Source organism: Mucilaginibacter aurantiaciroseus (assembly GCF_024055595.1).
GTDB lineage: Bacteria > Bacteroidota > Bacteroidia > Sphingobacteriales > Sphingobacteriaceae > Mucilaginibacter > Mucilaginibacter aurantiaciroseus.
In genome coordinates, this window is sequence record NZ_JAMXOF010000004.1 from 1 (window position 1) to 230,686 (window position 230,686).

Below are 230,686 nucleotides of genomic sequence, written 5' to 3' on the forward strand. Positions count from 1 at the left end.
TCCGCTGCCGTTACGCTGCATAATTTATTCTCTATCTCTTTTAAGAACTTTACGCCTAACCATCTCGGCTCGGCTTTTATGTCGTCGATCATTGCGATCTAAACTCTCAATCTTGTGTAGCTTTTGAATTGCTCTAAGCTTAACGTTTTTTTAAAAACCGTTTCTGATTTTTTCCCTTCGTTTTGGGATTGCAAAGGTAAAAACCTTTTCTGAATTTGCAAACTTTATTTTTTAATTATTTCGCTTGCTTTTTTCAACGTACAAACCGAAAATTGTTTCCTCTTTAGCGGGCTGCAAAGGTATTAACCTTTGTTGATTTTGCAAACTTTATTTTTTAATATTTTAAAGTTGCTTTTCAATGTACAACCGCAATTTCGTTTCCTCTTTTGCGGGCTGCAAAGGTATTAACCTTTGTTGATTTTGCAAACTTTATTTTCAAATAAATGTTGTGCTATACTTTCAGAGAACGTCCCGCTATTTCGTTTGCGGGTTGCAAAGGTACGCACTAATTTTACTTACGCAAATGGTTTGATGCTTTTATTGATAGTGTAGTTTTAACACACTGTAAATGAAGCAGAAAAAATGCAGTGTATTTAAAAAAAGCACGCCTTTGGATGCAGCGAGGGGTGTTTTAAATAGATTTTTGAGCTTAAAACATTTTTTGAGAAATATTAATTTTGGCTGGTAGAGTGCATTCTATAGCTGCTAGGTGCTTAAATGATCATTTACATACCCAATTGCAACAAACTTATACGTAGTAACAAGTTTAAAAAACCATCGCTTGTTTGGCATTTAGTCGTTATAAGGTTTCAGAATGCTGAGGATAGCAGCCTTTACTCATAATAGATTACTTCCCTCTTATAGCAATGATGGAAAGAAAGTGATTACTGCACTATCCGTCAATATGGATACCGTCCGTTGGCTAACGGATAAGGCCTGCGAAGTATGATCCGTTGGCTAACGGACCGGACCGCTTCTATCAGCGGCAACGCCATAATATAAAAACAAAAGCACCGGCAAAAGCTATGCCTATATACTATATAATATAAGCCCCACAATGCATACCTATATATACTATATAAACGCATTACTATATAGTATATATAAGCAGCTGTTATCCGGCTATAGATTTCATGCCACGGGCATCCCTCACCGTGCCTAACGTTAAAAGATGTTAAATACTTACCTTATATATATAAGGAGCGGTTTTGTCGTTATATATTCGTCCTCTAAATAAATAATTGACTGATTTATAATATTCAACTATCTTTGCAAAATGTTTAAAAAACAACTACTCATATTTTCGGGCGTAATGTTCCTGCTTATTGTTACGCTTGGCAGTTGTAAAAGCAAGTACGAAAAGTTAAAAGCAAGTAACGATAACGCTAAAAAATACCAGGAGGCCGTTAAGTTTTACAATAAAAAAGACTACACAAAAGCCCTTGGCTTATTTGAAGACCTGGTAACCCGTTACCGTGGCCGTGCCGAGGCTGAGGATCTGTTTTACTATTATGCATATACTAACTATAAGCTTAAGGATTATACATCGGCAAGGTTCCACTTTAAAACGTTTGCAGATACTTATCCATCGAGCCCGCGTGCCGAGGAGTGCCGCTTTATTGCTGCTTACTGTTTTTACCTCGATTCGCCTATCTACTCGTTAGACCAGGAGAACACTACCAAGGCTATTGAATCGTTACAGTTGTTTATTAACCTTTACCCTAAAAGCGACCGTGTTACGGAGGCGAGCAAGCTAATCCAAAACTTACGCGATAAGCTGGAGCAAAAATCATACGCTAACTCTAAGTTATATTTAACCATTGGCGATTATCAATCGGCAGCTATTGCGTTTGGTAATACCCTGCGCGATTACCCGGATACGAAGTATGCCGAGGAACTTGAGTTTTTGACCATACGTGCGCAATACGAATTTGCTAAAGTTAGTTTTGAGCGTAAACAACCTGAACGTTACGACCTGGCGATAAGCTCCGCCGATCAGTTTATTGAAAAATACCCGGCAAGCAAGTTTTTACCGGATGCTAATAATTACAAGAAGAACAGCCAGGCAGGCATAGAAAGAGCTAAACGTGTATTGGCCGAGGCAAGCATCGACTCAAAAACGGCCGAGAAATTAGCAAAAAAAGATACGACCACGAAGGCCGGCCAACCTACGTCAATTAAGGACAGACATAATCAGAAAATACCATATTAATAACAGATAAAAGACATGAACGTTAACAACCCAACTAACAAGCCAGCTGTAGCAAGCAGTACAGTTACCCGTGACCTGCGTGAACTGGATGTGAAAACCGACAATATATACGAGTCGTTGGTAATTATGTCAAAAAGGGCAAACCAGATCTCAAACAACATAAAAGAAGAGTTGCACCAAAAACTTTCTGAGTTTGCATCGGCTAACGATAACCTTGAAGAGGTGTTTGAAAACCGCGAGCAAATTGAGATATCTAAATACTACGAAAAATTACCTAAACCTACTTTGGTAGCTATACAGGAATTTTTAGATAACAAAATTTACTACCGCAACCCGGCTAAAGAAGTAAGAGATTTGTAGCTATACGCCTACGGGATCACACATGTTAAGCCTCTATCATATCGATGGGGGCTTTATTTGTTTAATAACGTTGGCTAATTTATATATTTGGTTTTTATTCTCCCTTTAGGGGGATGGGAAGTTATATGCTTGAAGGTAAAAAGATTGTTTTAGGGGTTTGCGGGAGTATTGCGGCATACAAATCGGCAACCCTAGTGAGGCTGCTGGTTAAGGCCGGTGCGCAGGTGCAGGTAGTGATGACGCCCGATGCCACTAACTTTATTACCCCTCTTACGCTGTCTACCCTATCTAAACGCCCTGTATATTCAGACTATTTTAAAGCCGAGACCGGCGAGTGGAACAACCATGTAGAACTTGGGCTTTGGGCTGATGTAATGATATTAGCGCCGGCAAGTGCCAATACTATGGCTAAAATGGCTACGGGCTTGGTTGATAACTTGCTTACCGCGGTATACCTATCGGCCAAGTGCCCTGTATACTTTGCACCCGCTATGGACCTGGATATGTGGAAACATAATAGTACTCAGCATAACATTACCGAACTGAAGGGCTTCGGAAATATCCTAATCCCGCCGGGAAGCGGGGAACTGGCAAGTGGCCTTCACGGCGAAGGCCGTATGGCCGAGCCGGAAGTGATAGTAGCTTTCCTGGCGGAGGATATCAGAAAGAAACTCCCCTTATTTGGCAAACAAATCCTGGTTACAGCCGGCCCTACTTACGAAGCTATAGATCCCGTACGTTTTATAGGCAACCATTCATCAGGTAAAATGGGGTTCGCTTTGGCAGATGAACTGGCTTTGCTTGGCGCGGATGTTACTTTAGTAGCCGGGCCAACCGCGCAAGCAAGCAAATACCAAAGCATTAAACGGATAAACGTAACCAGCGCGGCAGATATGCTTCAGGAGTGTTTAGCCTATTTCCCGGCAGCTAACGCCTGCGTAATGTGTGCCGCCGTGGCAGACTATACGCCTGTTACTGTTGCAGAACAAAAGATAAAAAAACACGACTATGGCTTTAACATCGAACTAAAAAAAACGACGGATATACTAAAAACCCTTGGCGCGCAAAAGTGCGAAGGGCAAATATTGGTAGGTTTTGCATTGGAAACCGAGCATGAAGAAGAGTATGCCATTGGTAAACTACAAAAGAAAAACCTGGATCTTATTGTGCTAAATTCGTTAAATGATGCCGGGGCGGGCTTTAAAAGCGACACTAATAAAGTAACTTTGATAGACCGCGACCTCAATAAAACCAGCTATGATCTTAAAAACAAGGCCGAGGTGGCCCATGATATTTGCGTTAAGCTTACCCAACTGCTAAAAAAATGAAGATATATATAACCCTTGCCGTGTTATTTTTTATCTGCTGCGCTGCACATGCCCAGGATTTGAACGCTCGTGTAAAGGTTGTTGCCCCCAAAATACAGGTTACCAACAAGCGCGCCTTGCAAATCCTGCAAACCGCCATGAAAGATTTCCTGAACGGCCGTAAGTGGAGCACCGATGAAATTGCCCCGAAAGAACGTATAGACTGCAATTTTGTATTAAATATTACCGCCTGGGACGGCAGCAGCACCTTTAGCGGCGAGCTGCAGGTACAATCGTCAAGGCCCGTATTTAATTCTACTTACACCGCTACGCTTGTTAATATTAATGACAAGGACTTTGATTTTACCTATACCGAAGGCCAGACCATTGACTATAGCGATCAGAATTTTCAGAGTAACTTAAGCTCTGTAATGGCGTTTTACGCATACATTATTGTGGGGATGGATTACGATTCGTTCTCTAAATACGGAGGTACACAGTACTTTGCAAATGCCCAAACTATTGCCATTAACGCGCAAACAACATCTTTTAAAGGCTGGAAAGCGTTCGACAATAACCTTAGCCGTTATTGGCTGGTAGAGAACCTGAACAATAAAATATATAGCAATCTGCGCGAGTTTATCTATAACTATCACCGAAACGGACTGGATATTATGGCAGATAATGCCAGTAAAGGCCGCAAATACATCGGCAGTATATTACCGGTGCTAAACCAGATAGATCGTAAGCGGTTAGGCTCCTACTTCCCGCTGGCTTTTTTTACAGCTAAAAATGCAGAGTTTGTTTCCATACTCAGCAATGCTTCACCGCAGGACAGGATGCAGGCGATGAATATCCTTTCCCTTGCCGACCCGGCAAATGGCGGTAAATATCAAAGTTTGAAGGCAAGGTAAATACCAAGCAGTATGTTATGCTAATTGCTTAAGGTAGTTTTTAAACTCCTGCAAAAATATGTTATAACACGATGATCCCATAGCTTTACCCATATTACGGATGCCGCTGTAACCGGCCACTACAAAGCAGGCCACGTACTCCGGGTTAACATCCTGGCGAATCTGTTTTAACGCTTTGCCCTGGTTAATGTTTTCTTTGATCGCATCCTGCCAATGATTGGTAAGTTTTAAAAGTCCTTTTTTAAAATCTTCGTTAAGGGGCGACATTTCTTCTATTAAATTAACCGCTGGGCAACCGTACTTGGCACGCAGGAACGGAACTTTCAATAACACCACCCGCATCATTTCATGGATATCATTTATCGGGTCTTTAGCATCAAGCAATGGTTTCACCAACGACGCATACATACCGGGATAAATTATCTCGTTGATCATCGCCAACCCCATTTCATCCTTATTTTTAAAATGGTAAAAAAACGCCCCCTTGGTAACTTTAGTTGTCTCTAAAATATTATCAATACTCGTAGCCTGGTACCCCTGCTTATAAATAAGTTCGAAGGATTTGGTCAGAATCATATTACGTGTATTGGCAGCTTTAGACATTTTAAATACTGATTGGTATGTAACACAAACATACCGGTTAGTTATATTGCTTCCTAATTTATTTTAGATTTGTCTGAACTAGAATTAAAGAATTTATAGAATTATCAGGCAGCTTATACCCAAACTTCAAAAAATTCGTTAATTCTCGAAATTCGGGTTCAAACGAATTAACTATCTTTACTCTTTTTAAGCGACAGATTATTTATGGCTAAACTTTGGGTATTAAAAGATACGGCAAATGCGGTTACAGTAAAGGAACTTGCTGCCGGGCTTAACATAAACCCGGTTTTGTCGGCCCTGTTGGCACAACGTGGCATCAGCAATTTTGATGAGGCCAAATACTTCTTCCGCCCTACTGAGCTGCACCTGCATGATCCTTTCCTGATGCAGGATATGGAAAAAGCCATCGAACGGATAGAGCAAGCCATCGCCAAAAATGAAAAGATCTTAATTTATGGCGATTATGATGTAGATGGCACAACTGCGGTTGCACTTACCTACAGCTTTTTCGAGAAGCTCCATAAAAATATAGAATACTATATTCCCGATAGGTACAAAGAAGGTTATGGCATCTCAACCCAGGGTATTGATTATGCTGCCGAGAATGGCTTCAGTTTAATTATCGCGCTGGATTGTGGTATTAAGTCTGTAGATAAAATTGTTTACGCAAATACGCTGGGAGTAGACTTTATCATTTGCGACCACCACTTGCCCGGCGCGCAATTACCTGCTGCTGTAGCTGTTCTCGACCCAAAAAGATCTGATTGCGGCTATCCATATAAAGAATTATCCGGCGCAGGCATCGGCTTTAAGCTAATCCAGGCCTGGATGGAAAAGAACGACCTGCCATTTGAGGGTGTTGCCGAATACCTCGACCTTGTAGCCATCAGCATCGCCTGCGACATTGTGCATGTTACCGGCGAGAACCGCGTACTTGCATATTTAGGGCTGAAAAAGATCAACGAAAACCCATGCATGGGTGTAAAAACCCTAATGCAGGTTGCAGGCCGTGGCAGTACATATACAATCAGCGATGTGGTATTTTTATTAGGCCCGCGCATCAACGCTGCCGGCCGAATAGATGATGCCAAGCACGCGGTTGAACTGTTGATAGCCTGCCACGAAGATGCCGCCAAAGAAAAAGGCGATATGATCAACATCCGCAATACCGAACGGAAAGGCCACGACCAGCAAATTACCGACGAGGCGCTGAGCATGATAGATAACGACGAGGTGATGATAGCCCGAAAATCTACGGTAGTATTTAATGAGGACTGGCACAAAGGCGTTATTGGTATCGTTGCATCGCGCCTTACAGAAAAATATTACCGCCCAACTGTAGTACTAACCCGCTCTAACGGACATGTGGCAGGTTCGGCACGTTCTGTTTTGGGGTATGACCTTTACGAGGCGCTTTGCGGATGCAGCGATCTACTTATTCAGTTTGGCGGACATAAGTATGCGGCGGGGTTAACCATGCACCCTGAAAATGTACCAGCCTTTATCGAAAAGTTTGAAAAAGTGGTTGGCTCGACCATTACCGACGAGCAACTGATACAACAGATAAGCATCGATGCCGAGATAGAATTAAAGGATATCGACTCTAAATTCTTCAGGATACTTGGCCAGTTTGCGCCCTTTGGCCCGGAGAATATGTCGCCGGTGTTCCTCAGTAAAAATGTGTATGTTAGCGGTAATGCATGTTTAGTTGGCAGTGCACACGTTAAAATGTTTGTGATGCAACCGGGCTCGGCAGCATTTAGCAGCATCGCCTTTAACCAGGGCGAGTTGCTTCCTCAATTAAAACCGGGCGTACCATTTGACATTTGTTACAGCATAGAAGAGAACGTATGGCGCGAGCAACGCACCATACAATTAAATATAAAGGGGATTATGCCTGCCCACCCCTCCCCGGCAGGGAGGGCTTTGAAAAGCAATATTAAGTCTCCCCTGCCGGGGGAGGTTGAGGGGGCTTATGATACTTAGAGCAGAGAACTTAATAAAAAAATATAAGCAGCGCGCTGTTGTAAACGACGTTACCTTTAACGTTGCGCAGGGCGAAATTGTGGGTTTACTCGGGCCAAATGGTGCCGGTAAAACCACATCGTTTTACATGATCGTGGGTTTGATAAAACCTAACGAGGGCAAGATCTTCCTGGATGACCAGGACATCACTACCGACCCGATGTACCGCCGCGCGCAAAAAGGTATTGGTTACCTCGCGCAGGAAGCCTCGATTTTTCGCAAGCTTTCTGTAGAAGATAATATTAAGGCAGTGTTGGAGATGGGTAAAATGCCCAAGGATAAACAACAGGTTAAGCTGGAGGAGCTGATAGACGAGTTTAGTCTTCATAAGGTACGCCGTAATCGTGGCGACCTGCTATCTGGTGGTGAACGCCGCCGTACCGAGATTGCCCGTGCCCTTGCTGCCGAGCCAAACTTTATCCTGCTGGATGAGCCATTTGCAGGGGTTGACCCTATAGCGGTTGAAGAGATCCAAGCGATGGTTGCCAAGTTGAGGCATCGCAACATCGGCATCCTGATCACTGACCACAATGTGCAGGAAACGCTGTCTATTACTGATCGTGCTTACCTGCTTTTTGAAGGCAAGATCTTAGAATCTGGTGTACCGGAAGTATTGGCCGATAACGAGATGGTGCGTAAGGTTTACCTGGGCGCCAACTTTGTATTGAAAAGAAAAACATTCCCGCAGTAATTGATTATTTTAGAAGTTAATAGTTGATGGTTCACGGATTATAGTAGGACTATTGCTATGAACTATCAACCTTGATCTATTAGCAAAAAACTTATGACCATTTTTAACTCTGTATTTACCTGGTTCATGAAAAAGCGTATCCACCAGATAGAGCTTTTTATGAAATACCCTAACGAGGTACAGGAAGAATGGTTTGAGCAGCTTATTGCCGGTGCCGAAAACACCGAATGGGGCAAGCAGTATGGCTACAAAAGCATCGAAAACCTGGCCCAATTTAAGGAGCGCGTCCCTATCCAAAACTACGATACTTTAAAGCCATACATCGAGCGGATGCTTAAAGGTGAGCAAAATGTGCTATGGCCGTCAGAGATTCGCTGGTTCGCCAAATCATCGGGCACCACCAGCGATAGGAGCAAATTTATTCCCGTTAGCGAGGAATCGTTAGAGGAATGCCACTTTAAGGGCGGTAAGGATATGCTTACGCTTTACTTTAACAACCGCCCAAATGCCCGCATATTTACAGGTAAAAGTTTAACATTGGGCGGTAGCCACCAAATCGGTCAGCTTAATTCTGATACCTTTTTTGGTGACCTATCGGCTGTGATCATGAAGAACCTACCCCTTTGGGCCGAGTTTTACCGTACACCGCATCTGGACATAGCCTTACTCGAAAACTTTGAGGAAAAAATCGAGAAGATGGCTTATGCCACTAAAGATGTAAACGTTACAAGCATAAGTGGCGTGCCTACATGGAACATTTTATTGTTTAAACGCATCCTGGAAATTACCGGTAAAAACAACCTTCTGGAAGTTTGGCCAAATTTGGAGCTATATTTCCACGGCGCAGTAAACTTTACGCCCTACCGCGAGCAGTTCAAAAAACTGATCCCGAACGATGATATGTACTACCTGGAAACCTATAACGCATCTGAAGGTTTCTTTGGCATACAAGATCTGGAAGAACCCGGCGACTTGTTACTAATGCTTGACTATGGCATCTTTTACGAGTTTTTACCAATAGAGAATCTACACCAGGAAAATCCTAAAACATTAACCTTAGATGAGGTTGAACTTGATAAAAACTATGCGCTAATCATCACTACCAACGCCGGTCTTTGGCGCTATATGATTGGAGATACCGTGCGTTTTACCTCTTTAGTACCTTACCGCATACAGATAACCGGCCGCACCAAGCATTTTATTAATGCCTTTGGTGAGGAACTGATTATTGATAATGCCGAGCGCGCCCTTGCCGAGGCCTGCTCACAAACGGGTGCCATTATCCGCGATTACACCGCTGCCCCAATTTACTTTAATGATAAAGAGTGCGGCGCGCACGAATGGCTTATAGAATTTGAAAAACGGCCTGCCGAATTTGAACGCTTTGTAGATCTGCTCGATGAAACCCTGCGCCGCGTGAACTCCGATTACGACGCTAAACGTTTTAAAGATATGGCTTTACGCCGTCCACAGGTAAAGATTGTCGCCCAAAACACTTTTTTTAACTGGATGAAAGAGAAAGGCAAAATTGGCGGTCAGCATAAAGTGCCTCGTTTGGCAAATAACCGCGAGTATGTGGACTCCATTCTGAAGATGACGGAGTTTATCAGTAATTAAACTCTGCTTATCGCACCACCAATTATTTAAAATAAGCTTCATTATCATTAAATATACAGCCTGTTACACTGTAGGACAATCAGCCGTAATAGTATATAAACTTAACAGATGAAAAAGCTTTATTAATAATTTCGCTGATTGCCTGCCTTGCATCTTGCAAAAAAGACAACCCGGTTATACCTACCCTGAACGGTAAATGGGAACTACATTCCGTAACAGGTGTCTTTGGCCCTCGTACGGAAATCGTCGTTGATAAAAAGATAAATACGAGATCAGCACCAACAGTAAATACGTTAAAATAAATGCTGACAAAACCGAAATTAAGGGATACTATACGGTAAAATTATTTGAAGAAGTAAATGGCTTTAAGCATGGTACCATTATCTTTTCCAACCCGGCGTATAGCGATGCTATAGCTTTTAAAGCAGATACTATCTACATTGGCAGTTCAGCTGCGGACGGGCCAACCTATAAATAAATTAGGATAAAGAAGTAACTGCTGCATATATTTTCACCGCTTCAACAGCCTCTTTAACATCGTGTACACGCAGGATGCTGGCACCTTTCATTAAGGCGATGGTATTTAGCGCGGTTGTACCATTTAGTGCATGTTCAGCAGTAATATCCAACAAACCACAGATCATTTTTTTGCGGGAGACCCCCGCGAGCACAGGCAATTGAAGACTATCAAACTGATTCATCTTGTTTATCAGCGCATAGCTATGCTCCGCTTTTTTGGCAAAACCAAAGCCGGGATCAAGGATAATATCATACAAGCCTAACTGCTTTAACTGGTAGATCCTTTGTACAAAGTAGTCATACACATCAGCAAAAACATCTTCATAATCAGCTAGTTGCTGCATAGTTTGCGGGGTACCTTTCATATGCATCAAAATATATGGCACCTGCAGGCGTGCAACGGTTGCAAACATATTTTCATCAAGGCTGCCTCCGGATATATCATTGATAATATGCGCACCTGCTTTGATAGCCGCTTCGGCAACACTTGCGCGAAAGGTATCTATAGAAATAATAGCTTCGGGATGGTTGGATACAATGGTCTCCACTGCGGGTAACAGGCGGTCGGTTTCTTCCTGAACTGAAATATCAATAGCGCCGGGGCGCGACGAATAGGCGCCCAGATCAAGAAAATCAGCACCCTCATTTAACATTTTTCCGGCCTGAAAACGCACATCGTTCGCCCCTGTTTTACGGCTTTCGGCATAAAAAGAATCTGGGGTGATATTAATGATGCCCATCACTTTTGGGGTAGACAGATCTATCAATTTACCGCCTGCATTTATGGTTGCCTTTTTCTGAAAAAATGTATCTTTAGCCACTTTGTTTGTTGAAACGTTAAACGGTTTGAATGTTGTAAAGTTAACGCAACTTTATTCAAATCTTTCTATTTGGCAACAGCAACATTACAACTTTGTAACATTAAAACATTACAACAAAAATTGAGCAACACAGCAACAGAATACGAAGCGGTAATAAATATTTGCAAAGGTCTTTTCATTAAAAAAACTCGCGATTACGGCACCGCGTGGCGCATCCTCAGGCCGGAATCTATCACCGATCAGATCTTTATCAAGGCCCAGCGGATCCGCACGCTCGAAGAAAAAAAGGTTTCTAAAGTTGATGAAGACATCACCGGCGAATACATTGGCATTGTAAATTATTGCGTTATTGCCATGATGCAGCTGGATTGCGGCCCCGAAACACCTAACGAACTGGATGCTAACGAAGTAGAAATGATTTTCGATGGCAAGGTTGCCGAAACCCGCGACCTGATGTTTGCCAAGAATCACGATTACGGCGAAGCCTGGCGCGATATGCGCATCAGCTCGCTTACCGATCTGATACTGATGAAAATCCTTCGCGTTAAGCAAATAGAAGATAATAAAGGCCAAACCCTGGCATCCGAAGGTGTAAAAGCCAACTACCAGGATATGCTAAACTACGCGGTTTTCGCGCTGATAAAACTGGGTGTATAATGAAAAACAAACTGATCTGGTTTTGCAGGATATCCGTTGGCCTGCTGTTCATATTCTCCGGCCTGATAAAAGCTAATGACCCGTTGGGTTTCTCTTACAAGCTGGAAGAATACTTCGAGGTATTTCACATGACCTGGCTTAATGGATTTGCGCTAAGCTTATCCATACTATTATGCGCACTCGAAATGATATTGGGCTTCGCCCTGCTTGTTGGCGCACGCGCTATACAGGTAATATGGGGATTACTGTTGCTAATTATCTTTTTCGCGTTCCTTACGTTTTACTCGGCTTACTTTAAAGTGGTGCAAACCTGCGGCTGCTTTGGCGATGCCATCCCGCTTACGCCGTGGCAATCGTTTACCAAGGATCTGATATTACTGCTGTTAGTGCTGGTATTGTTTGTCGATCGTAAAACGGTTAAATCATTAACCAATGCCAAAACCGGCGATAAGCTTTTAATTGGCGCTACCATCGTCTCAATAGGTTTTGGGCTGTACACTTATAACTTTTTACCCGTACTGGATTTTCTACCTTATAAAGTTGGCGCCAACATCCTGCAGGAAATGAAAACGCCACCGGGTGCACCTGCAGACGAATTTGAAGTTACTTACGTATTGAAGAACAAGAACACACAGGATACCAAAACCATGTCGGACAAGGAGTACCTTAAATCGGGCATTTGGAAGGACACCGCCTGGGCGGTACAGGGCAGCCCCGAAAGCAAGCTGATCAAAAAAGGCTTTGAGCCAAAAATTCGCGACTTGAATATACAAGATGCGCAGGCGAATAATTATAACCAGGAATTACTTTCAAGTCCGTTTTACAGCCTTTGGATAGTGGCTTACAATCTGGATGACACCAACCCTGAGGCTGTTAACCGAATCAACGCTCTTGCTGCTAACCTTACACAAAACTATAACACCCGTACCATATTCTTAACTTCAAACGCGCCCGGGAATGCTCAGAAATTCGCTAAGGAGCACAAGCTGGTAAGCGAACTGTTTTATGCCGATGGCGTACCTTTGAAAAGTATGGTGCGCGCCAACCCGGGCATTATGCTGATCAAGAACGGCACAGTAATCAATAAATGGCATTTTCATAATATGCCCAAGTATGAGGATATCGTTAAAAACTACCTGAGCAAATAATAATGGGATTGATATTTTTAGTAGGGTTTATGGGTTGTGGTAAAACCTCCTGGGGCCGCAAATTGGCAGCCGGACTGGGTTATGATTTCATCGACCTTGACCATGCGCTTGAAGCCCACGTAGGCTCTACGGTCGCTGAATATTTTGCATCACACGGCGAAGCATCCTTCCGTAAATTGGAGGCTGAAATCTTAAAAACAACTCCTTATTCTGCAAATACCATCATATCAACCGGTGGTGGCCTGCCCTGCTTTTTTGACAATATGGACTGGATGAACAGCCATGGGCAAACGCTTTACATCCAACTATCGCCCAAAGCATTGGCAAACCGATTAGAAAATGCTAAAACGACCCGCCCCGTACTACAGGGCAAAAAAGGCGACGAACTTGTCGAGTTCATAGAACACAAATTAGCCGAACGCGAAGCTTTTTATTTAAAAGCTACCCACACCGTTAGCGGAATAGATATGAGTGTAGAGGAGTTGGCGGATGCGGCAGGGCTTAAGGCCATTTAGAATAATCCATCCGGTTATCTATAATAGCAATGACCGTTACCCTACTTTCAGAAGCGCGATAGAAAACCGACAACTGCTTACTTAATACAGCACGATGTACTTTGTTGTTTTTGGCACTTATTGGATAAAGATCAGGGAAAATTGACACAACCTTTTCGAAACTTTGCAGCATCGTATAAAACCTATCCACTTCTCTTTGTGTGAAATGCTCCAGGAGATATGCTTTTATCGCTATTAAACCCGAAACGGCCCTGTTGGTGTAAAAAATCGGCAGCTTCTGCGAATCAGGCATTTTTCAACTTCTTCCACATTGCATCTGAAGATATGACGCGGCCGTTATCTGCATCTGAAATACCTTCGTCAATATGTCTAATTTGATCTGGTGTAAGTGTGTCCCACCAATCTGTTTCGGACTTAGAATCCTTCAAGCTTTGTAAAAAGGCAAGCATGTTGCTGTCCGATAGCTGTTCTATCCATGCTATCAGTCCTAACTTAGCTTGTTTTATCTCAGCTATCGACATATACAAATTTACGGAATTTATCGCAAATAAACAGCATCTTCCTGTCCATCAACATCAATCACCACATCAACATGCTCTTTAATAACGGTTGAAAGGGCAACGCCGGCATAATCTGTAGTTACCGGGAAGTTCTTATGGTTACGGTCAATAAGTACAACGGTGCGTAGTTTTTTAAGGGGTACGTCTAAAAACACACCGAAACCATAGGCAAGTGTTTTACCGCTGTTGAGTACATCATCTACCAAAACAATCACTTTATCATTGCATTCCTGCACATCAAAATTGGTTTTGGCGTGGAGCTGGCTGCTTTGCTTATCCAGTTCAATAGTTAACAAACGGCTGGTGAAAGGCGCTATTTTATCCAGGATCGTTTTTAAACGCTGGGCAATATGGTTACCGCGGGGCAGGATCCCGGCGATCAAGATCTCCTTTTCATCAAAATTATCTTCCAATATCTGGTAAGCAATACGGTCTATCTTTTGCTGTATTTGCTGCTGGTTTAATATCAGGATCTTTTTATCAGGCATGTAGCGTTTGTTGTAACGTTGGAATGTTTAAAAGTTGGAATGTTTGATACGGTTTAAAGTTAAAAATAACTTTACAACATTTCAACCTTATAACTTTTCAACTTAACTTTTAACGTAAGGATAATAAACAAAATTAGCGCCCTCGGGTACTACCACAAACAGGCACATAAAATCGTTAGGGTTTTTATAGGTGGTCAGGAAGCGTTCTTTCAATTCGGTTTTGATGATACCGCGCTCTGTAAATTCTTCTATGGTTGATGCGTGGATGCTCCATGCAGTGTTCAGTTCTATCCTGTCCAAGATCACCTCGCCCAGTTTTATTTCGTGCTGATGAGCGATGAATATTGGATGCGATGAAAGGCCCTCTACCATAATCTCAACGGCAACTTCGCGAATAGATTCGTTAAAGAATTTTAAGTCGCGCTCTAAACTTACCAGCGGACTATCCTTTTTAGGTTCTTCTTTTCCCCCGGTTTTTTCGTTCAATAATTCTTCGGCATCCATATCAGTAGTATATAATATTATTCTTCGGGTGGTGTTTGTGGTTTGGTTGTTTTTGCATTAAAACTTGGCTTAAAGCCAACTTTAGATGCGGCCGTTGCTTCTTCAGCGGCAGATTTTTCTTCTGCTGCAGGTTCTTCCGCTTTTACATCTTCTGTTTCAGTTGGTTTGGCTGCCATCGTTTTCATATTAAAGCGAGATTTAAAGCCTGATTTTGGTACTGTAGTTTCTGCGGATAGTGTTGGCTCAGCTTCTTCTTTTGCAGGTTCTACTTCCAATTTTGCTTCTTCTGCTTCAGCAGGTTTCGGCGCGGCTATCGTTTTCATATTAAAGCGAGGTTTAAAGCCTGATTTTGGTACTGTAGTTTCTGCGGATAGTGTTGGCTCAGCTTCTTCTTTTGCAGGCTCTACTTCCAATTTTGCTTCTTCTGCTTCAGCAGGTTTCGGCGCGGCTATCGTTTTCATATTAAAGCGAGGTTTAAAGCCCGGCTTTGGCGCTGTGCCCTCAATCGACGGTGTTTCAGCGTCCGGTTGTGTTTCGGTTGCAGGAATATCTTTTTTTTCTTCTGCCCGTTTATCCACCATTCCCGGTTTAAACCTTGGCTTAAAGCCTGTATTTGGTGCGGGGATGGTATCCGTAAGTGTTTCTACAATGGTTTGCTCGGCCAGTTGGTTTTCCTGGTGCATTTTTTCCGGCTTAAGCTCGGGTGCCAGGTGGTATCGCAACCTCAATTTATTGAACCAGTATTTTTTGGTATGGTCGAAGCTTTTCTCGCCCATTTGGGTAAAGTGCTTTTCAAATTCGGCAAACAGGCCCGGCTCTGCTGCCTTTAAGGCAACCAGGTTTATCCGCTTCTTATTAAAAAACTCTTCGAAAGTCATGTATTTTAAATGTACGAGTCAAGAATCAAGAGACAAGACTATATCCTGATTCTTGATTCTTAACTCTTGATTCTTATTCCCCTCTTATAAGGCTACGTCCACATCCAGCGCGTTAAAGTGGATGCCGGTTGCAGTTTGTTTCCAGTCCCCGCGTTCCTCTTCGGTAGCGTTCATTAATTGGGGGAACCACTCCAGCGGGAATGCCTGTTGCTTGCCATCTGCACGTTCTACAAAAAGCAAACCATTGGCAAAGGTTACCTTAACTTCTTTTTTATGCTTGCTTGATGAGAATAGTGGCATAATTGGCCCCCTCTAAATCTCCACCGGTAGGGGAGACTTTGTTTTAAAAGTTTTGAAAGCCCTCCCTACCGGGGAGGGTTTGGGTGCGGCGGGTTACTCCGCCATATTATGATAAACCGCCTGCACGTCATCATCTTCTTCTAAACGGTCGATGATCTTGAAAACGTCCACAGATTGCTCTTCGGTTACCGATATATTTGATTGTGCAACGCGCTCTAACTTGGCCGATCTGGTTTCGATACCAATCTCTTCCAGTGCTTTTTGCATTTTGCCAAAGTTTTCAAATGCTGTGTGTAACACAGCAATATCGTTTCCTTCTTCGTCAGCCTCTACAAAAAGGTCTTCCAAGCCGGCGTCTATCAGTTCAAATTCCAACTCTTCCAGGTCGCGGTCGCCCGGGTCAAACGTAAATACCGATTTACGACTGAAAATAAAATCAAGCGAACCTGTTTTACCTAATGTGCCACCATATTTAGTGAAATAGCTACGCACGTTGGCAACGGTGCGGTTAAGGTTGTCGGTAGCGGTTTCTACCAATATCGCCACACCATGCTGCGCATATCCTTCGTAAACAATTTCTTCGTAATCTTTTTCGTCGCGGCTTGTAGCGCGTTTTATAGCGGCCTCTACCCTATCTTTAGGCATGTTAACCGCCTTAGAGTTTTGGATAGCCGTACGCAGGCGCGAGTTGGTATTAGGGTCGCCGCCATTGGCTTTAACAGCCATCACAATCTCTTTACCCAAACGGGTAAACTGTACGGCCATTTTGGCCCAACGCTTAAATTTTCTTTCTTTGCGGAATTCGAATGCTCTTCCCATATTTATTGGTTTGTCCATAGTCCATGGACTATATACCATGGACACAGCGAATATAATATTGTTTTCTTAAATAATCTTTTTCAGGTTGGTTAGCATGTCTTCCGTAATCTTAGCAAGGTCGTAATCTAACTGCCAGCCCCAATCCTGCTGTGCCTGTGTATCATCTATCGATTTTGGCCAGCTATCGGCAATGGCCTGGCGCGGGTCGTTATCGGCATAGCTCATCTCAAATTCAGGGATGTGCTTTTTAATTTCTTCGGCCAGTTGCTCGGGTGTAAAGCTGATGCCCGCCAAATTGTAGCTCGAGCGGATGCTCAGGTTCTCGGCAGGCGCATCCATCAAATTAATGGTAGCACGGATGGCATCGTCCATATACATCATCGGCAACGCCGTTTGTGATAATAAAAAGCCCTGGTACTTGCCTGTCTTTAATGCCTCGTGGAAAATGTGCACCGCGTAATCGGTTGTTCCGCCTCCCGGATTTGCACGCCAGCCAATTAAGCCGGGGTAACGGATGCTGCGTACATCTACACCATATTTGGTAAAGTAATACTCGCACCAGCGCTCGCCGGCCAGCTTGCTAAAACCATAAACCGTGTTAGGGTCCATTACGCAATATTGCGGGGTATTATACTGTGGCGAGTGAGGCCCAAAAACAGCTATGGAACTTGGCCAGAATATTTTTGAAGTTTTAAACTCGACGGCAAAATCCAACACGTAAAGCAGACCGGTCATATTAAGGTCCCAGGCCATTTTTGGTTTTTGTTCGCCTACGGCAGATAGTATGGCGGCCAGCAAATAAACTTGCGTTGGCTGATGCTTTTCAAACAAATGATGCAGGTTATCCTTATCAAGCACATTGGCAAACTCGAACGGACCAGTATTGCGCAGAGCGTAGTTTGGGCTATTTATATCAGAGGCGATGACGTTTTCGGCACCGTGTATACTTCTTAATGCAGTTACCAGTTCGGTACCTATTTGGCCATTGGCGCCAATCACTAAAATCTTTTCGCTCATGCAGTCACAGGTTTGGTACAAAGGTAAATTTTTTTGTCTGAACCCGAATTTTGTCTGAACCCGAATTGATGGAATTTAACGTATTTTACTGCATTATTTCAGTTAGAAGCAGGCCGTTACAGCTATTCATTCCAAAAATTCACCTAATTCTTAAAATTCAGGTTCAGATATTTTGCATACTAAAATGGTAGACTTTCGGCAAAAAAATTGCATATTTGGAGTTTAGTTAACATACCATATAATTTAAAACAGAATGAAAGTCGCAGTTATTGGTGCCACAGGATTGGTAGGCACTAAAATGTTGCAGGTTCTTGCCGAACGCAACTTCCCCGTTACAGAGTTAATTCCCGTAGCATCCGCAAAAAGTATTGGTAAAGAAATTACTTTTAAAGGCATGCAGTTTAAGGTAGTTTCTGTTGAGGATGCGATAAAGCAAAAGCCGGACGTTGCGCTTTTTAGCGCGGGTGGCAGCACTTCTTTAGAGCAGGCACCGTTATTTGCGGCAGCAGGCATTACTGTTATTGATAACTCATCGGCCTGGCGTATGGATCCAACCAAAAAATTGGTTGTGCCCGAAGTGAACGCGGATGTTTTAACCGCTGATGACAAGATCATCGCAAACCCAAATTGCTCAACCATACAAATGGTAGTGGCCTTAAAACCACTGCATGATAAATATAAAATTAAACGCGTGGTGGTATCAACCTATCAATCGGTAACCGGCACCGGCGTTAAAGCGGTTGACCAGCTTTTTAACGAACGTAAAGGTATCGACGGGCCGAAGGTTTATCCTTACACTATCGACCTGAACGTGATCCCTCAAATTGATGTATTTACTGAGAACGGTTACACCAAAGAGGAGATGAAAATGATCCTGGAGACTAAAAAGATCATGGGCGACGATAGCATTAAGGTTACCGCAACTACAGTGCGTATCCCCGTTATGGGCGGCCACTCGGAATCGGTTAATATCGAGTTTTTGCACGATTTTGACCTGAGCGAAGTACGCACCTTACTTGAAAATTCGCCGGGTATTGTGGTAGTGGACGATACTGCTAACCTAAAATATCCCATGCCGCTTGACGCGCACGATAAAGACGATGTATTTATCGGCCGCCTTCGCCGCGACGAAAGCCAGGACAATACCCTTAACTGCTGGATAGTATCAGACAACCTGCGTAAAGGCGCAGCTACCAACGCCGTACAAATTGCTGAGTACTTAGCTGAAAAGCATTTAATTGGGCAGGCGGTAGAGGTTTAAAGAATAGAGACTTGTGATTAGAGATTGGCTTCTTCACCATAACAAATACAAAAAAATAGGGACGATCTGATGATTATCCCTATTTTAATTTACGTCTGATGTATAAGCATGTGTCATTGCGAGCGATAGCGTGGCAATCTCAGCACATCCGCTTGTCCTCTGAGATTGCCACGTCGCTACGCTTCTCGAAACGACATGTTTTTGTACCATTAGGGCGCTTTATCTTATCTTTACCCCATGCCTCAACAAAAAGCTGTAATTATTGGTGCCGGAATAGCGGGGATAGCAACGGCTATCCGTTTAGCGGTTAAGGGTTACGCGGTTGAGGTTTACGAGGTTAATAGTTACCCCGGTGGCAAACTCTCCGAAATTGAGCAGGATGGGTATCGTTTTGACGCTGGGCCAAGCTTATTTACAATGCCTCAATATGTAGATGAACTTTTTAAATTGGCCGGTAAAAAACCCGCCGACTATTTCACTTACCAAAAGCTGAAGGTAGTTTGCAAATATTTCTACGAGGACGGAACCCAACTAAGCGCTTACGCAGATACCCAACAATTTACCGAAGAGATAGAAAACAAAACCGGTGAGCCTGCTGCATCCGTTATAAAACATTTGGCCAATTGTAGCGACATCTACAGCATTACTAATCATGTATTTTTAGAGCGGTCGCTGCATAGGTTAAAGACTTTTTTGCGTTGGGATACAATCAGGTCAATATTAAGATTCCCGAAAATAGATCCATTCAGGACTATGCATAAGGCAAACGTTTCGGGATTTAAAGACGCCCGGGTTGTACAATTTTTTGACCGTTATGCTACCTATAATGGCTCTGATCCGTACCAGGCACCGGCCACGCTGAATGTTATCCCGCATCTCGAACACCATTTCGGCGCCTACTTCCCGGATGGTGGCATGTACAGCATTACCCAAAGCCTGGTGAAACTGGCCAAAGAGTTGGGTGTAAAATTCAACTATAATTATAAGGTGGATGAGATCGTTGTCATAAATGGAGTAGCAAAAGGCATCCGCGTTAAAGGCGAAAATATTTTGGCCGACCTCATGGTATCCAATATGGATGTTTGGTTTACTTATAACCGCTTACTTGGCAAATATCCCAAATTACATCCGCAGAAAATATTAAGCCAGGAACGCAGCAGTTCGGCATTGATTTTTTACTGGGGGATAAAAAAGCAGTTCCCTGAATTGAACCTGCACAACATCTTCTTTAGTGCCGATTATAAAGCCGAGTTTGACCATATATGGAATCAGCAGGATATTTACAACGACCCTACCGTATACCTCAATATCAGTTCGAAATACAAAACTGATGATGCCCCTACAGGTTGCGAAAATTGGTTTGTAATGATCAACGTACCCGCCAATAACGGGCAGGATTGGGATAAACTGATCGCGGATGCGAAGCAAAATATAATCAGCAAACTTTCTAAAATATTGGACGAGGATATCAGCCAGCTTATCGTATCAGAAAGCATTCTTGATCCCCGAAGCATCGAAAGTAAAACATCATCCTATAAAGGCTCCATATACGGAACAAGCTCCAACAACCAGTTCGCGGCATTTTTAAGGCATGCCAATCAATCATCAAAAGTGACCGGGCTATATTTTTGCGGAGGCAGTGTGCACCCGGGTGGTGGAATACCGTTGTGTTTGTTATCGGCGAAGATTGTGAGTGAGATGATGATATAACGTTTATAAAAACCGTGTCATTTCGAGCAAGCAGTGGGATGGACAGCGAAGTAGGGCTACGAGAAATCCTGTTCGTTAGATAATTCTGCTACATATCTTATCTAACAAGATTTTTCCTCGTACCTCGTTCGAAATGAAAGCCTTTTTTTTAACTTGATTCCTGAATCTAAAAATCCTGGCTCCCTTAATTAACCATTCCCGCCAACGCTTCTATCCACTTTGGAGAATCATTCAGGCTCTCTACCAATTGCACATGCTCGCCGCCGAGGGCTTTAAATTCGTCGCCATACTCATGGGTTACTTCAAAAACGGTTTCCAGGCAGTCGGCTACAAAGGCGGGGCATAGTACAAGTAGTCGTTTTTTACCTTCTTTAGCCAACCGGGCAATTATTTCGCTGGTGTAAGGCTGTACCCATGGGTCGCTGCCCAGGCGCGATTGAAAACAAACGGTGTACCTATCTTTCGGCAAATTCATTTTGACGGCAATTAAGCGGGCTGTATCATGCGATTGCGCCGAATAGCACAATTTATTGGTGTCGTTCAAGGTATTGCAACAGCCATCAACCTGCAGGCAGTAGCCGTGGGTATGATCACATTTTTTTAACTGGCGTTGCGGCAAGCCGTGAAAGCTGAAGAGAATATGGTCGTACGTTTCGGGCTGATACTTTTTTGCGTTATCGGCAAAGGTTTCTATCATTAGCTCGTTATCATGAAACGAGTTCAGGAACGAAATGGTAGGAATAGTTTGCCAATCCTTAACCAGGTTCATCACTTTTTCCTGTACCGAGCCTGTACTTGCCGATGCATATTGCGGGAACAGCGGGATCACCTGGATGTCGCTTATCAAGGCATCTTTCAAGCGCAGCAAGGCAGATTCTATAGAAGGGCTTTGGTATCGCATGGCCAGTTCAACCACGTAGCCATCGCCAAGGCGTTGCTGTAAAGCGGCTTGTTGTAATAAACTATAACGTAATAATGGGGAGCCGGTTTCTTTATCCCAAATGGCTTGGTAAAGCTTTGCAGATTTTGGCGCTCTGAAAGGAACAATAATCCCTTTAACCAAAACGGTGCGCAATACTGCGTTAACGTCAATAACACGCGCATCCATCAAAAATTCGTTCAGATACTTACGTACATCCGCTGTCGACGGACTATCTGGTGTACCTAAGTTTACCAGTAAAACTCCCTTTTTTACCATAATATGCAATAATAAAATAAGTATTTGTGATTGTCGGGGTTCAATATCAGACTAATGTTAATTTAGAAAGATAACTAACAACGGCTATGGATTATTTCTTCACCTGCCACAATTTCCACCAGGGTGTCCAGGGGGCATCGTGATGTTCGTAATGGTAACCAAAAAAGTAACAGCTAAAAAATGCCAGGAAATGGTTGCGTTGAAAACTGCGCGACTGGTGCTTATTATCGTGTTCGCCTTTGTGGGGTTGGTAGGTGCCAAAGTAGAATAGCTGCAAAGTGCTCAGTAAAGATGGTGCTACCCAAAATAGTAGAAGATTAGGTTGCGGGATCCATATCTTCAATACGTTAAACAAAACCGCCATGATCACAATTTGCCAAATAGACAGGTAGTTGCGGATGAATTGCACATACCATCTAAAAAATGTACCGTTATGGTAATCGGGGTCGGCATCTGTATGTACGTGGTTGTGGTGCTGGTGATGTTTGGTGTATAATTTAGGGTACCAAAACGAAGCATAAAGGAAGGTGCAGATAAATCCAATACCGTTATTTAAAGCTTTGTTGGGGACTACAGTACCGTGCATGGAATCGTGCGCGGTGATGAACAGGCCGGTATAAAGATGCATTTGCACCAGGATCATAAGGTATAACAGCGGATTTTTAAAATCTACCTGTAACTGCATCAGCAAAATAGTGGATGTTATCCAGCTACCCAGCACAAGCAGGGCAATAAATAAACCGATATATGATGGTGATTTTTGCAAGATGGCGGCCCCTCCAAACCATCCCCGTAAGGATGGCTTTAAATAACGTAATTGTTTAATAGCTTTCCAGTTCGGCTTTTACCTGTTGCATTAGCCACATAGGTGTTGATGTTGCGCCCGCAATGCCTATGGTATCGCCCGGGGCAAACATATCCGTGTTCAGTTCGCTAATGTATGATACAAAATAAGTGTTTGGGTTATGCTTTCGGCAAACCTCATAAAGCACTTTGCCGTTTGATGATTTTTTGCCAGACACAAATACAACTTTATCAAACTTTACCGCAAAAGCAGGCAGGTCCTTATCGCGGTTGCTCACCTGGCGGCAAATGGTATCGTTGGCCTTCACCTCATACCCGCGCGACAGAAGTTGCTCTTTAACACTGTAAAACTTGTCCATGCTTTTGGTAGTCTGGCTGTATAGTGTAAAGCTGGCAGGCAGGTCGGCATCTTCAAGCTCGGTAATATCCTGGAAAACCAGTGCATCACCATTAGTTTGCCCTTGCAGGCCTACAACTTCAGCATGGCCGTGCTTCCCGAATATTAGGATCTTCTCGTTATTATCGTACGATGTTTTGATGCGGTTCTGCAGTTTTAAAACCACAGGGCACGATGCATCTATCAGCGTAATATTATTCTCTAAAGCTATTTTGTAAGTTTCCGGCGCTTCGCCATGCGCGCGGATCAGGACCTTTTCATCGCGGAGGTTTGCCAGTTCGGCATGCTCAATAATGCGCAGGCCAATGGCTTTCAGGCGAAGCACTTCCGCGTCGTTATGCACAATATCGCCAAGGCAGTACAGGTAACCATCTTCGGCCAAAATCTCTTCGGCCATATCAATAGCGTAAACCACCCCAAAGCAAAAGCCGGAGTCCTGGTCGATAGTAACTTGTAGCTGATAATTACCCATTGTGGTACAAAAATAACTATTTAAAAAGTTAAAGGCGTAAGGTTAACGGTAAAAGGTTAGTCATTGTTTTAAACCGGGGTTAAGCGGATTTTTAGGATTGCTGGGATTACAAAAGTATCACAACCAAATTCAATAACCCAAAAAACACAAACTCTGTTACCAGCAAAACCGGGGCTGCAATACTTTGCTTTTTAAACCGGAACTGCTCAAAAATGTATAACATGACCATGCTTACTAAAAACCAGCAGATATAATTTTTTAGCGGGATGGCGGGGCTGTTCCAATGCCAGTAATCAAATTTGATGGCTATGGGTTCTATCAAAAGATCCAGCAATACCAAAACCGCGGCACCGGTTATTACCCTAAAGAACGGGCTTTTTAAACGACTACGCTGCATAGCTACCCCGGTGGCATAAATGAGCAGGAACCAGTTTATGCCTATCATCAGCGGGATGCCGGATAATTTTACCCCGAGCGTAGTATCATAAGCATAACTCCCAAAAAGCCAGCCTTTGTGTACCCCAATCCACTCGGCTAAAAAGCCAAGCCAAAATATGAGCAATATAAAGATGCCGAAACTGCTGCTCAGTTTATGGTGACTAAATACGATCACGCCCAGCATCAGTAGTAAATGAATCGGCACGATCTGTAAAAACAGGGGTTGGGTTGCGGGCAATAACAAGCCTGCCAGCCCCACGATATGGAACAGGATAATAATGCCAATGGCTATCCGTGGCGGGATATTCATATCTTCCTCCCCTTCCATACGGTGGTTTTAGTGAGATGCCTTTGTATCGAGGTAATGCCGATAAGCAATAAACTAAACATTTGTACCGGGTGCAGAAACAGGTTAAGTAAAACGTTTTGCCCTGATGATAATGAGATCATGATGCGGGTAAGGCCGATCAAACCAACCATCATGAATATAAAGTTAAGGTTCATGGTCATAATCACAACAGCAGGGCCACCGATGATAAGCAACAAGTATATTAAAAAGCCAATGATATTATAATTAAACGCTGCCAAAAAGTTTTTGCCGAAACCGTTAATGGCCTCATCATAACATTTATACATGCGGCAACTGATCATGCCGTTGGCCAACAGGGCCTCACCGTTCAACTTGGACGCTTTCACCAGTCTCATAATCTCTACATCCTCAACTACCTTATTTTTAACCATTTGGTGCCATTGGTATTGGCGGTAATCAGTAGCAGTAAACAGCATAAATTGCCCGCTTGCTGCCGCTACCGATGCACTTTTAACCAGGTAAACCAGTCGCAAAGGCAACAAATTCAACAATATATAATGCATTAGCGGTACTACCATCATTTCGCCGGAGGTTATCATGGTTTGGTTGGTAAACAAACTCAGCAAACTTAACCCGCGCAAATTAACACGATGGACTGAACTATTTATTAAGCCATTGTAAACTTTTTCGTCGGCATCTAAAAACAGATAGTAATTGCCGGTTGCTAGTTGGGCCAATTGGTGGCAGGCATAGTTTTTACCCAGCCAATCGGTGGGTAATTCACCGCCTTTTATCACCTTAAACCGCTTGTTTTTCGCCCCAAAAACTTCACAAAGTGTATAGGTGTCATCCGTGGAACTATCATCCAAAATAATCACTTCATAATTTTGATAATCCTGATCAACAATGGATTGTAAGAGGGCTATTATATCTTGCTCCTCGTTACGGGCAGGGATCAAGATCGAGACCTTATCCTCGTAATGTTTGCCGATGCGCGGAAGTTTAGGGTTCGACATAAAATTGAACAGCGTAACCGTAAAGCGCAGGATCAGGAATATGAATGTTACTAATAGGGCGATGATCACTATACTACTGTTTTGGTTTGTTGCTGCTTGGCGTTATTGTAATGCTGCTGATAGGCGCTTTGTATATCAGGTAATTCGTTCTCAATTTTTAAATAAACGTTAACCGTTGGCTTTTTATATTGCAGGTTCTCAATAAATGTTGCGGCCATTATGGCTTGAAATTTCCCCGCTGCGGCCTGCATAATTTTCGACAAGCCTTTCTGAAAATCAACCTCATCAACAAAGTTGGAATATAGCTTTCCCTGCGGGAATATCAGCACCAGGTTTTTAGGGTCGTTTAGCAATTGCGCGGCATAATCCAGCGAGGCCAGCATCTCGCGGGAATTTTTACTTACCGAGAAAGCCCCCATATATTTAAAGAAGGACACCTTTTGCACCGTCTCTTCTATCACCATTACATTGAAACTTTTCTTAAAGACTTTCTCATTCAGGTAATACATTAAAAACCCATCCCACCAGCTAAAGTGATTGGCTAATAGCAGTACCGACTTATCCTGCTCCACTCCTACCCTATCAAATTTCACATCGTGGAAATTCCCCTTTACTATCCGCAGGATGTAACTATGGAAGAACCAGGTGATAATTTTATTTTTCTGCGGATAGATCATTTTGATTTTAGATTTCGGATTTTCGTCCCGATAGCTATCGGGATTAGCGTTTAAAATTTTTACTTAATGTTCCACATCTATCTGCGCTTTTAACGCTTGTTGATGAAAGGTATTTATCCGGGTTATCAGTTCATCAAACGGCACTTCGTTGGCTACCCCACAATCGAACAGGTGAAAAAACACCGATGGTTTAAGGCTTTCAAAATAATCTATCAGGGCGCAGTTATAAACGATCTGGCAGGGGCCTTTTATGTTTTTAATGAGGCGTTCAATGCCTTTTTCTACCCTAATTTCGGTGGTATGGTTCGAGATCAGTTCGCCTTGCGGGAACACCACAACCAGGTTCTCGGGGTCGTTCAGCAAACCTGCTGCATATTGCAATGATTTGATCATTTCGCGGGATGACCTGTTTATCGAAAATCCACCAAACAAGTTCAGCAGCATGCGTTTCTTGAGGTGGTCTTCCTGCATCATAATGTACAACTTCCTGTCCAGGTGCCAGTAGGCCAGGTAGTTCCCCCATAGGCCGTCCCACCAGCTGAAGTGGTTGCAAAGGAGCAATACAGAATGCCCGGGCTTTGGTGTAAATGGCATTACTACCAGCCTGTTAAAGGCCCTGCGCATGCGGAAACGCATGTACATGGCAAACCAATTACTAAAAAGTTTTACACGGCGGGCGGGTATCATCGCGGTAAATTTACTAAATACTCATCCAATTGTTTGGTAACCAGCCAATGGCCCATATTAACCTGGTGCACTTCGGCGTTTGGCAGTTTTTCAATAAAAGGCTGCGCTGCCTTCATCGGGAACAAATTATCATGCCTGCCAAATATCAGCATGCATTTTATATGGTGCTGATTGATGAGCTGCGCGATTTTGCCGGTATCGGGTTTTAACAAACGGATGAGGTTTAGGGTATAATACACATCCTGCCGCTTTTGTTCGGTATCAATTTCATTATAGGCGATGTGGTACAGGCTCTCGTCAATAAACTTTACTTTTTTAAGGTTTTTGAGCAGCGTTGGTGCAAGCCATTTGCTTTTAGTAACACGCTTAAAAAGGTACTTTCCTACCGGTTTATGTGTCAAAAAATGAAAGCCTTTATATATAGATAAACCATCAGGTGCCATCAATATCAATTCATCAATCAGCCCGGCGTATTCTTCAATCAATATCAGCGCAATGTTGGCACCAATAGAGTAGCCCATTACCGAGAAACGCTGCCTGCCGTATACTTTAAACCATTCTTCCATGTAGGCCCTTACCATTAGTTTGGGCATACCCGCTATGATCTGCTGCTCGGTCCAGTCGCCCAGTTTACTTTCGCCATGAAAAAAGTGGTCGAAGCCGTAAACGTGGTATTGTTTAAGAATTGAGTTTTCGAGCACGTGGAATTGCCTGCCCGTCATGCCATAACCGTGAAAGGCCAGCAGGGGTTTAATGCCGCTGCCGTATTCGTGATAGTGTGCCATACCTAAGTCGGGGATGTCCAAAAAGCCCATAGCGGCAAAATTAAGAATTACTCTTTTAATATGCATGCCATTTCGATGCGATAGCGAGAAATCTTGTTAGATAAGAATAGCGGTCTTTGTATATCTACAAAATCGCTCCTCGTACCTCGTTCGAGATGACATTTTAGTTTATGATATTAATGCCTCTCCTTAATATACTTTAATATAGTATCTGTAGCACCAATATTTTCAAAAACATACTCCTCAGCCATTTCTGAAATACCATGGCGCGCGGTTTCATCATTCATCAATAAACCTGCGACTGTATTTAGTTCTTCCTGCGAATTGATGCTGAACCCTGCCTTTAACTCCACCAGGTCTTTAGCTTCTTTAAATTTATCATACTTAGGACCAAATATCACCGGCATCCCAAAAGCAGCGGCCTCTAAAGTATTGTGGATGCCTGCGCCAAAACCACCGCCTATGTAGGCGATATCTGCATATTGGTAAAGGGAAGAGAGCATACCGATGTTATCTATAATGAGATTTGAGATGTTAGATGTTAGATTTGAGATGTTAGAAAACCTGATCGTGCTCTCATTCGGCAGCAGACTCATCAACCCATTTATTTTATCCTCCTCTACCTCATGCGGAGCGATGATGAATTTCCAACCGGGGTGTTGGGTAATTAATTCTGCTATCAGTTTTTCATCTGCAGGCCAGGTGCTGCCTGCTATGAATAATTTTTGCCTGTTTTTAAAGGCCGCTATCTGCGGTAACTCTTTAGTTTGTTGCGTATTAGCCCATACCCTATCAAACCGGGTATCGCCACTTATGGTTACATTGGTTATCCCCGCATCATGCAGTAAATGCTTCGAAGGAATGTCTTGCACAAAAAACCAGGTTACCAGTTTTAGCATTTTGCGATGCAGGCCGCCATACCATTTAAAAAACACCTGCCCGGGCCTGAAGATGCCCGATATAAGGTAGAGCGGCACATGCTGCTTGTGCAATTCGTTAAAAAAATGGTACCAATATTCGTACTTGGTAAATATGGCCATCACGGGGTTTATGGTGGTGATGAATTTTTGGGCATTGCCTGCCGTATCAAGGGGCAAATAATACACAGCACTGGCAAGCGGGGTGTTCTTACGCGCCTCGTATCCCGAAGGAGAAAAAAAAGTTATTACAATTTTATGTTGTGGGTAGTCGGCTTTTACGGCTTCTAAAACCGGCCTGCCCTGTTCAAATTCGCCTAAGGAGGCAAAGTGGAACCAAATGCTTGATTTTAACTGTTGTACTTGCTGCTTTTTGCGGCCCTTTATCCACAGTTTGGCTTTATTTTTATAAAGTGAAACCATATACACAAGTGTGTAATATAAAGTGATACCGATGTTGTATAGTACAAGCATTTTTAAATTTGTATTCCTATCTTCGTTCGGCATAAAAGTAATAACATTAATAACAAAAAGTATTTATGAAAATAGCTGTTGTTGGAACAGGTTATGTTGGCCTGGTAACAGGTACATGTTTAGCAGAAACAGGTAACCAGGTTACCTGTGTTGATATTAACGAGCAAAAGGTAAAAATGATGCAGGAAGGTAAGCTTCCCATCTACGAGCCCGGCTTAGAATTACTTTTTCACCGTAACATCAACCAAAAAAGGTTATTATTTACCAACAACCTGGCCGAGGCAATTGCCGATGCGCAGATCATTTTCCTGGCCCTGCCAACCCCTCCGGGTGGTGATGGTTCTGCTGACCTTAGCTACGTTTTAGGCGCCGCTAAAGACATTGCCAAATTAATTACCGACTACAAAGTTATCGTTACAAAAAGCACCGTGCCGGTTGGTACTGCCGATAAGGTTACCGCGGTAATGAACGAAAATACCAGTGTTGAATTTGCAGTGGTATCGAACCCCGAGTTTTTACGCGAAGGTGTAGCTGTAGAAGATTTCATGAAGCCAGATCGTGTGGTTGTTGGTACTACTGACGAACGCGCACGCAAGTTAATGGCCGAGCTTTATGCACCATATGTACGCCAGGGTAATCCGGTGATATTTATGGACGAGCGCTCGTCTGAATTAACAAAATATGCTGCCAACTCTTTCCTGGCTACCAAAATATCGTTCATGAACGAGGTTGCCAACCTTTGCGAACTGGTTGGTGCCGATGTGGATATGGTGCGCCGTGGTATTGGTGCAGATAACCGCATAGGTAACCGCTTCCTTTTCTCGGGTATTGGTTACGGCGGTAGCTGTTTCCCTAAAGATGTGCAGGCTTTGGCAAAATCTGCCGAAGAGAATAAATATGATTTCAAGATCCTTAACTCTGTAATGGAAGTTAACGAGATCCAGAAAAAAGTACTTGTTCAAAAACTGAAAAAATATTACAATGGCGATCTTAAGGGTAAACACTTTGCCATGTGGGGCCTTGCCTTTAAACCGGAAACGGACGATATCCGCGAAGCACCTGCTTTGTACATTATTGATGAACTGTTGAAAGAAGGCGCTACCATCAGCGTGTTCGACCCTGAAGGGATGAAGAACGTTAAAGCTTTGGTGGGCGATAAAATTACTTACGGCACCGATGCTTACGGAATTTTAGATGATGCCGACGCGCTGCTGATCGTTACCGAATGGTCGGCTTTCCGCACACCAGATTTTGAACAGATAACCGAACGCTTAAAAAACAAGGTTATATTTGACGGCCGTAACCTTTACGATCTTCAAAAAATGGTCGATCTTGGTTTCTATTATAACAGTATCGGCAGAAAAATAATCAGCTAACATGGCAGAACGCAAAAGAATATTAATAACCGGGGCAGCCGGTTTTTTAGGCTCGCACCTTTGCGACAGGTTTATTAAGGAAGATTACCATGTTATTGGCATGGATAACCTCATCACCGGCGACCTGCGCAATATTGAACATTTGTTTAAGCTTGAAAACTTTGAGTTTTACAACCACGATGTTTCCAAGTTTGTGCATGTATCGGGCGATCTGAACTACATTCTGCATTTTGCATCACCTGCAAGCCCTATCGATTATTTGAAGATCCCTATCCAAACTTTAAAAGTTGGATCGTTAGGTACACATAACCTGTTAGGTTTGGCACGCAGTAAAGGCGCAAGGATGCTTATTGCCTCTACATCTGAAGTATACGGCGACCCTAACGTTAACCCGCAGCCCGAAGAATACTGGGGCAACGTTAATCCTGTTGGCCCGCGTGGAGTATATGACGAGGCTAAACGTTTCCAGGAAGCTATCACTATGGCTTACCATACCTTCCACGGTTTAGAAACGCGGATCATCCGTATCTTTAATACTTACGGCCCGCGTATGCGCCTTAACGACGGGCGTGTATTGCCTGCCTTTATTGGCCAGGCCTTGCGCGGCGAACCATTAACCATGTTTGGCGATGGTTCACAAACCCGTTCGTTTTGTTACGTAGATGACCTGATTGAAGGCATTTACCGTTTGCTGCATAGCGATTACGCGCAGCCGATGAATATTGGTAACCCCGATGAAATTACCATCCGCGAGTTTGGTGAGGAGATCATTAAACTTACCGGTACCGACCAGGAAATGATAAGCCTGCCTTTACCAACAGACGACCCTAAGCAGCGCCGCCCGGATATTACCAAGGCACGTGCAATTTTGGGTTGGGAGCCAAAAGTATCGCGCAGCGAAGGCTTAAAAATTACTTACGAGTACTTTAAATCGCTGCCCGAGAAAGAAATACTGCATAAAGATTTCACCTACTTCAATAAACAATAGTATTTTCGGGATTTCATAGGGCGCGTACCGCAAGGTATGCGCCTAACCTTAAATCTATTAAAAATATCCCTATGAAAATTTTAGTAACGGGCGGCTTAGGTTTTATTGGCACCCATACCGTTGTTGAGTTGGTTAAAGCGGGTTACGACCCAATCATCATCGACGACCTGTCAAACTCCAGTGTAAAAATGCTCGACCAACTGGCCTGCATTATTAGATACAAGCCCGCCTTTTACGAATTTAACTTATGTGATGAAGCCGCCGTAAAAGATTTTGCAGCAAAACAGCCCGATGTGGCAGGTATTATCCATTTCGCCGCCTCCAAAGCGGTTGGCGAATCGGTAGAGAACCCGCTAAAATATTACTACAACAACTTCTTTTCGCTTATCAATTTGCTTAACGCCTACAATGGTAAAGCATTAAACTTTGTATTCTCGTCAAGCTGTACCGTTTACGGCCAGCCCGATATTTTACCCGTAACCGAAGATGCGCCAGTTAAACCGGCCGAATCGCCATACGGTAACACCAAGCAAATAGCTGAAGAAATCCTGAAAGATACGGTTGCCGCCGGTACTAACTACAAAGTTATTGCCTTACGTTACTTTAACCCGGTTGGCGCGCATGATAGCGCTTTAATTGGCGAGCTGCCAATTGGTGTTCCACAAAACTTAATCCCGTTCATCACCCAAACGGCCATTGGCAAACGCGAAAAAATTACTGTGTTTGGCGATAAATACGATACCCCGGATGGTAGCTGTATCCGCGATTACATCCACGTGGTTGACCTGGCCAAAGCACACGTTGCCGCGCTTAAATTAATGGAGAAAGATACTTTTACCGGTTACGATGTGTTTAACATAGGTACTGGTAACGGCTCAACCGTTTTAGAGGTGATCCATGCTTTTGAAGATGCTACCGGCGTTAAACTAAACTACCAGATAGGTGCCCCGCGTGCCGGCGACATCGAGAAAGTTTGGGGCAACGTAACCAAATCTACCGAGCAACTGAATTGGACGGCAGAACTTAACCTGAGCACCATGATGTCATCGGCATGGGCATGGGAAAAATACATTGCCGAAAACCCGTTATAATAACATAGCGCTATGAAAAAGATAATTATTACAGGTGGTGCCGGTTTTATTGGGTCGCACGTGGTGCGACGGTTTGTAACCAACTATCCTGACTATACCATTATCAACCTGGATAAGCTTACTTATGCGGGCAACCTGGCCAACCTTAAAGATATTGAGGACCAACCCAACTACCGCTTTGTAAAAGGTGATATTGTTGACCTTGAATTTATAAATAACCTGTTTGAAACAGAACAGCCCGATGCGGTGATCCATTTGGCGGCCGAGTCGCACGTGGACCGCTCTATTACCAACCCGCTGGAGTTTGTGATGACCAATGTAGTGGGCACGGTAAATTTGTTGAACGCCGCCAAAAACCTTTGGAAAGGCCGGTACGATAAAAAACGTTTCTACCATGTATCAACCGATGAGGTTTACGGTACCCTGGGCGATACGGATATGTTTACCGAGGAAACCGCTTACGACCCGCACTCGCCGTACTCCGCATCAAAAGCAAGCTCGGACCATTTTGTGCGTGCTTATTATGATACCTACGGTTTGGCTACGGTGATCTCCAACTGTTCAAACAACTACGGCTCTTACCACTTCCCCGAGAAGCTGATCCCGCTGGCAATCCATAACATCAAGCAAAATAAAGCTGTGCCTGTATACGGCAAAGGCGAGAACGTGCGCGACTGGCTTTGGGTGGAAGACCATGCGAGAGCTATAGATGTAATATTCCATAAAGCAGCGGTAGGTACCACCTACAATATTGGCGGCAATAACGAATGGAAAAACATAGACCTGATTAAACTGTTGTGTACTATACTGGATAAGAAACTGGGGCGTGCAGAGGGTGAATCGGCAAAACTGATCACCTATGTAACAGACCGCGCCGGCCACGATCTAAGATATGCGATAGATGCCACCAAGCTTAAAAATGAGTTAGGTTGGGAACCATCCATCACATTTGAAGAAGGCCTGGAAAAAACGGTAGACTGGTACCTTACAAACGAAAGCTGGCTAAACGATGTTACCAGCGGCCATTACCAGGACTATTATAAAGACCAGTATAACAATCGTTAAAGAAAAAAATGTTCGGACTATTTAAGAAGAAGGAAGCTAAACGGGTTGTGAATTTTGATTACAGCAATGTTATAACAGATATGCACTCGCACGTATTGCCCGGCATAGATGATGGCGCGCAAAATGTGGAGGAATCTATCTTCCTGATCAAAAAAATGATGTCGCTGGGGATCAAAAAAATTATTGCCACCCCTCACGTGATGATAGATTATTACCGCAACGATGCTACCAGCATAGGTAACGCCCTTGCCCTGCTTAAAGCAGAACTGGTTGCCCAAAAAATCGATATAGACATCTCTGCAGCTGCCGAGCATTACTTTGACGAGACCTTTGAAAAACGCGTTGAGGATGGCAATGTTTTTACTATGGGGGATAACTTTGTGTTATTCGAGGTATCGTTCATCAACCAGCCGCCAAATGTAATATCGGTTATCCAAAAAATGAAGGATAAAGGTTACAAGCCCATCCTTGCCCACCCGGAAAGATATGGCTATATGGATATAGAACAAATGAAAACCATCCGCAGCTGGGGCTGCGATCTGCAATTAAATACCATAGCACTATCCGGCTATTACGGCAAACACAGTAAAAAGATAGCCGAGGAAATGATAGATAACGAAATGGTTGATTTTATATCAAGCGACATGCACCACCCACGCCATGCTGCTGCTTTTGAGAGCACACTGGCAATGCCTTACCTGGAGAAACTATTGTTTGATTATCCGCTGAAAAATATAATGCTGTAATCAAAAAATTAAGATGTAATTGTCAAGAATCAAGAAATAAGAAAAGGCTTAGATAGCATCTCAGCCCTTTTAATTTTAATAATATTTTAGTCTTGATTCCTGATTCTAAAATTCTTGCTTCACTGCCTACTCGTATCTCAACGCCTCTACCGGGTCAAGTTTGGATGCTTTTTTAGCGGGGTAAAACCCTGATGAAAGGCCTATCAAGGTACAAAGCACTAATGCAGCCATTAGCCAAAACCACGGCACCACAAAAGTGCCGCTAATTTGCACGGCAATAAGGTTACCAATTGCCATACCTAATATAATGCCCATAACTCCACCTATAAGGCAAATTACGATAGCCTCTATCAAAAACTGCTTACGGATCACCGACGGCGTAGCGCCGATGGCTTTACGTAACCCAATTTCGCGGGTACGCTCAGTTACCGACACCAGCATAATATTCATTAAACCTATGGCAGCGCCAATAAGGGTTATTGCACCGATAGCTAAACCAGCCGCGGTAATACCCGCTAATTGGCCTGATAATTCCTGCTGAATGGAATCGCTACGAGAGATCTCAAAATTTTCGGGTTGGCCTATGTGGATGCCGCGGATGTTACGCATTAAAGATGTGGCTTCGCCGATGCTGGCATCAAGCACATCGGGGCTGTTAACGTTTAACGTTACCCCGAAAGATGGTTTAGAAGTAGCCGCAATTTGTCTTGCCTTTTGTACCGGGATAATACAAAATTTATCACCACCAAAGCTATTGCTGCCTTTTGCAGCAACCACACCAATTATCCTGAACTTACTGCTCCCTAATAATATCGATTTGTTGATCGGGTCTTCGTTTTTAAACAATTTCAGTTTAAGCTCGTCACCAATAATAACCACATTGGCGCCATGCTCCAACTCAGATGCCGAAAAGTTACGGCCAAGTGCCAATTTATGCCCTTTTATAGCCAGGTAATTTTCGTTACTGCCGGTTACGGATATATTGGGGTTAGTTTTAATGCTGTTGTATTTGGCGATGGCCGTGCCGGTAACACTTAAGTCGATGCTAATGCGGGCCGGCAGTTTAAAAAGCTTGGCGAAACGCTCTGCCTGGTCGTAGTTAATGGCGGGGTATATTTTACGGTGGCCGCCGTTACCAAAGTTGATGCCGCTGCCCCGGTTTTGTATGGTAAATGAGTTTGCGCCGAGGCCTGCAAAGGCATCGTTAGTATATTGTTTAACACCTTCAATAGCAGTTAAAATACCCACCAGGGCCATAATACCTATGGCAATAATTAACGCGGTAAGCGATGTACGCAACCGGTTACCACTTATGGATTGCAACGCGATGGCTATATTTTCTTTGTAGGTGGTTTTTACCGGCATGCCTTAAATATAAAATAACTCGGGGGTATGACTATGAGATGCGGGGGTTTGTTACAAGCAAACTGTTAATTTATTTGTGGGTATATTATTTGTTTGCCAACAAAAAAGCCCTCGTTAAAACGAGGGCCCTTATAACGTATATCAAGTTTTGATTATACCGAGAACGACGTACCGCAACCGCAGGTGCTTGCCGCGTTAGGGTTATTGAAAGTAAATCCACGCGCGTTTAAGCCATCCTGGAAATCAATCATCATACCGGCAAGGTATAAACCGTGTGCTTTGTGCATATAGGTTTTAATCCCGTCGATCATAAATTCCTGGTCGCCGTCTTTCTTTTGGTCGAAACCTAAAACGTAACTCATACCAGAGCAGCCGCCGCCTTCCACGCCAATGCGCAGGCCAAAATCATCGCCTAATTCTTGCTGGTCTCTTAATTTAAAAAGTTCTTTAACGGCACCTTCAGAAAAAGTTACCGGGGCAGTTAGGGTATCAACAATCGCGCTCATCTTATTTTTAATTAACTACACAAATATAAGGTAAAATGCGGATTTTTGCACCGACCGAATTATTTATGACCTCCGCATAACATTAACAAAAATGCAACTATACAGTTTACTATTAGATGTTTTAAAATATACCGTTGCCGGGATAGGCGTTGTATACATCGCTTTTTACCTGTTTAAGCCCTACCTCGATAAAACATCAAACTTGCAGGTGCTGGAGTTTAAAAAAGCCATAACCACCCAAACCCTGCCCCTGCGCTTACAGGCTTATGAGCGTTTGGTATTATTTACAGACAGGATAAACCCATCAAACCTGCTTATCCGCCTCAATGGCAATAGCTATTCGGCTGCCGAACTGCATAGCATTATATTAAACGAAGTACGTACCGAGTACCAGCATAATGTTACCCAGCAAATTTATGTAAGCCCGCAGGCATGGGCAGTTATCAGGCGTGTAAAAGATGATACTTTAAACCTGGTTACTAACGCCGTAAAAAGCATGCCCGAAAATGCTACCGGTTTAGACTTGGGCAAAGTGGTTTTAACACACCTAAGTAAATTAGAGGATAACCCTTATGATATTGCCATAGATATGATAAGGAAAGACCTTGAACATTTATTTTAACCGCCATGGCCGATAAAAAATTCATCACAATTTCGGGCATCGAGCTTAAGGAGGTTTATACCGAGCCATCGGGCATGACGGAACTGCCCGGGCAATTCCCTTACACCCGCGGCATTCAGAAAGACATGTACCGCGGCAAACCGTGGACCATGCGCCAGTACGCCGGCTTCTCTACCGCCGAAGAAAGCAATAAGCGTTACCATTATTTATTAAGCCAGGGCACCATGGGCCTTTCCGTTGCCTTTGATTTGCCTACCCAGATAGGTTACGATAGTGACCACGAACTATCCGAAGGTGAAGTTGGCAAGGTTGGCGTAGCGATAGATTCATTAAAGGACATCGAGATCTTGTTCGATGGAATCCAGTTAAAGGATATCACCACCAGCATGACTATAAACGCTACAGCGAGCACACTGTTAGCAATGTACATCGCATTAGCAAAAAAACAAGGGGCCGATCTGAAGCAGATCTCGGGCACTATACAAAATGACATATTAAAGGAGTACGCGGCAAGAGGCACCTATATCTACCCGCCTACCCCGTCCATGCGTTTGATTACCGATATTTTCGAATATTGTAGCAAGGAAGTACCTAAGTGGAATACCATATCTATCTCGGGCTACCACATCCGCGAGGCAGGTTCAACCGCCGTGCAGGAACTGGCCTTCACTTTAGCTAACGGCAAAACCTATTTAAAGGCAGCGTTAGAAAAAGGGCTGGATATAAATGTATTCGCCAAACGCCAGTCGTTCTTCTTTAACTGCCATAATAATTTCTTTGAAGAGATAGCGAAGTTCCGTGCGGCACGCCGTATGTGGGCACATATCACTAAAGAACTTGGCGCTACTGACCCGGGCGCGCAAAAATTGCGTTTTCATACCCAAACTGGCGGCTCTACTCTAACGGCGCAGCAACCCATGAATAATATAGTGCGCGTAAGCATGCAGGCCCTGGCCGCGGTGCTGGGTGGCACACAATCGCTGCATACCAATGGCTACGATGAGGCATTATCACTGCCTACTGAGGCTGCTGCTAAGATAGCTCTGCGTACCCAGCAGATCATCGCGTTCGAGAGCGGTGTTACCGATACGGTTGACCCGCTGGCAGGCTCCTACTTTATAGAAGCACTAACCGACGAACTGGAAGCCGCCGCGCAATTATATATAGATAAGATAGACGCGATGGGTGGCTCGGTAAAAGCTATTGAGCAAGATTACATTCAGCAGGAGATAGCCGCTGCAGCCTACCAATACCAAAACGACATAGAAAGCGGCGATCAGACACTGGTTGGCGTAAACAAATTTACGCAAGCCGAAGAGGTGAACCCAAATGTGTTTAGGGTTGATGATGCCATCCGCAGGCAACAAATAAACAAGCTTGTTCGTTTAAAAGAAGAACGAAATAACGATGCAGTGGTAAAAGCGCTGCAAAATTTAACAGTTGCAGCCCGCGGAACCGACAACCTGATGCCTTATATTTTAAATGCGGTTGAGTGCTATGCAACCCTTGGAGAGATAGCCGATAACCTGCGAAATATTTTTGGGGAATATTAATGAAGATTTTCTTGTTAGTTAAGAAAAATTTGAAAACATCCCAGCAAAACTAATCCACATTTTTGGCACTACCAATGTTTAAACTTTTAAAACCGCATTTCTGCAAAACTGGCGCATAAAAAGGGCTTCTGCATGCGAAATATAATGTTAATAACTTTAATATTCACAATCAAAAGGCATAATTTTTATAAATTTATTTCTTAAAATTTATTTTTTTATCCGCTTTTTTTTAGAATATTCGATGTTCCGAAACGGCACAAAAACAAGGCGCTTCGGAGACTGTAAATCAGGATATTACTTAATACATATATGGAAAAAACTTGTACTAACGTTTGGAATAGCTGCCTTCAGATAATAAAAGACAACATACCGGCACAAAGCTTTAAAACTTGGTTCGAGCCAATAAAAGCATTGCGTATGGAAGGTAGCGTTTTGACGATACAGGTACCAAGTTTATTCTTTTATGAGTGGTTGGAAGAACACTATGTAGGCTTGCTTCGCAAAACAATAAAGAAACAATTAGGCGACGAAGGCCGTTTAGAATATAATATTGTTGTAGAGCAGTCCACAAGCAAACCGTATACAACCAACATGCCCTCGAATGGAAATGGTGCTGAATCAAAAAATCAGTCTATGCCGATACCAATTTCGATAAATAAAGACATTAAGAACCCGTTTGTAATACCGGGCCTTAAAAAGCTGAATGTAGACCCGCAGCTAAACCGCAACTACACCTTCGAAAATTTTGTTGAAGGCGATTGTAACCGTTTGGCGCGTTCTGCAGGTTATGCTGTAGCTGCAAAACCGGGCGGCACATCATTTAACCCGCTAATGATATATGGTGGCGTAGGCCTTGGCAAAACCCACCTGGCACAAGCCATTGGTAACGAAATTAAACGCACCCTGCCGGATAAGCTTGTACTTTACGTAAGCTGCGAGAAATTTACCCAACAATTTGTTGACGCGCTTAAACACAATAACATAAACGATTTTGTGAACTTTTACCAAGCCATTGATGTTCTGATCATGGATGACGTGCACAATTTTGCCGGTAAAGAAAAAACACAGGATTTCTTCTTCCATATCTTCAACCACCTGCACCAAAGCGGCAAACAACTCATCATCACATCAGATAAAGCACCAAAGGATCTTGCTGGATTAGAAGAACGTTTGCTATCTCGTTTCAAATGGGGACTTTCTGCAGATTTGCAGATCCCTGATCTGGAAACCCGTATGGCTATCCTGAAGAATAAAATTTATCAGGACGGTATCGAGCTTTCAAACGATGTTGTTGAGTATGTTGCCCACAATATTGATAATAACGTACGCGAACTGGAAGGTGCAATGGTATCCTTATTAGCACAAAGCACCTTAAACCGTAAAGAAATTGATTTGAACCTGGCTAAGCAGATGCTTAAGAATTTTGTAAAAAATTCGGCCAAGGAAATTTCGATGGAATATATTCAGAGCCTTGTTTGCGAGTACTTTGAAGTGCCTATCGAAATGGTAAAATCACAAACCCGCAAACGCGAGATTGTACAGGCCCGCCAGATCTCGATGTACCTTGCAAAGGCACACACCAAAAGCTCGTTAAAATCAATTGGCAGCTTCTTTGGCGGCCGCGACCACTCTACCGTTATTTACGCCTGCCAAACCGTTGAAGACCTTATCGATACCGATAAAAAATTCAAAGGCTATGTAGCCGATATCCAAAAGAAACTAAAAATGTCGTAATCACGACTTGTTAGCTATTAGAAGCCCTACAGAGATGTGGGGCTTTTTTGGCTTAGAATAGTTTGTCATCCTGAGCGATAGCGAAGGATCTAATGTACACCATGTCAGTCGCAAATTAGATGCTTCGCTATCGCTCAGCTTGATAAATTTAATGGATTTTTATTTAAATTGCCTCAACCAAACAGCATAATTATGAAAAAACTATTCCTTGCAACCTTACTTATAGCATCAACAACAAGCTCTTTTTGCCAAACCGATAAAGACGATATCAAAAAAATAATTACCAATATGTTTGATGGGATGCGAAAAGGCGATACTATTATATTGCGCTCCACATTTCATAAAGACATGGTGCTACAGAGTGTTGCGAATAAAAAGGATGGCTCTACCACATTGGTTACTGAAAAGGCCGACGACTTTATAAAACAAGTTGGCACCCTCCACAAAGAAATTTACGACGAGCGAATCACCTGGGGCGACATCAAAATTGACGGCGACCTTGCCAGTGTTTGGACACCCTACAAATTTTACGTAGGCAGCCAGTTTAGCCATTGCGGTGTAGATTTTTACCAGCTAATGAAAACCGCCACCGGCTGGAAGGTTATTTATATTGTGGATACCAGGCGTAAGGATAATTGCCCGGAGTAAGGATACAATATAATGTAATTACAGAAGCGTAGCGACGTGGCAATCTCATAGGACAATCGGATATACTGAGATTGCCGCGCTATCGCTCGCAATGACATGGTTTTTTACTTTTACTCTTCTCTCCTGCTTCCTGCATCCCACTATCCGCATCTCTCATTGTAACATTCTGGATATCAAAAATCTGATGGGTTACTATCGGTTTCTGGTTGGTATAAATACTAAACCAAAAATCAACAATTATGAAAACAAAAATTTTTATCGCGATAGCAGCCATAGCGCTGTTCGCGGCTTGCAAAGGGAGGAATGGCCGTTACGAAATTGCAAACAATGATAATAGCAGCAATGCAGACACAGCAAGTAGCTCGGCCGACACTGTCGCCACAGCCAAACTGGTAAAAACTGCCGAAATGAGCTTTAAAGTTAAAAACGTACAGCAAACCGGCGACTCCATTTCCCGCATCACCTCTAAACTTGGCGAGATGGTTGCGCATTATCAAATGGGTTCATCCATCGAACGCAGCGAGTATATCAGGTTAAGTACAGATTCCGTTATGCGGGTATCCGCCTTTAATACCACTGCCGATATGACGGTGAAGATCCCGTCAGAAAAGCTGGAAGACTTTATGAACCATGTTAGCCACATGGGCATCTACGTAACCGCGCGCAAGATGGATATAGAAGACAAATCGCTGAATTACCTATCGGTGAAGCTTAAATTAAAGAACCGCCGCGAAATGGTAGCTCAGCAAAAAACAGGTAAAATAAAGATCAAAGACCCTGCCTCGGTGCTTTGGTTAAAAGATGATATGATAGATGGACAAATAAATAATCAGCGAATTGATGAGGCCGCGAATTATTGCGTAGTAAGCCTAAACTTTTACCAAAGCAATACTATTTATAAAGAACGTATCGCTAACGACGATCCGTCAGCTTACAAAATGCCTTTTGGTAATAGATTACTGATGGCACTAAGTAATGGCTGGTATTTGTTTGTTGAGCTGATATTGGGGCTTGCTAACCTTTGGGTATTAATACTTGCAGGGGCTGGGTTATGGATAGCGTTTAAAACTTATAAAAGAAAGTATCCGGCATTGAAAGTTTAGTTACTCTCATGAAGTATAAAAAACAAATCCAGGTTGCGTATATGAACTGCCCCCAATAAGTGTCCAACTTTTTGGGGGCAGTTTAATGCAACCGGGCTTTGTTTTTTGTAAATTTTAAAATCCTGTAAATTCTAATTTAGACTTAAACCGTCAATTTTTTATACCGTATACGTTTAGGTGCCACATCTCCAACACGTTTTTTATGGTTTTCTTCGTAATCGCTGTAGTTACCTTCAAAAAAGTAAACCTCGGAGTTACCTTCAAATGCCAGTATGTGGGTACAAACCCTATCCAGGAACCACCTGTCGTGACTAATGATCACCGCGCAACCACCAAAGTTTTCCAGTGCTTCTTCTAATGACCGTAAAGTATTCACGTCAATATCATTCGTAGGCTCATCCAGTAATAGAACGTTCGATCCTTTCTTAAGTGTAATAGCCAAGTGGACACGGTTACGCTCACCACCTGATAGAACGCCAACTTTCTTCTGCTGATCGGCACCGTTAAAGTTAAATTTAGATACATAGGCGCGCGAGTTTAGCGGGCGGTTACCTACCATTATGTTATCCAAACCGTCGGTAACGTTCTCCCAAACAGATTTGTTAGGATCAAGGTCATCATGCATCTGGTCAACATAACCCAATTCAACGGTATCACCCACACGGAAAGTACCTTTATCAGGCTGGTCCTGCCCGGTTATTAAACGGAACAACGTAGTTTTACCCGCACCATTGGGGCCAATAATACCAACAATACCTGCAGGCGGCAACGAGAAGTTAAGGTTCTCGAATAATACTTTATCGCCATAGGCCTTGGTAACACCATTTGCTTCGATAACTATATTACCCAAACGCGGGCCCGGCGGGATAAACAACTCCAGTTTTTCTTCCCTTTCTTTTGTTTCTTCGGATGCTAATTTGTCGTAGTTTGATAAACGGGCCTTTGATTTGGCGTGGCGGCCTTTCGCCCCCATGCGTACCCATTCCAGTTCGCGCTCCAAAGTTTTCTGGCGTTTGCTTTCGCTTTTCTCTTCCTGCGCTAAACGTTTAGATTTTTGATCTAACCATGACGAGTAATTACCCTTCCAAGGCAAACCTTCGCCGCGGTCAAGTTCCAGGATCCAGCCGGCAACGTTATCCAGGAAGTACCTGTCGTGCGTTACGGCAATAACAGTTCCTTTATATTGTTTAAGATGTTGCTCCAACCAATCTATAGATTCGGCATCCAGGTGGTTAGTAGGCTCATCTAATAATAACACATCCGGTTCCTGCAAAAGCAGGCGGCACAAAGCCACGCGGCGGCGCTCACCACCCGATAGTACCGAAATTTTGGTGTCTGGCTCGGGGCAACGCAGGGCATCCATAGCGCGCTCCAGTTTCACATCAAGCTCCCAGGCGTTCACCGCATCAATCTGATCCTGCAACTCGCCCTGGCGGGCCATCAGCTTATCCATTTTATCGGCGTCGCCATAATATTCTTCCAGGCCAAATTTTTCGTTGATGTCTTCGTATTCTTTTAAAAGCGCGGTAGTAGCAGCAACGCCTTCCTCAACAATTTCCTTAACGGTTTTGTCGGGGTCAAGCTCGGGCTCCTGGCTCAGGTAGCCAACTGTGTAACCCGGCGAAAACACTACTTCGCCAATATTTGTTTTATCGATACCGGCAATAATTTTCAACAATGATGATTTACCAGAACCGTTTAAACCGATAACGCCAATTTTAGCGCCATAGAAAAACGACAAGTAAATGTTTTTTAGTACTGTTTTTTGAGGAGGGTAAACTTTGCTTACCCCTGCCATTGAAAATATGATCTTTTCGTCTGCCATTGTTGGTTATAATTTTAGAGGAGACAAATATAGGATGGAAATTGATTAATTATCATCCTTAAATCGCAGTATTTTCTTGGGATCTTCTTATATAAACGGCGCGGCACTACCACGTATATAAACAACCGGCGGCATAGTAGAAGTTGTAATAATAAGCACTCCCGGGAATATCGTTTTAAAATATTCCGTTTCAGCGGCCCTTGTCAACGTAACTGTATATACCCTGTTTACCAGTCAGCATTCAAAATATTAATAACGGGCATTGCAAACTCTTTGTGGCCTGCATGGGCTGTAAAAATATTTAATAGGGATAATTGCTTAGTATCCATTAATTGTTTTAATAACTGATGGTCTTTTAATTTTATAAACATTGCCATATTAGGGTATACGCTATTATCCTTAATCTTTATATCGGCTATTTCTTTAGCATCAATGTATGCGAGGTAATTATTTATTGAATCCATACGGATAGAGTCAATAAATAATTCAGGTCGCTTAAAATGTTTTGCGTGGGGGGGGGCTTAAGATTCCGGGTTGCGAGTAACTTATAAAAGGCATTAGTATTAATAAGGCGGCCAGGGTTGTTTTCATTTGCCTATGGTTTATAATAGTGATGCGTTACAAGGCCAATTCCATAATGCGGCTATTAATTTTTATTTTGCGCTATGCAAAGAACAATACAGTTTGTTTTAAACCATCCATTTACAAAAGGGCACCGCTTAATCTCGCTGGCAAGGCTTTTTAAATGGCAGCTATTATCTCGGCTACGCAAACAGCCAGTTGTTCATCAGTTCACAAAAAATAGTAAGCTTTGGGTTTGGAAAGGGCTTACAGGCGCTACCGGAAATATTTATTGCGGCCTGCACGATTTTGAAGATATGGCCTTTTTATTACACTTATTACGGCCCAATGACCTGTTTATAGATATAGGTGCCAATATTGGCAGTTACACCATGCTGGCCTCGGCCGAGGCAGGTGCAAAAACAATTGCTGTAGAACCAATTCCGCAAACGTTTGAAAATCTTACAAAAAATATCACGCTTAATAACATTGGCAATAGAGTAACTGCATTAAATATTGGCATGGGGAGTAAAAAAGATGTTTTAAAATTTACCAAAATACATGACACGGGTAACCATGTGGCTACTAATGGTGATGCAGAGACAATAGGAGTTAATGTAGACACAATTGACAACATTCTTGAAGGCAAAACGCCGTTACTGTTAAAAATTGACGTTGAGGGCTTTGAAACGGAAGTTTTGAACGGGGCTGCAAATACTTTAACATCACCCGGGTTAAAGGCGATAATTATTGAATTGAATGGCGCGGGCAATAACTTTGGTTTTGATGAAGATAATATACACAAGCTACTGCTATCGCATGGCTTTAAAGTTGTGGGCTACCTGCCGTTTCAAAGGGTACTGGCTGATGCCACCCGCAAAACCGAACACAATACGCTATACATTAAAGACGAAGCATTTATAACTGACCGCTTAAAGAGTGCAGGCAGGTTTTACGTACAGGGCAGGCCACTATAGCAAAAAAGAGTAATTAACAGGGTGTGCGTAATTTTCATCACAAATTCATCTTATAATTTGTATATTTCATTGTAAATAGCTTGGTTTGTTAAAAAAGCGTTTATAACAGGCAACCCTTTCTACAGCGTATGCCGTATTGTCATAAACAATGACTATTTGCCTTGCTAAACGCTGGCATTTATATATAATTTGCAATTGGGTTAAACTATTTAAGCACCGGCTTATCAAATAATAAAGTTTTATCCGTTAAATATTAGTAATCAGGCGTTTTGTGGGTTTAAGAAACAAAATTCAAGCTCTTTTAATTTTATTTTAGCAGGCCTTATATCATCAAATTGTCTGTTTACCATAAAGCTAAAAAGTTGGCAATATTGTTGATAAATGTTAGAACAATAGTCTTGACAGATAAAAACAAATTTATAGATTAGGACGATCAATAATCAGAAAGGTATATATGGAAGCTAAATTTTCGCCACGGGTTAAGGATGTGATACAGTACAGCAGGGAAGAGGCGTTACGCCTTGGGCATGATTATATTGGTACAGAGCACCTTTTGCTTGGCCTTATTCGCGATGGCGATGGGGTGGCAATTAAACTATTAAAGGGGCTAACCGTTGATACCGCTAAATTACGCCGCGCCGTTGAAGATGCTGTTAAAGGTACAATTGGCACTAATGTACATATTGGCAGTATCCCGTTAACCAAACAGGCCGAAAAGGTTTTGAAGATAACTTACCTTGAAGCAAAAATATTTAAAAGTGATGTGATAGGCACCGAGCACCTGCTTTTGTCTATCCTGCGCGACGAGGATAATATTGCTTCGCAGATACTGATGCAGTTTAATGTAAATTACGAAGTATTTAAAAGCGAAGTAGAATCAAACAAAAATGATGTTACCGATGAAATGCCGGGTTCATCAACAGGTGGCGATGACGACTTTAAAGAAGACGATTCATTTAGCCAGCCTAAAAAAGTTTCTGATATCAAATCAAAAACACCGGTACTTGACAATTTTGGCCGCGACCTTACCAAAGCTGCTGAAGATGGTAAGCTTGACCCTATAGTGGGCCGCGAAAAAGAAATTGAACGCGTATCGCAGATATTATCCCGTCGTAAAAAGAACAACCCTATCCTAATAGGTGAGCCTGGTGTTGGTAAAAGTGCCATTGCCGAAGGTTTAGCCCTGCGCATTGTGCAGCGTAAAGTATCACGTGTGCTGTTTAACAAACGCGTGGTTACTTTAGACCTTGCCTCGTTAGTGGCCGGTACAAAATACCGCGGCCAGTTTGAGGAGCGTATGAAAGCCGTGATGAACGAGCTTGAAAAATCTCCGGATGTTATCTTATTTATCGATGAGATCCACACCATAGTTGGCGCAGGCGGCGCATCGGGTTCGCTTGATGCATCAAACATGTTTAAACCTGCCCTGGCACGTGGCGAGATCCAGTGCATTGGCGCGACCACACTTGACGAGTACCGCCAGTACATCGAGAAAGATGGCGCTTTAGATCGTCGTTTCCAAAAGGTAATGGTAGAACCTGCCACCCCTGCCGAAACGGTTGAGATATTAAACCGCATTAAAGAAAAATACGAAGAGCACCATGGTGTAACTTATACCGACGAGGCTATCAACGCTTGTGTATCTTTAACCACCCGCTATATTACCGACAGGTTTTTACCGGATAAGGCTATTGATGCTTTAGACGAATCAGGCTCTCGTGTACACTTGACCAATATCCATGTTCCGCAGGAAATTTTGGATATCGAACAAAAAATTGAGCAGATAAAATTAGAGAAGAACAAAGTTGTACGCAGCCAGAAATACGAGGAAGCGGCCAAATTGCGTGATACGGAGAAAAATTTGCTGGAAGAACTTGAACAGGCTAAAGCCGTTTGGGAAGCTGAAACAAAATCTAAACGTTATACCGTAACCGAAGATAACGTTGCCGAAGTGGTAAGCATGATGACCGGTATTCCGGTACAACGTGTTGGCCAGGCAGATAGCGCCAAACTATTAGCTATGGGCGATACCATTGCAAGCAAAATTATTGGCCAGGATGAGGCTATCAAAAAGCTTACCCGTGCCATACAACGTACACGTGCAGGATTAAAAGACCCTAAAAAGCCTATCGGTTCGTTCATATTCCTGGGCCCTACGGGTGTGGGTAAAACTGAATTGGCTAAAGAGCTTGCACGTTTTATGTTTGATACTGAAGACGCGCTGATCCAAATTGATATGAGCGAGTACATGGAAAAATTCGCGGTATCTCGTTTAGTGGGTGCGCCTCCGGGCTATGTGGGTTATGAAGAAGGCGGACAGCTTACCGAAAAGGTACGCCGTAAACCATACGCTGTAGTATTGCTGGATGAGATCGAGAAAGCTCACCCCGATGTATTTAACATACTACTACAGGTATTGGATGAAGGACAGCTGACTGATTCATTAGGCCGAAAAGTTGATTTTAGGAACACTGTTATTATCATGACCTCTAATATCGGCGCACGCCAGTTGAAAGATTTTGGCCAGGGTGTAGGTTTCAGCACAGCCGCGAAAACAACACAGGCAGATTCGCACTCCCGTGGTGTGATAGAGAACGCTTTGAAACGCGCTTTCGCCCCCGAGTTTTTAAACCGTATCGATGACGTGATCGTGTTTAACTCATTGGGTAAAGACGAGATCTTCAAAATTATCGATATCGAGCTTGGTTTCTTATTTGGCCGTGTAAACAGCCTTGGTTACAAGATAGAGCTTACTTTGGCTGCCAAAGAGTTTATTGCAGAAAAAGGTTACGACTCGCAGTTTGGTGCAAGGCCGCTTAAACGCGCCATCCAAAAATATTTGGAAGACCCAATTGCTGAAGAAATCCTTAAAGGTGAAATGACCGAAGGCGATACCCTGATGGTTGACTATGACAAATTGGCCGACGAGATTAAGGTTATCGACAAAAAGAACGAAGTCAAACCAGAGGAAGAAGAACAAAAATAATCCTTCCGGAATAAAGAATAAATTGAATCCCCGCTTGTTTTGCAAGCGGGGATTTTTTGTATTCATAACATATTAAGCACATGTTACTTCCCTTCGGGCGTATAATCAACGGGCAACATTTCTGCAACACGGCTTTTTGCCCAGTTACCTTCAAAATTTATGGCTGATGGGTTGATAACTATCCCATTACTATCAAATAATGCGTAAGGTGCATCAAATGACACTATGGTGGTTAAGTAATTGGGCATGGTTAACGAGCGAAATATTTTGCTATCCTTATCATCATCGCGCTTTTTGATGTACATCACGTATAGGCAATCGGTATATTTTAAAGCGTATACCCCTTTCTGATCAGTAAGTGCCGTAAAATCGGCAATGTCTAACGGCACATTCACCAGCGTTTGAAAGTATTTATCATTTAAGCCATTAAAATCAGGGTTAGGTTTCCGGATCAGCCTTAACACTTTAAAGCCATTTCCATCTAAATCATTGCCAACCAGCCCCCGTAAAAACTGCATGGACGAGCCCTCGTAAGCAAGCCTGCGGTTTTTCAGCCATCGTTTCCTATCCTTGGCAGATCCTTTCATTTCCTCGTACAAAGCCGACCCTTCAAAATAGACCAGGTTAATTTTGGTGTCTTTTAAAAACCGGCCTAACAGGTATTTTACCCGATAACCCAGGGCTTTGTTCTCTATCTCCAAAAAATCGTAAGACGAGCCCGTTAATTTACGGGATGCTTTATCATACTGCAGGCTCACCTCCCCGGGGTTAAGTATTTTACAGTTAGCCGCCATATCTGATGAGCCAAGGAACTCTCTTTTAAAAATATCGTAATTACGCGCCCAATTAGGGTCGGGACGTATGCTTACTTCGTTTAAAATGGTGGTTTTAGCGGTTAGCTTTATATCCGGCAGGGTAATGTTATCGCCTGCTGCCAATACTATTTGACGATAGGTTTCGTACCCAATTACGGTAACTACCAGCTCATATTGGCCAGGTTTTACGCCACGTAATATAAAAGCGCCGTCATTGGCAGATCTGTTGCCTACCGTTGCATTACTCAAGAACACACTTGCGTCTGCCACGGGCGATTTATCCGCGTTATTAGTTAATTTACCTGTTATGCTTATTTGAGCAATGCACGTAACAGGTAACAGTAAAAACGCCAACAATAAATTCTTCATAAAATAAATGTATAACTAATTTATTAGTTGTTTAAACCTTTTCCTATATTTTTGTTCTTATGTATATAAATCATGTTATAAAAGCGTTATGATAGTGGTCATAGCTGTTTTTATGACTAAAAAAACAAAAATCTCATATGAAAAAATTATTATCTATCTTATGTGTGGCTGTTATTACGCTTACCGCTGCATCATGTAAAAAAGAAACTGTAGTAACGCCTGGCACGCAAACAATTTTCACTAAAGCTACAAATTGGAAAACTACTGATGGTGGTCGAACTTACACAGCAGATGTATCAGTACCAGAAATTGATGATCATTTTGATTCAAATGGCACGGTTAGCGTTTCTGATGATATTGGTAATGGAGAGTATGAGCAACTGCCAAGTGTATATGATGGTATTACATATCGGTCAACTTACACAGGTGGTCATGTGTATATAGATGCCCAAAATAGTGACGGCACAGGCACCATTACAGTACCACCAACACTTAATTTAAAAATTGTGTTGATATATTAAATTCTATCGCTAACAAAAAAGGCCTTCGGATATCAGAAGGCCTTTTGTTGTAACATATTTATAACTATTTCTCCATTTGCTCTATCACGGCAGCAGTAACGCCGGTGAAAGAGAAACCACCATCGTGGAACAGGTTTTGCATGGTAACCATTTTGGTTAGGTCGCTAAACAAGCTTACACAGTAATCAGCACATTGGTTAGCATCTGCATTACCAAGCGGGCTCATTTTCTCAGCATAATTAACAAAACCATCAAAACCCTTTACACCGTTGCCAGCGGTAGTGCGGGTTGGCGATTGTGATACCGTATTGATACGCACGTGTTTTTTAACACCGTACTGGTAACCAAAGTTACGGGCAATGCTTTCCAGGTAAGCTTTATTATCGGCCATATCATTATAGTCAGGAAATACACGCTGGGCAGCAATGTAAGTAAGCGCTACAACCGAACCCCATTCGTTTATAGCATCAAGCTTCATGGCTGTTTGCAACACACGGTGAAAGCTTAATGCAGATATATCTAAACCCTTGTGAGTAAAATCGTAGTTATTTTCGGTATAAGGGATGTTTTTACGAACGTTAACGCTCATACCTATCGAGTGCAGCACAAAATCTACACCGCCGCCAAAATACTCCATGCTTTTGGTGATCAGGTTGGTAACGTCCTCGTTGCTGGTAACATCCGCCGGTATAACAGGGGCATTACATTCCTCTGCAAGTTTATTCAGTTCGCCCATGCGTAGTGCCAGCGGCGAGTTGGTTAAAACAATTTCAGCACCTTCTTCGTGGCAACGTTGCGCCACTTTCCAAGCTATAGATTGCTCGTTAAGCGCACCAAAAATAATTCCTTTTTTACCTTTTAATAAATTGTAAGCCATTGTTTTTAGTTTTATGAGTGGGGCAAAGTTATATTTTTTATTTACGATTGAAGAATTACGATTTTAGATTGAGAAGGTAACACAGCTATGTCATTGCGAGAAGCGTAGCAACGTTGCAATCTCATAGGACATGCTGAGATTATTAATGCGTTTGATTTTTCTATAAGGAATTAATGAGCTCCCTATGGTCGGTTGTCCACGCTATTGCTCGCAATGACATTGTTTAATATTTTACCCCGCCAGCAATTCCCTTGCATTTTGCAGCGCGCTCTCGCCGGGATTGTCACCGCTCAGCATTTTGGCAATTTCCAATACGCGTTCGGTATCGTTAAGTTTTTTGATGCGTGTTTTGGTGACAGATTCCGAATCATCCTTATAAACAAAGTAATGGCTTTCGCCCTTACCTGCAATTTGCGGTAGGTGGGTTATGGTAATTACCTGTAAGTTGTGCGATAGGCGTTCCATCACCTGCCCTACCTTATTGGCTACTTCGCCGCTTACGCCGGTATCTATCTCGTCAAAAATAATGGTTGGCAGCGCCGTGTATTCGGCAATGATGGATTTGATACTTAGCATCAGCCTGCTCAACTCCCCGCCCGATGCTACCTTGCTCATATCTGCCAAGGCATGCCCCTTATTCGCCGAAAACATAAAGCGGATGGCATCATTACCATTTTTTACAAGTTCTTCCAGCGCCGTTTGATCGATATGTAACACCGAATTAGGCATCCCCATTTCGGTAAGGTTAGCCAGCACTTTATCCTGTATTACCGGGATAGCTTTTTTACGATTGGCAGATAGCTTGGAAGCTATACCCTCCAGTTCCAGTTTATCTGTAGCAATTTGCTTTTGCAATTTCTCTACCGCTTCGTCGCCAAACACAGCCTGTTGAATCTTCTCCGACAAGTCGTTTTGGATCTCCAGCAATTCCTGATTACTATTAACCCGATGCTTTTTCTGCAGATTGAAAAGCATACTTAAACGCGTATTTATTTCTACCGTGCGGGCTTCGTTGGTAAATGTGCGCTGCTCGATATTATCCAGCTCAGCGGCAATATCTCTAAGTTCTATCAGGGTGATTTTTAAGCGCTCGTGCAGTTCTTCTACCTCGGGGTTATATTGTTCTATAGTTGACAGCTGTTGCCCGGCTTCACGAAGCTGAATAATAGCTGATGTTTCGCCCTCGTGCATTAAATAATACGCACCACTTAAATTACGTTTAATCTCTTCAGCATTAGACAGCGTAGCCAGTTCTTTCTCCAACCCATCCTGCTCATCGGCGGCAATAGCGGCTTTTTGCAGTTCATCAAACTGAAACTGGTAATAATCAAGGTCAGCCTTGGCCTTATCATTTTGCGCTATCAGTTCATCCAACTGCTTAAGCGATTTTTTATAGGTGCGAAATTTGGTTTGATAGCCGCCTAACAGGTCGTAGTGACCAGATACCCCGTCAACAACCAGAAGTTGAAAATCGGGGTCGTTAATTTCATAAGTGGCGTGCTGCGAATGAATATCTATCAGCTTTTCGCCAAGTTGTTTTAAGGTAGTCAGGTTAACAGGTGTATCGTTCACAAAAGCGCGCGATTTACCATCGGCAGAAATCTCTCGGCGCAATACGGTTTCGCCGTCGTAATCCAAGTCGTTATCTTCAAAAAATGTATTGAGGTGGAAGCCCGCAATTTTGAAAGCGCCTTCTATCACACATTTTTTTTGCTGATTAAAAAAGTAACGGCTTTCTGCACGCTGGCCCAATATCAGCGATAGCGCTCCTAAAATGATTGATTTACCCGCGCCGGTCTCGCCGGTAAGGATGTTCAGCCCCTTATCAAAATTGATCTCGAGGTTGTCTATCAGCGCGTAATTTTGTATGGTTAGCCTTTGAAGCATAAAAAAAGTATCCCCTTTTTTGAGGATACTAAATTACTAATTTTAATAGGAATTGTGTTGGTTGATTAAGTTAAGTAGTGAGTAGTTGCCAGAAATCATTTACTCAATCAACCACTCACTATATCTTAATTACTTTCGACAGGTTCCGGTTTCTCCGGTTTTTCCGGCTTCTCCGTTTTTTCTGGTTTCTCCGGTTTTTCTGGTTTCTCGTTGTTGTTGTCGTTATTATTATAGTTCCAGTTATATGCACTTTCAGGATGATTTTTCCTGTACTCGGCAACCTTCTTTTTAAACTCGGGCGATCTTGTGTAAGCCCTTAGTTTTTCCGATGCCTCGTGTAATAATTTTTTTTCCTTTTCAATTACGGGGCTGCCGGTAAACCTGCGCATGTTATCAACAACTTTACGCATTTCCTCCTGTTTCTGTTTGGTGTCGGTATTCTTAAATGCTTTACGCATTTCTTCGCCCGCGGCACGCATTTCATCCTGAGATTTTTTAACATCAGGGTTATCGGTGTACGAGCGCATCTGTTGGCCCAACTCCTTCATTTTTTCCTGTTGTTGCGTTACATCCGCAGGGATGTTCTTTTTCAACTCTACCTGGTATTGGCGATAGTTCTCATCATTTTTACTATCATCGCGGCTAAAAACTCCGTTAAGGGGCACACCATATTTTTGTGCAATTTTGGTATTCATTTCCTTAAACTCTTTCGACTCGTAATACTTGCTCATCACATCACCCGCAGCCGACATTTGTTTGCTTAACTCGTCAATTTTACCACTGCGGCTACCCCATTGTTTATCAAATTCGGCGGCAGCATTTTCCTGTGCAGCTGTAGCTTGTTTAACCCTTTCGCTATTGTAAAATACATCAACATCTTTACCCAGCTTTTCCATTTTTTCGCTTTGGGCTTTAAATGCAGGGCTGTCATAATATTTTCCAATCGCATCGCCATGCCGCTCAACATCTTTGCTTAAACGCTCCAGTTTCGGGTCGTTTATACCATTGTTGTAAATACCACCGTAGTTAACACGCACGTTGTGATCTACGTTTGATTTGGCACTGAACTTAGCTTCGGCTTTCCCCTTTTTGGTTGCATCTTTAGTAGTCTTTGCCTCGAATTTAACCGCTTTTTTTGCGGGGATGGTATCGGCCAATATATTCTTTATCGCTTCGGGGGTTATCTTTTTTACTGATATTTTACCTTGCGCAATTTCGGGGTTTAGCAACGCTAAGCTGCCAACACTTAAGGTTAATATAAGCATGGCCATTAATGCTGGCCGCAAGCTTGAGGTTTGTTTTTTTGTTTTCATGATTCTTTCGATACGGTTTAATAAATGATACTTTTTGCCGGTTACAGCCAGCGCTAACTGCAACTCGTTTTGGCGGTTTTGCTCCAGTTTGAATAGAGCTTTGGCATAAATAACAGGGTTTTGCGTAGCGTCTACAACCATGTCGTCGCAGCTGTTTTCGCGTTCTTCGCCTATTATTTTATTGATAAGTAACACGCACGGATTAAAGAATAACAACGTGGTTACAACTTGCTGCAGCAGATTAATAAGGTAGTCGTTACGTTTAATATGAGCCAGTTCGTGCATCAATATGGCTTCAATTTCTTCGGACCCAAGGTAGGTTGACAGGGTAAAAGGCAACAAGATGACCGGTTTAAAGTAGCCTACTATGCAAGGCACATCAACCATCTGGCTAAAGCCAACTTTTACCGTTTGGGTTATATTTAGTTTTTTAGCTAAGGCGCTTATTTGCTGCTGCAATTGCACGCCAAGGCTCATAGCACGTTTAATGGTTTGGATCTTGCGATGTGCCAATATCACCCTTGCCATATTCAATAGCAAGCCAAAAACGTATATGGCGGTTACATAAGGCAGGTAGCGTTCTACACTGTAATAGTACCTGATGCCCTGGTTAGCAAACTGCTGGATGTTTTGCGGGAAACCTGCCAATAGCACCATATTTTTAAAATTGGCGGGTTTGGCCAGCCAGTCGTAATGTTGTATCTCGGTAATTAGCGTGTAGGCAAACCAACCTGTAATAGCCAGCAGACTACTTACTGCAAACAAATATTTTTTTGACGATGAAAGCCCGGTTGCCAACAACAAAATCACCCTTAACAGGAAATAAATAAGCAGCCCCTGCCATAATGAGTGGATGATGGTGATCCCCAAAACCTGGCTGATGTTGTACAGTATGTTTTCCATAATGTCAAAAAATCTAAATACTAAACTCTAAATTTTAATGAGGCAAATCCTAATCACTAACCTCCAAACTCTAATCTCTTTTCTCAAACTGATCTAAAAAGTTCTTTATCGCGTCAATCTCATCTTTTGAGGCGCGGTGCTGGCCAAGGGCCTGTATCACCAAATCGGATGTAGACCCTTTAAAAACCGTTGATATAATTTTATCCAAAGCGCCCTGCTGTGCCTGTTCGCGGCTGATAAGCGCTTTATACAAGTGCGTTTTCGCTGCCGTATCGCGTTCTACCAAACCTTTTTCGTGCATTATCTGCATTAGTTTTAGAGTTGTGGTGTAGCCTGCATCTTTGCTTTTTGTCAATTCTTCGTGCACATCGCGTACGCTGCATTGACCCCTTTTCCAAATCACTTGTAATATTTCCAGCTCGCTTTCTGTCGGTTTCAGATTCATTGTTATAAAGTTATACGAATTTCTTCGTACAAATATGTACGATAGTTTTCGTATATCAAAATATTATTTAAATAATATTTTTTTCGCGTTTAATTAATAGACGTGGAGGGATTTAAAACGTTACATTTTAGTCATAAAAACGTACTTAAACCGCCAATATTCGCCTCCTTAAATTTTGAGGCTTATATTTGCACAAACTCTACGCTAATGGAAATTTTTGCTTTGGGCGAGGGCTCATATTCGGTTGATACCAGTAAGAAGTTTATCCCCTTTAACCCCGAAACCGATAACAAACGCGATCGCCCGGGCTCCCTCTTCATCCACGTAAATCCCTTCCTCATCAAAACTACCAACGACCTAATCCTATTAGATGCCGGCCTTGGTTATAAAGATACCCGCGACGAACTACTGCTTCACCAGCACATCCGCAACGCAGGGTTCGACCCTGAAGATGTAACGCTGGTGCTAATGTCGCATTTACATTATGACCATTCCGGTGGTTTAGTTGTAGAACGCAATGGACAACTGGAACCGAGCTTTCCGCAGGCAACTCACGTGATCCAAAAAGATGAATTTGAGTTTGGCATAAGTGGTAAATCAAGCTCATACCATGTCGAGATCTTCGAAGCTTTGCAAAACAGTGCTAAAGTAGATTTTGTAGAAGGCAGCGGCGAGTATAAGCCGGGCATCAATTATGAACTATCCGGCGGACACAGTAAGTTTCACCAGGTATTTTGGATAAATATAGAAAATAAGAAAGTATTTTTTGGTGGCGATGAATTGCCGGAACCCGAGCAACTGATCAGGAAGTTTGTAGCGAAGTATGATTACGATGGGCACCGCGCGGCAGAGTTACGCATCCAATACGGTAAAAAGGCGGCGGCAGAAGGCGATATATGCTTGTTTTACCACGCAAGGGCAACAGCCATTGGCACGGTTAAATATGAGAATGAAACTTTTACGATTATCCAGGCTTAGTTTGACAATACGCCGAATAGCTCTTTAATTTTTTCTACATTAAGCGGTTTCGAGATAAAATCCTTAACCAGCGGGTAAGAACGCGCTTTGTTAATATCATTACTAAACACCGAAGAAGAGATAATATAGATCTTGCTTTTACCTAACGGGTCGAGATTTAAGCGTTTGTACTCATCCAAAAACTCCCAGCCATTCATAATAGGCATGTTTATATCCAACAGGATATAATCTGGCAGTTTAGCAGGGTCTTTTTGTTGAATTTCAGTTAGTTTATCTATCGCGTATTTACCATTAAGGCAAGCCATAATATCTGTATTGGTCAAAGCCTTTTTTATCAATTTTATAGAGATAAAGTTATTTATTTCGTCATCATCAACCAATAAAACACTTACTGTTTTGTCACTATTAGGGCTCATATATTCTTTTATACGGAAATGCAAATTAAAAGGTTGTATTCCTTTAGGTTGTAACGTTACAAATCTTACTATGTTATCGTAACACAACTGTTAAAAAAACATTTAACTTCTTTTTGCAGGGTTTTACTAATACTTTAAACGCGCTGTAAAGGTATTTGTACAGACATACGTAAATGATGTGTAAGCGGATTGTTACAAACAGCGAGTGTGCGGATAAGCAGATGCTTCTATCCTGCTACTGGAGAATTTTCTTCCCACCATCGTTTCGCTTCGGGCCAAAGGGTAATGATCTCTTTTGCTTTTTTCTTATAAATATTAAAAAAAAAGCAAATCGTTATTAAAATCAAACCAGTAATCCATTTTATGTTTAATACTGCCAATTCTAAATCGCCTGCCTTCATAGTGTACCCGGCATTTTGAAGGCTCGATTTTATTTCCCCCAACAGTCGAGCCGCCAACTGGGCAATTTGCTACCTCCACTACAAATTTTGATGAATACAGGCTAAATTGAAATGTCAACAAATTGACCTTATCTTCTTTAATACGTGTAAAATGAGGATAAGACCCTTTAAAGCCTTCTGTTCTTAAAAAGGGAATTACAATGTCCTTAATGGCTTCATCCATTAAGGTCCTTCTTTCCTTACCAGTCATTTAACATAATTTTGCTTCCAATCTCTTCCATAAAAAAGGCCCCTTTAAAAGGAGCCTCAATTTAATCATTTTATCTGCACATCTGCATATCCACGCATCTGCACATCTATAATCACGTTCCGTATTCAGGCGTGGTTACTTCAGTTTCTTCAAACTCATAATCGCTCAAAGGCGGGCATGAGCATATTAACGTCCTGTCGCCATACGTATCATTTACACGGCCAACCGATGGCCAGAATTTAAATTGCGCCACATAAGGTAGTGGATAAGCCGCTTTTTGGCGGGTGTATGGATGCTCCCATTCGTTGCAGGTAATTACAGCAGCGGTATGTGGCGCGTTTTTCAACGGATTATTTAATTTATCAGAAACTCCTTTTTCTACATCTTCAATTTCACCACGGATAGAGATCATGGCATCGCAGAAACGGTCAAGCTCGTGCTTAGGTTCAGATTCTGTCGGCTCTATCATTACCGTACCCGCAACCGGGAACGATACTGTTGGCGCGTGGAAACCGTAGTCCATCAAACGTTTCGCGATATCAACAACCTCAACACCATACGTTTTAAACGAGCGGCAATCCAGGATCATCTCATGTGCGCAACGGCCTTTGGTACCGGTGTACAACACGCTGTAATGACCTTTTAAGCGGGTTTTAATATAGTTAGCATTCAGGATAGCGTAACGGGTAGCATTGGTTAAACCGTCGCCACCCATCATAGCGATGTATGCGTGCGATATGATCAGGATAGATGCAGAACCCCAGGGCGCGGCAGATACCGCGTGGATGGCTTTGCCATTATCAATATCAACAACCGCGTGGCCTGGTAAGTAGGGCACTAAGTGCTTGGCTACACCAATTGGGCCCATGCCCGGGCCACCGCCACCGTGTGGGATGCAGAAGGTTTTGTGTAAATTCAAGTGACAAACATCAGCACCAATATTAGCCGGACTTGTTAGGCCTACCTGGGCGTTCATGTTGGCGCCATCCATATAAACCTGGCCACCATTTTGGTGAATGGTCTCACAGATCTCGATGATTCTTTCCTCGAACACCCCGTGGGTAGATGGATAAGTTACCATTAAGCACGACAGCTCATTTTTGTATTGCTCGGCTTTGGCTTTCATATCGGCAACATCGATGTTCCCGTTGTCATCACATTTTACCACAACAACTTTCATCCCGGCCATAGCTGCAGATGCAGGGTTGGTACCGTGTGCCGATGAAGGAATTAAAGCGATGTTACGGTGGCTATCGCCCCTATCGTTATGATAAGCGCGGATCACCATTAAACCTGTGTACTCGCCTTGCGCGCCTGCGTTTGGCTGTAAGCTCATGGCTGCAAAGCCGGTAATTTCGCTTAACCAGCGGTTCAGCTCATCAAATAATTGCATGTAACCACCAGTTTGATCAGTTGGCGCAAAGGGGTGCATTTTGCTGAACTCTGCCCAGGTAACGGGTACCATTTCGGTAGTAGCGTTCAGTTTCATGGTACATGAGCCTAATGCGATCATCGAGTGGCAAAGCGAAAGATCTTTTGCTTCTAACGATTTGATGTAACGCAGCATCTCATGCTCTGAGTGGTGCGAATTAAACAAACCGTGGGTTAAGTATGCCGAAGTACGTTGCAGTTCGGTTGGGATAACACCTTCAACGTTTTTCTTAAGCGTTTCGTAGTTAGAATCAGCAAAGTTTTTGCCTTTAACCTTGGCGAAGAAACGTATGATGGTTTTGATATCTTCCGGCGAAGTAGTTTCATCTATAGCAATGGTAGCTACCGTGCCTTTATAATTCAGGTTAAGTTCGTTATTTAATGCCTCAGATTTTACCGGACCGGCCAATGCGCCAAGCTCAACTTTAAGGGTATCAAAATAAGTATCGTTCAGTTGCTCGTAACCAAGTTCGGTTAACGAGTTGGCAAGCAATACGGTTAAACCGTGGATGCGTTGGGCAATTAATTTTAAGCCTTGCGGGCCATGATACACAGCATACATACCGGCCATTATAGCCAGCAACGCCTGCGCGGTACAAATATTTGAGGTCGCCTTATCCCTTCGGATGTGCTGCTCGCGGGTTTGCAGTGCCATACGTAAAGCATAATTACCTGCGGCATCAATGGTTACACCAATGATACGGCCGGGGATAGAGCGTTTATATTCGTCTTTAGTTGCAAAAAACGCGGCGTGCGGGCCACCAAAACCCATGGGTACACCAAAACGTTGGGTGCTGCCAACAACAATATCTGCCCCCCATTCACCCGGAGGGGTTAACAGTATAAGGCTCATAATATCGGCTACAACTGTTAGCTTAATATTTTTTGCGTGTAGGGCATTAGCGAAATCGGTATAGTTGTAAACCGCGCCGTTGCCTGCCGGGTATTGTACCATGGCGCCAAACATGTCGTCGGTTAGCTCGGTGGTGGCGTGGTTGCCAATTTGCAATTTAATGCCGGAAGGTTCGCTACGGGTTTTTAAAATATCGATAGTTTGCGGGAATACCTCTTCGCTCACAAAGAAAACATTTGCGGCAGTATTCTTACGCAGGCTGTATTGCATAAACATTGCTTCGGCAGCGGCGGTACCTTCGTCCAGTAGCGATGCGTTGGCAATTTCCATTCCGGTTAAATCAACAACCATGGTTTGGAAATTTAACAAAGCCTGTAAACGGCCCTGTGCAATCTCTGCCTGGTAAGGGGTGTATTGGGTATACCATCCGGGGTTTTCGAGGATGTTACGCTGAATAACACCCGGTACAATTACATCATAATAACCCTGGCCAATGTACGATTTAAACACCTTGTTTTTTGAAGCTGTTTGCTTAAGCGTATTCAGGTAATCGAACTCGCTTTTGGCAAGGGGCAGGTTCAGCGGGTTTTTTAACCTTATTTTTGCCGGTACGGTTTCGTCTATCAGTTCATCAAGCGAATTTACGCCGATAGTTTTTAGCATTTTATCGGTATCTGCCTGGTTTGGCGCTATGTGCCTTTGCTGGAATTTTTCCTGGTAATCTATGTTCAGCTTCATTGAAATGGGTATCCCTTAAATTTAGTGCAAAGGTACAATTTAGCCGCTGAATAACAATCGGGTAATAAGATTTGACATTGGTTTTACAAGGAAATTTTTTACCTTTATGTTACCGAAAATCTTATGCTTGTTAAAAAACTTTTACTTTTAATTGCTTTTTTATTTCTTATAACTCACCTAAGCTTAGCAGCTACCTTCACTGTTACCAGTAATGCCGATGCGGGGCCCGGTACTTTACGCGAGGCTTTAGCCAATGCGGCTGCAAATGGCATCTTAACTCAAGATGTTATTACCTTTAATTTACCCGGGGCGCTTGTATCTGATCGCATCATCAGGTTAAAAACTCAATTACCTAATGTTTCATCAAACCTAATTATTGATGGTACCACACAACCGGGTATTGTTTTTGGTGTTTCGGACGCCAGGGTTGTTATTGAACCGGAAACATCACCGGCTAATTTTAACGCGCTAAATATTTATGGCGATGTAAACAACAATGGTACTGCTGCAAAAAACATCGAAATATATGGTTTGTATATCCGCAATTTCGCCAAAATAACCAACGTAGCTACTCCTGATAACAGCCAGGGATCGGGCATTGTGCTTACCGGCGATGCATCTTTTATCACTATTGGTGCGCCGGGTAAAGGCAACGTTATCTGCGGCAACATCAATGGCATTGTAAACTCAAATTACACTTACTATACCGGTGCCGACCAAATAGTGATACAAAGCAACATTATTGGCTTGCTTGATGATGGTTTTACCGCAAATACAAACATGTATGGTATTAACCTTAGTATCGATAAAAACGCACTCATTGGGGGCATAAATGCTAACATGGGCAATGTTATTGCCGCCAATGTTACCAACGTAAGCGTTACACGCGGCTATAATTTCGCGGCAAACAATTTTATTTTAATCCAAAACAATAAAATAGGCACTAATTTTTCGGGTAATGCCGATTTTAAAAACATCCCGCTTTTTCAGCTTAGCGCGTTCATTCAAACTTTTGGCATCTTTATAAACGGCAGCGGCATTATCGCTAAAATTACTGACAACATCGTTTCAGGGCAGCGCTACTGCGGGATATATATCGATAACGCCACTTTTGAGATAGAAGGCAATAATATAGGTACCGATAAAGCAGGAACTGCCAACCTTGGCAACGGCGAAGGCATCCGTGTGGGGGTTAATGCGGCGGGCAATATAGGCGGTGCGGCGGCTACGGCCAAAAACATCATTGCCTATAATAATTACGGAATCGAGGCGCTAAATAATGCACATGCGTTAATTACCCGCAACAGCATGTTCTGTAATAAAGATTATGGCATTAGCGTAGCCACTAACTATTACCAGCCGCCGTTTGTAAAGGTTCTTAGCTTTGGCGCCACCAAAGTATCAGGTGTAGCCACGCCTAATTCAAAAATTGAGTTGTTTTTTGCTGATGCTTGCGGCTTTGTTAACTGCCAGGGCAAAACCTACATTACTACCGTAAACGCAGACGGAAGCGGCACATGGACGTATACGGGCACCATAAGCAGCCCGGTTATAGCAACCGCCACAGACGGTAATAACAACACATCGCCTTTTTCATCATTAGTGATACAGGATAACGACATTGTTATTAAACAACTTACCTGCGCCTACACAGGTAGTATTACCATTACGCCTGATTTTAGCGGGCTCGAATTCCATTGGGATAAAAAAGAACAAAATGGCACCTTAACTTCTTTGGCAAATACTAAAAACATAAGCGGCTTACAGCCGGGCACTTACCAGCTTACCGTACAATACCCGGGCGGTTGCCAAAAAAGCACCAAACTGTTTGAGATAAAAGACCAGCGGGTAAAGATCCAAAATATACGGCCGCCCATGCCGGAGTGCCGTCAAAAATTCTTTCCGGTAGATGTTAATTTTCAGGGTGGTACAGGCAATGTGAGGTTTGAGTGGAAAAACGCAGCGGGCGAGGTTAAATCTACAGATAAAAATGGGGTTGTGCCTGCCGGGACTTACACGCTAACCATTTCTGACGATGCAGGCTGCGCGGTTACATCCGCAGCGTTTACCATAACGGCTAAACCCGGCCCGGATTATGACTTGAGCACCATGAATGTTGCAACCGCCCGTTGCGGCATTGCCGAAGGCTCTATTAAAGATATAACTACTTACGTGGGTATTGGCACATTAAGTTACCAGTGGTATGATAGCAATAATAACCCATTGCCGGGTAAGACCAATAAAGATCTGACAAACGTTAAAGGCGGCTCTTACCGGCTGGAATTAAGGGACCAAAGCCAGTGTAGCCCTTATTCTACGCCTTACATTGGAATCCAGGAAACCAACTCGGTAAACATTACCACCGGAACTATTACCCGCCCTACCTGCGGGCTTAATAATGGCGCTATAAATAATGTTTATGTAGATAATGCCGACTTTTTTCAATGGACAGGACCTAATGGCCCTATCCCCACCACTGCAAGTAATTACCACAATCTACCAAGTAACCTAGCGGAAGGACAGTACACTCTGTACGCAAAAAATACGGCTACAGGCTGCGATAACAGCCGGCTGTTTAATGTAGAAAGGCAACTCCCCGAAACATTCAGTTATAACCCTAACATTACAGCAGCCAGCTGCGATTTGAGTAACGGCAGTATAAAACTGCAGTTTAACGGCAATGTGATCCCCCAATCGTACCAATGGATAGACCCCAATAACATACCAAGAGGTAACACTAATCAAATAACAGACCTTGCACCCGGCTTATACAGTGCAGTAGTAACCGATAAATACGGTTGCCCATCAACCCTTGGCCCGTTCGAGGTAAAGAAAACACCTTTACTTGTATTTGCAACAGCTAACAATCCTATTGGTACAGCCGACCAGTGCAATCAAAAATTAGGGCATATAGATGGTGTGCTGGTAACGGGTGGCGTACCTCCTTACAATTACAAATGGACTGATAAAAATACCGGCCAGCCCGTAGGCGGCAATACCGCCGATCTGACAAATATTGGCAAAGGCGATTATAGCTTAGTAGTTACCGATGCAACCCCATGCGCTATCCCGCTTACCTGGGATGTTACGGTAGATAACATCCAGTTTATACCTACTGCACCCATATTAGCCGACAGAAAAATATGTGTGCCCGAAAAATTAACATTAAAAGTACTAAATACAATTAGTGGTAATTATAACCTGTATACAAGCGAAACAGCCCAGGATCCAATACAAAAAAGTGCGACAGGGCAGTTTAATGTACAGGTGAATGAAAGCAGCGATTATTACGTATCCTACAATATTGGCACTTGCGAAAGCCCGCGCAGTAAAGCGCACGTAGAAGTGATTTTGGTTGATGTAAAGTTCCCTAATGTGTTTAGCCCTAACGAAGATGGAATAAACGATTATTGGAAAATAGAAGGCTTGCAAAAATTCCCGGGCACTGTGGTGCAGGTTTTTACCCGCGGGGGTCAAAAGGTGTTCGAGTCTAAAGATTACGCCACACCATTTGTGGGTAAACAAAACGGGAAGCTATTAGCTGCCGGCGTTTATTACTATATCATAAACCTTAACACGGGTTGTGAATTGCTATCAGGAAGTTTAACCATTTTGCGTTAGGCAAGTTGGCCCAGGTACATTTGGATAGTGTTCTCTAACCCATAATATAAAGCATCGCTAATTAGCGCATGGCCTATGCTCACTTCATCCAGCGCGGGGATATTTTGGGCGAAGTATTGCAGATTCTGCAGATCGAGATCGTGCCCTGCATTTATACCCAGGCCAAGCTTGTGGGCTACATCGGCAGCCTTTACGTAAGGCGCTATAGCTTCTTCTTTGTTTGTTGGGTAATTGTGTGCGTAGGCTTCGGTATAAAGTTCAATCCGGTCGGTGCCTGTTGTTGCGGCGGCTTCTATCATCTCGGTAACCGGGTCAACAAATATAGATACGCGGATTCCCGCAGCTTTAAAAACCTTGATGATGTCTTTTAAATAATTCTGGTTTTTCATCGTATCCCAGCCATGGTTAGAGGTGATCTGTCCTAAAACATCGGGTACTAAAGTCACTTGCTCGGGTTTGCTGGCCAGTACAAGGTCAATAAACTTTTGCTCCTGGCAATTACCTTCTATGTTAAACTCGGTGGTTACTATCTTTTTCAAATCGAAAACATCCTGGTAACGGATATGCCTTTCATTGGGCCTTGGGTGTACGGTGATACCCTCGGCGCCAAAGCGCTCGCAATCTTTAGCAACTTGTACCAAATTTGGGTTATCGCCGCCGCGGGAGTTACGCAGGGTGGCTATTTTATTGACGTTGACAGATAAGCGGGCCATAGCAGTATATATTTAAGGGCAAATATCATTATTACATTACTAACAATAAAAACATATTTATGATTGTGTTAATTTGCAGTAACGATGAAAGCGCTTTTTACATTTTTTATACTATCCTGCATGGCGCTGGCTGCCAGCGCGCAGGCCAACTACACTAATATCACCAATTACGAGGTATACTACGGCTGGGCTAAGCATTACCCGCAAGACTGGATGATACTGCGTAAGTTTGAGAACAACGGCAAGCCCTACCTGCTGATGGTAAACCCGCAAACGCTGGAAACCAAACTGAACGATGCCGGTTTCTACCAAATTAGGCCCATGAGCATGGCCGATGCCCGCAAGTTTTTTAGCAGTACACCGTATCAGAAAGCATTAAGCAAAGCCGAAAGCCAGTCGGTAGCCATACAGGATGCTGGAATTGAACGCGGCATCCCTAAAGAAACAGGCATCAGCCTAACGGCCGATCTTTGCCCTTCGCACCGCCCGCTGGACAGGCGTATCTTTACCGATATTATTACCGGGTTTAAACAAGTGGAAACGCCCGTGCCAATTGCCCTATCGGTAAGTGGGTTGTGGATGAAACACCATGTGCAGGACCTTGCATGGTTAAAACAATTGCAAGCCAACCACGAAATTTATATCACTTGGATCAATCATTCCTACAACCATCGAGTGAGCAAAACCAGCCCGCTTAAAACAAACTTTTTGCTGGAACCCGGTACCGATATTAAATACGAAGTAATGGAAACCGAAAAGCTGATGCTGGCCGATGGCCTGCTGCCCTCTGTGTTTTTCAGGTTCCCGGGGCTGGTGTCAAATCAGCAACTGGTTTATAAGATCACCAATTTTGGGTTGATCCCTATTGGTACCGATGCCTGGCTGGCTAAAGGCCAACAGCCGCAGGCAGGCAGCATTGTGTTGATCCACGGGAATGGTAACGAGCCTGTGGGCGTTAATGATTTTATAAAGCTGCTCCAATCTAAAGCGTCATCCATCGCTAATAAACAATGGCTGCTTTACGATCTAAGAGAAACGGTTGAAGAGGAAGCGGAAGAGAAGTAATTGTGTTATGGTGAACCTGTCGAACCATTAGCGACGCGCAAAAGTCTTCGACAAGCTCAGACTGACACCCATTTCCATAAAACAAGGAAGCCCCGATTTTGGACTGCCCCCAGTAAGTGTCTAAATTTGGGGGGCAGTCTATTTGCATCGGGGCTTCCTATCTTTACCGATAATTACATCATCTTCGATACGTACACCGATGTTCCACTATTTTTTATCGCACATGCTGCCCGCAGTGATATAAATGCCCGGCTCAACCGTGATCACCATATTATTAGTTGGTTTAAAGATTTTATTAGTCAACGTCAGCAATTAAATTTGCTTATAACTTGCATATTACAAAACAATTATTCAATATATCTGTACATAGTAGTAACAGCAAAAATTTGAGTAGCTACCCTAAACCGTCCAACGAATTAGAACGTTTAAAAGCGCTCGACGATTACGATATCTTAGATTCGTTGAGCGAGAACGAGTTTGACCGCCTTACCGAACTGGCAGTTATTATTTGCGATGTACCCATTTCTATCGTATCGTTAATTGACGAGCATCGCCAATGGTTTAAATCGGTCATTGGGTTTGATGCAAAGGAAGTGCCTCGCGAGATTGCTTTTTGCCGCCATACCATTGCCGATGCACGGTATATAGAGGTTAAAGATGCTACCAAGGATATCCGCTTTATGTACAACCCGATGGTAACCAGCAGCCCTAATTTGCGCTTTTATGCTGGTTTTCCGCTTATTGACCCGGATGGCTGTGCCTTGGGCACGATATGCGTTGCAGACAGCACTCCTCGTACGCTTTCCGTTTATCAAAAACGGGCCTTACAATTACTTGCCGACGAAGCTATTACACTTATAGTGGAGCGCCGTAAAAAGCAGGATCTTAAAAATTTTGAGAAACTTTTCCAAACCTCAAATGATCTGGTTTTTGTGGGCGGGGTAGATGGCCTTTTTAAACGCGTTAACCCTGCTTTTACTAAGGTTTTGGGTTGGAGCGAAAGGCATATGCTTACTACCTCATCGTTTGACCTTATCCACCCTGATGACATTATAAAAACCGAAGCGCAGTTAAAAAACATGCTGAACGGTGGCGATACCACCAACTTTTTGCAGCGGATGAAAACCATTAATGGAAATTATAAAACCATTGAATGGACCTCGACACCCGAGATATTAACCGGTAATATTTTTGGTATTGGTCGCGATGTATCTGCCATTGTTTTAAAAGATAAACTCCTTGCCGAAAGCGAGGAGAAACTGCGTGTATTTTTTGAGAATGCGCAGGGGTTGATGTGCACGCACGATGTTAATGGTAAGTTCCTGTCGGTTAATTCTGCCGGTGCCGGTAGCCTGGGATATGCCCCTGATGAAATTGTACAACTAAGCCTTTTTGATATTGTTCCCGAAAAAATCCACGGTTTTTTAAGAACATATTTAGAAGAAATCACATCGAAAGGTAAATCACAGGGGCAAATGCTTACGCGGCATAAAAATGGCAGCTTAAAGGTTTGGCTATATAATAACACGCTGCAAACTCCACCGCGAGGGGGTACCTATGTAATTGGTAATGCCATTGATATAACAGAACGCTACCTGTTGGAGAAAGACCTGGAACGCACTACCGAAATGCTGGAGCAAACCAACCAGGTTGCCCGTGTTGGTGGCTGGGAACTTGATGTTATACAACAAAAAGTTTACTGGACACCGGTTACCAAACAGATCCACGGCGTATCGGCTGATTATGAGCCGTCGTTAAATATTGGTATCAACTTTTATAAGGAAGGCGACAGCCGCGACCGTATCACAAAAGCAATTAATAAAGCTATTGCAGACGGCGCATCATGGAATGAAGAACTGCAGATAATTAATGCCGAAGGGAAAGAAATTTGGGTGCGCGCCCTGGGTAACACCGAGTTTAAAGATGGCGCTTGCACCAGGTTGTACGGTACGTTCCAGGATATTTCAGGATCCAAATCGGCCGAACTTGCCCTCAAAAGATCGATAGAAACACAGGAGGCCCTTAACCTTGCACTAATGAAACAGGTAGCGTTGGTTAAGGAGCAGGATAAAACTATCGAAAAGATCCAGGAGTTTAAATTCCTGGCAGATTCTATCCCGCAGATCATCTGGACATCCAACCCGGATGGCACCATGGATTACTACAACAAACATTGGTTTGACTATACCGGTTTAAGCCCCGAAGATACCCTTTATTACGGCTGGGAACCCGTTATACACCCCGAAGACGCGCCAAAAGATTATGCAGACTGGCACCACTCGTTAGCCACCGGCAAGCCTTATCGTTCGGAACTGCGTTTCCGCAGGGCGGTGGATGGGGTTTACAAATGGCATAAAGCTATGGCGCAGCCTATGCTGGCCGCAGATGGCAGTATACTGAAGTGGTTTGGATCGTGCTATGATATTGACGAATACAAACGCGCGCTGGACCTGGAGAACCGCATTAGCCAGTACGAAGATTTTAACCGAATTGTGGCGCATAACCTGCGCGGGCCATCGGGCAGTATCCGCATGATATTGACCATGATAAATGATGCAAGCGACGAACAGGAAAAAGCGGAGTTATTCCGGATGCTTAACCAAAGCAGCGAAACACTAAACGAAACACTGAATGAACTCATGCGCGTGCTGGAAGTACGCAACAGCAAAAACATTGCTTATGACACCTGCGACCTACAGGAAATGACAAAGGTGACCGCTGCCATGCTAAAGGGCCAGATGATGGAGAAAAAAGCTAAGATCACCACTGACTTCGGCGTAACCAGCTTGCAGTTCCCAAAAATGTATCTCGAGAGTATATTTTATAATATGGTGAGCAACTCGCTTAAATACAGCAAAACCGGAGTGCCGCCTGTGATCAACATTGTATCAGCATTAATAAACGCCCATGTTACCCTAACCTTTAGCGATAACGGCCTGGGCATAGACCTAAAACGACACGGCAAGGATATGTTTAAACTGAACAGCGTTTTCCACGCCGGGCATGATAGTAAAGGCATCGGTCTGTTCATGACTAAAACCCAGATAGAAACCTTTGGCGGAAAAATAAGTGTAGAAAGCGAGCCCAATATTGGCACGAAGTTTACCATCGTATTTTAATGACCTACATCTGCCCAAAATGCGACCGCGAACTAACCCGCGAAAGCCAGTGGCACCATTGCGCCCGGGTAAACCTGAACGACCTTTTCAAAGGAAAATCCGACGAGCTGGTCCTCACCTTTGATAAACTCCTGGCCGAGGTAGCAGAATGGCCTGATGTGCTGATAGGTGTTACCCCAAATTGCATCACCTTTGTGCACAAGCAAACTTTCTTCGTGATCCGCCCGATGCAAAAAGTGCTGGACCTGAAGTTTTACTCCAAAACCAAAATAGAAGAACCACCAGTTACCAAAAGCATCGCCTCAAGATCAAAACGTTTTGAGAATCACATTAGATTGAGTACTATAAATGATTTGCGGCCGCAGTTATTTGCGTGGGTGAGGGGGAGTTATGAGTTGTCGTAAACCCGGTTTTTCATACTTAAATAGAATGTCAGTCTGAGCTTGTCGAAGACTTAGCGTGCCGATGGATCGACAAGCTTACCATGACAAACCGAAGAACTAAAAAAGGGACATGGCTCAACACCATATCCCTTTTCTTTTATCTTGACTCCTGACTCTAACAGTCTTGGATCTTTACTTAGTAACGGTAGTACTCCGGTTTAAACGGACCTTCAACAGTTACGCCGATGTACTCTGCCTGGCCATGGTCTAAAACTTCCAGTTCAACACCAATTTTGTCTAAGTGTAAACGGGCAACTTTTTCATCAAGCACTTTAGGCAGGGTGTAAACTTCGTTTTTGTAAGCAGCACCGTTTGTCCAAAGCTCAATTTGTGCCAAAGTTTGGTTAGTGAACGACGCGCTCATTACAAAACTTGGGTGGCCTGTAGCGCAACCTAAGTTTACCAAGCGGCCTTCTGCCAATACAATAACATCTTTACCGTCTATAGTGTATTTATCAACCTGTGGTTTAATTTCAATTTTATTGTCGCCATAAGCACCGTTTAACCAGGCCATGTCAATCTCGTTATCAAAGTGGCCGATGTTACAAACGATAGCCTTGTCTTTCAATGCGCGGAAATGCTCTTCGCGAACAATGTTTTTATTACCTGTAGCGGTAACTACAATGTCGGCTTCTTTAATAGCGGTACCCAGTTTCTTTACTTCGAAACCTTCCATAGCTGCCTGTAAAGCACAGATAGGATCAATTTCGGTAACGATAACACGTACGCCAGAGTTACGAAGCGAATCTGCAGAACCTTTACCAACATCGCCATAACCACAAACAACAGCAACTTTACCGGCCATCATCACATCCGTAGCACGGCGGATGGCGTCAACTAATGATTCGCGGCAACCATATTTATTATCAAATTTTGATTTGGTAACAGAATCGTTTACGTTGATAGCAGGCATTGGTAAAGTACCGGCTTTCATACGCTCGTATAAGCGGTGTACACCTGTAGTGGTTTCTTCAGATAAACCTTTTATCTCGCCAATAAGTTCAGGGTAGCGGTCTAAAACCATATTGGTTAAATCGCCCCCATCATCCAATATCATGTTTAATGGTTTGCGGTCTTCACCAAAAAATAAGGTTTGCTCTATACACCAGTCAAATTCTTCTTCGTTCATACCTTTCCAGGCGTAAACAGAAGTACCCGCGGCAGCAATAGCAGCAGCAGCATGATCTTGTGTTGAGAATATATTACATGATGACCAGGTAACTTCCGCACCCAGTTCTATCAATGTTTCAATTAAAACAGCGGTTTGGATGGTCATGTGTAAACAGCCCGCAATACGTGCGCCCTTTAGTATTTTAGATGGTCCGTACTCTTTACGCAGTGCCATTAAACCCGGCATTTCTGCCTCGGCCAATTCAATCTCCTTGCGGCCCCAATCGGCCAGTGAAGCATCCTTCACTTTACTTTTCACGTATGCAGTTTCTACAGTCGACATATTATAGCTTTTTTTGAAGCACAAAAGTAGTGAATATAAATATTTTAAAGAAATTGGGAGTGATAACATTACCGGGTAATTACACAACCCCCGGCAATATTACGCACCATATAAAAAAGCCATTGTAACGCTTACCTAAGCACTAACCTTTTTGATAGAGAATTGATCGGTACTAAACACCAGGAACAAAAACAAAATTGCCATAGCAGCCGTCCAAAACAGGTTAAAGGCAAGTAATAATTGATCGCTGTAATCCCGGGAATCGCTACCGAGAAATGGGTACAACATTAAAATGGAAAAAGACAGGCAATAGGCTATAACGAAAATAATTAAGTACCTTAACCGTTTAAACTGTTGCTTATCATAAAGCAACAGTAAAAACCCTGCAAAGCATAAGTACTGGCAAATATCCTTCAGGTTGCTTATTTGGATATAGTATAACCCACTATGGCTGCCTTGTATCAAAAAGTAGTAACCAATGCGGGTTATCACTATCCAAAAACAAAGTAAAGCTATCTTCATTATCCGCAAGGAGTAAAGTGGCCTCCATTATCGCAGCTGCCGCAACGGCCGGCATGGTCAGCCTCACAAAGTTGTTTCAGGGTCAGATCAGATCCGCCACCCTTAATTTGTTTCATTGTTTCTCGTGATAAACGACCGTTTTGAACTTCGTTTACAGTTTGGTTTTTTAAATAATTTTTCATGATAGTAGAATTAGATTTGTTTAGCTAATATAAGAATTTATAACTAATACAAAAAAAAATGCCAAAAGGTTTATTCACACTTAAAGTATTTATTATAAAAAAGATATACAAGCCTATAATTAACCGCAACACATACTACATATTTAAACTTAAATACTGTTTAGGATTAACGGGTTGCCCGTTCCTGCGGATCTCGTAATGCAGGTGCGGCCCGGTTGAGCGGCCCGTTGAACCAACTTTGCCTATCAAATCGCCCACGGTTACGCGTTGGCCTTCTTTCACATTAATTTTGGATAAGTGCCCATACCATGTTTCGATATTATTAGCATGGCGTATTTTAATACAATTGCCATAACCGCCTGCTTTGCCTGCAAATACTACTTTGCCACTTGCGGTACATTTAACCGGGTCGCCTTGGTGGCCCGAAAAATCTATGCCCGGATGAAATTCGTGCCCGCCAAAATCAAACGGATTACCGCGCGATCCAAAGAAAGAGGTGAATGAGCTTAGCCTTGGGTAGCCCATGGGAACATAAGCAATATTGTTTACCAGTTTATCCAGGTAGTTACTAAAATCCGAATACAGTTTGGTATCGCTTTTTGGCTTCTCGCCAACGTTAAGGTTCCTGAACGGCAAACCGCGCAACCCACGTTTGCTCATGTAGTTGTTTATCGTTTTAAGTTTTTCCTGGATATCCTGAATGTAGGATACTGCTTTGCTGCGGTTGCCTTCTTTTTCGGCATTTAACAGCAACGCATCCTGCGATTCCTTGTCTATCTGTCCTTGTAAAGCAACCACCTGCGATTGCAGCCTGCTGTTTTCCTGCCTTTGCGCTAACGTTTTTGTGCTTAAGCGCGCTATGGCCGTCATCAATACCATCACGATGATCAATACTGCCGCTACGGTTACTTTTAACGAATTAAAGTGCCTGGCTTTTACTTGTACAATGCGCGGCTGGGCGTTATTTTTTTTTGTAATAATTCCCATACCTAAATCTTAAATTTTAAGTTCATCATATAGTTTTAATTAGGGTTAAAACATTTGGCATGCAATATAGCAATCTCCATTATAAATCCTGCTCGCCTACTCCCTTTCGCTATTATAACCGAAACGTCAATTATTACGGATTATTCTGATTGAGGGTTGTTTTTATTTTGAAATTGGTATTTTTGTGCTGACAATAAGCGAAGTAAAAATTATGTACCCAGAATATTTAGTTGCCCCAATGAGGGAAGAATTAACCAAAGTTGGTTTCGAAGAGTTAAAAGATGCTGATGCAGTTAATGCGGCTATTAAAGGCGAAGGAACTGTATTTGTAATGGTAAATTCGGTTTGTGGCTGTGCTGCTGCTAACGCGCGCCCTGCTGCACGTGCCGCTGCTGCTAACCAAAAACACCCCGACCGTTTGGTTACTGTTTTTGCCGGTATGGAAACCGAGGCGGTTAATGCTGCCCGTAACCTGATGCTGCCTTACCCTCCGTCATCGCCATCAATGGCTTTGTTTAAAGATGGCAAACTGGTGCACATTATAGAGCGCCACCAAATTGAAGGCCGTCCTGCACAAATGATTGCTGATAACCTGATTGGCGCATTTGAGCAATATTGCTAATTAGAGCCCCTATAGCTATAGGGGAGAGATTTGTGATTAGAGATTAGTCTTTGACATTTATATAAAAAAGGGTTCGATATTAACTATCGAACCCTTTTTTGTCATGCAACATTTTTACTTTGCGTCGGTTATTTTCAAATTTTTCCAGTCGCCGGGCGAGCCATTGCCAACCCAGTAGCCAATTTTGGTGCCGCCTGTGTTTACCAATGGTTCAACTATCAGTATCGCCTTTTGCATCCCGTTCACATAAATATTTACATTTTTTGTGCTGATGGTAATACGTACATGCAACCATCCGTTAGGATTCGGCGCGGGCACAACCGCTTGCTCATATTTGTTAGGGAATTTCTCTCGCAATATGGGCCAGTCGTATTTTGGCGAGGCGATGTATTGTACGCCGTGGCTTCTCCTTACTGCTTCATCAGCCTTAAAATTAAACGGCCTAAAGTATACGCATTCGTAAGTGCTGTCGTTTAACCCATGGTAAGCTATCCCCACAAAGCTGCCCTGTAATTTATCATTTCCTTTAACATCAAACTCAATAGTGCCACTTTTAAATTTCCTGTTATTTATCCAGGCGAAACCGGCATTATTAGCCTCATCAAGATGCAGGCTGCCATCGGTATCAAAACTCACCTTGCGGTTAATAATAGTCAGGTCGCTTACTTTTGGCGGTGCCATTTGGGCAAAGCAGTTGGTAGCAAACAGCGTAGCTACGGCAAGGAATAGCGTTTTATATATTCTCATCGACGATGATAATATATAATTTCTTGATTTATGACTATTGCAATCTTGATTACCTTCCTTATTCTGTTTTTAAACTTTTTACCGGGTTGGTAAGCGCGGCTTTTATGCTTTGGTAGCTTACCGTTAGTACCGTTATGCCGATGGCCCCAACAGCGGTCAGCACAAAGATCCACCAGGAAAGCTCGGTGCGGTATTTATAATCCTGCAGCCAGCCGTGCATAAAGTAATAGGCCGTCGGGATGGCTATTAGCAGGGAAATACTTACCAGGATGATAAAATCTGTCGACATTAATCGCCAAAGGCTAAATACCGATGCGCCCAGCACTTTGCGAACGCCAATCTCTTTAATGCGCTGCTCGGCCATAAAGGATGCCATACCGAACAAGCCCATACAGCTTATAAAGATGGCCAGCAAGGTAAAGAAACCCGCCAATTTGCCTACGCGTTCTTCATTCGCGAACTTCTTATTGTACTCGTCATCGGTAAATTTATAATCGAACGGGCTTCCGGGATCGTATCTTTTAAATACGCTTTCAATCTTAGCCAGCGCGTCGGGGGTGCTCACGCTTGCTTTTAAGCGGATATCAACTACACCACCCTCTAACCTCTTGCTTATTGTAAATATGCTTGGCTTTACCGGCTCGTACGGCGACGACATCACCATATCTTTTACCACACCTATCACTTTGTATTTTTCGCCCCAGTTGATAATTTCACCTACCGGATGTTTAAAGTTCATGAATTTTGCGGCCGATTCGTTCAGGATCATCGCGTTAGAATCACTTACAAACGCTCTTGAAAAATCGCGACCGTCTACAACATTCCATTTAGCCACTTTACCAAATTCGTGCGTTACGCCGATGGTGCCAAAATCGTCCTGCAGATCGGGCGCTTTGCCGCGCCAGTTAAGGCCGCTGCTGTTAGAGTATACACCCGTTAGCGGACTACCCGATTCGGCCATCTCATCAATAACACCGCTTTGCAAAAGATCGTTACGTACGGCAGCAAAGTTTTTATGGATATCGTCTGATTTCATGTTCATCTGCAGCAAACCGGTACGCTCGTAACCTACTACCCGGTTCTTGGTGTGCTGCACCTGTAAGAATACCACGATGGTACCGATGATCAGCGTAACCGAAACCGTAAATTGTAACACCACCAGGATCTTGCGCGGCAATGCTGCAAAACGGCCTGCCTTGAAAGTGCCTTTCAAAACTTTTATCGGCTGGAACGACGACAGGTAAAACGCGGGATAGCTACCTGCGATTATACCGGTAAGCAGGCTAAAGCCTAACCCCATCAACCAAAATACCGGGTTTGCCCAAAGCACGCCCATTGTTTTATTGGCAACCTGGTTAAACCAAGGTAATATTAGCAGCACCAATACTATCGATAAGATAAATGCCAAGGCTACGATCATTAACGACTCGCTGAAGAACTGGGCTATCAGCTGGCTGCGTAACGAGCCTACGGTTTTACGGATGCCTACTTCCTTGGCGCGTTTCTCTGACCGGGCGGTGCTCAGGTTCATGAAATTGATACAGGCCAGCAGTAACACAAAGGTGCCGATGATGCCAAACATCCAGATGAATTGAATAGCGCCGCCGGTGTTTACACCGTCTTTAAATTCGCTGCGCAGGTGCCATTTATCCATCGGGTGTAAAAACACCACCGGTTTAAATGAAGCGCCAACCTTGTCGCCTGCCAGCGCAATATTCTTTAGTTTTAACCCTGCGATGCGGGCATTAACCTTGTTAATATCAGCTTTATCATTAAGCTGCGCAAAGATCTGGAACGAGTTGTTCCCCCATTGGGTTGAGGCCCTTTTAACCCAGTCTTGTGAAGACATATAAAGATCCCAGGGCATAATAATATACAACTCGTTAAAGGTAGAGTTATGCGCAATATCTTCATAAACCCCGGTAACTTTTATCAGTTCCTTATTATCAAGCTTAAGTGTTTTGTTCAGCGGGTCTTCCGTTCCGAATATGGCTTTAGCCACTTTATCGGATAACATGATCGATGATGGATCTGACAAGCCTGCACGCGTACCTTTCAGCATCTTTAACGAAAGCATCTCGGGGCCATCAGCCTGCATAAAGCTGCCTTGCTGGGTTATCTTTTTATCGCCCAAGGCCAGGATATGGTCGTAGTTCCAGCTGCATAATATGGTATACTTAAAATCTTTATCCTTGCCGGTATAATCCTGTTTAAGCATGGTGCCCAAAGGGATAGGCATAGCGGTTTGGCTGCCCACTTTGCCGTTAAAGGTTTGGTGCTGCCATACCTGTACAATCCTTTCGTGATTCTGAAAGTTTTTATCGTAGGATAATTCGTCCCAGATCCAAAGCCCGATAAGTATAGCCACCGCCATACCAACCGACAGGCCGGTTACATTTATAAAAGTATGTGCCTTATTTTTAGTAAGGTTACGCCACGAGATCTTGAGGTAGTTTCTGAACATGACAGTTTAAGTTTAGTTGGCAATGCTTAGCAAGCTTGCTTGCTAAGCATTATATATCATAACATACGTGCCAACTTCACAAAAAACTGATTGTCAAATATTTAATATTAATAAATATCTTAAAACCGTTCGTAAACGAACGGTAAGGTGTTCGGTTATAAGCAATTAATTGTGAAGGATTTGCTATATTGTGGTGAGCACAAAATTGGGATCGATAGTTTGACTACTGACATTGTAACGCCACCATTTAAGATCAGGATAACCGCTACCTTAGTTCCTTTATTTTTACATTCCGATAATCCACATCAAAGCCGTGGTCTTGCAGCAGGATGTGGCCTTGTTTGGCCTCGCCAAAATCTTTCCAAGTTTTGTATTTGCTGATGGCTACCAGGTCGCGGTATTCCTTCGAGGCGCGATCGTACTCCAAAACCTTCACGCCATTCAAATAATGGGTAACATGATTATTTGGTGATACTACTATCCGTCCAATATTCCACGCACCTATCGGATGGACGAACCGGGGCTGTTTTTTGGACGGAATTAGGTCATATAAGGACGCTAATGTACGGTCGCCATCCCTGCCCAATTTGGCATCGGGGTGTACGGCATCATCCAAAACCTGGTACTCCAAACCAATAGCCGAGCCAACAGTTTTCTCTGATAAGGTCACAAAATACTTAACCCCGCTGTTGGCCCCCTTACTCATCCTAAACTCAAACGACATATCGAAAGTGGCGTACTGTCCGTCGGTAATAATGTCACCTCCGTTGGCAGCCTCACCGCCGTTAGCCCCTATAACCGATAGCATACCACCCTCAACTTTCCACCCTTTAGCCGGGAACATGATGGATGACGCACTGCGCCATCCATCATGTGTTTTGCCATCAAAAAGCAGTTTCCAGCCATCTTGTTTTTCGTAGGCTGATAGTACGTTTTGTTGCAGATTTACTACATACACATCTTTGGCAAACACTTTGGGTTGTAGGTTAGTAGTCTTAATTTGAATATTTTTAAAGAAGATCTTTTTACCCGCTTGTTGCTCATTATCAATGGCATGTACCTGCAAACCGATGAAACCTTTGGTATCCACCGTATCAACCACATAAGCGGTAGCCACGCCGTTTACCCAGGTTTTGGTGGTGTTGCCAATGCATTCAATTATGATGTGGTTAAACTCGCCATTCTTCCAGGCAGATTGTGCCGGGGCGTTTAAGTCCATTGGGTATAGCCAGTCGCGGCGCCCCTCATCGTAAATGCCGCCTGTCCACTTGCGGTCGCTGGGATCAATCTCGCATTGGCGGCCATAAACCAGGCCTTTACCTTCGTGCCCTGCGGGGTTGTAATGGCTGCGTGTTTGGATGCCAGAGTTGGTTAACGTGCTTTCTGTTTTAGCATCCAGCTCTAATATAAAGTCGCCGTATTCCTTTTTAGTCACCAAAAAGGTATTGCCGCTGTTGAGCACCGCGGTGCCGGTAATGCCGCCGTTCTCTACCTTGTATTCGGCTTTGCCGGCCAGTATTTTCCAGCCGTTAAGGTCTTTACCGTTAAACAAATTGGTATAACCCGCTTTAGTTTGTGCCGATGCGCTTTGTATGCCGGCGGCAACTGCCATAGCCAGTAGGTAAGTTTTTAAGTGTTTCATAATATGTATCAGGCTTATGTATTAAACTTTTAAATTCCATCCGGGTTCGTACTCGCGGCCCCAAAGTTTGGCGGCGTCCACATCATGCAGGATGTGCCCGTTAGATGGGTCGAGGTTAAGCACCCGGCCTACTCTTTGGGCAATATTACCCAACTGCGGTATCAGGGTAGAACGGTGTCCGTTGATGATCGTCTGATTCAGTTTTTCATCGCCACGAATGGCATTTACAAAGTTTTGCAAGTGCACACGGTCCAACATCTCGGTTGGGCTAACCTTGTTTGATGCATCTACCGGGGTTTCGTCCTTAACTTCTTTCACCAGTTTATTATCGTAATCAAAAACCTGGTAGCCGTTGCCACCGCCGTAATTGATGGTGCCATGGTCGCCATAGAAAACTACACCACGGCCTACCCCTTCGGAGTTATAGCCATTACAGCTGCGGCCTTCCCATGATAGCGCCGTATTATTAGGGAAGTTGGCCAGGATTGTTTGCGTGTCGGGGGTTTCCCAATCATCCTTAAAAGCAAAACGCCCTCCCGATGAAGTAATCATATTCGGGAAATCGACACCCAGGCCCCAGCGCATTACGTCAATCTCGTGCGTGCCGTTGTTCAATGCTTCACCGGTGCCCCAGTTCCAATGCCAGTGCCAGTTGTAGTGGATGAGGTTATCTACATAAGGCATGCGTGGTGCATAGCCCTGCCATAAATCGTAATTTAAGTTTGCGGGCACGGGCACTTGTTTACCTATACCAATGCTTTTGCGGTTGTTCACATACCATCCACGTGCAAAATATGCACGACCGATAATGCCGCTGTGCAGTTCGTTAACCATTTTTTGCACATTATCGAACGAACGGCGCTGGCTGCCCATTTGTACCAATCGGTTATACTTCGCGGCAGCGGCTATCGCCATTTCGCCTTCGTGCGGGTTATGGCTGCAGGGTTTTTCTACGTACACGTGTTTACCTGCCTGGCAGGCAAGGATAGTTGCGGGCGCGTGCCAATGGTCGGGCGCGGCAATTACCAGGGCATCCAAGTCTTTTTTTTCTAAAAGCTTACGCACATCGGTAATTCCCTGCGGCTTTTTGCCGGTTATTTTTTCAATTTCGGCGATGCATTTATTCATGGCGTTGCTGTCCACATCGCATATATAGCCAATCTCCACATCGGCCAAAGCGGCCAATTTCTGGGCAAGGAAGGCTCCCCGGCTATTAACGCCCATTACCCCTAACACTACTTTTTTGGCGGGCGATCCTTTATAAATGCCGGCCACGGCCAGGTTAGAGCCTATTAAAAAACTGGTGCCGGTTAGGGCCACATTTTGGATAAATTTTCTGCGTTGCATAACAAATAGGTATTTGGTGATGTAAAAGCGCAATAATTGGTAATGGCTAATTTAGGAGTTTAATCTAACTTTGAGCTTAGTAACAACTTTATTACCCGAATTTTATGCCTCATCATCGCAATTGCAATTGGTTGAGGTCGCAGTATTCTCCTTTAAAAAGGAAGGCAGAGGCAGTGCCGGAGCAATTGCGTAAAAAAGGGATACTTACCTGTAACATTAATATTAGTTAGCCGTCTTAAATCAAATAAAAAACTAATACTTTAGCTTTATTATGCACGCATATCAATGAAAATAATCCATATGAAAACTCTTTACGCTGCCGTACTTATCGGTAGTATCAGCGCTTGTGCCCTTAGCACTGCTGTAGCGCAAACTGCAGCCCCGGCAGCAGACCCGGCCCTAAGTATCTACCGCGAAACCACGCCGAAATATAACGACCTGGTGCACACAAAACTTGATGTGCGTTTCGATTACAAAAAACGCTTTATGTATGGCAAAGAGTGGGTAACCTTAAAACCACACTTTTACCCAACAGATTCGCTGCGTTTAGATGCGCAGGGCATGGATATCAAAAACGTATCTATTGTTAAAGCCGGTAAAAACACTCCCCTTAAATTTACTTACGATAGCCTGACCATTAATATCCAGTTAGACAGAACCTACCGTAACAACGAAAACTACACCGTTTACATCGATTATACCTCTAAACCAAACCTGCTTAAAGCACAAGGCAGCGCGGCTATTACCGATGCTAAAGGTTTATACTTTATTAACCCGGATGGTACCGAGAAGGATAAGCCAACCCAGATCTGGACACAGGGCGAAACCCAAAGTTCTTCTGCCTGGTTCCCAACTATTGATAAGCCAAACCAAAAAACTACCGACGAGATCATCATGACCGTTCCAGCTAAGTATGTTACGCTATCAAACGGCCGTTTAGCTTCACAAAAAGTTAATGGCGATGGTACCCGTACCGATACCTGGAAACAAGAATTACCACACTCGCCATACTTGTTTATGATGGCTGTTGGTGATTTTAAAATTGTAAAAGATACCTGGAAAGGCAAAGAAGTTAGCTACTATCTGGAGCCTAAGTACGCCCCTTATGCAAGGGATATTTTCGGTTTTACACCAGAGGTGATCGATTTCTATTCAAAAACTTTGGGTGTTGATTACCCATGGAATAAATACTCGCAGATTGTAGTTCGCGATTACGTGAGCGGCGCGATGGAAAATACCAGCGCTACCCTGCACGGCGAATACGTACAGGCTACTAAACGCGAGCTGATCGACGCTTATTACAGCCAGGGCCGCAGTACCATCGTTCACGAATTGTTCCACCAATGGTTTGGCGATTACGTTACTGCAGAAAGCTGGAGCAACCTAACCGTTAACGAATCGTTCGCTGATTTTAGCGAAACCCTTTGGGCCGAGCATAAATACGGCAAAGATGCCGGTGACGCGCATATTAATGACGACAGGGAGAACTACCTGAGCCAGCCAAACCTTAAAGCAAAGGACCTGGTTCGTTTCCATTACAAAGACAAAGAGGAGGTATTTGACGCCGTTACCTACCAAAAAGGTGGCAGCATTTTATACATGATGCGCAACTACCTTGGTAACGCCGCATTCTATAAAGGATTGAACATCTATCTCAAAACAAATGCATTTAAAAATGGCGAAGCCCACCAATTGCGTTTAGCGATGGAAGAAGCCAGCGGCCGCGATATGAACTGGTTCTTTAACCAATGGTATTTTGGCGCAGGCCACCCAATATTAAACATCACCTACAAATGGGATGATGCAACCAAAACGCAAACGGTTTACATGAACCAAACGCAGGATGGTAACGCCTTTATTTTACCTATTGCTATTGACGTTTATGCCGGTGGTAAAATGGACCGAAAAAAATTCTGGATCCGCAACAAGGTTGATAGCTTAGTATTCCACTCGGCTGTAAAACCAAGTTTGGTGAATGTTGATGGTGATAAAATGCTGTTGGTTAAAAAAACAGATAGCAAATCAATCGATGAGTTTACCTTCCAGTACTTTAACGCGCCTTTATATTTAGACCGTTCTGAAGCGATCACCGCTGCTGTTAAACAACAAAGCAATGCAGGTGCGCGTAAAGTAGTTATTGCTGCGCTGAACGATAAATACTACGAGCTGCAGATAAAAGCCATCCGTGATGCAGATATGACCAATGACGATGTGCGTAATGCTGCACAGCCGATCCTGATCAAGTTAGCACAAACCGACCCAAACACTTTGGTTAGGGCTGCCGCTATTACGGTATTAGGCAAGTTAAAGGCATCGGGCAATACAAACTTGTTTAAAGATGCCTTGAAGAGCCAATCATACGCGGTACAGGGCGCTGCTTTAACCGCGCTTAGCTTGTTAAACCCTGCCGATGCCTTAACCCTGGCTAAAAGTTTCGAGAATGACAGCGAAGATGCTTTAACTCAAGCCATCTTAAACGTGTACGCAACCAGCGGTAGCGATGCACAGTACGACTATGTTTACAAAGCATTCACCGCAGGCCAGCCACAAACCCAGTTTGGCATCATGAAAAAGTTTGCTGATTTTACCGGCCGTGTTAAAAGCAACGAGCAGGCTTTGAAAGGTACAAATGCCATGATAGACTTTGGTATGAAATATAAAAAATATGGTGTTGCCCCACAAGTGGCAGGCATATTAGCCGGTTTAAAAACCGACCGCGCCAAGCTAAACGATACAGCAACTGTTGCTGCTATTGATAAAGCTACTATTGAGCTAAACAAAACTGAATAATTTTTATTCTAATAAATGAAGCCCCTCCAATCAGGAGGGGCTTTTTTGTGTATTCCGTTTTGTAATGCTGAGCATTGCGAAAGATGCTATTAACGAATATACAAGTGGGCTACATGGGGGCGATTAGACGCTTCACTAAAGCTCAGCAGCAAAAAAGGTTATTAAATCGCCTCAAAAAGCTCAAAAGACAACTTTGGTACATCCGTAGTTAAAAATCCTTATTCAGTAACTTTTCCAATTCAGCAAAGCTGATATCCATTTTGATACGGCCTTGTTTGGCGTACGAGATCTCGCCGGTTTCTTCTGATACGATGATGGCCGTGGCATCATTAGCTTCGGTAACACCAATACCTGCGCGGTGGCGTAAACCAAATTGAGCGGGCAGGTCGGCCTTTTCAGTCACCGGCAATATACAGCTGGCCGATTTGATTTTATTCTCTGAGATCACCACAGCGCCATCATGCAGGGGGCTATTCTTTTGAAAGATGCTTTCCAGCACCCGTTTAGAAATCCTGGCATCCAGCACTTCGCAGCTATTTTGGTAAAACTGCTCGTCGTAATATTTAGCGAAAACAATCAGCGCGCCCGTGCGGGTTTGTTTCATGCTTTTACAGGCATCAATAATAGGTTTGATGCGGGCGTAGTTGTTTTTCTCTGTTTCGGCTTTGCCAAAAAAGTATAGCCACCATGCTTTGTTACGCTGTAGTGATGCATTCTTCCCCATTAGCAACAAAAACCTGCGGATCTCCTGCTGAAATAATACGATAACGGCGATAATACCTACGTCGGCTACTTTTTTAAGGATGCCGGCAAGCAATGGCATCCTGCTTTCGGGAACAATAAAATATAGAGCATAAATAATGGCCAACCCTATAAAAATATTGGCCGCGATGGTACCCCTTATGAGGTTGTATAGCTGATAAATGATGATTGCCAACAGCAATATATCCAGTATGGCAAATGGCGTTATTTTAAAGCTGCTAAAGTCAAACGAAGGCATGTCACGAAGTTAACAAGTTTCTGCTAACATCATTATTTGAAGATTGTAATTATTAAGATGATTATTTACTTCGCTCGGTAGTAAAACGTACCAATTGTTCCAGGCCGGTTTTGGCCTCACCATTTGGGAAGGTGTTGAGGATGGCAAAGGCTTCGTCCTGGTATTTTTTCATTTGGGTTTCAGAATATTCCAGTCCACCTTTTTGTTTAACAAAATTGATGATCTCGGTTATCTTCTTGGGGTCGTCGTTATGGTTTTTAACCAGTTGGATCATGCGTTTTTTCTCGCTGCTGTCGCTGTTGTTAAGCGCGTAGATCAATGGCAGCGTAACTTTTTTTTCTTTGATATCGATGCCGAGCGGTTTGCCTACATCATCGGTACCAAAATCAAACATATCATCTTTAATTTGGAAGGCGACCCCTATCTTCTCGCCAAAAAGGCGCATTTTTTCGATGGTCTCTTCATCCGCATTTGCTGATGCCGCACCACAAGCGCAGCACGATGCAATAAGTGAAGCGGTTTTCTGGCGGATAACGTCATAATAAACGGCCTCGCTAATGTCCATACGGCGCACCTTTTCTATCTGCAGCAATTCACCCTCACTCATTTGCTTAACCGCTTCAGATACTATCTTAAGCAGTTTAAAATCGCCATTATCTATGGATAGTAACAGCCCTTTGCTCAGCAGGTAATCGCCCACCAAAACGGCTATCTTATTTTTCCATAAAGCGTTGATAGAGAAAAAGCCACGGCGCTGGTAAGAGTTATCAACAACATCATCGTGCACCAGGGTGGCGGTATGCAGCAGTTCTACCAATGCAGCCCCACGGTGTGTGGATTCGTTAATACCTCCGCAAATGGTGGCCGAAAAAAACACGAACATGGGCCTGATCTGCTTGCCTTTGCGCTTTACAATGTAATGGGTAATACGATCCAGCAGCGGCACAGAGCTTTGCATTGAGGTTTTGAACTTCTCTTCAAAAACATCAATCTCGGCAGCAATAGGTTTTTTAATTTCGTTGATGTTTAGCATTGAAACAAAACACGCTTTTTTATGCAACTACCTTACCTGGCAATCCGCAGCAAACATAAGCTTAAAAAAATATATATACATAAACCACAAATACTTTTACGCTGATTAAACCTTCGTCCTTTTTAACCCTCTATTATAATAGTTAGTAAAAACTACATATAAGTTTAGTTTTTGTGAGTTAAAGTTTTCGTTTTAAAAGTGGAGCCCAAAAAGTTCCGCTTTTTTATTGCCGTTTATTTTTACATTTGCAATCCTTTAAAAAAACGGAGAGGTGTCTGAGTGGTCGAAAGAGCACGCCTGGAAAGTGTGTATACCTCAAAAGGGTATCGAGGGTTCGAATCCCTCCCTCTCCGCCATAAGATATCTAAAATAATTTAAAAACGCCTTAAATGCATCATTTAAGGCGTTTCTTGTTTTTAGACCGAACCAAAATATTCAATAAATCGCATTGTTCTGGTGACCTTTTGGTGACCTGGCAGGCACCTAACACAATAGGTCAAAAATGTTTATAAGTAACTATAAATTTGAGGTAGTTACTTACTTAGTATAACTTATCCTTAATACAGGGTTTTATACCTGAAAGTTACCAGATTACTACGTTTATAAGTTCTTTAACGGCCAATGAATAAAGTGAATAGTGTGAATAAAATGAACGAGGCCCTTTTATTTAAAAAACAGCCTCGTTCTTAAACTGATATAGATACTAATAGTTGCTTCTTTAGTAAATTCCCTGTAAACTACTTTAGTACTGTTTTAATCGCATCGCCTACCTCGTGGCCGGCGTTTGCTTTAAAATCGAACCCAAGCAATTGTGCCATGGTTTGCGCCAGTTGTTTGTGGTAAGTGGTTGTTGGGGTTGATATGACACCTGTCGCCGGCGTATCGGGGCCAATTACAGCAAACCAGGTATTTTCAGCCCCTTTTACATCGGCACCATGGTCGCACCATTTGTCCATGGGTTCGTTACCGCGGCCGTGGTCGGTGGTTATCAATAGCGTAGTGCTGTTTTTATAAAATGGATCTGCCTGGATCATATTCCACAAAGCCTTGATGTAGCCATCTTCCTGCTTTGCCCTGTCAAGGTAAAAACGATAGTTGCCTTCGTGTGCCATATCGTCGGTTTCGTCAAATCCCATATACAATACACGTGGTTTGTATTGCTTGATATATTCTTTACTGAACTCGTAAGTAATAAAATCTAAACGAGTTGAGTCACCTAGGTAAGCCGGAACATTATGCTGTAATTCATTTAGATATTTTAAACGGATATTGGCATCTGTATTTTTAAGATCAGCATAGCCCGAATATACAGGCAGACCAGAGCGTTTCGCGTTCAGGATCTGCGGGAAACGCTCCCATGATGAAAATGCTACAACCTTACCCTCAAATCCCTTTTGCTTGTTAATGTATTCCAGCACGTTCATATTAGGGTTAGTTATCGGGTTGTTAGTGTTCATCCGCACATCCGGGAAACCTGTAAAGATCTCGTTATAGCCGGGGTACGAAAATCGGTATGGATTAGCAAGCTCCTCTTTATTCCCTGCATCGCGGTTACCGTAAAGCTGCCCTTGTTTACTTATTACCGACCATAAGAATGGGAACAGGATCTCCCGACGTTCTTCGGCTGTCGCAGCCAAGTACTTTTTCCGAACATCGTTTTGATCAGTAGTGAATTTGGAATTGATAATGGCCGAATCGGCGCCACGATAAACCTCCTGCCAGCGCATCCCATCAAGCGTTACAACAATAAGGTTTTTGGTTTTATGCTGCGCGAATGTTTGACCGATAGCCAAGGCACAAACAATTGTAATTAATAACTTTTTCATATATGTTGTATTAAACAAAACAGGGCCCTTAAGGCCCTGCTTTGTGATTTTGTATTATTTCAGTATCCACATAACACCATTAATGTCATCGTTACCGCCAAACTGGCTGGCAAGCGCTGCCTGGTAGTTTTTAGCATTAGAATTACGCTCTGCAGATGGGTATTTAAAGCGGGTTGCAATACGGCTACCGTTACCTGTACCCGGGCCTGTTGTAAATACCGGCACACCTGTACGGCGGTAAGTAAAGTACGACTCTAAACCCGAGTGCCTGAACAAAGCGATATACTTCTGCTCCAATATATGGGTTATACCTGCAGCATCCGCAGTATATTTAACAACTGCCTGGTTGTAATAGTTGGCAAAGTTTGCTGTAACGCTGTAGTCATCGTAGTTAGCAGCATTCTTTACGTCGGTTGAACCCGGGCGATAAAAATGAGCTAAGAAGATCCCGGTTTCAGGGATACCATAAGTAGCCATTGATGCTTTAATACCTGCCTGGTAATAGGTCTCGGCATTGGCCCCTGCTGCCCAGCCACGGCTTATACCTTCGGCAATATTAAACACCAGCTCGGGGTAACCTATTTGTACACTTGGCTCACCGGTGTAAGTCGAGTAAAAGTACCTTCGGTTAATGAACGAGTATTTTTGTAAACCTGCGTTGTTGTACATCACACCCAAATCAAGGCCTGCATCGGCACCAACAAATGATGCGAAATCGGTAGGGCTTTGTTTAGCGTTATCAACCAGGTCGCGGGCTGGCTCGGCAGTTACAAATACACGTGGATCCTTTAACTTGGTTAACAGGCTAATGTACGTTGCCGATGTGTTTTTACGTGAACCGCTTTGTCCAAAGTTATTAGGGTTCATCGGGTAATAGTTATTCGGCGATACAAACACATATTGTAGGTTGTCTGACGTACCTGTCATCAACGGGTATTTTGCAGGGGTATTAATAATAGTTGCAAAACGGGTAGTAACCTTCAGGTCGGCATCAGCAGTTTTTTTGCTTAATTGTAAAAGCAGGCGTATTTGTAACGCGTTAACCGCTTTCTGCCATTTGGTAAGGTCATTGTTATAATAGATATCATTGGTTAAAACAGCACCGGCACCTGTACCAAAATCATTTGGTTTTGCTATCAATTGAGCAAGGTCATCATTAGCGCTATCTAACCATAATAATGACTGCAGCATTACTGCTTTTTGGGTATCGTATTTAGGCTCTAAGTTTACAAGTCCTTTTAAAGCCTCGGTCATCGGGATATCGCCCATCTCCAAACTCATTTTACTAAATAAGTAAGCCTTAAAAAATTTACCTAAAGCTTCATATGGGTTAATGGCAGCGCCACCTGTTTCAGAAGCTTTTTTCTCCATATCTACCACGTTTTTCAATGTGGTGTAGTAATCGTCGCCACCATCAAAATCGTAACGGTTGTTACCATAATAATCATAGTTGTACAGGTAATACTGGCTGTAAATTTCCTTTTGTCCGTCGGGCAGTTCGGCCATGTTGTTAAGTATGCCGTTAAATAATAGCGATGCGGGCACGTTATTAGGCTTATTGTTGTTTACAGAGAGCTCGTCGAAACTCTTTTTACAACCGGTTGCCAACAGTAGCATAACTACCGGCAATACATATATTTTAAATATCTTTTTCATGATTATTTCTGCTTATCAAATGTTAGAATGATACGTTTAAGTTAAGACCGTAGCTGCGTACAGTTGGCGATTGCAAACCTGTAGATGCGGTTGCGTAGTTGTATTGGTCAAGGTCAACATCTTTAAAGCGTTTATCCTTGTAGAAATACAACAGGTTACGGCCATAAACAGAAACCGAAGCTTTTTGGATAAAGGTTTTTTGCAACATGGTTTTAGGGAACTCGAAACCAAATGTTACCTCGCGAAGCTTGGTGAATGTTTTGCTCATTAAGTTGGCTTCGGCAACGCCGTAATATTTACTTGCGTAATCCTGCACGAAAGCAACCTGTGTATTTGGCGCGTATTGTAGTTGATTGTAGTTTAATACCGCACCTGTGTTAGAGTCATAGTTGATAGCAGTACCGTTTGATACTACTACACCTTCGCCAACGTATGAACCATTATAACCGGCTTTACCAAAGTTACTCCAGTCTTTGAAACGGGCATCACCAAGGGCGCCTTCAGCAGTTTCGGCATTGGCACCACCACGCATGGTTTTGTTGTGCATATAATCAACAATAACACCACCTACAGAACCATCTAACTGTACACCAAGGCTAAAACTTTTGTACTGAAATTTATTGTAGATGCTCCAGCTGTATTTAGCAATTTCGTTACCTAAGAACTTTAATACCGGGCTACTTAAAGGTTTACCAGCCGCATCGTTAATTATTTTACCTTCAGGTGTTCTTACAAAAGCAGAACCGTATAATTTGTCAGTACGATCACCTGCTTTAAAGAAGGTAGCATAGCTGTCCTGGCCTGAAGGTAGCTCTTTGTAAACTTCTTTATAGGTTGAGATGTTAGCTAAGATATTCCAGCTAAAGCCTTTAGGATTTTGCAAAATAGCACCGCTAACCGAACCTTCGTAACCGGTCTTTTTGGTTTTAAGCGCGTTGATGTACTCAATAGTGTAACCTGTAGCGGTAGAGATAGCATTAGGTAAGATCCTTGGGCCATCGATGTATTGAAAAGCTGTTCCGCTAAAGCCTATACGGTTTTGTAAGAACTTGATATCGAAACCTTCCTCGTAATTAACACGGGTTGACGTTTTGATGCCATTTTGGTACAGATAATCTGACGCGTAACCTGCGGCTTGGCTGTTATAAGGCTTGCTGGTGTTGTAAGTTGAATTTAATGAGTAATCAGGACCATTATACGGCGACGAGTAAGTTGTACCGTAATCAAGTGGGTTATTAAACAATGACGGGCCTGTGCCACCACCAAATACAGTGATAGAGCTAAACGGAGCAGGGCCTATGGTTGTAGAAGTGGCGTCTGAACGGATGCTTGAAAATGATGCCCTGCCTTTTAAGAAGGTAATAAAGCTTGGTAGTTTAACATAATCTGATATTACGGTTGCTACCGAAAAGCTTGGGTAAAAGTAAGTGGTTGGCTGTCGGAACGACGATGCTTTATCGATACGGCCGGTACTTGATAAGGTAAAGAATTTACCAAACGTTGCATCTAACGAGTAGTATGCGCTTAATACACGCATATCCGAATTAAAGCTGGTAGACTGTATTGCATTTTTAGAATTACTGAACGAGTAAACTTCTGGTACGCTCAAATAATCGGTAGATGTCCAGTTTGATTTGTAAGACATGTTACGCATGTTACCCCCCACTAAACCCGAAAGGTTTAAGAATTTTTTGATGGTATAGTCATAGTTTAACATTAACTCGGTATTGTTATCAAACAGGTCGCGGCGGTCTTCGCGGTAGTCACCTTCGTTACCCTCGCGGCTGTAAGGGTGGGCCGAGAACGGCATTTTTTCAGTACGTAAAATATTGTACGTATCTATTTGCGAACGAAAAGTAGCATTCAGGTTGCTATTGATCTTAAAGTTGGCAGATAAGTAACCGTATACGTCATTTTTGTAATGGCCACGGGTCCACTCTTTAACCATAAACCATGGGTTATGGTAACGGGTATACTCGGCAAATTGCGATTGGATGCCTTCTTTACCCGGCTGCCAAATGGCTTTAATATCGGGCGCGTTCACATCCCAATCGGCGCCTGTCCAAATAGATAAGTTGTATATTAAACTGTTTGGGCCGTACTGCACGTCAGGAAAGTTATCGGTGGTTTGGCGGTTAAAGTTTACGTTACCTTCAAATTTCCAACGATTTGTTGGGTTAAATGATGCATAGATGTTCGCGTTAGCGATATCTAAGTACTGCTCAGGTATGTAACTGTTTTGATGTTGCTGCGAAGCAGAAAAACGTACGTTATAAGTATCGCCATTACCACTTAAAGCTACGTTGTTGTTGGTTTGGTAACCGGTACGCAAAAAGTTATTTAAGTTATTTGCACCACGTGCGGTATATGGTGTTGCCTGGCGAACGCCGTTAATAACCGGGCTATCATATTGTTTTATTAGCTGGCCGTTAAAGTACGGCCCCCAGATATCGTAATCGGCATCTACACCACCCGGTGCACCACCTTTACCATCCACAAACTCGTAAAAGGTATTCTCGCCCGCACCATATTTATGTTGCACACGCGGAAATGCTAAAAAGCCGGTATTAATAACCGTACTACTGTTAATGTCAACAGTTAAGCCTTTTTTGTTTTTGTTACCTTTTTTGGTAGTGATCAAAATAGCACCGTATGATGCACGGTTACCGTAAAGCGCTGCCGCTGCAGGGCCTTTTAATACCGTATAAGTTTCGATATCATCGGGGCTGATGTTATAGGTATCCGTATTAATCGGGAAACCATCCACTACATATAAAGAAATGCTGTTACCACGAATAGCCACGTTTGGCGCGCCCAATAACTCAGCCGATGGGCCTACCGATAAACCGGCCACTTTACCAATTAAACCGGTAATAGGGTTTGGGTCGCGGGCAAGGGTAAGGTCTTCACCCCTAACGGTTGATACGGCATAACCAATGCGGCGGGTTTCTTTTTTAATACCCAATGCGGTTACAACTACCTCATTAAGTATTTTGTTATCGCCCGTAAGATTTACTATCATAGTACTACTGTTACCAACGGTAGCCTCTTGCTGTGCAAACCCTAAAAACTTAAATATCAGCACCTGGCCTGGGCTTGCGGTGATAATAAAACGGCCATAGGCATCAGAAGTGGTGCCTTGGCTTGTTCCTTTAAGCATTACACTAACGCCTGGTAAAGGCTGTTTGGTTTCGTCGTTTACGGTTCCTGCTATCTTTGTTTGGGCAAACAAAATAATAGGCGACAGGCAACACACTATGATGAGTGCGAGCCTTTTAAAGTTGGGGTAAATTTGTTTCATTGCTGCTAAATAATGTTTGTGAGAAATTATAAGGCAATACTAAACTTTGTTTATTATTTGTAAACTAAGTTTAGATTAAGTAAACTTTAAACCTTTATTGATTTTAAATTAAGGGGCAACACAATTGGTAACAAATTCGATACATCTTAATTAAATTAACTTAACATAGGCTATAAAACAGCTATAAATTACCTGAAATGTGCTTTACAGCTATTTGCTTTAAATAGCCAATATTATTAACAGGCATATTTTGCAGTTTCGCTTCATCGTCCCAATAACGCATGCGGATGATCAGGTCGGCATCCGGATTAGCCTCAAATTTGGCGGCTTCATCAGCACTCATTACCCCACCTTGAAAGTTTAGCGTTGCCCGGCTGGCAGGCGATAATTTTTCAAAATATTCGGGATGCTTATAAGTAAGGTATCGTTTGGCGATAACATGCCCGTTAACCAGGTTGGCAAGTCGGGGTGAAAAGCCACGGTCTAATAAATAATCTGCACCAAGTTTTTCGTGATTAATATTGCCCATCCCGTCCATACTGCCTACCTCGGTACCGGCGGCGCACAGGTGTCCAATATCATGAAAGAATGCGGCCAGTATAACTTCATCATCGTAACACTCGGCTTGGGCAAGCGCAGCAGCTTGCGACATATGTTCTATCTGTGATACCGGCTCGCCGATGTAATCTTCGCCGCCGTGTTGCTCATATAAAGCAAACACATCGTTCACAATTTCTTCGGGGATAGACGCAAGTGGGGTCATAATAATAGTTTTTATGGCAAATGACGCATCCTTATATTACCCTAAAATTAAATTTGCATCATCTAATTTGTTAGTTGTAAAATAAAGCTAAATGCCTTGCCACGTTTAAATTTATTATCTACTTTGCCGCCGTTCAACAAATGTTAAATATTAATGGAAGATGATATACTGATCCAGATCAGTAACCGGATCAAAGAAAAGCGCCGCGAAAAAAATATAACTGTACAAGAACTGGCTTCGCGTGCAAACGTAAGCAAGGGCCTTATTTCGCAGATAGAGAATAGCCGCACCATACCATCCCTTATTGTGCTGATAGATATTATAAAAGCCTTAGAAATTGACCTTAATGTATTCTTTAAAGATATAGATGCCGGTAAAAACTTCCCTTTGATCATCCGCAGGCAATCAGAATATCATCATTTCGAGAAGGAGCACGCCGAAGGTTTTCATTATCAGAGGATTTTTACCCAATCCATTAAAAACTCTACCGTTGATATCGTAATATTAGAACTTGAGCCCAATGCCTCCCGCCCGCAGGTAGAAACCGAGGCTTACGAATATAAATACATTCTTAATGGGACTATCGAATATCAATTGGGCGATGATACTTACACCCTAAGCCAGGGCGACTCGATGCTGTTCGATGGTCGAATACCCCATACACCGAAAAATAAGGGAACAAAAAAAGCCAGCATGCTGGTTGTATATTTCTTCGAGATCCCAAACTAAACTTAAACATATCTTAACACTGTGTTAGTTTATAATTAATAAACAAAGTTTACTATTGCTAAACAAAAATACCATTTAGCAATGCCTATAAAACTTGTTGTGTTTGATATGGCCGGTACCACGGTCAGGGATGAGAATAAAGTAGCCGACACTTTTAGCGCGGCTATGCAAAAATACGGTTATAACGTAACCGTGGCCGATGTTAACCCGCTCATGGGTTACGAAAAAAGTGTAGCCATCACCAAAATGCTGCAACAGCATGAGCCCGATATAAGCAAAATAACACCTAAGCTTATCCATAATATTCACCAGGAATTTATAAACCTGATGATAAGCTACTACCGCACTACACCTGTTTTAGAAGCCCTGCCAAACGCCGAAGCCACGCTTGCGGCATTAAAATATTTGGGAATTAAAATTGGTATTAATACCGGTTTTTCTAAAGACATTGCCGAAACTATAGTTCAGCGCCTGCAATGGTGCGAAAAAGGGTTAATAGATTACCTTATTGGGTCGGACGAGGTCGCTGAAGGCCGCCCAAATCCTGCCATGATCAAGCGTATGATGGCTCTTGCCGGCGTTACCAACGCACAGGAAGTTGCCAAAATTGGGGATACTGAAGTTGACATTCGCGAAGGACAAAACGCAGGTTGCAAGTATGTAATTGCAGTTACTACAGGTGCCTTTACCCGTGCCGAGCTGGAACCATATAACCCTACCCATATTATTGATGACATCGCGGACGTGATTAGCATCATCAGCTAAACCAAATGGCTTTAATTCATAAAATAAGGGCAAGGGCAGCAACATTGCCGTACGCTGTAATATCTGTATTGGCAGCTATATCGGCTTTTGGCGCGTACACTTCTATGTATGCTTTCCGGAAGGCTTTCGCAGCGGGCACATACCCCGGCCAGCAGTTTTTGCATGTAGATTATAAAGTATGGCTGGTTATTGCCCAGATAGTTGGCTATACCCTAAGTAAGTTTTACGGTATCCGCTTTATTGCCGAGGTTAAAGGTGCCAAACGTGGGATAACTATTTTAACACTTATTGGTATTTCATGGCTGGCCTTGTTGGGCTTTGCGCTGGTACCTGCGCCTTATAATATTGCGTTTTTATTTATCAACGGATTCCCCCTTGGGTTAATATGGGGGCTGGTTTTTGGTTACTTGGAAGGGCGACGCTCTACCGAATTTATGGCTGCGGTGCTATCTATCAGCCTGATCTTTGGATCGGGATTTGTAAAAACTATAGGCCAAACATTGATACATGTTTACCATGTAAGCGAGTATAATATGCCTTTTTTTACCGGCGCGTTATTTGCTATCCCGCTAATGCTTTTCGTATTTATGCTGGAACTGATGCCCCCGCAAACCGCGCATGATAAAGCCCTGCGTACCGAACGCTTACCCATGAATGCAGAAGAGCGCAAACATTTCATCATCCGTTTTTTACCGGGTATTATCTTAACGCTTATCATCTACGTGCTGCTCACTATTATGCGCGATATCCGTGATAATTTTGAGGTAGAAATCTGGAATAGCCTTGGCATTAAAGACCGTACCATTTACACAAAAATAGATACCAAAATATCCATCATAGTATTGGTTGCTATGAGCCTGCTGATCCTCATCCGCAAAAACCTGCAGGCATTTAGTATTATCCATTTAATGATTATTGGAGGCTGTGTTTTGCTTGGCGCATCAACCATAATGTATTCCTTAAAAATGATTGACCCTGTAAGCTGGATGACCATGGCCGGGCTTGGTCTGTACCTTGGTTATATACCCTACAACGCCATATTTTTTGAGCGGATGATAGCTACTTTCCATTACAAAAGCAATGTTGGTTTTGTAATGTATGTTGCCGACTCCATGGGCTACCTGGGCAGTGTAAGCATTTTACTAATAAAAGAACTTGGCCGCCCCAATATTAGTTGGGGTAACTTTTTTAAAGAAGGCGTGATGATCGTAGCGATTGTAGGTGGTATCTGTGGTGTTTTGTCGCTGATATACTTCTTACAATCGGCCCGCAAAAGTAAAGAGACAAAGCCTCAACTTAATTTTTCAACTGTATGAGTAAACCATCGGCCATTGTAATTGGCGCAGGCATTGTTGGGCTGGCAACAGCCCGGGCCCTGGCAACCCGCGGTTACCAGGTAACCATTTTTGAACGTAACGAACGTGCAGTGGGTGCATCCATCCGAAACTTTGGGATGGTTTGGCCTATCGGGCAGCCTACCGGGCCGTTGTTTGAACGCGCCATGCTATCGCGCAGCATCTGGAAACAAACCTGCAAAGAAGCCGGCATCTGGCATGACGAAGTTGGCTCCTTGCACCTTGCTTATCATGACGATGAACTGGAGGTGATTGAGCAATATGCTAACATCAATAAATCATACCGCGACTGCGCGTTACTTTCCCCGCAGCAGGCATTAAATAAATCTACAAGTGTAAACCCCGACGGGCTTAAAGGCGCTCTTTGGAGCAGTACGGAGATGATAGTTGAAGCACGCGAAGCAATTGCTGCGGTTGCCAAATATTTAGCAGAGCAGCAGGGCGTTATATTTCATTGGAATACAGCCATTAGCCAGGTTACTACCAACACCGTTACATCGGGCACAAAACAATACCATGCCGATGAGATCTTTATTTGCAGCGGTGTAGAGTTTGAAACGCTTTACCCCGAACTCTTCGCATCGTTTGAGATCACTAAATGTAAGCTGCAAATGATGCGCCTTGCCGCGCAGCCGAAGAACGGGCGTATTGGCCCTGCACTTTGCGGTAGTTTAAGTATGATCCATTACCCGGGTTTCCAGGCGGCACCTGCCTTGCCCACGTTGCGTAAACGATACGAAAAAGAATATGCCGAATACCTGAAATGGGGCATCCACGTAATGGCGGCGCAAAACCAAACCGGCGAAATTACCGTTGGCGATTCGCACGAGTACGGTTTGGTGCACGACCCTTTTGATAAAGATTTCATTAACCAGATGATCCTGAAATACCTGCAAACGTTTACCAGGTTTAAAGATACCCGTGTTATACAAACCTGGAATGGCACCTACGCAAAAATGATCACTGGCCAAACTGAACTGGTTGTAGATGCAGAGCCGGGCGTAACCATCATAAACGGCCTCGGCGGCAATGGTATGACTTTATCATTTGGCCTTTGCGAGCAAATTATAGCAGCAAAGTTTAATTAGCCCCTAATAACAAATACATATAAAAAATAAAGCCACAGGATAAAATCCCGTGGCCTTTCTAATATTGATTTAGGTTGTATTATTTTTTAACCTCGGGCGTAATCCACCTGTTTCCAGTATTGTACTTTCCCACAACCACTACCTTATAAAATGTAGATGGCCTGTCTTTAACAGATATTAGCGCATGCCCGGCATCGGCATCAAATTCGCCTACAAGCTTATAATCATCAGGTTTGCCTTCTTTAAAGTTATTAGTTGCCGCTACCCAGATCTTAACCTTTTCGCCTTTGTTAAGGGGCTTCCAGCTTACATCTATATTCCCTTGTATTAAATTGGCTTTAAGTTCGGATATTGACACGGGGCCGGTAAGTGGTGTGCCGTCCAGCTCTTGTTTATATTTTGCCGGGATGGTGATGTTCATGAACCGGGCAATGGTTGGGGTAATATCAACGATAGCCGGGTAATAGTATTTAGCATAACTGTTCAACCCTTTTGCATTGGTTACCATCCAGGTGGAGCGTTGCCTAACCGATTGCCCACCGTGGTTTTTGCCAGTACGTTCGTCGCGGCCATGGTCGGTAGTGATAAAGATCTGCCAGTCCTCGTTGAAATTTTTTTCGCGGTATTGTATCGCTGCCCAAATTTTACCAATCTGTTTATCCATCATCTCGATAGCGGTATAATACTGCGGATCATCACCATAACGGTGGCCCATATCATCGGTGTATTCCAGGTAAACCCATGAGAGGTCGGGCGCATTTTTTTTGATACTTGCCGATGCCTCCTCTATCACCTTTTCATCAATTCGGTGCATGTAGGCGCTTTCGTTATCGTGTTTAAAGTTGATGGTATCCAGTTCAAAACCATCGGCATGGTAATCTACATGAATCTTATTAGTCTGGTCTAATCCATCACCAACCAACTTGGTACGGTTATCCAACCAGCTTGAAAATACAGCTATCTTTTTATTGGGGTACTGATCTTTTAACAGCCTAAAAATGGTGGGATAGCTATAATTAGGATCTTTGATGTCATTATCGGGTACATTATGTTTGTTAAACCAGGTGCCGGTAAGCAAGCTGTTATAACCTACGGCAGATATAGTTGGCGTTTGGTTGTATGCATCCTTATCGCCGCCAACATGGGCACGCAGGTATGCACCCTGTTTGGCTATTACATTTAGGTTTGGCGTTGGTAATTTTTCAATAACATCCGCAGGTATGCCATCGGCAATTATAAACAAGGCCTTTTTAACCTTTTGCTGGGCAACTACACTTGTACCTATTAACAATAACAGTAAAACTGATTTAGAAATCTTAGCAACCATAGAGATCATAACTTTTTAGGCCAAATTAAAAAACCAAAAGGTTATTGAAGTTACGGGATTGTTATTTTATTAAAAGCTTGCATGCGGATATCAGTTTTTGTATGGCTTCATGGAAATCACCTCTTCGGTGTCAAATAAAACAAAAGCGCTTTAATTTTCATTTAAAGCGCTTTTTGTTTTTAGATCCATTCAAGAAATTAAACGGATAATATTGAATTAGTTAGTTGCTTCCATTAACTACTTTTTTGGGGACATTCCACCCACTTACTTCAATTCTTACAGTTTTTTGTTTGATTACTCCGACCGGGGCCGACACCATGATCTTTGTACTTTCATTCGGCGCAAGTGTAACATAATTTGCACTCCAATAACTTGGCGCTACCTCCGCGTTACCTTCCATTAATTGCGGGCGCACAAAAAATGCTATTTTATTGCTGTTATTAGTTAGCAGTAAAGCCCAACTAACTTGTTCCCTATTAGTGCTTTTGCTTAATATACGAGCGGCTACTTGTGTAACAGGTATAGTATTTAACGCTTTATAATCATTTCCGGGTGCCATCCAATAAGCGTTATGTGATACAAGCTTGCCCTGATTATCTTTCACGTTCAAAACTACAAAGCTTAGTGCTTTTTGCTGCTGCAAAACAGTTGCTAATTGCAATTCAGATTTAACACCTTCATCGGGTAAACTGACAGTTACCTGCTGGCGGGTTATCAGTTTACTGTTCGCATCATAAACATCTGCCTGTAGGCTTAATAGACCTGTGCTATGGTGGGTACGGTTCAATACTGTAATTGTCGAGTCGTTTTGATTGAACTGCGCATGTATGGGTTCAACCGCGTTTTGCATAAAGTAATAGCCGGCGTTTGGCTGCAGGTACCAGTCATAAATTTGCCAAACTACGCTTGGGAAAGCCGCATTCAGTTTCCACAACATTACACCCCCGGTTTCAGTCAGCTTATGCCCGGCAGCTTCAAATATCCCCTGGTAACCGGTGGCATTCATCAGCTGCATTTTATTAGAGAAATCTTCGCGCGTTACGGGTTGCCCGTAGCGGCTTACCATGTCTTTATAATACTCATCATATTTACCTGCACCCGTTGCTGCATCATGATATCCCCACATATTATTAAGAGGAAAGGGCAGTTTCTTGTCCCACGTAGTATCCGGAATGTTTTTAGCCAGGGTATTGTAAGGTGGTTGCGATGGCAGGCCTGTTTCGTCTTTAAAAACCCAGTCGCGACCCGCGGCAGCTAATTTAAAATACACTTTAGGATCTTGCCAGGCATAAGGCCCGCTACTGTAAACACCGGTCGGCTTGTTATCCGGCCAGGCGCCATCCCAACCCGAAGGCAGTTTTGCAAAACCTGATGAGCTTGGGATATATGGCCGTGTGCCATCTAAAGTTATAATGCTATGGCGCATCACATCGTAAAGTTCTTTACGGGCATGGCCCTCGTTTCCGCCCGTCCAAACCAACAGGCTTGGGTGATTACGGATGCGGTATATAGTACTTTTTACATTATTGATAAATACGTTGCTTTCCAATGGCCAATCTGGTGAGCCTTTAAATTCGCCTTGGGTATCTCCCGTGATCCAAAAGTCCGACCAAACCATCAAACCATATTTATCACAATCGTTCCAAAACTGGTCGGGAGGTGTAATACCGCCGCCCCAAATGCGTACCAGGTTTACATTTGCAGTTTTACAAAGATGTAATTCGTGATCATACCTTGCCGAATCTCGGTTAACCATCAGGTCGGGCACCCATGCGCCTCCATTAAGATGCACCCGCTTGCCGTTTACAAAAAATTCGCGGCGGGTAAAGCCTTTCACATCACTTGCAGTAGAACTTACGGTACGGATACCAAAAACAAAGGTTGTATCATCAGTAACCTTATCCTGGTTAACATATTGTAAGCGGATGCGATACAAATTAGCGCGACCATAACCGTTAGGCCACCATAGTTTTGGATTGTTAACGGATAAAGCCCGTACCTGTTTAGCATCTAAACTTACAATTTTAGCCTCGCCGGCAATTACTGTAAAAGGTTTAGAAAATTGGATAGCATTACCCTTAAAGTTCTCGGGTTTGATACTCACCCGTAACTCGCCTTTCGTAGTGTGTTTAGTATAGTTTGATAGTGTTAATGCTAAAGAAAGAGATGCTTTGCTTGTATCTGGCAGAGCTGGTAAAGCAGTAACCAATTTTGGCCTGCCGATAGTTACCGCACCGGTGGTACGCAGGTAAACCGGCTGCCAAATCCCCATATTACGGTCTCGTACGGGGGGCATCCAATCCCATCCGGCAGAACATAACATAGTTACATTTTTACCGATATCACCTGTAGGCCCGCCATTTTCATAAAACGGACCAAGTGCTTCCAGTTGTTCTTTTGCCGGGAGGCCGGGATAATCTAAAGGATATATTTTTACAGCTAAGTTGTTGTTACCTCCTGCGATGACCTGCCCGCTTACATTTAAATTATGCTCTGCGAACATCCCCACCATTTGCGAACTATCCGCAATGCGTTTCCCATTCAGCCAAACCTCTGCGCGATAGTTTATGCCTTTAAATATCAATTGAAATACTTTGCCTTGATCTACTTTTGGAACTGTAAAATTTGTACGGTACCAATACGGCTTTTTCCAAGGGTTGCTAATACCGGGGATATGGCTATACTTTTCGAGCTGATATTGTTTATTAAACTCATCTGATGCATCCGGTATCAACATGTTATTTAAACCCTGGTAGGGGCTTGGGTAAACCTTGTTGGCAACCAAGCCGGTTAGTACGGTAGAAGGTACAGTGACGGGATACCATTTAACCTTTGATGAATATGACGCGGCCGAAAGTTGCTTCCCGCCTAATTGGACCAACTCTGATGATTGTAGCTGGAAATATTTTAATTGCATCTGCTTAACACCGACCGATTGCGCGAAAAGTTGTTGCGTACTTAATGATAGTGGCAAAAGCAGTAAAAATATTGCAAGTCGTTTATTAGGGGTAATTGACATTTCTTAAATATTGATTTTAAAATTATTGAACAGGCATGTACTTGCCATACAAAGCAAGCGGCGTTACATTTTTTTGAAATAGCGTTTTGGAAGCAAATTCTTTAAAATCAGCCTCGCTTACCTGCCCGGGGTAAGGGGCGTAAAAATGACCGGGATTATCGTTGCGCCAAGCCATTACATATGATGTTTTGTATTTCGATAGCGTTTTTAGCAATACGTTCGTCCACCAGTCTGCTTGTGGAACGCGTTCATACCCAGTTTCTGGCAGGCAGGCAACCTTATGGTTTTTTGCGGCTATAATATCTAAAAGTGCCAAGCGCTTATCGAGGTTTTGCTGATAACGGTCAACGCTTTTAACACAGTAACTATCAAAGCCAACAAAATCTACATAATCATTTCCGGGGTATCGGGCCATAAAGTCGGCCTCGGTATCAAAGTCGGCTACAGAATACACAATAAGCAGGTTATGCAGTTTTTTATTATTGCGCATGTAGCCAATGGTAAACTGCCAAAGACTTTTAAACTCATCGGGAGTACAGGTATTGGCGCACCACCAAAACCAATTACCCGTAAGCTCGTGAAACGGCCTGAATAATATGGGGATCGGTTCGCCCTCAGCGCCTTTCATACTGCCGAGGTAAGCCGCGGCTTTGTCAAGGTATTTCTTATATTGATCGTGAGCAACACCATCCGGCAGGATATCCTTTACTGTTCGCTGCGTGGTATCCCAAGCCGATCTACCGTTCACCGGGTTATCCATATGCCAGCAGAAGGTGTTTATGCCGCCCCGCTGGTAAGCTTCTTTTACAAGTTCTTTTTGACGTTTAAACGTGATGTTATTAATGTCTTTTGTACTATCATGCTCAATTTTAGCCAAATCCCAGCCGTACATGGCCGGGTAACTACCTACTGTACTTTTAACATCTGAACGGCCGACATCCAGCCGCCAACCAACACCGTAAGCGGTATCATCGTGGTGACCAAAGATCGCTCCGGCACCTACGAGGCGTTGCATGCTATAAAACAGTTCGCGTGTTTCTGTGGTGGCCTGCCTATCTGCCGGTGCATATAGTTGGGCCTTTGCAACGGTTGCTGTACAGATGATCAAACCTGTTATGAAAACGAGGTTAAAATATATTTTAGATCTCCTCATGCTTATTTCCCTTCTGCAACCAAAAACACCGCGCCCAGTGCCGGCACATTAACGGTTATGCCACCCGCAATATCGCTGGTTTTAGCAGCAACATCCATAAAGTTTAGTGGCCCGCCGGATACACCCGCAGGGCCTGATCCGTTCACGAATACCTTGCGCGAAAACGGCGCGTTATCCGTCCCCCCGTTTAAGGTATGATAGTAGTATTTGGTACCCGAAACAAAATTTTTGATTTTGATCATTACAGCTTGATCCTTACTGCCTTTATTTACCAATACTACGCCTGCATGGCCGGATGTGTAAGATGAGCCATAACTTACAATATCGCCACTACCCGCCACGCTCGAGTTCACCATACGGTCGCCAAAATAACGTTGGAAAAAATACATGTAGTAATAAGCCGGCCTCGGGTTCCATTTGTCAGCCCCAGGTTCATCGCCTCTGTTAAATAAACCGTGGTCGTTACCATCGTCCCAGCCGTTTGCCAGGTCCCATCGGCTGGCCATGCTAAACTGGTTCTTTAAAACTTCGCCCAAAACCATTGCCGCGTGGAGGCCTGCAACATTTGATACCATCTGCTGTGACCCTGTTGCAAAAATATTCCATTCGTCTAAAGCAACCGGCTTTTGAGCAACCCCTGCCGCTGATGCCGAGGTTTTTACCCAATCCATGGTAGATTTGGTTACGCTTGATGCCGTAGCCAGGATCTCTGCCGGGGTAGAGTTCTTAAAATATGGGGTATAGTAATTATGCACTACATAAAAATCTGCAGCTGTCCCTGCCTGCCTTAACACATCAGCATTCCAGGCGGGGGTAATAACGGATGGGTTCAGATGCTCATCAGCCTCTGTTATTACTATTCCAATTTTAATACCCGTGTTACCTACTTCAGCGGCGGCTTTGCGCATCGAATCTGCAAAAAGCTTGAAATGGGTGCCATATATCAAACCGGTAAGTATTTGTGGCTGCCCATCTTTATTATCAGCCAGATCAATGCGGTAACCGGCTTCCCAGTTGCCCCAATTCTCGTTACCTATTTCCCAGTATTTGGTTCGGCCTTTATCATAACGCACCCAATCTGCAGCCAAATGAGCAGCTGTTTGATCGGGATGCGGCCCTTTCCCATAACGTGCATAACCATAATTTACAGTTATGATACCCGCGCTATTGGTTTGCTGCAGTACCTTATAATAATTGTCAAGTGTAAACGCGTTATCCCCCGGGCTGTTGCCATACCAGTAATTGGCATTTGTAACAACGCCTTTAGCATCCTGAAGTGTGGCCGGGGCGTCGGCGGGCGGTGTGTTATCTCCCTTATTCCAAAAGTAAACATCAGATAAACTGCCACCCGGAAAACGTAATATGTTTGGCTCCAGTTTGGTTAAATAGTTCATTAATATAGGGTCGGTAATATACGGGCCCATATATGGGTTTGTATTATTACCGTATATTTTTTTTGATGCTTTGGTAAGTACCTGAGCAATATCTACGGTTGCAATAATATTGCCCGCGGCAGGCTTGGTGGCTTTTACAATACTGTTAGATAATGTAAACTGTTTTGGCTGCCAGCCATCAAGGAAAAAACCTTGTATAGCGCCCACGGCAGGGTCTACAGGCTCCTTTATCACTACCGTATTGTTACCCGTTGTATCGGCTTTATTTACGCTTGAAGCTGTGGCTCCATCTTTTTTACAAGCCACAAGGGCAATAAAAGTTGCTAAAGTTACAGCGGTCCCCTTTATCATCATTTTCATTAGATTCTTTTATTTTAGAACATAAAAAAGCCACCACCGGTAAGCCAAAGGCCGGTAACCGATGATGGCGTGATTTAATTATAACCAGTACTAAATAAACCCAAGGTCATCAACATAGAAGGTGCCGGGTGCGGCAACCCCTAATGTTTGGAAAGTTATTTCGCTTATTGTTGCGGGGTCGCCCAGGTCACTGAGCTTAATGGTATAATCAGTATAAGCGCCAACGGCTACTTCTACGGGGTAAGCCTTACCATAGTTACCATTTATTACAACCTTTACCCTATCGCCCGCTTTGAAACCTGCGCCACCGTAGATAGAGAATTTAAGAGATTTTAGCCCGGCTGAGGTGACACTTAATGTAGAACCACCGTAACCTAATTGTAAAGCCCCATAGCCATTATTAACGGTTACGGCAATAGCGTTAGTTCCACGTTTAGGGTGCTCGGTACTGTTATATTTTCTGGTACTGCCATAGCCGTCGTAACCACCACTTCCCTGGCCGCCCCATCCTGCTGATAGTACATCGTCATAAATAATGTATTTAAACCCAAATGAAGATGCCGATTTAGCTGTACCACCCGGTGTGGTAACATAAATATAGGACTGCACCACACCCGCCGGAACTTTAACCCGGATCTGGGTATTTGTTGGAGTGCCAACGATCTCGGCAGGCACGTCATCAAATTTCACACCTGTAACACCGTTAAATATTTTACCATTAATGGTTACAATATCACCGGAACCCGCAGCAAGTGGATTAAAATCTGTAACGGATGGCGGTGGCTGCTGGATGCTAAAATCGAAATCAACCTTGCCATATTTGGTAACAACGGTTAATTTATTGCTTTGGCTTGGGCCAAATGGCGTACCATCAGGTATGGTGATGATAATCACTTTATCGGTAATCAGCGCGGGGTTAAAATAAACCGATGCACCGTTAAATAATACCGCGTTAGTGGTTAACAGGTTTTCGCCAAGGATGGCGTATTGATTGTTTAATTTCCCGTTAGTAACGGTCGAATCGGATGCAACAACTGTATGATCATCATAAACGCTGCTCGAATCGAGCGTTATGCGGTGCTCAACACCGGTTATCGTATCCGCTTTGCTTACAGTACGTACCCTGGTGATTACCGGCGCGCCTTTACCACCCTGCTCCTGACTATCTTTTTTACAGGATGCAATACCAATTATCATTAGTACAGCCAATATCCCATAATATATTTTTGAATTTTTCATCTTCTTTTAAATCTGGTTTTTTATTTAAACGTGTATGGTACCGGTGATTCGTTCAGTTTCGGATTAGCCGCAACCTCTGTAGTTGGATACGGGAATAGGAAACCACTTGAACTGATCGGTATCTTTTGGGAATACACTACCGGTGGCGTATCGTTACTGTAGGTTCCACGTTCCTGATTGCCAATTATAACAGCAGCCAGGGGATGCGATGCAGCATTAAAGCCATCTAAACGGCCCAAATCAAACCAATAATCGCCCTCGATAGCAAATTCTATGCGTCGTTCGTGATAGATATCATTTTTAGTTACAGCAGGTAAAGGATTAAGCCCTGCACGTGCCCTTACTTTATTAAACGGAACCAACGCAGCCGGGTCGCTTGTAGTTATTGCACTAGCCAGTACGGCTTCTGCCTCAATTAACAAAACATCGGCATAACGCATAATGTAAGTGTTGTTACCTGTAGACTGCGCGGCACCTTTACCGCCATTATCAGCCGGTGTACCCGTAACATATTTTTTAATGCCCGCTTTGGTGCCTTGTGCATTAACATCTGCAGGTACGGTAAAGCCACCGGCAGCCTGGTTTAGTTCAGGATACTTATCCCCCGCTAACATGATCGTACCGTGTTTCCTAATATCGCCCGGCTCATAGGCCTTCTGAAGATCTATAGTGGGGCCAATTACAGAATATCCATCACCCGTACCGGTTATGATAGAATTGATAGCGAAAGATGCCTGCAAAGAGTTACCGTGACCATATGGCGCACCGGCAGCCCATTGTAATGCAGCAACAGACTCCTCGTTATTGTTGTTAGCGGTAACAAACAGGTTGTTATAGGTTTTGCCGGCAATGTCCAATCCGTATAATTTAAACTCGCCGCTGCTAATCACCTTTTCGGCTGATGCGCGTGCATCAGCATACTTTTGCTCATACAGGTAAACTTTTGAAAGCATTGCCGTTGCCGAACCGCTTGACACGTGGCCCTGTGCTACAGATGATCCACTTCTTACCATTGGTGTGCAATTCGCTTCAGCAAATTTCAGGTCATTCTCAATAAACTTGTATACATCTACAACGGTGTTAGTGTTGATCTGGAAATTATTCACATAATCCAAGCTGTTCTCGATGATTGGAACCGGGCCAAATAACCTAACCAAATAGAAATAGGCAGCTGCGCGCATAAAGTGTGCTTCGCCAAGCGCATTGTTAGTTGTTGCTGATGGTACAGATGCCGGCACTTTAGATGGCAGATTATTGATGAGTGCATTTGACTGAGCAATTACGGTGAACAAAGATGTCCACGCGTTAGAGATCTCGGTATTATCACCCGTTGCAGAGAAGTTGCCGAAAGCCACAACATCACTTGAATAAGACCGCGCGTTGCCGCTTGCAATTTCTGTTATTGCCCATGATGCTTTATTATTCCAGCTGAACCAAACATTATTGTACAAACCATTAGTGCTTGACTGCACCTGCTCTGCTGTTTGATAAAAGTTATCCAACGTTATCGCATCTTCGGGTGCTTTATTAAAAAAATCTTTTTTGCAGCTTGTTGCAGTAACTAACATCATTACCGCTACGCCTGCTATATATTTTATATGTCTTTTCATTTTATTCTTATTTATAGGTTAAAACTGGGCGTTAATACCAAACGTGATGGTGCGGGCAGATGGGTACCTGCCGATGTCAACGTTAGCTAATAGCGGGTTTTGGTTTTGTAGGCCAATCTCCGGGTCGTAACCATTATACTTGGTAAATGTGTACAGGTTTTGGCCGCTGGCATACACTTTTAAACGTGCAAGCTTAACATGCTTGATCAGGCTAACCGGGAAATTATAACCTATGCTTACATTCTGGATCCTTAGGTACGAAGCGCTATGGATAAACCTGTCTGAAATTTGAAGGTTGGCATTATCTGTACCCGCCCTTGGTGCAGGGATGTCAGACGTTGGGTTTGTAGGGCTCCAGAAATTCGCCTGTGATGCGTACTGGTTCTGGTAAAGGTTTGCCAGGCCCCCTAAGGTACGATCAAGCAGGTTCAGGATCTGCCCGCCTTGCGAACCCTGCAAAAATATGCCCAGGTCAAAAGCTTTGTAGCTAAAATTGTTTGTGAAACCATAAGTAAACGTAGGCTGCGGGCTACCCAATGAGGTTTGATCTTTAGCATCGATAACTTTATCACCATTAAGATCTTCGTACTGTACATCGCCTAACCACGTCCTTTTATTACCCAGGTTTGGGTCGTTTGATACCGGGTAGCCAAATTGTACAGGCGCGTTCCTTAACTGCTCATCAGTTTTAAATGTACCTTTAACCTTGTAGCCATAAAATTCTCCCAGCGGACCACCCACAACTGTGCGGGTAATTGGCAAACTTAAGAACCCGTTAGTTACACTTTGAACAAGCTGTTGTAAGCCGGTAGCTAAAGAGGTTACCCTGTTTTTGTAATGAGAGAATATTAACGTACTGCTCCATTTAAAATCTTTAGATACGATATTACGGGTATTAATGGTGATATCGAAACCTTTATTGCTGATACCGCCTGAGTTTATAAATGGCGAAGCGACACCGCCCAGGTAATCCGGGCCGCCTACTACGTAAGCCGGTAATGGCAACTGAAACAGGAACTTACTTGCTTTACGCTGATAATAATCAAATGAACCTTCTACACGGTAATTGAACAAGCTAAAATCGACACCTGCGTTGTACTCTATCTGGTGCTGCCATGTAAGCTTATCATTGGGAATTCTTGCCACTAAAAAGCCTGTGCCTAAACCGGTGATGGTTGGATTTAACTGCGAACCGAACGAATAAGGCGGGATGGCCTCATTAGCCAATTGACCATAACCTAAACGGATCTTCACGTTATCGGCAATACTTTTGATAGGTTTGAAAAAGTCCTCATCAGATAAACGCCATGATGCCGCGAATGATGGGAAATAACCGCGCTGATGGCCAGGCGCGAAGTTGGATGACGCATCTTCACGCAAAATGGCAGTAAGGCTATACCTGTTATTAAATGTATAAATAGCACGCGCAAATACCGACTCCAGGTTATGCGGCGCACTTTTACGCTCATCAATAACAGCGGTTGTAGCCGTACCTAAATTTTCTGTAGGCACGTTACTGCCTAATGTGTTGGTTAAGAAACCCGAAATACTTTGCTGCGTGTAACCCCATCGTGACGATGATACCTCGTAGCCTAACAATGCGGTCAAACTGTGTTTTTGCGCAAAAGTATGATTGTATGTCAGGTACTCTTTATAATTGTAATAGCTATTGGTGTTCTGCTGCTCGCGAAGGGTGGCCGTAGGATTGGTAAACCTACCGTACGAATAACTTGGTGTGAAGATATTATTGTTAGAAAAACCAAAATCGCCACCTAACTCTGTTCTCAGGGTAAGATCTTTTATAAACCTGATATCAGCGTAAAAATTTCCGTTTAAGTTACTGCGGTTTAATATATTAGAAATACTTGTTGCCTGCTGAACAGGGTTTAAGATCCCACCAACGGCATCCGGTGTATTTGGCGGGCCTGCAAACGTGCCATCGGCATTGTAAATGGCCACGTCAGGTGCCTGTAACAATGCATTGTAGATGATACCGCCGTTATCGCTGTATATGATATTTTCGTTCGATTTACTCCCTGATACGGTTAGGCCAACCTTAAACCAGTTGTTTACCTGCGCGTCAACATTGCTGCGGAACGAATAACGTTTAAAGTTTGAGCCGATGGCGATACCATCCTGGTCAAAATATCCGCCGGACAGGTAATAACTAAGCCCGTCTTTACCGCCAGAAATTGACAACTGGTGGCTTTGCTGATAAGCCGTACGGAAAATTGCGCGTTGCCAATCGGTACCTTTACCTAACAGGCTTGGGTCAGCAAATTCGCCGCGGCGGCCTGTGCCATAAACATCAGCCAGCGAATTTTGCAGGTTTGCATATTGCGGCAAATCCATCAGCTTCAGATATTTCTGCGGCTGCTGAAAACCTGCATAGCCATCATAATTTATCCGGGCAGTACCACTACGGCCTTTTTTTGTAGTGATGATAATTACACCATTAGCCGCCCTGTTACCATAAATAGCTGCTGAAGAGGCATCTTTTAATATATCTATCGACTCGATATCGTTAGGGTTAAGCAAGGCAAGCGGGCTTGGCGAATTTGCGCCGTTATTAGCATTTAACGCGGTACCGCCATTAGCGTTGGCAGCGCCGGAGATAGGTATACCATCAATAACGTATAAGGGCTCGCCCGAATTGAATGTGGAAATACCCCTGATACGTACCGAAGTTTGGCTACCCGGCGCACCTGTATTTTGCGTTACGTTAACACCTGCGGCTTTACCCTGCAATAATTGATCTATACTGGCTTGCGGTATGTTAGCAATATCTGCCGCTTTTACGGATGATATAGCACCATTTACATCCTGCCTGCGCTGCGAGCCGTAACCTATGGCAACTACATCAACACCTGCTAAAGAAGTTGTGGACGATAGCAGTTGTACGTTAACCTGTGTTTGGTTGCTTATAGTAATTTCCCGGCGTTGCATACCTATAAAGCTGAATACGAGTACCCGGCCTTGTTGTGGCACAGTGATGCTGTATTTACCATCTACATTGGTAAGCGCGCTAACCTGTGCATCCTTAACAGATACCGTAACTCCCGGCAGAGTTACCCCTTTTTCATCTGTTACTGTTCCTTTTATTACCACTCCCACTGTTTGCGCCATTGTGGTTGCGCAAATAAAAAAAGCGGCAAAAAGTAATACTGATCGTAGAATTTTTCCCATAATGATTTTGTTGGTTTATAATTTTATATTGATTTTAATTGGTTCTTTAGCAGCATATTCAAAATTTTATGGCTATGCCAGAATCACGCTGATCTGTGCACCTGCCGATTAACAGTTTCGAATGTGTTTACAATAAATTGGTTAAAATTGGTAATGTGGTCGCCGAAGCAAAAGAATACTATTACGCCGTCATTTAGTTCGGAGATAAAATTATGGCGTATTTATTATCCTGTTGTGGATAAATAGGGGCACAAATGTCAACCAGTATTTAAAACACTGGTTTATAATTAGTTATAATAAATTTGCGTAGTTTATTAATACAAAACATTGACGGATCTATCCCCGGAATTTACAAATGCCCCTGGTATTAATATGCAAATCAAATTATTGTTGGTGTGTTTCAGCATACCTGGATGGCAGCATATCATACTCGGCCTTAAAGGTTTTAACAAAATATTTTTGGCTTTTAAATCCAACCTTATTACAGATCTGTGAAATAGTTAAGTGGCCCGTTTCCAATAATTGCGCTGCGCGTTTTAGCCGCATTTGCCTAACCAGTTCGTTAGGTGTTTTACCGGTCATCTGTAGTGTTTTTTTATACAGCGTATAACGGCTAACAAACATTTCGTTGCTTAGCTCTTCTACCGAGAAGTTGGGGTTAGCGATGTTATTGTCTATCAGCATCAATACCTTTTTAATGAACCCTTCATCCGGCGAGTCTACAATTAATTCAGTAGGGTTAGCTTCAACCTGTTTCTGGTATGTTTTACGCATATGCTCCTGCTGCAACAAAATATTGCGGATCTTAGAAAGCAAGATCTCGAAATTGAAAGGTTTGGTCATATAATCGGTGGCACCGGTTCCCAAACCTTTTAATTGCTGCTCTTCGCCGGCTACTGCAGTGAGCAATATTACGGGAATATGCGATGTGCGCTTATCATTTTTAATTTTGATACAAAGGTCTATCCCGTTCATTTCCGGCATTGTAATGTCGCTAACTATCAAATTGGGATGTTGCGCAAGCGCTTTTTGCCAGCCCCGCTTGCCATTTTCAGCTTCGATGATTTGAAACGAGTCTTTAAGATTGTCTTTGATATAGAACCTAAAATCGTCATTATCTTCAACCAAAAGAACAACCGGCTTTTTACCGTCCCGGTTATCCCTTACCTGGATTTCCGTATTATTGGCTATTGAACTATTTTCGTCGTAATGCTGTAAATGAACAGGCTTATCTGTAAATAAATTTTTGTTTAACTCCTGTAAAGGAATCATTACCGTGAAACAACTTCCCTGGTTCAATTCACTTTCTACAGTTAACTCTCCGGCATGCAGGCGCACAAACTCTTTTACGATTGACAAGCCGATACCACTGCCCTGGTTTAGCATTGTGCCGGGGATGTCATTTTGAAAAAATGGCTCAAAGATCTTTTCCTGTTTGTCCGGGTGGATACCAATCCCCGTATCAATTACCCTGATCTCAAATTGGTTATCCCCGCCAGCTGTGTAGCTTTTTAAATTTAACAATACGCTTACCTGCCCGCCTGCATGCGTAAATTTATAGGCGTTTGATAGCAAGTTGAACAGAATACGCTCTATCTTTTCATAATCAAAACTGGTGTAGTATTCTTCTATTTCGCTATCAAATACAAATCCTATTTGTTTCTGCTCGGCAACATCGGTAAACGAGTAAGATAGGTCGCGAATAAATTCAACAATGTCTCCCGGTGTTTTGTGGAGCTTTAACTCTTGATACTCCATTTTCCTGAAATCGAGCAGTTGGTTTACCAGGTTTAATAAACGCTTGGCGTTACGGTTCACTAAAAGTAACTGCTTTTTTATACCCGGTTCGGCAATTTGCTTAACAATGTTATCTACCGGTGCAATAATTAACGACAATGGCGTGCGGAATTCATGGCTTACATTGGTAAAAAACCTGATCTTCATCAGGTCGAGATCATGCATCCGCTGCGCTTCTTCGCGCTCCTTCTCTAAAAGAAATTCGAGCCTAAGCTTGCGAATCCCCCTGCTGCGTATAAATAATAAAATACCTATAAATAGTAAGGCGTATAAAATATACGCAACCGTTGTTTTCCAAAATGGGGGCAGTATTTTAATGTATAGTGTGAGTTCTTTACTTTTCCAAAACCCGGGGTTAGCAGCGCGTACCTTAAAGGTATAATCGCCTGCGTCTAAGTTGGTATAAGTAGCTTTACGGGTAAGGTTATCGGCACTGATCCAGTTTTTATTAAACCCCTGCATCATGTACTCATACTTCACCTTATCCGCGTCAAAATAATTGAGGGCGGCAAATTCAACCGAAAAAACGTTTTCATTATATTTCAGTTCAACGGTATCGCTATGTGATATGGCTTTTGGCAAAATCACATTCCCAAAGATCTTTTCGCCGGCCTTTACGCTTTTGTTAAACACCTGAAAATCGGTAAAGGCCAGTTTTGGGGCATTTGTACTGTTACGCAAACTGGCCGGTTTAAAAATATTAAAGCCATTACCGCCACCAAATATCAGTTCACCTTTCCGCGTTTTAAAAGAGGAATTAGCTGTAAACTCCCTGCCCTGCAGGCCATCCTTTTCGTTATAGTTGATAAAGTGCAAAGGCAGTCCTGCACTTTTACGGTCAACAATAATGTTCGAAAGGCCGTTGGGTGTGCTTGCCCAAATATTGTGGGCGTCATCTTCCCGCAGGTCAATTACCGTATTATCCGGCAATCCATCCTGCTTGGTAATATTTTTAAACTTACCTGTAGCCGTATTTAATATACTGATGCCCTCGCGCGTACTTATCCATATGAGCCCGCTACTGTCTTCTAATATATTATTAGTGTTGTTATTTACTAAACTGTTGGGGTCCTTGTCATCATGCACATAATGCATAAATTGTTCGGTACGCCGGTTAAGCACATCAACGCCATAAGATGTTACAATCCAAAGGTTTTTGTGCCGATCATCAAGCAAGGCGGCGACATAGCTGGAATGCATTGAATTAGATGACCCGGCCATCATCTTATAATGCTTAAATGAATTGGTGCTTCGGTTTAAGAGGTTTAGCCCGCCGGCAAGGGTCCCCACCCATAAATTATTGTCCCGATCTTCGATGATCGACCAGATCCTGTCTTCAGAAATACTTCCGGGGTCGTTATCGCGGTGACGGTAATGCGTAAAGGTTTTACCGTCAAATTTGTCAAGCCCGCCAAAATAGGTACCTATCCAAAGTTTCTGTTCATGATCCAGGTACATGTTTACAATAACATTATTGGTGAGGCTGTTATTGTTTGCCGCATCATGCATGTAGCGTTTAAAACTGCCGTTCTTACGATTAAAATAAACTAACCCCCCGCCGTTAGTACCTAACCACAGGTTACCTTTATCATCTTCTATAAACTTGTTTACATCGCTAAAACTCAAACTCCCCGGGTCAGACAAATGATGCGTATACAACGGGAACTTGATAATACTCTCGTGGTAATAACTAATGCCGCACTTGTACGTACCTGCCCAAATAATACCTGTGTTATCCTTATAGAGTGTTGTTAAGCTATTTTGCCCGAGGGTTTTTTTATCGTCTTCGCGGTTAAGCAGGTACCTGGTCTTAAAATCTGCTTTATTGAGCAAATTGATACCTCCATGGTCTGTAGCTATCCAGACCCTGTTATGATCATCTTGCACTACCGAGGCTATTACATTTGTGTTTAAGCCCGAGGAGGTACCGTCCTTATCCAAATGCCTAAAAGTAGTTGTATTGGAATTTAAGTAATAAACACCAGATGAATAACTTGGCACATAAGCCCAAACATCGTCTTGCCTGTCAATAAAAACCTTGTAAGAGGTATTTAGCCCGGTTGGCAGTTCGCTCAGACGCCTGCGATAATTGACCTTGTGTGTCAACGGATCAAGGCGCTCCAAAATCCCTTTATTATAAACCAGCCAGATATTGCCTTTTGCATCTACAGACAAATCGGCGACAGCATTGCTATAAATGGAAGCTTTACCGCCGGGTTTATAGCTGATGTGTTCGGTTTTTTTTGTAAGGGGATTATATTTATAAATGCCGCTAAATGAGTTGAGGAACCAAAAGTTACCTACCTTGTCTTTTTTTAGCGCTGTAAAATTTTGGGATGGGACACCAAACGCTTTGAGTGCGCCTGTAATGTTATGGCTAAAAATTTCTTTAAGCGGATCATAAATATTAAATCCATTTCTTGTTTCCACCCACAAATTATTGTCGGGGCCTTCGGCTAAGCTTACCATAAAATCGTCACTCAGGCTCACCGTATCACTTTCTTCGTGCTTAAATATTTTAAACTTATATCCGTCGTATTTACTCAAGCCCGACAAGGTACCAAACCACATAAAGCCACTATGATCTTTTAAAATACAATTGACCTGGTTGTGCGACAGGCCTTCACCGATATCTAATTTAGAGAATTGAAATTCGTTGCTTTGCCCAAACACCACGCAAGAGTAAAAAACAAAAAAAATTGTAAAAAACCTTTTCATGCGTATAAAATGGATAGGGATTACTGACTTATTATTGGTATCCTAAGTTAATAATAATAATCTTCAGAGATAGTATTCGTAAATAGTAAATAAAATCCAGCGATAAGAGCCGTCTTTTGTTCATATTGTAATTTAATTACAATATGAACAAAATGAGAACAAATAAACAATTGCTGTTAACGCTGATGGCTTGCTTTACCTATCTGACATCCATTGCCCAAATAAATTCTTCAGCGCAAAAAATCCGTTTAAATCAAGTTGGTTTCTATCCGGATGCCGAAAAAAAAGCGATAGTAACAAGCGCCGATACGGGTAAATTTTATTTACAAACCAGTCTGGGGCAATCTGTTTTTACCGGCCGGCTAGTATTAGACACTCAACCTGCATTTTCTGGAAAGCAAATGGCTGTGGCTAATTTTACTAAATTTGTTACACCCGGCACTTATCGCATTTTCATTCCTTTGCTGGGATATTCTTATCCGTTTAATATCAAGTCATCTATTCATAAAAGTGTTGCAGATGCTACCATTAAAGCATTTTACTACCAACGCGCATCATTACCGTTAGCTGAAAAATATGCAGGGAAATGGCACAGAGCTGCTGGCCATCCCGACAATAAAGTTCTTATCCATGCCTCTGCCGCTAACAAAAAAAGGCCTGAAGGTACAATAATATCAAGCCGGCGAGGATGGTATGACGCCGGCGATTATAACAAATACATCGTAAACAGCGGCATCAGTACTGCAACCTTACTTTCATTATACGATGATTTTCCTGGTTACATGAACACTGTAAAACTTAATATACCGGAAAGCAACAACCAGCTACCGGATATCCTGGATGAAGTTATATGGAACCTTCGCTGGATGCTTACTATGCAAGACCCTAATGACGGAGGTGTTTATCATAAATTGACTAACACCAAGTTTGATGCGATGATCATGCCAGATAAAGCTGTAATGCCGCGTTATGTTGTTCAAAAAGGTACAGCTGCGACGCTTGATTTTGCCGCTGTAACCGCACAGGCTGCCCGCATCTTAAAAAAATTCCATCATCAGCTACCTGGTCTTGCAGATTCTTGTTTAAAAGCGTCTTTACAAGCTTACGCCTGGGCGCTAAAAAACCCAAACGTGATATATGACCAGGACGTGATGAACAAAAAATTTAAACCCGAAATAACAACGGGGGCTTACGGTGATAAATACTTTGCAGATGAACTGATTTGGGCTGCATCAGAACTATATGTAACTACAGGCAAAGAAGAATATTTAAAAACCGTTATAGCCGGCGATGGTCCCAAAATGTTGTTACCTACATGGAGTAATGTAAAATTACTGGGCTATTACTCCTTAATAAAAAAACAACCTCTTACCCATCCTTTGTTGGAAATTAAAGCAAGGGTATTAAATTTCGCAAGTGATCTGTTGTTTAATGCAGATAAAAATGCGTATCAAACAGTAATGGGCAAATCAGCTAATAACTTCAATTGGGGCAGCAACAGCAATGCGGCTAATCAAGGTATATTGCTAATTAAAGCATATCAGCTAACGCACGATAAAAGATATTTAAATTGCGCATTAGCTAACCTCGACTATCTTTTAGGGCGTAACGGTTCGGGTTATTCCTATATAACAGGTTACGGAAGCAAAAGCACGATGAAGCCACACCACAGACCATCTACAGCTGATGGAATAGTTGAGCCTATCCCCGGGTTAATGGCAGGCGGCCCTAACCCCGGCATGCAAGATGGCGTTAAAGTACCATCGATAGCCCCGGACGAAGCGTATATAGACGATAACCGTGCATATGCTGCCAATGAAGTAGCCATTAATTGGAATGCACCCGTAGCCTATTTGGCTAACGCCATTGAAGCGCTGCAGAAAGATTTTGGACGTCGATAATAAATTCCACATTTAAACTTATATGAAGCTTCTATACTCCGTTCTATTTTCAATTGTTTCGTTTAGCATGAGTACTGCCCGTGCAAATAATGGCAAAGCCGACACCCTCGCTGCAAATAAGCTAAACCCTTATGGAAGATATTATTACAACAGCGAAAAAGAACTGGAACTCATTAGCTCGGCAGTGCATTTCGGGTTTAACTTTAAAGGGACTGTTTGTAAGATTTATTTATCCCTAAAAGACAAGGAGGCTCACAATTATTTGCAGTACGAACTGGATGGCGTTTACCAAAAACGTATAAGAGTGGAAGCAAATTCAACATCGCCCATTATTATAACTGCACCCAAAGAGGGCAATCATAAAATATGGATCTATAAATGTACAGAGGCGACAAGTGGCGACATTTTGATCAGTAAAATAACCGGAGACCATGTAAAATCCATCAAAGTGAAAAAGACACCATTGATTGAATTTATTGGCAACAGCATTACTTGCGGCGCAGCAGCCGACACCAGTGAAACACCATGCGGCAAAGGTGATTATATAGACCACCACAACGCGTACATGGCTTACGGGCCACGGCTGGCGCGTGCCCTTGGTGCAAACTACATGCTCAGCAGCGTAAGTGGTATTGGCGTTTATCGCAATTGGAACAGCGACGCGCCTACCATGCCACAGGTTTATGAAAATATAGATCTGCAATACAACAATCCGGTTAAGTGGGATTTTAAAACCTACAGCCCAAAAGTAGTAAGCATTGCGCTTGGCACAAATGATTTTAGTAATGGCGACGGTATAAAGCCGCGCAAACCTTTCGACCCCGAAAAGTTTATTGCTACTTACGTGAATTTTGTAAACCTGGTGAAATCAAAATACCCTAAAGCCCGCATAGCCTTATTGAGTAGTCCCATGGTAAAATTAGCATATGGCAAAATATTGGAAGATTGCATCACCGCCGTAAAAAACCAGATCAACGCCGAATACCCTGGTAAAAAACCTGTTGAGATATTCTTCTTCCCACCCATGGAGGCGCACGGTTGCGGCGGCCACCCCAGTGTGGAAGACCACGCTATTATGGCCCAACAGGCTGCACACTTTTTTAAAATGTTGATGAAGTAACTCTTTAATTTCCTGATGCCGTTAAATAAATTGATTAACAGGCTGTTGCAGGAACGTAAGCTTGCTCATATCAATCAATTGCTGCATGATTAAGGACTAATATTTACTCAGCATTTCTCCAACTTTAAGTATTAATTTTATAGGGTGAAGATACTGATAGTAGAAGATGAAACCGGCTTACGCGATAGCATAGAAGCGTACTTTACCGGCGGCGACAGCATTTGCGAAACCGCGAACGACTTTACATCGGCCCTGAAAAAAGTTAGTGTGTACCGTTACGATTGCGTGATTCTTGATTTAACCCTACCGTATGGAAACGGACTGGACATTGTTAAACACTTAAAAGCGAATGGGCATAACGATGGTGTGCTCATCATATCAGCTAAAAACTCCCTGGATGACCGCCTTACCGGGCTTGACTTAGGTGCCGATGATTATCTTACCAAACCCTTCCATTTGTCTGAATTAAAGTCGCGGGTTACGGCCATTGTAAGGCGAAGGTCTTTTAACGGCAGCAGCATTCTTAAATTTAACGAGATCAATATCGACTTGGACGCAAAAACGGTAAAATTAAATGATCTGGTTGTGAAATTTACCCGTAAAGAATATTCGCTTTTACTATATTTTATTGCAAATAAAGGTAAAGTAGTTTCTAAAAGTGCCATTGCAGAACACCTTTGGGGCGATAGCATTGATATTGCCGACAACTTCGATTTCATCTACTCACATATTAAAAACATCCGCAAAAAACTGGTTGAGGCCGGCGCTAACGATTACATACAAGCGGCTTATGGCATGGGCTACAAATTTACCGATGCATGAAACTGTTTGACAAGTACAACCGTGTTAACATAGGCGTAACAATTGTCATCATGCTGGTTACCGGTATTGTTTATTACTATACCATCAGCCATATTTTAACCGGGCAAATAGATAAAGACCTGGTGCTTGAAGAGAACGAGGTATTTAGCTACGTAAGCAAAAACCATCGCCTGCCTGATGTTTATGAAAGCAATCACCAACAAATAGTTTTTGCCCCAATTGGTCAACAAAGCGATCAACGCCGCTTTTTAGATACCGTTTACCGGGATTACGATGAAAAAAAAATAGAAGCGGCACGCGCGCTTATCAGTTCGGTAAAGGTATCCGGGCAAAACTACAGGATAACAGTAACCCAGTCTAAAGTTGAAACCGAGGATCTGATCCAAATCATCTTCCTGATAACTATTGGCGTAATTGTAGCTCTCCTTGCCATTCTGATAATCCTCAACCGGGTGATACTAAAAAGCATCTGGAAACCTTTTTATAAAGTATTATTTCAACTAAAGGAATTTAGTTTAGCCAGTAATCCTATTGTAAGTAGCACACTATCTACTATTGATGAATTTACCGAGTTGGACCAGGCGGTTATCAGCATGGCCGACAGGGTGAAAAGCGATTATCAAAACCTGAAAGGATTTACCGAAAATGCCTCGCACGAATTGATGACACCGATCTCTATCATCAATTCAAAATTAGATATCCTGGTACAAACTGATGAATTTACAGATAAGCAAAGCAAACTATTGAATGATATTTACAGCACAGTAACCCGCCTTACAAGGCTAAATAAATCTATGCTGTTGCTTGCCAAAATAGAAAATGGCTTGATAAAAGACATCCACGATGTTGACATTAAAGAAGTGTTAGAAGAATGCCTTTACCAGCACGAAGAAATGCTACAACAGTTAGATATTATACTATCGACCGATCTTCATAATAAAAAGATCCATGCTAATAAATCGCTTATCGAGATCTTGCTTAACAACCTGCTGAGTAACTCCATCAGGCATAATTATCATAATGGCCAATTATCTGTTATACTGGATGCGCAAAAGCTTACCATTACCAATACAGGCGAGGGTAGTTTTAATTTTGATCAGATGCTGAAACGTTTTCATAAGTCGGATGGATCTGAAGGAATTGGCCTTGGTTTAACCCTTTGTAAACAGATTTGCGATAAATATGGGTTTAAGCTCGGGTACAAACTGGATGATAAAATGCATACCTTCTCCGTTATATTTTAATTATCCCAATTCCCTACAGTTTTATTCCAAATTGAGTACAGATTGGGTTGATAGTTTAGTGTAAAAATTACTAAACATGAAACTTATTAAAACAACAGCGGCTATTTTAATAGCAACAAGTTTGGGTATAACAGTTATGGCCCAAAAACTTAATTCGGCAAAGGTGCCGGCAGCGGTAAAAACATCTTTTGAAAAAGCTTATCCCGGTATAAAAGCCGTTAAATGGGAAAAAGAAAAAGGTGATTTTGAAGCAGGCTTTAAACAGGGCAATAATGAAATGTCCGCCGTGTTTAAGGCTGATGGCGCGCAGGTAGAATCTGAACTGGAAATAAATGCAGCTACCCTGCCTGCAACCGTAATTGTATACTTAAAACAACATTATAAAGGCGCAATTATAAAAGAAGCCGCCAAAATCACCAAAGCAAACGGCGAAATAAATTATGAGGCCGAAGTAAATGGCAAAGACCTGCTTTTTGATAGCGCAGGCAAATTCATTAAAATAGCCCAGGATTAATATTAAATTCAAGCCATTCATCGGGAAATTGTGGCTGGTCATATGCCGGGGGGATAAAGCCATCCCCGGCATATTTTATATCTCCATATCCCACAAAATGTTTACAGAATTAGATGAGAGATTTACAATTGAAAAATTTAACTTAAGAGCCAATACTTTACGCACTAGATGAAATATTTTATCAACCTGTTTTTGCTTTTTTTATTCAGCACAACCTGCTTTGGCCAAAGTAAAACTTTGGACGATTACCTGCAGCAGGCGGTAAAAAGTAGCCCGCTGATTAAAGATCTTAACAACCAGATCCTATCGGCCCAATTGGATAGTGTGCGCATCCTTGCCGGGTTTAAACCACAGGTTACGGCCAGCAGCACGGGCTTGTACGCGCCTGTAATACGCGGATACGGTTACTCATCGGCCATTACCAACGGGCAATCGTTAAGCGGCTTGCTAACCGTTAGTAAAGCATTTATCGGTAAGGGTTATTTAAACGCCCAGTTTGCGGTATTAGGCATCCAAAACGATTCGTTACGTAACAGTATTAAATTGTCTGAACAGGATCTTCGGCGCACCATCATCGGCCAATATATTGCCGCTTACGGCAGCCTGCAACAGCAACGCTTTAACCAGGAAGTAGTTGAATTGCTAAGTAAAGAAGAAGGCCTGCTGAAACGCCTTACCCGTAGCAACGTTTACCGGCAAAGCGATTACCTTACCTTTTTGGTTACCTTAAAGCAGGCGCAGTTGCAACTATCACAAACACGTTTACAATACAAAACAGATTACGCTACGCTCAATTATTTATCCGGAGTAGCCGATACCAGTATTTTTGAGATAACCAAACCCGAACTGAAAAAAGCTGTAAATACTACCGACCGTAGTGCAAGTATCTTTTTTAAACAATACCAGTTAGATAGCATTAGGCTAAATAATAGCCGTAAGTTGATTGATTATAGCTATCGCCCCAAATTAAGTGTTTTTGCCGATGGTGGTTACAACTCTGATTTAACCGCGCAGTATTATAAAAACTTTGGTACCAGCGTGGGCTTTAGTGTAATTATGCCTTTATATGATGGCGGGCAGCGCAAACTGCTTTACAAAAAGCTTTCGCTTGAGCAGGAAACCAGCCGCAGTTACAAAGCTTTTTTTAACAACCAATACACCCAGCAAATTAACCAGCTTAATCAACAAATTGGCGAGTACGATAAACTAATTGCCGAAATAAACGACCAGTTTAAATACTCCGAAAGTCTGATCAAGGTGGATACCAAACTATTGCAAACCGGCGACCTTAAAATTGCCGACCTGATATTAGCCGTTAACAACTACCTCACAATAAAAAACCTGCTCACCCAAAACACCATCAGCAGGCTGCAACTCATTAATCAACTTAACTACTGGAGCCGATAATATGAACCAATATTACAAGCCATTCACCATGTTTTCTGCCTGTTTAGCAACGGCGGCACTTTATTCATGCGGAGGCGCTAAGCCTGCCCACGAAGAGGCCGCATCAGCGTCGCAAACACCTATAACGATTACCACTATTGGCAACAGTGCCCTGGCAGATACCATTGAGTTAAACGCTACCTCATCGTTCCTTCAAAAGAATTATGTAAGCGCTAATGCTATCGGTTACATCCAAAAGGTAAATGTACAGCCGGGCCACTATGTAGAAAAAGGCCAGCTAATGTTTACCCTAAAAACTAAAGAGGCGCAAAGCATTGGCAATACCATTAACGTTTTGGATACAACCTTCATGTTCTCGGGCGTTATCAATATCCGCGCATCACGCAGTGGCTTTGTAACCCGGTTATTACACCAGGTTGGCGATTATGTGCAGGATGGCGAGCAACTGGCCATCATTAGCGACCGCGAGAGTTTCGCATTTGTTTTGCAGCTACCCTACGAGTTAAGGAGCGTTATTGCCAACAACCAAAACATGACCCTCACCCTGCCGGATGGTGAAAAGCTAAACGGCCACATTGCCTCACTAATGCCATCGGTTGATACCCTGTCTCAAACACAGGGCATTGTAATAAAAGTGAACAACAGCCACCCTATTCCCGAAAATTTGGTGGCTAAAGCACTCATTATTAAAACGGCAAAAAGCAGTGCGCCATCCTTGCCAAAATCTGCCGTTTTATCAAATGAAACACAAAACGAGTTTTGGGTAATGAAACTGATAAACGATAGCACAACGGTTAAAACCCCTGTTAAAAAAGGCATCGAATCGGGCGGAAAAATTGAGATCCTATCGCCCGTCTTTAAAGCGACCGACCGTATAGCGTTAACCGGTAATTATGGTTTGGCAGATACCGCAAAGGTTAAAATTTTAAAATAATGGACAGCCTAAATAACTTTTTCATCACCCATAAAAAGCCTATCAGCCTGGTGCTTTTTATTATACTTTTGGGTGGCGGGTTCGCCTACTCCAGGCTGCAAACGTCTCTTTTCCCTGAGATCACTTTCCCTAAAATAAAGATCATTGCCGATGCAGGCTTGCAGCCGGTGAACAAGATGATGGTAACGGTTACAAAACCGTTAGAAAATGCCATTAAACAAGTACCCGACTTGCATTACGTGCGCAGTATTACCAGCCGCGGTAGCTGCGAGATTTCAGCCTATATGAACTGGGATGCCGATATTGATCTGAGCCAGCAGCGGATAGAATCGCGCATAGCGCAAATAAAAAACATACTACCGCCTGAGGTTAATGTAACGGTGGAGAAGATGAACCCCTCCATCTTGGCTGTTAGCGGGTATACCTTGGAGAGCCATAACCTGTCGCCTATCGAGTTAAAGCAACTGGCTACTTACACCGTAAAACCATTCCTCTCGCAGGTAGTAGGCGTTTCGGAGATCCGGGTCATCGGTGGTAAAACCAAAGAGTACTGGCTGGTGCTAAACCGCCAAAAAATGAGCACTTTAGGATTAACGCCCGATATGATTACCAACACTTTAGCGCAAACGGCGTTCATCAAATCCAACGGCTATCTGTCGGATTTTAAGATGCTGTACCTAACCGTTACCGATGCCAGCGTTAACACCAGCGAGCAACTGCAAAACCTGGTAGTGAGTAATAATCGTAAACGTGTTATCCAGTTAAAAGACGTTGCCGAGATCCAGATAAATCCCGGCATTGAATACACCAAGATAAACGCCAATGGTCACGAAGGTGTGTTGATAGCAGTTATCAAACAACCCAACTCAAACCTGGTCGACCTGTCAGCAGCCATGACTAACAAAGTGGCCGAACTGCAAAAGGTGCTACCCAAAGGAGTATCTATAAAACCATATTATGTACAGGCCGATTTTGTAAATGAGTCTGTAAAAAGTGTAAGCGATAGTTTATGGATAGGTTTGGCACTGGCCATTATTGTGGCTATCATTTTCCTAAGATCTTTGAAGGCAAGTGCAACAATTTTGATCACCATACCGGTTACATTAGGGTTGACGCTCATCATTTTATATGCCTTTGGTTATACCATAAACATCATGACACTGGGGGCTATTGCGGCGGCCATAGGTTTGATAATTGATGATGCCATTGTGGTGGTTGAGCAAATTCACCGCACGCATGAGGAGCATCCCGAAGAGCCTACGGTTAACCTTCTGGAAAAAGCTATCAACTACCTGTTCCCGGCTATGGTGGGCTCATCTGTAAGTACCATCGTTATATTCATCCCGTTTTTGCTGATGACGGGGGTTGCAGGTGCTTACTTTAAAGTGATGACCGATACCATGATCATCACCCTGGTGTCGTCTTTTTTTGTGACATGGATAGGGTTACCTGTTATTTACTTGTTACTTACCAAAAATTCGGAAGTAAATACGCTTGGTAAAAAGGAAGTGGCACATGAAGTAAAAAGGCAACGTTGGGTTTCGTTCTTCATTCTGCGGCCGTTCATGAGCATTATTTTGATACTGGGGCTGGTGGCGGTTATTATAGTCATTCCGGGCCGTTTAGAGACCGGTTTCCTACCGGATATGGACGAAGGCAGTATTGTTTTAGATTACACCTCCCCTCCCGGCACATCCCTTGAAGAAACCGACCGCATGCTGCGCGAGATAGAAAAAGTAATTATCAAGGAGCCTGATGTTGCAGCATATTCGCGCCGTACAGGTACGCAAATGGGCTTCTTTATCACCGAACCCAATACCGGCGATTACCTGATCCAGTTAAAAAAAGGCCACAGCAAAACCTCCGAAGAGGTTATTAGCGACCTGCGTTCGCACATAGAAGCTACCCAACCGGCCCTACGGGTTGATTTTGGGCAGGTTATAGGCGATATGCTGGGCGACCTTATGACATCTACCCAACCCATCGAAATAAAAGTTTTTGGCGACGATCAGGCTAAATTGCATGCGTTATCCAAACAGGTAGCCGCCATAGTAACCGATGTAAAAGGCACTGCAGATGTGTTTGATGGTATTGTAATAGCCGGGCCATCGGTTGATATAGTGCCCGATTATACCAAGCTGGCGCAATACAATATTACCCCGGCGGCTTTGCAAACACAGGTGCAATCGGCATTAGAAGGTAACGTGATCGGCAACCTGTTCGAGCGGGAGCAACAGTCGCCCATCCGCATGGTTTATCCGGGTAACCGCATGCAGGATGTAGCAGGCATCAAACGCCTCAACCTGTTTTTACCCGATGGCAAGCTGATACCCATTACCCAGTTAGCCAATGTAAACCTGCGCGCCGGCGATGCCGAAGTAGAACGCGAAAATCTTCAGGCAATGGGTGTCATCAGCGCCCGTTTAGAGAACAGTGATTTGGGCAGCGTTATACCCGCCATCCAAAAAGGCATAGCCGAAAAAGTAAACCTGCCGCCCGGCTACCACGTGGAATACGGCGGCGCCTATGCCGAGCAGCAGCAAAGCTTTAAAGAGCTTTTGATGATACTGGTTACCGCAAGCCTGTTGGTTTTTGGAGTGATATTGTTCCTTTTTAAACAATTCAGGATAGCGTTGCTGATATTGGTGATAGCCGTTTTAGGTATCGGCGGCAGTTTGCTGGCCTTGTTTGTCACCAATACACCGCTAAACGTAGGTAGCTATACGGGATTGATCATGATAGTTGGTATTATTGGCGAGAATGCTATTTTTACCTTTTGGCAGTTCCGCGAAAGCGCAAGGACAAGTAGTGTGGATGATGCCATTGTATATTCCATATCAACCCGCCTTCGCCCCAAATTAATGACCGCGTTGGGTGCTATTATAGCGCTAATGCCACTGGCACTGGGCATTGGTGCAGGTGCTCAATTGCACCAGCCTTTGGCTATTGCTGTTATCGGCGGATTTTTAGCCGCACTGCCTTTACTGTTAATTGTACTGCCAAGCATGCTGCGGATCTTTTACCGCGATCATGTTTTCGCCAAGAAATAAGGTACAATTAAAACTGCATCGAAAACTGCAAACCCAGGTTGCCCTGGTTATATGATGGCAGTAGGATAGAGCTTGTTTTAGGTTCTTTTTTCAACTCAGCAGGCAAATTCCGGTTGATTTCCTTTTCGCGGCCGGCCTTAAACAGGCGGTTGCGGATATAAGGATAAAGCAAGTATGCCGCCTTGGTAGATAAAATACCAAAACCTGCCCCGGCAACAACATCGCTAAACCAATGGTCGCGGTTGTACATACGGAGTATGCCGGTGGCGGTGGCAAAACTATAACCCACGGCGCTGTAGGCTATAGATTTATCGCCCAGTTCCTGAGCCATAAACTCGGCACCCAAAAAAGCATTGGCCGTATGGCCGGATGGGAAGGAGTAATAGTTAGAACCATCCGGGCGAAGCCTGTGGCTTATCTTTTTTATCCCAAACGTTGTTAAACCCATCATACCCTCGGCCATTGCAAAAATAAGGGTGCGATCAATAAAAGTATTTTTGCCATGTACGCCTACCAGATTTAGCCCGTAAACCAAGGCTACCGGCGCAAATTGAAAAAAGTTTTCGGGGTGATGGCGGAAGTTTGGGGCATCCTCCATAATATCGTTATTAATGCTTACATCCAACCTCCTTACCGGTTTAAAAAAGAAATTACTTGCCCCGTAGGCAATCAAAACCGACGGAGGCACTAATGCCCAGGCTTTACCACGTAAATGCTTAACCGTATCCGGCGCGGTAAAAAGGTCCTTTTTTAAGGTATCTGCAATATTTACTTTCTTGGCTGTATCGATTACCTGTCCCGAGGCGTTAAATCCCGCAAGGCAAAGTATCAGGTAGATGATTTTCTTCAATGTACAAGTGTTAGAGGTATTATTTACCTATTTCAATAATGTGGAATGAACCAGCTATCATGTGTGGGCGCGGGTTGGCATTCTCTGCCGTTGGCGGTGTTGCTTTCATTTGCGCGGCAGGTAAAAATAAATGATGAGTAGTTAAGTCGATACCTATAGTGCGCGCGCTTTTTTCGGTAATTATGTTCTCTACAAATACAAATTTATTGGCATTCACCTCTTTAATAACCGACATGTTGCCATCGCCATTTGATGAGTACGCCATCTTTAGGGCAGGGTCAAAAGCAACGCCATCACAATCACCAATCTTAAATTTGGCCAGATTTTTACCATTTGTGGCGTCCATCACAACCATGGTGGCATTGCCGCCGCAGCCGATAAATAAGCGGTTAGTCGCCCTGTCTATAGCTAAGCCTGAGGGCTCATCGCCACCATTTATTTTATAGCGTTTGATTACTTTGTAGGTATTAGCATCAATTACCACAACCTCATTAGTAGTTTCGGAGTTTACAAAAACTTTCCCCTTACCGTCAGACACGCCGGTTTCGGGTTTACCGCCAAGAGGGATGGTTGCAACAACCTTATCTGTAGCCGGGTCAATTACGGTAGCATCGCTGCTGCGGCCGTTAAATGTGTAAACTTTTTTAGAAAACTCGTCATAAAATATAGCATCAGGATTTGTGCCGACGGTTATTTTGCCGATCTCTGCATTCGTTTTCAGGTCGAAAACGGTACAGCTATTATCGCGCCCGTTACTGGTATAACCCTTGCCTAAAGTTTTAACCAATGCAATACCATGCACACCGTTTGTGTTGAGGATAACACCAATAGAGTCGCCCGTAACCGTGCTTAAAATATTAACCTGCGTACCGTGCGATACGTAGATCTTTTTTTCGGCAGCATCTACCGTAATATAATCCCAACCGCCGCTACTTTTTATAGCATGCTTTTTAAGAATATGTAAGCCGGTTTTAGTTTGGGCCGAAGTATTTAAAGATACAAGCGCAACGCCAATAATGGTAAACGCTTTTATTATACTAGATTTTGGCATGATGGTTAATTTTAATGCTATTTACTATCCTATTCTGTAGGAATGTTGGATAATATTTTTTACACGTCACTTATAATTAATAATTTGTGATAGTGAAATCAGAAAAAAGCACCTCCTGATTGCTATCATCCTTAAAGTGCAGTCCTGCCCTTGGGCTTCGATCCCATTGTGGTAAAAAATCAGCTTTCAACCGAGTTTCGGATGTAAGTTCTTTCCACTCCATTTTTCCCCTTCCTGTAATAAAACTTGCATGTGTTGTTGGTTGTTAATTCTAATTTAAGTTGCACAGCAGTTTGTGTGTTCAAGGTTGACTGCCCTAAAGCAGAAAATTTATTGTATTTAACCTGTATATTAATTATGCCGCTGTAAGTTTATAGCACCGGTAGTAATCGTATTATACTTCACAAACCCAAACCGATTAACGGCTTATGTCAAATTCTCTGTAAAGAAATCGATGGTTCGTTTCCAGGCCAGTTCTGCAGCGGCTTTATCATACCTTGGTGTTGTATCGTTATGGAAACCGTGGTTTACGTTCTCGTAAATAAATGCCTGGTATTTTTTGCCGTTCTCTTTTAATGCAGCTTCATACGCAGGCCAGCCGCCAGTTATCCGGGTGTCCTGCGATGCGTAGTGCAGCATTAGCGGTGCTTTAATTTTCGGCACATCTGCAGCTGAAGGCTGGGCGCCATAAAAAGGTACTGCTGCGGCCAATTCGGGCACGCGTACGGCCATCATGTTGGCTATACCTCCACCATAACAAAATCCCACAACACCAATTTTACCGTTGCAATCTTTATGGTTTTTAAGGTATTCGTAAGCTGCTATAAAATCTTCCTGCATTTCATTTGGGTCGCGTTTGCTTTGCAGCTCGCGGCCGGCATCATCATTACCCGGGTAACCACCAACTGGTGTAAGTGCATCAGGCGCCAGCGAAACAAAGCCAGCTAGTGCCGCCCTCCTGCCTACATCCTCAATGTATGGGTTTAAACCGCGGTTCTCGTGTACAACAATCACACCGCCAAGTTTCTTTTTAGCACCCTTTGGTTTGGATAGCAAACCTTTTATACTGCCTCCACCTTTTGGCGAAGCATAATTGATATACCCTGAATCCAATCGCGGATCATCTGCCTTAACCTGAATTTTATTCTTGTAATCGGGCATCAGGAAACTCATCAGGGCGGGCACGGTTAAACCGCCAACCGCGTAAATTGATAGTTTCTCTAAAAATACCCGGCGGTCCAGCCGGTTGTGTGCGTAATCATCATACAGGTCAAACACTTCCTGCTTAACATCTTCTTTTTTGATCTCACTCATGGTAAAAGGCTTTTTTAAATTTAATAATTAGCGGCAATGGCTTGCTACACTAATACTAACACTCTTGCTACACAGATAGTTTTGATATTTGTTTGAAGAAATAAAACATAAAGGCCCGCACACTTATGCGTATGCAGGCCTTTAGCAATAAAAATATCAGCAATTATTTTTTACGTTCATCTTTCGCCACTTGTGGCACTAAAGCTTTATTGACTTTTTTTTACTGTAATGGCTTTAGCCAGTTTAAATACTTTTTGCAGTTTTATATTTTAGCTTGATGCACCAATTTTAACATTGTAAGTACCCGCTTCTGCAACCCAGGCAGATTGCTTGGTGTTAAACGAAGCAAGATCTTTAGCGTTGATGGTAAACGTTAACACTTGCGAAGCGCCGAACTGCAATAAGGCAGTATTGGCGAACCCTTTAAGTTCTTCGGCAGGCTTATCCATGCTTTTTGCATGCGCGTTCAAATATAGTTGCGTTACTTCTTTACCGGCAACTTTACCCATATTGGTAACTTTTACGCTTGCAGTAATTTTACCTGCGAACGTTGGGCTATTCAAAGTAAGGTTGCTATAAGTAAACCCGGTGTAAGATAACCCGTAACCAAACTCATAAGCTGTAGCCTTTTTAAATGTATTGTAATAACGGTATCCAACATAAACTCCCTCTTCATAAGTAACCTCTTCCGGTATAGCTTTCATACCCAGCATGCCTGTTGTTGCTTTGTAAGGAAACTCCTTACCCGGGAAATTCTTAGCGCTTGGCTCATCTTTATAACTTGCCGGGAACGTAGTTGCCAACTTGATGCCGGTAGCCATTAAACGTTTGGCAAAGTTGCGCGCTCGCCGCTCCTTTATAAATTCGAAAAAGAAAAATACGACGAAAATTACTTTTGGGGGGTAACAAAAATACGTTGCGGCTTATATGGATGCAGAAACTATTAAAAATCAAAATCATGAAAAAGTTATCATTATCAGTTTTAGCATTATCATTTGTTAGTTTATCAGCTTTAACCCAAACAGCCGAAGTGGAGCTTCAATGGCTGAAGCTCCCGGCCAGCCTATAGGTGGCGTAGTGGTTAAAGGAGGCCAAAACCCAACACAAGCAGCTACCGAAGATCACCGTACTTATACAAGTGGAGGGTTTAACACTATTAAACATAACACAAATGATGCAACACGCCCGGGTAACCCAATTGGTATTATTGTTGTAAAAGGCGGTAAACCGGCAATATCTTCAGACAAAAGCATTAGCGAAAATGGCGTTAAAAAAGCGGAAGTTACCGTTGCAGTAACATGCGAGCCAATAGGCGGCATTGTTGTAAAAGGTGGGGAAAACTAACTTAAGTTAACTATATCAATACAAAGCCCAATGAATTTACTTTCATTGGGCTTTGTTGTTTATACGCTGATGTTGTTAACACACCCTTAATATAGACTGTAAGGTGTATTAACCTTGTGCAGATAGTTTTGTGGTTCAAACAAAAACAAACACTATGAAGCATTATTTATTATTTGTATTCCTATGTCTTTTTATTTTTAGTTGTAAAAAAAACAAGATCACAAACGACCCCAAGCCGGTTAAGCCCGAATTTTTTGTAAATGAAGACCCTGCTACTTTCAAGGAAATAGGCTCTCTTGATATTGGCGACGTAGGCGCAGCCGAGATCAGCGCGTTCGACGCGGCAACCAACCGCCTTTTTGTAGTAAATAATGGGGCCGTAAATAAAGTTGATGTTATCGATTTTAAAGACCCGCTGCACATGTCGGTTATCAACTCTATCAGCATGGCCCCTTATGGCGGTGCAGTAAACAGTGTGGCTGTATCTGGCGGTAAATTGGCCGCGGCTATAGAATATACCGATAAACAGGCAAATGGAAAAGTTGCTGTTTTTAAAACGGACGACCTTAGCGTAGTAAAAGTGATAAATGTTGGCGCATTGCCGGACATGGTTACCTACTCGCCCGATGGCAAGTTTATTTTGACCGCTAACGAGGGCGAACCAAATGACGCTTACACCAATGACCCTGCCGGTACAGTATCTATCATATCGGTAGCGAACGATTACGCGGTAACTACGATTAATTTCTCTGCATTTGCCGGCCACAAGGCCGAGCTGATGGCTAAAGGCTTCAGAATATTTGGCTTGGGTAACGATTTCGTAAAAGACATCGAACCGGAATATATCACTATATCTGCCGATTCGAAAACCGTATGGGTTACTTTGCAGGAAAATAATGGTATCGCTAAAATTGACATCGCTACTAAAACTATTACCAATATATTTCCGCTTGGCTTTAAAGATTACAATGTAGCAGGTAACGAGATTGACCCAAGTGATAAGGACAATAAATTATTTGCTGCCAAATGGCCGGTTAAAGGTATTTACATGCCCGATGGAATTGCTGTTATAGAGCAAGGCGGCATACCTTATTTATTTACCGCGAATGAAGGCGATGCAAGAGAATATGGTGGTTTTAGCGAGATAAAGCGAATTAAAGATATTAAGCTTGATGCAGTATTATTCCCTAATGGTGCCGACCTTAAAAAAGATGCACAGCTTGGCCGTTTAAATATAACCACCACTTTAGGTGATACAGATGGCGACGGCGATTATGACGCTTTATACTCGTTAGGCTCACGTTCTTTCAGCGTATGGAACGGGCTTGATGGTAAACAAGTGTTCGACAGCAAAAATGAGTTAGATACAAAAAATATTGCAGCAGGTGCCTATGATGATGGCCGCAGCGATGATAAATCTGTTGAGCCCGAAGGCATAGCAATTGGTAAAATAGGTAATAAAAATGTAGCTTTTGTAGGTATGGAGCGTGCGGATGCGGTTGCCGTTTATGACGTTACCGATCCAACAAAGCCTGTGTTTCTACAACTGTTAAAATGTGGCGATGCACCCGAAGGTGTATTGATCATCCAGGCAAAAAACAGCCCTACTAAAAAGAGTTTGTTAGTTGTGAGTAGCGAAAATGATGGTGTGATAAAAGTTTACACTCCCAATACCATCTAAAAAAATAATTAAAATTAAAAGGCTCCGATGTATCGGAGCCTTTTAATTTTAATTATACCTCCTCTTCTTTAAGCGATTGCATATCGATCACATAACGAAAGCGTACCTCCTCATCCAGCATCTTATCATATGCCTTGTTAATATCCTGGATCTTGATCAACTCGGTATTGGGCAAAATACCATGCTCGGCACAAAAATCAAGTACTTCCTGTGTTTCGGCAATACCACCGATTACTGAGCCCGCAACCGAGCGACGGTGCATAGCTACTTCCATGTTGTTAGTAGGTGCCTGGTATGGTGCCAACACCCCTACTGCCACAATGGTACCATCGCGTTTTAGCAGATTGATGTATTTGTTGATGTCGTATGGGTCGGGAATGGTGTTCAATATAAAATCGAACTTTAACTCATGCGCAGCCATCTCCTCCTCATTCTCTGATATGATCACATCTTTTGCGCCTAAAGTTTGGGCGGCTTCACGCTTTTCCTCCGTGCGGGTAATAGCGGTTACTTCGGCACCCATTGCTGCTGCAATTTGCACACCCATGTGGCCTAAACCGCCGATGCCTACAACACCAACTTTATCGCCCGGCTTTATGCCCCAGTGCTTTAATGGCGAGTACGTAGTGATACCCGCGCAAAGGATGGGCGCTGCTGCGGCAATATCCAAAGCATCCGGTATACGTAATACAAACGATTCCTTTACTACCAGATTAGTTGAATATCCACCGTAAGTATTAAAGTCGCTACCATCAGGCTTCATATGACCGTTATAAGTCGCGGTCCAGCTTACAGGGCCTTCGCAATAATTCTCCAGTTGTTCCTGGCAGGCCGGGCACACGCCGCAAGAATCTATCATACAGCCTACACCCACGGTATCACCCACTTTAAATTTGGTTACACCACTACCTGCCGCGGTTACCTTGCCAATAATTTCATGACCGGGCACGCATGGGTATATGGTATTCTTCCAGTCGTTTTTTACCTGGTGCACATCCGAGTGGCAAACACCACAATATAAAACATCTATCAGTACCTCATCTTCTTTTGGCGCGTTACGCTCAAATTCCATTATCGAGAGGCTGTTAAATATCGAGCCTGATGTTCCGTAGCCTTTTGCTTTTATAGTTTCCATAGTTTTAGTTTGTAAATGATGTTATAATAACCGAATTAACAAACTATAGTTTTACGATAATTTATAAAATTAAAAGAAACCAAACTCCAGTTATATGTAACAATCATTATATTTATTACAGCTTATAAAATTGTTAAAATGCTTTACTTTAGTATCTTCAAATGTTATTACTGACTAACTGATAAATAATGAACAAATACTTACTAACGGTAACGGCTTTGGCGATGGCTTTGGGAACCAACGCACAGCAAAATGCCCCCATAACCGCTAAGGATTATGAGCGTGCCGAGGTTTTTTTAGGCTACAATACTTCCCCTTTGGTTGCCAGGGCAAACGTTTCCCCTAATTGGCTCCCGGGCGATAAATTCTGGTATAGTGTATCAACCGCGCAAGGCAACGAATTTATACTGGTTGACCCCGCTAAAAAAACACGTACCACCGCGTTCGATTCACAGGAACTTGCCGCAGCTTTATCAACCGCAACCGGCAAAACTTATGATGCTAACAAATTGCCATTTCAAAGCATTAATTATTCGGCCGATGGCAAATCTGTTTTATTTTCTGTAGATGCTAAAAAATGGGCATATAACCCGGCAACTAACCAGTTGACCGCCGATACTTCAAAAGCTGTTGCGGGTAAAACGGCTACTTTAACAGGCCGTGCCGCACGTGGTGGTGGCAACGAGGTGATGTCGCCCGATTGTAGCAAAGCTGTTTTTATAAAAGACTATAACCTTTGGGTGCGTGATGTCGCCAGCGGCAAACAAACCCAACTGACTACCGATGGCGTAAAAGATTTTGGCTATGCCACCGACAACGCCGGATGGACCATGAGCGACAGGCCGATTGTATCGTGGTCGCCTGACTCTAAGAAAGTGGCAACCTTTCAGCAGGACCAGCGAAAGGTGAGCGACATGTACCTGGTTACTACCAACGTGGGTAAACCAACCTTAATGTCCTGGAAATATCCATTGCCGGGAGATAAAGATATTGTTACTATCCAACGGGTTATTATTGATGTAGAGAACCCAAAAGTTATCCGCTTTAATATCGCGCCCGATCCGCACCGTGCTACGCTGAGCGATGATATAGCCAGCAGCGGCAGCTTTGATGATGCCGACTGGAAAGCCGATGGCAGCGAGTTTGCATTTGTATCAACCTCTCGCGACCATAAGAATGAGAAATTCCGAATAGCAAATGCCACTACCGGTGCCGTACGCGAGGTATTTGAAGAAACCGTTAAAACTCAATATGAATCGGGTTGGGACGCCATCAACTGGCGTTACCTGCCTGCATCTAAAGAGATCATTTGGTTCTCGGAACGCGACAACTGGGGGCACCTGTACCTTTACGATGCCACAACCGGCAAACTAAAGAACCAGATCACTAAAGGCGATTTTGTAGTTACTAAACTGCTAAAAGTTGATAAAAAAACCCGTACCCTATACTTTACTGCAGGTGGCCGCGAGCCGGGCAACCCATACTTTTCACACTTTTATAAAATTGGTTTCAATGGTAAAGGTTTAACCTTGCTGACGCCAGAGGCTGGCAACCACAATGTTAACTTCTCCCCAAATGAAAATTACTTTGTGGATACCTACTCACAGCCCGATGTACCGCCGGTTACCGTTCTGCGCGATATGAAAGGCAACTTGTTAGCCACTTTAGAAAAAACGGACGTATCGAGGCTTGCCGCTACAGGCTGGAAAGCGCCTGCTCCTGTTAAACTAAAAGCACATGATGGCACAACCGATATTTATGGCCTGGTATTTACGCCAACCAAAATGGATGCAGGTAAAAAATATCCGGTTATAGATTATATTTACCCTGGCCCGCAAGGTGGTGGTGTAGGTAGCTGGTCGTTCATCGCATCCCGTGGCGACCACCAGGCACTTGCCGAACTGGGCTTTATTGTTGTAGTGATAGAAGGCACCAGCAACCCGCTACGTTCAAAAAGCTTTCATGATATGAACTATGGTAATATGGGCGACAACACCCTGCCGGATCAGATTACAGGCATTAAGCAGTTAGCTGCCAAATACCCTATAGATACTACTAAAGTGGGTATCTGGGGGCACTCTGGTGGTGGTTTTGCTACTGCTACCGCGATGTTTAAATACCCTGATTTCTTTAAGGTAGGGATCTCAGAATCTGGCAACCACGAGAACCGCAACTACGAGGATGATTGGGGCGAACGCTACAATGGTTTAGTAGAAAACTCAAACTACGATGCACAGGCAAACCAAAACTTTGCCAAAAACCTAAAGGGTAAACTGATGCTTGCCCACGGTATGATGGACAACAACGTGCCACCATACAACACCCTGTTAGTTGCCGAAGCATTGGAGAAAGCCAACAAAAGCTTCGACCTGGTGATATTCCCTAACAGCGCGCATGGATACGGCCAGTATTCATACTACATGATGCGCCGCCGCTGGGATTATTTTGTGAAGAACCTGTTAGGTGCCGAGCCACCTTATGATTACGTTCTTGGGCCCAAATCGACCAAACGCTAAATCAGCGAAAAATACCAATAGTAAAGCCCCGATCACATCGGGGCTTTTTTTGTAAATTATTGTGCCGATGGCGGAGGCGTTTTTGTACCCCAATTTGTATTGGGCTGGCTGCCCATCACAAAGGTTAGCTTGCCGCCTTTTATTAATTCATCGCGGTAAAGCCAGCAATTATCAAGCGGCGTGCCATTAAACTCGGCTGATTGGATGTATAAATTGTCCCTACCGTTGTTTTCGGTTTCGATAATTAGGATTTTGCCATCGCCCAGTTTAATGGTTGCTTTGACAAATATCGGGCTGCCCAATTCAATTATCGGGCGCAGGTCTGTAAAACCTTTCACATCAAACAGGCTCAAAGCATTTATTACATACTTGGAACCAAGTTGCCCCCGGTCTTCGTCCTTCCCGTAACCATAACCGTGGGTAGGTTCGATACCGTAAAATTCCTGACCTATAAGCCTTGCCCATTTTTGCGTTAGCCATGGCTAGCCCAAGAAATTGAATAACCAGCTCAGTTGTTCTGCCTGCTCTAATGTAACACTTAAAATTATTTGATTAGTTGAGTACTAAGAACAGCCCCGGCTTAACTAATATTTAAATTATTTGACTCATTATGGGTGTAAATAACATACGTTTTAAAATGAGAAACTAAGAAAAACGCTCAACTTAACAGATATTAATATCTAAATATTATTTACAGGAAATATTTGCGTGTTACTTTATATAACCGCCTTGGTTATCAAGTTCTTTTAAGAACTTTTCAGCATTCGCCAAATGTTTATCACGCTTTTCGGAAGCCATTTTATCGAAGGTTTTAACGAGCATGCCCAGCCTCGGGTTTTGCAGGAAGAAGTTGCGATGCACATGCATAAACCGCCAGAACATGCCATCCCAGGTTTCCTGCCAGTCGCCTTTTGGCCAGTCGCCCATTTTCAAGAGATAGTTGCTACCGCTGATATAGGGCTTGGTTGTCATCAGCCCGCCATCGGCAAACTGCGTCATACTATAGGTATTGGGCACCATTACCCAGTCGTAGGCATCAATATACATCTCCATAAACCATTGATAAACTTGGTCCGGGTCAAACTCGCAAAGCAGCATAAAATTGCCCATTACCATCAGCCGTTCTATATGGTGACTGTAGCCTGTATGCAAAAGCTTTTTAATAACCACATCTACCGGCACAATCCCGGTTTCTCCTTTCCAGAATGAGGCGGGAATCTTCCTTTTAAAGCCCCAGTAGTTTTTGGTACGTTGTTTTACCCCTTCGCGCTCGTAAACAATATGGATAAACTCACGCCAGCCCATAATTTGGCGAATAAAACCCTCGAGTGAGTTTAGCGGGATACTATTCTCTGCGGCAAAATCAAGCGCCCCATCAATCACCTGCTGCGGGTTTAGCAGGCCAATATTAAGCATGGGCGTGAGTACCGAATGATACAGGAAACTTTGTTGCGACACCATTGCATCTTCATAGATCCCAAAGTTATGGAAACGCTGTTTTAGAAAGTTTTGCAGCCATTGCTCAGCCTCCTGATAATTAACCGGGTAAAAGCCACCAAGGTTACCAAACGGCGATGCGGTGCCTCCGTAATTGTCCGGATACTGTTTATCAACCCATTGCTGCGCATCGGTTACGTACTTGTTTTCGGCAGGTACATCTAACACGGGCACCGCTTCATTTTTTGGAAACTTCAACCTATTTTCGCTGTCGTATGTCCATTTGCCGCCTAAGGGTTTGTCATTGGCTTCAATTAGTATTTTGCGCTGTTTCCGCTGTGCGATATAAAAATCGGTTTGGAAATAGGTTTTGCGGCCATCAAAATAATCGGCCACCTCATCGGTGCTGTTGAGGTAATTGGGACTGCGGTATTTTGCTAACGCGATGTTATATTTAGCGCAGCCGCTATCTAAACGTTTCTCCAGCCAATAGTCAGCAACATCGGCATAGTGGATTTTCTCCACCCCTTGTTTAGCCAGGTGCGGAATAAGTTTACGTACATCACAAAGTTTTTCCGTAGCTTCAATATACTCTATTTTGAAGCCTTTATCCCGCAAAAAATCAGCATAAAACTGCATGGATGCGCGGTGGAGCACCAGTTTCATTTTATGAAAAGTAAATTGGTTAAAATAAAGCTCCTCTTCTATCAGATAAACCAAACGATCATCTTTCACGGCCGGATGCTTCTCAAACAACTGGTGCGGAAAAATTAACGTGATACTTGTTGCGTGCATAGTTTCAGAACATGTTGTAAAGGCAAATTGTTCTACTTACCAAACCTTAAAAATACATTATATATTGCATCGGGCTTTTTTTTTCTTCTAACGGAAACCACCGGGGAAAACAACTTTCTCCTTTATAAACCCGTGGCCTTTTTTACTGATTTAAAATGTTTTGGTGGCGTGCTGGCCTTTGTAATTGCTTTCATTAAAAAGTTTCCAGCAATCAACCTTTTGGTTATCCATGGCCATCATCACTTCGCTGCCAATTACTTTATAAATTATATAATCGGGTTTGCCCAAGCCTGCATCATAAAAATTGATGGCAAAGGTTTTACCTGTAGCCAATGGCAGCATCTGGAAAGTTCCCATATCCAGATTCCAGTTAAAGTTGGGCGAGGTAAAATCCAGCTAAAAATCTTTTGCATTATTACTTGCAACCGTATCTGCACCTTTAATTTTATCGGCATTCCAATACTACGCCCGGTTTTTACCGGCAACGTTTTCGGCATGATATATTGGCGCGAAATCGCTCATGCGGTTTACCAAGTAAACCATGCGGTAGCTGGTGCTATCGCTGCCATACCAATGCTGGCTGGTTACCAATACCTGCTGACCAGCCCGTGTTTCTACTTTGGTATCGCGCAGCCAAAGCCAATAACCCAAGTTCTTTGTTTTCTTGGGCGATTGAAAATAAACCAAATATTGGCGCAAGCCAAGCTTTAAGGTAGCAGTGTTTAAGCGATGAGCGACATTATGCACTACTTTGTCGACGAAAGCCCCAAACAAGAAGCTAACCTGGGTACCAAGATTTAATTCCTAAAGAATTATATAACGTTGCAAAAGATTTGCATTCGCTATGATATTGATCTCATTTTCACCAAAGATTGCAATACCGCCCAAGTTACTGATGACCTTTGTAGAGAACATTTTAAGCATGGCATTGATAAAAGCAGCAGCACTAATAAAAAATAGAGATCTCGCTAACTCAGCAAAATGGCAGGCTGATATTCACTACAAGCAACACAATTAACCGAGATACGTTAAATGCAGTGTAAACGGGGTTTGATATCGAAAACCTGCGCAAGCGGCTAATGCTGCTTTACGGCAATAATTTTGAATTAAACGTTGAAAATAAAGGCGATATTTATGTGGCAAACCTAAACATCCCACTGGCATAAATTTAAAGTATATCATTATCGACGACGAGCCCAACGCGGTTAAACTGATGGAGGTGATTATTGGGCAAACCACCCAATGGTAGCTTTTGGGTAAATACTACAACGCCCTGGAGGCAATGAATTTCCTGAAAAAGCAAACTGTTGATTTTATCTTTCCGGATATTAATATGCCATACCTTACCGGGATGGAACTGGCCGGCCTGCTCCCCAAAGAAACCAAAATTGTATTCACTACCGCTTATATACCGAGTATACCGCAGATAGTTACGCTTTCCAAACTATCCACTAACTGTAAAACCTATTACATTAAAACGTTTCCTGTCTGCCACCCAAAAAATTGAGGCTGCATTTGGTAAACAGCCGGTTGCAGAAAGCAAAGCCGATGAGGGCTACTTCTTTGTAAAAACAGGCAAAACCCTACGCAAGATCCTGCTGGATGAGATGCTTTATTTTGAAGGAGAAAAAGAATACGCGCGCATGATTACCGGTGCCGAGGAGTTATTGATCTACCGCCGTTTAAAAGATATTGAAGAGCAGCTATTATCACCTTTTGTGCGGGTGCACAACTCTTATATCGTCAACACCAAATTGCTCAGTTAAATACAGGATAACCATATTTACATTGGCGATAAACAGATTCCGGTTAGTGAAAATTTTAGAAATAGTTTTATACCGGTAATAAAGGAGAGGATGTTTTAGGAGCCTTATTAAAACACACTTCATTGCAAGCGATAGCGTGGCAATCCCCTACTTACAGAGCCGCAGACAAATCTACCGAAGATTGCAACGTTGCTATAGTTCCTCGCAATAACACTTTTTTTTGACCATGTGAGTTACCTACGATTCCGTCAATTCTCCCCTTAGATCCTTTTCCAAACAGCGTTTTACCTCTTTAGGGTCATCAAGTTGGCCAAGCAGGTACATCATTTTGGTGACGGCTGCTTCGTAGGTCATATCGTAACCGTTGGCTACGCCGATGTCTTTAAGCTGTTTGCTGGTTTCGTAGCGGCCAAGCTCAACAGTACCCACTTTACATTGCGAAATATCAAGGATCACTTTGCCGTTATCGATAGCGTTTTTCAGCAGGTCGATAAACCATTGGTCGGTAGTGGTATTACCGGCGCCGAAAGTTTCCATTACAATACCGCGTACATCGGCACCTAAAATGGTTTCCACAACCTTAGGACTAATACCGGGATAAAGTTTTAGTACCGCTACATCGTTAACCAACGTGTTATGAATTTTCAACGGACCTGTTCCAGGTTCGCGGATGTCGTTCACGCTAAAACGCAGGTGCACGCCAGACTCGGCCAGTATTGGGTAATTTGGCGAGCGGAATGCTTCGAATTTTGATGAATTATATTTGAACGCGCGGTTACCACGAAACAGTTTGTAATCAAAATAGATACAAACCTCGGGCACACGCGATTTATCGTTCTTTTTAGCTTTTGCTATCTCTATCGAAGTCATCAGGTTTTCCTTTGCATCGGTACGTACCGCGCTGATGGGTAACTGCGACCCGGTGAAAATTACCGGCTTGTCCAGATTTTGCAGCATAAAGCTTAGCGCTGATGCAGTAAAAGCCATCGTATCCGATCCGTGTAATATTACAAAGCCGTCCACCTCGTCGTAATTGGCTTCTATAAGCGCGGCAAGTTCGGCCCAAACTTCGGGGTTCATGTTCGATGAATCGATGATATGCTCAAACGAGTGCACCTTAATTTTACAATTAAGCTTTTCCAGTTCGGGCACGTTATCCATTATCTGTTCAAAGTTGATGGGTACCAACGTTTTTGTAACAGGGTCGCTCATCATACCAATTGTCCCTCCGGTATAGATGATCAATATCTGGCTCATTTGGGTCAGGTTTATACTGTAAAATAATATATACTACACACCAAATATTGTTTTTGAATTTTGAGTGGTGATAGCTGCCACCTCTTCAATAGATACTTGGTATAGCTCCGCCACTTTTTGGGCTACGTAGGTTAAATAAGAGCTTTCGTTAGGTTTACCACGATACGGAACGGGTGTAAGGTACGGAGAATCAGTTTCTAAAACCACATGCTTTAAATCAATTTGTGGTAATATCTTGTCCAGGCCCCCATTTTTGTAAGTAACTACACCGCCTATTCCCAAATAAAAGCCCATTTCAGTGATTTTGTTGGCTTGCTCCAGCGTACCGGTAAAACAATGGAAAATGCCGCGCAGGTTCTCATCTTTACTATCCTGCAAAACCTGGTAAACCTCGTCGAACGCATCGCGGCAGTGGATCACTATGGGCATTTTCATGCTCTTTGCCCAATCTATCTGCAATTTAAACGCCTGGATCTGCTCGGTTAAAAAGGTTTTGTCCCAGTACAAGTCTATCCCAATTTCGCCAACGGCATACAACGGGTATTTATGTAACGATGCTACAATAAGCGATAGCTCGTGTTCCCAATCCTCCTTTACCGAACATGGGTGCAGGCCCAGCATCGCGTAACAGTTATCGGGATAAGCAGCCAGCAGATCAAACATCAGCGGTAGCGATGCGGCATCAACATTGGGTAAAAACAAACGGCTTACGTTACTATCCAGGCAACGCTGCATTAAAGCCGTACGCTTATCTGCCTGGGTTTCGTAATATAAATGGGTATGTGTGTCTGTAAATACCATGGCACAAAAGTAAGAAAGGGGCTTTCTATATTAATTTTTCTTTTTAGCTGAAGTTCGTTTTTTTAACGGCGCTCTTTTCTTTAACGGCGCTTTAGCTGCAGGTTTCACAGCATCGTGTTTAACCCTCACCACTTTTACCAGTTCTACATCAAATAGTAGTGTTGAGTATGGTTTGATATCAGCACCTGCACCACGCTCGCCATAAGCTAACGCCGATGGGATAATGAACGTTGCCTTAGAGCCTTCGTTAAGCAGAGCCAAACCTTCGTCCCAGCCTTTTATTACACGGCCGGCACCTAAAGCAAAGCTAATAGGCTCGTACGTGCGGCCCGGCTGGTTTAAGCCACCGGCTTTTGCATCAGCCTCTACACTGCTATCAAACGTTTTACCCTCTAATGTGCGGCCGGTATAGTTTACATATACGGTATCGCCATTAAGCGGTTTTGGTTTAATGCCTGCAGATCTAACCACGTAATGCAAACCAGACGGTGTAGTTTTAGCAACAAGGCCATGGGTTTTAATGTAGTTGGCCAAAGTTACCATTTCAGTCGCTTTAACTTTTTCGCCTTCGGCTTTAACCTTTTCCATAGCGGCATTACGCTCGGCCATGGCTTCTTCTAAAGTTTGCGAGCTAATGATTTTTAATTTAAAAACAATGTTGCCACCTTTTTTTAATATCGGGGGCATCTCGGTTTCGTGGCCTTTAAAAACAGAATCAACCGGCACTTTCACTATCGCGCTATCGTTAACCGACATCAGCGGGAAAATATCCATCAGGTCGGCAACATTGGTTGACGGGTGGATCTGCGTTTTTATTGGCTGCCCCTGCTTGTAGGTACTAAACAATACCGAATCGGCATCGGTTGCCTGGATAGCGTTAAACGTAATAACATTGTTCTGCTTTAGTTTTGCACCCGGGCTGCTGCTGATTATTTGATACTGCACACCCTTTGCGGTACGCTGAAACTGCGCGCTGGCCTTAAAGCCAAACAGGCAAAGTATTAAACCTAAAAAAATAGTACTCTTCATAATAAAAAAAGCCTCCCGGGTATTCTCCGGAAGGCTGTATAAGTTTTATAAATTATCTTGCTTGCGGTGGCATTGCCGGTTGTTGTAACGGTTTTGGCGCGTTAGGGTTAGCTTTGATGATCTGCACTACTTCTATATTGAAAGTTAGCGGTGCAAACGCACCAATACGTGGCGGGTAGCCCTGCTCGCCGTAACCAATGGCTGATGGTACTACAAAAGTTGCTTTAGCACCTTTGTTTAGCAATAGCAAACCTTCTTCCCATGCGCTAATTACGCGGCCTTCGCCAACAGGGATCTTAATAGGCTCGTATTTGCGGCGGGCATCGTAAATTTTAGGGTCGGTTTTGGCATCCTCTTTAACACTTGTGTCAAACAGTTTACCATTTAACAACCTGCCTGTGTAATTAACAATTGCAGTATCGCCTTTAACGATGTTAGCACCACTACCCGGGGTGTTAATTACGTATTGCAAGCCAGATGCTGTAACAGTAGCTTTAATTTTTTTATCGTCTACATACTTCTTGATCTTAGCCGGCTCTTGTTTTTTAATGATTTCGCTTTGTGCTTTAAAGTAATCGGTAACATGTGCCTGGAAAACCGGCTCTGTTTGGTTACCTCTTGGAATCACCTTTTCAACTTTGATTTCGTAAATAAGGTATTTACCTTTTATGCCCGCAGGCCTTGGAGCGCCTTTTTTAAACATCGAATCGATAGCTAACTTAACAGTCGCGCTATCACCTTCGCTTAGTAACGCGAATGCAGCAGAAACATCACCTTTACGAGGTTCTTTTTCCATTATCTGCGGTAAAGGACGGCCTAATTCGTAGGTACTGCCTAATACAGAATCGCCATCTGTTTTTAAGATAAGGTTAAGGCTGATAAAATCGCCTGGTTTAATGGTTGCGCCAGATTTATCTGTACGGATATTGTACAACATGCCACCTGCACCTTGTTTAAAACCACCTTTGCAACTTGCAAGCCCTAGTGCTGCAACTGCTATGATCATTAAGTTTTTTTTCATTTTGTTTGTTAGTTCTTATTGTAATAATAGTGTTTTATACTCGGGTAATATTGATTTAAATTTTGCTACGGTAGCCTCCATCGATTCGTCAGACTGGCCGCCTGCCGCATTGCGGTGGCCGCCCCCCTGGAAATACTTTTTACATATTTCGTTCGCCGGAAACTCATTTTTTGACCGTAAGGATAATTTAACCTTATCGTTGCGCTCTACTATAAAGGCCGCCAAATGTACGGTGGCAATTGAAAGTGCATAGTTAACAATTCCTTCGGTATCGCCGGTGTTTACATCAAATTTGGCAATATCGGTTTTACTAATGGCCATTATAGCTGTATTGTATTCGGGCAGTATCTCTAAACAGTTTGCAAGGCAATGGCCTAAAAAGCGCAAACGGTTTTCTGATGAACTACTGTATATTAATTCGTGGATGCGTGAGTTATTGGCGCCTGCATCAATTAAGTGGGCCGTAATACGGTGCACGGTTGATGTTGTATTTGGCAACCGGAATGATGCGGAATCTGTCATGATGCCTGTATACAAACAGGTAGCCACATCTTTATTAATCAATTCGGCATGCTGCAGCTGATCTGCAATAAAGGTGTAAACCAATTGCGCGGCAGCACATGCGTTGATATCCCAGTGGCGGTAATCGTCAAAATCTTCGGGTTCCAGGTGATGGTCTATCATCACTTTGTAGGCATTGCTTTCGCCAACCAGCGGGCCCATATCATTAATACGGCTCAGTGCGTTAAAATCAAGGCAAAAGATGATCTCTGCATCGGCAATTAGTTTGGCAGAAAGGTCGGGGTTTTCGGTAAAAATGATTACCTCCCCGTTGCCCGGCATCCAGTTTAAAAATTCGGGATAATCTGTAGGGGCAATTACTTTAGCGTGGTGCCCTTGCTGTATAAGGTAGTTATACATCCCTAATGACGAGCCCATAGCGTCACCATCGGGTTTATGATGGGTAGTAATTACAATTTTACGGGGCTGACTCAAAAGTTCAGTAAGCGAGGCTAAATCTAACATCAATTTTAAAAGATTTGCAAATCTAAGTAAATTTATTAAATACGTGTAGCATATTTATGGCAAAAGCTTTAAGTTTCAGTTATAAAACGCTACTTTTGCGCCTCTTTAATAATAAAAAGAATATCATACAATGGCAAATAACAGAACTTTTACAATGATAAAGCCCGATGCAGTTGCAAACGGCCACATTGGCGCTATTTTAGACCAGATAACCAAAGCTGGTTTTAAAATTGTAGCATTAAAATACACATCCCTTAGCGCAGAAAAAGCAGGCGAATTTTACGCGGTACATGCTGAGCGTGGTTTCTTTGCAGATCTTGTTGGCTTTATGTCATCAGGGCCTATCGTAGCAGTTATATTAGAAAAAGATAACGCAATCGAAGATTTCCGTAAACTGATCGGCGCCACAGACCCATCTAAGGCTGATAAAGGTACCATCCGTAACCTATTTGCAAAATCTATTGATGCAAACGCGGTACACGGTTCAGATTCTGACGATAATGCAGCGATAGAAGGCAACTTCTTCTTCTCGGCGTTCGAACGTTTCTAAGTTACTGACAGTCAATGAAAAAGCGCTTTGTAAATATTTTTTTTACAAAGCGCTTTTTTATTGGTGTTTTTCTTGCTAAATAACTATTTGTATGTATATTTACACATCCGGGTTACCAAACGCCTGAATATAAACGTAAATATCATGAAGTCACTAATTAAATATCTTATCTATTCTGTAGTTATTATAGGTATTATTGTTACTTCTATTAGTATTTTCAGGGACCATCCCGAGGCTCAGTTCGCGTTTATATTTCCGGGCATCTTCATGCTTGCGTTTTCGCAAATCATGGATGATAGTTTCCGTAATGTAAGCCACCGCTTACGTATAACCCGCGGCAAATAGTTAGCTAATTTTATAGAAATACGATATCGGCAACCAGTTCGGTTTTAACAAAATCATTTATTTTTTGAATTATTTGTTCGCGCATCATTACAAGTTCGTGTTTAATAACTGATGATTCTATCCGCAGAAACAATTTCTTATCTTTTATAAATAACTCCTTGGTACGGTTAGCTACCGATTTACCTACAATGTCAGGCCATAGGGTTACAATGGCCGTTTCGTCAAACTTTCGTTTTATTTTATAAACGTTAAGCATCTGCTCAATGGCTTCCTTAAGCGATTTATCGTTTGCTTTACGCATTTACGTTCCCTTCCGTTACTTTAAATAATTTCACCTCCACATTTATTTTCTCAAAGATCCCCTCTACCCTTGCGCTGCTTGTATCGGTGATTAATACCTGCCCAAAATCGTTGTTAGATACCATCTGCATCAATTTGGTAACACGGTTATCATCCAGCTTGTCAAAAATATCATCCAACAAAAGCAAAGGCTTAAACCCGTTTTTTTGGGTGAGGAAAGTGTACTGCGCCAGCTTCAACGCTATCAGGAAAGATTTTTGCTGCCCCTGCGACCCAAACTTTTTCATTGGCATACCATGGATGTTAAATTGCAGGTCGTCCTTATGGATGCCCATAGTAGTACGCTCCAATATCCGGTCGCGTTCCATGCTCTTCTTCAACAGGGCGGCAAAATCATCATTCAGCAATTGCGACTCATAATTTAACTGCACCTGTTCGGCATCCTCGCTAATGAACTGGTAGTGCCGGTTAAAGATGTCGGTAAATGCTTCCATAAACGCCCTGCGCTTTTCAAAGATGCGCTTGCCGGATACGATCAGCTGCTCATCAAAAACCGAAAGCAGTTCCGGGTCGTAACGGCCGGTATCGGCAATTTGCTTTAACAGCGCGTTGCGGTTGGCTAATACCTTATTATAAGCTATCAGTTCGTCCAGGTAGTGATGGTTGGTTTGCGAAATAACGTTATCAATAAATTTACGGCGCTCCTCGCTACCCTCTATAATAATACTGATATCATACGGGGAGATCATCACCAGCGGCAACAGCCCGATATGGTCGGCCAAACGCTGGTAGTCCTTTTTATTACGCTTGAATTGCTTTTTTTGGTTTCGCTTAACGCCGCAGGCCACCACCTCTTTGTTCCCGTTTTTTTGGAACACACCGTTGATCATGAAAAAATCGGCACCCTGCTTTATTTGCTGGGTATCTATCGGGTTAAAATAGCTCTTGCAAAGCGACAGATAATGAACCGCATCCAGCAGGTTGGTTTTACCCGCGCCATTATTACCCACAAAAGCATTCACCCCCTCGGAAAGCGAAATTTCGGCCTCGGTGTAGTTTTTAAAATTGATGAATGAGAGTTGCTGCAAATACATAAGCGGGGAGCAAATTTAGTGTTTTTTGGTTGGTTTATTAGTTCAAGGGTGCATTAGTTTAGAGACGCGATACTTCGTATCTATTAATGCAAGGATATTAATTATCAATACACGGGACATTAGTTTGTTGTGAGCATTTGTGTGATCGGTATATTCTGATACCCGAAGTATCGCGTTTCTACGGGCAGCAACAATGTATAGACGCGATATTTCGTATTTCTTTGCAGAAAGGCAATTTACAACCTATTTAACACTCCATTAACCGCTAATAACAAACCCTTTACCTATATCACAACTATCCAAAATTTAAATTTGCTAAAAAGATTGAAAACCGTATTTTTGCAATCTTAATTTTTAAATACAGATGTCAGTACCCGAGGTGAATACAAAAACTACAGCAGATAAAACAAGTGTTGTAAAGAGCGGTAGTTTTGTTCAGGAGAACCAAAAAAGCTTACTATTTATTGCAGCATCTATTGTTGTAATGATTTTTATTTACATAGCATACCTTAAACTTTACCTTGCACCAAGGGAAGTTACCGCTGCAAACCAAATGCACGTAGCGCAAGATTTTTGGGCTAAAAAAGATTGGGATAAAGCTATTAATGGCGATGCCGGTTACCCTGGTTTCAAAAAAATTATAACAGATTACAGCAACACTAAAGTTGCTAACCTTGCATACTTTTACTTAGGCACTGCTTACTTAAACAAAGGCGAATACCGCCAGGCAATTGATAATCTTACCAACTACCGTGGCGATGACAATATGGTTGCTGCCGAGGCTTTAGGAAACACGGGTGATGCTTATGTTGAATTGAAAGATTTAGAAAAAGCTGAAACTTACTTCAAAAAAGCTGCTGATAAAGCAAGCAATAAATTTCTTACCCCGTTTTACCTGAAAAAGCTGGGCCTGGTTTACGAAGCTAAAAAAGACAACAAAGCTGCTGCCGATGCTTACAAAAAGATTAAAACTGATTACTTTGACAGCGCCGAAGCACAAAACATTGACGAGTATATTGCACGTGTTGACACGAAGTAATTAACCCGATACTACAAAACACAATAATGCCTGCCTCAAAAGCAGGCATTATTTATTTAAACCAATTTCTATCTTTACCGATACGTATGGCTACTCAATTAAAAAACCTGTCAGATTTTTCAACCTCGAGCGAGATCCCATCAGCCGAAGGCTATAGCTTTGGCATTGTAGTTGCCGAGTGGAATGCCGAAATAACCAACGCATTGTACCAAGGTGCTTATGATAGCCTGATAAAATACGGCGCCAAGCCAGAGAATATCCATTCGTACCCCGTACCGGGAAGCTTTGAATTAACCAGCGGTGCCGAGCTTTTATTAAAAAACAAAAAGCTGGACGCGGTAATAACCTTGGGGTGTGTAATACAGGGCGAAACCCGCCACTTTGATTTTATTTGTGCCGCGGTTGCAAATGGCGTAACTAATGTTGCCATAAAATATTCAAAACCTGTTATATTTGGTGTGTTAACTACTGATAATCAGCAACAGGCAATTGACCGCAGTGGCGGCAAACATGGCAACAAAGGCGACGAAGCCGCTGTTACTGCCATTAAGATGGCCAAACTGAACGAAACCTTAATTGGATAAAACCGTATAAACAACAAGTTAAACAAGCACATGAAAAAGATTTTATACATAGCACTTTTCGCACTGGCTTTAGGCAGCATGGCTTCATGCTCTAACAAATTATGCCCTGCATACGGTTCGTACCCTAACCACCGCTAACACAGCCATTTATCATTTTATCCCCTTTAGCCTAAAACTAAAAAGCAGTTTTACATTATTTTTACGATTGAACAGGCACTATATATTACCTTTGTTTTATGGAATGGATATCGTTGGACACGGCAGATCAGATAGATAATATTAAACAGCAAGCGGGCTACAGCTTAATTTTTAAACACAGCACCCGTTGCTCTATCAGTATGATGGCTAAAAGGCGTTTTGAGATGGACTGGGAAAACCTGCCATCAGATATGCCACTTTACTTTTTAGACCTGATCAAACACCGCGACCTATCTGCCAAAGTAGCAGAAGACTTTTCGGTTCACCACGAGTCGCCGCAGATGCTATTGATAAAAGATGGCGAATGTGTGCTCGATCAATCGCACGGCTCTATCTCGGTTGATGAGGCCATGAGTGTGGTTTCTTAAGAGAGTCAAGATTTTTAGAGTCAGGAATCAAGACTGAAAATATATACGATCCGCAGGAGTTATCCTGCGGATTTTTTATGGCCTCCACCCTACTTTCAAAACCGCGCGACACTGCGATGAGCGATAGCGAGGTGGCAATCTTCGATAGACTTGTCTGCGGCTTTGTAAGTAGGGGATTGCCACGCTATCGCCCACAATGACGGGATCTAATAAAGCAATGACGGTTGGGGTAGATGCACAATCCCCCTTATTATCGTTTCTGCGTAATATTCCTTTCCATACGGGATGCACCTAATTGCTTTTTACCTATTTTTGTAACATGATAGATTTGCCAGTAGTACCCGCCAACCAACCTCAGCGCAAGCCCGATTGGTTAAGGGTTAGGCTTCCGGTAGGGAAGGAATACGCCCACGTACGTGGTTTGGTTGACGAACATAAGCTGCACACCATCTGCGAAAGCGGCAATTGCCCTAATATGGGCGAGTGCTGGGGGGCCGGTACAGCTACGTTTATGATACTGGGTAATATTTGTACCCGCTCGTGCTCTTTCTGCGCGGTAGCAACCGGCAGGCCCCTTGCTGTGGATACTGACGAGCCGAACCGGGTAGCCAATTCGGTAAAACTGATGCAGGTTAAACATTGCGTGATTACTTCGGTAGACCGCGATGATATTAAAGACGGTGGTTCTATCATCTGGGCCGAAACCATCAACTCAATCCGTCGCGAAAGCCCGGATACCACTCTTGAAACTTTACTGCCCGATTTCCGTGGCATTTGGGATAATCTTGATCGTGTTTTAGAAACCCGCCCCGAAGTTGTATCCCATAATTTAGAAACCGTACGCCGCTTAACCCGCGAAGTACGTATCCAGGCAAAATATGACCGTAGCCTTGAGGCACTAAAACGCACATCGGCTACCGGCCTGCGCACCAAATCTGGCATTATGCTTGGCCTGGGCGAAAAAGAAGCGGATGTACTGGAAGCAATGGACGATTTGCTGGAAGCTGGCGTACACATCCTTACTTTAGGCCAGTACCTGCAGCCAACCCGTAACCATCACCCGGTAATTGATTGGATCCACCCGGACCAATTTGCCATTTACAAGGAATGGGGATTGAAAAAAGGTTTCAGGTATGTAGAAAGCGGCCCGCTGGTGCGCTCATCTTACCATGCCGAAAAACATTTGTTTGAAATGTAAGTTTTCCTTTATATCTTCATCGAGTTGAGCTCCAAACGTAAAATATCATTATCCGAAGAGGAATTAGTCCTTGCATTGCGCAACCGTGAAAAAATCGCGGTTGAGGCATTGTACGATATGTATTCCGCATCATTATTTGGTGTTATCTCACGCATCATCACAGATGAGGCCATCGCCGAAGATGTTTTACAAGAAACTTTCGTAAAAATCTGGCACTCGTTTTCGGGCTACAGCGCCGAAAAAGGGCGTTTATTTACCTGGATGGTAAACATCGCACGCAATTTAGCTATAGACAAGGTTAGATCGAAGGATTTTAAAAACCAGAGCAAAAACCATGAGCTTGAAAATAACGTAACTTTTATTGACGAACAAAGAAATACAGTTTATAAGCCTGAGTTGTTGGGCATCAGGGAATTAGTATCTACCCTAAAACCCGAGCAAAAGTCGATCCTCGACCTTGTGTATTTTAAAGGTTACACCCACGTGGAAGCCGCCGAAGAACTTGGCGTACCGCTGGGCACCATTAAAACAAGATTAAGGATGGGCATACTGCAACTCAGAAAACATTTTAATGAATAGTGGAAAACGTTAAGGAATATATCGAATCAGGCATCTTAGAACTTTATGTTCTGGGTGACATCAGCGCTACTGAAAAAGCGCAGGTGGAGGAGATGGCTGCGAAATATCCGGAGATAAGTGCTGAAATCATAGAAATAGAAAGATCAATTGAGTTTTATGCCGAAGAGCATGCCGTTGAACCATCAGAAAACTTGCGCGCCAAAGTATTGAACAGCTTGCTGGTTAACCTGGGCGATGATAATACCTTCTTAAAAGCAAAAACACACCAGGATGATGACAACGTACGTAGCTTATCTGCCGCACGTGTAACTAGTTTTTATAAATACTCCTTTGCTGCCTGCCTTACCTTATTATTAATAAGTATTTATGGCCTGGTGAACTTGTACAGCAAACTGCAGGAATCAAATACACAGCTTAGCGCTTTACAAACAGATAAAGTTCGTATAGCTAACCAGGTTAGCCTGCGCGACAACGAATTACAGGTTTACCGTGATACTGCTTTTAAAGTTTTAAAACTTAAAGGCACTGCCAAAGCCCCTGCAGCCGCCATGGTTTTAGCATGGAATTCGATTAGTAAAAAGGTTATGGTAGCTGTAGCAAGCGTGAAGCTGCCACAGCACGATGAGAAACACCAGTACCAACTATGGGCGCTTGTAAATGGCAAACCTGTAGATATGGGTGTGTTCGACCAGCCAAAGGCAGATACCGTAGGTGTAAAGGAAATGAAAGCCATTGCATCAGCACAGGGGTTTGCTGTAACGCTTGAACCAAACGGTGGTAGTATTAACCCAAGCATGGATCAAATGGTGGTTATCGGCACATTTTAACGAGATTTTAAGATATTTTTAAAGCCGCTTTGCAATGTGCAGAGCGGCTTTTTTGTTAAAGTTTTGTTAAAAAGCAGGCTTTTTATAAAACAATTGAATATTTAGCGTTGTTAATGTAACTAATGTATGGCTCGCACGTCATATATACAGTTAGTTAGAAGTATATAGTTCTTTATAAGATCAGTTAATAGTTTAAAAAGCGAGTGTTTGATACTGACACTCGCTTTTTTTATGCCTTTAATTTTGCCATTGTAACCGGCAACTGGGTAATAATTTTGGTAGGTAATACCACATTTAACCTGTTGGGCAAAGCTAACTCATCGCCCGCCTTACCATGAATATATACGCCTAATGTACACGCATCCTTTGGCGAATATTTTTGCGCTAACAGTGATATGATGATTCCTGTAAGCACATCTCCCATCCCACCCGTAGCCATAGCCGCGTTCCCTGTCGAATTAAAATATAGTTTTCCATCCGGAGTAGCAGTAATGGTATAATCGTTTTTAAGGATGATGTAAATGCCTAACTCTTTTGCCTTTGCTTTAGCCGTTTGCAGGCGTTGCCACCAGTTGGTATGTTTCCCAAACAGGCGGTCAAACTCTTTCATGTGCGGGGTAATGATACTCCCGGCAGGGATTTTTTTTAGCAAGTTTTGATTTTCTGACAGTACGTTCAGCGCATCCGCATCTATCACAACGGGTTTATTGTAGTTTTTAAATATAGCTTTCAGCAGTTTTAAAGTACTCGGTTCCTGGCCTAAACCCGGGCCAATGGCAATAGCACTAAATTTATCCCATTCGATTTCCGGTAGCTTAATTTCAGAACGCACCAAAGCCATCACTTCGGGCATAGAACTATTTAAGGCAACCAATCCGCTTTGCGGGATGCACGCTGTGGTTAACCCCGCTCCTGCATGCGCACAGGCAGATGCTGAGAGCAATGCCGCACCCATGGTTTCATACTTACCGGCTATGATCAGCGCATGTCCATATGTGCCTTTATTACTAAAGCGATGGCGTGGTTTAATGAGTTGCTTTGCATCCTTTTCTTCTACGAGATAGTAAGGCGTATCAACCGAGTTGATAAAATCCTCATCTAAACCAATCTTCACTACTTCGCAGCAATTGATATACGAGCGGCTCTCGGGTAGCAGGAAATTAAGTTTTGGTTGCTGAAAGGTGATCACCAGGTCGGCATTTAAAACGGTGGCATCTTTGGGGATCTCACCATCGGCGTAAAAACCGGTGGGCACATCAACGGCTACCACGGTTTTGCCAAGGCTGTTAAGGTAGTCGGCCAATATTTTGTAATCGCCGGCGAGGGGTTTATTAAGCCCACTCCCCAGCATGGCGTCAATAATTATCTCGGCTTGTTCTAAGGGCGTTTTAGAGCCGTTTTCAATCTCCTTTATGGTGATTTTTGTCGCTTTTAAACGCTTAAAATTTACGTTAAAATCGTCGCTGGACTTATCGCTAAACCGGCAAATTTTCACATCAATATTGCAGTAACCATGGTTGCACAAAATGCGGGCAATGGCTAAACCGTCGCCGCCATTATTGCCCGTGCCACAGTAAACAGCAATGGTTTGCTTCTTATCCTGAAAATGATTGATAAACCAACCCACAAAGGCTTTACCGGCCCGCTCCATCAGGTCGACAGAGCTAATAGGCTCATTAGCTATAGTATAAGCGTCAGCTTCGCGAATTTGCTTTGATATGAATAAAGGTAGCATATATCCTAAAGATAGGATTTATGGTTTTGTTTTGGGAGAATTAATAATGATCGTTTTTATTATCAGAACCATCAATTCTTACTTTAATTTCATTTATAAGATGATTTTTTATAGCGTTAACCACTTCTGACAATTGATTAATAGAAAATGATTCTTCATATTTTTTTTCTCTATTATAAATTGACTTTAAAAAAATTTCATCTTGTGAACCCGTTGCCATTATATTTAAATCGTAACCATAGTGCCTAAAGTCAATATTTAAATAAATGCAAAAATCAATTGGAATTTCTGCTCCGTTTAAACTAAAAAGCTTGTATTCCCAACCAATATTTTTTACATCATTTTCGTAAATATCAATGCCAAATATTTTCTTTTTACCTAAGTTATTTAAAATACCATTGACTTCAGATGCAGTCAGGTGCCAATCTGGATCTGATATTTGATGGCTATTGTTTACACTGCAGAAAATTTGAAATTCATTAAATAATTCTTTGAAATGGCCTAATGTCTGCTTAATTCTTTCCCATAATTCCGTTTCAATTATCCTATAGGTATTATAAAGTACTTTTGGCGATTTAGGCTTGCCTTTTATAGAGCCCTTTGCTTTTAAAAGTTGTATTTCTTTTACGAAATCGTCCTCTTCCTCAATTTCTTTCCCTTCTATCGTATCAAGCGTGATTTGCAACGAGCGCACAAGTAAGCCTGCCATAAAATCATTAAACAGGTTTGTATCGCCGCCGTAACTTTGGATATCGGTTAAATATTTGTAATAGTTTTTCTTTTCAGTTTCTTTAATATAAAGTGGCGGGTAGCCGTATGATATCAATATGAGGTTAGTAAAAATACGTGCGGTACGGCCATTACCATCATAAAAGGGATGGATATTAAGATAATCTAAATGAAATTTTAAGGCTAACGATACGGGATGAATTGCTCCTTTTTGATCACGTGCTATTTTTTCCTTTTCATCATTTGTCCAATTAACCAATTCATGCATTCGTTGCGATACATGGTCATGTGGTACAAAATCGTAACGTTCGCCCTCGTTATTATACATGTAGTTATCTGCATTTTTCCACTGGCCAATATATTTTTGATTTTCCGGATTTTCCTCATACATAATACCTGTATGAATTTCTTTTATCCGGCTTTCAGACATGTTAAGTTCGCCTTTACCCATTCTCATGATAGTGCTGACCACCTTATCATGATTTTTCATTTCCTGGATATCTTTTAACGGCTTACCATTAACATCAATAGCATCAATCATAACCGTGCGTGTTTCACGCTTGGTTAACGAATTACCTTCCATGCTGTTAGAGGTGTAGTTCCACTCTAACCGTAACTTGTAGTTTATCTTATTAAGCAACGCCACAGGTATCGCGCCATGCTGTGCAATAGCAGCCTGAAGATCGCTCATTTGTTGTAGCTTTTCTATATAGCTCATTGCTTAAATTTACAAGTAATATCGATACTTTACTTTATCTTCATTTCTTTTTTCAAGAATTGGCCGGTAAAGCTATCCTTCACCTTGCATAGGCCCTCCGGTGTGCCGCTGAACAGGATCTTACCACCGCCCGAGCCACCTTCGGGGCCAAGGTCAATAACGTGGTCTACCACCTTAATCACGTCCAGGTTATGCTCGATAACCAATACCGAGTTGCCCTTATCTACCAGTTGATTAATTACCCCAAGCAATACGTTAATATCCTCGAAATGCAGGCCAGTGGTTGGTTCATCTAATATATAGAAAGTGTTACCGGTGTCTTTTTTACTTAGTTCGGTTGCCAGTTTTACACGCTGTGCCTCACCGCCGGATAGGGTTGTTGATGACTGCCCTAAGGTGATATAACCCAAACCAACATCAAACAAGGTTTTAACCTTACGGTAAATGGACGGGATGTGCTCAAAGAACGGTGTTGCATCCTCAATACTCATATCCAGCACATCGCTAATGGATTTACCCCGGTAGCGTACTTCCAGTGTTTCGCGGTTGTAGCGGCGGCCGCCACATTCTTCGCAGGGCACCTGTACATCCGGCAGGAAATTCATTTCTATCACCTTTTGACCCGCACCCTGGCAGGTTTCGCAACGGCCACCTTTTACGTTGAACGAGAAACGGCCCGGTTTGTACCCGCGAATCCTCGACTCGGGCAGCGCCACAAACAGGTTACGGATGTCCGAGAACACTCCCGTATAAGTAGCCGGGTTTGAACGCGGCGTACGGCCAATAGGCGTTTGGTCTATCTCTATTACTTTATCAATATGTTCAAGTCCCTCTATCTTATCGTAAGGCAAAGGCACCTTTTTAGCACGGAAGAAGTGATGGTTTAATATTGGGTACAAGGTTTCGGTGATCAGGCTTGATTTACCACTACCGGATACACCCGTTACCCCAATCAGTTTACCCAATGGAAAATCGACAGAAACTTTCTTAAGGTTATGCCCTGTAGCCTTTTTAAGCGACAAGGTTTTACCATTTCCCTCGCGGCGCTTTTCGGGGATGGCAATTTCACGCTCGCCGTTGATGTATGATGTGGTAAGCGTATGGTGTGCCATTAGCTCGGCAGGGGTGCCCTGTGCTACGATTGTACCACCGTGTACACCGGCAGCCGGGCCCATGTCAATCACGTGGTCTGCTTCCAGTATCATATCCTTATCGTGCTCCACAACTAAAACGGTATTACCCAGGTCGCGCAGGTTTTTAAGGGCATTAATCAGTCGTTCGTTATCACGCTGGTGCAGGCCGATGCTTGGCTCATCCAGAATGTACATTACATTCATCAACTGCGAACCTATTTGTGTAGCCAGCCTAATGCGCTGCGCCTCGCCACCCGAAAGGGTTTTGGCGGTGCGGTCTAAAGTCAAATAACTTAAACCCACATCCAGCAAAAAGCCAATACGTGCGCGAATCTCTTTCAAGATTTCTTTGGCAATTACATTCTGGCGTTCGTTCAGCCTGTCTTCCAGGCCGGTGTACCACTTATTAAGTGTGGTGATATCCATACAGGCCAGTTCGAAGATGTTCTTCCCGTCGACCTTAAAGTGCAGCGATTCTTTCTTTAAACGTGCGCCATCACAAACGGGGCAGGTACGCAATACACGATAGTTTTCCATATCGTCCATACCTTCGTCGTTGCGGCGTTCCTGCTGCTCTTCCAGCATCCTTATGATACCATCAAACGTAACCTGGTAGTTTTGCACGTTCCATTTATTGTATTCTACGGCAACGGTTATCATATCCGGCGTGCCGTTCAATATCATATCCAGCTGCTCGCGGGTAAGTTTATCTATTGGGGTAGATAGCGAGAACTCATACTTTTTAGCCAGTGCCTTCAACACCTGGAAGATCCAGGTTTCGCGGTACTCGCCAATAGGTGCAAGTCCGCCGTTTAGGATGCTTAGCTTAGAATTTGGCACTACCGATGCTTCATCAACCTCGAAGATATACCCTAAACCATTACACTTTCCGCAAGCGCCATATGGCGAGTTAAACGAAAAAGTATTTGGCTGAGGCTCATCATACGAGATGCCCGAAACCGGGTCCATCAGGTATTTACTAAAGTAGGCTACGTTATTGTCTTTATCGCCAATACGGATGATACCCTTGGCAATTTTTAATGCCGATTGTACCGAGGTATATAACCTTTTGCTATCGGCTTCGCTCACCACTAAACGGTCAACCACAATATCAATATCGTGGATCTTGTAACGGTCTACCTGCATTTTGGCTTCCACATCGGCAATGGCGCCATCTATGTAAACCTTTAGGTAGCCCTGCTTGCGAATCTGCTCAAAAAGTTCGCGGTAATGGCCTTTGCGGGCCTTTACCACGGGTGCCAAAATATTAATCGGCTGCCCGTCAAACTTATCAAAAATGGTTTTCAGGATCTGCTCCTCGCTCATGCGTTCCATCTTCTCGCCTGTGGTGTAGCTGTAAGCATCACCTGCGCGGGCAAAAAGCAAACGCATAAAATCGTAGATCTCGGTAATGGTACCAACCGTGCTGCGTGGGTTTTTACTGGTGGTTTTTTGCTCGATTGCAATTACCGGGCTGAGGCCCGATACCTTGTCCACATCAGGCCGCTCCATCCCACCCATAAACTGGCGCGAGTAGGCCGAAAATGTTTCCATATAACGGCGCTGCCCCTCGGCATAAATGGTATCGAAAGCTAATGACGACTTGCCGCTGCCACTCAATCCGGTTATAACAACCAGCTTATTGCGCGGGAAAGAAACATCTATATTTTTTAAATTATGTACTCGGGCACCATAAACTTCAACTTCACTTTGCTCGCCCAGATCTAACGTTTTTTCACTCATATATTTTTCAGAAAACAAGACAGTTACGGCATAGTTTGCACTTGCCGCGTAATTACTAAAAAAGTTCGCAAATATACGCAAAACCGACGGCGATTTATAGCAAAGCACTAATGCAGAAAATAGTAGCTGTGTAAAATTTAAAAAACGGGAAGGCTTTTTGGTACGGTAAACAAGGCTTGAGCTAATGCTTTCCGGTGTAGCGGTACGCCTTACTACAGCGCCACCCCCTCAATCAAAAGCATGTTTTCGACAGAACTGTTTTTTAATTCCATGCTTTTTAATCGCCTTGGATCATTTTTATATCATTCAAAATCGGCTTTGCTGTTAAACGTTACCAAATGCACCTCGCAAGGTAGTTGACGGTTGATTTTTATAAACGCGTTTTGTGCAGGTATTAACCGGTAAACCAGCTGGCCATTATGCCCTTTTTGAAGCGGTATCACCTCGTCTTCAAACGTATAAAGCTCTTGTTCATGCCCCGGTTTTATAAAAATCAATTGTGTGTAATAGATTATAGGGCCAGCGTTCGAACAATAATTTTTACTTATCTTCCATAAGATATAATCTTAAGCCTGTTTAAGCAAATTTAAATGTTGCAAAAACGCCTTAACAGCCGCTAATGCAAAAAAAGCCACCCCAACAGGGATGGCTTTTTGAATGTGCTCCGTAATATTAAATTACTTTAATTGTTGTGTGCAACTAAAAACGGCATTGGCTTTTGCATATAGCTATAAAAGTTTTTATAACCATATTTAGCAGGCTTATTGATGATCTCTTTCATTGCAACAAGCTTGTAAACGTACGAACCGGTTTCGCGATTAAGTGTCATGCGGAAATAGTTGTCCTCATTTTGCTTGTTCATGGCGCGTTCCAGTTTAATAGAACCGTTATTGTAAGCAGCAGCGGCCAATGTCCAGCTGTTAAACTCACCGTACAGTTCCTTAATGTACTTGCAGGCAGCTATGGTAGATTTACGCAAATTTAAGCGGTCATCTTTACCCTTGCCAACCTTTAAACCGTAGGTGCGTGCGGTACCAGGCATAAACTGCCATACACCACGTGCGCCTTTGGGTGATGTACCTTCGCACAAGCCCGATTCTACTAACGGTACGTACTTAAAATCTTCGGGGATCCCGTAGGCTTTTAAGATAGGTTCTATGATAGGGAACATCTTGTCGGCTTTAGCATGTAAAACGTTCGATTGAACTGTTTTGTACCCGTGCTTTGATATTGATTTTTTTAATTTAAAATCTACTCTTTTGTCGTTTACAGGCAGTGCTTCGTTCGCAAAATTATACGCCACTTCGGCATCATTAACAGTGTGGTTAAAAATGTAATTTGAAGGTGTATTAATAATAATTTTTGGGGTAAAAACGGGGTCTGTACTGTAAATGTTAAGTCTGGAAATGATAACCAGCACCAGGATTACGGAGCACGTAATTAAGTGTTTTTTTGTCATTTCAATTCTAATCATTAATTATACTTTTTGGTATGATATAATGCAAAGGTATGTTATATTAATCAGATTGTCAAACACTTACTTAAAGCTTAGTGTTTTGATAATTTTAAACCAGTGCCAAAATCGTGGTTTAAAACGGTTTAAACGTACTTTTTGAGCCCGATTAAAAAGTTGCTTTTTTGGTTTAAAAGTTGTACTTTTGACCCTCACGCTGCGAAAGCGCAAAACAAAAAATTATGGTATTTAAACGACCAGCAGGTAGTCGCGACGACAGGCCGAACAACTCTCAAAACCGCTCGAAAAGTGGTGGCGAAAACGGCAAAAGACCATCATCATCCTCTACAGGAAAATCATTCGGCGCAGGCCGCACAGATGGCAAAAAAAACTTCTCGGTAGATAAACGCGAATCTACCTACTCAAAACCCAAAACCGGTAAACCAGATACTGAAGGCACCGACAGGCCTAAGAAAGCCTATGGCCAGCCCTCATCATTTAGCGGTGGCGATAAAAAAGCATTTGTACCAAAAGGCCGCCCATATACCGGCAGGCCCGCAGATAACGACCGCCCTAAACGCAGTTTCGGCGGCGATGCACCACAAGGCGACCGTAAAAGTTTTACCCCGCGCGATAAGCCTTATAGCGGCCGCACACCGGGTGGCGATAGCGAAGGCGGTAGCACTTTCCGCAAACCAGGCTTAGGCCCGGCATCATACGGCCCACGCAAAAACCCTGTTGCCGGTGATAAACCATTTAATAGACGACCCGCCGGTACCGATGGCTCAGGCGGACCAAAGAAAAGCTTTGGTGAGAAAAAATTTAACAATACCCGTGGAGGCGTAAAAGATTTTCCGAGTACTTCAACAGGTTTACGCAAACGCGAAGGTGATGATGCCCCGGCAAAACCTACCATGCGTGGCCGTAAAAACCCGGTTGTTAAACCTAAAGACGACGGCCTGATACGCCTTAACCGTTATATTGCCAATGCAGGTATCTGTAGTCGCCGTAAGGCCGATGAACTGATCGCTGCAGGTGTGGTATCGGTAAACGGCGAGGTGATCTCTGAACTGGGCCACAAGGTTGACCCGCTTAAAGACCTGGTACGTTACAACGGCGAGGCTTTAAAACGCGAAAAAAACGTTTACGTATTGCTTAATAAACCAAAAGACTACATTACTACTACGGACGATCCTCAGGAACGCCGTACCGTTATGCACCTGGTAGAAAAAGCCAGCCGCGAACGCATTTACCCTGTTGGCCGCCTTGACCGTAACACAACCGGTTTAATATTGATGACCAACGATGGCGACCTTGCCGATAAACTTTCTCACCCCCGTAACAGTGTTACTAAACTTTACCTGGTAGAGCTTAACAAAGCACTTAGCCAGGGCGATCTGAATAAGATCGAATTTGGTGTAGAGCTTGAAGATGGTGTGATTAAACCTGACAGCGTATCGTATGTAACGGGTGGTACAAAAAAAGAGATCGGCATCCAGATCCATAGCGGTAAAAACCGTGTTGTGCGCCGCATCTTCGAATCGCTTGGTTACGATGTTGTAAAACTCGACCGCTCGGTTTATGCCAACCTTACCAAAAAAGATCTTCCGCGTGGCCGCTGGAGATACCTTGATGAGAAGGAAGTGATACAATTGAAGCATTTGATAAAATAAGATCAGAATATACGTAATATTAAAAGGCGCCTTTTGGCGCCTTTTTTTGTTTAGCTTGGTTCGACGAATATTATAATGTGGCGACGCGATACTTCCCGTCTCCCTCCTTAAGGGCTTCCATACAAATATTATTAAAATATTTGTGCTCATTATTATTGGCTTAAGTGTTTATTATCAACTTATTAAAACATCAAATCGCGTTATGGGTTACTAATTTATATTTATTGATGTTGCTAATTAAACTTTCGGCACGTAATTAACTCTACATTATACAAATACTAGAAAGACACACAACATGAAAAAATTATTCTTAATAACCGCACTTGTTGCTACCACCTTTGGGGCATTCGCACAAAACGCAGACCTGCGCCGTAAAATTGAAGTTACCGGCATTGCCGAGCAAGAGGTTACGCCCGATATTATCAACGTATCTATCTCTTTAAAAGAGTACATGAACGGTAAAACCAAAGTGACCATTTCTACCCTGGAAAAACAATTAGAAAAAGCGGTTGCCGAAGCCGGTATTGCCAAAGAGGATTTTACCATCAACAGCCTATCATCATGGAATTACCAGACCGAGAAAAAGAAAAACCCGGACTTTTTAGCCAGCAAACAATACGGCATCAAATTTCGCGATCTGAATAAATTTGACCAGATCTTAAGCAAGGTTGATGCTAAAGGCATCCAGAGCACAAACATCGATAGCTACGATTATTCTAAGATCAACGATATTAAAAACGCCCTTAAACTGAAAGCTTTGATAGCTGCCCGTGATAAAGCAGCTTTTTTAGTGAGCGGCCTTGGCGATAAATTGGGCAGCGTGCTAAACATTACAGAAAGCGATAACAGCAGTTTCCCGCAGCCACGTAACGTAATGTTTATGTCAAAAGCAGCAAGCGCTGATGTAGCGCCGGTATCTGACATCGATGTGCGTAAGATCAAACTGAGTTTCCAGATCAACGCCATTTTCGAAATAAAATAATTAACCCTGTATATTAAAGCGGCCCTGAGTAATCGGGGCCGCTTTTGTTTTGGGGCTACGGCAAACATTTATTTTACAGGCATGTTATTATAAAAAATAAATTTACCCTTATGAAAACGTTAAAATATTTTGCCATCGTTATTTTATTATCAGCATCGGTAACTGCTTGTAAAGATAGCGGCAGCAAGGCTCTAGGCGGCTCGGCAGATACCGTAGCCAAGTTGGGAACCGGCGATCCAAACAATACCCGGGCGGCTGATTCAACAAAAACGGACAGCCTTAACAAAGGCAATGCCGACCCAAGCGGCCGCGGCGCAAGCGATACCTTAAACGCGCGACCAATTCATTAACAGTTGCTTATAACTATAATATTGCTTGTAGTTTGTTAATATAGAATATACATTTTATATTCGTGTCCCTTAACTGTTTGAGCATGATACGTACACGTTCTAAAAAAGTACTTTTGGTTGCCCCGCAAGCTTTCCCCGACCAGCTACTGGCCGAGTACGATAACGTGAAACATATTTTTGCCATTACCTCGATATTCCCGGAAATGCACGAAACAAAACCCGATGTGATCCTGTTTGACCATGCGCACATGGCAGGCAACCTGGAACGCATATTACGCCGCCTGCAAACCAACCCTTTTTATAAGCACATTAAAATTTGCTGCTACAAGCGTAACGAAAGTATCACTGCCGATGCCACGCTTAAAGTTTTGGGTGTTGATCATATGATCTATCATGCCGATCTGCAAAAAACTTCCAAAAGTAATGTCGCGCTAAACGCCATCAACAATCTGGTGAACGCTTCGTTATTGAGGTTGATGGCCGGGGTGGTATAAGTGTTCACTGGTTCATTAGTTGATTGGTGCATTAGCGTTGTGCCCTGCAATTCTCAACCTCCAGAATTTTCAGCCTTCTCGATTTTTGAATTTTGACTTGTGAATTTTTACTTACATCTCTCCTATCAATCATTTTACATACGGGTAACACTTTTACAACAAATTGCTGTTAAACTTGTATGTTCATTATCAGTGCTAAAAACATAACATTGGTGAGGGCTTAAAGCGTATCACACAAAATGAAAATAGGAATAGTTTGTTATCCCACCTTCGGCGGAAGCGGGGTTGTTGCTACAGAGTTAGGTAAAGCCCTTGCAGACCGCGGGCACCAAATTCACTTTGTTACCTACAACCAACCTGCGCGCCTCGATTTTTTCTCCGAAAACCTTTTTTACCACGAAGTATCGGTATCGCAATACCCATTGTTTGATTACCCACCGTATGAACTGGCCCTTGCCAGCCGCCTGGTAGACGTGGTAAGGTTTGAGAAACTGGACCTGCTGCACGTACACTACGCTATTCCCCATGCATCTGCAGCGTTTATGGCAAAGCAAATCCTGGCAACTTACGGCATTTCTATTCCGTTCATCACTACGCTGCACGGTACCGATATTACTTTAGTTGGGCAGGATAACACCTATAAACCGGTGGTTACCTTCTCCATTAACCAAAGCGATGGCGTAACCGCGGTATCTGAGCATTTAAAAAACGACACCTATAAATATTTTAAGATAGAGAAGGACATTAAAGTGATCCCCAACTTTATCGACCTTACACGTTTTAGCCTTAAACCGAAGGATCACTTTAAAAAAGCCATCGCCCCTAATGGCGAAAAGGTTTTGGTGCATACTTCTAACTTCCGTAAGGTAAAACGTACCGAAGATGTGGTAAAGATGTTTGCCAAAGTGATAGAGAAGATCCCGGCTAAATTATTAATGGTTGGCGATGGCGGCGAACGCTCTTTATGTGAACGCCTTTGCCGCGACCTGGGCATTAACGAGCATGTACGCTTTTTAGGCAAGCAGGATGCCATCGAAGAGATCCTATCGGTAGCCGACCTGTTCCTGATGCCGTCACAGTCCGAAAGTTTTGGTTTGGCAGCATTAGAAGCTATGGCCTGCAAAGTTCCTGTTATCAGCAGTAACGCGGGCGGTTTGCCAGAGCTAAACATAGAAGGTGTTACCGGCTTTTTACTGGATATTGGCGATGTTGACGGCATGGCCGAGAAAGCAATCTATATTTTAGAGGATGAGGACAGGCTTAACCAATTTAAAGAAAACGCTCTTAAACGCGCTAAAGAACTGGAGCTTGCCAACATTATGCCACTGTACGAAAACTTCTACAAAGAAGTGATAGAAAAGAATAAACTGGAAGTTGCTAAATGCAGCAATAAATAATGTAACATAATTATAACCTTTTGGCCTGATTTGTGTTTATACACCAATCAACATATATTATAATAAGAAATAACATGAAAAAGATATTCCAAACAACCATTGCCATTTTAGCTGTTGCCTTTATTTTCTCGGCTTGTTCAACACCGAAGCAAACAAACGCGGGTACTACAACATCTGCAAATGTGTCTCGAGGTAAATTTACCGGCACATGGACGCTTACTAACGTAAGCTATGACGGCCTTTTACCAGGCGCTGTACAAAACGTGTTTGACCAGGCATCGCCAAAGGATTTTGTAGGCAGCACCTGGAAATTTACTAATAGCGGTAACGGTATTTATACCTTACAAAGCGGCGCGTCGCAACCCATATTCTGGTCGGTGTTTAACGGTGGCAGCACCGGTACGCAGTTCCAGTTCAAAAAACTTTACCAAGGCGATAAAGCCAAAAACGTAGCCGAAGGTTACCGTTTAGATATTGGCAATATAGACAATGCCAACATGACCTTACGCTCACCTGTACCAATTGGTAACAGCGGCAAAGGTTACATCGTTTACTCGTTTACCAAAGCCCAGTAGATAAAGTAAAAATTCAAAATCTTTAACTAATAAATGCAAGAAGCCGAAAGTGTATGACACTTTCGGCTTCTCTGTTTTTGAATTTTGAATTTCCTCTTACATCGCTGATGCAAACTTCACACAAACCGGGTTGCCAACTTCTACACGGCTAACGGCCTGCCCAATTTTGCCGGTATTCTCATCTATTTTGTACACAATGATGCTATCGCTGGTTTGATGCGCGATAACGATAAACCTACCCGATGGATCGATAGCAAAGTTACGCGGGCCTTTGCCACCTGTAGGCTTACGCTCGATAAAGGTAAGCTCGCCATTTTCCTGGTTGATTGAAAATACAGATATATCATTAGCATCGCCACGGTTAGTGGCATACAAGAACTTTCCGTTTGGTGTGATGTGGATATCCGCAGCACCTGTAGCGCCTTTAAAACCATCAGCCAATAAAGTAATGTCTTGTTTCAATTTAGGTTTGCCGTTGTTATAGTCGTACACTAAAACCGCGCTTCCCATTTCCATAATGGCGTACAGGTATTTTTTATCGTTAGAGAAAGCCAAATGGCGTGGGCCGTAACCCGGGGTTACACTTACAAATGCCGGTTTAACAGGCACTATCGGGTTCTCCTTACCGCCTTTGTATTTGGTGATGTTTATTTTATCGGTACCCAGGTCGGTGTACAGCACATATTTTTCATCGGGCGATAGAACCGCCGTGTGCACGTGTGCTTTCTCCTGGCGCTCTTTATTTACGCCATGGCCTTCATCCTTTATGGTTTGCACCGCAGCGCCAATAGAACCATCTACATTAATAGGTAACACCGCGATATTACCACCCGAGTAATTGGCTACAAACAGGTTCTTCTGTTCTTTATCAACCGATACATAACATGGCGAACCACCCAATGTCGATACTTTATTGATAAAAGTTAAGGCGCCTGTTTTACCGTCAAATTTAAATGAGCTAACCTCGCCGTTATCATTCTCGTTTACCGCGTATACAAATTTATTATTGGCCGATACCGCCACATACGATGGGTTGCTTACATCATCGATACGGTTAAGATAAGCTATGCGGCCGCTTTCAGTATAAAAACGATAAACGGATAACCCGCTGCTTTTACCGCTTGTATAAGCGCCAACAACAATATCATAGCTTTTTGGGAAAAGGGACTTTTTGGGCTTTTGCTGCGCGGTGCCTAAAAAAGGGGATAACATAGAGATCAATATCAGTAATTTTTTCATTAGGAATTTTTGGTTTATAAGTGCAAGTTAATAAAACAATTTATAAAGTTGGGGTGCTTGTATGAGACGAGGAATGGCGGGGGAAGTTTAATGCGAGTTTTTACATCAGAGCTTAACATAGGCGTCATTGCTGTAAGGAGCGAAGCAATCCCTTTAGGACAATTATACACCTTGCATGATGGATTTACTTAAAAAGATTGCTTCGCACCTTGCAATAACGGAACATTTATATATCGATGGGTTTAAGATCGATCGCTACATTTTTAACCAGCGTTGGCTCAAATCTCAAAGCGGGCGTGCCGGGTGTATGGCGGGAATGTCGGTTTAGTTTCGAAGTACGCGCATATGGCGAGAGAGCGTTAAAAACCGGCAGGGCCGGTGGAAGTGTTGCTTTGACTTGCCCTTTTCTTTTGGTTCGCCCGCTGTCGACATGCGTGCCGCATGTGCCTAAACAGGACAGGTATACAGTCGACTGATCTATCGAAGATCGCCACGTTATAGCTCGCAAAGACGCGTGATTTAAACAAAAAAAGCCCCGATAAATCGAGGCTTTAAATATTGTATAGAAGCTTTTTACTCCTCTACCATTTCGCTATTAGGGCTACTAACCTCGGGCTCTTCCTGTTGAAAGTAGCGCTTTTGATTTAATAGTATCATGATGACACCTACTGATATGGCAGCATCAGCCAGGTTAAATACCGGGCGGAAGAAAGTATACTCCTCGCCTCCCCAGATGGGCACCCATGCCGGGAACTGGCCTGTTAACAGCGGGAAATAAAACATATCTACTACACGGCCGTGGAAGATGCCGGCGTAATTGTAGATGACCCCGTAAAAGGTAGAATCGATAATATTACCCAGCGCACCGGCTAATATTAAGGCTACCATCATCACAAGGCCGCGGTGGTATTTATGTTTGACCAGAAACACCAAAGCGAAACCAATACCACAAACCGCGACGATGCGGAATAGCGTTAAAGCCAGTTTACCAAGCTCGCCGCCCAATTCCATGCCAAAGGCCATGCCGTTGTTTTCCACGTAGTTTAGCATCCCGCGATTACCCATAAAGTGGATCTCCTCGTGCATTTGCATGTGGGTTTTAACCCAGATCTTGATGATCTGATCGAGCAGGATAATTAAAGCAGCAGTAAAAAAAGGTTTTGTATAAGCAGCCTTCATTTATTGCTTCAGTTTAGCTTCCATAGTTAGCGTTGTATGCGGTACCGCACGCAGGCGTTCTTTAGGGATTAGCTTACCGGTTTCGCGGCAAATACCATAGGTTTTGTTTTCGATACGTATCAAAGCAGCCTCTAACTGCTCAATAAATTTCTTTTGGCGGGCAGCTAACTGGTTAATTTGTTCTTTTTCCAACGTTGCAGATCCATCCTCCAATGTTTTGTAAGTACCTGCAGTATCATCTGTACCATTCGCGTTTGGCGAACTTAACGAAGTAGCTAATGCATTTAGCTCTTCTTTGGAGCTGCGTAATTTTTCTAATAATAGGCCCTTAAATTCTACTAATTCCGAATCAGAGTACCTTGTTTTTTGGTTTTCCATTTAAGTTTTAATTATAGCAATCAAAATTTCATATTCGTCAATAACGGCCTTTTCGCCTTCAGTTAGCTGATTATCAAGCGCAAGGCTATCAGCTAAAATTTCGGCGCAAATATAAGCTAAATTATTCTCCGCTGCTTTCCAGATCTCCGCGCCGCAATTCACAGCCACGGTTATCTTGTCGGTAACTTCAAATCCTTTAGTCTTACGTAAGTTTTGTATGCGGTTTATCAGTTCGCGGGCAATACCTTCCTCTTTCAGCTCATCGGTTATCGTAACATCTAAAGCCACGGTTAGTTTGCCTAAATTTGCAACCTGCCAGCCCGGAACATCTTCTGCGATAATTTCCACATCCGATAACAGGATATCGTATTTGCCATCAAGCACCGCAATTGTGCCTGTAGTTTCTAATTCCGAGATCTGTTCCTGGCCAAACGCATTGATAGCCGCGGCTACATCTTTCATATCTTTACCAACCTTAGTGCCCAGGGCCTTAAAGTTTGGTTTTATCTTCTTTTTAATGAAACCGGCGGCATCGGTAATGTACTCAATATCCTTGATGTTCGTTTCAGAAAGAATCAGTTCTTTAACCTTCTCTATCTGCTCCTTAAAGGTCTTGTCCAATATCGGCAATAATATTTTGCTTAACGGGCGGCGAACCGGGATTTCTATTTTTTTACGAAGCGATAATACCAGCGATGAAATATCCTGCGCCATTTGCATCCGCTCTTCAAGGGCACTATCTACCAGGCCGTTATGATATTCCGGGTAGTAAGCAAGGTGTACCGATTCAAACTCCTCTTTACCGGTAACGCTGTTCAGATCAGTATATAAACGCTCTGCAAAGAACGGCGCTATAGGCGACATTAATTTACTGATAGCAATCAAACAGGTATAAAGCGTTTGATATGCCGATAACTTATCTTCCGAATTATCCGACCTCCAGAAACGGCGCCGGCTCAAGCGGATGTACCAGTTGCTAAAATGCGCGTCAACAAATTCCTGTATGGCGCGGGCAGCTTTAGTTGGTTCAAAATCGGCGTAGTAACCGTCAACCTCTTTGCTCAGAGTGTTTAGTAACGATATGATCCAGCGGTCAAGTTCCGGGCGTTTTTCTAAAGCGATCTCGGCTTCTTCGTATTTAAACTTATCGATGTTGGCATACAGCACAAAAAACGAGTACGTGTTGTACAACGTACCGAAGAACTTACGGCGAACCTCATCAATACCATCGATATTGAATTTAAGGTTATCCCATGGCGACGCGTTGCTGATCATATACCAGCGGGCTGCATCGGCACCAAATTGCTCGATAGTTTCAAACGGATCGATACCATTGCCTAAACGTTTAGACATTTTGTTACCGTTCTTATCAAGCACGAGCCCGTTTGATACCACATTTTTAAACGCTACACCTTTGTTACCAACCAGTTCGTTCACGGCTTTAATCTCGTCACTGGCTTCGCTCAGCATTACCGCAATGGCGTGCAGGGTAAAGAACCAGCCGCGGGTTTGGTCTACACCCTCAGCAATAAAATCGGCCGGGTAAGCAGCAGCAAACTCCTCTTTATTCTCAAAAGGGAAATGCCATTGCGCGTATGGCATAGCACCGCTATCAAACCAAACGTCGATCAGGTCTGCCTCGCGCAGCATACGGTTACCGGCTGATGAGGTCAGGATCACATCATCCACATAAGGGCGGTGCATATCCTCCAGTTTAAAGCCCGCAGGCATTAAACCGGCGGCGATAGATTTTTCTATCTCGGCATTCAGCTCGGCAATCGAGCCGATACATTTTTCTTCCTTGCCATCTTCCTCGCGCCAGATAGGCAGCGGGGTACCCCAGTAACGCGAACGCGAAAGGTTCCAGTCTACCAGGTTTTCCAGCCAGTTGCCAAAACGGCCGGTGCCGGTACTTTCGGGTTTCCAGTTAATGGTTTTATTTAGCGCAACCATTTTATCCTTCACCGCGGTAGTACGGATGAACCAGCTATCCAAAGGATAGTATAGTATCGGCTCATCAGAACGCCACGAGTGCGGGTAGCTGTGCTCGTATTTTTTAACGTCGAACGCGCGGTTCTCGGTTTTTAATTTGATGGAGATGAGTACGTCCGTCGGCCTGAAACCTTCTGCGGCACGGTCTGCATCGGTGTAATATTCTTCTTTAACGTAACGGCCTGCAAAATCGGTAACCTCATCTACAAAGCGGCCCTGCTTATTAACCAAAGGCACATCTTTACCGTTCTCGTCTTTTATCAGTACCGATGGTACGTTGTTTTCCTTACATGCCCTAAAGTCATCCGCACCAAAAATAGAGGCGGTGTGTACAATGCCGGTACCATCTTCGGTAGTCACAAAATCTGCCGGGATAACACGGAAGGCGTTTTTCTCCAGGTCTGCATTGGTTACGTACCGCATTAGCTGCTCGTAATGGATGCCCAACAGGTCGGTGCCTTTAAACTCACGGGTTAAGGACCAGGGGATAATTTTATCGCCGCCTTTGTAATCTTCAAAAGACGCGTTCTCGCCTTCAGCCTTAAAATATTTTTTCACCAGGTCCTTAGCCAATACAACGCTGATAGGCTCGTACGTATAAGGATTAAAAGTGTTTATTTGTACATAGCTGATGCTTTCGCCAACGGCTAAAGCACAGTTTGAAGGTAGTGTCCATGGAGTGGTAGTCCAGGCAAGGATAAATACATCGCTGGTTACGCCATCAAATAAAAATGCCGAATCTTTATCGTTCTTTACTTTAAACTGAGCAACAATGGTGGTATCCTTTACCATTTTGTAGGTGCCCGGCTGGTTCAGCTCGTGCGAGCTAAGGCCGGTACCCGATTTTGGCGAATATGGCTGTACAGTGTAACCTTTGTACAACAAGTCCTTATCGTAAAGCTGTTTCAGGATCCACCAAAGGCTTTCGATGTATTCGTTCTCGTAGGTAACGTACGGGTTGTCCAAATCCACCCAATAGCCCATTTTGAGGGTAAGGTCGTTCCAAACGTCGGTATAACGCATTACCTCCTTGCGGCAGGCATCGTTGTATTCTTTAACGGTTATTTTTTTACCGATATCATCTTTAGTAATGCCTAACGATTTTTCGACAGCTAACTCGATAGGTAAACCATGGGTATCCCAGCCGCCTTTACGCTTTACCTGGTAACCTTTTAGGGTTTTATAACGGCAAAAAATATCCTTGATACTCCGCCCCATAACGTGGTGGATACCGGGCATACCATTAGCGCTGGGCGGGCCTTCATAAAAGGTGTACGGCTTGCTTGCCGGCCTGCTGCTGATACTTTTTTCGAATATGCTGTTCTGTTTCCAGAAATCCAGCACGTCTTTACCCGTTTGGGATAGATTTAACTGCTTATATTCCTTGTACATCAATGTGTTCGCGTCGAATTTTAAAGGTTGCAAAAATAGCGAATTTTATTATTAAATGATAGTTAAATAGGGAATTATGACGGAGAGATTTCGGTGTTATTAGCACTTCGCAAATTAACTCACCCCCTGCCCCCTCTCTGCTGTGCAAAGAGGAGATAAAATTTTTATTTTGTAATCTCACCCTTTTCCGCTTGCGGAGAGAGGGTCGACGAGCGAAGCGATGTCGGGGTGAGTAAATCGCCCACATCAAAACAATATCTTTGTTTCCTATATTTGACTAACAAACTCATCAAACCCATGAAATTAACCTTCATAAGCGTTTTAGCGGCTGCCGCCCTTTTGGCAGGATGCGCCGGTAACGAAAAGAAAACGACTACCACCACCACCCCCGACACCGGGATGGCGGCAGATATAAGGCAACATATTGCCGTTTTAGCTAACGACAGCCTGCTTGGCCGCAAGCCATTCACCAAAGGCGAGGACAAAACCATTGCCTACATAGCCGGCGAGTTTAAAAAGCTGGGACTTGAGCCGGGCAACAAAGGCAGCTACTTTCAGGAAGTACCCCTGGTAGAAATTACTTCTGCCGCGCAGGATCTGAATATTAGCGGCGCGGCTACTGTGGCCCTAAAATCGGGTGTAGATTTTGTGGCCGCTACCCGCCGCGAGGTAGATAGCCTGAGCCTGAAAAATTCCCCGCTGGTATTCGCGGGTTTTGGTGTGGTTGCACCCGAATACGGTTGGAACGATTATAAAGGACTTGATGTAAAAGGCAAAACCGTGATCGTTTTAGTGAACGACCCGGGCTTTAAGGCTGGTGAAAAACTGTTTAAAGGCGATACCATGAGCTACTATGGCCGCTGGACTTACAAGTATGAAGAGGCCGCGCGCCAGGGTGCCGCAGGAGTTATCATCATACACCAAACAGAGCCGGCAAGTTATGGCTGGCAGGTGATCCAAAACAGCTTTAGCGGGGCTAAACTTTACCTGCAACAGGCCGATAAGCATATGAACCGCTGCCAGGTAGAAGGCTGGATAAGCGAAGAGGCTGCTGCCAATTTGCTATCTGCGGCTGGCATCCGGGGCGATATCCGCGCCTATGCCCGCAAGAAAGATTTTAAGGCTGTGGAGTTGAACAGTACGGTATCCTTATCGTTAAAAAACACGCTTAAATATTCAAAATCGCATAATGTAATTGCCACTCTTAAAGGCACGGCCAAGCCGGACGAAACCATCTTATACACCGCGCATTGGGACCACTTTGGCGTGGGCAAACCCGATGCAAAAGGCGATAGCATCTACAACGGCGCCATAGATAATGCCAGCGGTGTTGCCGCAATTTTAGCGGTTGCTAAAAAGTTCACCGCGCAAAAGGAAAAATCAAAACGCTCTATTGTTTTCTTAGCCGTTACTGCCGAAGAACAGGGCCTTTTAGGATCGGAATATTATGCTACGCACCCTGTTTATCCGCTTAACAAAACGGTGGCCAACTTAAATATTGATGCGTTATCTGACTTTGGCGAAACCAGTAATTTCTCTATCACCGGTAAAGGACAAAACGATCTGGACGACTACGTAATAGCCCTAACCAAACCAAAAGGCTGGGATGTGGTGGGTGATGAAACACCTGGCTCGGGCAGCTACTATCGCTCCGACCATTTCAACTTTGCCAAGGTTGGCGTACCTGCATTAGACTTGCACAACGGGTCAAAAAGCATCCAGCGCGGCGAAGAATTTGGCAAGGCGCAGGCCAAAGAGTATAATGAGAAACATTACCACCAACCATCAGACGAGTATAGCGAAGCGATGGATACCAAGGGCATGGCCCAAACCGCTAACCTCATGTACCGGCTCGGCGTTAAGTTAAGTGGTGAAACCACCTTCCCGGGTTGGAAAAAAGGTTCGGAATTTAAGGCGATCAGGGATAAAGCGATGGGGAAATAAATAGATTAAACTGAAAATCATCCTACTGCAAAACCCGGCTAAATATTTCAGCCGGGTTTTTTGTTTTTATAGAGTTTAGTATATAGCTTTATTCAAACCTTATTATGAAAAAAATATTAGTTACCACAACAGAAACGCTACAGGGCTGGGAAATAGTAAATTATATAGAACCGATTTATTCTAACCTAATGGTTGGGGCGAATTTCTTTAGCGACTTTGGGGCATCGTTTACGGATATTTTCGGTGGCAGGGCAACCCGTTATGAGAAAAGCATTCAATTATTAAATGAAAAAGCTGTTGAGTTTTTAAAAGCTAAAGCACGCGGCTTAGGTGCCAACTGCATACTTGGGTTAAAAGTTGATGTTGACGAAGTAAGTGGAAAAAACATGCAGATGTTTATGATTACAGCATGGGGAACTGCTGTAGTGGTAAAAAATGCTGTAAATCCTATTCAACAATCAAATTCTAAAGAAGTTGATAAAGACAAGATAAACGAACGGGCTAATATTATTCGTCTGGTTGAGGGGTTGGCAAGTGATTCTTTTAAACTTACATTAAAAGACCTTCAAATAATAGTAGACACCCGCTCTGCAATGTTTAAAGACACACTGTTAAAAAAGTTTAAAAAATTAGACTCGGTAAATTTTGCCAATAATGATGATTATAAAGAAGTCCTAAAACTTTACAATGATTATTTTTCTACGTTGAGTGTCGAAGAAGCTATACCATTGTTTTATAATGATTTATTATTAGAAACAGAGAGTCATTACTTAAACAAGGTATTTGAGTTGATAAAAAACAATGACCTTGTAGACTACAATTTTATAAATCAACTTTTAGATGGTGATTTAAAGAAAAGAAAACTTGCCTTAAATATTTTGCAAGCAGATAAACCTACTTATAATATGGACGACATTGCTGCTTTAGAAAAAACGCTCGTTCATTTAATTAAAGCATTCCCGGTAAAAATTACTATTGGGCTAAAAAAAGGTTTTTTATCTTCTACTGAAAAAGAGGTTTGGACTTGTACTTGTGGCACATCAAATTCAATGGAACTAAAATTCTGCAATAGTTGCACAAATGACCACCATGGTTTCAGGTCGGATGAATTACAGTTATCGCAAATCATTACTTTGTTAAGCAATAAATTAGAGGCACTAAAAGTTATGATTTAACTTGTAAATAGACTTTTTTATAAAGCGAGGCTGTATCATAATTAATGATCAGCCTCGCTTTTGTTTGATTTATTCGGGTATCTGATGGAGTCTATTTCCGTACAGGCGATTCTTAGAGGGCCAATTTGATTTATGATACGGCCTCTTTACACCTTATCAATCCTAACCCATTGCATGCCGGCGGCTTCCGCGGCTTGTACGCCGGGTTCGCCGTCTTCAAATACCAGGCAATGTTTAGGGTCTACACCAAGTTTTTGGGCGGCGGCCAGGAATGGGTCGGCATAGGGTTTACCATGCTTGGTTTCGCCCGCGCAGATCAGTACTTCCACTTTATCCAGGATGCCTAAAATCTCTAAAGTTTTCTCAACGGATGTACGGCTGCCGCCGGATACCACACCTATGCGTACTTTGCCCGCGTGGTTTATCAAATGGTTCACCACATAGTCAATAGGTTGGGTTTTGTCAATGTATTCACTAAAAAACACCTTGTATTTACGTGCGGCAAAATCAACCGGGTCAAAGGTGGTATGGTAGCGTTTATTGATCTCGTCAACCACGTTCAGTATCGGCAGGCCTGCAAATTCATCAATAATATCTCCTTCAATTACGTAACCATCATCGGCAGCTACGCGGATATAGCTTTCCTTATGCGCGCCCATGTTATCGGCAAGGGTGCCGTCGCAATCGTATAAAAACGCTTTAAAATCCCCGGCGGATAGCTTATTTAAAGCTTTATATTTTTGAGTTGAAGTTGCCTGTTCCATAATGGCTGCAAGTATATATATAAACCCGCAAACATTATTGTAATGATTAAGTCAGCAGGTTGTTAACACAGTGTTAACCTTTTTTTAATACCTTGCATCACCAGTTATAATCCTTTCATGAAAAAAAGCCTTACTTACGTGTGTTTACTGTTATTGGTTATTGGCTGTAAAAAAGATAGCACTATTACACCACCTGTAGATACGCCACCTGTTGTGGTGGATAACACCCCGCCCATTACGCTAACCGCTGAGGTAAAAAACAACAGCAAAATTTTTACCGACATTACGCTTACCCAGGAAGGTGACATCTTAAAAGGTTACACCACCGGCCCGGCGAGCATCAGCCGCCAATTGGTTTTAACTTTTAAGCTTAAGGATGCCGCATCGGTAGTAAAAGTTAAAGATGTGGTACAGGCAAGCGGCGTTACCTTAAATGATTTTACAAAACCTGTTGTATACACCGTAACCGATAGTAAAGGCGCAAGTAAGGATTACACCGTAGGCATTTACAATTTTACCGGCCTACCTATTTTTAACATTACCACAGCGGCACCCGTAGTATCAAAAGTAGATTACGTTGCGGGCAGTATTAACATAAATACAAACGGCCTTTACGACCAGGAAACCAATGATATTAAATTACAGATAAAGGGGCGCGGTAATTCTACCTGGGGGATGCCTAAAAAACCTTACCGCTTAAAATTCGATTCGAAGGCTAAAGTATTGGGCCTGGCATCTGCCAAAAACTGGGTTTTGCTTGCCAATTACACCGATAAAACACTGATGCGTAATTATATTGCCGATGGTATAGCCCAAAGCCTTAGCAGCGATTTCGCCCCGCATGGCATATTTGTAGAAGTAGTGATGAACGGAGAGTACCAGGGCACTTACATGCTTACCGAACAGGTTGAAGTTAATGCCGCCCGTGTAAACATTACCGAATTAAAACCTGCCGATAATGGCGCATCAGTAATAACAGGCGGCTATTTATTAGAACTTGACCAGCGAAAGCAAGATCCATATCTTTTTGCAACAAACGGCGGCATACCATTCACCATTAAATCGCCGGATGTGCCGAGCGATGCCCAAACGGCTTATATTAAAGGCTATATACAAGATACCGAGAGCGCCATTTTTGCTGCAAACTTTGCCGACCTGGTCAACGGTTATGCCAAATACATTAATTCAGATTCGTTCATTAATTGGTTTTTGGTGAACGAATTATTTAAGAACCAGGACGCTGCCAACTTTAGCAGTATGTATTACTATAAAGACCGCGGGGGCAAATTGGGCATGGGCCCCGCCTGGGATTTTGACCTCGGCGCGGGTAACGTAGATTACAGCGATGCCACCAAACCCGAGGGCTGGTGGGTAAAAGATGGGCCATGGTTTAAGCGCTTGTTTCAAGACCCCGCTTTTTTGACCAAGGTACGTACCCGATGGCAATTCCTTAAGGCTAACGGCATCCCCGCCATGTATAAAAGCATTGATGATTCGCAGGCATATTTGACCTTACCTGCCCAGGAGAACTTCACCAAGTGGGATATCCTAAACAAATATGTATGGCCTAACCCTGTTGTTTTGGGCACTTACCCAAGAGAAGTTGCACAGCTTAAATATTGGCTAACCCAGCGTGTAGCGTGGATAGATAGTAATTTGTAATTTAACCGCATGAATTTAAAGATCTACATCGTAATATTTGCGGGAGTGGTTATTGTGCTGTTTGCCATATTTAGCTTATTTTTTGTAAGTGCAGAAAACGAACAATGGGGTAGCGTATTAATAGGCGCTGTTGTTGGCTGCCTGCTTGCCATAGGCTTCCGAAAAATGAAAAAGAAAAGGCTGGCTGAAAAAAAATCCTAATATATATTACGCGCCGCGCCGCTAAACTTATGGAAAAATTAAAATTAGACCTTTTTATTGAGCGTAGTGATATTAGCTTATGGGGTAGGGCTACCTACAACCATAGCTTAATTGTAGACGTGGCATCGACAGTTACCGAACTTGATCTTCAAATAGCCAAGCTACTTGAAGATTTTGAAGGTATTGACCAACGAGAAGTGAAGTTCGATCAATTTATGATAAATAAAAAATCCTAATAAATATTACGCCCCGCCCCGCCATCAACCTGTATGGTTTGCCCGCTGATGTAGGCGGCCTGTTCTGATGCCAAAAAGGTTACCAGCGCGGCCAGTTCTTCGGGTTTGCCAATGCGGCCAAGGGGAATGGTTTTAGCTTTTTGTTTGATGGCCTCTTCAGGGTCGGCGTACTTTGGCAGGGTATGTTTGATGCGGTCTGTCAGGATCAATCCCGGGGCTACATTATTTACAGTGATGTTGTAAGGGCCAAACTCATCGGCCATTAGTTTGGCCATCCCCACAACCCCCATCCGCATAGCGGTAGATAATACCGAACCACCCAAAACCGATTTTACCGAACCACTGATAATATTTATAATGCGCCCGCTGCCTGTTTTTTGCAAATGAGGCAACACTATCCGGCTGGTGCGCGCCATGCTCAGCAGGTTAAGGTCAAAGGCTTGCTGCCACTGCGCGTCATCAAAATTCTCAAACTTATCAAAAGGCGGGCCGCCGGCATTGTTCAGCAAAATATCTATCCGGCCAAAGGCATCAGCCGCCTTGCTAATAAATTCGGTTACCTGCGCGGCACTGGCTACATCAACCGGGATAGCAACAACCTCGTTACCGGTGGCTTCCCTGATCTCCGCGGCGGTTTTGTTCAGCGCCACTTCATCACGCGAGCCTATGATCACTTTCGCGCCTTCGGCAGATAATGCCATCGCGATAGCTTTGCCCAATCCCTTACTTGCCGCCAATACAATGGCTACTTTGTTAGTTAGTTTTAAATCCATTTGAATTACACTTGTTGTTTAATAACACACCCCTGTTAATATTGCTGCTGTTTGGCAATACCTTGCAAATACCCTCTCGAGAGGGTACCACAGCAGCGGCAACCGACACTGCCATTCATGGGGTGTGTTTATGTTTATTGCAAAAACCCATTAACCGTTGCTAACATAAATAAAATATATTTGTACTAAGCTTAAGGGCTTACACCTCATTGATAATTTAATATGAAAAACCAGGTTGCCCGTACATACTTATTGCTGGGCATAGCACTTATACTATTTGCCTGCGCGGCACTGTTTGTACCATCGGGTAAAATTCAGGATCTTATGAATGGCGGCTCGGCAGGTTTCGCGCTTGCAGGCTGCATCAGCTTTGTGTTGATGCTGGTAGATCATTTTAAAAAACGCTAATGAAAAAGTTTATCCGGAGTGTTGGTTTTGCGCTTAAAGGCATCAGGCATGCCTTTGCAACACAGCTAAACTTCAGGATCCAAACATCTGTAGCGTTGCTTGCTATTGCGATGGGTTTATATTTTGACATCAGCGCGAACGAATGGCACTGGGTAACGCTTTGTATCGCTTTGGTGCTGATGATGGAACTGTTTAATACCAGTATCGAAACCCTGGTAGACCTGGTATCGCCGGGTTATAACGAGCTGGCAGGTCGTGTTAAAGATGTAAGCGCAGCGGCGGTTTTGATAATAGCCATATTTACATTGGTTACCGGCGCTATCATTTTTTTACCGAAAATACTATTACTTTTCCATGTTGCATAAAACCCGTGGCATTGTGTTTAAAACTACCGACTACAGCGAGAGCAGCGTGGTGGTGCAGATCTTTACCGAAAAATTCGGCCTGCAATCGTACATCATTAACGGGGCAAAAAAGCCCAAGGCCAAAATTGGCAGCAATATGCTGCAGCCCCTGCATTTGGTTGATATGGTGGTTTACCATAAAAGCAACGGCAATGTGCAGCGTATAGCCGAACTGAAGAACGCCCCCACGCTGCTCACCATCCCTTATGATGTGATCAAAAGCTGCATTGCCATGTTCCTGAACGAAGTGTTATACAAGGCCGTAAAACAGCAAACACCGGACGAGAATATTTTCGATTTCATTTTTAACGCTATTGAACTGCTGGACCACAAAACCCGCGGACTGGCAAACTTCCATCTGCTGTTTTTAGTACAACTAACGCGATACCTGGGCTTTTACCCGCATGGTGGACTGATGTCTGAAGCTGATTTTTTTGATATGAAGGATGGCGTGTTCAGTAATTATAAACCCGATAGTGTCTCATATCTGTCACCACCGCATACCAAAAATTTTTATACCTTGCTTAAAAGCAGTTTCGCCAATATCGACGACGTAAAACTAAGTAACGACGAACGGCGTTACCTCATTAATAAACTGTTGGAGTACTACGCCATGCACATAGAAGGTTTCGGGAATATTCGCTCGCACGAGGTACTGGAAGAGGTGTTGGGGTAAAAATTTAACGGATAATTACTAAATTGAGCAGGTGAATAAGCATCTACAAATAATTTTACTGATTTCGGGGTTTATAGTTTTGGCGCTCGCTGGTTGCGGCCCACGCAAACCAGCAAAATCAAAAATATCTTTTAAAAGTGTTGAGGGCATTACCTTTCTGGAGGTATCGCGCAAGCAAAATAACGGCCTGACTTACAACGAATATGGCTTCCATTTGATACCCGACTGGAAGCTGCGCTTTGTATCTGCCGACTCGGCGGCGCTTTATAGCCCTCAAAAAGGCAAGTTCTTCAATTTCCCGCTGGCTTTGGGTACCGATTCTGTTTTCAATATCGCCCATGCCTTTTTAAAGATGAAAGTATTAAGTAAGGATAGCCTGGTATTTCAGTTATTGGAGGCAGAAGGCGATTCCATCAACCTGAACAAGTCGCGTGTAACCATGAGGTTGTTCTCTGAAGATTATATCAAAAATAAGCTGCACACCGATATTTCTGTTTTACAGCGCGCCACCAGGCAGGATACCCTTTATGTGCGTGGTTTAGTAGCCAAGGCCAATACCGACATTAAAAAAGCATTTGCGGCATCGCAGCCGGTGCAGCTCATCAGCACAAACCCAAACGTAGCGGTTGAAAAACGAAAAGCAACTCCCAGCCTGTTAGATAACAAATACAGCACCGATGATGATTACCTTAGCCCGGTTTATGATATTGTGATCCATAAAGCCTACCAGGATTTCGACTATTTGTTTGAGGCTACCATAGATGCTGCCGGCACGTGGCATTATAACAAACCTTTAATTGGCTTTTTAGACGACAAGGTAGCCGAAGCCGCGGCCATCCGCGCAACAACCGGTATTATGAATACCTATCTAAAACTTTTTTTAACCACCGTATCCGGCCAAACTTTGGGCATGAAACATGCCAGTATTATTTCGGTAAGAGTTAAGGGATTTGTGGCGGCGAAATAAGGTTTAATTAAGTTCGAAAAATGAACAATTAAAGGCGTTTTAAAGTCGATTTGGGGACGGAAAAAAGTCATTTAAAGTCTACTTTTTTTGCTTAAAAAGCCTTAAAATAAAGTTACCCTGTTCTGCTTTTTTCTCTTTGGGAGGGCCAATTAAAAAGGCGTAATCATGCAGGGGTTCGCAATGGTCGCACACTATTTTAAACATGCCCAACAGTGGCACCGCCAGCACCATCCCGGGGATACCCCAAACCGCTTCGCCTATTACAATTATCAGGATGGTGAACAGCGGGTTAATATTTAACCTATCGCCAACAACCAATGGCTCAAGCAGATATGTTTGAATGAGTTGTACCAGCCCGTAAGTTATCAGCACACCAACAACTACGCGGGTGTCTCCACTTTGTGCCAATGCCATTAAAACGGTAATGGATGTACCTGTGATGTTACCCGCGAAAGGCACAAGTTCCAGTACCCCGCATAGCACCGCAAAAAACAGGGCATTATTTACGCCTGCAACGGTAAAGCCAATGCCATACATAATCCATAGCATTACGATCATCATTCCCAATCCGCCAAGGTAACTTTGGGTTACTTTACCGGCGTTGCCCAATACCAGTTCGGCTTCTTTGCGGTTATCAGGTTTAAACAAACGCAGTATAAATTTCTTAAAATGAGCCCGATAAAAAATGAAAAGAAAGGTATAAACTAATACCAAAATAGCATCAACCAGTATACCGGCGAACGAACTTATAAGCGTAGTAACCATACCCGCTGCCTGGCCCATAGTGCTGCCCTGCTGCTCTTTAATGATTTTTTGCTGTTCGCGATGCGAGATACCGAAGTGTTGTTTTACATAATCCTTAAGGCCGGCAACTATGTTATTTACACGTTCTTCAATTTTAGACAGGTCTTCTGCCAGATCGCTTAGTTGGTATTGCAAAAGCGTAAGCATACCCCCAATAACCACAAGCAAGGCAACTACACTTAAAATGGACGCCAACCCGTTACCCATCCCTTTACTTTGGAGCCAATGGCACACAGGCAACAACAGCATAGATAGTACCATGCCAAAAGTAAGCGGTATAAGCACAGCCGACGCAAAGTATAAGATGCCAAATACCAACACAAAAAGTAAAAGGACACGAAGCGTTTGGTTAAGGTAGGTGATATTCATTCGGGCAAATTTGAGGGATACGCGGTAAAGATAAAATCACAAAGGGCACTGAGTTTATGTTAGCGATATCAACATTAACAGATATTTCAATCGCTGCACCCCGCGCCCTTTGTGAAACTTGTTGATCAGGCCGGTTAGCCCAATATGCGTTTCTTGATGTAATCTATAGCAGATTCTGCCAGGTCGTTACCACCGGTTTGTATAACGTTGCCATCATGTTGGATGGTCAACTCGGCCTCTATGTTATCTTCTATATGTACTATAAGTTTGTCTTGTACCTTTTCTACACGGCAAGGTACTTCGCGGCCCGAGTAGTATAACGCAAACTCGTATTTGCCGTCTTTATCTGCGGGGGTGATGTCTTTCTCTTCAATCATGGTTTAGTTCTTGTAATATTGGGTATAACACCAAAGAGCTTACCAATGTTTCACAAACAAAAAAGAGAAAACTTTTTGGGCTCTCTCTTTTTGTGTTTTTACTGACCTCATTATATCATAAAGAACAATTGGTTGGGTAGGATATATAATAATTGACCAAATATAATATCTATATACTTAGTAGACAATATTTAAATAATATATTTTTATCAACAACTGAAATAAAATTTGGCCAAATGTTAATAAACTACTTTTTATGAGGCAGCGATTTAATCATCAGCTGTTTAGCGAAGCGTAATCCCCGCTGTAAAAGGCTGCCTTTACGGTTCTTCAGGAAGTATTTTATGGCTTCGTAAGCCTGCTTATTTTCCTGTAATATTTCCGGATAATATTTAACGGGCTGCTGTGCTACCTGCACGCCGTACATGTTTTCTATATTGGAATGTACCCCGGTGCCATCGTGCCCAATGTTATGGATGAGCGACCGGCTTGGATTAAGCGTAAGCCCTTTATTCAAAAAAACTGAGGCATACCACCGGATAGCCCACGAATTGTTATTACGGGCCTTAAAATCCTGCATCTGCTTCCAAAAGTTCATGGTACCTTGTATCGAAAATTGATTAATTTTCTCTTCATCAAAAGCCGCCATCAGTTTATCAATATCAGGCTCAAAGTTTTTCCAGGCGCTTGCCCAGGTAGCCCAGCCCCAGCTAAATGCCGTACGAAAAAAGAAGGTTTCGGGTAAGCCTTCATCCTGCAACGGGAACATATACGCGCTTATGTGCATTACCCTTTCTTCATGAGCATAGCGCGCCAAGGCATCGTTAAAATACTGCAATGTATAGCGAGATGATACTAAATCATCCTCAAATACAATTACACTGCCGTATTCGTTCACCAATTGCGTAACACCTGCAATGATGGAATTAGCCAGCCCCATATTCTGTTCGCGGGCTATCACCTGTACCGATCTGAAGCCCGTAGCTTCGGCAGCAACACGCCTAACATCCTCTACAGCAGCCTTGTCGGCATCCGTTTTTGCCCCGTCAGAAAATATGAACAGGTCAGACTCCGCCGCCTGAAAATTTTTTTGCAAATAACTTAACGTTTGGCTGGTATGGCCAGGCCGGTTATATACAAATAGCGCTATAGGTGCTGTAGAACTCAATTATTGATTGATTGTGCTGATAGTTATCGGGATAGTGATTGATTTTACTTAGAAGATATCGGCTTGCTTGTCTGTTTTAGTGCATAGTACAGTGTAAGCGTTTGCAAAGCGTTCTTTTAATTTGTCGCTGAGTTCAACCAGCGTATTCTTCACTGCAAACTGTGCCAATATTTTAAACTTATTAATAATGTTATCGGGCTTTTTTTGGTTGATAAACGTATTGAAACGGGTAACCTCGGGGCCGATGATAGAGGTAAGATCCTGCTTCACCTCAAAGCCTTCGGTTTGCAGTAGGTACCTAAGCGAGGTTGGGGTATACATATTGATGTGACCATACGCCAGAAAATGCTTTATACGCTTATCTACGTTAGTTTTATAGTCGATGGGTACTTCTATCACAAAATGCTTGCTTACACGCTTTATTTCTCGTAGCAGCAAGCGCTCGTGCTCCACATGCTCTAACACGTGCGACAGGATGATGAGGTCAAAACTATCATCTTCAAAGGGCAGCTTATACCCGTCAAACTCCTGTACCGAAACTACGTTCTTAATATTACGCGATTTAATGTGCTCTACCCCACTATCAGAGATCTCGACCGCGTGATACTCGGTCGCAAAATTATAATCAGATAGCTTTTTTAGTATGCTGCCATCGCCCGCACCAACTTCCAATACTTTTTTAAACGATTGCCCTTTACAAACATCAATAATATGATACGCCTTGTACTTGGCACCCAGCATACGCCAAGCCTCATCATGAGTTTTGTAAAAATCGTCATATGCGGTTTTTACGTTTTCGCTTACAATTTCCTTTGCCATAATTAAATATCCAGGCAGTTATCAGCTTTGTAAAACACCGAGGTTGATTTAAGATAGAAAAGACCCGGCGAGATACCGCTAAGCAGTAAATGCTTAAAACCATTGCTTAGTAAAAATCCTACTCCTTCTTTGTACACTTCGCGTTCCGAATCATCTAACACTACAACGCCGTTTGGCGATAACGCTTCAACGGCTTGTTTGCAGCAATTTACACGGTCGCGGCCATCTACAATAATAATATCAAACTTTTCTGCAAGTTTAACAGGCTTTCGGCAGTAGTCACCATCGCGTACAAGTTCGCAAAATATCAGTTCGGAGTTATCAGGCTTCTTGCCCGATTTTTCTATTTTATCAAACCATTCCTTATCATGCTCTACTGAAACCACTTTACCTGCATATTTTGCATAAAAGTAGGTGGAATTGCCAGATCCAAACTCAAAAACGGTATGCTGTTTGGTAAGCCTTGTTTTTATAAAATCAATAAACGAATACGTAACCCAAGGTATTGGGTTGCCATCCCTGTCAACGGGTGACCTGGTATCAAAAGCTTTAAACCAGCCAATATCCTCCAAATAACCTTTTTTATCGAAAGACAGCAACGCACGCAAATGCGATGGGTTGGTTAATACTTTTATAAATGATGAAAATGTACTCAACGTTTTATGATTTTTTGAAACAGTGAAATTAAAAATAATGATCTTAACATCATAATGCCCTGCCTGCTTACTTTTGGTATTAGTAAAACAAAAAAGGCCGAACTTGCATAAGCTATCAGCGTAGCAATAGCTGCACCCATCATCCCCATCTTCGGGATTAGAAAAAGGTTAAGCACAATATTTACTATCGCCCCAAAACCTGTGCGCCAAAAGGTAAGCTTAACATAGCCTTCGGCAATAAGGTACTGGCTGTTGGCCGCACCCAAAAACACAAACACACCCGACCAAATATGCACCGATAACGCAGGCGCAGCATAAGCATACTCCGGGGTATAAATTTTATATATTAAATGAGATGTAAAGGTGATGATAACAGCCGCGGGCAAACTCAGATAAACCATCAGGTCGTATAGGTTTTGGATGCGCTTTTTGTAGCGTTCCAAGTCGTCCCTGCGGGCATTTAATATGGCCGGGAACAGCGTGGTTACAATAACAGTAGGTATAAAATTCCAAGCCTCGCTTAATGACGCTACTGTAGCATATGCCCCTGCTTCTTTTGTACCCGATATGTTTTGAATCATTAACTGATCTATCTTCATATACAAGGAAACCATTATACCCGATATAATTAATGGCCACGAAAGCTGAAGCAACTTTTTTGCCAATTGGCTATTATATACCCAGTTAAATACATTACGCCCTTTACGCTGATAGGTGAAATAATATCCAATTGCCAGCAGGAAAAAATCAAATGAATAGGCGTACACAAAAGCAATAAGCGGCATTTTTAAGTAAATAAGAACCAGTTTTATTGCTGCAGATAACAGGTTGCCCGTAACCTGTACCTGCATAATATATTTGGATTGTACCTCCGACTGGAAATAGGAATCTATAACATTAAAGGCCTGCACAATGCCTATCACAGAAAAAATAAGTACATAGGTGTATGGGGTCCCTTTAGCAGGGTACACCTGGTAGCATAGCCATATCAACGGTATACAGGCAATGCCGGCACCAACCTTCATCCAAAATGATGTGCCTAATATGCTATCGCGATTTTTGGGAAATTGGTGCAGCTCTTTTACAATAAACTGATCGAGCCCTAAGGTTGCAATGGCCGAAAACAAGTAGATATAAGTAATGCCGCCCGTGATGATTCCCAGCCTGTCTTTACTTAAGTAGCGCGCTACGGCTATGTTTACGATAAGTTTAATAAGCAGGCTTCCTACCTTTCCAATAAAGGCCATCCCCGTATTTTTAAAATACTTTTCTAAAGCCTGCTGGTCAAATCCGGGGATGCTTGGTATGCGCATAATTTATATACAAATATATAAAAAGCAAAGAGCCCTCTGTAATTAAACGGAGGGCTCTCTTTGTAGTATCAGAAAAGCCAAAGATTACTGTGAGGTAAATTTCTTAGCATTAATTCTTCTTTCGTTCTCGTTCAGGTAAATCTTGCGTAAACGAATGCTTTGCGGGGTTACCTCAATGTATTCATCAGCTTGGATGTACTCCATAGATTCCTCTAACGAGAATTTAATAGCAGGTGCGATACGCACGTTGGTATCGCTACCAGATGCACGCATGTTGGTTAACTGCTTACCTTTGGTTAAGTTAATAACCAAATCATTATCGCGGATGTGCTCGCCTAAAACCTGGCCTTCATAAACATCAACTCCCGGATCGATGTGGAAACGACCACGATCCTGTAGTTTATCAATAGCAAAAGCAGTGGTTTTACCCGTATCCATAGATACCAATACACCATTTAAACGACCAGGGATAACACCTTTCCAAGGCTCGTATGCTTTAAAGCGGTGGGCCATAATAGCCTCACCACCTGTTGCGGTTAATACGTTGTTACGTAAACCGATGATACCACGTGCAGGTATATCAAACTCTAAGTGTTGTAAGTCGCCTTTAGGCTCCATTACCAACAGGTCGCCTTTGCGCTGTGTTACCAGCTCAATTACTTTACCTGCAACTTCGCCTGGTACATCAACTATTAAGGTTTCAACCGGCTCACATTTAACACCATCAATTTCTTTTACAATAACCTGTGGCTGGCCTACCTGTAACTCGTATCCTTCGCGACGCATGGTCTCGATCAATACAGATAAATGGAGGATACCGCGGCCGTATACTAAGTATGAATCCGGAGATTCTGTCTCAACAACTTTAAGCGCAAGGTTTTTCTCCATCTCTTTGTATAAACGGTCACGTAAGTGGCGCGATGTTACAAATTTACCCTCTTTACCAAAAAATGGTGAAGTGTTGATGGTGAATAACATGTTCATAGTAGGCTCGTCAATATGGATAACTTCCAATTGCTCTGGTTTTTCGAAATCGGCAATGGTATCGCCAATGTCAAAACCTTCTATACCTACAACAGCACAAATATCGCCCGAACTAACAGACGTAGCCTTAACTTTACCCAAACCTTCAAAAGTGTAAAGTTCTTTTATGCGTGATTTTTGGATAGTACCGTCGCGTTTTACCAACGAAACCGGCATGTTCTCTTTTATAGTACCACGTGCAACACGGCCAATAGCAATACGGCCTACGAAAGATGAGTAATCTAACGAAGTGATCTGCATTTGCAAAGTACCTTCTTCTATAGGTGCAGGTGGGATATTAGCTAATATAGCATCCATCAACGGGAAAATATCCTCGGTAGGTTGTTTCCAGTCGGTGCTCATCCAGCCTTGTTTTGATGAACCGTAGATAACCGGGAAATCCAGTTGGTCTTCGGTAGCTTCAAGGTTAAAGAATAATTCAAAAATTTGTTCGTAAACTTCTTCGGGGCGGCAGTTCTCTTTATCTACCTTGTTTACAACCACAATTGGTTTTAAGCCTAAAGCCAAAGCCTTTTGGGTTACGAAACGAGTTTGAGGCATCGCACCTTCAAACGCGTCACAAAGTAAAAGAACCCCATCAGCCATTTTCAATACACGCTCTACCTCACCGCCAAAATCGGCGTGACCAGGTGTATCAATAATGTTGATCTTAACATCTTTATACATTACCGAAACGTTTTTTGACACGATGGTAATACCACGCTCACGTTCCAGGTCATTGTTATCCAAGATTAATTCACCAGTCTCCTGCCCATCACGGAAGATAGCGCAAGCGTGTAAAATTTTGTCAACCAAAGTGGTTTTACCGTGGTCAACGTGTGCGATAATCGCGATATTTCTTATTTTTTGCATGTACTGCGGCCTCTAAATTTTGCGCAAAGATACGGTTTAGAAATGGCATTTGAAAGGCTACGAAGCATTTTACAATTATCTGATTATTACATAATTGTTGCTTATCATGGGGGAGCGATGTAATTGTGTGCTGCCTTTCTGAAAAGAGACGCGAAGTATCGCGTCTTGTGCTATTATCTTACTTCCCAAACGCCCACTGCAAAAACTTAGGCATGGCTTTGCCCCAGGTTTCGGTATCGTGGGTTCCGCCTAAAACCTCCAAATACTGGATATCGGCGGGGCGTTCGTAACCTTTGGCAAGCAGTTCTTTGATCACATCGATGGTATCGTCGATAGAATCGATGATACCATTCTTGTTACGGTCGGCGGTTTCATCTTTAGTGCCTGTTTGCAGCCAAAATTTTAGTTCGGGTTTGCCGATGGTGCTTTTCAGCATGCTGTGCATCAGGCGGTCGTCATCAGTGTACCCTTTAATCAGGTCTTTACTCCTCCACCAAAACGAGGCCGAGAACGCGCCAACTTTATCAAACAGTTCCGGGTTGTTCCAGGCAATGTCCATAGCGGTTAAACCACCAAGCGAAAATCCCGCGAAAGCGGTAGTTTCAAAATGATCCATACCGGTATGGTCCGTAATAAAGGGCAGTAATTCTGTTTTGATGAATTGAGTGTACAGATCAGCCTTGGCACCACGCTTTTTAAAGTCGGGTTTGCCGGCAATACCATACTCCTGTATGCGGTCTTCGCCCGCATGAATGGCCACGGTAAGCAGTGGATTTATGCAGTTGCGTTCATATAGGTTCTCCAGGGTATCCACCATTTTCAGGTTTTCCAGTTCCTGTCCGTCGTTCAATAATAGTAAGTTAAGGGGTTCTGCAACAGCGCCATCTTCGGGCATTAGTAGAGTGCAGATAACATCGCGTTCAAGTATGGTTGAGGTTATGGTAAGTTCCTGCAGGGCTATCTTCATTTCAAAATCTGTACTGTAGTACATAGTAGTAAAAAATTATTAAGGGGGCAAAAATACCGTTATAGTTTTTAAAAACTACCTAAAACATAATTATTTGGCACGTTGTTGACATTTATACACAATCCTGCTATCTTACCATCTTAAAACCAACATTTTGACTGAACAATATCATCGCTGGCATTCCCAAAATTTAAACCTCGACCTTGAAATGCTGGTATTTGGCGACCGTGGTTTCCCGGTTATCCTTTTCCCAACTACCAAAGGCCGCTACCATCAAAATAAAGATTTTGGTTTGATTGACAGCGTGAAATGGTTTGTGGAAGAAGGCCTGGTGAAAATCTATTGCCCCGATACTATTGACGACCTTAGCTGGTATGATAAAGGCATTAACCCTGCCGACCGCGCCCGCAACTACGCTTGGTATGACAAGATGCTTGTTGAAGAGCTTGCCCCCTGGGCCATGCACGAAACCGGCGTGAGAAAAGTAGCCGTTGCAGGCTGCAGCTTTGGCGGCTACCATGCGGCAAATTTCGCTTTTAAACACCCTGAGATGGTGGCGCACCTGTTTACAATGGGTGGCGCGTTTGATATAAAAATGTTTACCGACGGCTTTTATAACGACGATATATTTTACAATAACCCGGTAGATTTTTTACCCGATAGCAATAAGCCCGACCTTTGGAATATGAACATTATCCTCGGCACGTCTGATCACGATATGTGTAAGGATTATAACATCACCATGTCAAACATATTGAATGCAAAAAACATAAACCACTGGCTGGATATACGTCCCTTTGCTAACCACGACTGGCCGATATGGAAGGAGATGTTCCCGCATTATTTATCAACTATTAAATAAAAGATTAGAGGCTGGAGGTTAGAGATTAGCAGTAATTCTTAAATAGAATTTATTATTATGATTTTTCTTTTAAGATTGGAATTTCCATTTTAGAATTTAGAAGTTAGAGTTTAGAATTTAAAACATACCATCACACCATGAAAAAAATAGGTATCTTATTCGGGCAGGAAAATTCATTCCCGCAGGCATTTGTAGACAGGATAAACGAAAAGGCTGAAAAAAACATATCTGCCGAATTTGTACGTATTGATAAAATGATGCAGGGCGAGGCATTGGGTTACTCAGTAATTGTGGATCGCATCTCTCAGGATGTACCATTTTACCGTGCATCGCTAAAAAACGCGGCCATCACGGGCACCGCAGTTATTAACAACCCTTTTTGGTGGAGTGCCGATGAGAAATTTTTTAACAATGCCTTAGCGGTTAAGCTGGGTATCCCTGTACCAAAAACAGCATTGCTTCCCTCAAAAGACCACCCGGATAGCACTACCGACCGCTCGTTCCGTAACCTGGCGTTCCCATTGAATTGGGACGCGATATTTGATTATGTAGGTTTCCCGGCATACATGAAACCGTTTGACGGCGGTGGCTGGCGCGATGTTTACAAAATCAGCGACAAGGACGATCTTTGGGAGAAATTTGCCGAAACCAAGCAATTAGTAATGCTATTGCAGGAAGAAATTATTTTTGATGATTACTTCCGTTGCTATTGTATTGGCGGCAAACACGTGCGCATTATGCAATACGAGCCACACAACCCGCACCACCTGCGTTACCAACATGGTAAAGCCCCGGCATCTAAAAAAATGCTGGATACCATCACCAAATACGTGTTGCAACTAAATCAATATCTGGGTTACGATTTCAACACCGTAGAGTTTGCTGTGCGCGACGGGATCCCTTATGCTATCGATTTCTGTAACCCTGCCCCCGATGCCGAAGTAACCAGCGTTGGCCAGGACAATTTTGAGTGGGTTGTAGAAACCGCTGCATCTTACGCAATAGAACGCGCAAAAGCACAAAAAGACAACAAGGACAATCTTACCTGGGGCGAATATGTACGCACGGGTGTAAACGGCAAACCATTGGTAGCAACAGCAAAAACAGCTAAAGCCAATGTAAGTACAGCCAAAGTTAACCACGCCATTGCCGACGAAGCAAAACCAAAGAAGAAAGCAGCCGCGCCGAAGAAGGTGGCTAAGAAATAAAACCCATCGCTATTAAAATACAAGTCATATTGAACTTGTTTCAGCACCTCACAATAAGAGTAGCCACTTTGCAAGTGAGATCCCGAAATAAATTCGGGATGACAAATAGATAAGTACCAATAACTCCTAACCAATTATGAACGAGTTCACCTTAGGTGTTGAAGAAGAGTTTATGGTGATTGACCCCGTAACCAGGGAATTAAAATCGCATGAGCAAAAAATTGTGGATAGCGCGCAAAAGATCCACGAAGACCAGGTAAAGGCCGAAATGCACCAGGCCGTTGTGGAGGTGGGTACCCACATTTGCCGCAATACCGAAGAAGCGCGTAAAGAAGTCGGCAAGCTGCGTACAACCGTAGCCCAACTGGCAGGTGATATTGGCCTGCGCATTGGCGCTGCCGGCACGCACCCGTTTTCGCACTGGCAACACCAACTGATAACGGACCATCCGAGATATTTTGAGATCGTAGACGAATTGCAGGAAGCCGCGCGATCAAACCTTATTTTCGGGCTGCATGTGCACGTAGGCATCCAGAATAGGGATATGGCGATCCATATTGCCAACCAAGCCAGGTATTTTTTGCCGCACGTTTACGCGCTATCAACCAACTCTCCTTTTTGGGAAGGCAGGAACACGGGTTATAAATCGTTCCGCACCAAGGTATTCGATAAATTCCCAAGGACGGGCATCCCCGATTATTTTGACAGCATTGAAGATTATGACAGGTATATCAGGCTGTTGGTAAAAACCAATTGTATCGATAACGCCAAAAAGATCTGGTGGGATCTGCGGGTACACCCCTTCTTTGAAACTATCGAGTTCCGCGTGTGCGATTGCCCGATGCTGATAGATGAGACAATGACCTTTGTAGCACTGTTCCAATGTATCTGTGCCAAATTGTACAAGTTGCGATTGAGCAACATGAAGTTTATCACCTATAACCGGGCTTTGATCAACGAGAACAAATGGCGCGCCGCCCGTTATGGCATTGACGGTAAAATGATAGATTTTGGCAAGGAGCTTGAGGTAAATACCCGTGCACTGATTCTGGAACTATTGGACTTCATAGATGATGTAGTTGATGACCTTGGCTGCCGCGACGACCTGCAATACGTGCACAAAATATTAGAGAACGGTACAGGTGCAGATAAGCAATTGGCTATTTACAACCAAAACAATAACTTTGCAGATGTGGTGGACTACATTACATCGCAAACTTTAAAAGGAATATAGGCCCCCTCTAAATCTCCCCCGGTAGGGGAGACTTAAGATTATGGGCAAATTAATAACTAAAAAATAAAAGTCTTCCCTGCCGGGGAGGATGTAGGAGGGGCTAATGAACACAGATAAACCGGAAGTGAGAGTAGCCATATTAGACCTTTATGAAGGTGTGGCCAACGAAGGGATGCGTGGTTTCCGGGATATACTGGAGCGTTACAAGGTGCAGCACAACCTTGATTTAACCTACCAAATTTTTGATGTGCGCCTAAAAGGTCAGGTACCCGATACCAGCTTTGATGTTTACATTTCAAGCGGCGGGCCGGGCAGTCCGCTGAATAGTGAAGGTACAGAATGGGAAAAGAAATACTTCCGACTGATAGATAAACTGGAAGCACATAACAAGCAGGAAGGCACACAGAAAAAACACGTATTTTTCGTTTGCCACTCGTTCCAGTTAATGTGCCGCAGGTATAATTTGGGCGATATCGCGTTAAGGCGCTCGCCATCATTTGGTGTGCTACCGGTACATTTAACCGAAGCAGGCCGTAACGAGCAAGTTTTTGAAGGACTTAGTGATCCGTTCTACACGGTAGATTCGCGCAGCTGGCAGGTCATAAAACCGGATATGGACCGTATTGAAAAGTTGGGCATGAAGATACTGGCGTTAGAAAAAGAGCGCCCGCATGTTAAGCTTCCGCAGGCATTAATGGCTATCCGTTTTAACGAATACTTTTTCGCAACCCAGTTTCACCCCGAGGCAGATGCCCACGGTATGAGTGTGATGTTGCAACGCGAGGATAAGAAAGATGAAGTGATTAACGAGCATGGAGAAGCCAAGTATAAAGAAATGCTGGAGCGACTAGAAGATCCCGACAAGATAGTACACACCCAAAAAACCATCATCCCTAATTTTTTGGATGAAGCGATATTGAGTTTTTGTCATGCTGAACGATAGTGAAGCATCTATTGTACGCCAAGTAACGAACCTGATATAGGAAACAACACAATTATTACACATATATCCTAATTAATTACAACAAAACGGTATTGCACACCTGCGATACTAATGATATTAAGAAGCGCCTTTATGAACATTATTCCGGCCTCAACCAAGAAAGTAGCTTTACATCAAAATACAAATGCTTCTATTTAGTTTGGTAGGAGCGACATCAACATGTTAATCATGCTATCGAGCGCGAAAAAGAAATTAAGGGTTGGACAAGAGCAAAAAAAATAAATTTATTAGAACAAGAAAACCCGAGTTGGACTTTTTTAAATAATGACATTATGGAATGGCTGCTAATAAACCCGCACACTGAGCAGGGTGTTACATTAGTTGGCAAATAGATTCTTCGCTATCGCACAGGATGACAATAGGAAAAAAACATCACTATGAACCCATCAGCCAGAGAAACATTCAACCAAAACTTCAGTGAAGAAGAGTATGCTGATTTTTTGGTGGACCTTAACGCCGGGCTTAAAAAACCGATAAAGTTTCGCATTGCAGAAACCCCTGTTTTTTTAACGGATGATTTTAGGGACAAGCTTTTGCAGGCTGGTGAAGAAATAGTGGCAACCATCCTAAAACCAGATTTTAAGGAACTGAGCGAACGTGCCATCCCCGAAAAGTGGCGGGTAGCAAACGAGAACGGCCACTCACATTTCATCGCTTTGGATTTTGGCGTTTGTAAGGATGATGCGGGTAACATCGTACCAAAACTAATAGAGATGCAGGGCTTCCCATCGCTATATGGGTTTCAGTTGCATTTGGCAGAAAATTATCGGCATGCATTTAACATCCCCGGTAACCAAACCATCTTTTTTAACGGCTTAAGTAAAAGCAGTTACCTGGAGCTACTTCGTAAAACCATCATAGGCCCTTACGAGCCGGATGAAGTGGTGCTAATGGATATTGATGCCCCAAACCAAAAAACCGCGGTCGATTTTTATATCACCGAAGGCTACATCGGCACGCCGGTAGTTTCCCTTGCCGATCTGATCCAGGAGGGCAACCAGCTATTTTACAAAATCGCATCCGGCGAAAAGAAACGCATCCGCAGAATTTATAACCGTTTGATCTTCGACGAGATAGAAAGCAAGCCGAACATCTTCAATAAAGCGGTTGATATTCGCCAGCCGCTTGATGTGGAATGGATAGCCCACCCCAACTGGTTCTATCGTATCAGTAAGTTCACGATGCCTTTTTTGGAGGGCGAGTATATCCCAAAAACACAGTTTTTGCACGAGGTGAAGCAGATACCTCAAAATTTGCAAAACTACGTTTTAAAACCACTTTTCAGCTTTGCAGGGCAGGGGGTCATTATCGATATCAAAGATGGCGATATCGATAAAATAAAAGACCCCAAAAACTGGATCCTGCAGGAAAAAGTGATCTATGAACCTGTACTGCAATCGCCAGACGGTGGGGTGAAGATAGAGATCCGCCTGCTATATTTATGGCCCGATGGTGATGCTAAACCTACGCTTGCCATAAACCTTGCAAGGCTTAGCCGCGGTAAAATGATAGGTGTTAGGTACAATAAAGATTTCGACTGGGTAGGCGCCACAGTGGCCTTTATGCACAAATAAACTTTACACTAGATTTGCAATCTATACGTTTATAAATTATTAATTTTGTAACATGAACATACAGGCAATTATTATCGTTGTATTATTTATTGCAGCAGTTTTTTACGTTTGCCGTTTACTTTATAAAAGCTTGTTCTCTAAAAAAAGCTGCGGCAGCAATTGCAAATGCGGGGTTGATTTTTCGGGCGTTGACGCCGTTAAACAAACTAAATAATTTCGTTGTTATTATTGTTACCTTGTCGCTAAATCTCACAGTTTTAAATCCCCTTCATGTCTTCTAATAAGCAGATATTTCAGGCCGATAATCCCGGCAGGTGGAACCGTTTTAAATGGCTTAGCCGTGTTTTGATAATAGTTTTTGTTACTGGCGTTGCAGCAGCTGTTATTACCGTTACCTCAACCGAATACCCCGTTCTTCCTAATCTTGATCCCGCTCCTAAAAAGATCTCTAAAGAGGAAATGGACGCGCTAAAGAAATCAAAAAAATACAAAGATTTTAAGATAGAAAAAGCAGAGATCGAGGCACTTGCCAAAGCCAGGCGCTTACACCAGCTAAAGCACCCCAATAACGATAACCGTATAAATGCCGGCTTTTACAAAGCATGGGAGGCGCAGGCATATAACTCATTGGTTGACCATATGCCCCGGCTGGACATGGTTGTTACCGAGGGTTTCTTGTTCTCGCCAAATGCCGATACCATTAAAGTTAATATAGATACCGGGCTTATCAACCTCAACAAAAAATACAAAAAGCAAATACTGGTTACCTTATCTAATTATGTTAACTATGATAACGTACGTGGTGGGTACGATAGTAAAGATGTAGAACGCATCTTCAAAAATAAAAAGCTGCGTACTGTTTTTATTAACAGCATGGTAACCAAGTTGCAGTTTTACAAGTTCAACGGTGTTAACGTTGATATTGACGATATTAAAAATCGCAATTCAAAAGAGTACATCGCTTTTCAAAACGATTTGTACCGAATTTTTAAAGCCAACAACCTGCTGGTTACTCAAAACGTTATCCCCAACGATGATGAGTACGACCTGAAGCGCCTACAGCATGTAAACGACTTTCTGTTTGTGATGGCTATAGACCAGCATTACGATGGCAGCAATGCCGGAGATATATCTAACCAGCATTGGGTTGAAGAAATTTTGGACCAGGTATGTACAACCATCCCAAGCGAAAAGGTTATCCTAACGGTTGCGGGTGGTGGTTTCGACTGGCCCGAAAATAGCATAGGCTCACCTGTAGGCTATCCTGGCGCTATTAGTACTGCCCAGCAAAAAAAGAGCATCATAACCTATGATCCGCTATCGGCCAACCTGCACTACAATTACCTGGGTACCGACGGGCTCAACCATATTGTATACTTTACGGACGCGGCTACCAACTTTAACATCATCCGCATGGCAGATGATTGGGCTACGGGCGGTGTTGCCCTTTGGCGATTAGGTGCCGAAGACCCGCGCCTGTGGACATTCTTCCAAAAAAACCTTTCTATTGATTCTTTGAGAAAAACCGGGGTTGATATTAAACGTTTAACTACCGTTGGTTTAAATAATAAAATAGATTACGCGGGCGAAGGCGGCGAGGTTTTAGACCTTGTCACCGTGCCAAAAACAGGCAAAATTGATGTAAGCCTCGATACGGCCAGCTATACTATCACCAATCAAAAATACATCGAGCTACCCACCAAATATGTTATACGCAGGTACGGCTACAAACCCGGTAAAGTAGTTTTAACATTTGATGACGGGCCCGATCCTGATTTTACCCCGCGAATTTTAGATATCCTGAAAAAAGAAAAAGTACCCGCATCGTTCTTTGTGGTTGGGTCGATGGTGGAAAAGAACATTCCGCTTCTGAAGCGTATTTATGATGAAGGCTACGAAATTGGTAACCACACCTATTTACACCCCGATATTTCCACCATCAGCTTAGAGCGGGTAAATCTGGAGCTGAACGCAACCCGTAAACTGATAGAATCGGTTACCGGTCGCAGCACTATACTCTTCCGCCCGCCATTTAACGCCGATGCAGAGCCACAAACCCTTGCCGAGGTTATCCCCGTGGCAGAAAGCCGCAGGCAAAGCTATATTACCATAGGCGAATCTATCGACCCATGGGACTGGCAGCCGGGCGTAACTGCCGATAGTATTGTGGCACGCACCATTCGCCAAAGAGGCAATGGCAGTATGATATTGCTGCACGATGCCGGCGGCGATACCCGCGAGGAAACGGTTAAGGCCCTACCCGAGATAATCCATTACTTTAAAAAGAACGGCTACGAGTTTACTACCATTGCCGACATACTTGGTAAAAGTAAAGACGACCTGATGCCAATGCCTACCAGCGATGACAAAACCTTTTGGGGTCGCTTTTATGATGTAGTGGTAGTGGGCTTTTTCATCGGTAACCGGTTTATATTTTACTTGTTCCTATCGGCTATATTTTTGGCGATGGGGCGTATTATATTGATAGGTATCCTGGCGTCAAGGCAGTTTGCCATGAATAAAAAAATAGAGCAGGCGCCGCACACGCAGCCGCCGGTAAGTATCATCGTTCCTGCCTACAACGAAGAGATAACGGCCATTCGTACTATTGATAGCTTGCTAAAGACAGAGTATCCCAATTTTAACATTATTTTTGTGGATGATGGGTCGAAAGACAAAACCTACCAGATGGTGGCTGAGGCTTATGCGAATAACCCATTAGTAAAGGTGTTTACCAAGCCAAACGGCGGTAAGGCATCCGCACTAAACTATGGCATTACCCACGCGGAGCACGACTACGTGGTTTGTATTGATGCCGATACACAGCTAAAAACCGACGCGATTTTCCACCTGATGGCCTATTTTACCGATGAGGAAATTGGTGCTGTTGCAGGTACTGTTAAAGTAGGTAACGAAACCAATATCATCACCAAATGGCAGTCGATAGAGTACATAACCGCCCAAAACATGGATCGCCGTGCTTTTGATATTATCAATAGTATAACGGTAGTGCCGGGTGCTATCGGGGCGTTCCGCAAGTCGGCGATATTTAGGGCAGGAGGCTTTACTTACGATACCTTGGCTGAGGATTGTGACTTAACCATGCGTATTTTGAAACAGGGCTATGTGATAAAAAACTGTGCCGAGGCCGTTGCTTATACCGAGGCACCTGAGACGTTGAACATGCTGATGAAACAGCGTTTCCGCTGGAGTTTTGGGGTGATCCAAAGTTTTTGGAAAAACCGAGACGCGCTGTTTAACAAAAAGTACAGTTACTTTGGTATGGTGGGGATGCCAAATATCCTCATCTTCCAAATCATACTACCGCTGTTTTCGCCCCTGGCGGATCTTATCATGATTTTTGGGCTGTTTGGTAGCCATCCGGAGAAAATGTTAGTGTTTTATGTAGCGTTTTTATTGGTCGATTTCCTGGTGGGCGTAGTAGCCTTCCGCATGGAGAAAGAGAAATACTACAAGCTGGTTTACCTTATACCACAACGTTTCATCTGGCGCCAACTGATGTATTACATATTGTTTAAATCCATTCGTAAAGCGCTAAAAGGCGAGCTAAACACCTGGGGCGTACTAAAGCGTACTGGTAATGTTAAGATGAAGAAGAGCGAATTGCAGGGGGATGAGCCGCCTGAGAAATAATGTTCAAATAAGCAGATACCTGGATGTGCAGATAAAATCATTTGCACATTTGCATATCTCCACATCTGCACGTTAACTAACCTTTTCTATCAAACAAACCGCGTAAGCTACAACGCCTTCTTCGCGGCCTATAAAGCCAAGTTGCTCGTTGGTGGTGGCTTTAATGGAAATGTCTTCAATATCGATGCCTGCGGCTTTAGCTATGTTGGCCTGCATGGCGGGTATATGCGGATTAATCTTTGGCGCTTCCAGGCAAACCATGGCATCTATGTTGCTTATTTGCCAGTTCTTTTCAGCAAGCAGCGCAACCACGTGTTGTAGTAATACCAGGCTGCTGATGCCTTTCCAGCGGTCGTCCATATTAGAGAAATGAAAACCAATATCGCGCAGGTTGGCTGCACCTAAAAGGGCATCGCAAATAGCGTGCAGCATTACATCGGCATCAGAGTGGCCAAACGCGCCGCTGGTATGTTCGAGGTTTACGCCACCCAAAACAAATGGATGGTTTTGCTTTAGCTGATGTACATCAAACCCAAAGCCTACTTTAATTTTAGCCATTATTTTTTTGAAGCATTTTTAACCCCGCCAAAGCTTGCTGATAGGGTAAAACGGAGTGTATTAGCCAACGGGCTGTTTTGCTGGGAAGCTATCAGGTACGAGAAATCGAACTTATAATCCTTATACTTTAAGCCAAAGCCGGTAGTAGCATAATGCCTGCCGCCTTTATCCGGGTTCTCATAAAAGTACCCGGCGCGTATTGCGAAAAGATCGTTATACATATATTCCACCCCCGGCGAAAAGCTAAGTTCTTTTAACTCCTCGCTAAAGCCACCCGGTGCATCACCAAACGACCGGAAGATCCCTGCAGGTACGGATACGTTATCGTCGCTGCCACTAATGATGTTTCCGCTTGCATCACGTAAGGGTGGTGTTGGCACTAATAATTTGTTTACATCGAAAGCAACGGTAAACTTGCTTAACTCATCAAGCTGCCAGGTATTGGCAACACCCAGCTTTAAGTTGGCCGGTAAAAAGTAGCTTGGCCCGGTGCTGGTGTAACTTATCTTATTACCAATATTGGAGATGTTGGCGCCAAACGCAAAGTTTGAGCCGTTGCCGTAAGGCTTATTGTAATACATAGATACCCCTGCCGATACCGCGTTACCCGCTTTGTTCTGCTGGCCTGACCCGGTCACGAATGAGCCATTGCTAAAGTTTGAGTAGATATAACGCATTGTTAAACCTAACGAAAGGTTTGCACCAAACTTACGCGCGAATGATGCATCAATAGAAAACTCGCTTGGTTTGTAAACACCCTGCTCGGTTTGATTGGCATCTATCAGCTGGATAGAACCCAGGTTAAAATAACGTAACGATGCGCCAAAGGTATTACGGTCGTCAATTTTATGCGCATAAGCCAAGTAAGCCAAATTAACATCGGGTACCAAATGCCTAAGCCAGGGGCTGTATGATAATGATATATCGTTATCGTTCTCCAGGAACGCCAGTTTTGCCGGGTTCCAGTAATTAGCGTTAACATCGGGAGAGATGGCTACACCCGCGTCGCCCATTGCACCCGAGCGCGAATCTGGCGAGATATTTAAAAATGGCACCGCCGTTGGTATGGCATTGGTACTGCTACCACTTGTAGTAGTTGTACTTTGCGCCACTGCAAAAGCAGGCAAGGCAAGTAAAATATATACCGTAAGGTTTTTAGCACTCAAAAACTTCATTAGGCGCAATTTAGTTTTATTATTTAAAAATAATAAAAATTACCACGGTTATTATCCATATTAAATATTCGGGCAGTCGCAATTAAACCGTAAGTAGCGTAAATTATTGTAACTCCGTTACTAATTTATACGTTTAAATAAGCCTGTAGGTTTATACTTATTGTAAACACATATAAATAACACAATTTTATAATTGATTTTTTTTAAATTTACCCCCAAATATATTTTGCAAAATATGAAAGTACTTACTAATACTGCTATAGTGATGTTGGGGTTAGTTGTTACGCTTAGCAGCTGTAGTAATAAAAAACAGCAATCGCAAAAGACGGGCCTAAGCTATAACGATCCTAAAAACGGCGGGTACTTAAGGTATCAGCAAAGCCACCCTGCCCCGGGGCCAGGCCTTGTACCTATAGAGGGTGGTACCTTTGTTTTTGGCGGTAGTGCCGACCAGGACGTTACCTACGAGTACAATAATGTGCGCCGCAGGGTAACCGTGCCTTCATTTTATATGGATGAGACTGAGGTTTCTAACCAGGACTGGCTGGATTACCTGCACTGGATAAACATTACATTCCCTAACGATAATGAGCTTTATTACAATGCCCTGCCGGATACACTGGTATGGCGTAAACCATTATCATACAATGAACCTTATGTAGATAACTACCTGCGCCACCCTGCATTCCAGGATTACCCGGTGGTAGGTGTTACCTGGGAACAGGCACAAGAATACTGTGTATGGCGTACCGACCGTACCAATGAAAACATTTTACGTGAGCGTGGTAACCTGGTAACCTGGAAAGACCAGGCTAAAGGTGGTGCTGCGGGTGCCAGTGCTGCAGGCCAACCATTCAATACTGATATTTATTTGAACGGACAGTACAAAGGCCAGGGAGTTGACGGTAAAAAAATGATTCGTGATCTTAACCCTAACGCACAGGCTGGTACCGGTAAAAACGCTGCCCGCAGGCCCGTTCGTTTAGAGGATGGTATCCTGAAACAAGGTTACCGCTTGCCATCGGAAGCTGAGTGGGAATACGCTGCTTTGGCACTTGCCGGTAATACACAGTTTGAAAACATTAACGATGGCCGCGTTTACCCATGGGATGGCCTTGGAGTACGTTCGCCAAACCGCAAAACACGTGGTTTAATTTTAGCCAACTTTAAACGTGGCTCGGGCGATAACGCCGGTGTTGGTGGTGGCCTAAATGATAAAGCTATTATTACCGCCCCTGTTCGTACTTATACACCAAACGATTTTGGTTTGTATAATATGGCAGGTAACGTAAACGAATGGGTTGCCGATACCTATCGCCAAACCTCGTTCGAAGAGGTTGACGACCTGAACCCCTTCCGTGGTAACGAGTTTAGTAATAAACGCCTTGCCAACCCAACAAAAGGCTTATACGCTAAAGACAAATACGGCCGCCCTATTAAAGACGCCGCAACTTCTAACAAAAAATTGAAGTACGCCGATATGATAGCACAGCAACAAGCACAGGTTGCAAAAAATGCTAATCCTACGGCAAATAGCGCTGCGCCGGGCGCAACAACTACAGCCGTAAAAGACCCTTTAGCAGGTAAAGCCTATACGCCGGATTACCGCGACTTTAATGATACCGTGAGTACTGCTTTATACGGTAATACCACTTTGGTTAACAATCACTCTAAAGTATACAAAGGTGGTTCGTGGAACGATATGGCCTACTGGTTAAACCCGGCAACACGCCGCTTTGCCGATCAGGAAAGCGCCAGTGCCGAAATTGGTTTCCGCTGCGCGATGACCATGGTTGGTGCACCGGAGATAAACACACAGGGTAAACCACACCTGCCGGTTAAAAAAGCTAAAAATTACAAAGCCAAGTAAAAACCGATCACAAACGTATTATTAAAGCCGCTCCTGAATAGGAAGCGGCTTTTTTTATGGCCAATTCATACTCGCCTTATCTTATCGCGTTATTGCAAGAAGCAATAGGACGTGAACAACCGACCGTTGGGGGCTCATTAATTTCATAAAAAATCATACCCATTAATAATCTTTGATAAGCTTGTCGCCTACTGGTCTATCTAAGGTTGCCACGCTATGCAATGACGCGTGGGGAATAAATTACGTAACCTGTTAATATTCAATTAAATGTTAACAAATAAATTACCGTACATTAACGTTTATAAAATAGTTAATCGCTTATTTTTATAGACCTATAAAACGGGTCAGCGAAAAATTCACTTAAAACATTTTTTATGACCTGGAGAAAATTTAGCGGTGAGGTTATCCAAACACCCATACTTGAAGAGGTTGAAGCTGCCATTGAACGGGAAACTGCCTTGGGTAATAAATTAAAAGTTTGTATTGGTACAGATTCGCAGGTGAAGGGAACGGTCACCGATTTTGCCACCGTAATTGTGTTTATCCGCGAGCAGCGCGGCGCGTTCATGTTCATTCACCAGGATCGCACCTCCCAAAAAATGACTATTAAAGAGCGGATGCTGCACGAAGTTCAGAAATCTATTGATATTGCCTACAAACTTTGCGACCTGCTTGACCTTTATGAGGTAGAACTTGAAGTACACGCCGACATTAACACCAACCCCATGTTTAAAAGCAACGCGGCCCTGCACGAGGCTATGGGTTATATCATGAGCATGGGCTTTGTGTTTAAAGCCAAGCCCGAAGCTTTTGCAAGTTCATGCTGTGCTAATAAAATGGTGCAGTAGTTGTTTAATGATTGGTTGATTTGAGATTGGTGAATAGGTTATCGCTGTTTTTATTTGTGATGGGCTTTTTCTAACTTGCCTGCATTGTATGTGAGATTGGTTCGGCGATAAATCTTAACTACTCTCCACTCACTAATAACTAATCACCAACAACCATGTCCCCACTAATTGAAATTACCGACCCGAGGGTATTTGACCCGGCAACCTTATTAATTGATGTACGTGCAGGTGCAAACGCGCGTGAGCGTTACCTTGCAGGCCACCTGCCCAATGCTATTTTAGCTACGCTGGATGATGACCTTGCCCTACACCCCGTAGATGCGGCAAAAGGTGGCCGCCATCCCCTGCCTGCTTTGAAAGATTTTGCCGCTACACTTGGCCGCTGGGGCATAACACCGGAAAGCCATGTGGTAGTTTATGACGACAAAAATGCAGCTATGGGTGGTGCACGCCTTTGGTGGATGCTACGCTCGATTGGGCATACCAACGTACAGGTGCTAAACGGCGGCCTTAAATCTGCTACCGATGAAGGGGTGGAACTAAGTACAGATGATTATCAACCTGCCACTACAGCCCCTTATCCTATCCCTGGGCAATACAGCCATACCGTAGATATTGAAGAAGTAAAAAGGGCTGCTAAAGCAGATGACCGCATGGTAATAGATGTACGCGAGGGAGCCCGTTACCTGGGCCATACCGAACCTTTAGACCTTGTTGCGGGTCACATACCCGGCGCGGTAAATTTGTTCTACAGCAACAGCCTGTCATCCGAAGGGAAATACCTTACCTCGCAGGCGTTGGCAACCCTTTATAACGATACTATTGGTGATGTAAAACCCGAAAATGTGATAGTGCATTGCGGGTCGGGCGTAACGGCCTGCCATACATTGTTAGGCATGGAGCACGCGGGCATCAAAAGGCCAAAGCTTTACGTAGGCTCGTGGAGTGAGTGGAGCCGTAACAAGCTGCCTATTGCAACGGAGGCTAACGGACTTTAATTCATATATTTAAAAACAGCTGGCCCTTAATCCTGTTATCTCTTTGTGAAAACATACACCCTAAAATTTAAACAAAACATCCCGATAAGCCTTAACGAGGCCTGGGATTTTTTCTCGTCGCCATTAAACCTGGCTAAGATAACCCCTGCCGATATGCGTTTTGTGGTAACGTCGGATTATACCGCGCAAACCAAAATGTACGCCGGTATGATCATTACCTACAAGATCTCGCCCCTGCTTGGCATCAAAATGAACTGGATGACCGAGATTACCCAAGTTGTAGACGGCAAGTATTTTGTTGATGAACAGCGTTTCGGCCCCTACGCCCTTTGGCACCACCAGCATCATTTTAAAGAGATACCGGGCGGTGTAGAGATGACTGATATTTTGCATTACGCCATCCCGTTTAGCGTGCTTGGTACTATTGCCAACAATGTATTCGTGGGTAAAAAAGTGAAGCAGGTATTCGAGTACCGTATAAAAGCGGTTGAAGACCTGTTTGGGAAAATGTAGTTTTAACCCTCCTTTTTAAAACCATGTCAGTACGGGAAACGAAGTGACGTAGTAATCTCAGCAGCACAGCGGTTATGCTGAGATTGCCGCGCTGTAGCCCGCAATAAACATATTGAATATAGTATTATTTACAAAACAACCCCGCAGCTGCTTCAGCATCTTTTAAGCCTAATGTAATAGCTTGCCTAAAATCAATACAGGCGTTGGTCACATCCTTATTGTTGACGCGTGCCTGGCCTCTTAAATAATAGATCTCAGGGTTTTTAGGCTCTATCTTAAGGGCGTAATTAAAATCAAGGTTGCTGCGCTCCTTATCGCCAGCGCAGGCACGTGCAAGGCCTCTCCAGGCATAAGCAACTGTATTATCAAGGTTAATGAATGTTACGCTGTTAAAATCATCAACAGCACCCTGGTAATTCTTCATAGCGAAACGGATCTGCCCGCGGATAATGTAGGCATCTTCCTGCCCGTCGTTTATCTTAATGCCTTTGGCAATATCGGCCAATGCACCAGTGTAATCTTTTTGATCGAACCTTGCGCTGCCACGGTTAAAGTAGGCCAATGACGATGCAGTATCAAGTTGTATGGCAGTACCATAATCTGCTAAAGCCCCCTGGAAGTTTCCGGTGTGTTGTTTTGCTACACCACGGCCTACGTAAAAATTAGCGTTTTTACCATTGGCTATTATCAGCTTGTTAAATATCGGCAAAGCCTCCATATAAAACTTAGCCCTGATGATAGATTTTACAAACCTGTCGCGCTGGTTGTCATCATTTTTATTAATGGTGGCTATGCGTTTGTAATCTGCCAGCGCACCTGCACGGTTATTTACTTTCAGGTGCGTTTCCGCGCGTTTAAGGAGCGTTTCAGAGTCGCCGGGGCTGTAGCTAAGGGCTTTGTCGTAATAGCCAAGTGCGCTATCGTACCTGTGTTTACTATCCTCTATGTTACCTAATAGCACGTAAGAGTAATCATTAGCCGGGTTTATTTTAATGCTTTGATTTAAATCGGCAAGCGCAGCGGTAGTATCTTTTAATTCCAAATTAGCACTTGCACGGCTCACATAGGCATAGGCGTTTTTGCTATCTAACTTAATGGCTTCGTCTGCATCATCTTTAGCATCATCAAAATTACGCGAGCTCAGTTTCAAATCTGCGCGGTTTTGATAGGCATCAGAGCTTGGTTTTAATTCTATCGATTTATCAAAATCGGCCAGTGCGCCTTCATTATCATTCAGGTTGTATTTTACTAAGCCATCGTACAGGTAAAGCTCAGCGTTATTTGGGTCTTGTTTAATGGCCTGGGCAAAGTAGTCAAGTGCCATTTTTTTATCACCCACGTTGCCTAAAGCATTTGCCAGGTACTTGTACAGGTTTGGCATTTTAGGGTTAAGCCTTATGGTAGTTTTATAATCGGCAATGGCTGCATTATAATTCTTTAGGTTACCGTATGCGTTACCGCGATAAAACACCGCTTCAGCATTTTTAGGGTTAAGCGCAAGGGCTGCGTTGTAATCGGCAATGGCACCGTTATAGTCCCCAAGGTTACCTTTCGCGTTACCACGATAATAGATCAGGTCGGAGTTTTTAGGGTCGAGCGCTATCGCTTTGTTGTAATCTTCAACAGCACCGTCGTTATCCTTCAAATTACTTTTGGCAACACCCCGGTATTCGTAAAGGGATGCATCCTTAGGGTTTAAAGCAATAGCTTTGGTGAAATCTTCCACCGTACCGGCATGGTCGCCAAGGCTGGCTTTAGCGTTTGCACGGTAGTGGTACATATCGGCACGTGGGGCTAATGCTATCGCCCGGTTAAAATCGTCAATTGCGTCATTAAACTTGCCGGTTTCGTTATTAATATTACCCCTGTAAAAGTATGCGTAGGTACTTTTAGAATCAAACTGAATGGCCTTGCTGTAATCTGCGAAGGCATTAGCCTGCTCTTTTAAGTTATTATATGCGTTACCACGATAAAAATAAGCGCGGGAGTTATTTGGCTCTAACTGTATAGCCTTGGTAAAATCTTCAATAGCACCTCTATAATTTTTGATATTGGCTTCGGTATTACCCACACCAATATAGGTTTTGGCACTTTGCGCGAGGCAGCAAAAAGGTAACAGTAAAAATATGATGAGTAATTTGGCCATGAGTGTTATGTACTATCTAAAAGGCTTAAATAAAAGGGAAACGTTTGCCGTTGCACCATCGCCCGTATTGCGGCCGTTGATGAAATGCCCTGCCGACAAAAAAGTGGACAACCGCCTGCTAAACGTGTACCCATAGGTTAACGAAACCTGGTTAAAAGCAAAGTTTTTGTTGATGGCCTGTATTGGCGAGAATGCTTTGAAGCTACTGGTAGAATAAAATCCGCTCAATGATACTGATACCTGATGGCGAAACTTTCTATCTAACGTTAAACCAAATGTACCGTTATACCTGTCCTGAAAGGGGCCATCGGGGCCAAAGTATTGGCGGAAACCGTTCTCTGCTGTGAAATAATAGTTTTTGCCAAGCACCTTACCGCTACCGGCAAATGAAAATTTCACCTCAGCGCCCTGTTGTTTGTAACCCAATGCCAAATCGTTATATAAAGGGGTAATAAATGTGCCTTGTACAGTAAAGTAGTATATGTAATTGATGTTAGCCAGATAATAGCGCACACCAATCTCCAGGTCGGTTAAACCACTGCTTACGGTTTTGGCTGTATTCTCCTCGTAAGTATTTTTCACATACGGCAGCAAGGCAACCAGGGTAAACCTGCGGCTTAAACCATACTCTACATATAATGATACACCTAACGACTCGAACTGCCCGCCATTGGCAAACAGACTTTTACGACGCAGCGAATCCCAACCCCTATCCGCATAAAAATAACTGAACGATGGTGATAGTAACAGCCTTTTTGGCCTTACAGGGAAACCGCCTGCATGGCTGCTGGTTGGTGCCAGCAGTGCGCACCCTATTGCCATTAGTATGTATTTTAAGTAGGTATTAAATATCTTCATAGTCAACTGTTAAAATAGTGCGAATGCATCACGCATCCATCTGCGCTCAAAATCTTTGTACGATTGGGAGATCTCGTGCCCAAGGTCCTTAAATACCATTAAGCGCTTTTTACCCGGTATTGTGTTAAAAGTAGCATATTCGTTTGCAGGTGGCGCGTAAGGGTCTAATAACCCTATACCCATTATCATGTTAGTATTTACACCTGCAGCAAAATTCTTTCCGTCGTAATAATTCAGGTTGCTTAGTACCTTATCAAAGCTCAGCCCCGGTTGTGTTTTAATGTATTTCTTGATATCATTTATTGGCCACGTAACCTCGCCATCTAAATTATTTACATCGCAAAGAATAGGGTTTTGTGCCGAACACAGGTTAACCCTTTTATCCAGGCTTGCTGTTGCCAATGCTAAGTACCCGCCCATACTACCGCCAGATACTAAAATATTATCGTGCTTTAAGTTTGGCTGCGCAAACACAAAATCTACCACACGGATACAATCCATTATAACACCACGCATCACGTAGTTGTTCTTATCTTCTATCCTATAAAAAATAAACTCATTCCTTCGGGTATCAATCGGGCCGCGACTGTTACCCTGCCCCCTTACGTTTAGGGTGATGATAGCCAGGTCCTCATCCAAACCGATAATAGGTGCCAAGTTAACCTGGTAACCCGGTAAGCCAAGTAATACGGAAAACTTACGGTCTTTATTTTTATTGATAGGCACCGTCAACCAGCCCTTAATAAGGTAGTTATCCAACGATCTCATCTCAATGGCGAAAACCTTACGGTTATCGGTATTCATTTTGGGCATTGGGGTAACCTTAAATTGCGGCGCTACCTTAGCCAGCTCGTCTTTAGCTTTTTGCCAAAAGGCATCAAAATCGGCAGGCTTGGCGTACTTAGATTGTATAGCCGCCGGTTGTATGCCGAATACACGGCGGGTGGTATCATCATAATCAGATACGTTTACCATAAAGGCCACCTTGTAAAAACCCGATTTTAAGGCAGGCAGATCAAAGCTGTATTTTTCTGAACCCTTTTTGCCGATGTTTGCTTTTTGCTTACCGGCGCTTATCTTTTTACCATGCTGGGTTATCTCGTAAGCTACCGTACCTGTTTGCAGGGCGTCGGTAGGGTTTTTAACCTCGAAAGTGTAGCTTGCCTTACTGTCGAAAATAGCATTCTTGTTACCCGGTGTAAGTACGGTAGAGATACCGTCCTCATCATTCTGCGCAAGGGCGGGAATGTTTTGCAAACACCATACTGCTATAGTGCAGCACAGTATAAAAATTATCTTATTTGATCTCTTCATTGTCAATTACTAATTAGCTATGCCTTAATAGCTTCTGAATTATTCTCCGGGTTACGGGGCTTGTTTTTGATCAAAAAATTCGACTTGCGAATATAATGATTTAAAGGTTCCTCTATCGTTTTAAACAGCAATATGGATATAGCGTTTAGCAGAATAAAGGCATATAAAACGTTCAGGGCATCGTACTGGAAAGGCGAGATCCAGTCCTTGCCCCATTTATCGTATAGTTCAAAAACATCGTCGTTCCATTTGTTAAAGTAGTTGTGCATAAAATCGTACATGTACCCAAGGTGTATCAGGTAAAATATATACGAACTTTTGCCCAGCAGTTCAATAAAAGGGTTTGACAAGATCTTTTTGAGTACGGTAGTTTCGGTCAACAATCCATAGAAAAATAAAGCGATGCATGATGCCAGCAGATAGTTATTGGTGATGATCCCGAATGGATGATGCAAACCTGCAACCTCGCCTTTGGGTATCGGCAGCACACTCATGATACCCACACAAACAAATATGAGCAGGAAACCTAAATAGGTATAATTGCTCTTGCTCTGCCCGTTTAGGTTTTTCTTGCGTACAATAAGTGCCAGCTGGATGCCCGCGAAAAACTCGAAGCAGCGGCCCAAAAACGTGTACAGCATCATAAAGGTAAAGTTGCCGAAGAAACCATACCAATCAACGTGGCTAAATATCAAAACCAGCGTAGCACCCCCAAGCGTTATTACTACCGGCTGAATGTAAAACTTGCGGTATTTTTGTGCGAAGTAAAAGATAAATGGCGCCGAAAAGTAAAAGCATTCTTCTACCGTTAAGCTCCAGCCCTGGGCTATGCCGGTAAACTTTAGCTGGTCAAAAAAGCCCCTAACGAAGGTTATATGCATAAAAAATAACCCGATAGGGCTTGCAAAGCCGTTGGTTATCTTTTGGTCGTTTGTAAAGTAGTAGGATACAAACGCCCCAAGTGTGAGCAGGAAGTACATGGGATAAATGCGCGCCACCCTGTTTTTAAGGTATTGCCTAAACCAATCGCCGGTTAATTTAAAGCTATCGAAATAGCGGAAGGCGATTAAGAAGCCCGACAAAACAAAGAAAATGGTTACCCCGATATGGAACTCGCTAAGAAAACGTTGCACAGCACGGGGAAAATTTTCATCAAACGCGTACGCATAATGCGATATAAATACCAGGTACGCCGCCAAAGCGCGCACCCCGGTAAGCGCCGGTATATAGTTTTGTAAAGGTTTTTGCACCAAAACAGTTATTTAAGTTTGTGTTTTGCGAATAAATGTACAAATAGATTATGCAAACCAAGTACCAGTATCCTTTACCAGCTACCCATCAGAACCTTTGAATAAAGTAATTTACAGGATTTTTGTTTAGAAACACTTAAAACTTTGGGGAATGAAGCCTCTCACCGGCCCCTCTCTTTTAAAGAGGTGGTAAAAAGCGCGCTTTGTTTTAAAACCCCACCTACCGGGGCAAATTTAGAGGGGGCTTCTTACAAAGCACTTCCCTGCACCACGCCCCTGCTCAGTATCCTTTGGTCGATGTAGTATTGGATCTCTGATTTTTTGAGGCCCCAGTTGGGTGCTATCAGCAGTTCGCGGTCGCTAAGGCCAAAGAGGCGTTGAATCACAATATCGGGGCGTACCCTTGGCAGCAGCTCGCACAAAAAGTTGGCATACTCATCAATGCCGAATAGCTTAAATGGCTCGCGCTTATATTTAACACCCATTACGCTGCCCTCCACAATATGTAGGTGGTGGAACTTTACAAATTTTATTTGTTCGTGGCGATTGATCTCATCAGCGTATTTAAGCATCATATCGTGCGTTTCCCAGGGGAAACCAAATATGGTGTGCACACAAACATCCAGCTTGGTATTTTCGGTAAGCTTAAGGGCTTTTATTAATTCATCGTGACTGCAACCCCTATTGATCTGGTTCAGTGTTTCATCATAAATGCTTTCCATGCCCATTTCCAGGTCAACGTCAAAGCGGTCGGTGTAGCTTTCCAGCAGGGCTATCTTTTCGGCGTCTATACAATCTGGGCGGGTACCTACGCTAAGGCCAACAATATCTTCGGTGCCGTAGCTTAGGGCTTCGTCATACATCATTTTAAGGTAATGCGTGGGCGCGTAGGTATTGGTGTTGGGCTGGAAGTAAATAATAAACTTATCGGCCTTGTTACCCTTGCGGGCACGCTCCATCCCCTCCATTACCTGTTGCTTAACGGTGGGGGCGTTACGGCTAACACTTGGCGTAAACGAATCTACATTGCAATACGTACAGCCGCCGAAGCCCTTGCTGCCATCGCGGTTGGGGCAGGTAAAGCCACCATCCACAATTACTTTAAACACGCGGTGGCCGGGGTATTTTTGCTTTAGCCACGGGCCATAGTTGTTATAGCCCTTCTCCCACTGTACCCCTGCCTGGTTAGTTAACATCATGATTGCCGCAAAGATAGCTTTTTTTGATTTAGGGGATTTAGCCTGTAAAGATGATTACACCGATGTAACAAACCTTTGTAATGGTAAGCCAGCCGAACCATTAGTTGCTTGTAGAGGTTTTTGACAGGCTTGCACTGACAGGGCTGCAAACCATGGCAAACGCGCCGGGCGGTTACCCCAAATGTTCACGTTCACGCTTGCGAACACATCGTGGATATCATGAACGTGTTAATAACCAACGCATTAACTATTTAAGTACTGACAAAACTGCGCCACCACGACTTATGCAAAAAATACAGGTGTTTTTGCGCCCCGGAATCACTTTTTACCGCCCTACTTTCGCCGGGGAATGGGCTATTTGGTGAGCAAAACAGGGTAGAATGGGATACTTGCTCTTTTGCGCCCTTAAATAGCTTTGGGGGTTGGTTTGGATGGGGAATGATTTGCTTAAAGCTGCAAGCGAGGGCTCCTATTAGCTATTAGTTAATTGGAAAACAGGTATTTATACGTATAGGAATACTGACATTAAAATCTAAACTTTACAATGCATACTCTTATTCAATAATTAACATTTATGATTAATGTTTCCTGTTCTAAACTTGAATTTGTAAGACAAAACCCTATTGCCTTTGCACAACAAATGGCAGCTAATAAAAACTCAGGGGGTGGAAATTTCGGGATGTTTCAATGTTGGCAAAGTAAAGCTAAAGCTCTCCATACTTATGAAATGGATTTACAAACGGCAATAAAAAGCCTCCAACAAAGATTCATGAAATATGATGAAAACCTTAATAATAAGAGAAAACAAGAGTTTCTATTAGATCGATTATCTCCTTATTGGGAAGAAATTAAAAGTAAAGATTTCAAATATTTAAGTTCTCAAAAAAGAATTTCTTGGCCCATACTTAAAAACGTATCATTGACAGGAAACACACCAATGACATTATCTCACTCAAATGGGTTTATTGCATATTTTTATACTGAAAATCCAATATCATGGCAACAAGAATTAAGATTTCCGCTATTGCAATACTATTTAGCGAAAAACATATGCAATTGCAGTTTTGATGATTTGAAAATTGGCGTTTACTGCTTAAAGAACCTATCATTTGATTTGAAATTATTTACACAGACTGAAATTGAAAATTCAATCTTAGAAGCTGAGCAAATTTTTAAATTAGTGAACGAAAACTATAAATAATTCTGCATGCCCGACAAAAAACTTACCGATAACAATTTTGAACTCAATCTGCTTTTTAAAGGGGCAAAAGATCCAGCCGAAGCATTCAGTGAATTACGCGATGTTTTTTTGTCACTCTCATCATTAGACAATTTATTCATTTCGAGTATAGATGATGCCTTAGAAACTTCATACTTTTTGGAGTCAATTGAATCGGGTTCTATCAAAACTCATATAGCACAAATAATTAGAGAAATTCCTGATGAAGCGATAAAAGAGCTTGACTGGAAAAGGATTGTAGGACATTTTCTATTAAAATTAAAGTACAAGGTTTTAAATTATCTTCAGAACAATCAAAGTTTAGATTCTAAAGATGCGTTGCAAGAATTAGCTAAAACCTTGGAAAAAGAGAAAGCGACACTTTTAAAGACGACAAGAATAATATCTGAAGTAAATATATATCAGTTACTATCAGCACTTGAGCCAATTATGCTTTTTCTATCACAACTTAAAGACAACGAAGATTTAGAATTTAAAAGCATCGATGGCAGTGTTTTACTTAATAACAAAGTTTCTTTTAATAAGGCAAAAATATTATGGGAATTAGGCGATAAAAAGCTCGAAAGTGAACGATCAGAAATTTTAAAAGTTAAAAAATTGGACTTATTAAGTAACAGTTCAAATTGGACTTTTAAAATGGGTAATAAACAAATTGACGCTAAAATAACAGATCAGGATTGGCTAAAGAAATATCATGCAAGGGACTATACTTTATTACCCGAAGACTCTTTAAAAGTGAATCTTAAAGTCTCATATATTTATAAATCAGACGGAAAAATCGTTAAGCCAACTTATGAAATAACAAAAGTTTTGGATATTATTTATCCCAAAAACGATCAGGAAAGCTTGAATATATAAGTATATTTTTTATTGCACATTGTAAAAAGTCCCGCTTTGCGCATATGCTCCAGCACATTGTCTATTACTTATCTATCAAACAAGATTTTTCCTCGCACCTCGTTCGAATGATAAATTTAAGATATGTATTATGCCCGAAAGTTTCCGAAGGGATGGGGACGGGTAGACGTATGGACAGTTAACCGCTTGCGGCAACAGGGCCAAACACAGTTAACCACAAGCGGGATGCTTGCGGCGGCAGGGGGTTGCAATAATTACAAAGAGTATGACATTAATACCAAATATTCCTTTTAAAATGTCTCATTTTTTTTCTAAATCCATTTTATAACATAAAAGAAGTAGGTGTAACTACTTCTTTTATTGACTAATCTTCTGATTTATCAGGTACACCGGAACCCCCACTTGGTGGATTAGAACTAACGTCTGTTATAGGTTGATACCCTTCTTTTATGCTTCTATCAGTATTGGGATGACTAAGTTCCTCATATGATCTGTTGATATCATGTCCTTTGTTAATATCTGGCCGTTCAATGTGACCCTTTTCCGGTTTTGGTGAGTTTTCTTCTGACATATTTTTAAATTTAAGTGAAAAATTCGATTGCAAAAATATCATCCGATATTATTAGTATCCCCGCAGTTTGAGGTATTATGTTTATAAATCTATCGCTTTCTAATTTCCATAGCTCTTCTATATAAATCGTTTCCTTACATGGATACGGGGCAGCAAACGATTTAGATCCGAACTTTCCTCCAATTTTTCTGCCGTCCTTTAAGTGCACAATAATCCAAGAAGCCTTTCTTTTGGTAAAATGGAAATCCCATGCCGATTTTGAACTGCTGATAACATAAGGTTTAATTATTTCACTCCGGAGTATGCGATTTAAGATAAGAGGCCAAAAAAAAGGTCCAACAATAAAAACTACAAATATCGAAAGGAAAAAACCCGTCGGAAAAATTTGATGCCAAGAATATTTAAAATTTATAAATAAAAGCCAAGAAAATAGTATAAAGTTCATTAGGCTATAACCCACAATCTCAAATAGATTTTTAGTAAAATCATATTTTTCATCTGCGACTAATAAACGATGAATTTTAACTGAGATAAACCCAGGTAAAAAAAGAACTATAAATAAAGCGATGTTATTGTCGGTTAATAAACTCATATCACGTTAAGTGTAAAATAGGCCCTACCCAAGCCCTAACTGAGAGTAACGCAAATTGACTATATTTTACTGTTCTTTAATTAACAGCGCATAAAAAACGTAGCTACCCGTATGCTCGTATGAATTAGAAAATTTAACTTCATAGCCATCGTCAAGAGCGCTTTGTAATACAATTTCAAATTTAAGCGTGTCAAATTCTCGAACAACTTTTACTGTTTTCATAATTATAATTAATCATTAATAAACGGATTTCTTAGGCAAAAAAGTTAAAGATTACATATAAGTATTTGTTGACTCTGTGGTCACAGGTAGTATCTGTTTTACATAATACCCATCTTCCAAATATTGAGAAATTATTGGATATTCCTGTTCCTTAAAATCGTTTCCATCCATTGTGTTCGTATGTGTGTTTACCGTTACAATTTTTTGTGCCATTATATTAAATTATACGATAAAGGTTACGTTAATATTCCAAATGAACAATACGTATAAATACCTGTTTTTCAATTAACTACAAAGCAAAGAATCCAATCCCCACCTAAATCCGATAGAAGCGGATACCGGCCTCTGTGGCTAAGGCCTCGTGCAGTATTAGAGAATAGCGGGGCTGCCGCATCCGAAGCACCACTGCCACTGCTTTACCTATTAGTTCATGATAGCGGCGCATCAGTCTATGGATTATGGTCTATGGTCTATCAGCTACTTCTCTATTTTTCGGCGGAAGAGGTAGCGGGAGCTTTCGTCGGCACTGTAGCGCAGGGTGTTTACAAACAGCCCGCCCTGTTGGGCCAGGTAGTTAAAGGCTTGTGCCAGGGTGTTAAATTTCAGCTTCTTGCCGTTACTGTCGCGCAGGGTGGTATCGTCGTCGGGTTCGTTGGTTTTGCCGTAGTCTACATCCAGGCTCACCGTTTGGCCAAAAATGGGGCGCGTTGGGGTAACCACACAATAGGTTTCGGCAGGGGTGTAAGCGGCGGTATCGGCAGGTGCGGCGTTAACGCTTTGCGCCTTAGTAAGGCATGGCAGCATGCCAATGGCTACAAGGAGCAGTAATTTTTTCATGATGGTTTATGGTACGCGGGTTTAGTAGCGCTGTGGGTTAGAGTGGGGTTTACGGGGTGGGGGTTAACGGGGTTTGAAATAATGTATTGGTTTATGGTTTTGTAGCGCGGTGAACCCCTGCCTGCCTTTACGGGCTGGGCGGCGCGCCAATTTGTGAAGAGGGAATTAAACCTTTGCAAACGAGCCTTACAAACGGAACGATAACCTCCTAAATGCGGCATAGTGTAACAGACGGGTGGCACCGCAACTGATACAGCACTGCCTTACACAGGGTGTTACCAAGCCGCGACTTTTCTTTGGTTCGTTTCTTTTGGGAGAAAAGAAATGAACATCCACAGGCGATTCATATTGCTCACCAGCCCGCTCCTAACAGGGCACTGCAATTGATTTTAAAGTGCGCTCATTGCCATTCCTAACAGGGCACTGCAATTGATTTTAAAGTGCGCTCATTGCAGCTCCTAACAGGGCCACTGCGATTGATTTTAAAGTGCGCATATTGCCATTCCTAACAGGGCACTGCGATTGATTTTAAAGTGTGCTCATTGCCGCTCTTAACAGGGCAGCGCGATTGATTTTAAAGTGTGCTCATTGCAGTTCCTAACAGGGCACTGCGATTGATTTTAAAGTGCGCTTATTGCCGCTCCTAACAGGGCACTGCGATTGATTTTAAAGTGCGCTCATTTCCGCTCTTAACAGGGCAGCGCGATTGATTTTAAAGTGTGCTCATTGCAGTTCCTAACAGGGCCACTTACAGCAGTGCTTTTTAATGAACGTTAGCCCGCTCATTGCCGCGGAGGGCTATTACTTTTTGCTTGATCAAAAAGTAACAAAAAATCAAGTCATAGCGATGCTTCCCCGCTCCCTGCCGGTTCTTAACGCTTTTCGCCGCATGCGCGGTCTTCAAAGCTAAACCGCTATTCCCGCCCTACGCCCGGCCCGCCGCTATGACGTACCCCCACGCTTTTTAGAATTTGGGTTCGCAATCACGATTTTGTCGTCCATACGCTGTTCAATACCTTTCTACCCGGATAACACACCTCTAACCCCCTCTGGACGGGGGAACTATGGCGCGCTCTTTAATACCTTTCCATCCATATAATATACCTCTAACCCCCTCTGGACAGGGGGACTATGGCGCGCGCATTTATTATGCTTGCATAGCTTTGGCTTATTTAAAAATTGGTTAATTTTACCGTTGATACAAACCAATTACGCCCGCATGGAAAGCATTGCTCCTTATAAATCTCAGTACAAGATTCGCTTTGTTACGGCTGCCTCGTTGTTTGACGGGCACGACGCTACCATTAACATTATGCGCCGCATTTTGCAAAGCACCGGTGCCGAGGTGATACACCTGGGCCACAACCGCAGTGTGGACGAAATTGTGAACTGTGCTATACAGGAGGATGTGCAGGGCATTGCGCTCACCAGCTACCAGGGGGGCCATGTGGAGTATTTTAAATACATGCACGATTTGCTTGCCGAGCGCGGCGCGGGCCATATCAAGATTTTTGGCGGCGGCGGCGGGGTGTTCCTGCCGCAAGAAATTGCCGAGCTGCAGGCCTACGGCATCAGCAAGATCTACTCGCCCGATGATGGCCGCGCCATGGGCCTGCAAGGGATGATCAACGATATGATGAGGCAGTGTGACTTTTTGACGCCGGGCCCCACCACAACCCTTTCGGGGGGAGGCCTCATAGGAGGAAGCCTCACCCCGGCCCTCTCCAAAGGAGAGGGAGTTGAGAAGGAGATGATGGATAAGGGGGATATTGCGAGGTTTATAACGGCTGCCGAGCAAGGTAACTATTCACCAATTTATAATCACCAATCTCTACAGGCAGCGCCTGTATTAGGCATCACCGGCACAGGTGGCTCGGGAAAATCGAGTTTGGTGGATGAGATCGTAAGGCGTTATTTGATGGAAACGGATAAAACGCTGGCCATTATTTCGGTAGACCCCAGCAAACGTAAAACAGGGGGTGCGCTGCTTGGCGACCGCATCCGCATGAATGCTATTAACAGCCCGAGGGTGTATATGCGCTCATTGGCTACGCGGCAGGCTAACCTTGCCCTTAGCAAGCACGTGCAGGAGGCTATTGATATTTGCAAGGCGGCAGGGTATGATATGGTTATTGTGGAGACGAGCGGCATTGGCCAATCGGACACGATGATAACCGATTATTGTGACCTTTCCCTTTACGTGATGACGCCCGAGTTTGGCGCGGCTACCCAGTTAGAGAAGATTGACATGCTGGATTTTGCCGACCTGGTAGCCCTTAATAAATTTGATAAACGAGGCGCTTTAGACGCCATACGCGATGTGCGCAAGCAGTACAAGCGCAACCATATGTTGTTTGATGCCAAAGACGAAGACCTGCCCGTATACGGCACCATGGCCTCCCAATTTAACGACCCGGGCATGAACACGCTGTTTACCGCGCTGATGAAGACGGTAAAGGTAAAGACGGGGGTTGATTTGTTAGGTGCGGGGAGCGGAGTGGCCAGGCCGGAACAAGGCGAATCGGAGAAGATCTATATTATACCGCCGGATAGGATAAGATACCTGGCAGAGATTGCCGAAAGCAGCGCCGCCTACACCGATTGGGTGAACGAGCAGTGTAAGATAGCGCAGCAGATGTTTAATGTGAGGGGGAGCATCACGCTGGCCCTCTCCAGCCAAACCCCGGCCCTCTCCAAAGGAGAGGGGGCAGGAAAGAAAGTTTCTTCGATTTCTGCTGAGGATTTAGGTGAGGCTTTACAGGATATTTATAACCACCTTGAAGACCACCTGCACGCCGATTGTAAACGCCTGCTGAAAGAGTGGCCGGAAACGGTTGCCAAATACAAGGCAGATAATTTTATATATAAGGTGCGGGATAAGGAGATCAAACAGCCTTTGTACTATATCTCGTTGTCGCAGTTGAAGGTGCCTAAGATCTCGTTACCCAAATATGAAGCCTGGGGCGATATACTGCGCTGGTTACTTACCGAGAATGTGCCGGGCGAGTTCCCTTACGCCGCGGGGGTGTTCCCGCTGAAGCGGGAGGGCGAAGACCCAACCCGCATGTTTGCCGGAGAGGGCGGCCCCGAACGCACGAACAAACGTTTCCATTACGTATCGCTTGGCCAGCCGGCGCACAGGTTGTCAACCGCTTTCGATTCGGTAACCCTGTACGGCGAAGACCCGCACGAGCGGCCAGACATCTACGGCAAAATAGGCAACTCGGGCGTTAGCATCGCCACGCTGGATGATGCCAAGAAGTTGTATTCGGGGTTTGATCTTTGTCATGCCTCAACCTCCGTAAGCATGACCATCAACGGCCCGGCCCCTATGCTGCTGGGTTTCTTCATGAACGCCGCCATAGACCAGCAATGCGAGAAGTATATTACCGAGCATGAGTTAGAACATTTGGTGGAGGATGCGTATAAGAGGGTTTATGACGATAAGGGCTTAGAACGGCCAAGGTACCAGGGGGGCAGTTTGCCCCCAGGCAACAGTGGTTTAGGGTTGATGCTTCTCGGCTTAACCGGCGACCAGGTTTTGCCTGCGGATGTTTATGAGCAGATCCGCACGTATGCCATTGCTACGGTTAGGGGCACCGTGCAGGCCGATATTTTAAAGGAAGACCAGGCACAAAACACCTGTATATTTTCGACAGAGTTTGCCTTGCGGATGATGGGCGATATCCAACAGTATTTCATTCAGCAAAAGGTCAGGAATTTTTATTCGGTATCTATTTCGGGCTACCACATTGCCGAGGCGGGTGCCAACCCTATTACCCAGCTGGCCTTTACACTCAGCAACGGCTTTACGTATGTAGAATATTATCTGAGCCGTGGGATGCACATCGATGATTTCGCGCCCAACCTGTCCTTCTTCTTCAGTAATGGTATAGATCCTGAATATTCGGTGATCGGTCGTGTGGCAAGGCGCATTTGGGCCAAGGCCATCAAAAACAAGTACAAGGGAAACGACAGGTCGCAGAAATTGAAATACCATATCCAAACCAGTGGGCGCTCGCTGCATGCGCAGGAGATCGACTTTAACGATATCCGTACCACGCTGCAGGCTTTGTACGCCATTTACGATAACTGTAATTCGCTGCACACCAATGCCTACGACGAGGCCATCACCACCCCTACCGAAGAATCGGTACGTAGGGCAATGGCTATACAGCTCATCATTAATCGTGAGCTTGGCCTTGCCAAAAACGAGAACCCAATACAAGGCGCCTTCATTATAGAAGAATTAACAGACCTGGTAGAGCAAGCCGTACTCACCGAGTTTAAAGCCATTAACGACCGTGGCGGCGTGCTGGGCGCTATGGAAACCATGTACCAGCGCAGCAAGATCCAGGAAGAGTCGCTTTACTACGAGACGCTTAAACATACCGGCGAATACCCTATTATCGGGGTAAATACTTTCCTCAATAAAAAGGGGTCGCCAACCATTGTACCGTCGGAAGTGATCCGCGCTACCGAAGAGGAGAAGCAGTTCCAGATAGCGGCCCTGCACCTTTTTCAGCAACGAAACCGGGAGCATGCCCCGGCCCTGTTAAAAGAGCTGCAGCAACGCGCCATAGCCGGCGATAATATCTTTGAAGCGTTAATGCAGGCTTGTAAGTATTGTAGCTTAGGGCAGATCAGTAATGCGCTGTACGCTGTAGGCGGGCAATACAGGCGGAATATGTAGCTGAAGAGGCTTTTAGAAACAAGACATATGAAACCATGCCATTGAAGGAACGTAGTGACGCGGCAATCTCAGCATATCCAACTACCTCTGAGATTGCCACGCTATCGCTCGCAATAACATAGTGGTAATCCGTCCGCTGCCCGTCCAAACTATCTCTTACTTATAAACGGACGGACACCTTTAAGTTGGCTGGTTTGCCTAATTTCCATCTGCCTGTAACATTGGTATCAACTCGCCAGTCAAACAGGCATACAACCACCACATGGCCTTATCTATAACCAACCTTAGCAAGCAATATAACCATCAAAAAACCGCTTTAAGTAGCTTTACTATCAATATTAATAAGGGGATACTGGGTTTGCTTGGGCCAAATGGCGCGGGCAAATCCACTTTAATGAAACTCATCGCCACCATCAGCAAACCTACTACAGGCACACTGCTTTTAGATGGTACCGATATTGTGCAGCATCCGGATGCTATCCGCAAGGTATTGGGCTACCTGCCGCAGGATTTTGGCGTGTACCCCAACCTTAACGCTTACGAATTTTTAGAATACATTGCCGCCATGAAAGGCGTTGGCGGTAAAGGCCTGCGCAAGCGTATCGACATATTGCTGGAGGGTGTTAACCTTACGGCAGATGCCAAAAGACCTATCGGCACCTACTCGGGTGGCATGAAACAGCGCATAGGCATTGCCCAGGCCCTGCTTAACGACCCTAAAGTGCTAATTTTTGACGAACCAACCGTTGGCCTCGACCCAGAAGAGCGCATGCGGTTCAGGCAGCTAATCGCCGATCTGGCGCAGGATTGTGTCATCATCTTGTCGTCGCACATTGTATCAGATATCGAAACCATTGCCGATGAGGTTGCCATTATGCAGGGCGGCAAACTGATTACCAAAGGCTATCAACAGGATATTATTAAACAAGCCGACGGCCGCATTTTTGAAACGTTTTTAGATAACGCCGCCCTTACCGAATTTAAAGGCCGCTACAAAGTAATAGACACCGCCCGCCAAAACGACCGGATCAAAACGCGCTACATTAGCACACAGGCAGCTGCAGCGCCGTCATCCGCACCAATCAAGGCCACTTTAGAGGATGCTTACTTGTTTTTAACCCAAAACAACGCTTAAGCATATGCCATACATTTACAATATTATTAAGGCAGATTATTTGCAGCGTACCCGCAGCTACTCGTTTTTAATAACGCTGGCCATTACGGTTTATGCCGCCTATTCGTTTGTACCGCCGGATACGGCCAATTATACCACCTTAAGTGCATCCGGGTACCGGGGCGTTTACAATTCGGCATGGGTTGGGTATGTATTCGCCATCATGACGACCGTAATGCTATCCTTCTGCGGCTTTCTGCTGGTTAACAGCGGCATTAAAAAAGATATCGATACCGAAGTAGGGCTAATTATCGCTACCACCCCTATCAGTAATTTTAAGTACCTTTTATGTAAACAGCTAAGCAATTACCTGGTGCTAATAACCATTGCGGGCTGCACGTTTTCGGTAAGCCTGGTACTGTTTTTTATCCGCGGGGAGGGGCACCCGTTTATCATCTCTGACTTTATTTTGCCCTACCTGTTTTTTGCCGTACCTGCATTATTTATGGTGGCAGCGCTGGCTGTAGTGGCCGAGGTTTTTTTGGGCAAGCGCAGCATCTTGCAATACATCATTTACTTTTTTTTGTTTGGAATTGCGATGTCCGCCATCACCCAAAGCGGCAAAAATACTACCGGCGCTTTTGATCCATTCGGCTTAAGTCTGGTCACTAAAAGCATTACCGCACAAATCAATACGCAGTTTCACGAAAGTGTTAAAAATGTATCCTTCGGCTTTATTTTTAACGGGCACCGTAAATATAAACCCTTTGTATGGGCTGGCATCAGCTGGTCGGCGGTATTTGTGTTTAGTCGTGTGTTGTGGATGGCGTTTGGTTTAGGGCTTGTATATTGCGCCTCCCTGTTTTTTCATAGGTTCGATTTTAAACAGGCATCCGCTAAAAAGAAAACCAAACCGGCAAAGCAACCTACAGAAGCCAATAAACTAACCATTAACCCCGCAGGTATCACCCGCGAGGCCATGCCACCGCTGGTTTTCAACTACGGCATTTCCCCATTCATCAAAACCGAATTACTGCTATTGGTAAGGCAGGGCAACAAATGGCTGTGGCTGCTAAATGCAGGGCTATGGGTAGCTATGTTTATAGCGCCTTTAACCATCGCTTACAGCTACCTGCTACCCATACTGCTATTTTTACAGGTAACCCGCTGGAGCGATTTGGTGACCAAAGAAAAAAACAACCGGGTGCATTACTTCGCCTACGCATCCTACAAACCACTGTTAAGAATGCTACCCGCGCAGATCTTAGCCGGGGTAACTTTGGCACTTGCGTTGGCGCTGCCGGTGATAATGCGCAACGCTTTGCTATTAAATGGTGCTGCCATTTTAAACATCATAAACGGCTGTGTGCTTATTGTGTTATTAGCAGCAACGCTTGGCATATTAAGCGGTGGTAAAAAGCTTTTCGAAGTGGTGTTTTTTATGTTAACCTATGCCGTTATCAATAAATTAGATATTACAGATTACCTGGGCAGCATGCCACACAGCAGCGTATATTTAGTTGTGGTGTTATCTATCAATACAGCGCTTTTAGGTGCAGGCTTTATGGTAAGGAACTACCAGGTAAAGCATTTGTAAAAGCAAGGCTGGTTGGGTAACCCTTATAGGGCAAAATGGCATATATGATATAAGGCTACAAAGCGGCAGTTCCTACGGAACATTTGCAGCTGTCCGCTTTGTGTCCGCACTATTTCTTATCTGAAAACGGACGGACGGCACTAACTATGGCCATATCTAAATTTATTATACCTTTCTCTCAATAACCTAAGCACATGCCAGACATTATTATAACCAGCCCTTTTAACAAAGTAAGTTTTATAAACAACCATAAAAAGCTTTGGGCTAACGCCAATAAGAAGGTACTAAAAAGCTATTTAAAAAAATTTGCTATTGTTATCCTGCTTGTTTGCATTTTTACTGATAAAGAACAAGGATTTCCCTTTGCTATAGCGCTTACAAGTGGTTTCTGCTTTTATATATTGATGAAATGGTGGGAGCTTTTGAAAGGCGGTACAATTATTTCAAGCTGATAAAAAAGCAGGCCCAGGCGTATGATCAAATGAATATGATTTGCACCTGCGTACTATATGACGATTGGTTTGAGTACACCGATAATGAAAAAAGTTTTAAATTTCAGTGGTATTTACTAAAGTCCTACCAGCATACCGGCGATACGGTAATTATAGGTTTTAACACCGGCATATACTTCCCTTTTAATAATGAAGGAATAGATAACGATACATTTATAAAAGCCTGTGATTTTTTAAAGGTCAAAGCAGAAATAAATATCAAAACCGTATAGTACAAATTCTGTCTGCTCTTTGTCCAAATTGTCCGTAATCAAACAGGTCGTTCAACCTTTACTGAGACGAAATTATTTTAATTGTAGCAGGTTTTTTACGCTTGCCTTTAAATCGTCAAAGCCTAAATGTCTACTTTTGGGTACATAAATACCCCGTATGGTTATACTAAAGGTGTTTTATCTGAGTTTTTATAAAACAGCCCATTTTACCTAAGAATATTACCTTTTTTCGCAGTTTCATGTATAAAATTAACCTGTAAGGCACGGCTATTGCCTTACATTAATTGGACTATTTAATTTAATTATGAGACAGTTTTTTTCAGACTCGCTACACCTCTTCGTTATATTTATGATGGTGGTGTTTATCATTGGAGCGATATTGGCCCTTACCGGTAACTTTGACCATTGGACAGAACGCTATCGATTAAAACGCAGGCGCCGCCGTTTAATACGCGATAAAAGCCAGAAACAACCAATGGGCGATATAGATAGACACAAAACGCCTTATTACTCTACCAAGCCAGAAAAAGAAACTACCAGCGGTAAAGGTAAATACGCTTAAAAGTATCTAAATAGTAAGAGCCCTGCACACGCGGGGCTTTTTTTATACCCAATATTTACCTGGTAATTACTTAGCCTTTGTGATGATATTGATATATTTAGAAAAAATAAGATAGCCATGAAAAAATTGCTTTTTATAACTTGTATAATTACCCTTGCTTTTTCGGCAAATGCGCAAAACCTTACGAAACCCGTAACTACAGCCGTAAAGCCTGCAGATACCACCAAAAAGGCAGAGCCCAACTTATATAACCCTGCTGCGGACGCTAAAGCGGATATTGCCGCGGCCGTTAAAAAAGCAAATGCCGAACATAAGAACGTATTGCTGCAACTTGGCGGCAACTGGTGCATTTGGTGCCTAAGGTTTAACGACCTGGTGACCAAAGACGCTGAGCTTAATAAATACATGAATGATAATTATGTAGTGCTGCACGTAAATTATAGCAAAGAGAACATGAACGAAAAGGTATTGGCCGATTTGGGCTATCCGCAGCGTTTTGGTTTCCCGGTGTTTGTAGTGCTTGACGCTAAAGGCACACGCCTGCATACCCAAAACTCGGACTACCTGGAGGAAGGTAAAGGCCATAGCAAAACTAAAGTAATGAGATTTTTTGAGAACTGGTCGCCAAAGGCGTTAGATCCGAAGAGTTATGAGGAGAAAGCGAAGTAGTGATTGGTTAATCAAGCGTCATTGCTGCGAGGTACGAAGCAATAACGGTTATAAATAAAAAGAGGGTTACGCTTACGCATAACCCTCTTTTTATATTCCGTCTTCGGACTTTCTGACCTCCGACTTCCGGACTTACTCAATAACGCTTACTTTAAGCATATTGGTTTTGCCTTGTTTAATAATTGGCACTGCGGCGGTGTTGATAACCACATCACCTGCGTTAAGCAATTGCTCGGCTTTAAGGATGTTGTTTACATCGGCAATAGTTTCGTCTGTACTGTCAGATTTGTCGTAGTAGAACGCACGTACGCCCCAAACAAGACTAAGCGCGTTAAGCAACTGCTTATTTGATGTAAAAATGTAAGTACCTGCTTTGGGGCGGTAGCTTGAGATCTCGAAAGCGGTGTAGCCGCTAACCGTCATGGATACGATACCCTCTGCTTTGGTATGCTCTGCCAAATAAACTGCCGAACCGCAAAGCGCGTCGCTCAGGTAATTCGCAGATGTTGAATCTGTATTTTCTATTTTAGAAGCGTTGAACGGATAACCAAGGTCTTCCACGTTACGAACGATCTTAGCCATTGTTTCGATAACAATAACCGGGAACTCACCAACAGATGTTTCACCGCTTAGCATCACCGCATCGGCACCATCAAGTACCGAGTTGGCCACGTCATTAACCTCGGCACGTGTTGGGCGCGGGGTTGTGATCATAGACTCCAGCATCTGCGTAGCAACAATAACCGGTTTTGATGCATCGCGGCATTTACGGGCGATCATTTTTTGCAGCAAAGGCACTTCTTCAAGCGGGCACTCCACGCCAAGGTCACCACGGGCAATCATCACACCATCGCTAGCGGCGATGATCTCGTCGATGTTTTCGATAGCCTCAGGTTTTTCAACCTTGGCAATTACACGTGCTGCTTTACCACTTTCGCGGATGATGCGTTTAAGGTCGATAATATCCTGCCCGGTACGTACGAAAGAAAGGCCAACCCAATCTACATCCCATTGCAGGGCGTATTGCAGGTTCACCAAATCATCCGGCGTTAAGCTTGGGATTGATACTTTTGTATTTGGCAGATTTACACCTTTACGTGATGTTAAGATACCACCGTGTACAACCTCGCAAATTACGGTGTCTTTACGGTTGGTCTCAATAACTTTCAGCTGCAGTTTACCATCATCTAATAAAATGATCTCGTTTGCCTGCACATCCTGCGGGAAGGTTTCGTAAGTAATGTAGATCTGGTTATCGTCACCAATACATTCGTTGGTAGTGATGTTGATACGGGTACCATTAATCAGGTGGATACCGCCGTCTTTAACCAAACCAATACGAATTTTAGGACCCTGCAAATCGGCAAGGATACCTACGTTGGTTTTATATTCGTCGTTTATCTCGCGGATAAGGTCAATAAATTTCTTGTGGTCTTCGGGTTTACCGTGCGAAAAATTCAATCGGCACACATTTAAACCGGCGCGGATCATTGATAATAACACTTCTTTTTTTGAGCAGGCCGGGCCCATTGTGGCAACAATCTTAGTACGATTATAGTAAAATTTCATATTTTCAAGTTAAATTCAGGCTATATTACTGTGTTGTGTATAGATTACACATCTAAATTTCCGCTAAAATAATAGATTTTCGCGTGATTTTATTTTTTTCGGGTCAATCTTTACCGCCGCAACAATTTCAGGGATCTTATTCAGGCACGAAAGTACGTTTTCAAGGTCGTCATCATCAATATAATTTTTGATCATTATAAAATAATCAGCCTCGCGCATTTCGGGCACCAAATAACCTTCACTCCCCTTATTTCCAATAAAATAGAAATCGGTTTCGGTACTTTCCCAGCTAAAGTGGAACATCGAGAACAGCAGCGGTGCACCGTTAACATTGGTATCCAGCGATAGATCGACTACCCGGGTAAAATTAAAATTTAAACATTTGTTTATATGGTGGCAAATGCGGTAATCTTTTAAAGATGTGGTAACCGCTATAAGCACAAAATCCAGATCGATCTCAAACTTTAAAACTTTCCTGTTCAAAACCATTTACATTTTAAGATGGTAAAAATACAAAACGCAAGCACTTACCATAAATTTTTGTTGATACATTTTTAAATTAAGGATTGCCGGTTTAAACCACCCTTCATTTGCATCAACTGTATACTATATAATGGCGCGGCAAGTTTAAATTTTTTTTCTGCAAGGCAGATGATAAGCTAAGCCATTTTTAAAGAAAAATTAAGCACCGTTGGGCTTTCAAAGGCCTGCATTTTAAAAATTTTTGCTAATTACCGGCCATTTGTCTAACTAATTAATTACCTAATAATTAGGCAGATACATTCACTAAATGCAACTTTATCACTATTAATTGGAAATAGATATTAAACTTTAATAGTTCTACTCAAAATCATTACTTTTACGCCGGTTAAAAACGCAAGTCCAAATCTTTTGTCACAATTAATTATTCAATTAATATTGTCAAAGTTTTTAGGTTTGATATTTAACATAATTTATTTTTCTTTGCACTGAATTTATTAATCATTAAACTATAAAGACTATGTCTGATATCGCTTCAAGAGTAAAAGCAATTATCGTGGAAAAACTGGGTGTTGACGAAAGTGAAGTTACACCAGAAGCAAGCTTCACCAACGATCTTGGTGCTGACTCTTTAGACACCGTGGAATTGATCATGGAGTTTGAAAAAGAATTTAACGTTGCAATCCCTGACGATCAGGCCGAAACTATCGGTACTGTTGGCCAGGCTGTTGCTTACTTAGAAAAAAACGTTAAAGCTTAATTTAGAGCTCCCTAAAACTGTTCAATGGAGTTTAAAAGAGTTGTAGTGACCGGGCTTGGAGCGCTTACTCCAATTGGTAACACTGTTCCCGAATATTGGAACAGCCTTATTAATGGGGTAAGCGGCGCTGCCTTTATTAAGAGTTTTGATGTTGAAAAATTCAAAACCAAATTTGCCTGTGAAGTTAAAGGGTTTGACGCGGAAGGTTTTTTGGGCCGTAAAGAGGCTCGTAAGCTAGATCCGTTCGTGCAATACGCTTTATTTTCTACGGAGGAAGCAGTTAAAGATGCCGGCGTTGACTTCGATAAACTGGATACCAGCCGCATTGGTGTTATTTGGGGATCCGGCATCGGTGGTTTAAAAACGTTTTTAGATGAGGTTGTAAACTTTGCCAAAGGCGATGGTACACCCAAGTTTAACCCGTTCTTTATCCCTAAAATGATTGCCGACATTGCACCGGGCCATATATCTATTAAATATGGTTTACGCGGGCCAAACTTTACCACAGTTTCCGCATGTGCATCATCAAACAACTCGCTTATTGATGCCTTTAATTACCTGCGCCTGGGAAAAGCAAACATGTTTATTACAGGTGGGTCTGAAGCTATTATCAACGAAGCAGGCATTGGTGGTTTTAACGCTATGCATGCCCTAAGTACCCGTAACGACGACCCTACAACAGCATCGCGCCCGTTTGACTTGGACCGTGATGGTTTTGTGGCCGGCGAAGGCGCGGGAACCATAATTTTGGAAGAATTGGAGCACGCCCTTAAACGCGGCGCTAAAATTTATGCCGAAATGGTTGGCGGTGGCATGAGTGCCGATGCTTACCATATGACTGCGCCACACCCGGATGGGTTAGGTGCATCACTTGTAATGAAAGCTGCGTTGGAAGATGCCGGTTTGCAACCGTCAGATATCGACTATGTAAACGTACACGGTACATCAACCCCAATTGGCGATCCGCAAGAAGTAAAAGCGATTACTGATGCTTTTGGCGACCATATTTATAATATCAATATCAGTTCAACAAAATCAATGACGGGCCATTTACTTGGTGCTGCCGGCGCTGTTGAAGCAATTGCCTCTATCCTGGCGTTACAGCATGGTATTGTACCGCCAACCATCAATCACTTTACTGACGACCCGGCCTTTGACCCTAAAATTAACTTTACATTTAACACCGCCCAAAAACGCGAGATAAACATTGTACAAAGCAATGGCTTTGGTTTTGGCGGCCACAATGCTTCAGTTATATTTAAAAAATACCAGCAATAATTTCGCCTGGATGCCAATAAGCCGCTTTTATAAGCTATACCTTTCGCCAAATAGAAAATACGTTAAGGTTTTAAAAAATTTGCTCGGTTTTGTACCGGGCAATTTGTCGTTATACAAGTTGGCATTTCGCCACAAGTCGGTAGCGCAAAACATCCGCAAGGGCGTAAAAAATAGTAACGAACGTTTAGAGTTTTTGGGCGATGCCGTTTTAGGCAGCGTAGTGGCCGAAGTGCTTTTTAAACTATACCCATACGAAGACGAAGGCTTTTTAACCGAACTGCGTTCGAAAATTGTAAGCCGCAACAACCTTAACCAGCTTGCCCGCAAGCTGGGTTTTGACAAACTGATAGAGTTTGATACCAAGATCTTAAACTCGGGCAGGCAGGGCTCCCTTTTAGGCGATGCCTTTGAAGCCCTGATAGGCGCCGTTTACCTGGATAAAGGGTATGATTTTACCCGTAACTTTTTGGTAAACCACATCATCAAATCGCACATCGACATCCACACGCTGGAGCAAACCGAAACAAACTTCAAGAGTAAACTTATAGAATGGTGCCAACGCCACGGTAAAGACATCAGCTTTGATGTAATAGAGAATCAGGAAGGCGAAAGCGCCAAACTCTTCACCGTACAAGCCAGTGTAGATGGCGAGATCATGGGATCGGGCAAAGAGTTTAGCAAGAAAAATGCTGAAAAATTAGCTGCGGAGAAAGCGTGTGCGTCGTTGGGGATATAGTTTTATTTCGATTTTTTGATTTCGGATTTAGAACAACTCGCCAATTAACTTAATCAACCACTCACCGTCCTTAATACAACTTCTGCAAACTATCCCTGCCACCACTTTTCTTAAAGTATTCGTATTGTGCCTTTATTTTTTTGATCAGGTCATAATCGCCCCATATTTTCAGGTCTTCAAACGACGGGCGGTAATATTCCATAAACTTGCGCACTGTAGTGCTATCGTTATCAGTTAAACCGGTTGCTCGCATAACAAGCGGCTTATTATAGCGACGATCGACTTCGGTTGCTTCCAATTCGCGTTTGCTAAACGCGGCGAAACGTTTTGCACGGCCGGGTGTTTTACCAAATAGTTCATATAACCCGGTAATAGGCGATGTTAACATTGATAATACCGGTGGGCTACCGTTGTAAAAAGTCCCCTTTTTACGGTAATCGCCCATAATATCGTTAAGCTCCTGCTTTTTGGTTTGGCCCTGTATGCGCACTTCGTTTAGCTGCATTTCGGGCTGCAGGTAAACTACCATACCATAGCTTGTAGCCTGTTGCCTTTGGGGTGTGTAACCGCTTTTGGTAAATAACAACGTATCGCCAACAGCAGCTTCAATACTAAAGCCACCCAGCCCGTCGCAATAAACAGCTTTGCTGCTTTTTAGGTTGGTGATGTAAACCGCATTAAGCCTGTTTGAAGAGATGCGCTTATAAATAGCCCCCTTTATAGTAACCTGTTGTGCCGAAGCAAGGATGACAAAGCAAAACAGATTTATTGTACAGGCAATTAAAAACTTCAAGGGCATATTTATTTAACGCAACAAATTTATAAAATGTATAGCTGCCAAAGTGTGAAAAAGTGTTAAAGTTGGTGGTTATGTTAGTGTCCCGATAGTTATCGGGAGGAGATTTGTTAAATGCAGCGCAAACTCGCATCTCATATCTTACATCTATAATCTAAAAATATTATCTTTGCACATGATAAAATCCATGACAGGGTATGGAATTGCCAGCTATGACTCCGGCAAAACAAAATATACCGTTGAGATAAAATCCCTGAACAGTAAATTTCTTGAACTTTCCCTGCGTTTACCTAAGATCTTCTCCGAAAAAGAGTTCCAGTTACGTAACGATTGCAGCAAGCAAATAGACCGCGGTAAGGTTAACCTTTCTATCAATGTAGAGCAGGCAACCTCAAACGTTAAAGCAGCCGGCATCGACCGCGAGTTACTTAAACATTACTACAACCAGCTAAAAAGCGTAAGCGACGAACTTAACGAACAAGGTGGCAACCTATTGCAACTTGCCCTTGGTTTACCCGAGGTAGTTAAGTACGAAGAAGATACCGTATCTGAAGATGAATGGAAACTGGTTGAAAAAACCTTTCAGCAGGCTATGGCTAATTTCCAGAAGTTTAGGAGCGATGAGGGTAATGTATTGGAGGCTGATGTTAAAATGCGCATCGGGATTATCCTGAAAAATTTGGAGCTTGTTGAGGTTGAAGAGCCAAAACGTGTGCCAGCCATCCGCGAACGCCTGAACCAATTTTTGAGTGAGGCCGTAGGTGCCGAAAACATCGACAAAAACCGTTTTGAGCAGGAACTGATCTATTACATAGATAAGCTTGACATTACCGAAGAAAAAACCCGTCTTAAAGCACATTGCGACTACTTTATCGAGACCTTAAAAAACGCGGATGCCAATGGTAAAAAACTTGGTTTCATCTCGCAGGAGATCGGCCGCGAAATAAACACCCTGGGCTCAAAAGCTAACGACGCCAACATGCAGAAATTGGTTGTAGGTATGAAAGAAGAGCTTGAAAAAATCAAAGAACAATTATTAAACGTGTTGTAAGACGTTGAAAAGTTTAAATGTTGAAAAGTTGGAATGTTAAACTCCAAAGCTTGCAATATTTAAACCTTAAAACCTTTCAACTTTCCAACGATAATGAAAGAAGGTAAACTCATCATATTTTCGGCCCCTTCGGGTGCAGGTAAAACAACCATTGTGCACCACCTGCTTGGCCAGATCCCCGATCTGGAGTTTTCCATTTCGGCAACTACCCGGCCTGCCCGTGGCGATGAAGAGCATGGTAAGGATTACTATTTTATTAGCCTGCCCGAGTTTACCCACCGCATTGCCAAAAAACAATTTGTAGAGTTTGAAGAAGTATATACCGGGACGTTTTATGGTACTTTACGAACGGAAATAGAGCGCATTTGGGCAAAAGGCAAAACCGTTATTTTTGATATAGATGTTGAGGGTGGTATGCATTTAAAACGCAAATATAAAGAACAGGCTTTGGCTATTTTCGTTCAACCGCCATCGTTACAGGTTTTAAAAGAACGCCTTGCCGGCCGGGGTACCGATAGCAACGAAAAACTACAGGAACGCTTCGCAAAAGCAGAAAAAGAGCTTAATTACGCCCCCCAGTTTGATATTATCCTAAAAAATTACGATCTTGAAACGGCTTGCAAAGAGGCAAAGGAATTAGTAACCACATTTATTGGTTCATAGTAAATGGTTTATTGTTCATAGCCGTTTTACTTTTCGTTTTTATAGCCACCCGAAGTTAATTATACATAATAAACAGCCTGTTTAATATGATT

199 protein-coding genes, 1 tRNA gene and 2 pseudogenes are annotated in these 230,686 nt (G+C 43.1%); 99 read left to right on the forward strand and 103 right to left on the reverse strand.

The window, feature by feature from the left end; genetic code table 11:
* Positions 1-1,276: 1,276 nt before the first annotated feature.
* The 4 genes from NAF17_RS15965 (at position 1,277) to porD (ending at position 4,793) form a co-directional block, all read left to right on the forward strand.
* Positions 1,277-2,212 (forward strand): outer membrane protein assembly factor BamD, encoded by a 936-nt coding sequence (locus tag NAF17_RS15965; RefSeq protein ID WP_252759018.1) that lies wholly within the window; start codon positions 1,277-1,279, stop codon positions 2,210-2,212.
* 15 nt (positions 2,213-2,227) lie between these two features.
* On the forward strand, positions 2,228-2,572 hold the full coding sequence (locus tag NAF17_RS15970; RefSeq protein WP_252759019.1) for a DNA-directed RNA polymerase subunit omega: 345 nt from the start codon (positions 2,228-2,230) through the stop codon (positions 2,570-2,572).
* Between the two features lie 125 nt (positions 2,573-2,697).
* The gene (gene coaBC / locus NAF17_RS15975) at positions 2,698-3,900 is read left to right on the forward strand and encodes a bifunctional phosphopantothenoylcysteine decarboxylase/phosphopantothenate--cysteine ligase CoaBC (protein WP_252759292.1); all 1,203 of its coding nucleotides are present in this window, start codon (positions 2,698-2,700) and stop codon (positions 3,898-3,900) included.
* Complete coding sequence (gene porD / locus NAF17_RS15980; RefSeq protein WP_252759020.1) at positions 3,897-4,793, forward strand: type IX secretion system protein PorD; 897 nt, start codon at positions 3,897-3,899, stop codon at positions 4,791-4,793. Before coaBC ends, porD begins: the two co-directional genes overlap by 4 nt.
* Positions 4,794-4,808: 15 nt before the next feature.
* On the opposite strand, the gene NAF17_RS15985 is transcribed toward porD, so the two are convergent.
* On the reverse strand, positions 4,809-5,396 hold the full coding sequence (locus NAF17_RS15985) for a TetR/AcrR family transcriptional regulator (protein WP_252759021.1): 588 nt from the start codon (positions 5,394-5,396) through the stop codon (positions 4,809-4,811).
* 204 nt (positions 5,397-5,600) lie between these two features.
* On the opposite strand from NAF17_RS15985, the gene recJ reads away from it, so the two are divergent.
* The 3 genes from recJ to NAF17_RS16000 all read left to right on the forward strand — a co-directional run bounded on the left by recJ (position 5,601) and on the right by NAF17_RS16000 (position 9,729).
* Positions 5,601-7,382: a single-stranded-DNA-specific exonuclease RecJ gene (gene recJ / locus NAF17_RS15990; RefSeq protein ID WP_252759022.1), complete on the forward strand. Its 1,782-nt coding sequence runs from the start codon at positions 5,601-5,603 to the stop codon at positions 7,380-7,382.
* Positions 7,372-8,112 carry an LPS export ABC transporter ATP-binding protein gene (gene lptB / locus NAF17_RS15995; RefSeq protein ID WP_252759023.1) on the forward strand — a complete coding sequence of 247 codons (741 nt, stop codon included), beginning with the start codon at positions 7,372-7,374 and terminating at the stop codon, positions 8,110-8,112. The genes recJ and lptB overlap by 11 nt, the downstream gene beginning before the upstream one ends.
* A 93-nt stretch (positions 8,113-8,205) precedes the next feature.
* On the forward strand, positions 8,206-9,729 hold the full coding sequence (locus tag NAF17_RS16000; protein WP_252759024.1) for a GH3 auxin-responsive promoter family protein: 1,524 nt from the start codon (positions 8,206-8,208) through the stop codon (positions 9,727-9,729).
* A 479-nt stretch (positions 9,730-10,208) separates the two neighbouring features.
* Here NAF17_RS16000 and folP read toward each other — a convergent pair whose 3' ends face one another.
* On the reverse strand, positions 10,209-11,069 hold the full coding sequence (gene folP / locus NAF17_RS16005) for a dihydropteroate synthase (protein ID WP_252759025.1): 861 nt from the start codon (positions 11,067-11,069) through the stop codon (positions 10,209-10,211).
* Between the two features lie 120 nt (positions 11,070-11,189).
* On the opposite strand from folP, the gene NAF17_RS16010 reads away from it, so the two are divergent.
* From NAF17_RS16010 to NAF17_RS16020, 3 genes are read left to right on the forward strand one after another with little or no spacing between them, the layout of a single operon-like run.
* Complete coding sequence (locus tag NAF17_RS16010) at positions 11,190-11,726, forward strand: DUF1599 domain-containing protein (protein WP_252759026.1); 537 nt, start codon at positions 11,190-11,192, stop codon at positions 11,724-11,726.
* Positions 11,726-12,874: a BT_3928 family protein gene (locus NAF17_RS16015; RefSeq protein WP_252759027.1), complete on the forward strand. Its 1,149-nt coding sequence runs from the start codon at positions 11,726-11,728 to the stop codon at positions 12,872-12,874. The genes NAF17_RS16010 and NAF17_RS16015 overlap by 1 nt, the downstream gene beginning before the upstream one ends.
* Before the next feature lie 2 nt (positions 12,875-12,876).
* Positions 12,877-13,389 (forward strand): shikimate kinase, encoded by a 513-nt coding sequence (locus NAF17_RS16020; RefSeq protein WP_252759028.1) that lies wholly within the window; start codon positions 12,877-12,879, stop codon positions 13,387-13,389.
* Here NAF17_RS16020 and NAF17_RS16025 read toward each other — a convergent pair.
* The 8 genes from NAF17_RS16025 to NAF17_RS16060 form a co-directional block, all read right to left on the reverse strand.
* The gene (locus NAF17_RS16025; RefSeq protein WP_252759029.1) at positions 13,376-13,681 is read right to left on the reverse strand and encodes a type II toxin-antitoxin system RelE/ParE family toxin; all 306 of its coding nucleotides are present in this window, start codon (positions 13,679-13,681) and stop codon (positions 13,376-13,378) included. The two genes, NAF17_RS16020 and NAF17_RS16025, sit on opposite strands and share 14 nt — an antisense overlap.
* Complete coding sequence (locus tag NAF17_RS16030) at positions 13,674-13,910, reverse strand: hypothetical protein (protein WP_252759030.1); 237 nt, start codon at positions 13,908-13,910, stop codon at positions 13,674-13,676. Before NAF17_RS16030 ends, NAF17_RS16025 begins: the two co-directional genes overlap by 8 nt.
* 17 nt (positions 13,911-13,927) lie before the next feature.
* Complete coding sequence (locus NAF17_RS16035; protein ID WP_252759031.1) at positions 13,928-14,437, reverse strand: phosphoribosyltransferase family protein; 510 nt, start codon at positions 14,435-14,437, stop codon at positions 13,928-13,930.
* Between the two features lie 102 nt (positions 14,438-14,539).
* Positions 14,540-14,941, reverse strand: coding sequence for a hypothetical protein (locus NAF17_RS16040; protein ID WP_252759032.1), 402 nt, complete (start codon positions 14,939-14,941; stop codon positions 14,540-14,542).
* A gap of 17 nt (positions 14,942-14,958) precedes the next feature.
* A complete protein-coding gene (locus NAF17_RS16045) occupies positions 14,959-15,819 on the reverse strand; it encodes a hypothetical protein (RefSeq protein ID WP_252759033.1) in 861 nt (286 codons plus the stop codon).
* Positions 15,820-15,903: 84 nt separating this feature from the next.
* On the reverse strand, positions 15,904-16,119 hold the full coding sequence (locus NAF17_RS16050; protein ID WP_252759034.1) for a DUF2442 domain-containing protein: 216 nt from the start codon (positions 16,117-16,119) through the stop codon (positions 15,904-15,906).
* Between the two features lie 93 nt (positions 16,120-16,212).
* Positions 16,213-16,938, reverse strand: coding sequence for a YebC/PmpR family DNA-binding transcriptional regulator (locus NAF17_RS16055; RefSeq protein ID WP_252759035.1), 726 nt, complete (start codon positions 16,936-16,938; stop codon positions 16,213-16,215).
* Between the two features lie 66 nt (positions 16,939-17,004).
* Positions 17,005-17,955: an NAD-dependent epimerase/dehydratase family protein gene (locus NAF17_RS16060; protein ID WP_252759036.1), complete on the reverse strand. Its 951-nt coding sequence runs from the start codon at positions 17,953-17,955 to the stop codon at positions 17,005-17,007.
* A gap of 253 nt (positions 17,956-18,208) precedes the next feature.
* On the opposite strand from NAF17_RS16060, the gene NAF17_RS16065 reads away from it, so the two are divergent.
* Positions 18,209-19,216, forward strand: a complete 1,008-nt coding sequence (locus NAF17_RS16065; protein ID WP_252759037.1) for an aspartate-semialdehyde dehydrogenase — start codon at positions 18,209-18,211, stop codon at positions 19,214-19,216.
* Positions 19,217-19,453: 237 nt separating this feature from the next.
* A complete protein-coding gene (gene crtD / locus NAF17_RS16070) occupies positions 19,454-20,926 on the forward strand; it encodes a 1-hydroxycarotenoid 3,4-desaturase CrtD (protein ID WP_252759038.1) in 1,473 nt (490 codons plus the stop codon).
* Between the two features lie 184 nt (positions 20,927-21,110).
* Here the strand turns inward: crtD and hemH are convergent, their stop codons facing one another.
* The 9 genes from hemH to NAF17_RS16115 form a co-directional block, all read right to left on the reverse strand.
* The gene (gene hemH / locus NAF17_RS16075) at positions 21,111-22,124 is read right to left on the reverse strand and encodes a ferrochelatase (RefSeq protein WP_252759039.1); all 1,014 of its coding nucleotides are present in this window, start codon (positions 22,122-22,124) and stop codon (positions 21,111-21,113) included.
* A gap of 91 nt (positions 22,125-22,215) precedes the next feature.
* Positions 22,216-22,890: a fatty acid desaturase gene (locus tag NAF17_RS16080; RefSeq protein WP_252759040.1), complete on the reverse strand. Its 675-nt coding sequence runs from the start codon at positions 22,888-22,890 to the stop codon at positions 22,216-22,218.
* 55 nt (positions 22,891-22,945) lie between these two features.
* On the reverse strand, positions 22,946-23,797 hold the full coding sequence (locus NAF17_RS16085; RefSeq protein ID WP_252759041.1) for a 4-hydroxy-3-methylbut-2-enyl diphosphate reductase: 852 nt from the start codon (positions 23,795-23,797) through the stop codon (positions 22,946-22,948).
* Positions 23,798-23,903: 106 nt separating this feature from the next.
* Complete coding sequence (locus NAF17_RS16090) at positions 23,904-24,563, reverse strand: carotenoid biosynthesis protein (protein ID WP_252759042.1); 660 nt, start codon at positions 24,561-24,563, stop codon at positions 23,904-23,906.
* Positions 24,542-25,630 (reverse strand): glycosyltransferase family 2 protein, encoded by a 1,089-nt coding sequence (locus NAF17_RS16095; protein WP_252759043.1) that lies wholly within the window; start codon positions 25,628-25,630, stop codon positions 24,542-24,544. The genes NAF17_RS16090 and NAF17_RS16095 overlap by 22 nt, the downstream gene beginning before the upstream one ends.
* Complete coding sequence (locus tag NAF17_RS16100) at positions 25,630-26,238, reverse strand: lysophospholipid acyltransferase family protein (protein WP_252759044.1); 609 nt, start codon at positions 26,236-26,238, stop codon at positions 25,630-25,632. Before NAF17_RS16100 ends, NAF17_RS16095 begins: the two co-directional genes overlap by 1 nt.
* A 63-nt stretch (positions 26,239-26,301) precedes the next feature.
* Positions 26,302-26,925 (reverse strand): lysophospholipid acyltransferase family protein, encoded by a 624-nt coding sequence (locus NAF17_RS16105; protein WP_252759045.1) that lies wholly within the window; start codon positions 26,923-26,925, stop codon positions 26,302-26,304.
* Positions 26,922-27,776: an alpha/beta fold hydrolase gene (locus NAF17_RS16110; RefSeq protein WP_252759046.1), complete on the reverse strand. Its 855-nt coding sequence runs from the start codon at positions 27,774-27,776 to the stop codon at positions 26,922-26,924. Before NAF17_RS16110 ends, NAF17_RS16105 begins: the two co-directional genes overlap by 4 nt.
* Before the next feature lie 110 nt (positions 27,777-27,886).
* Positions 27,887-29,101, reverse strand: coding sequence for a 3-deoxy-D-manno-octulosonic acid transferase (locus tag NAF17_RS16115; RefSeq protein ID WP_252759047.1), 1,215 nt, complete (start codon positions 29,099-29,101; stop codon positions 27,887-27,889).
* 65 nt (positions 29,102-29,166) lie between these two features.
* On the opposite strand from NAF17_RS16115, the gene NAF17_RS16120 reads away from it, so the two are divergent.
* From NAF17_RS16120 to NAF17_RS16140, 5 genes are all read left to right on the forward strand, one after another.
* Positions 29,167-30,477 (forward strand): UDP-glucose dehydrogenase family protein, encoded by a 1,311-nt coding sequence (locus tag NAF17_RS16120; RefSeq protein WP_252759048.1) that lies wholly within the window; start codon positions 29,167-29,169, stop codon positions 30,475-30,477.
* A gap of 1 nt (position 30,478) precedes the next feature.
* Positions 30,479-31,465: a UDP-glucuronic acid decarboxylase family protein gene (locus NAF17_RS16125; RefSeq protein ID WP_252759049.1), complete on the forward strand. Its 987-nt coding sequence runs from the start codon at positions 30,479-30,481 to the stop codon at positions 31,463-31,465.
* A 71-nt stretch (positions 31,466-31,536) separates the two neighbouring features.
* On the forward strand, positions 31,537-32,556 hold the full coding sequence (galE, locus tag NAF17_RS16130; protein ID WP_252759050.1) for a UDP-glucose 4-epimerase GalE: 1,020 nt from the start codon (positions 31,537-31,539) through the stop codon (positions 32,554-32,556).
* A gap of 12 nt (positions 32,557-32,568) precedes the next feature.
* Complete coding sequence (gene rfbB / locus NAF17_RS16135) at positions 32,569-33,621, forward strand: dTDP-glucose 4,6-dehydratase (protein ID WP_252759051.1); 1,053 nt, start codon at positions 32,569-32,571, stop codon at positions 33,619-33,621.
* An 8-nt stretch (positions 33,622-33,629) separates the two neighbouring features.
* Positions 33,630-34,367 (forward strand): tyrosine-protein phosphatase, encoded by a 738-nt coding sequence (locus tag NAF17_RS16140; protein ID WP_252759052.1) that lies wholly within the window; start codon positions 33,630-33,632, stop codon positions 34,365-34,367.
* 126 nt (positions 34,368-34,493) lie between these two features.
* Here the strand turns inward: NAF17_RS16140 and NAF17_RS16145 are convergent, their stop codons facing one another.
* Together NAF17_RS16145 and NAF17_RS16150 are read right to left on the reverse strand one after the other, a co-directional pair.
* Positions 34,494-35,732 (reverse strand): ABC transporter permease, encoded by a 1,239-nt coding sequence (locus tag NAF17_RS16145; protein WP_252759053.1) that lies wholly within the window; start codon positions 35,730-35,732, stop codon positions 34,494-34,496.
* A gap of 152 nt (positions 35,733-35,884) precedes the next feature.
* The gene (locus NAF17_RS16150; RefSeq protein WP_252759054.1) at positions 35,885-36,238 is read right to left on the reverse strand and encodes a HesB/IscA family protein; all 354 of its coding nucleotides are present in this window, start codon (positions 36,236-36,238) and stop codon (positions 35,885-35,887) included.
* Between the two features lie 91 nt (positions 36,239-36,329).
* On the opposite strand from NAF17_RS16150, the gene NAF17_RS16155 reads away from it, so the two are divergent.
* From NAF17_RS16155 to NAF17_RS16175, 5 genes are all read left to right on the forward strand, one after another.
* On the forward strand, positions 36,330-36,860 hold the full coding sequence (locus tag NAF17_RS16155; protein WP_252759055.1) for a DUF7935 family protein: 531 nt from the start codon (positions 36,330-36,332) through the stop codon (positions 36,858-36,860).
* 5 nt (positions 36,861-36,865) lie between these two features.
* On the forward strand, positions 36,866-38,413 hold the full coding sequence (locus tag NAF17_RS16160; protein WP_252759056.1) for an acyl-CoA mutase large subunit family protein: 1,548 nt from the start codon (positions 36,866-36,868) through the stop codon (positions 38,411-38,413).
* Between the two features lie 309 nt (positions 38,414-38,722).
* Entirely contained in the window at positions 38,723-40,147 is a 1,425-nt protein-coding gene (dnaA, locus tag NAF17_RS16165; RefSeq protein WP_252759057.1) for a chromosomal replication initiator protein DnaA, read from the forward strand.
* A gap of 192 nt (positions 40,148-40,339) precedes the next feature.
* Positions 40,340-40,795, forward strand: a complete 456-nt coding sequence (locus tag NAF17_RS16170) for a nuclear transport factor 2 family protein (RefSeq protein ID WP_252759058.1) — start codon at positions 40,340-40,342, stop codon at positions 40,793-40,795.
* Between the two features lie 239 nt (positions 40,796-41,034).
* Positions 41,035-41,898 (forward strand): DUF4349 domain-containing protein, encoded by an 864-nt coding sequence (locus tag NAF17_RS16175; RefSeq protein WP_252759059.1) that lies wholly within the window; start codon positions 41,035-41,037, stop codon positions 41,896-41,898.
* Between the two features lie 142 nt (positions 41,899-42,040).
* Here the strand turns inward: NAF17_RS16175 and ettA are convergent, their stop codons facing one another.
* The gene (gene ettA, locus NAF17_RS16180; RefSeq protein ID WP_252759060.1) at positions 42,041-43,723 is read right to left on the reverse strand and encodes an energy-dependent translational throttle protein EttA; all 1,683 of its coding nucleotides are present in this window, start codon (positions 43,721-43,723) and stop codon (positions 42,041-42,043) included.
* Positions 43,724-43,950: 227 nt separating this feature from the next.
* Positions 43,951-44,187 carry a hypothetical protein gene (locus tag NAF17_RS16185; RefSeq protein WP_252759061.1) on the reverse strand — a complete coding sequence of 79 codons (237 nt, stop codon included), beginning with the start codon at positions 44,185-44,187 and terminating at the stop codon, positions 43,951-43,953.
* A 201-nt stretch (positions 44,188-44,388) separates the two neighbouring features.
* Here NAF17_RS16185 and NAF17_RS16190 point away from each other — a divergent pair, with 201 nt between their 5' ends.
* Together NAF17_RS16190 and NAF17_RS16195 are read left to right on the forward strand one after the other, a co-directional pair.
* Positions 44,389-45,261 (forward strand): FkbM family methyltransferase, encoded by an 873-nt coding sequence (locus NAF17_RS16190; RefSeq protein WP_252759062.1) that lies wholly within the window; start codon positions 44,389-44,391, stop codon positions 45,259-45,261.
* Between the two features lie 454 nt (positions 45,262-45,715).
* The gene (locus NAF17_RS16195; protein WP_252759063.1) at positions 45,716-48,247 is read left to right on the forward strand and encodes an ATP-dependent Clp protease ATP-binding subunit; all 2,532 of its coding nucleotides are present in this window, start codon (positions 45,716-45,718) and stop codon (positions 48,245-48,247) included.
* 83 nt (positions 48,248-48,330) lie between these two features.
* On the opposite strand, the gene NAF17_RS16200 is transcribed toward NAF17_RS16195, so the two are convergent.
* Complete coding sequence (locus tag NAF17_RS16200) at positions 48,331-49,431, reverse strand: carboxypeptidase-like regulatory domain-containing protein (protein WP_252759064.1); 1,101 nt, start codon at positions 49,429-49,431, stop codon at positions 48,331-48,333.
* 137 nt (positions 49,432-49,568) lie between these two features.
* Here NAF17_RS16200 and NAF17_RS16205 point away from each other — a divergent pair, with 137 nt between their 5' ends.
* Positions 49,569-49,952: a hypothetical protein gene (locus NAF17_RS16205; protein WP_252759065.1), complete on the forward strand. Its 384-nt coding sequence runs from the start codon at positions 49,569-49,571 to the stop codon at positions 49,950-49,952.
* A 64-nt stretch (positions 49,953-50,016) separates the two neighbouring features.
* Here NAF17_RS16205 and NAF17_RS16210 read toward each other — a convergent pair whose 3' ends face one another.
* The 4 genes from NAF17_RS16210 to NAF17_RS16225 form a co-directional block, all read right to left on the reverse strand.
* The gene (locus tag NAF17_RS16210) at positions 50,017-50,829 is read right to left on the reverse strand and encodes an enoyl-ACP reductase FabI (RefSeq protein ID WP_252759066.1); all 813 of its coding nucleotides are present in this window, start codon (positions 50,827-50,829) and stop codon (positions 50,017-50,019) included.
* Between the two features lie 231 nt (positions 50,830-51,060).
* Positions 51,061-52,716, reverse strand: coding sequence for a DNA repair protein RecN (gene recN / locus NAF17_RS16215; RefSeq protein WP_252759067.1), 1,656 nt, complete (start codon positions 52,714-52,716; stop codon positions 51,061-51,063).
* A 125-nt stretch (positions 52,717-52,841) separates the two neighbouring features.
* A complete protein-coding gene (locus NAF17_RS16220) occupies positions 52,842-54,932 on the reverse strand; it encodes a M56 family metallopeptidase (protein ID WP_252759068.1) in 2,091 nt (696 codons plus the stop codon).
* A gap of 70 nt (positions 54,933-55,002) precedes the next feature.
* On the reverse strand, positions 55,003-55,377 hold the full coding sequence (locus NAF17_RS16225; RefSeq protein ID WP_252759069.1) for a BlaI/MecI/CopY family transcriptional regulator: 375 nt from the start codon (positions 55,375-55,377) through the stop codon (positions 55,003-55,005).
* A 207-nt stretch (positions 55,378-55,584) separates the two neighbouring features.
* Here NAF17_RS16225 and NAF17_RS16230 point away from each other — a divergent pair, with 207 nt between their 5' ends.
* Complete coding sequence (locus tag NAF17_RS16230) at positions 55,585-56,355, forward strand: MBL fold metallo-hydrolase (protein ID WP_252759070.1); 771 nt, start codon at positions 55,585-55,587, stop codon at positions 56,353-56,355.
* Here NAF17_RS16230 and NAF17_RS16235 read toward each other — a convergent pair.
* The 3 genes from NAF17_RS16235 to gcvP form a co-directional block, all read right to left on the reverse strand.
* On the reverse strand, positions 56,352-56,771 hold the full coding sequence (locus NAF17_RS16235; protein ID WP_252759071.1) for a response regulator: 420 nt from the start codon (positions 56,769-56,771) through the stop codon (positions 56,352-56,354). The genes NAF17_RS16230 and NAF17_RS16235 overlap by 4 nt on opposite strands.
* A gap of 315 nt (positions 56,772-57,086) precedes the next feature.
* Positions 57,087-57,422: a DUF4304 domain-containing protein gene (locus NAF17_RS16240; RefSeq protein WP_252759072.1), complete on the reverse strand. Its 336-nt coding sequence runs from the start codon at positions 57,420-57,422 to the stop codon at positions 57,087-57,089.
* Between the two features lie 112 nt (positions 57,423-57,534).
* Positions 57,535-60,444: an aminomethyl-transferring glycine dehydrogenase gene (gene gcvP, locus NAF17_RS16245; RefSeq protein ID WP_252759073.1), complete on the reverse strand. Its 2,910-nt coding sequence runs from the start codon at positions 60,442-60,444 to the stop codon at positions 57,535-57,537.
* A 123-nt stretch (positions 60,445-60,567) separates the two neighbouring features.
* Between gcvP and NAF17_RS16250 the strand changes: the two genes are divergently transcribed.
* Positions 60,568-64,065 carry a T9SS type B sorting domain-containing protein gene (locus NAF17_RS16250; RefSeq protein WP_252759074.1) on the forward strand — a complete coding sequence of 1,166 codons (3,498 nt, stop codon included), beginning with the start codon at positions 60,568-60,570 and terminating at the stop codon, positions 64,063-64,065.
* On the opposite strand, the gene NAF17_RS16255 is transcribed toward NAF17_RS16250, so the two are convergent.
* Positions 64,062-64,778 carry a pyridoxine 5'-phosphate synthase gene (locus tag NAF17_RS16255; protein WP_252759075.1) on the reverse strand — a complete coding sequence of 239 codons (717 nt, stop codon included), beginning with the start codon at positions 64,776-64,778 and terminating at the stop codon, positions 64,062-64,064. The genes NAF17_RS16250 and NAF17_RS16255 overlap by 4 nt on opposite strands.
* Before the next feature lie 84 nt (positions 64,779-64,862).
* Here NAF17_RS16255 and NAF17_RS16260 point away from each other — a divergent pair, with 84 nt between their 5' ends.
* The 3 genes from NAF17_RS16260 (at position 64,863) to NAF17_RS16270 (ending at position 69,366) form a co-directional block, all read left to right on the forward strand.
* Entirely contained in the window at positions 64,863-65,843 is a 981-nt protein-coding gene (locus NAF17_RS16260) for a polysaccharide deacetylase family protein (protein WP_252759076.1), read from the forward strand.
* Between the two features lie 386 nt (positions 65,844-66,229).
* Complete coding sequence (locus NAF17_RS16265) at positions 66,230-68,962, forward strand: PAS domain S-box protein (protein WP_252759077.1); 2,733 nt, start codon at positions 66,230-66,232, stop codon at positions 68,960-68,962.
* On the forward strand, positions 68,962-69,366 hold the full coding sequence (locus NAF17_RS16270) for a DUF5655 domain-containing protein (protein ID WP_252759078.1): 405 nt from the start codon (positions 68,962-68,964) through the stop codon (positions 69,364-69,366). Before NAF17_RS16265 ends, NAF17_RS16270 begins: the two co-directional genes overlap by 1 nt.
* Positions 69,367-69,541: 175 nt before the next feature.
* On the opposite strand, the gene ahcY is transcribed toward NAF17_RS16270, so the two are convergent.
* From ahcY to NAF17_RS16290, 4 genes are all read right to left on the reverse strand, one after another.
* A complete protein-coding gene (gene ahcY / locus NAF17_RS16275; RefSeq protein ID WP_252759079.1) occupies positions 69,542-70,858 on the reverse strand; it encodes an adenosylhomocysteinase in 1,317 nt (438 codons plus the stop codon).
* 135 nt (positions 70,859-70,993) lie between these two features.
* Positions 70,994-71,380: a hypothetical protein gene (locus NAF17_RS16280; RefSeq protein WP_252759080.1), complete on the reverse strand. Its 387-nt coding sequence runs from the start codon at positions 71,378-71,380 to the stop codon at positions 70,994-70,996.
* Positions 71,380-71,562: a hypothetical protein gene (locus NAF17_RS16285; protein ID WP_252759081.1), complete on the reverse strand. Its 183-nt coding sequence runs from the start codon at positions 71,560-71,562 to the stop codon at positions 71,380-71,382. Before NAF17_RS16285 ends, NAF17_RS16280 begins: the two co-directional genes overlap by 1 nt.
* A gap of 135 nt (positions 71,563-71,697) precedes the next feature.
* Positions 71,698-72,549 carry a M23 family metallopeptidase gene (locus tag NAF17_RS16290; RefSeq protein WP_252759082.1) on the reverse strand — a complete coding sequence of 284 codons (852 nt, stop codon included), beginning with the start codon at positions 72,547-72,549 and terminating at the stop codon, positions 71,698-71,700.
* Between the two features lie 211 nt (positions 72,550-72,760).
* On the opposite strand from NAF17_RS16290, the gene NAF17_RS16295 reads away from it, so the two are divergent.
* Entirely contained in the window at positions 72,761-73,171 is a 411-nt protein-coding gene (locus NAF17_RS16295) for a BrxA/BrxB family bacilliredoxin (protein WP_252759083.1), read from the forward strand.
* Between the two features lie 114 nt (positions 73,172-73,285).
* Here NAF17_RS16295 and NAF17_RS16300 read toward each other — a convergent pair whose 3' ends face one another.
* From NAF17_RS16300 to NAF17_RS16315, 4 genes are all read right to left on the reverse strand, one after another.
* Positions 73,286-73,918, reverse strand: coding sequence for a hypothetical protein (locus NAF17_RS16300; protein WP_252759084.1), 633 nt, complete (start codon positions 73,916-73,918; stop codon positions 73,286-73,288).
* A gap of 58 nt (positions 73,919-73,976) precedes the next feature.
* Complete coding sequence (locus NAF17_RS16305) at positions 73,977-76,382, reverse strand: ABC transporter permease (RefSeq protein WP_252759085.1); 2,406 nt, start codon at positions 76,380-76,382, stop codon at positions 73,977-73,979.
* Positions 76,383-76,647: 265 nt separating this feature from the next.
* A complete protein-coding gene (locus NAF17_RS16310; RefSeq protein ID WP_252759086.1) occupies positions 76,648-78,024 on the reverse strand; it encodes a 3-keto-disaccharide hydrolase in 1,377 nt (458 codons plus the stop codon).
* A 21-nt stretch (positions 78,025-78,045) separates the two neighbouring features.
* The gene (locus tag NAF17_RS16315) at positions 78,046-79,371 is read right to left on the reverse strand and encodes a Gfo/Idh/MocA family protein (RefSeq protein ID WP_252759087.1); all 1,326 of its coding nucleotides are present in this window, start codon (positions 79,369-79,371) and stop codon (positions 78,046-78,048) included.
* Between the two features lie 300 nt (positions 79,372-79,671).
* Here NAF17_RS16315 and NAF17_RS16320 point away from each other — a divergent pair, with 300 nt between their 5' ends.
* A complete protein-coding gene (locus NAF17_RS16320; protein WP_252759088.1) occupies positions 79,672-82,161 on the forward strand; it encodes a M1 family aminopeptidase in 2,490 nt (829 codons plus the stop codon).
* A gap of 208 nt (positions 82,162-82,369) precedes the next feature.
* On the opposite strand, the gene cdaA is transcribed toward NAF17_RS16320, so the two are convergent.
* Both cdaA and NAF17_RS16330 read right to left on the reverse strand, forming a co-directional pair.
* Complete coding sequence (cdaA, locus tag NAF17_RS16325; protein WP_252759089.1) at positions 82,370-83,161, reverse strand: diadenylate cyclase CdaA; 792 nt, start codon at positions 83,159-83,161, stop codon at positions 82,370-82,372.
* 61 nt (positions 83,162-83,222) lie between these two features.
* The gene (locus tag NAF17_RS16330) at positions 83,223-84,194 is read right to left on the reverse strand and encodes a polyprenyl synthetase family protein (RefSeq protein WP_252759090.1); all 972 of its coding nucleotides are present in this window, start codon (positions 84,192-84,194) and stop codon (positions 83,223-83,225) included.
* A gap of 265 nt (positions 84,195-84,459) precedes the next feature.
* Between NAF17_RS16330 and NAF17_RS16335 the strand changes: the two genes are divergently transcribed.
* Positions 84,460-84,550: transfer RNA gene (locus NAF17_RS16335), tRNA-Ser, on the forward strand.
* A 381-nt stretch (positions 84,551-84,931) separates the two neighbouring features.
* Here NAF17_RS16335 and NAF17_RS16340 read toward each other — a convergent pair.
* The 4 genes from NAF17_RS16340 to NAF17_RS16355 form a co-directional block, all read right to left on the reverse strand.
* Positions 84,932-86,020, reverse strand: a complete 1,089-nt coding sequence (locus NAF17_RS16340; RefSeq protein ID WP_252759091.1) for an alkaline phosphatase family protein — start codon at positions 86,018-86,020, stop codon at positions 84,932-84,934.
* A 54-nt stretch (positions 86,021-86,074) separates the two neighbouring features.
* Entirely contained in the window at positions 86,075-87,676 is a 1,602-nt protein-coding gene (locus NAF17_RS16345; protein WP_252759092.1) for a SusD/RagB family nutrient-binding outer membrane lipoprotein, read from the reverse strand.
* A 22-nt stretch (positions 87,677-87,698) separates the two neighbouring features.
* Positions 87,699-90,977 (reverse strand): SusC/RagA family TonB-linked outer membrane protein, encoded by a 3,279-nt coding sequence (locus tag NAF17_RS16350; protein ID WP_252759093.1) that lies wholly within the window; start codon positions 90,975-90,977, stop codon positions 87,699-87,701.
* A 181-nt stretch (positions 90,978-91,158) separates the two neighbouring features.
* Complete coding sequence (locus NAF17_RS16355) at positions 91,159-91,740, reverse strand: HD domain-containing protein (RefSeq protein WP_252759094.1); 582 nt, start codon at positions 91,738-91,740, stop codon at positions 91,159-91,161.
* Between the two features lie 153 nt (positions 91,741-91,893).
* On the opposite strand from NAF17_RS16355, the gene NAF17_RS16360 reads away from it, so the two are divergent.
* From NAF17_RS16360 to NAF17_RS16375, 4 genes are all read left to right on the forward strand, one after another.
* A complete protein-coding gene (locus NAF17_RS16360; protein WP_252759095.1) occupies positions 91,894-92,469 on the forward strand; it encodes a helix-turn-helix domain-containing protein in 576 nt (191 codons plus the stop codon).
* An 81-nt stretch (positions 92,470-92,550) separates the two neighbouring features.
* Positions 92,551-93,234: an HAD-IA family hydrolase gene (locus NAF17_RS16365; RefSeq protein WP_252759096.1), complete on the forward strand. Its 684-nt coding sequence runs from the start codon at positions 92,551-92,553 to the stop codon at positions 93,232-93,234.
* Between the two features lie 5 nt (positions 93,235-93,239).
* A complete protein-coding gene (locus tag NAF17_RS16370) occupies positions 93,240-94,550 on the forward strand; it encodes a DUF5690 family protein (RefSeq protein ID WP_252759097.1) in 1,311 nt (436 codons plus the stop codon).
* Complete coding sequence (locus tag NAF17_RS16375) at positions 94,547-95,677, forward strand: TIGR03364 family FAD-dependent oxidoreductase (RefSeq protein WP_252759098.1); 1,131 nt, start codon at positions 94,547-94,549, stop codon at positions 95,675-95,677. Before NAF17_RS16370 ends, NAF17_RS16375 begins: the two co-directional genes overlap by 4 nt.
* A 79-nt stretch (positions 95,678-95,756) precedes the next feature.
* On the opposite strand, the gene NAF17_RS16380 is transcribed toward NAF17_RS16375, so the two are convergent.
* From NAF17_RS16380 to NAF17_RS16415, 8 genes are all read right to left on the reverse strand, one after another.
* The gene (locus tag NAF17_RS16380; RefSeq protein WP_252759099.1) at positions 95,757-97,004 is read right to left on the reverse strand and encodes an alkaline phosphatase family protein; all 1,248 of its coding nucleotides are present in this window, start codon (positions 97,002-97,004) and stop codon (positions 95,757-95,759) included.
* 220 nt (positions 97,005-97,224) lie between these two features.
* Positions 97,225-100,023, reverse strand: a complete 2,799-nt coding sequence (locus NAF17_RS16385; protein ID WP_252759100.1) for a glycoside hydrolase family 2 protein — start codon at positions 100,021-100,023, stop codon at positions 97,225-97,227.
* Between the two features lie 22 nt (positions 100,024-100,045).
* The gene (locus NAF17_RS16390) at positions 100,046-101,176 is read right to left on the reverse strand and encodes a glycoside hydrolase family 26 protein (protein WP_252759101.1); all 1,131 of its coding nucleotides are present in this window, start codon (positions 101,174-101,176) and stop codon (positions 100,046-100,048) included.
* Between the two features lie 2 nt (positions 101,177-101,178).
* Positions 101,179-102,924 (reverse strand): alpha-L-arabinofuranosidase family protein, encoded by a 1,746-nt coding sequence (locus tag NAF17_RS16395; RefSeq protein WP_252759102.1) that lies wholly within the window; start codon positions 102,922-102,924, stop codon positions 101,179-101,181.
* A 96-nt stretch (positions 102,925-103,020) separates the two neighbouring features.
* Positions 103,021-104,169, reverse strand: coding sequence for an IPT/TIG domain-containing protein (locus NAF17_RS16400; RefSeq protein ID WP_252759103.1), 1,149 nt, complete (start codon positions 104,167-104,169; stop codon positions 103,021-103,023).
* A gap of 20 nt (positions 104,170-104,189) precedes the next feature.
* Positions 104,190-105,779: a RagB/SusD family nutrient uptake outer membrane protein gene (locus NAF17_RS16405; RefSeq protein ID WP_252759104.1), complete on the reverse strand. Its 1,590-nt coding sequence runs from the start codon at positions 105,777-105,779 to the stop codon at positions 104,190-104,192.
* Between the two features lie 18 nt (positions 105,780-105,797).
* A complete protein-coding gene (locus tag NAF17_RS16410) occupies positions 105,798-108,905 on the reverse strand; it encodes a SusC/RagA family TonB-linked outer membrane protein (protein ID WP_252759105.1) in 3,108 nt (1,035 codons plus the stop codon).
* 444 nt (positions 108,906-109,349) lie between these two features.
* A complete protein-coding gene (locus NAF17_RS16415; RefSeq protein ID WP_252759106.1) occupies positions 109,350-113,480 on the reverse strand; it encodes a hybrid sensor histidine kinase/response regulator transcription factor in 4,131 nt (1,376 codons plus the stop codon).
* 152 nt (positions 113,481-113,632) lie between these two features.
* Here NAF17_RS16415 and NAF17_RS16420 point away from each other — a divergent pair, with 152 nt between their 5' ends.
* The 8 genes from NAF17_RS16420 (at position 113,633) to NAF17_RS16455 (ending at position 124,472) form a co-directional block, all read left to right on the forward strand.
* Entirely contained in the window at positions 113,633-115,381 is a 1,749-nt protein-coding gene (locus tag NAF17_RS16420) for a glycoside hydrolase family 9 protein (protein WP_252759107.1), read from the forward strand.
* Positions 115,382-115,448: 67 nt separating this feature from the next.
* Positions 115,449-116,501 carry an SGNH/GDSL hydrolase family protein gene (locus tag NAF17_RS16425; RefSeq protein WP_252759108.1) on the forward strand — a complete coding sequence of 351 codons (1,053 nt, stop codon included), beginning with the start codon at positions 115,449-115,451 and terminating at the stop codon, positions 116,499-116,501.
* Between the two features lie 144 nt (positions 116,502-116,645).
* Entirely contained in the window at positions 116,646-117,323 is a 678-nt protein-coding gene (locus tag NAF17_RS16430; protein WP_252759109.1) for a response regulator transcription factor, read from the forward strand.
* Entirely contained in the window at positions 117,320-118,567 is a 1,248-nt protein-coding gene (locus tag NAF17_RS16435; RefSeq protein WP_252759110.1) for a sensor histidine kinase, read from the forward strand. The genes NAF17_RS16430 and NAF17_RS16435 overlap by 4 nt, the downstream gene beginning before the upstream one ends.
* A 76-nt stretch (positions 118,568-118,643) precedes the next feature.
* Entirely contained in the window at positions 118,644-119,081 is a 438-nt protein-coding gene (locus tag NAF17_RS16440; protein ID WP_252759111.1) for a PepSY-like domain-containing protein, read from the forward strand.
* 168 nt (positions 119,082-119,249) lie between these two features.
* The gene (locus NAF17_RS16445) at positions 119,250-120,488 is read left to right on the forward strand and encodes a TolC family protein (RefSeq protein ID WP_252759112.1); all 1,239 of its coding nucleotides are present in this window, start codon (positions 119,250-119,252) and stop codon (positions 120,486-120,488) included.
* A 1-nt stretch (position 120,489) separates the two neighbouring features.
* Positions 120,490-121,422, forward strand: coding sequence for an efflux RND transporter periplasmic adaptor subunit (locus tag NAF17_RS16450; RefSeq protein WP_252759113.1), 933 nt, complete (start codon positions 120,490-120,492; stop codon positions 121,420-121,422).
* Positions 121,422-124,472, forward strand: a complete 3,051-nt coding sequence (locus tag NAF17_RS16455) for an efflux RND transporter permease subunit (RefSeq protein ID WP_252759114.1) — start codon at positions 121,422-121,424, stop codon at positions 124,470-124,472. The genes NAF17_RS16450 and NAF17_RS16455 overlap by 1 nt, the downstream gene beginning before the upstream one ends.
* Before the next feature lie 7 nt (positions 124,473-124,479).
* Here NAF17_RS16455 and NAF17_RS16460 read toward each other — a convergent pair whose 3' ends face one another.
* The 4 genes from NAF17_RS16460 to NAF17_RS16475 all read right to left on the reverse strand — a co-directional run bounded on the left by NAF17_RS16460 (position 124,480) and on the right by NAF17_RS16475 (position 128,508).
* Entirely contained in the window at positions 124,480-125,322 is an 843-nt protein-coding gene (locus NAF17_RS16460) for a phosphatase PAP2 family protein (RefSeq protein ID WP_252759115.1), read from the reverse strand.
* A gap of 19 nt (positions 125,323-125,341) precedes the next feature.
* Complete coding sequence (locus NAF17_RS16465) at positions 125,342-126,373, reverse strand: YncE family protein (RefSeq protein WP_252759116.1); 1,032 nt, start codon at positions 126,371-126,373, stop codon at positions 125,342-125,344.
* 426 nt (positions 126,374-126,799) lie between these two features.
* Positions 126,800-127,687: a dienelactone hydrolase family protein gene (locus NAF17_RS16470; protein WP_252759117.1), complete on the reverse strand. Its 888-nt coding sequence runs from the start codon at positions 127,685-127,687 to the stop codon at positions 126,800-126,802.
* Between the two features lie 269 nt (positions 127,688-127,956).
* Positions 127,957-128,508 (reverse strand): fibronectin type III-like domain-contianing protein, encoded by a 552-nt coding sequence (locus NAF17_RS16475; RefSeq protein ID WP_252759118.1) that lies wholly within the window; start codon positions 128,506-128,508, stop codon positions 127,957-127,959.
* A 220-nt stretch (positions 128,509-128,728) separates the two neighbouring features.
* Here NAF17_RS16475 and NAF17_RS16480 point away from each other — a divergent pair, with 220 nt between their 5' ends.
* Positions 128,729-129,031, forward strand: a complete 303-nt coding sequence (locus NAF17_RS16480; protein WP_252759119.1) for a hypothetical protein — start codon at positions 128,729-128,731, stop codon at positions 129,029-129,031.
* A gap of 154 nt (positions 129,032-129,185) precedes the next feature.
* Positions 129,186-130,712 carry a choice-of-anchor I family protein gene (locus NAF17_RS16485; protein ID WP_252759120.1) on the forward strand — a complete coding sequence of 509 codons (1,527 nt, stop codon included), beginning with the start codon at positions 129,186-129,188 and terminating at the stop codon, positions 130,710-130,712.
* 52 nt (positions 130,713-130,764) lie between these two features.
* Here NAF17_RS16485 and NAF17_RS16490 read toward each other — a convergent pair whose 3' ends face one another.
* Positions 130,765-131,847 (reverse strand): NAD(P)-dependent alcohol dehydrogenase, encoded by a 1,083-nt coding sequence (locus NAF17_RS16490; RefSeq protein WP_252759121.1) that lies wholly within the window; start codon positions 131,845-131,847, stop codon positions 130,765-130,767.
* Between the two features lie 188 nt (positions 131,848-132,035).
* On the opposite strand from NAF17_RS16490, the gene NAF17_RS16495 reads away from it, so the two are divergent.
* Entirely contained in the window at positions 132,036-134,363 is a 2,328-nt protein-coding gene (locus tag NAF17_RS16495) for a S9 family peptidase (RefSeq protein ID WP_252759122.1), read from the forward strand.
* Between the two features lie 56 nt (positions 134,364-134,419).
* Here the strand turns inward: NAF17_RS16495 and NAF17_RS16500 are convergent.
* The 4 genes and pseudogenes from NAF17_RS16500 to NAF17_RS16515 all read right to left on the reverse strand — a co-directional run.
* Positions 134,420-134,833: pseudogene (locus tag NAF17_RS16500) on the reverse strand (glycoside hydrolase domain-containing protein); the annotation flags it as partial.
* 241 nt (positions 134,834-135,074) lie between these two features.
* On the reverse strand, positions 135,075-136,595 hold the full coding sequence (locus NAF17_RS16505; RefSeq protein WP_252759123.1) for a cryptochrome/photolyase family protein: 1,521 nt from the start codon (positions 136,593-136,595) through the stop codon (positions 135,075-135,077).
* A gap of 150 nt (positions 136,596-136,745) precedes the next feature.
* Positions 136,746-136,991 carry a DUF3108 domain-containing protein gene (locus NAF17_RS16510; protein WP_440347860.1) on the reverse strand — a complete coding sequence of 82 codons (246 nt, stop codon included), beginning with the start codon at positions 136,989-136,991 and terminating at the stop codon, positions 136,746-136,748.
* 66 nt (positions 136,992-137,057) lie between these two features.
* Complete coding sequence (locus NAF17_RS16515; RefSeq protein ID WP_252759125.1) at positions 137,058-137,246, reverse strand: hypothetical protein; 189 nt, start codon at positions 137,244-137,246, stop codon at positions 137,058-137,060.
* Positions 137,247-137,847: 601 nt separating this feature from the next.
* Between NAF17_RS16515 and NAF17_RS16520 the strand changes: the two genes are divergently transcribed.
* A complete protein-coding gene (locus NAF17_RS16520; protein ID WP_252759126.1) occupies positions 137,848-138,102 on the forward strand; it encodes a response regulator in 255 nt (84 codons plus the stop codon).
* An 88-nt stretch (positions 138,103-138,190) separates the two neighbouring features.
* A complete protein-coding gene (locus tag NAF17_RS16525; RefSeq protein ID WP_256474549.1) occupies positions 138,191-138,361 on the forward strand; it encodes a LytTR family DNA-binding domain-containing protein in 171 nt (56 codons plus the stop codon).
* Between the two features lie 237 nt (positions 138,362-138,598).
* On the opposite strand, the gene NAF17_RS16530 is transcribed toward NAF17_RS16525, so the two are convergent.
* The 5 genes from NAF17_RS16530 to NAF17_RS16550 are packed head-to-tail and all read right to left on the reverse strand — an operon-like array spanning position 138,599 to position 143,495.
* A complete protein-coding gene (locus NAF17_RS16530) occupies positions 138,599-139,618 on the reverse strand; it encodes an asparaginase (protein ID WP_252759128.1) in 1,020 nt (339 codons plus the stop codon).
* A gap of 33 nt (positions 139,619-139,651) precedes the next feature.
* Positions 139,652-140,419, reverse strand: a complete 768-nt coding sequence (locus tag NAF17_RS16535; protein ID WP_252759129.1) for a TatD family hydrolase — start codon at positions 140,417-140,419, stop codon at positions 139,652-139,654.
* A 30-nt stretch (positions 140,420-140,449) separates the two neighbouring features.
* Positions 140,450-141,448, reverse strand: coding sequence for an FKBP-type peptidyl-prolyl cis-trans isomerase (locus tag NAF17_RS16540; RefSeq protein ID WP_252759130.1), 999 nt, complete (start codon positions 141,446-141,448; stop codon positions 140,450-140,452).
* Positions 141,449-141,500: 52 nt separating this feature from the next.
* On the reverse strand, positions 141,501-142,469 hold the full coding sequence (locus NAF17_RS16545; protein ID WP_252759131.1) for an FKBP-type peptidyl-prolyl cis-trans isomerase: 969 nt from the start codon (positions 142,467-142,469) through the stop codon (positions 141,501-141,503).
* 15 nt (positions 142,470-142,484) lie between these two features.
* Entirely contained in the window at positions 142,485-143,495 is a 1,011-nt protein-coding gene (locus NAF17_RS16550) for a DHH family phosphoesterase (protein ID WP_252759132.1), read from the reverse strand.
* A 130-nt stretch (positions 143,496-143,625) separates the two neighbouring features.
* Here NAF17_RS16550 and NAF17_RS16555 point away from each other — a divergent pair, with 130 nt between their 5' ends.
* Positions 143,626-144,045, forward strand: coding sequence for a nucleoside-diphosphate kinase (locus NAF17_RS16555; protein ID WP_252759133.1), 420 nt, complete (start codon positions 143,626-143,628; stop codon positions 144,043-144,045).
* A gap of 144 nt (positions 144,046-144,189) precedes the next feature.
* Complete coding sequence (locus NAF17_RS16560; RefSeq protein WP_252759134.1) at positions 144,190-144,390, forward strand: hypothetical protein; 201 nt, start codon at positions 144,190-144,192, stop codon at positions 144,388-144,390.
* Between the two features lie 10 nt (positions 144,391-144,400).
* On the opposite strand, the gene NAF17_RS16565 is transcribed toward NAF17_RS16560, so the two are convergent.
* Together NAF17_RS16565 and recF are read right to left on the reverse strand one after the other, a co-directional pair.
* Entirely contained in the window at positions 144,401-144,691 is a 291-nt protein-coding gene (locus NAF17_RS16565) for a DciA family protein (RefSeq protein WP_252759135.1), read from the reverse strand.
* Positions 144,684-145,784, reverse strand: coding sequence for a DNA replication/repair protein RecF (gene recF, locus NAF17_RS16570; RefSeq protein WP_252759136.1), 1,101 nt, complete (start codon positions 145,782-145,784; stop codon positions 144,684-144,686). The genes NAF17_RS16565 and recF overlap by 8 nt, the downstream gene beginning before the upstream one ends.
* Before the next feature lie 364 nt (positions 145,785-146,148).
* Here recF and NAF17_RS16575 point away from each other — a divergent pair, with 364 nt between their 5' ends.
* The 6 genes from NAF17_RS16575 to NAF17_RS16600 all read left to right on the forward strand — a co-directional run bounded on the left by NAF17_RS16575 (position 146,149) and on the right by NAF17_RS16600 (position 150,577).
* On the forward strand, positions 146,149-146,823 hold the full coding sequence (locus NAF17_RS16575) for a tetratricopeptide repeat protein (protein WP_252759137.1): 675 nt from the start codon (positions 146,149-146,151) through the stop codon (positions 146,821-146,823).
* 86 nt (positions 146,824-146,909) lie between these two features.
* On the forward strand, positions 146,910-147,407 hold the full coding sequence (ribH, locus tag NAF17_RS16580; protein ID WP_252759138.1) for a 6,7-dimethyl-8-ribityllumazine synthase: 498 nt from the start codon (positions 146,910-146,912) through the stop codon (positions 147,405-147,407).
* 236 nt (positions 147,408-147,643) lie between these two features.
* On the forward strand, positions 147,644-147,973 hold the full coding sequence (gene ytxJ / locus NAF17_RS16585; protein WP_252759139.1) for a bacillithiol system redox-active protein YtxJ: 330 nt from the start codon (positions 147,644-147,646) through the stop codon (positions 147,971-147,973).
* Between the two features lie 319 nt (positions 147,974-148,292).
* Positions 148,293-149,171: a lipoyl synthase gene (gene lipA, locus NAF17_RS16590; protein WP_252759140.1), complete on the forward strand. Its 879-nt coding sequence runs from the start codon at positions 148,293-148,295 to the stop codon at positions 149,169-149,171.
* 24 nt (positions 149,172-149,195) lie between these two features.
* Positions 149,196-149,750: an RNA polymerase sigma factor gene (locus tag NAF17_RS16595; RefSeq protein ID WP_252759141.1), complete on the forward strand. Its 555-nt coding sequence runs from the start codon at positions 149,196-149,198 to the stop codon at positions 149,748-149,750.
* Positions 149,750-150,577, forward strand: a complete 828-nt coding sequence (locus tag NAF17_RS16600) for an anti-sigma factor (RefSeq protein WP_252759142.1) — start codon at positions 149,750-149,752, stop codon at positions 150,575-150,577. Before NAF17_RS16595 ends, NAF17_RS16600 begins: the two co-directional genes overlap by 1 nt.
* A 229-nt stretch (positions 150,578-150,806) precedes the next feature.
* Here NAF17_RS16600 and NAF17_RS16605 read toward each other — a convergent pair whose 3' ends face one another.
* The 5 genes from NAF17_RS16605 to NAF17_RS16625 form a co-directional block, all read right to left on the reverse strand.
* Complete coding sequence (locus NAF17_RS16605; protein ID WP_252759143.1) at positions 150,807-152,312, reverse strand: NAD(P)H-hydrate dehydratase; 1,506 nt, start codon at positions 152,310-152,312, stop codon at positions 150,807-150,809.
* Between the two features lie 40 nt (positions 152,313-152,352).
* Entirely contained in the window at positions 152,353-153,759 is a 1,407-nt protein-coding gene (locus tag NAF17_RS16610) for a Fic family protein (RefSeq protein ID WP_252759144.1), read from the reverse strand.
* 29 nt (positions 153,760-153,788) lie between these two features.
* Positions 153,789-156,635 carry an excinuclease ABC subunit UvrA gene (gene uvrA / locus NAF17_RS16615; protein ID WP_252759145.1) on the reverse strand — a complete coding sequence of 949 codons (2,847 nt, stop codon included), beginning with the start codon at positions 156,633-156,635 and terminating at the stop codon, positions 153,789-153,791.
* Positions 156,636-156,937: 302 nt separating this feature from the next.
* Positions 156,938-157,132, reverse strand: coding sequence for a hypothetical protein (locus NAF17_RS16620; protein WP_252759146.1), 195 nt, complete (start codon positions 157,130-157,132; stop codon positions 156,938-156,940).
* 185 nt (positions 157,133-157,317) lie between these two features.
* Positions 157,318-158,094 (reverse strand): lytic transglycosylase domain-containing protein, encoded by a 777-nt coding sequence (locus NAF17_RS16625; RefSeq protein ID WP_252759147.1) that lies wholly within the window; start codon positions 158,092-158,094, stop codon positions 157,318-157,320.
* Positions 158,095-158,330: 236 nt separating this feature from the next.
* On the opposite strand from NAF17_RS16625, the gene NAF17_RS16630 reads away from it, so the two are divergent.
* The 6 genes from NAF17_RS16630 (at position 158,331) to NAF17_RS16655 (ending at position 163,559) form a co-directional block, all read left to right on the forward strand.
* Entirely contained in the window at positions 158,331-159,761 is a 1,431-nt protein-coding gene (locus NAF17_RS16630; RefSeq protein ID WP_252759148.1) for a pseudouridine synthase, read from the forward strand.
* 295 nt (positions 159,762-160,056) lie between these two features.
* Positions 160,057-160,743, forward strand: coding sequence for an SIMPL domain-containing protein (locus NAF17_RS16635; protein ID WP_252759149.1), 687 nt, complete (start codon positions 160,057-160,059; stop codon positions 160,741-160,743).
* 110 nt (positions 160,744-160,853) lie between these two features.
* Positions 160,854-161,093 carry a hypothetical protein gene (locus NAF17_RS16640; protein ID WP_252759150.1) on the forward strand — a complete coding sequence of 80 codons (240 nt, stop codon included), beginning with the start codon at positions 160,854-160,856 and terminating at the stop codon, positions 161,091-161,093.
* An 83-nt stretch (positions 161,094-161,176) separates the two neighbouring features.
* Positions 161,177-161,587, forward strand: coding sequence for a hypothetical protein (locus NAF17_RS16645; RefSeq protein ID WP_252759151.1), 411 nt, complete (start codon positions 161,177-161,179; stop codon positions 161,585-161,587).
* A gap of 239 nt (positions 161,588-161,826) precedes the next feature.
* Entirely contained in the window at positions 161,827-162,984 is a 1,158-nt protein-coding gene (gene bshA / locus NAF17_RS16650; RefSeq protein ID WP_252759152.1) for an N-acetyl-alpha-D-glucosaminyl L-malate synthase BshA, read from the forward strand.
* A gap of 74 nt (positions 162,985-163,058) precedes the next feature.
* On the forward strand, positions 163,059-163,559 hold the full coding sequence (locus NAF17_RS16655; protein ID WP_252759153.1) for a hypothetical protein: 501 nt from the start codon (positions 163,059-163,061) through the stop codon (positions 163,557-163,559).
* A 96-nt stretch (positions 163,560-163,655) separates the two neighbouring features.
* Here NAF17_RS16655 and NAF17_RS16660 read toward each other — a convergent pair whose 3' ends face one another.
* The gene (locus NAF17_RS16660) at positions 163,656-164,798 is read right to left on the reverse strand and encodes a lactonase family protein (protein ID WP_252759154.1); all 1,143 of its coding nucleotides are present in this window, start codon (positions 164,796-164,798) and stop codon (positions 163,656-163,658) included.
* Positions 164,799-165,034: 236 nt separating this feature from the next.
* Here NAF17_RS16660 and NAF17_RS16665 point away from each other — a divergent pair, with 236 nt between their 5' ends.
* Entirely contained in the window at positions 165,035-165,274 is a 240-nt protein-coding gene (locus NAF17_RS16665) for a hypothetical protein (RefSeq protein WP_252759155.1), read from the forward strand.
* 97 nt (positions 165,275-165,371) lie between these two features.
* On the opposite strand, the gene NAF17_RS16670 is transcribed toward NAF17_RS16665, so the two are convergent.
* The 3 genes from NAF17_RS16670 to ileS are packed head-to-tail and all read right to left on the reverse strand — an operon-like array spanning position 165,372 to position 169,739.
* On the reverse strand, positions 165,372-165,977 hold the full coding sequence (locus NAF17_RS16670) for a lipoprotein signal peptidase (protein ID WP_252759156.1): 606 nt from the start codon (positions 165,975-165,977) through the stop codon (positions 165,372-165,374).
* A complete protein-coding gene (locus tag NAF17_RS16675; protein ID WP_252759157.1) occupies positions 165,978-166,355 on the reverse strand; it encodes a TraR/DksA family transcriptional regulator in 378 nt (125 codons plus the stop codon). It abuts the gene before it with no gap.
* Positions 166,356-169,739, reverse strand: a complete 3,384-nt coding sequence (gene ileS, locus NAF17_RS16680; protein ID WP_252759294.1) for an isoleucine--tRNA ligase — start codon at positions 169,737-169,739, stop codon at positions 166,356-166,358.
* A gap of 297 nt (positions 169,740-170,036) precedes the next feature.
* Between ileS and NAF17_RS16685 the strand changes: the two genes are divergently transcribed.
* Together NAF17_RS16685 and NAF17_RS16690 are read left to right on the forward strand one after the other, a co-directional pair.
* Positions 170,037-171,683, forward strand: a complete 1,647-nt coding sequence (locus NAF17_RS16685) for a M28 family metallopeptidase (protein ID WP_252759158.1) — start codon at positions 170,037-170,039, stop codon at positions 171,681-171,683.
* A gap of 104 nt (positions 171,684-171,787) precedes the next feature.
* The gene (locus tag NAF17_RS16690) at positions 171,788-172,858 is read left to right on the forward strand and encodes a YbjQ family protein (protein ID WP_252759159.1); all 1,071 of its coding nucleotides are present in this window, start codon (positions 171,788-171,790) and stop codon (positions 172,856-172,858) included.
* Between the two features lie 146 nt (positions 172,859-173,004).
* On the opposite strand, the gene NAF17_RS16695 is transcribed toward NAF17_RS16690, so the two are convergent.
* Complete coding sequence (locus NAF17_RS16695; protein ID WP_252759160.1) at positions 173,005-173,622, reverse strand: HAD family hydrolase; 618 nt, start codon at positions 173,620-173,622, stop codon at positions 173,005-173,007.
* A 117-nt stretch (positions 173,623-173,739) separates the two neighbouring features.
* On the opposite strand from NAF17_RS16695, the gene NAF17_RS16700 reads away from it, so the two are divergent.
* Genes NAF17_RS16700 through NAF17_RS16710 form a run of 3 tightly spaced genes read left to right on the forward strand, consistent with a single transcriptional unit; the run spans position 173,740 to position 175,721 of the window.
* Positions 173,740-175,284 carry a CotH kinase family protein gene (locus tag NAF17_RS16700; RefSeq protein ID WP_252759161.1) on the forward strand — a complete coding sequence of 515 codons (1,545 nt, stop codon included), beginning with the start codon at positions 173,740-173,742 and terminating at the stop codon, positions 175,282-175,284.
* A gap of 9 nt (positions 175,285-175,293) precedes the next feature.
* Positions 175,294-175,485: a hypothetical protein gene (locus NAF17_RS16705; RefSeq protein WP_252759162.1), complete on the forward strand. Its 192-nt coding sequence runs from the start codon at positions 175,294-175,296 to the stop codon at positions 175,483-175,485.
* A gap of 29 nt (positions 175,486-175,514) precedes the next feature.
* Positions 175,515-175,721, forward strand: a complete 207-nt coding sequence (locus NAF17_RS16710) for a hypothetical protein (protein WP_252759163.1) — start codon at positions 175,515-175,517, stop codon at positions 175,719-175,721.
* On the opposite strand, the gene NAF17_RS16715 is transcribed toward NAF17_RS16710, so the two are convergent.
* Positions 175,718-176,494 carry an SDR family oxidoreductase gene (locus NAF17_RS16715; protein ID WP_252759164.1) on the reverse strand — a complete coding sequence of 259 codons (777 nt, stop codon included), beginning with the start codon at positions 176,492-176,494 and terminating at the stop codon, positions 175,718-175,720. The two genes, NAF17_RS16710 and NAF17_RS16715, sit on opposite strands and share 4 nt — an antisense overlap.
* A 222-nt stretch (positions 176,495-176,716) precedes the next feature.
* Here NAF17_RS16715 and NAF17_RS16720 point away from each other — a divergent pair, with 222 nt between their 5' ends.
* Genes NAF17_RS16720 through NAF17_RS16735 form a run of 4 tightly spaced genes read left to right on the forward strand, consistent with a single transcriptional unit; the run spans position 176,717 to position 178,949 of the window.
* On the forward strand, positions 176,717-176,902 hold the full coding sequence (locus NAF17_RS16720) for a hypothetical protein (RefSeq protein WP_252759165.1): 186 nt from the start codon (positions 176,717-176,719) through the stop codon (positions 176,900-176,902).
* On the forward strand, positions 176,902-177,267 hold the full coding sequence (locus NAF17_RS16725) for a diacylglycerol kinase family protein (RefSeq protein ID WP_252759166.1): 366 nt from the start codon (positions 176,902-176,904) through the stop codon (positions 177,265-177,267). Before NAF17_RS16720 ends, NAF17_RS16725 begins: the two co-directional genes overlap by 1 nt.
* On the forward strand, positions 177,257-177,982 hold the full coding sequence (gene recO, locus NAF17_RS16730) for a DNA repair protein RecO (RefSeq protein ID WP_252759167.1): 726 nt from the start codon (positions 177,257-177,259) through the stop codon (positions 177,980-177,982). The genes NAF17_RS16725 and recO overlap by 11 nt, the downstream gene beginning before the upstream one ends.
* Positions 177,983-178,013: 31 nt before the next feature.
* The gene (locus NAF17_RS16735; RefSeq protein ID WP_252759168.1) at positions 178,014-178,949 is read left to right on the forward strand and encodes a hypothetical protein; all 936 of its coding nucleotides are present in this window, start codon (positions 178,014-178,016) and stop codon (positions 178,947-178,949) included.
* A gap of 78 nt (positions 178,950-179,027) precedes the next feature.
* On the opposite strand, the gene NAF17_RS16740 is transcribed toward NAF17_RS16735, so the two are convergent.
* From NAF17_RS16740 to NAF17_RS16775, 8 genes are all read right to left on the reverse strand, one after another.
* The gene (locus NAF17_RS16740) at positions 179,028-180,122 is read right to left on the reverse strand and encodes an AI-2E family transporter (protein WP_252759169.1); all 1,095 of its coding nucleotides are present in this window, start codon (positions 180,120-180,122) and stop codon (positions 179,028-179,030) included.
* A 134-nt stretch (positions 180,123-180,256) separates the two neighbouring features.
* Positions 180,257-180,499 (reverse strand): hypothetical protein, encoded by a 243-nt coding sequence (locus NAF17_RS16745; protein ID WP_252759170.1) that lies wholly within the window; start codon positions 180,497-180,499, stop codon positions 180,257-180,259.
* 247 nt (positions 180,500-180,746) lie between these two features.
* Positions 180,747-181,595, reverse strand: coding sequence for a sugar transferase (locus NAF17_RS16750; protein ID WP_370341396.1), 849 nt, complete (start codon positions 181,593-181,595; stop codon positions 180,747-180,749).
* A 120-nt stretch (positions 181,596-181,715) separates the two neighbouring features.
* On the reverse strand, positions 181,716-182,486 hold the full coding sequence (locus tag NAF17_RS16755) for a class I SAM-dependent methyltransferase (RefSeq protein ID WP_252759172.1): 771 nt from the start codon (positions 182,484-182,486) through the stop codon (positions 181,716-181,718).
* Between the two features lie 2 nt (positions 182,487-182,488).
* Complete coding sequence (locus NAF17_RS16760; RefSeq protein WP_252759173.1) at positions 182,489-183,142, reverse strand: class I SAM-dependent methyltransferase; 654 nt, start codon at positions 183,140-183,142, stop codon at positions 182,489-182,491.
* Positions 183,139-184,455 carry a flippase gene (locus NAF17_RS16765; RefSeq protein ID WP_252759174.1) on the reverse strand — a complete coding sequence of 439 codons (1,317 nt, stop codon included), beginning with the start codon at positions 184,453-184,455 and terminating at the stop codon, positions 183,139-183,141. The genes NAF17_RS16760 and NAF17_RS16765 overlap by 4 nt, the downstream gene beginning before the upstream one ends.
* 84 nt (positions 184,456-184,539) lie before the next feature.
* A complete protein-coding gene (typA, locus tag NAF17_RS16770) occupies positions 184,540-186,351 on the reverse strand; it encodes a translational GTPase TypA (protein WP_252759175.1) in 1,812 nt (603 codons plus the stop codon).
* Between the two features lie 178 nt (positions 186,352-186,529).
* Positions 186,530-187,342: an alpha/beta hydrolase gene (locus NAF17_RS16775; RefSeq protein ID WP_252759176.1), complete on the reverse strand. Its 813-nt coding sequence runs from the start codon at positions 187,340-187,342 to the stop codon at positions 186,530-186,532.
* A 130-nt stretch (positions 187,343-187,472) separates the two neighbouring features.
* On the opposite strand from NAF17_RS16775, the gene NAF17_RS16780 reads away from it, so the two are divergent.
* The 8 genes and pseudogenes from NAF17_RS16780 (at position 187,473) to NAF17_RS16810 (ending at position 196,853) form a co-directional block, all read left to right on the forward strand.
* Positions 187,473-188,180 (forward strand): alpha/beta fold hydrolase, encoded by a 708-nt coding sequence (locus tag NAF17_RS16780; protein ID WP_252759177.1) that lies wholly within the window; start codon positions 187,473-187,475, stop codon positions 188,178-188,180.
* A 137-nt stretch (positions 188,181-188,317) separates the two neighbouring features.
* On the forward strand, positions 188,318-189,388 hold the full coding sequence (locus tag NAF17_RS16785) for an ATP-grasp domain-containing protein (RefSeq protein WP_252759178.1): 1,071 nt from the start codon (positions 188,318-188,320) through the stop codon (positions 189,386-189,388).
* A gap of 136 nt (positions 189,389-189,524) precedes the next feature.
* The gene (locus NAF17_RS16790; protein WP_252759179.1) at positions 189,525-190,622 is read left to right on the forward strand and encodes a carboxylate-amine ligase; all 1,098 of its coding nucleotides are present in this window, start codon (positions 189,525-189,527) and stop codon (positions 190,620-190,622) included.
* A 103-nt stretch (positions 190,623-190,725) separates the two neighbouring features.
* Positions 190,726-191,565: a type 1 glutamine amidotransferase gene (locus NAF17_RS16795; RefSeq protein ID WP_252759180.1), complete on the forward strand. Its 840-nt coding sequence runs from the start codon at positions 190,726-190,728 to the stop codon at positions 191,563-191,565.
* Between the two features lie 62 nt (positions 191,566-191,627).
* Positions 191,628-191,771, forward strand: a pseudogene (locus tag NAF17_RS18385) (GIY-YIG nuclease family protein); the annotation flags it as partial.
* Between the two features lie 231 nt (positions 191,772-192,002).
* Positions 192,003-193,199 carry a hypothetical protein gene (locus tag NAF17_RS16800; RefSeq protein WP_252759181.1) on the forward strand — a complete coding sequence of 399 codons (1,197 nt, stop codon included), beginning with the start codon at positions 192,003-192,005 and terminating at the stop codon, positions 193,197-193,199.
* A 52-nt stretch (positions 193,200-193,251) separates the two neighbouring features.
* Positions 193,252-193,413, forward strand: a complete 162-nt coding sequence (locus tag NAF17_RS16805) for a FeoB-associated Cys-rich membrane protein (RefSeq protein WP_252759182.1) — start codon at positions 193,252-193,254, stop codon at positions 193,411-193,413.
* A 56-nt stretch (positions 193,414-193,469) separates the two neighbouring features.
* On the forward strand, positions 193,470-196,853 hold the full coding sequence (locus NAF17_RS16810; protein ID WP_252759183.1) for a trifunctional glycoside hydrolase family 18/polysaccharide deacetylase/glycosyltransferase family 2 protein: 3,384 nt from the start codon (positions 193,470-193,472) through the stop codon (positions 196,851-196,853).
* Positions 196,854-196,925: 72 nt separating this feature from the next.
* Here the strand turns inward: NAF17_RS16810 and ispF are convergent, their stop codons facing one another.
* Positions 196,926-197,411: a 2-C-methyl-D-erythritol 2,4-cyclodiphosphate synthase gene (gene ispF / locus NAF17_RS16815; protein ID WP_252759184.1), complete on the reverse strand. Its 486-nt coding sequence runs from the start codon at positions 197,409-197,411 to the stop codon at positions 196,926-196,928.
* Positions 197,411-198,586, reverse strand: a complete 1,176-nt coding sequence (gene porV / locus NAF17_RS16820) for a type IX secretion system outer membrane channel protein PorV (RefSeq protein ID WP_252759185.1) — start codon at positions 198,584-198,586, stop codon at positions 197,411-197,413. The genes ispF and porV overlap by 1 nt, the downstream gene beginning before the upstream one ends.
* A 235-nt stretch (positions 198,587-198,821) precedes the next feature.
* Here porV and NAF17_RS16825 point away from each other — a divergent pair, with 235 nt between their 5' ends.
* The 4 genes from NAF17_RS16825 (at position 198,822) to NAF17_RS16840 (ending at position 202,815) form a co-directional block, all read left to right on the forward strand.
* A complete protein-coding gene (locus NAF17_RS16825) occupies positions 198,822-200,456 on the forward strand; it encodes an SUMF1/EgtB/PvdO family nonheme iron enzyme (protein ID WP_252759186.1) in 1,635 nt (544 codons plus the stop codon).
* 374 nt (positions 200,457-200,830) lie between these two features.
* Positions 200,831-201,304, forward strand: a complete 474-nt coding sequence (locus NAF17_RS16830) for a ribonuclease H-like YkuK family protein (RefSeq protein WP_252759187.1) — start codon at positions 200,831-200,833, stop codon at positions 201,302-201,304.
* 155 nt (positions 201,305-201,459) lie between these two features.
* Positions 201,460-202,302, forward strand: coding sequence for a sulfurtransferase (locus NAF17_RS16835; protein WP_252759188.1), 843 nt, complete (start codon positions 201,460-201,462; stop codon positions 202,300-202,302).
* A gap of 45 nt (positions 202,303-202,347) precedes the next feature.
* Positions 202,348-202,815, forward strand: a complete 468-nt coding sequence (locus tag NAF17_RS16840) for an SRPBCC family protein (protein ID WP_252759189.1) — start codon at positions 202,348-202,350, stop codon at positions 202,813-202,815.
* 124 nt (positions 202,816-202,939) lie between these two features.
* Here NAF17_RS16840 and NAF17_RS16845 read toward each other — a convergent pair whose 3' ends face one another.
* The 5 genes from NAF17_RS16845 to mnmL all read right to left on the reverse strand — a co-directional run bounded on the left by NAF17_RS16845 (position 202,940) and on the right by mnmL (position 209,582).
* Entirely contained in the window at positions 202,940-204,961 is a 2,022-nt protein-coding gene (locus tag NAF17_RS16845; RefSeq protein WP_252759190.1) for a tetratricopeptide repeat protein, read from the reverse strand.
* Between the two features lie 12 nt (positions 204,962-204,973).
* Entirely contained in the window at positions 204,974-205,819 is an 846-nt protein-coding gene (locus tag NAF17_RS16850) for a hypothetical protein (RefSeq protein WP_252759191.1), read from the reverse strand.
* A 9-nt stretch (positions 205,820-205,828) separates the two neighbouring features.
* Positions 205,829-207,133, reverse strand: coding sequence for an acetylxylan esterase (locus tag NAF17_RS16855; protein ID WP_252759192.1), 1,305 nt, complete (start codon positions 207,131-207,133; stop codon positions 205,829-205,831).
* A 17-nt stretch (positions 207,134-207,150) separates the two neighbouring features.
* Positions 207,151-208,383 (reverse strand): acyltransferase family protein, encoded by a 1,233-nt coding sequence (locus NAF17_RS16860; protein WP_252759193.1) that lies wholly within the window; start codon positions 208,381-208,383, stop codon positions 207,151-207,153.
* Positions 208,384-208,631: 248 nt separating this feature from the next.
* Complete coding sequence (gene mnmL, locus NAF17_RS16865; RefSeq protein WP_252759194.1) at positions 208,632-209,582, reverse strand: tRNA modification radical SAM protein MnmL/YtqA; 951 nt, start codon at positions 209,580-209,582, stop codon at positions 208,632-208,634.
* 574 nt (positions 209,583-210,156) lie between these two features.
* Between mnmL and NAF17_RS16870 the strand changes: the two genes are divergently transcribed.
* Both NAF17_RS16870 and NAF17_RS16875 read left to right on the forward strand, forming a co-directional pair.
* Positions 210,157-210,783 (forward strand): hypothetical protein, encoded by a 627-nt coding sequence (locus tag NAF17_RS16870; RefSeq protein WP_252759195.1) that lies wholly within the window; start codon positions 210,157-210,159, stop codon positions 210,781-210,783.
* A 6-nt stretch (positions 210,784-210,789) separates the two neighbouring features.
* Positions 210,790-211,680 carry an LAPAL motif-containing putative phage structural protein gene (locus NAF17_RS16875; protein ID WP_252759196.1) on the forward strand — a complete coding sequence of 297 codons (891 nt, stop codon included), beginning with the start codon at positions 210,790-210,792 and terminating at the stop codon, positions 211,678-211,680.
* A 364-nt stretch (positions 211,681-212,044) separates the two neighbouring features.
* On the opposite strand, the gene NAF17_RS16880 is transcribed toward NAF17_RS16875, so the two are convergent.
* The 4 genes from NAF17_RS16880 to NAF17_RS16895 all read right to left on the reverse strand — a co-directional run bounded on the left by NAF17_RS16880 (position 212,045) and on the right by NAF17_RS16895 (position 213,902).
* Positions 212,045-212,251 (reverse strand): hypothetical protein, encoded by a 207-nt coding sequence (locus NAF17_RS16880; protein WP_252759197.1) that lies wholly within the window; start codon positions 212,249-212,251, stop codon positions 212,045-212,047.
* Positions 212,252-212,261: 10 nt separating this feature from the next.
* Complete coding sequence (locus NAF17_RS16885) at positions 212,262-212,843, reverse strand: DUF6338 family protein (RefSeq protein ID WP_252759198.1); 582 nt, start codon at positions 212,841-212,843, stop codon at positions 212,262-212,264.
* A gap of 66 nt (positions 212,844-212,909) precedes the next feature.
* Complete coding sequence (locus tag NAF17_RS16890; RefSeq protein WP_252759199.1) at positions 212,910-213,065, reverse strand: hypothetical protein; 156 nt, start codon at positions 213,063-213,065, stop codon at positions 212,910-212,912.
* 477 nt (positions 213,066-213,542) lie between these two features.
* Positions 213,543-213,902 (reverse strand): hypothetical protein, encoded by a 360-nt coding sequence (locus tag NAF17_RS16895; RefSeq protein WP_252759200.1) that lies wholly within the window; start codon positions 213,900-213,902, stop codon positions 213,543-213,545.
* A gap of 1,219 nt (positions 213,903-215,121) precedes the next feature.
* Here NAF17_RS16895 and NAF17_RS16900 point away from each other — a divergent pair.
* From NAF17_RS16900 to NAF17_RS16925, 6 genes are all read left to right on the forward strand, one after another.
* Positions 215,122-218,595, forward strand: coding sequence for a methylmalonyl-CoA mutase family protein (locus tag NAF17_RS16900; protein ID WP_252759201.1), 3,474 nt, complete (start codon positions 215,122-215,124; stop codon positions 218,593-218,595).
* Positions 218,596-218,857: 262 nt separating this feature from the next.
* A complete protein-coding gene (locus tag NAF17_RS16905; protein ID WP_252759202.1) occupies positions 218,858-219,730 on the forward strand; it encodes an ABC transporter ATP-binding protein in 873 nt (290 codons plus the stop codon).
* Between the two features lie 4 nt (positions 219,731-219,734).
* Complete coding sequence (locus tag NAF17_RS16910; protein ID WP_252759203.1) at positions 219,735-221,306, forward strand: hypothetical protein; 1,572 nt, start codon at positions 219,735-219,737, stop codon at positions 221,304-221,306.
* Positions 221,307-221,715: 409 nt separating this feature from the next.
* Positions 221,716-222,030, forward strand: coding sequence for a hypothetical protein (locus tag NAF17_RS16915; RefSeq protein ID WP_252759204.1), 315 nt, complete (start codon positions 221,716-221,718; stop codon positions 222,028-222,030).
* Between the two features lie 304 nt (positions 222,031-222,334).
* On the forward strand, positions 222,335-222,592 hold the full coding sequence (locus NAF17_RS16920) for a hypothetical protein (protein WP_252759205.1): 258 nt from the start codon (positions 222,335-222,337) through the stop codon (positions 222,590-222,592).
* 117 nt (positions 222,593-222,709) lie between these two features.
* Complete coding sequence (locus NAF17_RS16925; protein WP_252759206.1) at positions 222,710-223,261, forward strand: thioredoxin family protein; 552 nt, start codon at positions 222,710-222,712, stop codon at positions 223,259-223,261.
* Positions 223,262-223,393: 132 nt separating this feature from the next.
* Here the strand turns inward: NAF17_RS16925 and pyk are convergent, their stop codons facing one another.
* Together pyk and NAF17_RS16935 are read right to left on the reverse strand one after the other, a co-directional pair.
* Positions 223,394-224,830 (reverse strand): pyruvate kinase, encoded by a 1,437-nt coding sequence (gene pyk, locus NAF17_RS16930; protein WP_252759207.1) that lies wholly within the window; start codon positions 224,828-224,830, stop codon positions 223,394-223,396.
* A 63-nt stretch (positions 224,831-224,893) separates the two neighbouring features.
* Entirely contained in the window at positions 224,894-225,313 is a 420-nt protein-coding gene (locus NAF17_RS16935; protein ID WP_252759208.1) for an IPExxxVDY family protein, read from the reverse strand.
* Positions 225,314-225,830: 517 nt separating this feature from the next.
* Here NAF17_RS16935 and NAF17_RS16940 point away from each other — a divergent pair.
* The 3 genes from NAF17_RS16940 to rnc are packed head-to-tail and all read left to right on the forward strand — an operon-like array spanning position 225,831 to position 228,084.
* On the forward strand, positions 225,831-226,070 hold the full coding sequence (locus NAF17_RS16940; protein ID WP_067058906.1) for an acyl carrier protein: 240 nt from the start codon (positions 225,831-225,833) through the stop codon (positions 226,068-226,070).
* A 24-nt stretch (positions 226,071-226,094) separates the two neighbouring features.
* On the forward strand, positions 226,095-227,348 hold the full coding sequence (gene fabF, locus NAF17_RS16945) for a beta-ketoacyl-ACP synthase II (RefSeq protein ID WP_252759209.1): 1,254 nt from the start codon (positions 226,095-226,097) through the stop codon (positions 227,346-227,348).
* A 10-nt stretch (positions 227,349-227,358) separates the two neighbouring features.
* Entirely contained in the window at positions 227,359-228,084 is a 726-nt protein-coding gene (rnc, locus tag NAF17_RS16950; protein WP_252759210.1) for a ribonuclease III, read from the forward strand.
* 70 nt (positions 228,085-228,154) lie between these two features.
* Here rnc and NAF17_RS16955 read toward each other — a convergent pair whose 3' ends face one another.
* Positions 228,155-228,877 (reverse strand): hypothetical protein, encoded by a 723-nt coding sequence (locus NAF17_RS16955; RefSeq protein ID WP_252759211.1) that lies wholly within the window; start codon positions 228,875-228,877, stop codon positions 228,155-228,157.
* Between the two features lie 178 nt (positions 228,878-229,055).
* On the opposite strand from NAF17_RS16955, the gene NAF17_RS16960 reads away from it, so the two are divergent.
* Both NAF17_RS16960 and gmk read left to right on the forward strand, forming a co-directional pair.
* On the forward strand, positions 229,056-229,931 hold the full coding sequence (locus NAF17_RS16960; protein ID WP_252759212.1) for a YicC/YloC family endoribonuclease: 876 nt from the start codon (positions 229,056-229,058) through the stop codon (positions 229,929-229,931).
* A gap of 93 nt (positions 229,932-230,024) precedes the next feature.
* Positions 230,025-230,594 (forward strand): guanylate kinase, encoded by a 570-nt coding sequence (gmk, locus tag NAF17_RS16965; protein WP_252759213.1) that lies wholly within the window; start codon positions 230,025-230,027, stop codon positions 230,592-230,594.
* The last annotated feature ends 92 nt before the right edge of the window (positions 230,595-230,686 follow it).

Coding starts and splice junctions, on each gene's coding strand:
- NAF17_RS15965 (WP_252759018.1), top strand. CDS start 1,277: ATGTTTAAAAAACAACTACTCATATTTTCGGGCGTAATGTTCCTGCTT.
- NAF17_RS15970 (WP_252759019.1), top strand. CDS start 2,228: ATGAACGTTAACAACCCAACTAACAAGCCAGCTGTAGCAAGCAGTACA.
- coaBC (WP_252759292.1), top strand. CDS start 2,698: ATGCTTGAAGGTAAAAAGATTGTTTTAGGGGTTTGCGGGAGTATTGCG.
- porD (WP_252759020.1), top strand. CDS start 3,897: ATGAAGATATATATAACCCTTGCCGTGTTATTTTTTATCTGCTGCGCT.
- NAF17_RS15985 (WP_252759021.1), bottom strand. CDS start 5,396: ATGTCTAAAGCTGCCAATACACGTAATATGATTCTGACCAAATCCTTC.
- recJ (WP_252759022.1), top strand. CDS start 5,601: ATGGCTAAACTTTGGGTATTAAAAGATACGGCAAATGCGGTTACAGTA.
- lptB (WP_252759023.1), top strand. CDS start 7,372: ATGATACTTAGAGCAGAGAACTTAATAAAAAAATATAAGCAGCGCGCT.
- NAF17_RS16000 (WP_252759024.1), top strand. CDS start 8,206: ATGACCATTTTTAACTCTGTATTTACCTGGTTCATGAAAAAGCGTATC.
- NAF17_RS16015 (WP_252759027.1), top strand. CDS start 11,726: ATGAAAAACAAACTGATCTGGTTTTGCAGGATATCCGTTGGCCTGCTG.
- NAF17_RS16020 (WP_252759028.1), top strand. CDS start 12,877: ATGGGATTGATATTTTTAGTAGGGTTTATGGGTTGTGGTAAAACCTCC.
- NAF17_RS16025 (WP_252759029.1), bottom strand. CDS start 13,681: ATGCCTGATTCGCAGAAGCTGCCGATTTTTTACACCAACAGGGCCGTT.
- NAF17_RS16030 (WP_252759030.1), bottom strand. CDS start 13,910: ATGTCGATAGCTGAGATAAAACAAGCTAAGTTAGGACTGATAGCATGG.
- NAF17_RS16035 (WP_252759031.1), bottom strand. CDS start 14,437: ATGCCTGATAAAAAGATCCTGATATTAAACCAGCAGCAAATACAGCAA.
- NAF17_RS16040 (WP_252759032.1), bottom strand. CDS start 14,941: ATGGATGCCGAAGAATTATTGAACGAAAAAACCGGGGGAAAAGAAGAA.
- NAF17_RS16045 (WP_252759033.1), bottom strand. CDS start 15,819: ATGACTTTCGAAGAGTTTTTTAATAAGAAGCGGATAAACCTGGTTGCC.
- NAF17_RS16050 (WP_252759034.1), bottom strand. CDS start 16,119: ATGCCACTATTCTCATCAAGCAAGCATAAAAAAGAAGTTAAGGTAACC.
- NAF17_RS16055 (WP_252759035.1), bottom strand. CDS start 16,938: ATGGGAAGAGCATTCGAATTCCGCAAAGAAAGAAAATTTAAGCGTTGG.
- NAF17_RS16060 (WP_252759036.1), bottom strand. CDS start 17,955: ATGAGCGAAAAGATTTTAGTGATTGGCGCCAATGGCCAAATAGGTACC.
- NAF17_RS16065 (WP_252759037.1), top strand. CDS start 18,209: ATGAAAGTCGCAGTTATTGGTGCCACAGGATTGGTAGGCACTAAAATG.
- crtD (WP_252759038.1), top strand. CDS start 19,454: ATGCCTCAACAAAAAGCTGTAATTATTGGTGCCGGAATAGCGGGGATA.
- hemH (WP_252759039.1), bottom strand. CDS start 22,124: ATGGTAAAAAAGGGAGTTTTACTGGTAAACTTAGGTACACCAGATAGT.
- NAF17_RS16085 (WP_252759041.1), bottom strand. CDS start 23,797: ATGGGTAATTATCAGCTACAAGTTACTATCGACCAGGACTCCGGCTTT.
- NAF17_RS16090 (WP_252759042.1), bottom strand. CDS start 24,563: ATGGAAGGGGAGGAAGATATGAATATCCCGCCACGGATAGCCATTGGC.
- NAF17_RS16100 (WP_252759044.1), bottom strand. CDS start 26,238: ATGATCTATCCGCAGAAAAATAAAATTATCACCTGGTTCTTCCATAGT.
- NAF17_RS16105 (WP_252759045.1), bottom strand. CDS start 26,925: ATGATACCCGCCCGCCGTGTAAAACTTTTTAGTAATTGGTTTGCCATG.
- NAF17_RS16110 (WP_252759046.1), bottom strand. CDS start 27,776: ATGCATATTAAAAGAGTAATTCTTAATTTTGCCGCTATGGGCTTTTTG.
- NAF17_RS16115 (WP_252759047.1), bottom strand. CDS start 29,101: ATGCTTGTACTATACAACATCGGTATCACTTTATATTACACACTTGTG.
- NAF17_RS16120 (WP_252759048.1), top strand. CDS start 29,167: ATGAAAATAGCTGTTGTTGGAACAGGTTATGTTGGCCTGGTAACAGGT.
- NAF17_RS16125 (WP_252759049.1), top strand. CDS start 30,479: ATGGCAGAACGCAAAAGAATATTAATAACCGGGGCAGCCGGTTTTTTA.
- galE (WP_252759050.1), top strand. CDS start 31,537: ATGAAAATTTTAGTAACGGGCGGCTTAGGTTTTATTGGCACCCATACC.
- rfbB (WP_252759051.1), top strand. CDS start 32,569: ATGAAAAAGATAATTATTACAGGTGGTGCCGGTTTTATTGGGTCGCAC.
- NAF17_RS16140 (WP_252759052.1), top strand. CDS start 33,630: ATGTTCGGACTATTTAAGAAGAAGGAAGCTAAACGGGTTGTGAATTTT.
- NAF17_RS16145 (WP_252759053.1), bottom strand. CDS start 35,732: ATGCCGGTAAAAACCACCTACAAAGAAAATATAGCCATCGCGTTGCAA.
- NAF17_RS16150 (WP_252759054.1), bottom strand. CDS start 36,238: ATGAGCGCGATTGTTGATACCCTAACTGCCCCGGTAACTTTTTCTGAA.
- NAF17_RS16155 (WP_252759055.1), top strand. CDS start 36,330: ATGCAACTATACAGTTTACTATTAGATGTTTTAAAATATACCGTTGCC.
- NAF17_RS16160 (WP_252759056.1), top strand. CDS start 36,866: ATGGCCGATAAAAAATTCATCACAATTTCGGGCATCGAGCTTAAGGAG.
- dnaA (WP_252759057.1), top strand. CDS start 38,723: ATGGAAAAAACTTGTACTAACGTTTGGAATAGCTGCCTTCAGATAATA.
- NAF17_RS16170 (WP_252759058.1), top strand. CDS start 40,340: ATGAAAAAACTATTCCTTGCAACCTTACTTATAGCATCAACAACAAGC.
- NAF17_RS16175 (WP_252759059.1), top strand. CDS start 41,035: ATGAAAACAAAAATTTTTATCGCGATAGCAGCCATAGCGCTGTTCGCG.
- ettA (WP_252759060.1), bottom strand. CDS start 43,723: ATGGCAGACGAAAAGATCATATTTTCAATGGCAGGGGTAAGCAAAGTT.
- NAF17_RS16185 (WP_252759061.1), bottom strand. CDS start 44,187: ATGGATTCAATAAATAATTACCTCGCATACATTGATGCTAAAGAAATA.
- NAF17_RS16190 (WP_252759062.1), top strand. CDS start 44,389: ATGCAAAGAACAATACAGTTTGTTTTAAACCATCCATTTACAAAAGGG.
- NAF17_RS16195 (WP_252759063.1), top strand. CDS start 45,716: ATGGAAGCTAAATTTTCGCCACGGGTTAAGGATGTGATACAGTACAGC.
- NAF17_RS16200 (WP_252759064.1), bottom strand. CDS start 49,431: ATGAAGAATTTATTGTTGGCGTTTTTACTGTTACCTGTTACGTGCATT.
- NAF17_RS16205 (WP_252759065.1), top strand. CDS start 49,569: ATGAAAAAATTATTATCTATCTTATGTGTGGCTGTTATTACGCTTACC.
- NAF17_RS16210 (WP_252759066.1), bottom strand. CDS start 50,829: ATGGCTTACAATTTATTAAAAGGTAAAAAAGGAATTATTTTTGGTGCG.
- recN (WP_252759067.1), bottom strand. CDS start 52,716: ATGCTTCAAAGGCTAACCATACAAAATTACGCGCTGATAGACAACCTC.
- NAF17_RS16220 (WP_252759068.1), bottom strand. CDS start 54,932: ATGGAAAACATACTGTACAACATCAGCCAGGTTTTGGGGATCACCATC.
- NAF17_RS16225 (WP_252759069.1), bottom strand. CDS start 55,377: ATGAATCTGAAACCGACAGAAAGCGAGCTGGAAATATTACAAGTGATT.
- NAF17_RS16230 (WP_252759070.1), top strand. CDS start 55,585: ATGGAAATTTTTGCTTTGGGCGAGGGCTCATATTCGGTTGATACCAGT.
- NAF17_RS16235 (WP_252759071.1), bottom strand. CDS start 56,771: ATGAGCCCTAATAGTGACAAAACAGTAAGTGTTTTATTGGTTGATGAT.
- NAF17_RS16240 (WP_252759072.1), bottom strand. CDS start 57,422: ATGACTGGTAAGGAAAGAAGGACCTTAATGGATGAAGCCATTAAGGAC.
- gcvP (WP_252759073.1), bottom strand. CDS start 60,444: ATGAAGCTGAACATAGATTACCAGGAAAAATTCCAGCAAAGGCACATA.
- NAF17_RS16250 (WP_252759074.1), top strand. CDS start 60,568: ATGCTTGTTAAAAAACTTTTACTTTTAATTGCTTTTTTATTTCTTATA.
- NAF17_RS16255 (WP_252759075.1), bottom strand. CDS start 64,778: ATGGCCCGCTTATCTGTCAACGTCAATAAAATAGCCACCCTGCGTAAC.
- NAF17_RS16260 (WP_252759076.1), top strand. CDS start 64,863: ATGAAAGCGCTTTTTACATTTTTTATACTATCCTGCATGGCGCTGGCT.
- NAF17_RS16270 (WP_252759078.1), top strand. CDS start 68,962: ATGACCTACATCTGCCCAAAATGCGACCGCGAACTAACCCGCGAAAGC.
- ahcY (WP_252759079.1), bottom strand. CDS start 70,858: ATGTCGACTGTAGAAACTGCATACGTGAAAAGTAAAGTGAAGGATGCT.
- NAF17_RS16280 (WP_252759080.1), bottom strand. CDS start 71,380: ATGAAGATAGCTTTACTTTGTTTTTGGATAGTGATAACCCGCATTGGT.
- NAF17_RS16285 (WP_252759081.1), bottom strand. CDS start 71,562: ATGAAAAATTATTTAAAAAACCAAACTGTAAACGAAGTTCAAAACGGT.
- NAF17_RS16290 (WP_252759082.1), bottom strand. CDS start 72,549: ATGGGAATTATTACAAAAAAAAATAACGCCCAGCCGCGCATTGTACAA.
- NAF17_RS16295 (WP_252759083.1), top strand. CDS start 72,761: ATGTACCCAGAATATTTAGTTGCCCCAATGAGGGAAGAATTAACCAAA.
- NAF17_RS16300 (WP_252759084.1), bottom strand. CDS start 73,918: ATGAGAATATATAAAACGCTATTCCTTGCCGTAGCTACGCTGTTTGCT.
- NAF17_RS16305 (WP_252759085.1), bottom strand. CDS start 76,382: ATGTTCAGAAACTACCTCAAGATCTCGTGGCGTAACCTTACTAAAAAT.
- NAF17_RS16310 (WP_252759086.1), bottom strand. CDS start 78,024: ATGAAACACTTAAAAACTTACCTACTGGCTATGGCAGTTGCCGCCGGC.
- NAF17_RS16315 (WP_252759087.1), bottom strand. CDS start 79,371: ATGCAACGCAGAAAATTTATCCAAAATGTGGCCCTAACCGGCACCAGT.
- NAF17_RS16320 (WP_252759088.1), top strand. CDS start 79,672: ATGAAAACTCTTTACGCTGCCGTACTTATCGGTAGTATCAGCGCTTGT.
- cdaA (WP_252759089.1), bottom strand. CDS start 83,161: ATGCCTTCGTTTGACTTTAGCAGCTTTAAAATAACGCCATTTGCCATA.
- NAF17_RS16330 (WP_252759090.1), bottom strand. CDS start 84,194: ATGCTAAACATCAACGAAATTAAAAAACCTATTGCTGCCGAGATTGAT.
- NAF17_RS16340 (WP_252759091.1), bottom strand. CDS start 86,020: ATGAAAAAGTTATTAATTACAATTGTTTGTGCCTTGGCTATCGGTCAA.
- NAF17_RS16345 (WP_252759092.1), bottom strand. CDS start 87,676: ATGAAAAAGATATTTAAAATATATGTATTGCCGGTAGTTATGCTACTG.
- NAF17_RS16350 (WP_252759093.1), bottom strand. CDS start 90,977: ATGAAACAAATTTACCCCAACTTTAAAAGGCTCGCACTCATCATAGTG.
- NAF17_RS16355 (WP_252759094.1), bottom strand. CDS start 91,740: ATGACCCCACTTGCGTCTATCCCCGAAGAAATTGTGAACGATGTGTTT.
- NAF17_RS16360 (WP_252759095.1), top strand. CDS start 91,894: ATGGAAGATGATATACTGATCCAGATCAGTAACCGGATCAAAGAAAAG.
- NAF17_RS16365 (WP_252759096.1), top strand. CDS start 92,551: ATGCCTATAAAACTTGTTGTGTTTGATATGGCCGGTACCACGGTCAGG.
- NAF17_RS16370 (WP_252759097.1), top strand. CDS start 93,240: ATGGCTTTAATTCATAAAATAAGGGCAAGGGCAGCAACATTGCCGTAC.
- NAF17_RS16375 (WP_252759098.1), top strand. CDS start 94,547: ATGAGTAAACCATCGGCCATTGTAATTGGCGCAGGCATTGTTGGGCTG.
- NAF17_RS16380 (WP_252759099.1), bottom strand. CDS start 97,004: ATGGTTGCTAAGATTTCTAAATCAGTTTTACTGTTATTGTTAATAGGT.
- NAF17_RS16385 (WP_252759100.1), bottom strand. CDS start 100,023: ATGTCAATTACCCCTAATAAACGACTTGCAATATTTTTACTGCTTTTG.
- NAF17_RS16390 (WP_252759101.1), bottom strand. CDS start 101,176: ATGAGGAGATCTAAAATATATTTTAACCTCGTTTTCATAACAGGTTTG.
- NAF17_RS16395 (WP_252759102.1), bottom strand. CDS start 102,924: ATGATGATAAAGGGGACCGCTGTAACTTTAGCAACTTTTATTGCCCTT.
- NAF17_RS16400 (WP_252759103.1), bottom strand. CDS start 104,169: ATGAAAAATTCAAAAATATATTATGGGATATTGGCTGTACTAATGATA.
- NAF17_RS16405 (WP_252759104.1), bottom strand. CDS start 105,779: ATGAAAAGACATATAAAATATATAGCAGGCGTAGCGGTAATGATGTTA.
- NAF17_RS16410 (WP_252759105.1), bottom strand. CDS start 108,905: ATGGCGCAAACAGTGGGAGTGGTAATAAAAGGAACAGTAACAGATGAA.
- NAF17_RS16415 (WP_252759106.1), bottom strand. CDS start 113,480: ATGAAAAGGTTTTTTACAATTTTTTTTGTTTTTTACTCTTGCGTGGTG.
- NAF17_RS16420 (WP_252759107.1), top strand. CDS start 113,633: ATGAGAACAAATAAACAATTGCTGTTAACGCTGATGGCTTGCTTTACC.
- NAF17_RS16425 (WP_252759108.1), top strand. CDS start 115,449: ATGAGTACTGCCCGTGCAAATAATGGCAAAGCCGACACCCTCGCTGCA.
- NAF17_RS16435 (WP_252759110.1), top strand. CDS start 117,320: ATGAAACTGTTTGACAAGTACAACCGTGTTAACATAGGCGTAACAATT.
- NAF17_RS16440 (WP_252759111.1), top strand. CDS start 118,644: ATGAAACTTATTAAAACAACAGCGGCTATTTTAATAGCAACAAGTTTG.
- NAF17_RS16445 (WP_252759112.1), top strand. CDS start 119,250: ATGAAATATTTTATCAACCTGTTTTTGCTTTTTTTATTCAGCACAACC.
- NAF17_RS16450 (WP_252759113.1), top strand. CDS start 120,490: ATGAACCAATATTACAAGCCATTCACCATGTTTTCTGCCTGTTTAGCA.
- NAF17_RS16455 (WP_252759114.1), top strand. CDS start 121,422: ATGGACAGCCTAAATAACTTTTTCATCACCCATAAAAAGCCTATCAGC.
- NAF17_RS16465 (WP_252759116.1), bottom strand. CDS start 126,373: ATGCCAAAATCTAGTATAATAAAAGCGTTTACCATTATTGGCGTTGCG.
- NAF17_RS16470 (WP_252759117.1), bottom strand. CDS start 127,687: ATGAGTGAGATCAAAAAAGAAGATGTTAAGCAGGAAGTGTTTGACCTG.
- NAF17_RS16475 (WP_252759118.1), bottom strand. CDS start 128,508: ATGGCTACCGGCATCAAGTTGGCAACTACGTTCCCGGCAAGTTATAAA.
- NAF17_RS16480 (WP_252759119.1), top strand. CDS start 128,729: ATGGCTGAAGCTCCCGGCCAGCCTATAGGTGGCGTAGTGGTTAAAGGA.
- NAF17_RS16485 (WP_252759120.1), top strand. CDS start 129,186: ATGAAGCATTATTTATTATTTGTATTCCTATGTCTTTTTATTTTTAGT.
- NAF17_RS16490 (WP_252759121.1), bottom strand. CDS start 131,847: ATGGAAACTATAAAAGCAAAAGGCTACGGAACATCAGGCTCGATATTT.
- NAF17_RS16495 (WP_252759122.1), top strand. CDS start 132,036: ATGAACAAATACTTACTAACGGTAACGGCTTTGGCGATGGCTTTGGGA.
- NAF17_RS16505 (WP_252759123.1), bottom strand. CDS start 136,595: ATGCACGCAACAAGTATCACGTTAATTTTTCCGCACCAGTTGTTTGAG.
- NAF17_RS16530 (WP_252759128.1), bottom strand. CDS start 139,618: ATGAGCCAGATATTGATCATCTATACCGGAGGGACAATTGGTATGATG.
- NAF17_RS16535 (WP_252759129.1), bottom strand. CDS start 140,419: ATGGTATTTACAGACACACATACCCATTTATATTACGAAACCCAGGCA.
- NAF17_RS16540 (WP_252759130.1), bottom strand. CDS start 141,448: ATGAAGAGTACTATTTTTTTAGGTTTAATACTTTGCCTGTTTGGCTTT.
- NAF17_RS16545 (WP_252759131.1), bottom strand. CDS start 142,469: ATGAAAAAAAACTTAATGATCATAGCAGTTGCAGCACTAGGGCTTGCA.
- NAF17_RS16550 (WP_252759132.1), bottom strand. CDS start 143,495: ATGTTAGATTTAGCCTCGCTTACTGAACTTTTGAGTCAGCCCCGTAAA.
- NAF17_RS16555 (WP_252759133.1), top strand. CDS start 143,626: ATGGCAAATAACAGAACTTTTACAATGATAAAGCCCGATGCAGTTGCA.
- NAF17_RS16560 (WP_252759134.1), top strand. CDS start 144,190: ATGAAGTCACTAATTAAATATCTTATCTATTCTGTAGTTATTATAGGT.
- NAF17_RS16565 (WP_252759135.1), bottom strand. CDS start 144,691: ATGCGTAAAGCAAACGATAAATCGCTTAAGGAAGCCATTGAGCAGATG.
- recF (WP_252759136.1), bottom strand. CDS start 145,784: ATGTATTTGCAGCAACTCTCATTCATCAATTTTAAAAACTACACCGAG.
- NAF17_RS16575 (WP_252759137.1), top strand. CDS start 146,149: ATGTCAGTACCCGAGGTGAATACAAAAACTACAGCAGATAAAACAAGT.
- ribH (WP_252759138.1), top strand. CDS start 146,910: ATGGCTACTCAATTAAAAAACCTGTCAGATTTTTCAACCTCGAGCGAG.
- ytxJ (WP_252759139.1), top strand. CDS start 147,644: ATGGAATGGATATCGTTGGACACGGCAGATCAGATAGATAATATTAAA.
- lipA (WP_252759140.1), top strand. CDS start 148,293: ATGATAGATTTGCCAGTAGTACCCGCCAACCAACCTCAGCGCAAGCCC.
- NAF17_RS16605 (WP_252759143.1), bottom strand. CDS start 152,312: ATGCTACCTTTATTCATATCAAAGCAAATTCGCGAAGCTGACGCTTAT.
- NAF17_RS16610 (WP_252759144.1), bottom strand. CDS start 153,759: ATGAGCTATATAGAAAAGCTACAACAAATGAGCGATCTTCAGGCTGCT.
- uvrA (WP_252759145.1), bottom strand. CDS start 156,635: ATGAGTGAAAAAACGTTAGATCTGGGCGAGCAAAGTGAAGTTGAAGTT.
- NAF17_RS16625 (WP_252759147.1), bottom strand. CDS start 158,094: ATGACAAAAAAACACTTAATTACGTGCTCCGTAATCCTGGTGCTGGTT.
- NAF17_RS16630 (WP_252759148.1), top strand. CDS start 158,331: ATGGTATTTAAACGACCAGCAGGTAGTCGCGACGACAGGCCGAACAAC.
- NAF17_RS16635 (WP_252759149.1), top strand. CDS start 160,057: ATGAAAAAATTATTCTTAATAACCGCACTTGTTGCTACCACCTTTGGG.
- NAF17_RS16640 (WP_252759150.1), top strand. CDS start 160,854: ATGAAAACGTTAAAATATTTTGCCATCGTTATTTTATTATCAGCATCG.
- NAF17_RS16645 (WP_252759151.1), top strand. CDS start 161,177: ATGATACGTACACGTTCTAAAAAAGTACTTTTGGTTGCCCCGCAAGCT.
- bshA (WP_252759152.1), top strand. CDS start 161,827: ATGAAAATAGGAATAGTTTGTTATCCCACCTTCGGCGGAAGCGGGGTT.
- NAF17_RS16655 (WP_252759153.1), top strand. CDS start 163,059: ATGAAAAAGATATTCCAAACAACCATTGCCATTTTAGCTGTTGCCTTT.
- NAF17_RS16660 (WP_252759154.1), bottom strand. CDS start 164,798: ATGAAAAAATTACTGATATTGATCTCTATGTTATCCCCTTTTTTAGGC.
- NAF17_RS16665 (WP_252759155.1), top strand. CDS start 165,035: ATGGGTTTAAGATCGATCGCTACATTTTTAACCAGCGTTGGCTCAAAT.
- NAF17_RS16670 (WP_252759156.1), bottom strand. CDS start 165,977: ATGAAGGCTGCTTATACAAAACCTTTTTTTACTGCTGCTTTAATTATC.
- NAF17_RS16675 (WP_252759157.1), bottom strand. CDS start 166,355: ATGGAAAACCAAAAAACAAGGTACTCTGATTCGGAATTAGTAGAATTT.
- ileS (WP_252759294.1), bottom strand. CDS start 169,739: ATGTACAAGGAATATAAGCAGTTAAATCTATCCCAAACGGGTAAAGAC.
- NAF17_RS16685 (WP_252759158.1), top strand. CDS start 170,037: ATGAAATTAACCTTCATAAGCGTTTTAGCGGCTGCCGCCCTTTTGGCA.
- NAF17_RS16690 (WP_252759159.1), top strand. CDS start 171,788: ATGAAAAAAATATTAGTTACCACAACAGAAACGCTACAGGGCTGGGAA.
- NAF17_RS16695 (WP_252759160.1), bottom strand. CDS start 173,622: ATGGAACAGGCAACTTCAACTCAAAAATATAAAGCTTTAAATAAGCTA.
- NAF17_RS16700 (WP_252759161.1), top strand. CDS start 173,740: ATGAAAAAAAGCCTTACTTACGTGTGTTTACTGTTATTGGTTATTGGC.
- NAF17_RS16705 (WP_252759162.1), top strand. CDS start 175,294: ATGAATTTAAAGATCTACATCGTAATATTTGCGGGAGTGGTTATTGTG.
- NAF17_RS16710 (WP_252759163.1), top strand. CDS start 175,515: ATGGAAAAATTAAAATTAGACCTTTTTATTGAGCGTAGTGATATTAGC.
- NAF17_RS16715 (WP_252759164.1), bottom strand. CDS start 176,494: ATGGATTTAAAACTAACTAACAAAGTAGCCATTGTATTGGCGGCAAGT.
- NAF17_RS16720 (WP_252759165.1), top strand. CDS start 176,717: ATGAAAAACCAGGTTGCCCGTACATACTTATTGCTGGGCATAGCACTT.
- NAF17_RS16725 (WP_252759166.1), top strand. CDS start 176,902: ATGAAAAAGTTTATCCGGAGTGTTGGTTTTGCGCTTAAAGGCATCAGG.
- recO (WP_252759167.1), top strand. CDS start 177,257: ATGTTGCATAAAACCCGTGGCATTGTGTTTAAAACTACCGACTACAGC.
- NAF17_RS16740 (WP_252759169.1), bottom strand. CDS start 180,122: ATGAATATCACCTACCTTAACCAAACGCTTCGTGTCCTTTTACTTTTT.
- NAF17_RS16745 (WP_252759170.1), bottom strand. CDS start 180,499: ATGATTGAAGAGAAAGACATCACCCCCGCAGATAAAGACGGCAAATAC.
- NAF17_RS16755 (WP_252759172.1), bottom strand. CDS start 182,486: ATGGCAAAGGAAATTGTAAGCGAAAACGTAAAAACCGCATATGACGAT.
- NAF17_RS16765 (WP_252759174.1), bottom strand. CDS start 184,455: ATGCGCATACCAAGCATCCCCGGATTTGACCAGCAGGCTTTAGAAAAG.
- typA (WP_252759175.1), bottom strand. CDS start 186,351: ATGCAAAAAATAAGAAATATCGCGATTATCGCACACGTTGACCACGGT.
- NAF17_RS16775 (WP_252759176.1), bottom strand. CDS start 187,342: ATGTACTACAGTACAGATTTTGAAATGAAGATAGCCCTGCAGGAACTT.
- NAF17_RS16785 (WP_252759178.1), top strand. CDS start 188,318: ATGAAAAAAATAGGTATCTTATTCGGGCAGGAAAATTCATTCCCGCAG.
- NAF17_RS16790 (WP_252759179.1), top strand. CDS start 189,525: ATGAACGAGTTCACCTTAGGTGTTGAAGAAGAGTTTATGGTGATTGAC.
- NAF17_RS16795 (WP_252759180.1), top strand. CDS start 190,726: ATGAACACAGATAAACCGGAAGTGAGAGTAGCCATATTAGACCTTTAT.
- NAF17_RS16800 (WP_252759181.1), top strand. CDS start 192,003: ATGAACCCATCAGCCAGAGAAACATTCAACCAAAACTTCAGTGAAGAA.
- NAF17_RS16805 (WP_252759182.1), top strand. CDS start 193,252: ATGAACATACAGGCAATTATTATCGTTGTATTATTTATTGCAGCAGTT.
- NAF17_RS16810 (WP_252759183.1), top strand. CDS start 193,470: ATGTCTTCTAATAAGCAGATATTTCAGGCCGATAATCCCGGCAGGTGG.
- ispF (WP_252759184.1), bottom strand. CDS start 197,411: ATGGCTAAAATTAAAGTAGGCTTTGGGTTTGATGTACATCAGCTAAAG.
- porV (WP_252759185.1), bottom strand. CDS start 198,586: ATGAAGTTTTTGAGTGCTAAAAACCTTACGGTATATATTTTACTTGCC.
- NAF17_RS16825 (WP_252759186.1), top strand. CDS start 198,822: ATGAAAGTACTTACTAATACTGCTATAGTGATGTTGGGGTTAGTTGTT.
- NAF17_RS16830 (WP_252759187.1), top strand. CDS start 200,831: ATGACCTGGAGAAAATTTAGCGGTGAGGTTATCCAAACACCCATACTT.
- NAF17_RS16835 (WP_252759188.1), top strand. CDS start 201,460: ATGTCCCCACTAATTGAAATTACCGACCCGAGGGTATTTGACCCGGCA.
- NAF17_RS16845 (WP_252759190.1), bottom strand. CDS start 204,961: ATGGCCAAATTACTCATCATATTTTTACTGTTACCTTTTTGCTGCCTC.
- NAF17_RS16850 (WP_252759191.1), bottom strand. CDS start 205,819: ATGAAGATATTTAATACCTACTTAAAATACATACTAATGGCAATAGGG.
- NAF17_RS16855 (WP_252759192.1), bottom strand. CDS start 207,133: ATGAAGAGATCAAATAAGATAATTTTTATACTGTGCTGCACTATAGCA.
- mnmL (WP_252759194.1), bottom strand. CDS start 209,582: ATGATGTTAACTAACCAGGCAGGGGTACAGTGGGAGAAGGGCTATAAC.
- NAF17_RS16870 (WP_252759195.1), top strand. CDS start 210,157: ATGATTAATGTTTCCTGTTCTAAACTTGAATTTGTAAGACAAAACCCT.
- NAF17_RS16875 (WP_252759196.1), top strand. CDS start 210,790: ATGCCCGACAAAAAACTTACCGATAACAATTTTGAACTCAATCTGCTT.
- NAF17_RS16880 (WP_252759197.1), bottom strand. CDS start 212,251: ATGTCAGAAGAAAACTCACCAAAACCGGAAAAGGGTCACATTGAACGG.
- NAF17_RS16885 (WP_252759198.1), bottom strand. CDS start 212,843: ATGAGTTTATTAACCGACAATAACATCGCTTTATTTATAGTTCTTTTT.
- NAF17_RS16890 (WP_252759199.1), bottom strand. CDS start 213,065: ATGAAAACAGTAAAAGTTGTTCGAGAATTTGACACGCTTAAATTTGAA.
- NAF17_RS16895 (WP_252759200.1), bottom strand. CDS start 213,902: ATGAAAAAATTACTGCTCCTTGTAGCCATTGGCATGCTGCCATGCCTT.
- NAF17_RS16900 (WP_252759201.1), top strand. CDS start 215,122: ATGGAAAGCATTGCTCCTTATAAATCTCAGTACAAGATTCGCTTTGTT.
- NAF17_RS16905 (WP_252759202.1), top strand. CDS start 218,858: ATGGCCTTATCTATAACCAACCTTAGCAAGCAATATAACCATCAAAAA.
- NAF17_RS16910 (WP_252759203.1), top strand. CDS start 219,735: ATGCCATACATTTACAATATTATTAAGGCAGATTATTTGCAGCGTACC.
- NAF17_RS16915 (WP_252759204.1), top strand. CDS start 221,716: ATGGTGGGAGCTTTTGAAAGGCGGTACAATTATTTCAAGCTGATAAAA.
- NAF17_RS16920 (WP_252759205.1), top strand. CDS start 222,335: ATGAGACAGTTTTTTTCAGACTCGCTACACCTCTTCGTTATATTTATG.
- NAF17_RS16925 (WP_252759206.1), top strand. CDS start 222,710: ATGAAAAAATTGCTTTTTATAACTTGTATAATTACCCTTGCTTTTTCG.
- pyk (WP_252759207.1), bottom strand. CDS start 224,830: ATGAAATTTTACTATAATCGTACTAAGATTGTTGCCACAATGGGCCCG.
- NAF17_RS16940 (WP_067058906.1), top strand. CDS start 225,831: ATGTCTGATATCGCTTCAAGAGTAAAAGCAATTATCGTGGAAAAACTG.
- fabF (WP_252759209.1), top strand. CDS start 226,095: ATGGAGTTTAAAAGAGTTGTAGTGACCGGGCTTGGAGCGCTTACTCCA.
- rnc (WP_252759210.1), top strand. CDS start 227,359: ATGCCAATAAGCCGCTTTTATAAGCTATACCTTTCGCCAAATAGAAAA.
- NAF17_RS16960 (WP_252759212.1), top strand. CDS start 229,056: ATGATAAAATCCATGACAGGGTATGGAATTGCCAGCTATGACTCCGGC.
- gmk (WP_252759213.1), top strand. CDS start 230,025: ATGAAAGAAGGTAAACTCATCATATTTTCGGCCCCTTCGGGTGCAGGT.